Consider the following 213039-nt stretch of genomic DNA (forward strand, 5'->3'; position numbering starts at 1 on the left):
AAGAAAACCAGAATATGCAGGTAATCACCTCTTTGAACGGGGTGGCGCAGGCCGATGGCTTGCAGGTCGGGCAACCTGTGCGTGATGCCCATGCCATGTGTCCGGGGCTGCTGACATTTCCCCGGAGCCCACAAGGTGAGGCGCAGTTTCTGGAAGCGTTGCAGCGCTGGGCGGGCCGCTTTAGCCCCTGGGTTGCGCCCGAGGATGGGGATGCACTGGTGGTGGACCTGACCGGTTGCGCGCATCTGTTTGGAGGCGAAGAGCAGTTAATGCAGGTCGTGCAGGACGATTGCACTGATCTGGGGCTGAGCGTGTTGGTGGGGTTGGCTGATACGCGCCGTGCGGCTTGGGCCTTGGCCCGGTATGCAGGCAAGGCAACGGGGTCGGATCGGTCAGGGGATTCCATCGATCAAGAGGCTCGTGCTACGCGGTCGCGCGCGGGCAAGCGGCGGCACTGGACCAAGGGCGGAACTGCCCCTGCTGTTACGGCCCAAGCCCCGGATACTAGGCGAATTGCACAACCGGGCCAAACGTATACTGCGCTGTCCCCCTTACCCATTGCTGCCCTGCGGTTAGAGCCTGATATGACAGCACAATTGGGTCGCCTTGGGCTGCGTCGCGTTGGGGATTTACTGGGTCAACCGCGCGCCGGATTGGCGCGCCGCTTTGGCCGTGGGGTGGTTTTGCGGCTGGATCAGGCGATGGGTAGCGCGCCCGAGCCTGTGTCCCCGGCCAAGCCGCCGGATCATTTTGCGGTGCGGATGACGTTGCCAGACCCTATCGGCTTGGCCGAAGACGTTATGGCAGCCATAGACCGTGTGCTGCCCCGTCTTTGCAAGATGCTTGAGGACAAGGGGAAAGGTGTGCGGCAGGTCATGCTGCAAGCCTATCGGAGTGACCATGCGGTCGAGACTGTTGAGGTGGGTCTGGCCCGTCCCAGCCATGACCCGCATCGCATCCGACCGTTACTGGAAATGAAGATCGAGGACATTGATGCAGGCTTTGGCATTGATATGATCCGCTTGTTGGCTGTGCAGGTCGAGCCCGTCCATGATGTCATGACTGTCGGTCATCGTGAGGCTGGGGCAGCCGTGCAGGCACGCTTGAACAATGCCAACGCTCTGGACGATCTGATCGGGCGGCTGGGCGCGCGTGTCGGGCTGGACGCGATCCGGCGCTTTGAACCGGCAGACAGCCATATCCCCGAAAAGTCCCATAAAATCATGGCGGCTGCATGGTCGAAGCCACACAAGGGGCCTTGGCCGAAGCCGACCAACCCGCGGCCTTTGTTGCTATGGCACCCCGAGCCGGTGCACGCCCCCGCGACACCTGTGTTCCCCGAGACGTTCCGGTGGCGCGGTATGGACTTGAAACGGCATCGTGCCATTGGCCCGGAACGGATTGCGCCGGAATGGTGGCTGGACGATCCGAACTGGCGATCAGGAACGCGGGATTACTGGGTTGCAGATACAGAGGACGGGCAGCGGTTGTGGTTGTTCTATGCGCACGGTGCTACGATGTCGCCAGGGTGGTTTTGTCAGGGATCTTTTGCCTGAGTCGATAACCCCATCAACCAGCGTCCGGGAATTTCCGGGTCCGCATTTTGTGCCCAATGCCGATGCCCGCAACCGCCTTGTGTGGGTCGGGATGACACATGAAGACCGTTGCGCGGTTTCTGGCTTACCGCTGGATCAAGCCGAGAAAGTGGATTGTCGAATCGGTGGTTGGATTTGATACCAAAAGTACATGCGGCCGTATGCAGAAAGCCAAATTCTGGCCTGTGCGTTTCCGCCCATGTCTTTGTAAATAAACCGCAAATTCAAATATTTTTCGAATTTGTGCATCAAGGAAACAAAAAATGAGCAGTACTCTAACCAACCGAAAAGGCGGGCGTCCCATGGCACGTATCCTTACGATTTTCACATTCTTTTTAACCCTATCGAGCGCGGCGACCGCTACCGAGGCACCGATCAACATATCGCAAGTGATTGTTGACGAGGGCGTCGATACGCAGGCATCGACAGTAATGGTCCAACGCCTGTCAGACGGTCAGCTTTGGGTAAGCAACGCCGAGCGATCCAAGGAGCGGTTTTCGCCGGCATCCTCATCCAAAATACCGCATACCTTGATCGCGATTGAAACCGGTGTCGCCACTCCGGATGCGACCTTCAAGTGGGATGGCAAGTTGCGCTGGGTCGAGGCGTGGAACCGTGACCACAGTTTGAAATCGGCTTTTCAGGTTTCAGCGGTCTGGGTCTACCAGGAAATTGCGCGGCGGGCCGGTTCGGCGACAATGCGGGATTGGTTGCAACGATTCAATTATGGCGACGCCAATGTTGGGACCGAAGCAACGCTGACAACCTATTGGCTGGACGGCACATTGCGTATTTCCGCCACGGAACAGATCGCATTTCTGCGTCAGTTGGCCGAACGCGACTTGCCGCTTTCAGACACCACCTACGCGGCGGCCGATGAGATCATGCAGGCTGACTCAGGTGATGGCTGGACAATGTACAGCAAGACCGGCTGGTTTTCGGACCGCGGCGCCATGGACATTGGTTGGTATGTCGGCTGGGTCCGCTGCAGTTCTGATACCTATGTATTTGCAATGAACATGGACATGCCCAACTCGTCCTTTAGAAACCTACGGATTTCTACGGCAAAGGCAGCATTGAACGATATTGGCGCCTTTGATTGCCAGTAAGGGCATTAAAAAAGCACGGCGCAGCGCGCCGTGCTGACCTGGCGCACGACATTGACCGCAAAAATCGCTCCATGTGCCAACACGTTTGCAGGAGAGCCAAAGTGATCCCAACAAAGTCATTTCAGAAGCAGACGATGAAGGCTCGGTGGGCAGAGTTGAAGCACCTATTGCGCATCGGCTGCCTTGCAATGCTTACCCTGTTGTGCGGTGGGCACATGGTTGTGGCCGAGGAAACGCGCCGTATTTCTTTCAGCTTCGATGATGCACCGATGGACGCTGGTCCGCTTTTGGATGGTCGGGCTAGAACGAACATGTTGATCGCTGCGCTTGATGCGACAGGCATTCGCGGTGCAGCATTCTTTGTTCTGACCCAGTCGCTTGTTCAAAATCCTGATGGGGCGGAGCGTTTGCGCGCATACGCAGATGCCGGGCATGTGTTGGCAAATCATACACACACCCATCCGTGGCTCCGTGCGACGGAACCACCGGAGTATCTGGCAGATATCGACCGTGCAGCGGAAATGCTGGCCGTGTTCGACAACGTCCAACCGTATTTTCGCTACCCGTATCTGGATGAGGGCAACACACGGCAAAAACGATTGGCGGTGATCGACGGCTTGCAAACGCGGGGTCTGTCGAACGGCTATGTCACGATCGACACCTATGATTGGTATATGCAAGCACTTGTTGCCGAGGCCGTTGAGGCGGGCCATCAGATCGATATGCGCAAGCTCGGACAGATCTATGTCGAAATTCTGGTCGAGACGATCGAGTTTTACGATGCGCTGGCCTTGCAAACGCTCGGACGTCATCCGGACCACGTGCTTCTGTTGCACGAAAATGACTTGGCCGCCATGTTTGTCGATGACTTGGCCGAAGCCCTCACGCGCGACGGGTGGGAGATCATCCCAGTTGCCGAAGCTTACACCGACACCATAGCCGATATGCAACCCGACACGCAGTTCAATGGTCAAGGGCGCGTTGCCGCTATTGCGCATTCCAACGGAGCGCATCCCAGGCAACTCGTATCACCCACGGAGGAAGAGGACATCCTCAGAGCGCGGTTCGTCGCAAGTGGTCTGCTTCCCCGCCAATGATTTTACGCAACTTGGAAACAAACCCATATTTGTTGTCTTACCGCGCCTTCTGCCTTGGATGGGCGAAGCAAGCAGTGTCCGTCGACTGACTCAGATGGTCAGACTTGAAATGACAGGGCGCAACCCGATGGTCATTTCCCCGTCTCCAATCAAAGTTGTGTAGGTCCCGAACTGCTTGAGAACCCCCCGTCGCCGGCGTTTTGCAGTTGTTTGAAACAGTCGAGATCGTCGCGTCAAATGGCCCATGAACGTCAAAACCCGGGGTGGGTGAACGGGAGAAACAACGACACCGAGCGGAATTGACTTCGGACATCTTGTCGGCGCCGCATTGGATGATTTTATCGCTGCAATGGATCGTCGTATTGCATTGGAATTTTTGCCGGGCGCTGCGTTTTTGCTGGGCTACGCCACGGGTGGACTGTTGTGGGCTGCCGGTCTGGCCGTCGGGGCGACAGCGCTGGCCGTTGGTGTGCGCTGGCGATGGGATGGCAGTGTTCCGTGGTTGGCGGTGTCGACATTGGTTCTTGCCCTGATCCTGACGGTGCTGGGCATCGTCCTGAATGATGAGACATTTGTGCTGATCCGTCCAACAGTGGGTGCCGTTGCATTTGCAGGTATTCTTGCGATCGGTGCTTTTGTGCGCCCAAGTTTGCTGGAGCGCACGCTGGGCCATGCTTTGGAGATCGAGCCAGAAGGTTGGCATGTGCTTCACGCGGCGTGGATTGCGATCACACTGCTGTCGGCTGGAGCGAATGAAGTTGCGCGACAGGCGCTCAACACAGATCAATGGGCTATCTACAATGTGCTGTCGGATCCGCTGTTGTTCGGTCTGATTTGGCTGGCAACGTGGTCGGTCGCATACTGGTACTGGATCGAAGAGGATGAGGCGTGATCGCGCCGTTACCTTTTGTCGACGATCCGCACAGCTTTGCCTTGTGATCGTTCGACGCGTCCGGGATCTGCCACGTCCACCGCGACACTGATCCCGACGGTTTGCTTGATCCGGCTGGCAAGCGTTTTCCCGGCATCTGCATGGTTTGTGTTGGCGTCTGCTGCCTCGCATAGTACGCGCATTTGGTCCATGCGATCCGGCTTGGTCAATTCGATCTGGAAATGAGGTGCAAGGCCGGGTGTGGCCATCAGGCATTCTTCGATCTGCGTGGGGAAGACGTTCACGCCACGCAGGATGATCATGTCGTCGCTGCGCCCTGTCACTTTCTCCATCCGTCGCATGCTGCGCGCTGTGCCCGGCAGCAATCGGGTCAGATCACGGGTGCGGTAGCGAATGATCGGGAAGGCCTCTTTGGTCAGCGAGGTAAAGACAAGTTCGCCCATTTCGCCGTCCGCGACTGGTTCACCCGAATTCGGATCAATGATTTCGGGAAAGAAGTGGTCTTCCCAGATGTGTAGCCCGTCCTTGGTTTCCACGCATTCCATGGACACACCGGGGCCGATGACTTCGGACAGACCATAAATGTCGACCGCATGCATGTCGAAGGCCTGTTCGATTTCGGTCCGCATGGCGTTGGTCCAGGGTTCGGCACCAAAGATGCCGACCTCAAGCGATGAGGCACGTGGGTCGAGACCCTGGGCATTGAATTCATCCAAAACAGACAGGGCGTAGGACGGGGTGACCGTGATCCCCTTCGGTTTGAAATCTTCGATCAGCCGTACCTGCCGGGGTGTCATGCCGCCCGAGATCGGGATCGTGGTCAGCCCCAGCGCATCCGCTCCCAGGTGGATACCAAGGCCACCTGTGAACAACCCGTAGCCATAAGCATTGTGCAACAGGTCGCCGGGTTGCAGCCCGGCGGCACGCAGGCTGCGCGCGACAACCTGACCCCAGTTGGCAAGATCGTTTTCGGTATAACCTACCACCGTGGGCTGGCCAGTCGTGCCCGATGACGCGTGGATGCGTTTCACCTGATCACGGGGGACGGCGAACATGCCAAACGGGTAGTTGGCGCGCAGGTCCTGCTTGGCTGTGAAGGGGAACTTGGCGAGATCGCCAAGAGACGTCAGATCGTCGGGGTGCACGCCTGCCGCGTCAAAGGCCGTCTTGTAGTGCGGCACGTTCGTATAGGCGTGGTTCAGGGACCATTTCAGGCGGTCAAGCTGCAGCGCTGTGATCTCGTCCCGGCTGGCAACTTCGATGGGATCGAGCGTGCTGCGATCAGGTGTGAGGTTTTTCATGTCGGGTCCTCGTCGAAATGCGTGCCTTTGATTGTGCGTGACAGGCCGCGGAATAGTGCGATCTGGCGGCCATCTGCGCCGGTCACCGTCACATCGTAAATGCCGGAGCGACCCTGCCGGTCTGTTTCAGTCGCGGTTGCTGTCAGGACTTCGTCTATCTTGCCGGGAGAAAGGTACGTAATCTGGTTTTGCTGAGCGACCGTGATCTTGTTGTAGGTGTTGCAAGCAAAGGCAAATGCGCTGTCGGCAAGTGTAAAGATCATACCGCCATGGCAGATGCCGTGCCCGTTCAGCATGTGCTTGCGCACTTGCATCGTCAGTGTTGCTGCACCGGGCGAAACATGCGCGATCCGCATGCCCAGTGCCTGGCTGGCTTCATCCGTCGCCCACATGACATCTGCGCAGCGCTGGGCGCGTTCCTGAGGCGTCATCCGGCATCCTCCCCATGCGTTTCAGACTTGCGTGACTTTGCCTTGGTTTTGTAACGCTTTCAAGCGTATTGGCATGACACTTGAAATTGTGCATGGGTCGCGCAACTGTGGCGGCATGACGCTGCACACGCCCCCCCCATCAAACCTGCGCGAAATGCCCAGCCCGCAAGTGGCTTTCCACAGAACTGAGTTGTCAGTGATCCTGTCGCTTTATGGCCGCATGGTGGCCGCTGGTGAATGGCGGGATTACGGGATTTCATGTTTGCGCGAGGTCGCCGTGTTCTCTGTGTTCCGCAGAACGGCGGAAAATCCGATGTATCGGATTGAGAAGCGGCCGAAGCTTCGGAGCAAGCAGGGCATGTACGCAGTGATTGGCATGGATGGTCAGGTGCTGCGCCGGGGGCAGGACCTGAAGACCGTGCTGCGGGTGTTGGAACGCAAGCTGATCCGCGCCGTCGATTAAGGTCCGCTCACGCGGGCGCGATTCATTTTTGCTGACGAGGGGCTGTCTGCCCCTCGAACTCCCCGATGGTATTTCTGGTCAGAAGAAGATCAGGGGCGTTTATGGCTGGTGATGTTGCCGTCACCTTGTTGGGCAATGCGTGTTGCCGCGCCCGCGATTGGTTCCTCGACCACTGACATGTGGAAGGAATTGGCGTGAATCATATGTCTCTCGCTGGTTACGAGTGCGACATGCCCTTTCCAGAACAGCAAATCCCCCGGTTTGTAAGGCCCGTTGGCGTCTGCGAATGCCGCTTCTTGCAGGTCGCTGTCGCCGGGGCATGGCGTGCCAGCGGTGGTCATTGCGATCTGCGCGAGGCCTGAGCAGTCGATGCCTGACCGTGTATTGCCGCCCCAGAGATAGGGTGTACCCAGAAAAAGACGGGCGGTCTGGATGGGGTTCGCTGTATAGGGGGTGGACGAGATTTGTGATTTCGGGACGTGGCCAAATCTGGTTTCGATGAAGTCCGGTGTGTCGGAGAGGGCGGTGAGCCGTGTTCCAAATGTCAGGCTCGCAGTGTTCTCGGATTTGATGTTGGCATCTGAATAAGCGTGGCCGGCGGGTGCCGTGACGACATGTGTGGGGTCAGTGACTGGGCCAAGTGCTGTAGCGGCGACGAATCCGACATAGCCGTCCTGCTCGGCCCGGATATAGGCATGGTCTTCACTGCTCCCCAACACCGCAACCCTTGCGCCGCCAATCAATTGGCGGTCACGGGGACCATTCGGTCGCGCCAGCAAATCTGCATAAGGCACGATGACTTGTCCCGGCCTGGTGCCGTCCACGAGGTGTGGGTCGGGTGTGGTTCTTCGGTCCGTCACAGTTTTAGCATCTCTGGCAGTGCGGCGAACAACGCCCGGGTGCCCTGACCCACACCACCTTTTGGACGGGCAGGTGCCGCACTGGGTTGCCAGCCGTAGATGTCGAAGTGCATGTAGCTGCTTTGCTCCACGAAGCGGCGAAGGAAAAGGGCTGCAGTGATCGATCCCGCAAACCCACCTTTTGGCGCGTTGTCAAGGTCGGCAATACCGGGTTCGATCATGGCCTCGTAGGGAGTGTGGAAAGGCATACGCCAGACCGGGTCCGCGGTGGCCCGTGCGGCAGTTTCAAGCGCAGCGACGAGACTGGTGTCATCAGTGTAGTAAGGGGCAAGGTCCGGACCGACTGCAACGCGTGCGGCCCCCGTGAGCGTCGCCATAGAGATAATGAGGTCAGGATTGTCCTCATCCGCCAATGCCAATGCATCGGCCAGAACCAAACGTCCCTCGGCGTCTGTGTTGTTAATCTCGACCGTGAAGCCTTTGCGGCTGGTCAGGATGTCCTGTGGGCGGAAAGCGTTACCCGATACGCTGTTTTCGACCGCCGGGATCAGGACGCGGAGTTGGACTGCGAGACCGGTTGCCATGATCATGTGCGCGAGGCCAAGCACGGCGGCAGATCCGCCCATGTCCTTCTTCATCAATCCCATGGATGCGCCGGGTTTCAGGTTTAACCCTCCAGTGTCAAAACAAACGCCTTTGCCCACCAGGGAGAGCTTTGGACCGGTGTTGCCCCACGTCATGTCGATAAGGCGTGGAGCGCGGTCGGCAGCGCGGCCAACGGTATGAATCATAGGGAAATTCTGGGCCAACAGGTCTTCACCTATGGTGACGTCTACCTGTGCTCCGAAAGTCGATGCCAGATCCCGGGCGGCTTGCTCCAGATCGGGCGGGCCCATGTCAGAGGCGGGCGTGTTGATCAAGGTGCGGCTCAGCGCTTCGCCATTTGCAATGGCTTCAATTTTTGCGGCGTCTATGCCCTCAGGGCGAACCAGCTGTGCGCGCATTCCTGTCTGATCTTTGTAATGATCGAACCGATAGCCGGCCAAAAGCCATCCAAGTGCTTCTGAGGCGAGAGTGTCGGGGTCAAGATCCGATACGAGTCTGTATGCCCCTGCTGGCAACTTGGCGGCACCAGCGGCCAGGTGAAAGCGATCCCTCGCGCGGGTTCTTTCAGTTCCATACCCGATAACCGCCCCCGCATCATCCGGCAAAAGCAGTGCTTGTCCCAGCGCGCCCTTGAAGTCGTGCGTATTGGCCCATTCCTGAACGGGTTGTGATTGCGTTGCCAACCAATCGAGTGCCGCTGCTTCATCGAGAAGATGAACGGGGCGGGTTGAATCGTCCGGCGTGGCAAAGCTGAGAGTCATGGCGGCGAAAGTCCTGCGTGGCGTGTGCGCAGACCCTAGACTGTTTGATTGCTACCGCAAGTGGTTGAGCAGATCACAAAGTGATGTTTTGCAGGTCCCAGATTGCACTTAGTGACCCTTCGCCCGTGCGCATGAGGCGACCAAGTGTGGCGGCCAGCGCCACCTGATCCCGTGCCTTGGCGCACCGGACCACGTCACTGGCGACATGGGCCAGAACGTCCATGCCGATTTGATCCGCGATCGCGATCATGGATTTGGCAGCACGGCGCAGATCATCCAGTTCACCTTTACGATAAAGGCGATCGCAATGTGCCAGACGCAAGGCCAACTCTTCCATTGCGCGGCACACGACATCTTCGGCATTTGTGGGGTCCATTTCCCCATAAAGCGCATCCAAGCGGTCGTGATTGACCTGCACAGCTTCGTGCAGTTTGATTTGAGTTACTGTCGACAAAACGATACCTCTACTCACCCAATTGTCGGTGCGCCCCCACGGCTTGGGCCGGTTATGGGTCAAAGACCCTTCCCAAATCGTTATGACAAGCAGGTCTTTTCGCTCGAATTTGTTGTTAATTCGGGCTAATCACCCTGCCAAACTGTCAGAGATCAGATGAACCGGGGACGCAGATGCACAGGATAAAGCCGCTTCCGACCTTCCTTTTGCAGCGCTATCAAGGATGGAAGGCAACGACTTATGCCGAGAATGGCGCTTGGTACAAACGCCTTGCGACAGAAGGACAACGTCCGCGCGCCATGGTCATTTCCTGCTGCGATAGCCGCGTGAATGTGACGTCGATCTTTGGCGCGGATCAGGGCGAATTCTTTATCCATCGCAACATTGCGAATCTGGTGCCTCCGTTCGAGCCAGATGGCGAACATCACGGAACATCAGCTGCTGTTGAATACGCGGTGAACGTCTTGGAGGTTGCGCATTTGGTCGTGCTTGGCCACTCACGCTGCGGCGGAGTGCAGGGCTGTATCGACATGTGTGAAGGTCGTGCTCCTGAGCTCGAGGAAAAGGGCAGCTTTGTGGGTCGCTGGATGGACATCCTGCGCCCGAAGTTTCCCGAAGTGGCGGATATAGAAACACCCGAGCAGAAAGCTGAACGGCTTGAGCAGTTGGCCGTAGTCACTTCCATGGAGAACCTGATGTCTTTCCCCTTTGTGGAAGAACGGGTGAACAATGGCTCGCTCAGTATTCATGGGCTGTGGACCGATATTGCTGAGGGCGGGCTTAAGCAGTTCATGGGCAAGACGCTTGATTTCCAACCGGTCTGAGCCGGAAAACCCCAGGGGGCAAATTTGGATCAAATCCTGAGCCTGGCGGCAACAAACTTGTTGTCGCCCATTATTTTGAGTTTTGCGCTGGGCGTTGCGGCTTCGCTCGCACGGTCGGATCTCAATATTCCCGAAGCGGTCGCCAAGGGTATGTCGATTTACCTCCTGTTTGCTATTGGTTTCAAAGGTGGCGTCAGTGTCGCCGACCATGGCATCGACGGAACGTTGGCGGCCTCGCTTTTGGCAGGGATCGTGTTGTCGGCGGCACTGCCGATTGTGGCCTTTGGTTTGTTGCAGGTGATGGGAAACCTGAGCCGTCTGGATGCAGCAGCGGTAGCAGCGCACTATGGCTCGATTTCCATCGTGACCTTTGTCGCCGCGTCGTCCGTGCTGGAAAGCAGTGGGATCGCGGCCGAAGGGTACATGGTGGCTGTCGCAGCGGCAATGGAAGCGCCCGCGATCCTGTCGGCCTTGTGGTTGATAACCCGCGGCGGCGATAGCCGTCGCATGGACCCGGAACTGATGCGCGAAATCCTGTTGAACGGGTCCATCGTGTTGCTGGTCGGCAGCTTCTTAATCGGCTGGATCACGGGCATGGACGGGTTGGCGAAAATCGAGGCGTTTATCGTGTCGCCATTCCAAGGGGTGCTGTGTCTGTTCCTTTTGGACATGGGGCTGGTAGCCGGGCGTGGTTTGCGCGGTGGGTCGGGTGTTTTGCGCCCCGGTGTCCTGACCTTTGGCATGGTGATGCCCTTGGTGGGCGCGACATTTGGCTGTCTAGCGGGTCTATTGCTGGGCGTAAGCACAGGAGGCGTGGCCTTGTTCATGGTTCTGTCTGCATCAGCCAGTTACATCGCGGTGCCTGCGGCGATGCGCGTGGCCTTGCCCGAAGCCAATCCGTCTATCTACCTGACCCTGTCGTTGGGGGTCACATTTCCATTCAATCTCACGCTGGGTATTCCGATCTATGTCGCCGTCGCCAGCGCGCTGACCGGAGGATAAGCCATGCAGACGCACAAGGCGAAACGTGTCGCCATTATCATCGAACAAGTGATGCAGAGCCGTTTGACAGACGCAATGACCGATGCGGGCGTCACCGGGTGGACCGTGTTACCCGTGCTCGGCGGATCAGGTCGGTCCGGGGCCTGGAGCCGAGAGGGTCAGGTCAGTCGCGGTACAGGCATGGTGCAGGTGATCTGCATCATCAAACCCGAGCGGTTGGAAGACATGCTCGATGCGGCTTTTGCTGTGGTCGAACGGCATATCGGTGTTGTGACAGTCAGCAATTGCGAAGTGTTGCGTGCCGAACGGTTCTAGGCAAAGAGCGTAGCATCGTAGTGGACTGTAATGTCCAACTGATTGTTGCTTAACCATTATTTGACATCTTCCCTATGCAGGCAAATTGCTCCGTTGGCTTTGTAGCGGGCAAGCACGCCTCCCGTTTGCGATGCCAACGCGAAGAGATATTGGTCCTTAGAACCGGAGGCAGGTTGTGAGAGCGGATTTAATAAGGTGGGTGACGTCAGCGTAGTACCTTGCCTTCCGGCCAAGTGAGCTTGGTGTTGATCGAAATGCTTTGTGTGACCCCAGCAGGCACCGACAGTTGCCATTCGAGAATACCGCGCTGATCGTCCACCGCGTCGATGTCAGGCGCGGGCGAAGCAGACCAGTCGATCACAAGGTCCTCTTGCTCCGAAAAGGGCACAACGTCACGCACAGTCACGTCCCATGATCGGTTGGTTAGATTTTCGACCTCGATCTGGACCTCTTCTGTTTCCTCATTCGAGCGGGTGATGATCCCACGATCCCCTTCGTTGCGGTCAAGCACGGTGCGGGTCAGGCGCAAACCGTCGATGCGGCCAAAGAATATGTCTGCATCTGCATTTGGCGGCAGCACTCGTACTTGCGTGTTGCCGACAAGCTGCCCGTCAACGAAAAGCAACGCCCGCCCCGGCAGCAGGATTTCAGTGCTGGTATTGGTGACACTTGCCAATCGGAATGCGGTGTCGTCAAAGAGTGGGATGGCGCGTGCACTCAGAGTGGCATCCATGGACAAGGTGTCCAACGCGATTTCAAATTCTTCGCTCTGCGCACGGATCGTAACCGGGGCGGGCAGTGTATAGGCTACGCCGATGCCTTCGAAGTTCGCGGTGGCGGCAGCCTCTTGGACCATCACAGGTGATTCTATTACGGGTTCTGCGACGGCTCGTGGGCTGTCGGACTGTATCCGCAACAGTTCACGTTTCTGGGTCACAGGGTCCTCGATCCGGCGCAGTTGCGGCCGCAATTGACTGGGCTCGGACTGAGCAAAAGGTTCAAGCGTGGACAGGGTCAACTGGATGTCCGTCCAATCCTCGTTGGTGAATTGCGAGATGACGGCACTGCGTACGATAGACAGGGACGTCTCGTCGACCAAATCGAAGGCATAGGTTGGTGCCCAAGACACCCCGCCAGTGATGTAGGACAGATCGAGTGTTGCTTCGACCGGTTGCGGGACGCTGACGTTCAACGCGAGCGTTGCTGGCGCGTTGTTGGTGGGCGTTACGGCATCAAGCGCTGCTTGGGCCTGTGCAACGGCAAACTCAAGGTCGGGCCGCTCGCGTTGCAGTTTCCGTACTTCGACCTCGGCACCGCGCATGGCTGCGCGTGCTGCGGTTCCGTCGCTTGCGATCAATTGCCCGATGGCCCGCAGCATATCCACATCTGTCGCTGTATCCTCGGGAACGGTCAGACCGTTCAGGAAGTCTATCTGATCCTGCGCCGCTTGGGCCGAGGCCAAAGCCAGTGTGATTTTGTCATCAAGGAGGGCCAAGGCTTCGGTGGAGGTATCTAGCACGGCCTTGGCGGCCATCCATTCGGGGGTGCGAGGGGCGCGGTACGGGCCGTCCGGTCGGGCAGTCCAGCTGCGTGAGGTGATGGTTGCTCCGTTCAAACGAATGTTCATCGCATCCAGCGACAGAGACGGGTCCATGTCCCGCAGCTCAAGTGTGTGCTGACCGACAGGCAATTGAAGGCTGGCATTGCGCGACACCAGCGCGCCTTGGGCATAGACCGTTGCGGCAACCGGTGGAGCCTGCACTACGAATGTGTCGGCAATAACGGGCAAGGGCAGCAGGGCGAGGATCGCGGCAATACGCATGGGGCACCTTCAATTTGATATCCCTACTCTGCACCCGTAGCGGCAAAAGAAAAGGGGCCGATTGGCCCCTTGTTCCCCGCGATATGTGTTTTGGCTCTAGCCTTTTTTCAGCACCCGCTGGCCCAGCACCTCGGCAATCTGTACGGCGTTCAGGGCAGCGCCCTTGCGCAAGTTGTCCGACACGCACCAGAAGTTCAGGCCGTTGTCGATTGTGCTGTCCTGCCGAAGGCGGCTGATGAACGTTGCAAAGTCGCCCACACATTCGATGGGCGTGACGTAGCCGCCGTCCTCGCGCTTGTCGATCACCATGACGCCCGGCGCCTCGCGCAGGATATCGCGGGCTTCGTCCTCGTCCAGGAAGTCTTCGGTTTCGATATTGATCGATTCCGAGTGGCCGACGAAGACGGGCACGCGCACGCATGTCGCCGTGACCTTGATCGACGGATCGACGATTTTCTTCGTCTCGGCGACCATCTTCCATTCTTCCTTGGTCGAGCCATCGTCCATGAAGCTGTCGATATGCGGGATCACGTTGAACGCGATCTGCTTTTGGAACTTCTTCACTTCGATGTCCGATGTGGGGTTATAGACCGCCTTGGTCTGATCCCACAGCTCGTCCATCCCTTCCTTGCCGGCGCCGGACACGGATTGGTAGGTGCTGACCACCACGCGCTTGATTTTGGCCCGGTCGTGCAGCGGCTTGAGCGCCACGACCATTTGCGCGGTCGAGCAGTTCGGGTTGGCGATGATGTTCTTCTTCGCATAACCCTCAATCGCGTCAGCGTTCACTTCGGGCACGATCAACGGCACATCGGGGTCGTAGCGATAAAGCGACGAGTTATCGATGACCACGCAGCCGGCCTTGGCCGCGATGGGCGCGTATTTCTTGGTCGCGTCCGAGCCGATGGCGAACAGGGCAATATCCCACCCTGTGAAGTCGAATGTATCAAGGTCCTTCGTCGTCAGTGTCTGATCCCCAAAGGACACTTCCGTGCCCAACGAACGGCGGCTTGCCAGTGCGGCCAGCTCGTCCACGGGAAACTGGCGTTCAGCCAGGATGTTCAGCATTTCGCGGCCCACGTTACCGGTGGCGCCCGCGACGACGACACGATACCCCATTTTAGACTCCTTTTCGGGTAGGTGCGTGGCCCTTACACGCAATACCTGCCAGTGGAAAGGGCGCGCGGGTTCGAACAACACCGTTTGGTTTGAGGTGTGTGCAGATGGGCGGCAAAATTGGGTCAATTTTGGTTGAAGCGCCTGCGATGATCTCAGCAGCGCGCCCATTCGGCGGTTTCACGACTGGAGGCTAGCTGACAGTTTCACATCGGTATTTGTGGAACGGAACATTGTCATAAAGAACATCCTCCACCTTTTTCGCGCCGAGCCGTTTCAATGCACCCAGATTCTTACGTGAGGGAGGCAAAAGGAACGTAACAAATGGGATCCGCGCATCGGCTGCCGCGAATTCGAGTGCCTTTTTGGCAATCCGTACCCCAAGGCCAAAAGCGTCGGGTTTCAGGACGAGCCCAAAGTCCCAACCTTCGCTCTCTTTCTGGAATCCACCCCAGCCGACATAGCGGTCGCCGTGGAGTATTGCCCAATGCCCCAGACCATCCCGTTCCCAACATGCTTCTTTGGCAGTGACGAATTCTGTGACGGCAATATCGTCCCAAGGTTCTGTCAGCAGGGGCAAGTGCTCCCCCACACGGGGATTGGACATATGCTCCAGGATCTCGGATGGGTCGATCGATGACAGTCGAACGAATTGGATTCTGTTTTCCGGTATCGGTTTCACATGACACTCAATCATAAGCAGGCAGTGCGTCAGCCGTTACTCGGTCGAGTCGCGACTGAAGGCGTAAATGGCCACTCCAGCCGCCAATGCAAGTGCGAAAAAGCTGAAGATCGCGATATAGGGGGCGGTTGGATCACCTCCGGCGGTGGCCGTGTGGATGCGGCCTGAAATGGTTTGCATCACGCCAACGCCACCGATTCCAAAAAGGTTCATCAGTGTCACTCCGCGCCCGGTCAGGTGTGGTGGGAAGAAACTGCGTGCGTGGGCGATGATGACAGGAAAGGATGCGCCAAGCGCACCGATGGCGGCAAACAGAATGATCGAGGTCCATGGGCCTTCGTCGATCCAGAAGATCACAAGGGCCAGCATCGCGACCGTCAGCGTGTTTCCGGCAAAGACCACCCATTTGCGTGTGCCAAAGATTCGGTCGAGTGGGCCGTAGGCGATGGTGCCGAGGATCATGGCGAGGCTCATAACAAGTGTCGCAATGCCGATCTGTGCTGTCGTCTGATCAAAGACATCACGCAGGTACGGCCCGATCCAAAGACCGCGCACGGCGGCGACGGGCGCGTAGTTCACGAACATGATCGGGATGATGAACCACAGAACTGGCATGCGTAGGAGGTCAAAGAGAGATCCGTTGCCAGCGGCTTCGACCTTCGCTGGGTCGTGGACAGACCGCAGGACGCCGATGGCGACAACAGCCGTGGTCGCGGACAAGGCCCACATGCTAAGGCGCCAGCCCATCGCATCGACTGCAAAGGCCATGGGGTAGCTTGAGATCAGGTTGCCGATGGTGCCGATCCCGATCATCAGCGCCGCCAATGTGGCAAAGCGCGCCGGGTCAAACTCGCGCGCGAAGATGTAGAAGCTGGCCATCAGGACGGGTGAACAGCCGATGCCGATCAGGGCCATGGCGGCGTGGATGTAAAGCGGTCCTTGGGCGACGGCGAAAAGGGCTGCACCGCCAGCGCCACCGATCAGGAACAGCCAACCGCCGGTTCGGCGAGGCCCCAGCGTGTCGAGCGCCTTGCCCACGGGCAGCTGCATGAGTGCGAAGGCCAGAAACCAGTAGCCGGATGCCGTGGCCAGTACATCAGGTGTGATTCCCAACTCGGTCTCGAGCGGGCCGGTCAGTACAGCCAAGAAGGCGCGAAAGAACTGGCTCAGCACATAGGCCAGTGCCAGCAGAATTAATCCGGTTTGCATGGGGTCCTCACTCCTGCCGCTTGGGTGACATGGGGCGCGGGGAGGTGCAAGGCGCATTGTGTGGTGACCGGCCCGTGATAGGGTCGGGTCGAAGAGGTACAAGATGTTTTATGACGATCTGCCGCGGTTGACGGTCTTTGGGGATGTCGCCGACTTGAGCCACTACACGCCTTTGCCGGATGATTGGGTGGTCGGCGTTTCTGACATCATAGGGTCCACTGACGCGGTGTCAGCGGGCAAGTACAAGACGGTGAACATGATTGGGGCGGCGGTGATCTCGGCCCAGATGAATGCGGCTGGTGGTCGGGCTTTTCCTTTTGTCTTTGGCGGGGACGGGGCGGCATTTGCACACCCGCCGGAGTTCGCGAAAGAGGCGGGGCAGGCGCTGGCTGCGGTCCAAAACTGGGCACGCACCGAATTTGATATGGGGCTGCGGGTGGGGCTGTATTCCGTGGCCGATATTCGGGCGGCGGGGCCAGAGGTGGCCGTGGCCCGCTATGCCGTATCAGATGGTGTTGATTATGCCATGTTCGCCGGTGGTGGAGTGAGCTGGGCCGAGGCCGAGATGAAGGCAGGCGCCGACACCGTGCCGCCTGTCCCCGCGGGGACACAGCCCGATCTGACCGGCCTAAGTTGCCGTTGGAGCCATATGAAGGCGCGGAACGGGACGATCCTGTCTTTGCTTTTGTCCCCCGTGGAAGGTGTCGATGCCGCACGCTTTGGTGCGGTGGTCGAGGCGGTTCTGGCCGAGGTGGCGCATCTGGACCGGGGTGGGCACCCATCGCCGCCCGAGGGGCCGGGGACGGATTGGCCGCCGGTCGGTGCGACGCTCGAAGCCCATGCGAGCCATGGCGGCAAGGGCGTGAAGGCAGCACGGCGCAAGGTGCTGTTCGAAACCTTTATTGCCTGGGTGCTGATCAAGACCGGCATCAAGCTGGGCGGGTTCGATCCGACGCATTATCGCAAGACGGTTGGCGGCAATGCGGATTTTCGAAAATTTGATGACGGCTTGAAGATGACCATTGATTGCGATGCGGGGACGGTGTCGCGCCTGCGCGCCATCTTGGATGAGGCGCGTGCGGATGGTGTGGCGCGCTACGGCATGCACACCCAGGACGAGGCGATGATGACCTGTATTGTGCCGTCCATCATGGACGACACGCATGTGCACTTTATCGATGGTGCGGCAGGTGGCTACACGCAGGCGTCGGTTGGGCTGAAAGCCACGCCCTAGCGTTTCCAGCGTTGCGCCAACTCGCGCAGACTTTTGGCGAGGATCAGAAGGTCGAGGCCTGTGGCCACGAACCGTGCACCCCAGTCGAGGGCGTCCTGTGTGAATTCGGGTGTCGTGGTGAGGATGCCGGGCGCTTTGTCAGCTGCTTCGATCTGGGCGATGGCACCTTTGATCGTGGCCTGCACTTCCGGATGAGTGAGCTGGCCCATATAGCCCATATCGGCAGAGAGGTCCGCTGGGCCGATGAAGACTCCGTCGATGCCGTCAACCGCGAGAATGTTGTCGAGATTGGCGATGCCTGCGCGGTTTTCGACCTGGATCAGCAGGCAAATTTGATCATCTGCCGTGGGGCCATAATCCGTGATTGCACCAAAGCGGCTGCACCTCGCGCCGGAATAGCCTACCCCGCGCCCGCCTGTTGGGGGGTAGCGGACGTCATGCACCAGTTGCCGAGCCTGTTCCGCCGTTTCCACCATGGGCACCAACACGGTTTGCGCGCCCGCGTCGAGGACTTGCTTGATGATCCATGTCTCGCCTACGGGCACGCGCACGGCGGCGTGACTGTCGGAAGCTTCCAGAGCCATGAGTTGCATGCGCATTTTCGAGATATCATAGGGCGTGTGTTCGCCATCGATCAGAAGCCAGTCGAACCCTGCCGTGCCTGCGATTTCCGTGGCAAGCGGGTCGCCGAGGCTGAGCCAGCAGCCAATGACGGTTTCGCCATTTTTGATCGCGGTCTTAAACGGATTGGTGGGGGCGGGCATGGGTGGTCTCCTTCGTTTGGCGCACCCTAGACCTGCCGTTGCACTCGTGGCTACTGGTGAAATGAGGCGCATGCGCGCCGTGCGATTCTATACATCTGCTTCCAGAAGATGGGTTTTGCCTCCGGCGGTGGTATTTTCAGTCAGAAGAAGATGCGATCAGAGAACTTTGATCACATCCTTTTCGACCGCCAACATGTAACCGCGGCGTGCGATATTCTTGACCAGCAGTTCGCTGACGATCTGGTTGCCGAGCGTGTCCCGCAGGCGCTTGATGCGGGTAGCCCCTGCGGCCTCTTCGCAATCGGCGGCGCTGCGGCCTGAAATGACCCCTTCGATTTCCGAACCCGAGAGAACGTCATCGTCCATGCGCGCTTCGGCCAGAACCGACATGGTTTCCATGGCGGCATCCGTCAGTTTGAAGCCGAGGTTGTTAAGGTACACGGTGTTCTCCTCGCGGCTGATCAGCAGGGAGTTCACCTGAATGCCGGCGCGTTCGATTTGGGCCATGCGGCGGTTGAAGCCCACGAGAAGCAGCAGGAAGACCAGCGCTGCGATCATCATGCCGGTGGCAAAGACCAGCAGCACGAAGATGACGAGCCGATAGCTGGCCAACGTATCGGCAAAGGCGGTGCCGGACTGGGCGAGGATTTCCAGAAGCTTGATTTCCGCCTGGCTGGTGAGGTCGGCATTTTCGATGAACATCCGCTCGACGCGGGCGTCAAAGGCACCTGCATCCGGCAAGGTGAAAAAGAGAAGGGCAGCGGCCAGAACCAGAAGAAGGAGGATGCCCGCGATGCCAAGGGTCACGAGCCGACTGCCTGTGCGCCGCATGTCAGAAGCGGAGGTAGTATGGTCCTGCACTTGCTTTCCTTTGATCGAGACCTTCGGGGCCAAATACAGATTGGACCTGCAGCAATGTCCAGCCTTGCGCGGCCAGTCGTGATTTGAGTTGTTGCGTGGCATTTCCGGCGCTGCACGCACCTGAGACCTGCGCGACACCATAGTGCAGGCGCAGCGGGTTGTCCTGTTTGGCCTTGTAGTCCGCAAAGCACTGGGCCTGGGCGGCCCCGGCCAGTGCCAGTGAAAAGGCTATGGATATGGCGATCTTTTTCATGGCTCCAACCTGCTCTGACTTTGACAGATATTCAATAACATCAGTGGGCTGAGATGCCTGATATTCGATAACAGGGGGGTGTTATTGCCTGTCTGGCGGGGGCGCCCCCAAGTTTGACCCAGCGCAGATGCTGCTTGGTCTGCTCAGTCAAATCTCTTTGGAAAAGGACGCCCCATGACACTTCGTATTCATCGCCAGTTTATCGGGACCATTGCCGCTGCTGCCATTGCTATCACAGGTTTCACCGCCGCCCCTGCGCGGGCGGGTGATGACGAGGTTGGGGCCGCACTGGCCGCCTTGTTGGGCCTCGCGATCGTGGGTGCTGTCATCCATGAGAAAAAGAAAGATAAGAAGAAGCGGCAGACGGTTCACACGCCGGTGCACCCCAAACCGCTGCCGAAGCGGGTAAACCGCAAGTTGTTGCCTCAACACTGCCTGCGCAGTTTCCACACCGATCAAGGCAAGCGTCGCCTGTTTGGCGAGAGATGCCTGCACAAGCACTACAAGTATGTCGATAGCCTGCCGTATCGCTGCCACCGCGAAGTCTATACGCACCGCGGCTGGCGTCAGGGATATGGTGCGCGCTGTCTGAACCGCCATGGGTTCCAATTGGCCCGTCACTAAGAACGGGCAAATGGGCCACGCATTCATGGCCCACCTTGCAAAGGGCGGTGTTCGGGCACCGCCCTTTTTTAGTTGTGCCACCTTACAGTGGTACGCGATGTTTGCACTTTCCTTTGGAAAGTGCGTTTTTTGCCTCCGACGGGGATTTTTTTGAAACAGGGAAGAGGACGGTCGGTGCCTGACTTTGAGATGGAAACGCGGATTGGCGGGCGCGTTGCAGGCGTGGATGAGGTGGGCAGAGGACCATTGGCGGGGCCCGTGACGGCGGCCGCTGTGGTTCTGGACCCTGATGCGATTCCTGATGGGTTGGACGACTCCAAGAAGTTGACTGCGCGCAAGCGTGAGGCCGTTTGGGATGCCATTCTGCAGACGGCAGAAGTTTCAGTGGCGCATGCCTCGGTATCCGAGATCGAAGAACTGAACATCCTGCGCGCTTCGCACCTGGCGATGGAACGGGCCGTTGCAGGGTTGCGCATGTCTCCGGATCACCTGTTGATTGACGGCACCATGTTGCCGCGTGGATTCACCCTTCCGGCGACCCCGGTGGTGCGCGGGGACGGCCGGTCGCTCAGCATCGCGGCGGCGTCAATTGTGGCGAAAATATGTCGCGACCGGATCATGGTGGATTTGGCGCAACAGCATCCCGGCTATGGCTGGGAAACGAACATGGGATATCCGTCAAAAAGCCACAGGGTGGCGTTGGAAAATCTTGGGGTGACCCCACACCATAGACGTACCTTCAAACCTGTCCACAATATCTTGTATCAAGAAAAAATCGTAAGCCGCTGATTCAAAAAAGAATTTGACGACGAATCGGGTACGCTACACATTGGCTGCAACCAATGAGCGCACAAAGCGCCGGGACAGAGGCAGACGATGACGAAACATGTAAAGGGCGCCGACGCGCTTCCCTTGAACCAGATTATTGCGGGTGACTGCATTGACGTGATGAACAGCCTGCCTGCGGGCTCTGTTGATCTGATTTTTGCCGATCCGCCCTATAATCTGCAGCTCAAGGGCGAACTGCATCGCCCTGACAATTCGAAAGTCGATGCGGTTGATGATCATTGGGATCAGTTCAACTCGTTCCGTGCCTATGATGAATTCACGACCGCCTGGTTGAAAGCTGCGCGCCGTCTGTTGAAGCCCAATGGCGCGATCTGGGTCATTGGCAGCTACCACAACATCTTCCGCGTTGGGGCTTCTCTGCAGAACGAAGGGTTCTGGATTCTGAATGATGTGGTGTGGCGCAAGTCCAACCCGATGCCAAACTTCCGCGGCAAGCGGTTCACCAATGCCCACGAGACGATGATCTGGGCTGGTAAGGACGAGAGCAGCAAGTACACTTTTAACTACGAGGCGCTGAAGGCGCTCAACGAAGGTATCCAGATGCGCAGTGATTGGGTTTTGCCCATTTGCACGGGTCATGAGCGTCTGAAGGACGAAGCTGGCGACAAGGCACATCCGACACAAAAACCGGAAAGCCTGTTGCATCGCGTTTTGGTTGGGTCGACCAACCCGGGTGATGTGGTTCTTGATCCCTTCTTCGGCACCGGCACAACTGGTGCCGTCGCCAAGATGTTGGGCCGTGAGTACATCGGGATTGAGCGTGAAGCCGCTTATCGCAAAGTGGCGGAAAAGCGCATCGCGTCCGTACGTAAGTTCGACAAGGAAGCGTTGTCTGTTTCCGCTTCCAAACGTGCTGAACCGCGTGTGCCCTTTGGCCAGTTGGTCGAACGCGGCATGCTGCGCCCGGGCGAAGAACTGTATTCCATGAACAAGCGCCACAAGGCCAAGGTCCGTGCGGACGGCACGTTGATCGGCGACGATATCAAGGGCTCGATCCACCAGGTTGGCGCACATCTTGAGGGCGCACCAAGCTGCAATGGCTGGACCTATTGGTGCTTCAAACGCGAGGGCAAGGTTGTGCCCATCGACGTGTTGCGCCAGCAAATCCGGTCTGAGATGCACGACTAATTCACGAAACACCGCCAGGTGCCTGCGGCCTTTCAGAAGGCCCAATAGGGCACTGCACCTATGCCCCGCCTTTTTGGCGGGGCTTTTTTGTTAGGAGCACTTACATTGGAGCACAGAAGCCAAGAGGGCAGAGATCATGGTGGATGCAAGCAGCGCGTTGCCGGTGTCGCAGCGCACGGATCGTGAAGACGAAATTCCCGCACATCGGCACGCGCAAGAAGCGCTCGCCCGCAACAAACGCGAAGGGATGGACCTGGCGGTAAAAGCACGGGTCGGGGCGCTGTCTGTCACCGCCGTCATGCTGGTGTTTCTGAACCCGAACTGGGATGTGGTTTGGTATCTTTTCCTGTTGTTCTGCCTTGTACTGGTGGGACTGGCACAGCGGCGTGTTGGTCGGGTGGGGCAGTCGCGGGCGGAATTGGCCCTGTTGTTTGCTGACCTCTTGTTGATGACCCTGGCGTTGCTTGTGCCCAACCCATTGCAGGACGATCCGATGCCGACGGCGTTGATCTACAATTTCGAGGTCTTTCAATACTTCTTCATTATCTTGGCGGCGGGTGTGCTGACCTATTCCTGGCGCACGATCATTGCCATCGGGAACTGGACAATGGCGATGTGGCTGACCGGTACGCTCTGTGTCTGGTGGTTTGGCAGGACCTTTCCGGAACTGACCGATGCGGCCAATGCGATGTTTCCCAACCATCCGGATCTGGCTCAGCAGTTTGACCCGAACAATGTGAATTGGGATTTGCGGTTTCAGCAGGTCGTTGTGTTTCTGGTTGTGGCATTGATCCTGGCCGTGGCTGTGCGCCGGTATCAGATGCTGGTCCTGGACAGTGCCGAAATGGCGCGCGAGCGGACCAATCTGGCGCGGTATTTTTCACCAACAATGGTGGATGAGTTGTCGACCAAGGACGAACCATTGGGCCAGATCCGCAGTCATGACGCGGCGGTCCTGTTTGTCGATATCGCCGGCTTTACTGCCTATGCAGACAAGCGACCGGCCCAAGAGGTGATCGAGACCTTGCGTGCCTTTCACGCCAGGATGGAGAGCGAAGTATTTGCCCATGGTGGCACCCTTGACAAGTACTTGGGCGACGGGTTGATGGCGACCTTTGGTACACCGTTGCCGTTGCTAGATGATGCGGTCCGTGCTGTTGCGTGTGTGAAAGCGATGGTGGACCGGATGGATGCGCTGAATGCTGACCGTCGTGCCGAGGGCTTGCCTGAAATCGATGCACGATTTGGCCTTCACTACGGGCCAGTTGTTTTGGGGGACATCGGCGCAAATCGGCTTGAGTTCGCGGTTCTGGGCGACACTGTGAACGTGGCAAACCGGCTCGAAGCGATGACCCGTGCGCTGAATGTGCGGGCCATTGTGAGCGACGCTGTTGTGACCGCCGCAGGCGTGTCAGAGGGTTTCCGCCGCGCACCTGACCAGTCGGTACGCGGTGTGGCAAAACCTCTGTCATTATGGGTGATGGACTAGCGCGGAAGCGGGTTCGCTGCCTTGTTGTACGCGGTCCAGTCCGTGATTTCGGGATAGTACATATCCCGCCACTTCTGCACGCGTGGGTTCATGACGCGTTTCCACACCTTGGGCATCATCGCTGCAATGGTCATGACCGGATAACCGTAGGGCAGCTGGGGTGCGTCAGCTTCGGTATAGTTTTGCAGCACCGGGAAGCGGCGGTCGGGCTTGTAGTGGTGGTCCGAGTGCCGCTGCAGGTTGATCAGAAGCCAGTTCGATGCCTTGTGCGCGGCGTTCCAAGAATGGCGTGGCTGCACGTGTTCATATTTGCCATCGCCCAGGTGTTTGCGGGTCAAACCGTAGTGTTCAATGTAGTTGACCAGCTCAAGCTGCCAGATCGCAACGCCCGCTTGCAGGATGAAGAGGCCCACGCCTGCCCAGCCACCAAGCGCAAAGGCCAGAAGAAAGCACACCAGTTGCAGGTAGGCGTATTTCCAGAAGGGATTTGAACTGTCTGTTGCGGGTAGGTCCTTGCGGGCCAGCATCGCCTTTTCGGCATTCCATGCAGACAAGAAGCATTGCTTCAGAACGCGGGGGTAAAAGCGGTAGAAACTTTCGTTCATGCGGGCGGTGACCGGGTCGCGCGGGGTGGCGACATAACGGTGATGCACAAGCAAATGCTCGGACCGGAAATGGGAGTAGAGCACCATGGCCAAGAGCGCGTCGCCCAGCCAGCGTTCGAGCTTGTTCTTCTGGTGCATCAGCTCGTGGCTGTAGTTGATCCCGACCGTGCCGGTGATGACGCCAACGCCAAAGAAGATCACCAGCTTTTCGATCGTGTTGAGGTGATCGGCCGGTGCGACATAGGCAATCAGGCCAAACAGCATCAGAAATTGCGCAGGCACCCATGCGGTTGTGATCATCCGGTACCAGAACAGGTCATCCTCGGTCGCTTCAAGATCGGCGTTGTCGGTGTTCAGGCCCACCGCGAGATCAAGGATAGAGAACATGTACCATGTCACCACTGGCAACAGGATCACGGTCCAACCGCCATAGACGGCGCTAACAATCGCCAGCGGGATTAGCAGGAATGACATGGCGAAGGGCAGGGCATTCTGCACCTTGGCAACGGTTTCCGGCGGCAGTGTCATGTCGGTTGATCCTCTGGTTGCGCGCACCGCAGCTTAAAGACAAGTGGCCGTTTCTGCCAAGGGTGACGCCACGGTGCGAATTGTCACTTCTGCGCCAGATCAAAGGCCTTGCGCATGACCGTCGGCAGGTCGGAGGGACGAAATTGATCGCGCGGCAGGTAGAAGCCGCGCTCGGGCTCGGCATTGCTGACGTTCGCGACCATCACGTCAAGGATCAGGTGGAAATGGGTGAAGGTGTGCCGTACCTCACCGTCGAGCTTGATCCAGTCAGTTTCAAGCGGTGCGTTTCGGGGGCGGGGTTCGGATGTATCCACCCATTCTGATCCTGGCCAGCCCATCATTCCCCCCAACAATCCCTTGTCCGGGCGCGTTTCGACCAGCCAAGCGCCATCGTTGCGCTGGGCAAGGTAGACGGTGCCGTGGCGGATGGGTTTTGCTTTTTTCGGTGTTTTCTTCGGCAGCTCTGGCGCTGTTCCAGCGGCACGCGCCTGACACGGTTCACGCCACGGGCAAATGCCGCAGGCTGGGGATTTCGGGGTGCATATTGTGGCCCCCAAATCCATGACCGCCTGCGCGTGGTCGCCGGGACGGTCTTGGGGCGTCAACCTGTCAGCATGTTCGGTCAGGATCGGCTTGGATGCTGGCAACGGCGTATGTTCGTCGAACATGCGTGCCATGACCCGCTCGACGTTTCCATCAACAACGACGTGTCGCAGGTCGAAGGCGATCGAGGCGATGGCGGCAGCCGTGTAGGGGCCGATGCCTGGTAGTCTTAGCAGTGCGGCGTGGTCCGCAGGAAATGTACCATCGTGATCGGCGACCACGGCACGGGCGCATTTCAGCAGGTTGCGGGCGCGGGCGTAGTAGCCCAGCCCGGCCCATTCACCCATGACCTCTGCATCCTCTGCAGCGGCGAGATCGGACACCGTGGGCCAGCGTGTTATGAACCGTTTGAAATACTCGGTGACGGCGGCAACAGTTGTTTGTTGCAGCATGATCTCGGACATCCAGACGGCATAGGGGTCGGGGCGCACGCCTGCTTTCTTGTCCGTTGGCCCCACTCGCCACGGCATTGCGCGCGCATGTACGTCGTACCAATCCAGAAGTTCATTGCTGAGGTCACGCAAGAGTTATGGCTCTCCTATTGAGATTGCTGGTGATCACGCCTTGATCCGTTATGATCACGAGTGAGTGACAGGGAACATAGCTATGGCCATGCGGCGTGCCAGTACAAAAGGGTTCAAACGGACAGCATCTTTGCTGACCGGACAGATTCGGCAAGCCAGCGAAAGCCGCGGCTTTGCTCAAAGCCGCTTGCTGACGGATTGGGCCGAAGTGGCGGGGGCAGATGTGGCCGCGATCGCCCGTCCTGTTGAGGTCAGTTATGGCCGTGGAGGTATGGGGGCGACGCTGACCTTGCTGACCACGGGCGCACAGGCCCCCATGCTTGAGATGCAAAAGGACCAACTGCGGGAGCGGGTGAACGCGGTCTACGGCTATAATGCCATCGCGCGCATTCGGATCACGCAAACGGCAGCCACCGGTTTTGCTGAGGGGCAGGTTGCCTTTGAGCATCGACCCAAGGACACCACGCCTCCAGAGCCTGCGCTGGAAATGACCCGGGCCGCTGCCCATGTTGTCGCCCCTGTTGAAGATGAAACACTGCGCGCGGCCCTCGAACGGCTGGGCGCACATATCCTGACAAAAGAAAAACAAGGAACACGCACATGAACCGTATCGTTGCTATCCTCGCCGTTATTGTCGGCGTTGGGGGGTATTTCCTGTATAGTTCGATGCAATCCAACGGACCGAGCGCGCAGGAGCAGGCACAAGCCGAACGCTTGCTTGGTGCGGCCAATGCACAGGCGGCATCGGATGACATCGACACGTCGTCGGTGGTTGAGATGCAATTGGGCAACCCGGACGCACCTGTCACAGTGATTGAGTATGCCAGCTATACCTGCCCACATTGTGCAACCTTCCACAGCGGTGCGTTCAAGCAGCTCAAGTCGGACTACATTGATGCCGGGAAGGTTAACTTCATCTACCGTGAAGTATATTTTGACCGGTTTGGGCTGTGGGCTTCGGCCATTGCGCGGTGCGCAGGCACGCCTGAAACGTTCTTTGGTGTGACAGATCTTTTGTATTCTGGCCAGTCCGAGTGGGCGCGCGCCGGGGGTGGTGATCCAGCACAAATCGCAGATGAGCTGCGCAAGATCGGGCGTTTGGCTGGGCTGTCGAGCAATAAGATCGAGGCATGCCTGACGGATGCGGACAACCTCCGTACGCTTGTGGCTTGGTACCAGCAAAACGCGGCAGACGACGGTATTAATTCGACCCCGAGCTTTGTCATCAATGGGACCAAGTACAACAACATGGCTTACAATGAGATGGCCCGTCTGATCGACGAGGCGGCTGGCAGCTGACTTGATGTTGCAATGCCCGGCCTGATGGTCGGGCGCTGCGCCCCGATTGTCTGTTGAAAGGACGCGCTGGCGCGCGGCATAATGATTCCCATCCGCATACTGCGGATGGGCTTGTGCCTCCAGCGGTGGTATTTTCAGTCAGAAGAAGCTGAGTTCGGCAGAGCGTTGAGCGCTGCGTCGAGTTGTTCCGGGTTTTCAAACGCGAGGCGTACTGGCAGCGTGATCACCCTTGATCTGAAAGCGGGTGGCAATCGCGCGGCATCCTTTTCCGTCGTGACCAGTTGAGCACCGATGCTACGCGCCTCGCGTTCCAGGCGTGTGAGGAACGCGGTGCTGAGTTTCTGATGGTCCCCCAGTGCTTCGCTGCGCAGAAGGTGCGCGCCCAGCCCACGCAGAGTGTTAAAAAACTTGTCTGGTCGTCCGATGCCCGCGAAGGCAACGAGCGGCGTGTTCGTCCAATCCATCCCGGTTTGCAACGGTTGAAGATCAGCACGGACGTGTGGCAACGCATTTGGTAAATGCGAGGTGTCAAACCGGCTTTGTGCTTCCTTAGGGCCAATCGACAAGATCATGTCGGCCCGTGCGAGTCCGGTTTCCACAGGTTCGCGCAAAGGCCCTGCTGGCAGGCAAAGCTTGTTCCCAAAGCCGGTTTCTGCATCCACAACAATGATGGCCATATCGTGGTGCAATGCCGGATCTTGAAAGCCGTCATCGAGGATGATCGCTGTGGCTCCTGCGGCTATGGCGGCGTGGGCGCCTGCAACGCGGTCGCGGGAAACCCATGTCCTGGCAAATGCGCTGAGCAGCAGGGGTTCGTCCCCTACCTGTTCAGCACTGTGCCGTGCCGGGTCCACCTCAACTGGGCCTGTTTCCGTGCCGCCGTAGCCCCGGCTGACGATGTGAGGGTCCTGGAATGCGGTGCGCAGACGTTCTGCGATCGCAATAGCCGTGGGAGTTTTGCCCGTTCCACCGGCGTTCAAATTACCGACACAGATCACGGGAACAGGCAGTGTTTCTGGTGTACCCCGTGCGAGGCGTCGCGCAGTGGCCCGTGCGTAGAGTGCGCCGAGGGGCCAAAGCAACAGGGCCCACACGTCAGGTCGCTGTTTTGACCAAAAGCTCGGTGCGCGCATCAGGGCTTTCCTTTTTGGCGTGCATCGAGGCGGGTTTGCGTCAGCGAGATGATCCTGTCGAGACTGTCCGCCCCCCGTGTCACCACATCCCACCCCGCCATGGCCATGTGTGCGGCATGGTCAGGGGTAATCATCTGGCTGACGGCCCGACCGAGCGACGCGGTGTCGTTCACAATGCGTGCGGCACCAGCGTTCATCAACCGTGTGAAAGCGTCGACATGGGGGCCGACATGCGGACCGTAAATGATCGCTGCTCCATGGGCTGCAACGGAGTAGGGATCACAGACGGTGGTGGAAGATCGCATTGATCCGCCCAGAAATGTGACCGTTGCCACACGGAGCCAAAGTCCGAGTTCCGTGTCATCATCAGCAATCAGCACTTGGGTGTTGTCATCGGGAAAGGCGCCGTCGCCCCAGTTTGCAGACGTCAGCCCCTGATCAAGTGCATGCCTTTCGGCATCTTGTGCTTGTTTCGGATCGGCGAAATGCAGGATCAGAAGCAAGCGGTGTGACGTTTTGAGTGCAGATTTGTGTGCGGACAATACACTGGCGCATTCCAGGGGTGATGTGCGTGCTGACAGCCAAGTCGGTCGTCCGCCCAATTCAGCAGTAAGGTCTGAAAGATCACTCTCCGTGGCAGGCATCATCTTGCCAAATGGATGCAAGGGCTGCGCCAGTTCCATTGCAGAAACAGGGCGTCCCATCTGTGCAAGGCGCAGATGTGCATCTTCATCGCGTGCCGTGACGTGATCAAACTGCGCCAAGAGCGCGCGGGGGACTTCCGGCAACCAACGGTCGCGTCTGCTTTCAAACCCATCGCGCGCGACGTCGACCAACATCATATGCGTGCCTTTTTCGGCCGCAGACAGGATCAGATTGGGTAACAGGTCGCCCCAGGCCCAGATCAGAACATCGGGTGCCCAGTGGGCGATAAATGCGTCTGTGACGGCAGGATGATCGGGCGGCGTCGCTTCTTGCCATATGCATTCGGAACCGCGATCTCCAAAGCCGTCTTGTGCGGCTGTCAGCAACACGTTGCATTCAGGACGCATTGCGGTCAGCCGGTGGGCCAGATCGTTGAGCGCGCGATTGTTCCCTGGTTCAGCAGCATGAATCCAGACCAGTTCTCCGGGTGGCCTGTCCCGAGTTGGCGCAAAGGGTGGAGGCGCGCGCCGCCCCGACACTGTGCGATAGGCCGACAGCCCAAGCGATCCACGCACGTGGCTATCAGCCGAGTTCTTCAGTTGCGGTTGCTGCGTTCTCTTCGTCGCGCAGGCGATGCAAGTGCGCGATGTAATATCGCATATGCGCGTTATCCACCGTGCGTTGCGCTTCGGATTTCCAGGCATCGTAGGCCGCCTGGTAGTTCGGGAAAATCCCGACGATATGCAAATCTTCAACGTCCTTGAACACGTTCCGGGACGGGTCCACCAGTTCGCCACCAAAGACGAGGTGCAGGCGCTGTGTCATTGCAATTTCCTTTAACTATGGGCTGGGCTTGCCGCGCGCAGTTTGCGCATATGGGTCGGGGGGTCAAGGTCGTCAGGATGATCAGACGGGTTCCAGTCGGCCCACCAATGCGCTGTGAAGGTGCGGTCCTGCGGCAACCACACCGTTCAAGGCTGGATGGGCGTTGTTGAACTGCAGTGGCGCTCCGGTGCGGTCTGTGATCCTGCCGCCTGCTTCGGTCACGATCAGTGCACCGGCGGCAATGTCCCATTCCCAGCTGGGTCGCAACGTGAGCATTCCATCAAACCGACCTTGGCCAACAAGCGACAGGCGATATGCAAGTGATGGCCGATAGTGCCGATCGATCAAAGGAGCGCCATCGCGCCAATGCTTGTCATGGAGCGTGGGTCTCGCGGCGAGGACGGTGCTCTGCGGCGCCATGCCAGCCTGCGTCGCCGAAAGTGAAACACCATTCAAAGTTGCTCCCATTCCAATGCCGGCGGCATAGAGCTTGTCATGTCGTGGCAAGTAAATGACAGCAGCGCTGACTTGACCCTTGTGCGCGACAGCAATCGAGATGGCCCAAGTCCGACCGCCTTCCACAAAGTTTCGGGTCCCATCGATTGGATCGACGATAAAAACCGTATCAGCGGTCAGGCGTGCCGCACTATCCTCCGTCTCTTCCGACAACCAACCATAGTTGGGACGGGCAAGACGTAGGGTTGTCTCGAGGGAGTGATTCACTGCCAAATCGGCCTCGGTCACAGGGCCCGCTTCGTCAGGCTTGTCCCAACGGGCCGCCGATGGTCCGGCAAAGCTGGTCGCAACCCGCCCGGCGATCCGGGCCGCATCGACCAAAAGGGGCAGGTCAGCTGCCGGCAAGAGTCATACTCGGGACCAAAAGCGATGGAACCACGCGGCTCAGGTGCGGACGCGCATCATTCGCTGGCGTGATCTGGCGCAGCATATCGATCAAGTTGCCCGCGATGGTGCATTCATTGACCGGATAGGCAATCTCGCCATTTTCAATCCATAGACCAGCGGCCCCGCGAGAGTAGTCACCGGTATTCGGGTTGATCGTCGATCCGATCATTGAGGTTACGAGTAATCCTGTACCCATGTCTCGGATCAGGTCCTTGCGTGACGCGGCACCGGCATCAAGGGCAACATTCCAGTTGGATGGGCTAGGCGGGGCCGATGTTCCGCGTGCGGCATTACCTGTGGGCGCCATATCCAACTTGCGCGCCGTCGACAGGTCAAGCGTCCAGCCGACCAGCATGCCGTTTTCCACAATAACTCGGCGACGTGTCGGCAACCCTTCGGCATCGAAGGGTCGTGTGCCCGATGTTCGTGGGCGGTGTGGATCTTCAACCAGGTTCAGACCCTCCGGCAACACCGTTTGGCCCAGTTTCTCGCGCAGCCAGGACGATCCGCGTGCGATGTTTGATCCATTTGCAGCAGCGAGTAGATGGCCAACAAGCGATGACGAAATCCTTTCGTCGAACAGCACCGGATAGGATCCGGTCGGAGGCTTTCGGGCACCGGCACGCTCCACTGTCCGTGTGCCTGCCTCGGTGCCGATATCCTCTGGGCTGCGCAAGTCGCATTGAAAGATTCGGCTGTCGCCGCTGTAATCCCGCTCCATCTCGGCACCGCTGCCTGAAATCGCAACGCAGCTCAGCGCGCGATCTGTGCGGCGGTAGCCACCGGAGAACCCGTTGCTGGCGGCCAGCCAGATGTTGCGCACGCCGTAACCCGCCGATGATTGTTCGACCTGGTTGATGCCTTTCACGGCTCTGGCCGCTGTTTCGGCAGCAAGGGCGTCGGACTGCAGTTCTTCAGCGGCGGGTTCTGGGGATGTGTCGTTCAACTCCAGCGCTTCGATATCCCACTCGGTCGCCAGTTGATCGGCATGTGCCAGTCCGGCAAATGGGTCCTCAGGTGCTTCGCCTGCCATCGCGACAGCGCGCATTGCCATCTCTTCAATCGTGCGATCACTCACATCGGACGCTGACACGTTGGCCTGTTTCTGACCGACAAAAACACGCAGACCAATGTCGATGGATTCAGACCGTTCGGCCTGCTCCAGCGCCCCGTTCCGGACATCGACAGACAGGGACGTACCTTGGACTGCAATCGCGTCCGCTGTATCCGCACCTGCGGACTTGGCCGCGTCCAGCAAGCGTTGGCTGAGTGTCGATAAGTCGGGTGGGGTCATTCGTCTGCTCCGCATTCTTGCGCCTGAGGTAGCGGTGCAGAGGGACAGGTGCAAGGGCGGCGACCTGCGCCGCCCCGCCGGTTTACATCAGCGGATGCGCTGGCCGTTGGCCAGAACATGACCTTCTTCATTGACTTCGATTTTCGAGTTGAGGGTGTCTTCGCCCTCTCCCGGAACGGCAAACAGGCCCATCATCATACGGGCGCCCATGGCCTGATCCTCTGGCAGCAGGCCCATGCCGACCAGTTTGTCCAGCAAACCGTTGCCACCGACCAGTGTTACATCAACTGCGCCTTCTGGACGCGGCATGCCATCGAATGTGGCCAGGTCTGTGTTGTCGAATACGAAGTCGCCTGCGCCGGTAAGACGCGCGCCAACGGCATCAAGTTCAAGCTTGTTTACAGTCAGAGCGTTCAATTCCCCCGGAATTGTATCGGACTGCTCAAGCACTTCGGCCTGTGCCGGGTCAAGGAAGTCAAACAGCACTTTTGCCTTGCCGCTCAAATCAACGACCAATGTCGCCGGGTTGCGAGGCAGTTGCGAGGTCGGATCAAACAGGCTCCAGATCGCATCGGACATCGAAAATTCGCTGAGCGTAACCGCGAGACCGAAATCCTGCTCTTCATTTGACTTCTGCAGCGGCATCAGGAAACGGGTTCCAATCTCTGTGGCAGAAAAGGACAGGGGCAATGGCAATTCAGTGAGCAGCATGTTCATGTTCACACCGCTTTGCGCCACATCGTAGAGCAGGCCATCCGGCCCGATGGCGACGTCAAACTTTGCGCCGGTCGACGTGGCGTTTGCTGTACCGCTTCCGTCTTCTTCGCTGCTGAACGACATGTCGTAGTTGCCGCCAGTTGTGGTGAAAGACGCCTGTGCCTTGAAACCATCGTTCAGCATTGCGTTCAGATCCTGAACATCCGCTTCCAAGGGCAAATCGCCGGTACCGTCCAACTTCAGGCCGCTCATAGCGCCCTTGATCTGGAAGTTGTCGTCGCTTTCCGGATCGTTGAACGCGATGTCATAGTCGACGGATGCGATGGACATGTCTTGCGCCATCTTCCGGACGTCGCCCACGGACGTTTGAACGACCTGTGCGAGATCGGTCATGTTCACGTCCACCTTTGCGATCTCGGGGCCAACCGAAACGCCATCAATTGTGACACTTTGCAAGGCCATGCGCGCGGCATCGGCCGCGTAGGTGTATGTCAAGTCACCGGGATCACCAGATGCAACCATGCTTGGCGCCGTTTGGATAAAATCTACAGCTACTGTCACATCCTCACCGGATTCCGGCACAAATGACATGTTCATCGTTGTGCTTGCGGGCAGCTCGATTGCCACAGTGCCATCGCCTTGCTCGACGAAGTTGATGGACTCGATTGCCACTTTGAAAGAGCCTGCGCCGGTATCGTCGGCAAATTCCACGTCCAAGGTCATGTCGGAGACGGAAACGGTTCCAGCCTCGACGGCTTCAGATGCTGTGATAGCGTAGCCCGCACTGGACATGTAGGACTGCCAGTCGGCCCAAACCTCCTCGGCGGTCAAATCCGCCAAAGCAGCGGTCGCGGGCAGGCACAGCGCCAATGCAGTGCCGGAAAAAAGATGAGAAAAACGAGACATATCAGAATCCTTAAACAGCTTTGGCCATATCGTCCGGAACAGAGCGCGGAGCGTCAAGGCCGCAGGCTGGACCTAAGCTGCTGTTGTCCGTACCACAAGGCCAAGTCTAGGAAGTGGAGAACAGAATGCATGATATGAGCGGAAAGACGACATTGATCACCGGTGCCAGCCGCGGGATTGGCGCGGATACTGCCCGCGTTTTTGCCGAAGCTGGGGCAAATGTCGTCCTTGTGGCGCGCAGTTCCGACGCCGTCGCTGCATTGGCGACTGAAATTGGCCCGAAGGCTATCGCGCTGCGCTGTGACGTGAGCGACTATTCCGCGGTTGAGGGTGTTGTGACCGAAACGGTGCGCCGTTTTGGCGGATTGGATGTTCTGGTTGGAAACGCGGGTGTGATTGAGCCGATCTCGCATTTGTCCCAAGCTGATCCCGAAGCTTGGGGCCACGTGATCGATATCAATCTCAAAGGTGTCTTCTATGGCATGCGCGCCGCACTGCCTGTCATGCTGAAAGCCGGTGGCGGCACGATCCTTACGGTCAGTTCGGGTGCGGCCCATGGCCCAGTCGAAGCCTGGTCACACTATTGCGCGTCCAAGGCAGGAGCAGCGATGCTGACCCGATGCGTCGACAAGGAAAACGGCCATTCTGGCATTCGGGCCATGGGGCTTTCACCAGGCACTGTGGCGACGCAAATGCAACGCGAGATCAAGTCCAGCGGCATCAATCCGGTCAGTCAGCTTGACTGGTCCGATCACATTCCTGCGGATTGGCCTGCCAAGGCTCTGCTTTGGATGTGTTCTCCCGACGCGGATGATTGGGTTGGGCAGGAAATCTCTCTCAGAGACCCTGACATTCGTGCACGGGTCGGTTTGACATGATTGAAGTAGATTGCGCGACCCCGATCTGGACCATCAGGATCAACCGCCCAGACAAGGCGGGTGCGCTGACTGAACAAATGCTGATCGATCTTCGTGACGCGGCGCAGGCTGCTCGACAGGCGGCTGCTGTGGTTCTGACTGGGACGGGCAAAGTGTTCAGCGCGGGTGCGGATCTGGATGCGGCGCGTGCGGGTTTGGCCACGTCCCCCCTTTGGGAGGAGTTGTCGAGTGCCATCGCCGATTTGCCGGGCCTGACCATCGCGGCCTTGAATGGGACGGTGGCAGGTGGCGCAACCGGTATGGTGCTGGCGTGTGACCTGCGCATCTCGGTACCAACGGCCAAGTTCTTCTACCCAGTCATGAAGCTTGGGTATTTGCCACAACCCAGCGATCCTGTGCGCATGGCTGGCCTGATTGGTCCGGCACGAACCAAGCTAATTTTCCTGGGTGGCCAGAAAATTTCGGCTGCAACGGCTTATGAATTCGGTCTGGTTGATGAACTTGTTGAAAGTGGATCTGTGCAAGAACGGGCCCAGCAACTGTGTGAGGACATCGCCGCCGCAAAAGCTGACGTGGCATTTGCGATCAAAGCCATGTGTAAATAAGGTAAATACAATAGTTGTCAACTTTGCGTTACACGTTGTAGGCTTTCTGTCGATGGCCCGTGATGGACGCATAGACTACGCAAAGCGCGACCCCAAACCTGCTCAAGCTTCGCGGGAACTGACGACGTATGAGCGTGTAGAATTGTTGGTTTCGGGGGTATTGCGTGATGTCAGCATTCGGCTAGAGGAAAAGCGTACAGTCGACACAACCCCGCGCGAACGTTAACGCTTGCGACGGGTCCCGGGGACCTTTGACGCAAAGCTCGGCGGGCGCTTTGCCACCCATGCTAAGAACTTTGCCAATCGCGGATGCCCGCGCAACGCCTCGGGCGTGTTGTAGGCACGTGCCAGTTCGGTTTCGGTCAGTGTGGCGTGGATTTCACGGTGGCAGATGTGATGCAGCAACACCGTTGGGCCGCCTTTGCCGCCTTTCAGTTTGGGAATCAGGTGGTGCAGGCTTTGTGGTGCGTCGGGTGGGATGGGACGGCCACACAAGGGGCAAATTGGTGCATGTAGGGTGTCTGGCAGCTGTATGGTCCCTTGCGCAATGCTGATTGCCCATGACAATTGGCGCGTTGTTGGAACGATGCAAGAGGTACGGTGTGGAGTTTGATCTCGAAAGCCAGCCCGAGATTGTACAGACCATCGCGGGCTATGCCCTGCAAGGGTGGGAACTGGCGCTGTCTTGGTTGCTGAGTCCTGCCGCGTGGTCACAGTTTGCGCTGTTGATTGTTGCCTATCTGGCTGCAGTCCTGATCACGCGCCGTTTGCAACCGACACTGGCGCGGGTCCTCGACCCCGGTGAAAACGATACCGTCTTCGCCAAGGCGCGCCGGTTCGTGATCCAGTTTCTGCCTCTCGTACTGCCGCTCTTGGCCTATGTACTGACCGGGATCGGTGAAAGCGTTGTTCGATCGATCTTTGACAGTGGGGCCGTGATTGCTTTCGGTAAACGGGTTTTCCTTTTTCTCGCAGTGCGGGCGCTTGTGCGGGACATCGTCACTGACCCGTTCCTCAAGTTACTCGGCCGATATGTCCTGATCCCGGTCGCGGCACTCTACGCTCTCGGTCTTCTGGAACCCGCCGCGACGCGACTGGAAGCCACTGTCGTTCCGTTGGGCAATCTGTCCTTCAATCTTCTTTGGCTTTTGCAGTTCGTGGCCGTTGCCGGGATTATTTTCTGGCTCGGCCAATGGTCCAACAGTCAGTCGAGCACTTTCATCCAGAAACAGGAGGAGATGCGCCCCTCGCTTCGGCAACTCGTGGCCAAGTCCATCGAGTTCCTAATTTTCGGCGTCGCGTTCCTGTTGCTCATGAATATCATGGGCATCAACCTGTCTGCCCTCGCCGTGCTTGGGGGTGCGATCGGTGTCGGCCTCGGCTTTGGGCTGCAAAAGATCGCGTCGAACTTTATCTCCGGTGTGATCCTGCTGGTCGAAGGCCAGGCGACGGTTGGCGACTACGTTGAACTGGATGGCGGTGAAGCGGGTACAATCGTCAAAATGACGGCCCGCGCCGCGATCCTTGAAACCTATGATGGCCGCTGGATTGTTGTCCCTAACGAGGATTTCATCACCACCCGCGTCGTCAACTATTCTGACAGCGGATCGGCAAACCGGTACGAGGCACCATTTTCGGTCAGCTACAATACCGACATCAACGCTGTGCCCGACATCATAAACGCCGCCGTCGCCAAGCTGCCCTTTGTCCTCGCCAAGCCCGAGGGGCCGGATTGCGAGCTTGTGGGATTCGGTGACAGCGGGATCGACTTCGCCGTCGAATATTGGGTCAACGGCATTGATGACGGGCGGAACAAGTACAAGAGTCACGTGCTTTTTGCGATCTGGAATGCGCTCAAGGACAACGACATTGAAATCCCCTACCCGCACCGCGTGGTTGAGATGAAGGGCGAACTGCGGACCACGTCGGAGTGAGCCGCGCTGCTGTGATTGGTGGCGGCCCGGCAGGGTTGGCTGCAGCAGAAGTGATGGCGGACGCTGGACTGCAGGTCAAGGTTTACGAGGCCAAACCAAGTGTTGCACGCAAATTCCTGATGGCGGGGAAGTCCGGGCTAAACCTGACCAAAGCCGAAGACCTGAGTATCATGTTGCCACACTACACCGACGCCGCAAGCTGGCTCACCCCAGCGCTGCGGGCTTGGGACAGTACCGCCGTCGTGGCATGGGCCGAAGGCCTGGGTCAGGAGATGTTTGCAGGCTCAACGGGCCGCGTCTTCCCCAAGGCGATGAAAGCATCACCGCTTTTGCGTGCATGGCTGCGCCGTTTGGATGGGCGGGGTGTGAGCATTTTGCCTCGGCATCGGTGGGTCGGTTGGGACGGAAAACTGCCAATCATAATGGGACCCGACGATACCGTTTCGTCTGTCGATGTCGATGTTGTCGTATTGGCCTGTGGGGGTGCCAGTTGGGCGCGGCTGGGCTCTGACGGTGCATGGGCGGATTGGATTGGAGCGGACGTGCAGCCTTTTGGGGCAGCAAACGCGGCGGTCGCCATTGAGTGGTCTGATCACATGGCGAAACAGATGGGGCAGCCGGTCAAGGGCGTCGCATGGCGCGCGGGTCGCCATCGATCACGAGGCGAGGCCGTGATTTCACATCGCGGACTCGAAGGCGGCGGTGTCTATTCGGTATCGCGGGGGGTGCGGGAAGGCGCGACCCTCTATCTAGACTTGTTGCCTGATCTGAGCGTCGATGATGTCGCCGCGCGGCTGGACCGTCCGCGTGGCAAGGCGAGCTTGGCCAATCATCTGCGCAAGACGCTTAGGTTGCCTCCTCCAAAAATAGCGTTGGCACAGGAATGGGGCAGACCTTGGCCAGTTGAGACCTTGAGAATTGCCCGACGGCTCAAGAAACTGCGGATCGCGCACGCTGGACTGCGACCGATCGACGAAGCGATCTCAACGGCGGGGGGCGTGCCTGCCCCTGCGTTTGATGATGCGCTCATGTTGCGGACCAGACCAGGTGTGTTTTGTGCCGGAGAGATGCTGGACTGGGAAGCGCCTACAGGCGGCTACCTTTTGACAGCTTGCTTTGCCACGGGGCGTTGGGCAGGGCGCGGTGCAGTGAAATTCGTGCAGCCTTAGCGCCCTGCCGCTGCACGAAACGTGGGCCTCGCACGCAGGCGCTTTGAATACGCCTTCACACTGTCGGGCAGCGCCGGAAAATCAGCGCCGAACGCCCAGCCGAAACAATGTACGGCCAACAGGTCCGGTACCGAAATCTGGTCGCCCATGATGAAGTCGCCTGCCTGTTCCAACCTCTTGGCAAAGGTATCGACATTTCGCGCGAACTCTTTGTGCAGGGTCGACGCGATCGTCGGTTGGCGTAGTTTCTCGGGCAATACAAAGGTGTGTTTGCTGTGGGTCCAAAGCAACGCGTCCACTTCGTCAATCAGCCAAAGGGTCATTGCATCCTGTTGGGCGCGGGCTGGTGTTCCGGCAGGGGCGGTCAAGGTGCCGTGCTTGTCTGCAAGATAGGTCATGATCGCGACACTGTCCGTCAAAACGTCCTCACCATCCACCAAGGCAGGGATCTTGCCCAAAGGGTTGTGCTTTGTTGCCTCTTCCGAACGGGGAAATGCCTCGACCAGTTCATAGGGCTGTCCCAGCTCTTCCAACATCCAGAGCACGCGAAAGGCGCGGCTTTTGACGGTTCCGATGACGCGGTACATGATGCCTCCAGGTTTGTTGCTCGGAAGATCGCAGGCCCGGGGCGGCACTGCAAGGCTACTGTCAGAATTTGGCAGTTGGGTCGCTTACACCAAAGGTAGCCAGCCAGAGGAGGTTACCATGTCGCGATCAGGATCCTGCATGTGTGGAGCCGTGAAATTCACCATTGCTAAAACCATAACAGAAACCGGCGCGTGCCATTGCAGCATGTGCCGCAAGTGGTCCGGCGGCGTTTTTCTGGGCGTGCAGGTGCCCAAGGGTGGAATGCAGATTGAGGGGGAGGATAACCTGACCGTTTACACGTCGTCTGAATGGGCCGAACGGGCGTTCTGCAAACACTGCGGCTCATCAATGTTCTATCGAGTGACGGCGCCCGGTCCCATGAATGGCGAGATGCATGTTGGAATGGGAACCTTTACGGATGCTTCGGGCATTCCTTTGACGGGCGAACTGTTTATCGACCTGAAGCCTGATGGCTATGCCTTTGCCGGTGAGGGGCGGCATCAGATGACCGAGGCCGAGGTGATGGCCATGTTTGCGGCCCCGCCCGAGGAGCATCCGTGATCCAAAGGCCGCTTGCGCGACGACACTATTGACGAGGCTGCGCCTCGCGACCCCTGCTCGGATGAAAAAGACACGCGTCCCCGAACTATCGACGTGCAAGCATGGCAAGCCGGATAAAGCAGCGTTCGACCAGTGCAAGCGCCGGCGCATTCTGGCCAGCAGAGCGCAATTGCAGGTCTGTATCCGTCAGCTCTGTCAGGGCAAGTTCCAGCTTCGGTGCACCCCAGTTCCGCGCTTGCGTAAGCATCTTGTCCCGGTTCGGTCCCCAGATTTGTGGACGACCTGATGTATCACAGGCCGCGCGATGCAACGACCGGAAATGGCGCATGGCACCAATGCACAGGCTGACCGCGTTAACCCCCTGTGCTTGAAGGCGCTGCATGACGGGACCGATGGCTGCAGCATTGCCATCGCCGACGACTAGCAATACGTCATCCACATCTGCCTCGATGGATGCGGGTGCGCACGCACTAATGTCGTCTGCACTCAGCGGTTCGGGATCGTTGAGTTTGTACAGTCCCAACTTTTCGAGCGTCTGGCGGAAATCTCCAGGCTCCAGTTGCCGGGCGAGGTCCATCAGCAGGTGCATCGCCTCCTGTGGTGGGTTGGTGATGCCCGCAGCTGTCAGGTCGCGTTCGACTTCGTCGCGCGTTGGCGGATTGTCGTATATTCCAGCAGCAAAGGCCGATGGATGGGCCTCGAACGCCTTGCGGAGTTTCGACGTGGGTTTCAGCGCTCCTGCGGTCACAACGATCTGTGCATCGCCCGCCACCCAGTCCGACAGGGCCTCGGTGATGATTGGCCCGACGGTTTCGTTTGCATCTTCGACCAAGGCCACGCGGAGGCCGGGGAAAAAGCCGATGGCCTTCACGGCATCCAGCAAAAGGGCGGGTTCCTTGCGCAGATCACCGGCCGGAATTCGCGTCAGGCGCATTTCTTCTTCGCCCTGCGGACCAATAAGTGCCGCCACAACCTGTTGCCGCTTCAGTGCGATGCGCATCCCATCGGCACCGTAAATCAACAGGCCCGCCGCATCCGGGTCCGGCTTGGCGAAGTACGCGGTGGCCTGGCCTGCATTCAGCTTCACAGGTCAGAGACCTGCAATTGAAGCACAATTTCGTCTGCAAGGCTGGTCATCAACCGTTCGGTTGCGTCGCTTTTGGCTGTGAGGGTGGCAACCGTCGTGCCGGTTGCAGAATACCCAACGAAGTTATTCACATCTTCCGACAGCAAAACCGCACCTGTCGCGGAATCGGTGAGTGTGTATGTTGCGTCACCGATCACGTGAAACCTGCGGATGTCTCCATCCGGGTCGATGGCGCGTGCTTCTTCTCTCACCGACAGCACAATGCCCAAGCGGTATGCAGGGGCCGTCGCGCGCCCCAACCGCTCTTCCAGCTGACGCACCAACAAGAAGCCTTCACGGTCAATGGGTGTATCAACCTGCACGCGGTTTTGCAGCTTTGTTCCTGCACCGCCCGGGCCATAAACGGGTTCGAATCCGCAAGCGGACAGGACTACGGTCAAGGCCAGGGCTGCAAAGATACGCATGTTGGTTAAACCACCACGTTGACGATACGGCCTGGCACGACGATCACCTTCTTGGGTGTTCCGCCGTCCAACGCCTTTTGCACAGCTTCGGTTGCCAGCGCCTGTTTTTCAACCTCGGCTTTGTCCATGTCGGCAGGAACGGTGATTTCACCGCGCCGCTTGCCGTTGATCTGGATGGGCAGGGTGACGGTGTCAGACACCAGCATTGCCTCATCCGCCTTCGGCCACGGGGCATTGATCACAAGTCCTTCGCCGCCTTGATGCGCCCAGATGTCCTCGGACAAGTGTGGCGTCATGGGGGCCATCAGTTGAGCCAGCGTCATCATTGCGACGCGCTGGGCCGCATGGCTGGCCTTGGACTTCTGCAGAACCGCGGTAAAGCCATAGAGCTTGGCGATGGCCGCGTTGAAGCCAAAGGATTCAACGCCCATTGTCACGTCGTGGATGGTCTTGTGCATGGCGCGCAGCAGATCATCGTCACCGCTGCCTACGGCGTCTTTGTCCATCTTCCCGATACGGTCACAAATGTTCCACACACGAGCAAGATGCTTAAAAGCTGCTTCGGCCCCGCTTGCGGTCCACTCCACATCGCGCTCGGGCGGTGAGTCGCTCAGGACAAACCAGCGTGCTGTATCCGCGCCGTAGCTTGCAATGATGCCCAGCGGATCAACCACATTCTTTTTCGACTTCGACATCTTGGCCGATGGGACAACCTCGACCAAAGCGCCAGTCGCACCAAGGCGCGCGCCGGATTCGGTCCACTCAATATCCTCGGGCAGATGGTAGACAGGCCGATCATTCTCGTCCCTGGTCACGTAGATTTCGTGCGTCACCATCCCTTGTGTGAACAGCGCGTCAAACGGTTCCTCGCAGCCTTGCGGCAGGTGACCGGTAATACGCATGGCCCGCGCAAAGAAGCGGGAATAAAGCAGATGCAAGATTGCGTGTTCGATGCCGCCAATATACTGGTCCACATTCATCCAGTAGGCTGCATCCTCCAGATCCGTAGGCGTTTCCGCCTTCGGCGCAGTGAAACGCGCAAAGTACCACGACGAATCCACGAACGTGTCCATGGTGTCCGTTTCACGCTTGGCGGGTTTGCCGCAGGACGGGCAGGGCACATCCCGCCATGTTGGATGGCGATCAAGCGGGTTGCCAGGAATGTCAAAGCTGACATCGTCGGGCAATTCGACCGGCAGGTTTTCTTTCTTCTCAGGCACCACGCCGCAATCGTCACAATGGACAACCGGGATCGGGCAACCCCAATAGCGTTGGCGGGACAAGCCCCAGTCGCGCAGACGGTATTGTGTCTGACCTTTGCCAAGCCCATTGGCTTCGAAATAGTCGATGGTGGCGTCGATGGCGTCCTGGCTTGTGACCTCACCAATACCTGCAAAGTGGTCAATAAAGGCGACTTTTTCCGTCTTGGTCGGAACAAGCGCTTCGTTCTCGACCTCGGTGGTGTCGCCCGGCATGTAAAACGCGTTTTGGACGTTCAGGCCGTATTTCCGCGCAAAGTCGAGGTCGCGCTGATCATGCGCAGGGCAGCCAAAGACGGCACCGGTACCGTAATCCATCAAAACAAAGTTTCCGATCCAAACAGGCAGTTCGACATCAGGATAGACGGGGTGTTTGACCCGGATGCCCGTATCGATGCCCTTCTTCTCGGCCTTTTCCATGGCCGCTTCGGTCGTGTCCATCTTGCGGCATTCGTCGATGAACGCGGCAAGGTCAGGATTGTTGGCCTCAAGCGCCTTGGCTACCGGGTGGTCTGGCGATACAGCAACGAATGACGCACCGCGCATCGTGTCGGGACGGGTCGAATAGCAAAGAATAGTGCCCTGCCCATCCGTGCGGACAAAAGGAATGTCGATCCCACGGCTCTCACCGATCCAGTTTTCCTGCATCAGGCGCACCTTGGCGGGCCAGTTGTCGAGCTTGCCAAGCGCATCCTTCAACTCACCTGCCATATCGCTGATCTTGAAGAACCACTGCGTCAGCTCGCGCCGCTCAACCTCGGCGCCCGAGCGCCAGCCTTTGCCATCAATTACCTGCTCGTTGGCGAGCACGGTCATGTCGACCGGGTCCCAGTTCACCTGCGCATTCTTGCGGTAGACAAGATCGGCTTCGAGCATATCGAGGAAGAGCGCCTGCTGCTGGCCGTAGTATTCCGGGTCGCACGTCGCGAATTCGCGTGACCAGTCAATAGACAGGCCCAGCGGCTTCATCTGCGAACGCATGTCGGCAATGTTGTCATATGTCCACGTTTTTGGGTGGCCTCCGATGGCCATGGCCGCGTTTTCGGCAGGCATCCCGAAGGCATCCCAACCCATTGGGTGCAGCACATTGTGGCCCGTCGACATCTTGTAACGGGCAATCACGTCACCCATCGTGTAGTTGCGCACGTGTCCCATGTGGATGCGGCCCGAAGGGTAGGGGAACATCTCGAGCACGTAGTACTTCGGCTTGTCGGCACTGCGGGTTGCCGTGAATACGCCGGCCTTGTCCCAGGCGGCCTGCCAGCGGGCTTCGATCTCGGATGGGGTGTAGGTGGCCATGGGTTCTGGTCCTGAATGTAAAAACGCCGGGCACGAAGCCCGGCGCATCTGATAATGGGGAATGGGTTGCGCTGAAAGGGCCTAAAGGCGGTTATCAGCCACCCGTAGCTGACGGGCGCGGGTCAGGATAGCATCTTCGATCGCGCGCACGGTTGCGGTGCTGGCTGGACCATTCCGCGTTTGCAAGGCCACATTGAGTGACCGTGCGTCCAAGGCAGGATCGCTGATGAGAACAGTCGCACGATATGCACGGCCGCCACCTGGGGGTGTACCATAGCCGGTTACGATCACCCCAGTGAAAGGATCAACAGACTGAATCGGCAGGAAATCCAGCACCTGAAGGCTCGCCGACCAGATGTATTTGTTGACTCGAACAATGGATTCCTGATTGCGCCGCGCGCGCAGCGCTTCGCCCAAAGTTGTCTGGTTCCTCTGGCCCCGCTCCCGTCCGGATGTCTCGGGATCAGAGGACGGTGTGCTGCCGCGAAAGTTCAGCCCTCCGCATCCAACCAGAAATACGGCCATGCCCATTATGGCCATCCGGCCGATTACCCGCGTTTTAAGCATCGGAATTCCTAACCCCTATCCGTCGATGCCCGTGATAGCCAAGTTGACCTGTGCTCGCAAGACGGCGCCATCTGCCGGAGTTTCGCACCCAAAAGTCGTGGGGCACTGATGGCGCGACTGTGGCAAAGCTGCACCAACCATGTCGGAATTGCGGCCACGACCCGATGCGTTGCTTGAGATGCCGCGGCAAATGGTTGAGACAGCATCCATCCCCTCGCCGGATTCCCCGGTTAGGGCGTGTGACTGAAAACCGAGGGAAAACTCATGAAAAAAGTTCTCTTCGCTACTACTGCGCTGATTGCCACTACGGGCATGGCAGCTGCAGAGATTAGCTTTGGTGGCTTTGGCCGTTTCGGCCTGATCTACAACGACGGTGCTGACGACGAAACCAGCATCGAGCAGCGTTTCCGCCTGAACATCACGGGTACTGCAACAGCCGACAACGGTCTGGAATTCGGCGCTCGTGCCCGTATCGAGACCAACGATGGTGCAGATTCCGACGTTCGCGCGGCTGAGTTCAACGTTGAATCCGGCGGCTTCCGTCTGGACGTTGGTAACACATCCGACGTGATCGACTCTGGCGACGTTCTGGACTACTACGGCTACGGTGTTGGTCTGACGGCGCTGGTTGAAACATCGACCAACTTCGCTCTGCCAGCTTCCGGCATCAGCGGCGACGGCGACGTTCCTGCGACCATCAAGTTGCGCTACACCGCAGGTGATTTCACTGTTGCTGCATCGGTTACTGATGACCGTGACGTGACATCGATTACTGTTGCGAGCACAGCAGGTACTGCGACGGCAAACACTGCGACAACCGTGTCGCGTGAAGAATGGCAGATCGGCTTCGGCTACAACTTTGGCAACTACAATGTCGGCGTTGCTTTTGGTAACGAAGACGTCACCACCACGACTCTGGTGAACGGTGCTGCGGCAGCGACTTCCACCAACGTGGACAACGACTTCTGGGCCCTGGGCTTCGGCGGTGAAATCGGCGCATTTGCCTTCACCCTGCTGGTTGCAGACACAGACGCGAACCCTGACACCGCCTACGGTGTGTCGGCCAAGTACGACGTTGGCGCAGCGACTGAAATCCGCTTTGCTTACTCCGACACAGGCGCAGCTGGTGATGACACCGACGCGTACGGCATCGGCTTCCGCCACTCGCTGGGCGGCGGTGTATCGCTGCAAGGTGGTGTTGGTGAAGTTGCCGGCAACACCGTTGCCGACCTGGGTGTTCGCTTCGACTTCTAAGTCGTGCGACATCCAAAGATTTGGGGCGGGCCTTTGGCCTGCCCCTTTTTGTTTCTGGACCTTTGCAATTGTCTGCCGACCGTGCTTTCTGCCCAATAGACCAGATGCAACAGGTGCGCCCATGTCCCTTTCCGAAATCAACTCCAGGATCGAAGCTGCCTGTGCCAAGGCCGGGCGGGACGTGGATACCGTCAAACTGATCGCTGTCAGCAAGGTGCAGCCTTTGGACAGGGTGCAAGCGGTTCTTGACGAGGGGCACCGCCTTTTTGGTGAAAATCGGGTGCAGGAAGCAGCGGGCAAATGGCCTGACTTCCGACAGCAATGCGGCTCGATCGACGTGCATCTGATTGGCCCCCTGCAAAGCAACAAAGCACGGCAGGCAATGGAGTTGTTTCAGGCGATCCATTCCGTTGACCGCCCCAAACTGGCAAAGGCAATCGCCCGACTGGCGCAAGAGTTGGGACATTGCCCAGAGATTTTTCTTCAGGTCAACACTGGCGAAGAAGCCCAGAAAGCGGGTGTTTTGCCAGCAGATGCCGACGGCTTCATTGCTGAATGCCTTGGGCTCGACCTGCCTGTGCAGGGCCTTATGTGCATCCCGCCGCTAGACGAAGATCCGTCTTTGCACTTCGCACTGCTGGCCAAGATTGCGGCGCGCAATGGCCTCAGCGGGTTATCGATGGGTATGAGCGGAGACTTTGAAAATGCGATCGCGCTCGGAGCAACTCATGTCCGTGTGGGGTCCGCCATTTTTGGGGACCGCGGGGTCAAGTGATGCGATCTGTCTTGTTCTTAGCTCTGTTCTGGCCAGCTGTCGCACTTGCACAAGCCGTGAAACCTGGGCCCATCACGCCCACCGCTTGGGATGATTACAGTCGTGCGGCAGAACTTTTCAATGAAGGTCAGCGGGTGCGTGCGGGCTGCGTTATGTATCGCGGCCAATTTCGTGCGCGAGTGATGCTGCTTGCAGACCCGAACCAGTCGCCCGACGGTGGGCCAGCGTTGTTTGCTTCTCTAAACGAAACTGTGGCCAAACCGATCAATCAATGGCTGGGTGGGGATCGCGACGACTGGATTGCAGCATTGAAATGCGCCCGCGCATGGGCCGCTCAAAACGACGACCCGGACTATCCGCGCAGGCGGCACGGCGCGATCCACGCTGATGTGCTTGCTGGTCTCGATGAGTTGATCGCGGCGATCCCGTCAAAATCTGAATTGCGTGCGCAACGGCGCGCCGCAGGTCTTCCCAACCGCTAGAGGACAATCAATCGGGTACCGTAACCGATCCGAGGGGCGATCCAGCGCAGATCGTTTGGCCGCAACCCGATGCACCCTTCTGTCGGGTAGCCGGGCCTGCGCCATCGGTGCATGAAGATGGCCGACCCGCGCCCTTTGACTGCATGGGGCCAGTTCCAATCCGTTAGGATGACCAGATCATACAGCGGATCGGCCCGGCGCAACCGTTCATGGCTTGGCGCATAAGGCGCGCGGACCATGTGATTATAGTCTTCATCACTGCTGTCGTCAGACCACAGATCACCCGGCCGGATGGGTACGGCCCAGTCTGTGGGGCACGCCATACGGTCGGGGCGGTACAACATGCCAACAATCTGGTGACAACCGCGTGGTGTCGCACCGTCCCCTTCTTGCTTTGTATCGCTTAACCCGCCTCTGCCAATTGTGCAGGGAAACAACCGCCCGGCAAAACGCATGCCGCGCGGCGTCACAACCATATCCATCGGTGTCACAGCAGATGTCCTGACTTGGCCGCCTTTGTTGCAAGGTAGTCCCTGTTAAATCGATTTTCGCCGACTTTCAGCGGTACGCGTTCGGTGACCGCGACGCCGCTGGCTTCCATCATTGCGACCTTGTTGGGGTTGTTGGTCAGCAAACGCACGGACGTGAATCCCATGGATTTCAGGATATCGGATCCCAGCCGGAAATCCCGTTCGTCATCCTCAAACCCCAAGCGGTGGTTCGCGTCCACTGTGTCGAAACCCTGATCCTGCAAAGCGTAAGCACGCATCTTGTTGGCGAGGCCGATGCCGCGCCCCTCTTGGTTCATGTAGAGCAATACGCCAGCGCCTTCGGTGCCCATCTGGGCCAATGCACCACGCAATTGTGGTCCGCAGTCACACTTCAGACTGCCCATCACGTCGCCCGTAAAACAGGCCGAATGCAATCGTGCCAGAACGGGCTGACTGCGGTCCGGGCGACCAATCTCGAACGCATAGTGCTCTTCACCCCCATCCTCTGGTCTGAAGACATGCAAACGCCCGGCTTCGGACGCTTCGACCGGCAAACGGGCCTGCACCACCGGATGTAACAGGCTTGAGCCGCCCAGCAGAGGTGCTGCCAAGGCAAGAGGGACCGCAGTCAAGCCATGTGTGGCTGCAAAGGCCAGGCCATCCGCGATCTCAACGCAGAGGGCAGCAGGCAACAATTGAGCTGATTTACAAAGCTGCAACGCCGCACGATGTGGTCCCGCGTCGCCCTCGCGGACCGAACGCAGCGGCCCTTTCATCGGAGTGGCTAAATCATCGGCCGGATCAGCCAGCGACTTCAACCATCCCAGCGCAGCAGCACCAGGCACCGAAATTCGGGCCACATCACCATCATACACACGGGCCTTGAGCGTATCGGCGCGCCAGCCCGTCAAAGCCAGCTCAAGGGGCGCACCAAGCGCGCGCATCCCAACCAACCTTTCCTCGGTCAACGTCTCAACCGCCACGGCCAATACATGCGTGTCACCCAGCACCACAATGGGCACGCCCATACGCAGATCGGCCCGTGCCCGCGCCAGCGTCTCCACGATATCCGGGCCCAGCCCCATGTAACAAATCCTCTTCTACACCCCGCCCGACATAAGCAAATCGCACGAGAATTGAAACATTTGCCCGTTCACCGACACATGGGCGTGAAAGAAATGGTCCATAACTTGCTGAAACAGTGAAGGCAGCGCATCTATCATTCAACATCAAGGGAGACGAAGCCCATGGCGCAACTGAAGAAAATTCTGCTGGTCGACGATGATGAAGATCTGCGCGAGGCGCTCAGCGAACAGCTGATCATGACCGAAGATTTCGACGTGTTCGAAGCTGGCAATGGTCAGGACGCATTGGTCAAGGCCAAGGAAGCGATCTACGACCTCGTGATCCTCGATGTCGGCCTGCCCGACACCGACGGTCGCGAACTGTGCCGGGTCATGCGCAAGCAGGGGGTCAAGTCTCCCATCCTTATGCTCACTGGCCACGACACCGATGCGGACACGATCCTTGGGCTCGATGCAGGCGCCAACGACTACGTCAGCAAGCCGTTTAAATTCCCTGTTCTGCTGGCTCGCATCCGCGCCCAGCTGCGCCAGCATGAACAGTCCGAAGACGCTGTGTTCACCCTCGGGCCGTACACGTTCAAACCATCCGTCAAGATGCTGATCACCGAGGATGACCGCAAAATCCGTCTGACGGAGAAGGAAACGAACATCCTCAAGTTCCTGTATCGCTCGACCGAGGGTGTGGTGGCGCGTGACGTGCTGCTGCACGAGGTGTGGGGGTACAACGCCGGGGTTACGACCCACACGCTTGAGACGCATATTTACCGTTTGCGTCAGAAAATTGAACCAGATCCGTCCAATGCCCGCCTTCTTGTGACCGAATCTGGTGGGTATCGTTTGATGGCCTGAGATTGATTTGGGTCAAGGCAGACATCTTTGCCATGGCCCAGATTGAAGGCACGAAAGCCCGCACATGCCGGGGCCGCCGCGCGGCAAAGCATGTACCTCCCTGTTGGACTTGCCCGGGTCAGAGTGCCCGGGTTTTTTTTGGAACTGCGGTGCGGTTCTTAAGGCGGCGATGTGATTCAACCCAAGCGAATCGATCACGATGTCATTGGTCGCTTGAGCATGCCCTTCATCTTGGATGAAGCGCTGCGCACAGCCGTTGATGCGAAAACCCCAGTATTCATCCCGTGATTTGAACATCTTGCCGGGTGAGGGATTAGCTCTTGCCAAAACTGGAACGTTCCAGTAGAAAATTATGGAACGTTCCAAAAGCGACAAGCTTGGCGTGGGGAGGATACTATGAAGAAGGTCGTGACAGCTGCCGAAGCCGCGCGTCAGATTCCTGATGGGGCCGTACTGTCCGTATCTTCTTCTTCGACGTTGGGGTGTCCAGACGCGACGCTCAAGGCAATTGGCGAACGGTTCACGACCGAAGGACACCCGCGCAACATCACTTCACTGCATCCGATTGCGGCCGGGGATGTGTATGGCGTCAAAGGCATGGATCATCTTGCCAAGGACGGTTTGCTTGCCCGCGTATTGGCCGGGTCCTATCCGTCCGGTCCATCCAATGTCGAAATGCCGCAAATCTGGAAGATGATCGTCGAAGATCGCGTTGCCGCCTACAACGTTCCGTCCGGCATCATGTTCGACATGCATCGCGAGGCAGCGGCGCATCGTCCCGGTGTCCTGACCAAGGTCGGGCTTGAAACCTTCGTGGATCCAGAGCTTCAGGGCTGTGCGATGAACGACAAAGGCGCCGCAGCGCCCATCGTCAACCGCGTGGCATTTAATGGCGAAACCTGGCTGCATTTCCCGAATGTCATACCGAATGTGGCCATCATTCGGGCCACCACGGCGGATGAGCGCGGCAACCTTACCTACGAACACGAAGGCGCCTATCTGGGCGGCCTGGAACAGGCCATTTGCGTGCGCAACAACGGCGGCGTGGTCATTGCGCAGGTCAAACGCGTGACTGCCAACGGCAGCCTTCGGCCCCATGATGTGCGGGTTCCCGGCCATCTGGTCGATTACGTGGTGGTCGATGCGGATCAAAAACAAACCACCGAAACACCCTATGACCCGGCCATTTCCGGAGAGATCATGCGGCCCTGGGACAGCTTTTCGCTGGCGGACCATGGCATTGAAAAAGTGATCGCCCGCCGCGCCGCGATGGAACTGCGTCGTGGGATGACTGCCAATCTTGGCTTTGGGATCAGCGCGATGGTGCCGCGTGTCTTGTTGGAGGAAGGGCATCCAGATGCCGTGACCTGGGCCATCGAGCAGGGTGCCGTCGGGGGCGTGCCGTTGACCGGCTTTGCCTTTGGATGCGCGTCGAACGCGGATGCGTTCGTGCCCTCACCGCAGCAATTCATCTACTTTCAGGGCGCTGGCTTTGACATGTCCTTCCTGTCCTTCCTCGAGGTTGATGTGGAAGGGAACGTCAACGTCTCGAAGCTGGGCAAGAAACCATATCTGACGGCGGGATGCGGCGGATTTGTGGACATCACAGCCCGGGCCAAGAACATTGTATTCTCCGGGTGGTTTGAGGCAGGGGCCAAGGTCAACCTGCACGAAGACAAGATCGAAATCGCAGCACCCGGCAAGTTCACCAAGATGGTGGATGAGGTGGAGCATGTGACGTTCTCGGGAAAGCGGGCACGCGAGCAAGGGCAGAACGTGCTTTACATCACCGAACGCTGTGTGATCGCGCTGACCGGCAACGGTCTGGTCGCAACCGAAATCATGCCGGGCATAGATCCGGCAGAGCATATCATTGGCCCCTCCCAAGGCTGTGTGCAAGTGGCGGAGAACGCAACGATCATGCCGAAGGCGTTGCTTGCTGATGCTCCCATGGGCCTCGCATTATGAATGAGGTTGTCTGCACATATCATCAGGACACGGCCGTTCTGACGCTGTCAAATGAAGCGAAGCTGAACGCCTTTACAACAGCAATGCTCAGGTCGCTTGAGGCGCATCTGATCGACATTGAACACCGCCCGGACATTCGGGCTGTCATCGTGACTGGCGCGGGCACCAAAGCGTTTTGCTGTGGTGCAGACATCGCTGAATGGGGCGCACTTGGCCCGGCCGAGTTTGCGCGCCATTGGGTCCGGGACGGACACCGCATCTTTGACATGCTGGCACGGCTGTCCAAGCCGACCATCGGGGCCATCAACGGACATGCGTTTGGCGGTGGTTTGGAGCTGGCCGCCTGCTGTGATGTGCGCGTGATGTCTGCTCAAGCGACGCTTGGGCTTCCCGAAGGCAAGGTCGGCATTGTGCCGGGGTGGTCCGGCACGCAGCGCCTTGTGCGGCTCTTGTCAGAACCGGTTGTAAAAGAAATGGCGATATTCGGGCGGCGCATCACTGCGGAACGCGCCCACATGCTCGGGTTTGTGGCGGATGTAACCGACGATGCGCTGGCCACTGCAAAAGACATGGCTGCATCCCTGAGTGCCCTGTCGCCACGCGCAAATGAACTGACCAAGGCAATGATCCACGGTGCCGTGGGCGAAGATCGGGGCGCCGCAATTGAGGTGCTTGGCAGTGCGGCAGCCGCCGCCAGCGCCGACCGTGATGAAGGCGTGCAGGCTTTCCTTGAAAAGCGCACAGCCAGTTTTGATGGATCCTGAGACGATGAATGACCTGACGATCAATACGGCGATTGACTACGCATTGCCTTCTGCCTTTGCCGGGCGTCATCTGATTGATGGCAAATGGGTTGAAGGCACCGAGACATTCGACCGTATGTCGCCGTCACATGGCTCGGTTGTCAGTGTATCGGCCAAGGGCGACGTGGCGGTCACAGAGCAGGCCATTCTGGCCGCGCGGCGCGCTTTTGATGCGGGGGTTTGGAGCCGCATCTCGGGCAAGGAACGTGCGACCGTTCTGCTTCGGGTCGCTGATCTCATCGAAGCCAATGTGGAACGCATCGCGGTTCAGGAGACGTTGGAAAGTGGCAAACCGATTTCCCAAGCCCGTGGCGAAGTGGGCGGTGCGGCAGACCTTTGGCGCTACGCAGCATCTCTTGCGCGGACCACGCACGGGGACAGCCACAATACGCTTGGCGCGGATATGCTGGGTGTTGTCGTCAAGGAACCCATTGGCGTGGTGTCCATCATCACACCGTGGAATTTCCCGTTCTGGATTCTCTCCCAAAAGCTGCCTTTCGCTTTGGCGGCTGGCTGCACGGTGGTGGTCAAACCGTCCGAGATGACGCCGTCTTCGACTGTGATGATGGGGGAACTGCTGATGGAGGCTGGATTGCCCGCAGGCGTTTGCAACATCGTCCTGGGCTACGGTGAGCCGGTCGGCAGCTTGATGTCGACCCATTCTGACGTCGATATGGTGACCTTCACCGGCTCAACCGCGGTGGGCAAACTGATCACGCAAAGTGCCTCTGGGACGCTGAAGAAGGTTGCGCTGGAACTCGGCGGCAAGAATCCGCAGGTGATCTTTCCCGACGCTGATCTGGAAAGCGCTGCTGATGCCGTGACCTTCGGCGTCTATTTCAACGTTGGACAATGCTGCAACTCGTCGAGCCGTATCATCGTGCACGAGGATGTCGCGGACGCGTTCGTGGCCCGCGTGGTTGCGCTGTCCAAACAGGTGAAGTTTGGCGATCCGCTTGATCCGTCCACGCAGGTCGGCGCGATCGTCACACCCGAGCACAACGCCAAGATTGACGGATATGTGCAGGCCGCCATTGCCGCCGGTGCCACGCTGGAACTGGGCGGGGGTGCTCTGTCCATCGATGGGCTTGGCCGACAATTCTATCAACCGACCATCATCAGCGGCGTGACACCCGACATGGCGATTGCGCGGGAAGAGGTCTTTGGCCCGGTCCTGTCCGTCTTGACCTTCCGCACACTGGACGAGGCCATCGCGCTGACCAATGACAGCAATTACGGCCTCTCCGCAGGCGTTTGGAGCGAAAACGTACACACCTGTCTGGAGTTTGCACGTCGCGCCGAAGCGGGTACGGTTTGGACCAACACCTGGATGGACGGATACCCTGAGCTGGCCTTTGGCGGCATGAAGCAGTCCGGCCAAGGGCGCGAAATTGGCCGCTACGGCTTTGATGAATTTCTCGAGGTGAAATCAATGGTCATGCGCATCGGACGCAGCCGGGCACCTTGGGTCGAGGCGTGCGCCTAGCGCGCGTCACTACAAACGCAAAATGGGAGGAAACCAATGCGTTCTTTTTTGAAGACCAAAACAGCAATCGTGCTGGCGCTGACGGTCAGCGCCGGTGCCGCCCACGCAGATGGGCATGGCGGTGTCGAGGTGTTGCACTGGTGGACATCAGGCGGTGAAGCCGCAGCGCTGAACGTTCTGAAGGATGACCTGGAAGGTCAGGGTGTCGGCTGGACCGACATGCCCGTTGCAGGGGGCGGCGGCGAACAGGCCATGACGGTTCTGCGCGCGCGCGTCACTGCTGGCAACGCCCCCACGGCCGTTCAGGGCCTTGGCTTTGACATTCTCGACTGGGCCAATCAGGGCGCTCTGGCGAACCTCAATGATGTTGCCGCGGCCGAAGGGTGGGACGACGTGATCCCGGCCGCCCTGCAGCAATTCGCCAAGGTGGATGGCAAGTGGGTTTCGGCCCCTGTGAACGTGCACTCGACCAACTGGGTCTGGGCCAACAAGGCAGTGCTGGACGCCAATGGCATCGCGGTGCCAACCACATGGGAAGAATTCACCGCCGCACTGGATACGCTCAAGGCAGCAGGTGTGACGCCGGTCGCGCATGGTGGACAGGCGTGGCAAGAGGCCACCGTCTTTGACGCCGTGGCGATGTCCGTGCTCGGGCCAGATGGCTACAAGGCCGCGTTCATCGACCTTGATGAAAGCGTTCTGGGTGGTGACGGCATGAAAGAGGCGTTCGACCGCATGGTCGTGATCCGCGAAAACGTGGACGAGAACTTCTCGGGCCGTGACTGGAACCTCGCAACAGCGATGGTCATCAATGGCGAAGCCGGTTTCCAGATGATGGGCGACTGGGCCAAGGGCGAGTTTCTGAACGCGGGCAAGGTTCCGGGTCAGGACTTCCTGTGCTTCCGCTTCCCTGGCACGTCTGATCAGGTCACGTTCAACGCGGACCAATTCATGATGTTCGACCAGGGCGGGGCCGTTTCCCCGGAACAGGCCAAGCTGGCCACAGCGATCTTATCGCCCTCGTTCCAGTCTGCCTTCAACGTGGTGAAAGGGTCGGTGCCCGCACGGACCGACGTGTCGAACGAGGCGTTTGACGATTGCGGCAAGAAAGGCATGGCCGATCTGGCAGCCGCCGCATCTTCGGGCAACCTTTTTGGCTCCATGGCCCACGGTCATGCTAACCCTGCATCGGTGAAAAACGCGATCTACGACGTGGTCACGGCGCATTTCAACGGCGAGTATGACAGCGAAACCGCCGTCGCAGAACTGGTCGATGCGGTGTCCATCGCCAAGTGATCCTCCCTTGGCGGGGCGGTGGCACAGTGCCGTCGCCCCGCCGCTTTGGATGCACAACAAACCAATGACTTCTGGGTGAGGAGGGCGCGTCATGGCACAGGCTGCCAACGCGGATTTCAAGACACGGCTACAGACATGGTTGCCCAAGCTGGTACTTTCACCGTCGCTGGCCATGGTCCTGATCTTTGTCTACGGGTTCATCGCTTTCTCGGTCTATCTGTCCTTTACCGACAGTCGGCTTCTGCCGTCCTTCGGCTGGGTCGGATGGGAGAACTATTCCAAGCTCTGGCGCCTCAGCCATTGGGAAACGTCGATCACCAACATGGGCATCTTTGCCCTGCTCTATATCGGCATCTGCACGGTCCTCGGGCTCAGCCTTGCGATCTTCCTTGATCAGAAAATCCGGGCCGAAGGGTTCATTCGCACCGTGTATCTGTATCCGATGGCGCTCAGCTTCATCGTGACGGGCACGGCGTGGAAATGGTTCCTCGATCCCGGCATTGGGCTTGAGAACGTCATGCAAAGCTGGGGCTGGACCAGTTTCGAATTCGATTGGATCAAGAACCGGGATTTCGCCATCTACACCGTGGTTCTTGCCGCCGTCTGGCAGACAAGCGGCTTTGTCATGGCCATGTTCCTCGCGGGTCTGCGTGGGATCGACAACGAAATCCTCAAAGCGGCGCAGATGGACGGCGCCTCCAACTGGAACCTTTATCGCCGGATCATCATTCCGCAGCTGCGCCCCGCCTTCCTGTCGGCCTTCGTGATCCTCAGCCACCTCGCCATCAAGACGTTTGACCTCGTGATCGCCCTGACAGGCGGCGGGCCCGGGCGGGCAACCGAACTGCCCGCAACCTTCATGTATTCCTACACCTTCTCGCGGAATCAGATGGGGATTGGTGCGGCCTCGGCCACGATCATGCTGATGACCATTGCGGCCATCATGATCCCATACCTCTACGCCGAATTGCGGGAGAAGAAATGATGGCGCACGCAACCCAAGATACCGCCATCCGCACTGGGCGCGCCGTGCGCATGCTGATCTACCTCGTGCTGGTCCTGTTCGCGCTGTTTTACATGCTGCCGCTCTACGTGATGCTGGTGAACTCGGTGAAGCCGCTGGACGAGATCACCGGCGGTGGCATGATGAACCTGCCGCAGGTCTGGACGCTGGCGCCGTGGGCCAAGGCGTGGTCCTCGGCGCAGATCGGGGTCGAGCCGACGGGCCTGTCCCCCTATTTCTGGAACTCGATCAAGATGGTCGTGCCTGCTGTGGCCATCTCGACCATTCTGGGTGCCCTCAATGGCTATGTGCTGACCAAATGGCGGTTTCGGGGCGACACGATCCTGTTTGGCCTCATGCTCTTTGCCTGTTTCATCCCGTTCCAGATCGTTTTGATCCCCATGGCGCGGATGCTGGGTCTGATGGGGTTGGCTGGAACCACCTGGGGTCTTGTGCTGGTGCACGTGGTCTACGGGATCGGGTTCACGACGCTGTATTTCCGCAACTACTACGCGGTCTTCCCGACCGAACTGGTGCGCGCGGCGCAGATCGACGGAGCAGGGTTTTTCCAGATCTTCTGGCGTATTCTGCTGCCCTCGTCAGGCCCCATCGCAGTGGTGTCGATCATCTGGCAGTTCACGAACATCTGGAACGACTTCCTCTTTGGCGCCTCCTTTGCGGGCGCTGACAGCCAGCCCATGACGGTTGCGCTCAACAATCTGGTGCAGGCCAGCCACGGGGTGAAGGAATACAACGTTCACTTCGCCGGTGCGATCCTGGCCGCACTTCCCACACTCCTCGTCTACATCGTCGCGGGCCGCTATTTTGTGCGCGGTCTGATGGCTGGCTCCGTCAAAGGATAAGACCCATGGGCTTTCTCGATATCGACAACACAACCAAGTCCTATGGCGCGGTCGAAGTTCTGCATAATGTGGACATCTCGATTGAAGAAGGCGAGTTTCTCGTCCTCGTCGGCCCCTCGGGCTGCGGGAAATCCACGCTCCTGAACATGATCGCCGGTCTGGAAGAGATCAGCAGCGGCGAGATCAGGATCAAGGATCAGGTGATGAACGGGGTCCACCCGTCCAAGCGCAACATCGCAATGGTGTTCCAATCCTACGCGCTCTACCCGAACATGAAGGTTGGACAGAACATCACCTTCGGGCTGGAAATGCACGGCACACCCAAGCCTGAGCGTGAGAAGGCGATGCGGGAAGTGGCCAACCTTCTACAGATCGAACAGCTGCTTGATCGCAAACCCGGCGCTCTTTCCGGTGGCCAGCGGCAACGGGTTGCCATGGGCCGCGCGCTGGTGCGCGATCCGGACGTGTTCTTGTTCGACGAACCGCTGTCTAACCTCGATGCAAAACTGCGCGTCGACATGCGGACAGAGATCAAGAAGCTCCACCAGAAGCTGGGCACCACCATCGTCTATGTGACCCACGACCAGATCGAGGCGATGACGCTTTCAACACGCATCGCGGTGATGAATGGCGGCTACGTCCAGCAACTTGGAACGCCACAGGATATCTACGACACGCCCGCGAACATCTTTGTGGCGACCTTCATGGGCTCGCCTGCGATGAATGTGGTACCGGCACGGGTCGCGGTCGAGAATGGCAAGCCCATGGCGCGCGTTGCATTGCACGATGGAACCGAAACCGCGCTGCCATTCAGCCAGGACAACATGGCGGACTGGGACGGCAAAGATATCCTTCTGGGCATCCGACCTGAAACGATCACAGACGAGGACGCGGCAGACCGTAAATCCTCGAACATCGCGCACATGACCAATCGGATCGTGGTGACCGAACCCGCTGGCTCCGACACTTTCGTGACGATGACCATGGGTGGCAAGGACGTGATCGCGCGCATGCGTTCCGATGCCGAGGTACATCCGGGTGCGGATTTTACGTTTGCCGTGAACATGGAAAAAGCGGTCGCCTTTGATCCTGCGACCGAGGCGCGCATCGCACCCTGATGCAGCCCGACGTTATCATAATCGGCTCGGGCATGGGCGGTGCGACACTGGCCGCAGTGCTTGCACCCACAGGCCGCCGTATCCTGATCCTCGAGCGCGGGGACCACCTGCGCCCGTCGCCAAAGGATCGTGACGCGCAGGCGATTTTCGGGGACGGCGTCTTTCGCCCGGACGAGGTTTGGCTGGATGGCAAAGACCAACCGTTCAACCCCGGCAACTACTACAATGTCGGTGGCAATTCGAAATTCTACGGGGCCGTGCTGATCCGCTACCGGGCTGAGGATTTCGGTGTGGTACAGCACGCGGGCGGCGCGACGCCGGGTTGGCCGATCAGCTATGACGAGCTTGAACGCGACTATCAGGCGGCTGAACAGCTCTATGCCGTGCGGGGGGCTTTGGGCGATGACCCGACGGAGCCGCCCCACACCGGCACCTACCCGCATAAACCGGTGCGGGATGAGGACGACATCGCTGATCTGCGCGCCCGGTTGAAACGTGTTGGATTAACGCCCAGCCATCTCCCGCTGGGTGTTGATATCGACCGCTGGCTGTCGGCGGGTCAGACCACATGGGATGCCTATCCCGACACCTGCGGCGGTAAGATGGACGCGGAAACCTGTGGTCTGTCCACGGCACTGGCCCATGACAACGTCCAGATCCGCACCGGATGCCGTGCAACGGCCCTGATCGCTGACCAGGACGGCCAGGTGACAGGTGTCACTTGCGAAGTGGATGGCGGCACCGAAACGCTGACAGCACCGATCATCGTGCTGGCTGCTGGTGCGGTGCAGACGGCTGCACTGCTGCTTGCCTCGGCCAATGACACCTGCCCGACAGGCCTTGCCAACCGCTCGGATCAGGTGGGGCGCAACTTCATGAACCACAATTGCAGCGCCCTGCTGGCCCTGCATCCGTTCCGGCGCAACCGGGCGGTGTACCAGAAAACGCTGATGGTAAATGACTACTACCTGGGCAGTGATGGCGACGGACCTTTGGGCAACATCCAGTTGCTTGGCAAAATCACCGGCCCCATCCTTGCGGCGAATGCGCGCCTGCCGCGCTGGCTGGCCCACCAAATCGCCGCGCGCAGCTTTGATTTCTACGCCATGTCCGAGGATTTGCCGAACTCCGACAGCCGCGTCACGCTGAAAGACGGACAGATCAAACTCGACTGGCAGCGGTCGAACTGGGTCGCGCACAAGCGTCTGGTGAAAAGCCTCACCGCCAAACTGAAACAGGCGGGCTTCCCCATCGTGATGTCGCGGCCATTCGACCGGCGTACTCCATCACACCAATGTGGCACGGCGCGTATGGGGATCGACCCGACCACAAGCGTCGTGGACACGTTCTGCCGCAGCCACGACCACAAAAACCTGTTTATCGTCGATGCCTCGGTCCTGCCGACATCTGCCGCCGTGAACCCCGCATTGACCATCGCGGCCCTCGCCCACAGGGCCGGACGCCACATTGCGCGGACGGAGTTTGCGGCATGACGGCCAAGGGCTACGATTTCATTGTCATCGGCGGCGGGTCGGCGGGATCGGTGATTGCAGCGCGGCTGTCGGAAAATCCTGATGCGCGTGTCTTGCTGCTCGAAGCTGGCGGAAGCGACCGCCACCCGTTTTTCCACCTGCCCGCAGGTTTTGCCAAAATGACCAAGGGCATCGGATCATGGGGTTGGTCGACCACGCCGCAGCGATCCATGCAGGACAAGGTCTTCAACTATACCCAGGCCAAGGTGATCGGCGGCGGTTCGGCCATCAACGCGCAAATCTATACGCGCGGCGCGGCACAGGACTACGACGAGTGGCGGCAAATGGGATGCGAGGGGTGGAGCTATGAAGACGTTCTGCCCTACTTCAAGAAGTCCGAGGATAATGACACCTACAATGGCGAGTATCACGGCCAGGGCGGTCCACTGGATGTCTCCATGCCAGCCGCGCCGCTGCCAATCTGTGACGCGTTTATCGAGGCCGCAGGACAACTTGGCATCCCCAAGACCACAGATGTGAACGGGGCCAAACAAGACGGGGCAGGCTACTATCAGCTGACACAGCGCAATGCGCGCCGGTCCTCGGCTGCGATGGCGTTTCTGGCCCCGGCCAAGTCACGACCCAACCTGACCATCCAGATGCAGGCACAGGTCCGTCGCATCACGGTCGAAAACGGGCGCGCCACCGGGGTTGAGATGGCGGACGGCACCAAGGTGACGGCGGATCGCGAAGTGATCCTGTCCTCTGGCGCCATTGGATCGCCCCGCCTCTTGCAGCTGTCGGGTATCGGTCCGGCGGATCACCTGCACGGACTTGGCATCAACGTGGTGCTTGACCAACCGGGGGTCGGCGCGAACCTTCAGGATCACCTTGACCTCTACGCGATCTGCGAAGTGACCGGCCCGCACACCTATGACCGCTTTGCCAAGCTGCACCTGAGCGCGCTGGCCGGGCTGCAATACCTGTTCACACGCAAGGGGCCGGTTGCCTCCAGCCTCTTTGAAACCGGCGGCTTCTGGTATGCCGATGAAAACGCGCGTTCGCCCGATATCCAGATGCATCTCGGGCTGGGCACAGGGATCGAGGCTGGGGTCGAAGCCATGCCAAACGGCGGTGTGACCCTCAACGCCTGCCACTTGCGCCCGCGCTCTCGGGGCAGCGTCAGGCTGCAAAGCGACAATCCCGCCGATATGCCCCTGATCGACCCGAACTATCTGTCAGACCCATATGATCGCGAAATGTCGATCCGGGGCCTGAAGCTGGTACAGGACATTCTGGCGCAGGATGCTCTGAGACCCTTCATCATGGCCGAACGCCTGCCCGGGCCGGATGTGCAGACGGATGAGGACTACTTCAACTTCATCTGCGTGCATTCCAAAACATCGCACCACTGCGCGGGCACCTGTCGGATGGGCAATGATGCCGATGCCGTGCTGGACCCCCGCCTGCGGTTCAATGGGATCGAAGGGCTGCGCGTGGCCGACGCCTCGGTCATGCCTACGGTCAACTCCTCCAACACCAACGCTCCATCCATCATGATTGGCGAAAAGGCCGCTGACATGATCAAGCAAGATCAGGGACTCATGCAATGATCCGCCATATCGTACTCACCAAGTTCAAGCCGGACACGTCCGAAGACAAGATTGCCGGTATCTATGCGGGCCTGTCGGCCCTGGCGGACAAATTGCCCGGCGCACAGAACTTCACCGGCGGCCGGTCCGAAAGCCCCGAACAGATCGAACGCGGCTACATGCATGGCTTCGTGATTGATTTCGATGGCTGGGAAGCGCTGCAAACCTATGCCGAAAATGACGAACACAAGGCACTTGGCGGGCAACTTGTTGAAAATGCCGTGGGTGGGATCGACGGCATCCTTGTGCTTGACCTCGATCTCTGAGACCAGAAAAGGCTGATAGCGAAGGGACGCCTGCTGATGGGTCAAAGACCAACCATACTGGATGTTGCCAAACGGGCGGGCGTGTCGAAATCGACCGTCAGCCTTGTCTTGCAAGGCAACAAGACGGTCAAGGAATCGACCCGGCAGGCGGTGCGGCAGGCGATGGCCGACATCGGCTATGTCTACAATCGTTCGGCTGCAACCTTGCGCTCGTCTTCCTCCGGGCTGATCGGTCTGGTGATCAACGACCTGCGCAACCCGTTCTTCACTGAATTCGCGGCCCTGTTTCAGATGGAACTGGCCAAGAACGGCTTTGCGACCGTGCTTGCCAACTCGGACGAAGACCCGGACCTGCAGACGCGCATGATCTCTTCGCTGGTTGAACATGGTGTGTCCGGCTTCATCGTGTCGCCCAGCTATGGGTCCGAACAGGACGCCCTCGCCGTGCTCGAAGCATCCAACACCCCAACGCTACAGGTGTTCCGCGCGCTCGATGCCAGTGATCGCAAGTTTCCCTTCGTCGCGCCGGATTATGAACTTGGTGGGCGCCTCGCGACCGAGCATTTGCTTGAGATGGGGTGCAAGCGCATCACCTTCCTGGGTGGGCTGGATGGTCGCCCTGTCACCGAGGAACGGATGAGCGGCTACCTCGCGGTCTTGTCCGAGGCCGGGATCGAACCGCTTGTCATGACCGGTCAGGCGACGCGATCCTTCGGCAAATCCATGGCTGCCGACCTGCAAGCCAAACACCCGGATGTCGATGGCGTCCTGTGTTTCAACGACCTTGTGGCGCTAGGTGTGCTGGCGGCCTGTCCCGAGCTTGGCGTGCGCGTCGGCACCGACCTGCGGGTCGTGGGTTTTGACGATATCGAAGATTGCCGCGACAGCTATCCGTCCCTGACCTCGGTCAGCTGCAACATCCCTGACTTTGCAAAATCAACAGCCGCGCAAATCCTTGGGTGGATCAAGGATGGCAAACGCCCCGCGCTGACCGCCCGCAGCCCGGTCCAACTGATCAAGAGGGCATCCAGCGGACCCTGATTACAAGGCGCCCGACAGTGGGTGGCCCCGAAACACGCTGCGTTAAAACGATGGAACGTTCCAAGCGCCGGCAACACAGAAGGAAAAGCACATGACGGAAGTAAGAGTCGCAGTTCTGGGCGCGTCTGGCTGGATGGGCAAGGTTCACACCATGGCCTACCAGACCTTTCCGCATTTCTTCGGAGACGGCGGTGGCACAGCCCGCGTCACGGCCCTTGTCGAGGCTAACCCCGATGCGGCCAAGGGTCTGGCTTTTCGTGCACCGGGGGCCAAAATCCTGACCAACTGGCAAGAGGCGGTCAACGACCCCGACATCGACCTGATCGACATCTGCCTGCCGGACAAGCTGCACTATGACGTCGCCAAGGCGGCCCTTCTGGCAGGCAAGCACGTCTATTGTGAAAAGCCATTGGCCGACACCGCCAAAGAGGCACGCGAGCTTGCGGATATAGCCCGCGAAAAGGGTCTGATCACGCGCGTCGGCCACTCCTTTCCCCGCAACCCGATCCATGACCGCGCCAAAGAGATCATCGATGCGGGCGAGATTGGCGAGATCAAGCTGTTCAAGGGCTGCCAGCACGTGGATATCTATGCCGACCCGCTTGCCCCTTACATGTGGCGCGCCAATGGTGATCTCGCCCCGACGGGCATCATCGGCGACACGGGAAGCCATGTGTTCAGCTTCATGGATTTTTTGATCGGGCGCGTTTCATCGCTGATCGCCGACAGTTACATCACCGCCCCGAAGCGTCCCAAGATCGACGGGGTGGATTTTGGCGGCGCAGCACCGGAGATCACGGATCAGACCGAGTGGGGGGACGTCACCAACCCCGATGGCACAAACCTCCTCTGTACCTTTGAGAACGGCGCGAAAGGCATCGTCGATTTCAGTCGCGTCGCCACCGGCCGCAAGTTCATGCAAACATATGAAATCTACGGCACGAAGGGCAGCCTCGCGTACACGTTCGACGAGATCAATCGCCTGCGGTTCTATTCCAACGATGATCCAACCGGGCGGCGGGGTTTCCGCGAAATCGACGTGGGCCCTGAACACCCGACCTATGGTGCGTTCCTGCCGCTGCCCAACTTTGCCTTGGGGTATAACGAGAGCAAGATCATCGAAGTGGCCGAAGTCATTAAATCGATCACAACTGGCACGCACATGTGGCCCACCTTCGAGACCGGTCACCATATCTGCCAAATCGTGGATGCCTGCATGGCCTCTGCGAAGCAGCGTGCATGGGTCGACATCTGATCAGTGAAAGGAAGACCAAGTGGTGCTCTCCGTCCCACAAGACATTCTTGATGCGCTCACGGACGTGGTCATGCCGCGTTTGCCGGCAGAGCCTGCACCGGACCGGCACATAACAGCCTCGGGCTACGACATCCCTGTGTTTCCTTGCGGCGCCGTAGTGATCGGCAGCGGCGCGGCGGGCCTGCGTGCCGCGGTCGAGATGAAGCGCCGCGACGTGGATGTCGCGGTTATCAGCCAAAGCGCATGGGGGGGAACCTCGGCCTGTTCCGGGTCGGACAAGCAAACGCTGCACACCGCGAATACCAAGGATCAGGGTGACAATTTCCAGGCCATGGCTGCCGCCATCCGCGCAGGCGGCGCGATGGACGAAGACACGGCATACATCGAGGCTGTCGGCTCGATCCGCGCCATGGCGTCACTGCAATATCTCGGCCTGCCGCTGCCGCAGGACGATCTTGGTGGCACACTCCGATATCAGACCGACCATGACGAGGTTGGACGCGCCACCTCCTGCGGGCCGCGCACCTCCCGGCTCATGGTCAAGGTGCTGGCCAAGGAAGCAATCGGCCTTGGCATCCCGCTGTTCAATCACACCACGGCCGTGAAGGTGCTGACCGACGGTTACGGGGACCAGGCGCAAGTGACCGGTGTTCTTACGATCCGGCCCAAGGCACGTACTGAAACCAACCCGCTTGGCCTCGCGCTGTTCCAATGCGCGGCGCTCGTCTTTGCCGCCGGTGGTCCGGGCGAGCTCTATCGCGACAGCGTGTTCCCCAACGGGTGTTTTGGCACGCTTGGGCTCGCTCTGGAAACCGGGCTCGAACTGGTCAACATCACGGAAAGCCAGTTTGGCATCGGCACCCGCCGCGAAGGATTCCCATGGAACCTGTCCGGCACTTATGTGCAGGTGATCCCGCATATCTATTCTGTGGATGACACCGGGACCGAGCACCACTTTCTCGCCGACTACTATCGCACCACACAGGAAATGGCGTCGAACATCTTCCGCAAGGGCTATCAATGGCCCTTCCACGCAAGTCGGATGCTCGATTTCCAGTCCAGCCTCGTGGACCTTGCGATCTTCACCGAAAGCCAAAAGGGGCGGCGGGTCTTTATGGACTTCAACCGCAACCCGCTGCCCGTGCCGGGGGATCAGGGCTTTGATCTTGAACGGCTGGATGACGACGTGCGCACGTATCTTTCAAATGCCGTTGCCTCGCACGATCTGCCCATTGATCGGCTGCGCCACATGAACCCGCTCGCGATTGAACTCTACAAACGCTACAAGGTCGACATCACCTCGGACCCGCTGGAATTTGCGGTCAACAACCAGCACATGAACGGCGGTATCGCGGTCGATACCTGGGGGCGGACCAACATCGCCGGGATTTATGCGGTGGGCGAAGCGTCGGGTACCCATGGCGCAACCCGGCCCGGTGGGTCCGCTTTGAATGCCGGTCAGGTATTTGGCACCCGCGTGGCCGAACATGTCGCCGCCAGCGGCAAAGCCCATGCGCGGTCAGATACTAAGCCGCACATCGACCGCGCCATTGCTGAAATACAGGCCGTTATCAAAACGGACAGCCCGCACAGGATCAAGGACATCCGCACCGACATACAGGCCCGGATGAGCGATCACGCAGGTATTCTCTGCACCGCCAAGGACGTGACATCGGCACGGTCACAGGCGCAGCACCTGAACGACGCCATCCGCCAGAACGGAATTGCATACACGCGTGAAAATGAAATTGGTCGTGCCCTGCAATGGCAACAAATGGCCCTCGCGTCCGAGGCTGTTTTGACCGCCCTTGATCACTACATCTCGAACGGCGGGGGCAGCCGGGGGGCACGGGCCATATGCGATCTGGCAGGCACCGCCTTGCCCATGGCCCGGACAGGGCCGTTGCCACATGTCAGGTTTCGCCCCGAACGTGATGCAGATATGCGCGAACAAATCCTCGTGCGGCTCGACGGCACAGACATGGTGATCTCGACCCGCCCCAACCGCGCTTTTGACCCCAATGCGAAATCCTTTTTCGAACGGGATTGGCCTGCCTGGCTCACTGGCGGCATTTACGATCTGTCTGCCGAGCATGATCAAACGAGCTGATCAAGTGCAGTTAGTGCCGGGCCTGATCCGCGAAGCCGCCCGCCTTCGTGGGTCAGTCTGTCTCCGCACCGGTTAAAACCGGCATAATCCACCGTCCGCACACCCAACCTACTGTCACGTCGTGACAATAACGAAATCATTGAAATCCCGTGAACAGGGCGAAGGGCTTGTCCCCGCGGGGACAAAACGCATTTTCCGGGTGGAGACTGCGGTTTCCGGCGTCTACTCTGGCCTCCAAACCCGGATTTCTGGAGCCGCCCATGCCCTTCACCCTCGCCACCTGGAACATCAATTCGGTCCGCCTGCGCGAACCCATCGTGCTCAAGCTGCTCAAGGAAGAAGGCCCCGATGTGCTGTGCCTGCAAGAATGCAAAAGCCCCGTCGACAAGATCCCGCGCGAAGGGTTCGAGGCGCTGGGCTACACCCACATGGTTGCGCGGGGGGACAAAGGCTACAACGGGGTCGCGATCCTGTCGAAAATCCCCATGGTCGAATCCAGCGCACAGGATTTCGCGGGCCTTGGCCACGCGCGTCACATTGCCGGACAACTCGAAAACGGCGTGACGGTCCACAACTTCTATGTCCCCGCCGGGGGCGATGTGCCGGATCGGGAAAAGAACGAGAAGTTTGGCCAGAAACTCGACTACCTCACCGACATGCGCGACTGGTTCCATGGCGACAAACCGCAGAAATCCATCCTCGTGGGTGACCTCAACATCGCCCCGCGCGAAGATGATGTGTGGTCCCACAAACAGCTTCTGAAAGTCGTCAGCCACACGCCGATCGAGGTCGAGCATCTTGCCGAAACCCAAGACGCAGGCGGCTGGATCGACGTCACACGGGCCGACATCCCCGAGGGGCAGCTCTATTCCTGGTGGTCTTATCGCGCCAAGGATTGGGACGCCGCTGACAAGGGACGCCGCCTGGATCACGTCTGGGCCACCCCCGACATCTCGAACGCCGCCCACTCCAGCCGTATCCTGCGCGACGCCCGTGGCTGGGAAAAACCCAGCGACCACGCTCCGGTCTTTGCGAGCTTCGACCTTTGATCCGTCCTGCACGTCTTGATGAGTTGGACGCACTGACCGATCTGATGCATCGGTCAAAGGCCCATTGGGGCTATGATGAAGACTTCATGCAGGCAGCTCGTGCCGTTCTGGTTTTGACACCGAAAGATGTTGAGACCGGCGAACTGCGCGTGTTTGACAGCGACGGTCCGCAGGGTCTGTGCAAGCTGGTGGTGTGTGAGGATGGTGCCGAACTCGACAAGCTGTTTGTGGCCCCCGAGGGAATGGGCAAAGGTGTCGGGCGTGCCCTTGTGACCTGGGCAATTGATCAGGCCCGCGCGAAGGGTGCCAAAACGATGCAGATAGAAGCGGACCCGGATGCAGTGCCGTTTTATGAACGCATGGGCGCGCGTGTGATCGGGGGCGTTCCGTCCGAAGCCATTGCAGGTCGAACCCTGCCGTTGATGCAGATTGACCTTAGTGGCTTGGCACCGGACGCCTGCGGGTCCATATAAAGCGCGACCCGCCGCGCCAAGAAGGAATGACACGATGATGGATTTGGGATTGTCCGCAGGCCCCGATGACGCCGACCTGATCAAGGACGGCTCCGAAGCAAGCTTCATGCAGGATGTGGTTGAAGCCAGCCAGACCGTGCCGGTGATCGTCGATTTCTGGGCGCCTTGGTGTGGCCCGTGCAAAACGCTTGGGCCGATGCTCGAGGATGCGGTCAAGGCGGCCAAGGGCGCCGTCAAGATGGTCAAGATCAACGTGGACGAAGCACAGATGATCGCGGGCCAACTGCGCATCCAGTCGATCCCGACGGTCTACGCTTTCTGGCAGGGCCAGCCGGTGGATGGGTTCCAGGGCGCGGTGCCGGGGTCCGAAATCACCGAGTTCGTGGACCGTGTGATCAAGGCGGCGGGCGGCGAAGCACCCGGCGACAACCTGAACGATGCCGTAGCTGCAGCCGAAGAAATGCTCACTGAAGGTGCTGCCGTGGATGCGGCCCAGACCTTTGCCGCGATCCTTGGAGAAGACCCCAACCATGCAGGTGCCTATGGCGGGCTTGTCCGCGCGCATATCGCGATGGACGATCTGGATCAAGCCGAGGCGATCCTGAACGGCGCGCCCGCAGAAATCTCCGAGAGTGCCGAGGTTGAAGCCGCCCATGCCCAGTTGCAATTGGCCCGTCAGGCCGAAGATGCAGGCCCGGTTGCCGAGTTGCGCGCAGCGGTCGAGGCCGATGAAAGCAACCTGCAGGCCCGTTTTGATCTGGCACAGGCGCTGCATGCCAGCGGAGATGCCGAGGCGGCAGTCGATGAATTGCTCGAGATCTTCCGCAGGGATCGCGAGTGGAGCGACGGCGCTGCCAAGGACCAGCTTTTCACCATATTCGACGCGCTCAAGCCAAACGATCCAATTGTTCTGAACGGACGTCGTCGTTTGAGCTCAATGATATTTGCCTGATCCGTTTCCCGGGCTAGCTGACATCCCATGATCAAAGTGGCTGACCTTCCCGGCGTGATCCCGGTCTTTCCATTGCCGGGGGCACTTCTGTTGCCGCGGGCGCGCCTTCCCTTGCACATCTTCGAGCCACGCTATCTGCAAATGCTTGATGATGCTTTGAAAACACCGCACCGCCTGATCGGTATGGTGCAGCCGAATGAGGTGGAAGGGCGCAAGGGCAATGGGCTGCAAACGATTGGCTGCGCGGGCCGGGTCACACAGTTTTCCGAGACCGAGGACAACCGGTACCTAATCACCCTGAGTGGCATCTCGCGCTTTCGGGTGCAGGATGAGGTGGATGGATTTACGCCCTATCGTCGGTGTGAAGTATCATGGTTTGGTTTTGACCGTGATCAGGGCCGCTGCGAGGAAGACCCAAGTTTTGATCGGCCCACGTTCCTGGACCTTCTGGGGCGCTATTTTGCTGCGCAATCCTTGTCGGCGGATTGGGAGACGTTGAAGGACGCGGATGACGAATTGCTGATCAATTCATTGTCGATGATGCTGGACTTTGACCCCGAGGATAAACAGGCCTTGCTCGAAGCGCCGTCCCTCAGTACCCGTCGCGAAACCTTGATCACTCTGATCGAGTTTGCGTTGCGTGGCGGTGAAGGGGAAATGATGCAATGAGCACGGAAATTGATCGTCGGGTGCTGGAGGCGCTGATCTGCCCACTCACCCATGTGACCCTGCGCTATGATGCCGAGAAGCAAGAGCTGATTTCCGAGACGGCGCAGTTGGCCTATCCCATCCGCAACGGCATTCCAGTCATGCTGGAAGATGAGGCGCGCAAGTTGGACTGACGCGCGGGGCGGACGACACGTCCGCCTTACGATAGCCAGGTAAGGCGCAGCTTGCTGCGACCCAGCGACGATGCTCTGGAAGTGATGTTTTCAAACTGTAAGGCGCACGTGCCGTGCGCCCGGCGGAGGGTACCTCCGCCTTACTCTCAGAGGGGCTGGCCCTGCATCAGGCGCGGCAACTCTCCGGTCAGTCCGGCAGCTTCGCGGATGAAACTGCGGCGCAGGCCGGGCAAGGCATTCACAACGCCCATGCCGATGTCACGTACACTTCGCATGAGTGTATTATCGTTTGAGAACAAACGGTTGAACCCGTCTGTGGCAAGCGCAAGCGTAGTATTGTCAAAGCGCCGCCATTCTTCGTATCGCTGAAGTACGGCGATGCTGCCCGGGTCCTCGCCCCGACGCACCGCGTCCGTAATTACCTCTGCCAGCGCTGCAATGTCGCGCATGCCGGCATTCAGACCTTGCCCCGCAATTGGATGCACGCCGTGCGCTGCGTCTGCGATCAATGCCAGTCGATCGCTTGCCAGTCTATGTGCCAGCGACAGGGACAGCGGGTAGGTGTAGCGTTGGCCTGCAAGGCTAATCTCACCCAGAAAGTCGCCAAAGCGCGGGCGTAGCATCGTCAGGTAGTCCGCATCCGGCAGCGCATTGAACGCTTCCGCGGTCTCCGCCGTTTCGCTCCAGACGATGGAGCTGACATTGCCCGTCAGGGGCAGGATCGCCAAAGGCCCCGGGGGCATGAAGAACTGGTGCGCGATCCCATGATGGGGTTTCTCATGAGCGATGGCGCTGACCAGCGCCGTTTGACCATAGCCCCAGCCGGTGCGTTTGATCCCCGCCCGTTCCGCCGTTCCACTGCTGCGCCCGTCGGCCCCGATCAGAAGTTGGCCCGTCAGAACCTTGCCGGAGGCCAGCGTGACCGATGCCGCGGCGGGATCGATATGCTGCGCTGTCACCGTTTCGCCCGACAGGTGCGTGATGCCATCCGTGGCGGCCATCGCGTCCAGAAGTTCGCGCCGAATGTGCCGGTCCTGCACCATGTAGCCCATCGGGCCTTCCTCGATCTCGGCATGGTCGAAATGCATGAAGAAGGGCGATGGCCCTTGGCAGGCGCGGCCATCCGTGACCTTGATCTCAAGGATGGGCTGGCTGTTGTCAGCGATGGCGTCCCAGACGCCAACCCCTTCAAGCAACCGTTGCGATGTCAGAGCAACCGCATAGCTGCGCCCGTCAAAGGTCGCGTTCTTGCGGACCTTTTCCGTGAGCGCGTCGATCACGGTCACACGCTGTCCGGTTTGTGCGAGGGCGAGGGCGAGAATTGGGCCAGACAGCCCGCCGCCGACGATCAGGATATCGCTGTCATGCGTCATGTCGCGCAATATGGACGGGTGCTTGGGATTGTCCATGCGTTGTCGCGTCGCTACCGTCCGAACAAAGCGGACGGAGGGCAGGACATGCAGGCGTGGTTGAACAAGAGTGCAGCGGATTTGGGCCGCGCCATTGGGGCTGGCGAGGTCGATCCCGTCAATTTGACCCAAGCCTTTCTTGAGCGGATCAAGGCGCATGAATTGTCGGACCGCATCTATGCCCGGTTGACCGAAGATCGCGCGATGGCCGAGGCGCAGGCGGCGTCTGTCCGGGCCAAGGCCCGTGCACGCTTATCCTTGCTGGACGGTGTGCCGATCAGTTGGAAGGACCTGTTTGATACGGCAGGCGACGGGACCGAAGCTGGGTCCAAGCTGTTGGCGGGCCGGGTGCCGGACCGGGATGCCGTCGTTTTGCAGAATGCGACGGCGATGGGGTTGGTGTGTCTGGGCAAGACGCATTTGAGCGAGCTTGCGTTTTCCGGTCTTGGGTACAACCCGTCCACCGCGACGCCCCCGTGTGTGAATGATGCGGATGCTGTGCCGGGTGGGTCATCCTCGGGTGCTGCGGCGTCAGTTGCCTTTGGGTTGGCGCCGGCGGCCATTGGGTCTGACACGGGTGGGTCGGTGCGTATCCCGTCGGCCTGGAACGATCTGGTGGGCTTGAAGACGACCCATGGGCGGTTGTCGCTGGAAGGGTGTGTGCCCCTGTCGCTGAAGTTTGACACCGTGGGGCCACTGACCCGGACGGTTGAGGACGCGGCGTTGCTGATGGCCGCGCTTGAGGGGCGCGATCCGGGGGATTTGCGTGGTGCGTCCTTGAGAGGTCGGCGGTTTGCGGTGCTGAAAACCGTTGTGTTGGACGATATTCGTGATGCGCCGAAGGCCGCATTTGAAGATGCTGTCGAACGTTTGCGGGCAGCCGGAGCAGAGGTTGAGCCGCTGGAGGTGCCGGAGTTGGAGGAGGCCATGGCGCAAGCCGGGCCGTTGATGCCGGGCGAGGTCTATGGGTTGTGGCGGGATGTGATCGAGGCGCAGCCGGATGCGATGTATTCCGAGATATTGCAGCGGTTCCGACTAGGTAAGGATTTCAGCGCGCCGGACTACAATGCAGCCTGGGCCAAGCTGGACTCAGTGCGGCAGGCGTGGGATGTGGCGGTTGCGCCCTATGATGCCATGCTGGCGCCGACCGCCCCGATTCTGCCGCCGAATCTGGAGCGGCTGAACAGTGATAGTGAATACTACAAGACCGAGAACCTGCTGGCCTTGCGGAACACGCGTGTTGGCAACTTGATGGGCATCTGTGCCCTGACCTTGCCGACGGGCGTGCCGAGCTGTGGTCTGATGATGATGGGTATGCAAAACGGGGAAGAGGCGCTGTTGCGTCTGGGGGTTGCGGCAGAGGCGGCTTTGGGCTGATCCAAAGGCCGCCTTGCGGCGACACCATATTTTATTGGGGGCTTTGCCCCCGGCCTTGGGCCTCCCCCAAGGTATTTTCAGTCAGAAGAAGGGGCTGATTGGCGGATTTGCCACAAGGTGACGATTTGGAGTGGTTTTTCTGGACGAGGGAGTCACGCTTGGGGTACATTCAGGCAAACGGGGCGAAAATGATCCCGAACCTGAGGCAGTTTGATGAAGTTTCCCGAGCGGTTTTCGAACCTTCCGGCTTATGCGTTCCCGCGTTTGCGCGCCCTTTTGGATCATCACGATCCGGGTGGCGACGTTGTGCATATGACCATTGGCGAGCCGAAACACGCTTTTCCGGCTTGGGTCACGGATGTGATCGCCGAGCATGCGGCGGGCTTTAACAACTATCCGCCGAACGAAGGTTTGCCAGAACTGCGGCAGTCGTTTTGTGATTGGCTGGGCCGCCGCTATGGCGTGTCGATGGATGCCGATGCGAACGTGATGCCCCTGAATGGCACGCGTGAGGGCTTGTATAACGCCGGTATGGCGTTGTGCCCGGAGGTGAAGAACGGGCAGCAGCCGGTCGTGTTGATGCCGAACCCGTTTTACCAAGTCTATATGCTGGCCGCGATTTCGGCGGGGGCGGAGCCGGTGTTGGTGCCTGCGACGGCTGAGACGGGGCATTTGCCTGATTACACTACGGTCGACCCGGAGATTCTGAACCGCACCGTGGCCTGTTACATGTGTTCGCCTGCGAACCCGCAGGGGGCCGTTGCGGGCAAGGAGTATTGGCAGGATTTGATCGCGCTGGCAGAGAAGTACGATTTCCAGGTCTTTGCCGACGAGTGCTATTCCGAGATTTACCGCGATGAGCCGCCCGTAGGCGTGCTGGAGTGTATCGGCGATGCGAACCCTGAGCGGGTCGTGGCATTTCACTCGCTGTCCAAGCGGTCAAACCTTCCGGGTTTGCGGTCCGGGTTCATCGTGGGTGGGCCTGCGACCATTCGTGAGGCCAAGCAGTTGCGCACCTATGCGGGCACGCCGTTGCCTTCACCGCTTCAACACGCGGCGGCGGCGGTTTGGGCGGATGAAGAGCATGTCATCGAGAACCGCGCGCAGTATCACGAGAAGTACGACATGGCCGACCGCATTCTTGGCCATGTGCCGGGATACATGTCGCCCGAAGCCGGTTTTTTCCTATGGCTGCCTGTGGGTGATGGCGAGGCGGCGGCGTTGAAGCTGTGGAAAGAGACCGGCGTGCGGGTGCTGCCGGGCGCGTATCTGGCGCGTGAGATCGATGAGTTCAATCCCGGACATGAGTTTATCAGGGCTGCACTTGTGGCCCCAAGGGCTGAGACGGAGCGGGGCCTGACGGCCATTCGTGACGTTCTTTACGCCACATAAGAAAAGACGAGGCGAAGCATGGCATATCAGACACGGCGGGATCCGCTTTTTGACCACGGAATGCAGGCGGCGTTGGAAAAACGCGGGCGCGAATTGGTGGGCATTGGTCTGCTGATCGCGGGCCTGATCGCGGCGGCCATGATGCTGAGCTATACGCCGGATGATCCGAACTGGATGGCCTCGACCGATGCGCCGGTGCAGAACTGGCTGGGTCGCACGGGCGCCTCGATTGCCGCACCTCTGTTCATGATTGGCGGCTGGGGCGTGTTTGGCATTTCCATTGTGCTGATGGCCTGGGGTGTGCGTTTTGGCCTGCATTTGGGGACCGAACGGGCGCTGGGCCGTTTGATCTTTGCCCCCATCGCGATTGCATTCGGGTCGATCTATGCCGCGACCCTGCAACCGGGGGAGGTGTGGCAAGCGACCCATGGCTTCGGTTTGGGCGGCCTGTTTGGCGATACCGTCATGGCCTTTATCCTGACGGTGCTGCCCGTTGGATCGAGCTTTACCGTCAAGTTGATGTCGCTCTTGATGGGTATCGGTATCGTGGTGTTCGGAGCATTTGTTTTGGGCTTCACCCGTGCGGAAGTTGCCCGTCTGGCCCGTTTCCTGCTGGTTGGGCTGGTCATGGCCTATGCCCTGCTGATGACCGTTCTGGGCCGTGGCGCGAGCGGTGCAGTGCAGGCTGCGCGGACCATGCAAGAGCGTCAGGCCGATCGCCGTGCCGTGCGCGAAGCCGAAGCTGCGGAGGCTGAAGCCTATGCCGCCGCAGCGCCCGAGATGCCTGTCTACGATGAGCCACTTGTCGAGGAACAGCCCAAGCCGAGCCTGTTGTCGCGGATGCCGGGGCTGATCAAGCGCCCCGAGCAGATGCCGGACGAGATGCCCGAACAGGAACTGATCGAGACCTACAGCGACGTGGATGTGGGCGAGGGCCCCGGCGACGAGCGGATCAAGACGAAGATTGCCGATGTGATCAAGGCGCGTGTGCGGTCGAACCCGGCTGTTCAGGCGGAAAGCGTCGCACCGTTGACAAAGGGCCGTGGGCGCGGACCGGATCCGCTGGTGTTGAATACGGCGCCGCAGCCGATCCTGCCGCCAGAGCCACCGCTGACCGCTGCTGCGTCACTGGGCCGGGCAGAACCACCTTTGACGGCCGCGCCGGAGGCATATGCACATGAGCTCGCGCAAGATTATGTGCCCGAGCCTGTGCAAGATTATGCCCCTGAGCCCGAGCAACTGGACGCCCCCATTCCCGAGCCTGTTGAAGCGGCCCCTGCCATCCCGGTGGCTGAACCGCGCAAGGTTGTGCAGCAACCAACCCGCAAGCCGGTGCAACCCAGCACCCGGGCGCAATTGGAAGCGCAGCCCAAGCTGAGCTTTGAGGATACGCATCCCGGTTTCGAATTGCCGCCCCTGAGCCTGCTGGAAAGCCCTAGCGTGGTGCAGCGCCACCATCTGAGTGACGAGGCATTGGAAGAAAACGCGCGCATGCTTGAGAACGTGCTGGATGATTATGGCGTGAAGGGCGAGATCGTATCGGTCCGTCCGGGTCCTGTTGTCACCATGTACGAGTTGGAACCCGCGCCCGGTTTGAAAGCCAGCCGCGTGATTGGTCTGGCCGATGATATTGCCCGGTCCATGGCCGCCCTGTCGGCCCGTGTGTCTACGGTGCCGGGCCGGTCCGTAATCGGTATCGAACTGCCGAACGAGAACCGCGAAAAAGTTGTTTTGCGCGAAATCCTTGCCAGCCGCGACTTTGGCGATGGCAACCAGAAGCTGCCGCTTGCCTTGGGCAAGGATATTGGTGGTGATCCGGTTGTGGCAAACCTGGCCAAGATGCCTCACCTGCTGATTGCTGGTACGACGGGTTCCGGTAAGTCGGTGGCGATCAACACCATGATCCTATCGCTGCTCTACAAGCTGACCCCCGAGGAATGCCGGTTGATCATGATCGACCCCAAGATGCTGGAACTGAGCGTTTATGACGGCATTCCGCACCTGCTGTCGCCTGTTGTAACCGACCCGAAAAAGGCGGTTGTCGCCCTGAAATGGGTCGTGGGTGAGATGGAAGAGCGCTATCGCAAGATGTCCAAGATGGGCGTGCGCAACATCGATGGCTACAATGGCCGGGTGAAAGAGGCGCTGGCCAAGGACGAGATGTTCAGCCGCACGGTGCAGACCGGGTTTGATGACGAGACGGGTGAACCCGTGTTCGAGACCGAAGAATTCGCGCCCGAAGCGATGCCCTATATCGTGGTCATCGTGGATGAGATGGCCGACCTGATGATGGTTGCCGGCAAAGAGATCGAGGCGTGTATCCAGCGTTTGGCGCAGATGGCGCGGGCGTCGGGTATCCACCTGATCATGGCGACGCAGCGCCCGTCGGTCGATGTGATCACCGGTACGATCAAGGCGAACTTCCCGACGCGGATTTCCTTCCAGGTCACCTCGAAAATCGACTCGCGCACCATTCTGGGCGAGATGGGGGCCGAGCAGCTCTTGGGCATGGGCGACATGTTGTACATGGCCGGAGGCGCCAAGATCACCCGGTGCCACGGCCCGTTTGTGAGCGATGAGGAAGTCGAAGAGATCGTGAACCACCTCAAGGCCTTTGGTGCGCCGGACTACGTGTCGGGTGTGGTTGAGGGTCCGTCCGAGGACAAGGAAAGCAACATTGATGCTGTTCTGGGTCTAGGTGGAAACACGGATGGCGAAGACGCGCTGTATGATCAGGCGGTTGCGATTGTGATCAAGGATCGCAAATGCTCAACCTCGTACATCCAGCGGAAACTGGCCATCGGCTACAACAAGGCAGCGCGTCTGGTTGAGCAGATGGAGGACGAAGGTGTTGTCAGCTCGGCCAACCATGTGGGCAAGCGAGAAATCCTGGTGCCGGAACAGGGGTAAGCGGGGACCTGCCGCCTCGTATGGCCTGTTGATATCGTATAACAGGCCGTGGCGGCCTATATCATCGCCAAGACCAAGATGTGAAAGGTGGGCGATATGACCCTTTGGACCCGGATGGCAGCGATTTCTATCGCGGTGGTAACAGCACAGGCTGCGTGGGCCGACAAGCTGCCGCTGAATGCGATTTCAGGCTATCTGAACGATTTGCGCACGGCGGAAGGCACGTTTACGCAGATCAATGATGATGGGACCGTTGATACCGGGAAAATCTATATCAAGCGTCCCGGCAAGATGCGGTTTGAGTATAACGCACCCAACGAGACGCTGATGGTTGCGAGTGCGAACGCGGTTTACATCGTCGATTCAAAGTCGAACCAACCGCCCGAGACCTACCCGCTGCGCCGGACACCGCTATCGCTGATCCTGGCGCGCAACGTGAACCTTGGTCAGGCCAACATGGTGGTTGGGCATGACTTTGATGGTACGGCAACGGTTGTCACGGCGCAGGACCCTGAGCATCCGGAATACGGGAATATCGAGATGAAGTTCACCGGCAACCCGGTGCAATTGCGCCAATGGGTCGTGAATGACAGTGGCGGGGGGCAGACAACCGTTGTTCTGGGTGAGCTGCAAACAGGCGGATCACTGTCGAACCGCCTGTTTGATGCGCCGCGTCGCACGTCAGATTAACTTCGGGCCCTAGCAGGACCGTAGCTGCCGCGCGTACAAATCGGACCTTGCATCGACCTCACCTGCAACACGCATCAGCCATGCCTTGTTGCGGTAGCTGCCGCGTGTATAGCCCGTGCGTCCTTCGTGGTAGGCAAGGTACTGGTTGCGGGTGTCGCTGAGCGGAATGCCCAGCCGTGCGTTGGTTTCCGCCATGTACCAGCCCATGAAGTCCGTTGCGTCGCGGATACGATCGCGTCGGGCCACGCGCTTGCCGGTGGATGTAAGATATTCATCCCATGTTCCGTCCAGGGCCTGACTGTAGCCAAAGGCACTTGAAATGCGGCCCGTGGGAATGACGCCAGCCGCATAGCGATACGGGGGGCGCGCATCCGACACGAATTTGCTTTCCTGATAGATGGTTGCCATCTGCACATGCACCGGCACACCATATTTGCGTTCAACCGCCTTGAAGGCGCGAAGGTATTCAGGGCGCTCACGGACAATGGAACAGGCGTTGTCCAGCTGGTTGGGGGCCGTGCCCGACCCGCCACCACAGCTGGCAGCCAAAAGAACCAAAGCCATTGCGCGAAAGAGTCTGCTCATCTGCCTCACTCGCTTTTATGTTTTTTTTGTAAGTTTACAGGAAAATGAGCCGCGTGGAAATCACGTTTTGTCAAAGGACCAGTGCGAGGATCAAAGGCAGTGCCGCGACCGCCATCAGGGTGGAGGCAACGACGAGTCCCGCGACCTTTTCGGACTGCGCGCCATACTTTTCTGCAAGCAGATATGACGTCACTGCGACGGGTGTAGCGACCTGAAGAACCAGCACCCCGAACGCAATTGGATCGAGGGCGAAGAACCGCCCAACGACCCACGCAATGCCGGTGCACAGGGCCAGCTTGATCGCGGATAGCCCCGCAGCTTGCAGCAATCCCTTGGTCGACAGCCGGGCCACGGCGACGCCCAGTGTGATCAGCATCATGGGGATCGCCATTTGCCCGATCAGGTCAAGCGCGTTCGTCAGAAAGGTTGGTGTCTGCCAGCCCTGCCACAGAAACAGTGCGCCGAGAACAGTGCCCCATACCAGCGGTTCGCGCAGCACCTTGCCGAATGAGCCAGCCCCAGCCACCAGCCAGATGCCAAAAGTGTAAGACCACAGTGCCATGATGGCGAACACGATGATCGCATAGCTGAGCCCGACATCGCCGAACGCAAAAAGGGCGAGGGGCAGGCCGAGATTGCCGGTGTTTCCAAAGATGAGCGGGGCAGCATATGTGCGTGTGTTCAGACGCGCCATGCGCACCAGTGCCAACATGACCACAGTGACGGCGGCGTAGGCGACGATCGATGCGATGGACAAGGCTGCCAAGGCGGCAGGATCAATCTGTGTCCGCATCAGGGAGACGAAAATGAGGCAGGGCAATGAGAGGGTCATGGCCAGCTGCGTGACGAACTGAATACGGTATTCCAGCCCGATCTTTACCCATGCGAATCCGATCCCTGCCAGCAGGAATACGGGGGCCACGATTTGCAGGACTGTTAAGGCAATGTTCACAAACTGTTTCCAGCGAAATTGTGCTCAATTAATGGACAAGTGTCCCTTGCACCGTGTAGTCACGTGCCTTAGGGGGCGCAATGTTATGCTTAGAACACGCGCAAAATATCACTTGGGCCAGGTGGTCCGCCACAAGAAGCATCCTTTTCGCGGGGTGATCTTTGACGTGGACCCCGAGTTCTCGAATACTGAAGAGTGGTACGAGGCAATCCCCGAGGACAGCCGCCCCAAAAAGGCGCAGCCGTTCTATCACCTGCTGGCCGAAAATGATCAAAGCTATTACGTGGCTTATGTGTCTGAGCAAAACCTCGTGGCCGACTATTCCGGGCAACCGGTGGATCACCCGGACATTCCGGATTTGTTTGGTCCGTTTGAGGACGGATCCTATCCGCTGCATTTCCAACTGAATTGACGTGCGGGGCGGAGGACACCTCCGCCTTACCCGGTTCCTAGTATCCCAGCGCGCCGCCGTCTTTGCGAGGGTCGCTTGCGCCTTCCAGCACGCCGTCGTCTCGGATCAGGATTGCTTGTGCGCCGCCGATTGCGGTGTCGGGGATGCTGACTTTGTGGCCAAGATCGGCAAGCTCTGACCGGACCTGATCGGAATAGCCCCGTTCGACCTTCATGTCGCCCGCATCTGAGAAGGCGCGCGGTGCGTCGATTGCCGTTTGCGGGTCGAGGCCGAAATCCGTGAGGTTTGAGACAAAGCGCGCGTGCCCATTGGGCTGGTATGCCCCGCCCATCACGCCAAATGGCATGATCGGTTTGCCGTTTTTGGCCAGCATCCCGGGGATGATCGTGTGCATCGGGCGATTGCCACCTTTCAGCTCGTTCGGGTGCCCTTCTTCCAGTGTGAAGCCGGCGCCGCGGTTCTGGAACAGGATACCGAACTTGTCGCTGGCGATACCTGATCCGAACCCGTGGAAAATCGAATAGATCAGCGAAACCGCCATGCCGTCGCGATCCACGACCGTGATATAGATTGTGTCCTTGTGCACCTGTTCGCTGAGCGTTGTGGCGTTTGGCATTGCCTTGCCCGGCTCGATCAGCGCGGCGAGCTGTGCCGCTGTTTCCGGCGACATCATGTGGTCCATGCGCGTGGCATAGTCCGCATCTGCGATAAAGCGGTTGCGGGCGTCGTAGGCGAGCTTGGCGGCTTCTGCCTCGATATGCGCGCGCTGGGTACCCCACGGGTCCATATCCGCGACGTCGAAATGCTCAAGGATATTGAGCATCAGGTTCGCTGTTGCACCTTGCCCGTTTGCCGGGTGTTCGATCAGGTCGCGGCCCTGATAGCTGCTGCTGATCGGCGTGGTATCTGTGCATTTGGTCGATGCGAAGTCTTCCGCTGTGTGCTTGCCCCCCAGGGCGTTGAGGGTGGCAAGCATGTCTTCGGCCACTTCTCCACCATAGAAGGCGTCGCGCCCGTTTTTGGCGATGCGGCGCAGGACGTCTGCTTGTTTCGGCGCGGCAAACATCTGACCAGTTGTCGGGACAGCGCCGTTTACAAGGTAAGTGTCGCGGGCGGACCCCTGAAGGACAGCTTCGTCCTTGGCCCAATCAAAGGCGACGCGGGGGGCGACGGGGACGCCGGTTTCGGCATAGTGGATTGCTGGCGCCAGAATGCGGTCGAGGCCCAATCGACCGACGCGGTCGGATAAGGTGCAGAAGGCATCGATGGCGCCCGGTATTGTGACGGCATGTGCGCCATAGGGTGGAACTGTTGTTTCGCCCGCCGCCCGCAACTCTGCGGCATCAAGCGCCTTGGGCGCGCGCCCGGATCCATTGAGCGACTGCACATTGCCGTCCGCATCAGACCACAGGACGAAACAGTCACCTCCGATCCCGGTCATCTGAGGTTCACAGATCCCCAGCAAGATCGCTCCGGCAATGGCTGCGTCCATGGCGTTGCCGCCTGCTTTCAGGATTTCCACGGCTATTTGGGAAGCAAGCGGGTGTGACGTGGCACACATGCCGGACGATGCAAGAACAGGTGAACGGCCGGGCAGGTGAAAGTCGCGCATGGAAATCCCCATAGTCTGATTGCACCGGGCAACCTAACTGTCGCGGTTGTCTTGTCCACAGAAGAATTGGGGGAGAAGATCCTCGGTGCCGCGCACTGGGTGGGGGCAATTACACGCGACACCGAGGGAAGCTATTTGCAGCTACAGGTATCGGTATGCCAAAGGATTCGGGCAGGAATGTGGTCCGCTGTGGGCTGTTTTGCGGAATCCAGCGCGCCGTGGGGCATCAAGAGACTAAGCCAGCGCCACGGCGAGGCGCAGTTGCAACTGGTTTTCTTTGTCCTGACGCTTATACGTCACGTCCTTGGCCAGATCCTTGATCAGGAACCAGCCGAAGCCGCCCTCTGGCATGTCGCACAAGTCCACGTTGATATCGGCAGCAATTCCCACGGGTGTCTGACCGTCAGGCATCGCCCGCCCCGAATCCACGACCGTCAGGTGCAGACCGTCCGATGCATGCGCACATGTGATATCGATTGGTCCACCTTCCTGGTTCTCAGGATAGGCATGCTCGACAATGTTGTTGAGTGCCTCTGCCATCACCAGTTCGACTGTTCCTGCTTCCTCGACATCAAGGGACAATGGTTTCAGCCCGTCCAGCAGTTGGCCAAGCGCGGATCTGACGGCCATCTGACCACTCACCACCGAAATATGAAATGCGGGCAAGAATGTTGTACGTGTCATCGAACGGACTTTCATCTGGGTCGACAAGGTTAGGTCTTCAGTTCGGCAATCGCACCGTCAAGTGTGGGGAAAACTGGGAAAACACTGTCCATTCGCGTCAGGCGGAACACTTTCTCCACCGTCGGCGTCAAGCCAGCGAGGGCCAATTTGCGTGATTGACCCATCTGTTTCATGGCTGCGACGATTGCCCCGAGGCCACTCGAATCAATGAACTGAACCTCGCTGAGATCCAGTACAACGGTATCGTCGCCGCTGTCGGTCGCACTGCGCATTGCTTCTTTGAATTCAATGGCTACAGCCGCGTCAATGCGGCTGTCATGTACAGACACCACTTGCAGGCTGTCTTCTGATCGGCTGCGAAGATCCATGCGCGCCCTCTTGCAATTCTCTGGTTACATTGTCTGTCTAGGCCGCAATCCTTACTATTCGGTTGCCACCCTCTGACAGGAGACCCAAAGCATGAAACCAGTTGTGATCGCCGGCGCATCGCGCACACCCATGGGTGGGTTTCAAGGGGCATTGTCAGACATGTCTGCTTCTGCCCTAGGCGGGATCGCGATCAAGGCCGCAATAGGCGAGGCCGGTGTGACGACCGTGGATGAGGTGTTGATGGGCTGCGTTCTGCCTGCAGGTCAGGGTCAGGCCCCTGCGCGTCAGGCGGGGTTTGCAGCCGGTCTGGCAGAAGATGTTCCCGCCACGACGCTGAACAAGATGTGCGGGTCAGGTATGAAAGCGGCGATGATTGCCTTCGACCAAATCGCATTGGGCCATGCTAGCACTATGGCTGCTGGTGGGATGGAGAGCATGACAAATGCACCATACATGCTGCCCAAGATGCGGGGTGGCGCGCGGTTGGGCCATGGGCAGGTGATCGATCACATGTTTCTGGACGGTCTCGAAGATGCCTATGACAAGGGCCGCTTGATGGGCACCTTTGCCGAGGATTGCGCTGAAGCCTATCAATTCACACGTGAGGTGCAGGACGAATACGCGCTTGCGTCGCTGAGCCGGGCACAGTCCGCGATCCAGTCAGGAGCCTTTGCCGGAGAAGTGACGCCGGTCGAGATTTCAACACGCAAGGGTTCCATGACCGTGGACACGGATGAACAGCCGAGCAGCGCAAGACCGGACAAAATTCCGCATCTGAAACCAGCCTTCCGGGATGGCGGCACCGTTACAGCGGCCAATTCGTCTTCAATCTCGGATGGGGCCGCCGCACTTATCCTGGCGTCCGAGGAGATGGCTGAGGCGCAGAACATGACTGTAAGGGCCCGTGTCCTAGGTCACGCAAGCCACGCGCAGGCCCCCGGCTTGTTCACCACGGCACCTGTGCCCGCTGCGCAAAAGCTGCTGGATCGCATCGGTTGGAGCAAGGGTGACGTGGATTTGTGGGAGGTGAACGAAGCCTTTGCTGTTGTGCCACTTGCGTTCATGCGTGAAATGGGCCTCGACCACGAGATCGTGAATGTGAACGGAGGCGCTTGCGCTTTGGGTCACCCGATTGGTGCATCCGGCACCCGCATCATTGTCACGCTGTTGAACGCGCTGGAAAGACGGAACCTCAAACGCGGCGTCGCAGCCATCTGCATTGGTGGTGGCGAAGGGACGGCCGTCGCCATAGAACGCGTTTGAGTTTCTTCTGACTGAAAATACTACGGGGTCCGGGGCAGCGCCCCGGTTTTATGCGACCTAAGGGGGCCTGCCAGTGCCAGACTACAACCTGCTTGCCAAAACGATCCGCAGCCTGACCGAAGGCGAGGACGATCCGATTGCTTTGATGGCGACGGTTGCATGTGAAGTGCATCACAGCGACGCCCGGTTTGATTGGACAGGGTTCTATCGTGTGGCGGGCCCAGAGATGTTGAAGATCGGCCCGTACCAGGGTGGGCATGGCTGCCTGCAAATCCCGTTCTCGCGCGGGGTATGCGGCGCGGCGGCGCGGACGGGCGAGGTGCAATTGGTCGCGGATGTGGATGCCTTTGCGGGACACATCGCGTGCTCAAGTTCGACGCGCTCAGAATTGGTGCTACCGATCACGTCAGCCTCGGGTGAACTGATTGCGGTTCTCGATATCGATAGCGACCAACCGGATGCCTTCACACAGGGCGATGCCGACGCATTGGCAGCGATTCTCGGGAATGTTTTTGCTCGCGCATGAAAATCTATCTTGATTTTTCATTTTGACTTCCCTTACGTGAAATTCTGAAAGGGAATTTCACGGCTCATGCTGCAATCCGATCCAACCATTGCCCACAGCCTTGGCGCTGACCTGCGTGCCTTGCGGAAGGCGCGTGGGCTGACATTGCAGGATTTGGCGGACGCACTGGGTCGATCCGTGGGCTGGGTCAGCCAGGTCGAGCGTGATTTATCCGAGCCTTCGATCACCGATTTGCGCCACATCGCGGCCGAATTGGACATTGCCGTCTCGACCCTGTTCCGCCGGGGCGCAGCCCCTGCCAACGAAGAGGGTTATGTCGTGCGTAGCGGCGCACGGCGTCCCATCGGGTCGCGTACGGCAGGTCTGGTGGAAGAACTGCTGTCGCCAGATCTGACGGATGATTTCGAGATGGTGCACTCGACTTTTGAGCCGCACAGCGAGATTGTCCAAGCGGTCACCCGACCGACACAAGAGGTGGGGTATCTGATCTCCGGTCGTCTGGACCTTGAGATTGCTGGCCAGACCTATGCCATCGCACCGGGGGACAGTTTTCGCATCCGGGGCGAGCCCTTTCGCTGGAAGAATCCCTATGACGCGCCTGCAGTCGCGATCTGGGTTATTGCGCCTCCGGTGTACTGATGTCGTTTGAAGCCTGGGTCATATTCGCGATGTTCTGGGTGGTCTTTGTCACCACCCCCGGCCCAAACGCTATCAATTGCATCAACAACGGCATGGCCCTGGGGTTTCGTCGGTCGCTTCCCGGCGTCCTTGCGATTCTGACACAGGCGTTGTTGTTCCTCATCTTGTCAGCAGCGGGCATTACGGCGCTGATCATCGCATCCCCGACCGCGTTTTTCGTGGCCAAGCTGATCGGAGCAGGCTTCCTGATCTATCTTGGTGTACGAGGTTGGCTCATGGCTCGGACGCCGCCCAAACTGGCCGTCCAATCGGGCAAATCCGTTTACGCCCGCGCGTTTGCAATTGCGACGATCAATCCAAAGAGCGTGGCGGGTTATCTCGCTGCCTTTTCGCAATTCGTACAGCCGGACGTACCCGTTTGGGATCAGATGTGGCAGATCATTCCAACAGCGTTGACGATCACCGCACTCAGCTATTCGGGCTTTACCGCGCTGGGCGCAGGTATCGGACGAGCCGCGATCGGTGCGGTGTTCAACGTTTGGTTCCGGCGCGTGATGGCAACATGTTTCGTTGTCTACGGTTTCCTTCTGGGCACATCAGCAACGCCGGGGAGGTCCTGACATGAAGACAGGAAGCTGCTTGTGTGGCGGTGTCGCCTATACCCTTTCGGGAGAGCTGCGCAATTCCGTTGCCTGCCATTGCCTCCAATGCCGGAAGACGAGCGGTCACTATGTCTCCGCAACGCAAGTGGCACCCGACCAGCTTGAGATCACGCGCGACGACACGCTGGTCTGGTATCAATCCTCACCAAAGGCACAGCGTGGGTTTTGCAATCGCTGTGGTTCGTCGCTTTTCTGGCGGCACGAGGACGATGGCGGTGCTGTGTCCGTCATGTCGGGGACGTTGGACGGGCCGACCGGGATCACCACGGAAAAACACATCTTTGTCGCCGACAAGGGCGACTACTACGACATTGCGGATGGACGTCCGCAACACGACCAATAGGGAGCTACTCAAATGGCAGATTTTCCAACAACGGCCCGCGTGGTCATCATCGGGGGTGGTGTCGTTGGCACCTCAACCTTGTACCATCTGGCCAAGGCGGGTTGGACCGATTGTGTTCTGCTTGAGAAAAACGAACTGACGGCGGGCTCCACCTGGCACGCGGCGGGCAACTGCCCGAACTTCTCGTCCTCCTGGGCCGTGATGAACATGCAGCGCTACGGGCTCGAGATGTACCGGACGCTGGCCGACGACGTTGACTATCCGATGAACTACCACGTCACCGGTGCGATCCGTTTGGCGCATACCAAAGAGCGGATGCAAGAGTTTGAGCGCGTCGCAGGCATGGGTCGTTATCAGGGCCTTGAGATGCAGATGTGCACGCCGGATGAGTTGAAAGAGTTCAACCCGTTCATGGAAACGCATGATCTGGCCGGTGGTCTTTGGGACCCGCTGGATGGTGACATCGACCCGGCGCAGCTGACCCAGGCCCTTGCCAAAGGCGCGCGTGATGCCGGTGGGCGAATTGAGCGTTTCTGCCCCGTCATCGGCATCGACCGCGATGGTGACGAGTGGATCGTGAAGACCGAAAAAGGCGAAATCCGCGCCGAATACGTGGCCAACTGTGCCGGTTACTACGCGCAGCGCGTGGGTGAGATGTTCAAACCATTCGGTGGTCGCACCGTGCCCATGGTGGTCATGTCCCACCAGTATTTCCTGACCGAAGAAATCCCTGAATTGGCCGAATGGACCAAGGAAAAGGGTCACAAGATGCCGATGATCCGCGATGTGGACATCAGCTATTACCTGCGTCAGGACAAGAACGGTCTGAACCTTGGACCGTATGAACGGAACTGTAAGGCGCACTGGGTCACCCCCGACGATCCGATGCCCGAAGACTTCAGCTTCCAGCTTTATCCGGACGATCTGGAGCGTCTGGAATTCTACATTGAAGACGCGATGGAGCGTGTGCCTGCGCTGGGTACTGCCGGCGTTGGTCGCAACATCAACGGCCCGATCCCCTACGCGCCCGATGGGCTGCCGATGATCGGCCCCATGCCCGGCGTGAAGAACGCGTTTGAGGCGCATTCGTTCACCTTCGGCATTGCTCAGGGTGGTGGCGCAGGTAAAACGCTTGCCGAATGGATCATGCATGGCGAGACCGAGTGGGACATGTGGGCCGTTGACCCACGCCGCTACACCGACCACGCCGATCACGACTATTGCCTGTCGAAAGCACTGGAAACATACGGCCACGAATATGCGATGCACTTCCCGCATCACGAATGGCCTGCCGGGCGGAACAAGAAACTGTCGCCGAACCACGACCGTCTTGTCGCCGATGGCGGCCAGATGGGCGCCTATAACGGGTGGGAGCGCGCCAACTGGTTTGCAAAGGACGGCGACGACACATCCGAAGAGGCGACACAGACCTGGGATCGCAACGGCCCGTGGGAGGCCCGCATCAAGGAAGAGGTCGAGGCTGTGCGCGATGGTGTGGGTGTCATCGACATGTGCGGCTTCTCACGCTACTCGCTTAAAGGTGCAGGTGCTGCGGAATTCCTGCGCGAGCAGATCACCGGTGCGCTGCCCAAGGCAGGCCGGATGAACCTGTCCTACTTCGCAGACAGCCGGGGCCGTATCCTGACCGAGGTGTCGGTCATCCGCCATGACGAAGACGACTTCACGATCATGACCGCTGCCGTTGCGCAGTGGCATGACTTTGAAATCCTTGCCAGCCGTGCGCCGGAAGGCGTTGAGCTGACGGACCTGTCCAAAGAGGTCACCACCATGCTGGTCACCGGTCCCAAATCGCGGGATTTGTTCGCGGGTATCTCGGATGCCGACCTGTCCCTTGGCTGGTTGACCCATCAATCCGCAAACGTGGCGGGCGTGCCCGTGACCATGGCCCGCGTGTCCTTTGTGGGCGAGCTGGGCTGGGAGGTGCACGCACCGACCGACCAGGCGGCCAAGGTTTATGAGGCGATCCGCGATGCCGGTGCCACACCGTTTGGCATGTATGCGCTGAACTCCATGCGTTTGGAGAAAAGCTACCGCACGTGGAAGGGCGACCTGTCGACCGACTACACCATGTTCGAAGGGGGCCTTGATCGCTTTGTCCGTCTGGACAAGCCGCAGGACTTCCCGGGCAAGGCGGCATTGCAAGCCGAGAAACAGCAAGGGTCGAAGAAGCGTTTTGTCACCATGTTGGTCGAAGCCGGTGATCAGGACGCGCCGTACATGTCCACCATCTGGAATGGCGACGATGTTGTTGGTGAAACCACATCCGGCGCGTGGGGCTATCGGATCAATGCGTCCATCGCGCTTGGCGTAGTTCGCACCGATCTGGCCGAGCCTGGCACCGAGCTGGAGGTCGAAATGTACGGCAAACGCTACAAGGCCGTCGTGCAAGCAGACCAACCGCTGTGGGATCCCGAAAACGAACGGTTGCGGGCGTGATTGGATCCCTTTCGGAGTGAACTGATGGCTGAGATTACGCTGTTGGACGGTGGCATGGGGCAGGAACTGGTGCACCGCGCCGGGGACAAACCCACGCCCCTATGGTCGACACAGATCATGCTGGATCATCCCGGCTTGGTCACGCAGGTGCATGCAGATTTCTTTGCTGCAGGTGCCACGATTGCGACCACCAACAGCTACGCCATTCATCACGACCGTCTGACGGATACACCCGTCGAGGGCGCGTTTTCGGCCCTTCACCAAAGCGCGCTATACGAAGCACGCACGGCGCGGCGCGAACATGGTTCGGGTCGCATTGCCGGGGCGATTGGTCCGTTGCGGGCCAGTTATCGCCCGGACCTGCACCCCGCTTCGGATGTGGCCGTGCCCCTTTTCGCCGAGGTGGCAGAGTTGCTTGCACCGGCGTGTGATTTGCTGATCTGCGAGACGGTCGCGTCCTTGGCGCATGCGCGTGATATTCTCGCGGCCAGCGTGCCAATGGGCTTGCCAGTGTGGCTTGCCCTGACCGTCGATGATCGCGACGGATCCAAACTGCGGTCGGGCGAACCGGTTGCCGATGCCGTGCCGGTGGCCGAAGAGGGTAGTGCCAGCGCACTGCTCATCAACTGTTCGGCCCCCGAGGCGATCCCGGCTGCACTGGCTGCGCTGACAACAAGCAGCCTGCCATATGGCGCCTATGCCAATGGCTTCGAACAGATCACGTCTGATTTTCTTGAAAACAAGCCCACCGTCGACAGCCTGTCGGCGCGGCGCGACTTCACCCCTGTTCTCTATGCCGACCATGCGATGTCGTGGATCGACGCAGGCGCCACCATTGTGGGCGGCTGTTGCGAGGTTGGCCCCGCCCATATCGCTGAAATCGCCCGACGCCTGAAAGCCGCCGGGCATATAATCGTCTGAGGATGTACTATGCCTGATCTTCCCTCCAACGCCCGCGTTGTCATCATTGGTGGTGGCGTCATTGGCTGTTCGGTTGCCTATCACCTGACCAAGCTCGGGTGGAAAGACGTGGTGCTGCTGGAACGCAAGCAGCTGACATCGGGCACCACGTGGCACGCTGCCGGTCTGATTGCCCAGCTGCGCGCAACGGCCAACATGACCAAACTGGCCCGCTATAGCCAAGAACTCTATGGTACGTTGGAGGCTGAAACCGGTGTGGCCACAGGGTTCAAGCGCGTCGGGTCGATCACCGCTGCCTTGACCGACGAGCGGCTGGAAGAGCTGCGCCGTCAAGCCGGTATGGCCCGGTCCTTTGGCGTGGATGTCGAGGAAATCTCGCCCTCCGAAGTCAAAGCTCGCTACGAACACATGAACATCGACGGTGTGACCGGAGGTGTCTATCTGCCGCTGGACGGTCAGGGCGACCCGGCCAACATCGCGCTGGCGCTGGCCAAGGGTGCACGTCAGAACGGGGCCAAGGTGCAGGAACGTGTGGCTGTCACCAACATCGTGCGAGAAGGCCGCAAGGTGACCGGTGTTGACTGGAAAGGCGAGGATGGCAGCGATGGTCACATCGCCTGCGATATGATCGTGAACTGTGCAGGCATGTGGGGACACGAGGTGGGCCGTATGGCGGGCGTGAACGTGCCGCTGCAAGCCTGCGAACACTTCTACATTGTGACCGAGTCCATCAAGGATCTGAAGCAATTGCCCGTGCTGCGCATCCCCGACGAATGCGCCTACTACAAGGAAGATGCGGGTAAAATCCTGCTGGGCGCGTTTGAGCCGAACGCCAAGCCTTGGGCTGTGGATGGCATCCCGAAGGACTTTGAGTTCGACCAACTGCCCGAAGATTTCGACCATTTCGAGCCGATCCTTGAGGCTGCTGTGAACCGTCTGCCGATGCTGGCCGAGGCGGGGATCCACACCTTCTTTAACGGGCCCGAATCGTTCACCCCTGACGACGCTTACCACCTGGGCCTTGCGCCCGAGATGGACAATGTCTGGGTCGCGTGTGGTTTCAACTCGATTGGTATCCAGTCGGCGGGCGGCGCGGGTATGGCGCTGGCGCAGTGGATGCAAGATGGCGACAAGCCCTTTGATCTGGGCGATGTGGACATCAGCCGGATGCAGCCGTTCCAGGGCAACAAGACCTATCTGGCTGAACGGTCGACCGAAACATTGGGCCTGCTTTACGCAGATCACTTCCCCTTCCGCCAAAAGGCAACGGCGCGTGGCGTTCGCCGGTCGCCATTCCACGGGCACCTTATGGAACGCGGCGCGGTCATGGGCGAATTTGCTGGCTGGGAACGCGCAAACTGGATCGCCCGTGCGGGCCAGACGCCGGAATATGAATACAGCTGGAACCGCCAGAACTTCTTTGACAACGTGCGTGAAGAGCACATGGCGATCCGCCAGAATGTGGGCATGTATGACATGTCCTCTTTCGGCAAGATCCGGGTCGAGGGGCGCGATGCCGAGGCGTTCATGAACTACGTGGGTGGCGGTAACTACTCGGTGCCGAACGGCAAGATCGTCTATACCCAATTCCTGAACAACCGCGGTGGGGTCGAGGCGGATGTGACCGTCACTCGGTTGACCGAAACGGCCTATCTGGTGGTGACTCCGGCAGCCACACGTCTGGCGGACCAGACATGGATGGAACGCCATGTGGGTGATTTCAACGTCGTGATCACCGACGTCACCCCGGGCGAAGGCGTGCTGGCCGTCATGGGGCCACGCTCGCGCGAGTTGCTGAATGCGGTTTCGCCTGCGGACTTATCGAACGAGAACAACCCGTTTGGCACTGCGCAGCAGATCGAAATCGGCATGGGCCTGGCTCGTATCCACCGCGTGACTTACGTGGGCGAGCTGGGCTGGGAGGTTTATGTGTCCTCCGACATGGCGGGGCACGTGTTTGAAACGCTCTATGAAGCGGGTCAGGACATGGGTCTGAAGCTGTGTGGCATGCACATGATGGACACTTGCCGGATCGAAAAAGGCTTCCGCCACTTTGGTCATGATATCACCTGCGAAGACCACGTGATGGAGGCGGGCCTTGGCTTTGCCGTGAAGAAGGACAAGCCGTCCTTCATCGGGCGCGACGCGGTCCTTCGCAAGCAGGATGAAGGGCTGGAAAACCGGATGCTGCAGTTCAAGCTGACCGATCCCGAGCCCCTGCTTTATCACAACGAGCCGATTGTGCGGGATGGTGAGATCGTGGGTTACCTGACTTCGGGCGCATACGGGCACCATCTGGGTGCCGCTATGGGCCTTGGCTATGTGCCGTGCAAGGGTGAAGCGGCAGCGGATGTTCTGGCCTCGACGTACGAGATCGATGTGGCCGGTACGAGGGTCCGGGCAGAGGCATCCCTGAAGCCGATGTATGACCCGAAATCCGAGCGCGTGAAGGCGTGACGTCACCCAAAACGGGTGATAGGGCGGATGCGAAAGGATCTGCCCATGTCGCAAAATTCTGGTGATACACCTGCAGGCCTCGGGTTCGCGCTCGGGGCCTATTTCCTGTGGGGATTCCTTCCGCTTTATATGAAGATGGTCAGCCACATGAGCGCGGCCGAGGTGGTGGCACATCGGGTGATCTGGTCTGTGCCCATTGCCGCCGTGGTTTTGATCTTGTTGAAACGCACAGGCGATCTGATGGCGGCGTTGCGCAGCCCACGTATGCTGGCCATGGGATGTGTGACGGCCGCCTTGGTGTCGATCAACTGGGGCATCTATGTGTGGGCCATTGCGTCGGATCAGACGGTAGACGCGGCCCTCGGTTATTACATCAACCCTTTGTTTTCGGTGGTGTTGGGCGCACTGGTTCTGCGCGAGCGGGTCACGCGATTGCAATTGGTTGCCATTGGCCTTGCGGCCATCGCCGTGGCGGTTCTGATCTGGCAGGCGGGCTCTGTGCCGTGGGTCGCTGTTGGTCTGATCCTGTCCTGGGGCCTGTATGCGCTGGCCAAGAAACAGCTGCCCATCGGGCCAAATCAGGGCTTTATGCTGGAGGTCCTGATCCTGCTGATCCCTGCCATCGTTTACGCCACTTGGATGAGTGCAGACGGACAGGGACATTTTCTCGCAACCGGTCTGAATGACACTCTTTTGTTGCTGGGATGTGGTGCGGTCACGGCGGTCCCACTGCTGCTGTATGCCAATGGAGCCAAGGGCTTGCGCCTGACCACCATTGCCATTCTGGGCTACCTCGCGCCCACGCTGATCTTTCTGATTGCGGTCTTTGTGTTCAAAGAGCCGCTGGATCAGGGGCGGTTGATGGCCTTTCCCATGATCTGGACAGCATTGGTGATCTATTCGGTTTCGATGATCAGGGAAATGCGCGCGGCGGCCTAGGACGCTTCGAACCAGTTGCGGGCAAGGGTTGTCCAGCCGCGCGGCATCCCGTGGCCGCCGTCATGTTCGCAGAACTTGATCGCGCCGTCCGAACAGCTTGCGTTCCAGTCGCGGCAGCGGAAGCGGTCACCAATATCGATAGTGTCAGGATGAGTACGACACTGGTTTGCGGTGCGGGCGAGCGCAAGACTGTCCCAGAGGCTGCCCTGATGCCAGTCGCGGATTGCGCGGCCTTCGAACGGGACCTGGTTGTCGGCAAAACCGTGGATTTGCAGAAACCGAACAGGCTTGGTCGGGCAGCCGGTCGTATCGTTGGGTTCGCGCAAAGCTCCGGAAATCGATGTGAAGCCAGCAAACTGTTCCGCCACTTTGCAAGCCATCAACCACGCCATTGACCCACCAGCTGAAAACCCGGCCACATAGATACGGTTCGGGTCGATGGAGGCTTTGGTCTTGGCGTCTTCAATCACGTCGAGTGTGAAGGCAATGTCGTCCCGTGCACTGCCATCACGACCTGGCCAGAAGCGTGTTTGTCGCCCCGGGATTTGTTGACCATTTGGGGCGATCACAACATACCCCGCGTCCGCAAAATCTGACTTGATCCCACCGCGAAAAATCATCTGTCCGGTGGCGTTATGACCATGGAAAAAGATCAACGCGGGCGCGCCTTCATTGCCGCCACCTCCGTCGATCATGTGATAACTGCCCCCGTCAATTTCACAGGCGGTGTCGGGGCCGCACTGGGCGATCGCGAAGGTCGGAAGGGCGAGCAGGAGCGAGATTAAATACTTCATGCGATGCAAAGTGCATTTGGATACGGCAAAGCAAAGAGCCAATCGTACCCCTCCCTGAAACGTGAATGGGGTTGTCATCGGTCTGCGCATTTGAGAGGCGGGACATATGGATGACGTCTATTCCCCGCCAAACGATCCGTTGGAGATATTGCACGACGACGCAGAGTTGCTGGTGGTGTCGAAACCCTCTGGTCTGCTCAGCGTGCCAGGCAAGGGTGAGCACCTGTCGGACTGCCTGATTGCGCGGGTGCAAGCGGTGTGGCCGCACGCGCTGCTGGTACATCGACTTGATCGCGATACAAGCGGGGTCATGGTGTTTGGTCTGACGCCGCACGCGCAGCGTTTTCTATCAAAGCAGTTCGAGCTACGCGCAGCCAAGAAAACCTATATCGCAAGGGTGTGGGGACGAATGACGCCAAAGACAGGGCGCGTTGATCTGCCCCTGATTGTGGATTGGCCGAACCGACCCAAGCAGCATGTTGATCATGAAAACGGCAAACCGGCGGTGACGGATTGGCGCGTGCTGCGCGACACCGAAACGGAAAGCCGCGTGCGACTGATGCCGCAGACCGGGCGGAGCCACCAATTGCGCGTCCACATGGCGGAGTTAGGCCACCCTATTCTGGGTGATCCGTTTTATGCGGAAGGGCCTGCGCGGGACTTTGAACGGTTGATGCTGCATTCCGAAGAGTTGCGGATCAAGCACCCGAATAGTGGCAAGATGATGCGTTTCCGGGCCCCCTCACTGTTTTGAAGATAATCAACCCGCGCGGCGATGTGGTGCAGGCAGACATCGCGCTTGGTACGAGTGCGGTGGGTGATACTTGGCAATTTGATCCCTTTCCCGCCTTCTGTTTTCAGTGGAGTATGAGCGACCGACCCCACAGACTTTGGAGTTCAATCTTGCACAGCCAGACTGCTGCCCTGCTGCAGTGGAGGGTTTTTGCATATGTGGTCAGTCAGTGCTGCGGACGCGAATGGGTTATATTGTGCAAATGAGGCACTTAACTGCACCTTGCGATCTCTATTCCACAACCATGGGGCATTTGCAGTTCGGCGGACGCTAGACAGACGCTTGACTGCGGCGCCAGTGGCGACCAACCGTGCAGGAATATCTATGTTCTCCAGGTTTTCAGGGCGTGAATACGCTGCCACTCGAAGCGCCTGGGCAGTCATTTCGTTTTTTTGGGTGAGGCTCATAATTGCCCAAAGACTTAAAGCACCTTTTAAATCAAGGGTGAAATAATTCGGACGAATTACAGCCAAAGTCATTTTGAAATTCGTATGTGCTTCTAGTCAATCATCTAAAAGCTGTTAATGGCGAAAGCACCCGAGTGCTCATTTTCGGGTTTGAACAGCTGACTTTCCCAGACGATACCGTTTGTTCGATGCGCACCTGTGGCTTGCCTTGATGGCTCGTCACCCAGCTTGCATGGGCAAAATACCCCGGCGTGTGTGGTTGAAGTGCTAAAAGTGGCGGTTCTACAGGGATAAAGTGCGACTTGTGGCGGATTTTCTGCAAAATCGTTCGAGGCACCCCTCATGGTTGTGACTTCCATGCGACAGTCGCTGGCCGAGTTCGTAGGGGGAAAAATCTGAGGAAAAAAACGTTGATGACTTGCGGCTGGCGGTGCCAGTTTGTTGCAAAGTTCGGAAATATCGAATTTCCAAGATTAGTACTCGCGTAAAACGAGCAGAAAATCTGCCATTGGTCGCGAAAATGAGGGATGGTGATGAAAACACTGAGTAGAGCCTTGCATTGGGCGCTGGCTATGGCTTGCGTATCTTTTCTTGCAGCTTTTCCAGCGCACTCCACACCCTTCACGACCAACGTCCCGGGCACGAGCATCGCTCTGCCCGGTGCATATCCCGAAGCCGGCGGCGTCGCCATTGTGATGGAGGGAGTCAATGGGCAGATCTACTATCAATTCAGTGATCCGAATGGAGCTTTTCGTGGCTTCAACTCGAACGGTCAGCCAACTCGATTCCGGGGCAACCCGTTTACCGTCAATGACCCCATTCCGTTGGATTGCGGCATTCGAAGCTGCACGGACTATTTTGGTGGCGCCATTGCACGGGTTCATGTCCGTTTCTCTGCCTTTGATGGGGACACTCAGCCGGGTGGGTTCGACGAGAATGACATCAGCCTGATCTTGAACGGTGTGAATGTCGGTAGCTGGTCAGGTCTGACCACAGAGCGAACCAACAACTCGGGTACTGTCAGCCAGGGGTTTCAGACGGGCTTTGGGAACAACAGTTTCAACACAGGCTGGTTCACCTCAACCAACCCTACGTTGCTCAACAGTCTGCTGACGACCGGTCAAACCACAACCCAAGTATTGGATGACGATCCAAACGACAACTTCTGGGACTTCCGGAGGGGGCAGAGCCTCAGCGATGAAGCGCTGCGCACGATTGCACCCGGCTACGAGTTTGAGAAAACTACAACTGCGACCGACTATACCGCCGTTGGCGATGTCATCACATACACTTACACCGTCACAAATATCGGGTCGGTTAACATCAACAATCTGACCGTGTTTGATGACAAAGTGGATGAGCAGGGCGGAACCGTATCCTGTGATCGCACAACCATCAACGAGACAACGGGCGGTGGTGCGCCTCAGGTGGCCACTTGTACTGCTACCTACACGGTCACTCAGGATGACATCGACAACGAGAGCCTGACCAATATTGCCCGCGCCAATGGCGACCCGGAATTTGGCCAGTTGGGTGAAGTTCAAGACACCGTGACGTTGCCTGGTCCCACGGCGTCTGCCGATATGACGCTCACCAAGGTCGCGCGTGAGACGGCGTTCAGTGTCGTGGGTGAGGTGATCACCTACGACTACACCTTGGAAAACACTGGCAACACAACCCTGACGAACCTGAGTGTGTCAGACAATCGCATTCCAGCATTGTCCTGTGCACAGGCAACGCTGCTGCCCACCGAAACACTGACATGCACTGGTACCTATACCGTCACGCAGGCAGACTTGGACGACTTTGCCCAGAATGGCACGCCGCTAACAAATACGGCGACGGCCAATGCGCAAGATCGCGGCCAGTCCACACTGACGCGTAGCGTAGATGAGACTGTAGATGGTCCGGCGGCAGCACCGGCTCTTGTGGTGTCCAAGACAGCACTGCAACAAGACTTCGACAGTGATGACGACGTTCTGCAGTTCCGGATCGAAGTGACAAATACGGGCAATGTCACCTGGCCCGGTCCACCAACGATCACAGACGCCTTGATCACCGATGCTGGTGGGACAGTCAGCTGTCCTGCGGGTGCGATACCCCCCAATGGCGCTGTTATCTGTACTGCGGATTACGCTGTGGAGCAGGCGGATCTGAACGCTGGTGAGGTGTTGAATGAGGTGACGGCCTCGATCACCGTCGGAGGAGTCGCGGCAAGTGCATCGGGCTCTGTGACTGTCCCCGCTGTGCAGACGACCGGACTGACGTTGGTCAAGCAGCTTAATGCGACCAGCGCGACCAGCTTTGACGCGGCTGGCGTGACTCTGGTCTATGATTATGTCCTGACCAACACTGGCAATGTTACCCTGACCAGCCCGCGCATAACCGATGACAAGGTGTCTGCGACCTGCACCGCAACCGAGATCCTGCCGGGCACCAGCGTAACGTGTACCTCTGATGACTACATTACGCTTCAAGAGGACGTAGATTTAGGCTCAGTTACTAACATCGCCACGGCTGCTGCAGATGATCCGGATGCAGCGGAAGTTTTGTCCGACCAAGCACAGGTCACGGTCGATGCTGACCAGATGCCCGAACTGACACTGGACAAGCTGGCGCCAGTGATCCCCGCTGTTGATTTCTTTGAGGGGCAAACGGTCACTTACACATATGAAATTGAAAATACCGGCAACACGACCATCACGGCTCCGCTGACGGTAAACGATGACCGGTTCCCTGACCCGATTGACTGCGGCACGGGCGATCTGCTGATTGGAGAGACGCGGACATGCCAGGCTGTTTACACGATCACTGCGGCTGATGAGTCGCTTGGATTCGTGTCGAACACCGCCACAGCGACGGATGGGACAACAACATCCAACTCGGACACCGAAACAGTTCCGCAAGCAGGCACGGATGCGATCGAGCTGACCAAGACTGCGGATTTGGCCAGCGTTTCGAGCACGTCGGATGTTATCACCTACACATTCACTGTGACCAATGTGGGCGACCGGACCATTGGCGTAAACAGAACAATATCCATCAATGACCCGCGCTTGAGTTCGGTGACATGTGTGCAAACCGGCCGAATATTCCCGGTGGGGCAAGGCACGCCGAACTCGGTCACTTGTACCGGAACCACGACCCCGACCCAAGCCGAGATCGATGCGGGCGAGGTGGTCAACACCGCCACGGCCCAATTCACCCGCAACAATGGCGGCAACCCGTTTGACGTCGTATCCCCGTCCGCAGAGGCCACGGTGCCAGTTGGCATCACGCCGTCTTTTACCTTGGACAAGATTGGCCCGTCGCAATTCTCCAGCGTTGGTGAAATTCTCACTTACACGTTCCGGGTGACGAACGACACTGAACAGACAATTGCATCTGCAACGGTCACAGACCCATTGATCCCGGGTCTGGTTTGCGATCTGACCAATATCGGTCCGCTTGCTTTCCAAGAATGCACAGGTGCCTACACGGTGACCCAAGCAGATCTGGATCGGGAGACGATTACAAACATTGCGACCGTGAACGGTATGTCCAGCACGGGCGACACCATCGATCCCTCCTCGGACACCGAGGTTACGCCGGTAGATCCTGCTTCTGCGACACGGGCTGTCAACCTGTCAAAGACCGCGAATGTGACAGAGTTTTCGGCGGTTGGCGATGAGATTCGATACAGTTTTGCGGTTGCCAATACTGGTACACAGACATTGACCGACATTGTCGTCACCGACCCGTTGGTCAGCCTGACCTGCACCATCCCGACACTCGCCCCCAGTACCACTGACACAACGACCTGTCAGGCCATCTACCCCGTGACCCAGACCGATCTGGACAACGGGCAAGTCAACAATATCGCGAGTGTGGCAGCACCCGGGACGACGGGCGACAGCAGTTCACTCACTGTGCCAGCCATTGGTCGCAATGCGGACTTCACCGTCGAGAAACAGGCCGATGATGCAGTGAACGTGATCGCAGGACAGGTCATTACCTATTCCTATCGCGTCCGAAACACCGGCAACGTCACACTGACAAACGTGTCCTTGACGGACGATCACACCAGTGCGTCGGGCACTCAGGCACTGACCATTTCCGGGGGCGGCGATACCGGCAACATTGCGCCCGGTGCTGAAGTAACCCTGACATCGACTTACACGGTGACTCAGGATGACATTGATGCAGGTGCGGATCTGACAAACATTGTCAGCGGCACCGCAGTTCCTCCCAGCGGCCTTACACCGCCCACGGACAGCGACACCGAAACTGTCACGGTGGCCGCCGCCAATCCGGCGCTGCGTGTCGTGAAGACCGAGGTGGATGGATCAGGGACTTTTGGTGCCGTCACGAGTGCAGAGGCTTATACGTTCGAAGTCTTCAACGATGGGAACGTGACGCTCAGCAACCTGAGTTTGAGCGATGACCTGACTGGGTTCTCCTGTACGTTGGCAGACCTTCTGCCGGGTGCATCAACCACCACCTGTGCCGATACGACTCCGCTGGCTGACAGCTATACCATCACGCAAACGGATGTGGACGCGCGGTTCCTGACCAACGAAGTTGAGGTTACGGGCACCGCACCGGGTGGTGCATCCATCAGCGATACCGACACTATCACTTTGGCTGGCCCGACACAGGCGCCGTCGATTGATATGACCAAGACTGCAACAGCCGGCGATAACTTCACGGCAGTGGGCGACGTGGTCAGCTATGACTACGTTGTCTCGAACACAGGGAACATCACGCTGACAGCGGATATCACCGTCGCAGACGATCGTACGACAGTAAGCTGCCCGGCGCTGCCACTCGGTGGCCTCGCCCCCGGTTCGACACTCACCTGCACAGCAACGTACCAGATCACGCAGGACGATCTGGATGCCGGTAGCGTGCTCAACCGTGCCACCGCGACCATCACGCAAACCGTAGTGCCGGATACGCCCGGCGGCCCGACCGAAATCACCACATCTTCGCCCGAGCAAACCGAGACCGTGACTGCCGCCCAATCTCCTGCGCTGTCAGTTTCGAAAGCACTCGCCGCCAGCTCAGCCAGCAGCTTCACCAATCCGGGTGACACGCTGACCTACGCTTACACGGTTACCAACACCGGCAACGTTACGATCACGGACACTATCAATGTTACTGACAACCAGATTGCGGGCGGTGCGCCGCAACTGTGTTCCGAAGATGATCTGGCTCCGGGTGCCAGCCTGACTTGTGAACTGATCTGGACCGCAGACCAGCCTGCGATTGATGCCGGAAGCATTACCAACATTGCTTCGCCGCAGTCGACATTCGGTGGTGTTCCGGTTCCGTCGACGTCGGACACTTTGACCGTTCCCGCAGTCCAGACACCCGCACTGACCATGCTGAAGGAGTTCGTTTCAATCCAAAACGCAAACCCGCCCCCGGCTGCTGGCGACTTTGCTGCGGGTAATGACGTGATCTATCGCTACACGGTCACCAACTCGGGTAACACGACTATCACAGCCGAGCCTGTGGTCACGGATAACCTGATTTCGGCTGCGTTTATTTCCATCGATGCCCCATTCCCGGCAGCAGGTCTCGCGCCGGGTGATAGCGTAATCTACACAGGTGTGTACGAGCTGACCTTGGCCGATATCCAGCTTGGCAGTGTCACCAACAACGCGACCGCAACATCAGGTGGCGTGACCTCGAACCCGGCAACAGAGACCATTCCAACCGGGGCAAACCCGGCGCTTAGCATTACAAAGACCGCCATCGAGGCGAACTTCACTGCGGTAGGTGATGTGATCAACTACGAATATGTGGTTGAGAACACGTCGCAGGGCTCACCGGCGCCTGCCTTTGCCAACGCAATCACAGTTGATGACGACAGAACGACGGTAACCTGTCCGGCCGTTCCTGGGGGGCAGTTGTTGGTGGGGCAGTCCATCACCTGTGAAGCAGAGTACGTAGTTACGCAAGCAGACCTGGACGCGGTGGCCGCTGGCCAGCCCGGTGGGTTCGTGACCAATGTGGCCACGGCCAATACCGTGTTTGCGGGGCAACCCGTTCAATCCCCTGCTGCAACTGTAACCGTTCCCGCCGTGAACGATCCCGCGCTGTCCGTGGTCAAATCCGTATCAGCCGGACCTGATCCGGCAGGCGAGGGGGATACAATCACCTTCGCGATCCTGACAACCAACAGCGGGGATACGACTGTTTCCGGCATCGACGTGTCAGACCCGTTGCTTGCAAGCCTGAGCTGCTTTGATGGTGGGGCGAATACTGACCCGGCGGCGACCTTGCCCGCCACGTTGGCTCCGGGCGCGCAGCTTCTGTGTGAGGGGGATTACACCGTCACGCAGGAAGATGTGGATGATCAGAGCCTTGTGAATACGGCGACTGCACAGGGTGTGACACCCAATGGTGATCCGGTGGTCGCCACCGGGTCAGTTACTGCGCCGCTCGAAGATGATGCGCCTGCAGTCGAGGTCACCAAGGCCCTGAGCGCAAGCGAACCTGACAGCAGCTTTAGCGTGGTTGGGCAAGAGATTGAGTTTACCGTGACGGTGCGCAACACCGGAAACGTGACCCTGACATCGACGACCGTTACCGATGACCTGGTGCCGGGTGAAACATGTTCCGTGCCCGGCCTTGCCCCCGGTGAAGAGGATCAGAGCTGTACGTTCCTGTACACCGTCACGCAGGCGGACGTAGATCAAGGTGACTTCACCAACGTGGCGCGTGCCTCTTCGGTTCCGATTTCTGATCCGACAAATCCGGTGACTGATGATGGACCGCTTCTTGTCGACGGCCCAGACGCTGAGCCGTCATTCAGCCTGGTCAAAGACGCTGATATCACAAGTTTCGCTGCCCCTGGCGTGACCATCACCTATAGTTACACAGTCTCTAACACGGGCAACGTGACCCTGACCGCGGAGCCTACGGTAAGCGATGATCGCATTGCCAGCGTCAGTTGCCCCGCCTTCCCGACGGGTGGTTTGGCACCGCTCGACAGCATTGTTTGTACTGCGACTTATGAAACAACGCAGGATGACGTGGATGCGGGCGAGGTCACAAACATAGCCTCGGTTGCCAGCAGCGAAGTTCCTTTTGATCCAACTGATCCAAACCGTGCCGAAGCGACTGAGACAGTTCCGGCGACTCGTGGCCCAGCCTTCACCATCGACAAGACTGTTGATGACGCGACCGATGTGCAGGCGGATCAAGAGCTGACCTACAGCTATCTTGTGACGAATACCGGCAACGTGACCCTGACCGATGTGACGCTGACCGACAGTCACACGAGCGCGGCTGGTACGTCCCCTCTGACACTGAGCGGCGGCGGCGTGATTGCAACGCTGGACCCGGGTGAAAGCGTCACTCTGACCGCGACCTACACGGTCACGCAAGCGGATGTGGATGCCGGTGCGGATCTGACCAATGCCGTCACCGGGACAGCGACCCCGCCCGGCGGTCTGACGCCGCCCACTGCCGATGACACGCAGAGTGTCAGTGTCGAAGGTCCAACCCCAGAGGTCACGGCCTTGAAAACCGTGAGCGCCAGTACTGGAACAGATGTTGGCGACAGTGTCACCTTTGACATTACCGTCTCTAACACCGGCAATGTGACGCTGGATACGGTGACGTTGACTGACACGCTGCGCGACGGCAACGGGCAGACAATCCTGCCCGCGCCAGTGCCGGCGTTGATCGCCGGAGACGGTGTGACGCTGAACGTGGATGAGACATGGACCTACCAAGTCACCCACGTATTGACCCAATCGGATATCGATAGCGGAGGGTTGAGCAACTCGGTCCTCGTTCAGGCGCAAGACCCAAGCGACACGCCTGTGAGCGATCTGTCGGACAATGGTGTTCCCGGCGATGGGAGCGACAACCCAACCACCTTTACCGTGCCACCCGCACCCGGAGTGACAGGGATCAAGACCATCACGTCCACCGGAACGGCTGTGGGTGACACCGTCAGCTTCCTCATCGAGATCGAAAACACGGGCAACGTCACCCTGACAGATGTTGACGTTACCTCTGACACCTTGGAGCGGCAGGACGGGACATCCCTGACCCTCGCAACAGGGCCAATATTCAGCTCGAACGATGATGGATCGCCTGCAGGGACGTTGCAGGTGGGTGAGACGGCCACCTACACGGCCACTTACGTGCTGGTCCAGGAAGACCTCGATGCCGGTGGTATTCGAAACTCTGCGATCGTGAGTGGCACCCCGCCCACCGGGCCGCCAACAACGGATATTACCGACAACGGTGTTCCGGGCGACGGTGACGATACACCGACAAGCCTGGACATCGCCGCTGCCCCGTCCTTTAGCTTCGTCAAAGAATACACGGGTGCAGACGCAAGTTTCGATGCTGTAGACGACGTGCTCGACTACACATTCACATTGGTCAACACCGGCAACGTGACCCTGACCGATCCGATCGTGATCACCGATCCGTTGCTTATCACCCCTACCATCTGCGATCCCGTCTCTGTCGCGGCGCCCTGGGCGCCAGACGATACGCGGACCTGCACGGCAAGCTACACCGTTACCCAGGAGGATCTGGATCGTGGTGAAGTCGAAAACACCGCGAGCGCGGCTGTAGGATCCGCGCCGGGTCAGACCGACAGTGTAACTGTACCGGCTAGCCAATCGCCCGCTATGGAGCTGTTGAAAGAAGCGGAAAGCGTTGATCCAGCCACCGAGTTCTTCGTCGGTGCCGTAGTCGATTACACCTATACTGTAACTAATACGGGCAATGTCACACTAACCGCCCCGATCACGGTCACTGACAACCTGATCCCTGCGGCTGATATCATCTGCCCGACCTTCCCGACGGATGGCATCGCACCGGGCGGTACATATGTCTGCAGTGCAAGCTACACGGTGACGCTGGGTGATGTTGACCTGACGTCTGTCACCAACCTCGCATCCGCTTCGGATGGCACCACCACATCCCCGCAAGTGACAGAAACCATTCCCAACGCCGCCACGCCGGCATTAGATGTGACGAAGGAACTGGTTCAGATCACTGACGCGACCGGCGCAACCGTGCGGACGGGTGGGTTCGAAACGGTCGGCGACCGCCTATTCTATCGTTTTACGGTCACCAACTCCGGCGGTTTGGCCTTTGTGAATGATGTAGTTGTGAACGACGCGCGTCTGGCGGCGCCGCTGGTCTGTTTCTCCAGCACCGGCGCCGACCCTGATTTCCGGCCCGGCGAAACGGTGACCTGTGAAACCGACCTTCTCCAGTCATACGAAGTTACCCAAGAGGATTTGGACGCGGGCGAAGTCTTTAACGAAGCCATCGCGGAAACGAGCGCATCTGGCTTGACCGCGCCAGTGATCTCGGACGTTTCAAGCGTGACAACGCCTGCGGCAAGCGATCCGATGATTGAGTTGGTGAAATCTACCACTGCAACGTCATTCGCCAACGTAGGCGACACGATCACCTTTGACTTTGTGCTGAGCAACACGGGCAACCAGACGCTGACAGATGTGAGTGTCACGGACCCGCTGATCCCGGCACTTGTTTGCGAAGCTGACACGTTGGCACCAGGCGATGATCTGACCTGTTCTGGTGACTACTTGGTGACGCAAGAGGACGTTGACAACGGCACCCTCAGCAACACGGCCACGGCAGGGGCGATTGATCCAACCGGTACAGCAGTCACGCCAGACACCAGTAGCGTTACCGTTCCTGGACCGCTGACTGAACCACTCAGCCTTGCATTGTCCAAAACCGCCACCCCAACGCCGTTTGGAGCGGTGGGCAGCACGGTGTCCTATGGGTTCGAGGTTGAAAATACATCACGCTTCACTCTGGCTGATGTGACAGTCACGGATCCGCTGATCCCCGGCTTCAGCTGTGTGATTGCCACACTCGATCCGGGTGCGACAGACACGACAAGCTGCGCCGCTCTCTACACCGTGACTCAAGAAGATGTGGATCGCGGAAGTATCGAAAACACGGCCCAAGTCACCGCGCGCGATCTGCTCAACACCCGCACCGTGACGGTCGAGGATACACTGACCACGGCAGGACCTGCACGCACCCCGGCGCTGGAAGTCACCAAGACGGCGGATGTGCTAAGCGTGACCCCGGGGTCGACCATCACATATACGCTAAGGGTCGAGAACGTGGGCAATGTGACCGTTGAGGTCACCGGCATCACCGACACGATGACGCGGATCAACACTGGTGCACCCACATTCCTGACCACGCCGTTCACCTTCGTGACGGGGGATGCCAACAACGATGACCTGCTCGATGTAGACGAGGTCTGGGAGTATTCCGCGACCTACGTGCTCTCTCAGTCCGACGTGAATGCCGGTGGGGTCAGCAATACCGCGGCTGTCACGGCCGATGGACCGGCAGGCACGGGAACGGTCAGCGATACGTCGGACAATGGCAACGACGGTGATGGCAACACGACAGACGATCCGACAATTGTCGACATCACGTCGAATCCGCGACTGGACGTGACCAAGACAGTTGTGACGACTGGCAGTGAAGCAGGTGATACAGTCGTCTTCGAAATACGAGCGGCCAATACCGGGAACGTGGATGTCTCGGGCCTTGCAGTTGCCGATACGTTGAGCCGTGCCAACGGTGAGGTGATCGGTACGCAGCCCGCGACCCCGGTTGGAGTCATCGCTGATCCGCTGGCACCGGGCAGTTTGGCAGTCTGGCGTGTCTCGTACACCCTGACGACCGAAGATGTGGATGCGGGTGGCTTGTCGAATGTGGTTGTCGTGTCGGGCATGGGGCCCGGCCCTGGCAATGTTCCCGTCAGTGATGTCGGTGACAATGGTGATGATACGGATGGCAACACCACAGATGATCCAACTGTTCTGACCATTTTGCCGATGCCAGAACTGGTGGTGACCAAGACGTCGGGCAACCAAACCGTTGAGCCAACTGCGCCTGGTGAAACCGTCACCTTTGACATTCTGATCGAAAACCTTGGCAACGTGACCTTGCGCGATCTGGTGTTCACCGACACGCTGACGCGTCTGGACGGGACTCCTCTGGACCCAGATACGCCGCCGCTTGCGGGCTTTGCTGAACTGGGGGCCGGTGAAAACACAACCGTCAGCGTGGCCTACACCCTGACGCAAGAGGATTTCGACGCGGGGGGCATCCAAAACATCTTTGCTGCGACGGGCAATGATCCGCTGGGCCTGCCGGTGACGGACAATTCGGATGACGGGGACGACACTGATGGGAACGTACTGGATGATCCGACACTGGTGCCGATCACCGCTGTTCCAACGGTTGTTCTGACAAAGACAGCGAATGTGCCGACGCGCGTTTCGGGATCAGTCTTTGAAGTCCTCTTTACCATCGCGGTTGAAAACACCGGCAACGTGACGCAAGCCGATCTCGTTTTGACGGACGACATGACCGTGTTTGTCACGCCATCCACGCTGGTCAATGTCGGGGCGCCAACAGCTTCTGGATTTGCCACAGGTGGTGCCAACGGAGCCTTTGACGGTCAATCCGACACAAATACGTTGAGCGCGGGCACGTCGCTGGCGCCGGGTGAAACGGGTACGGTCACGATCGTCGTTCAATATGACACGGCCGCCGGATCGCCTTCGGGGACCAACACGGCCTCGCTGACATCCGACCGGATCGCAGCGGCTGTAACGGCCTCCGCAGCCGTCGCCAGCAGTGAGCCCACATCGGACATAGTCGCGACAAAACGCGCAACCAACAGCGGTATTCTGCAGCGTGGTTCCGTGGTGACGTTCGAACTGACTTTCGAAAACCGGAACACCACCGCAGAAAGCGGACTGACATTCGTGGACCAATTGCCACCAGGCCTTTTGTTCCTGCCTGGCTCGGCAACGTTCAACGGTGCATCGACGCCCGAGCCGGTGATGAATGGGCGCTCAGTCACATGGCCAGGTCAGACCCTTGCTCCGTCAGAGGTGGTGATGATCCGCTTGAGCGCCAGACTGACTGGCGGGCCAGGCGAGTACATCAATAGCGCTTACGCCCTCGGGCCAACCGGCGCGCGCGTATCAAACACTGCGACTGCTGCGATACGGGTCACGCCCGAGGCGGTCTTTGATTGCGGTGACATCATCGGCAAGGTCTTTGATGACGTGAATGGCGACGGGTATCAGGATCCGCCCGAGGCATTGAAGCGTTCGGCCAACTCCTATGCGGTGCAGCGGGCGCTTGAGAAACTGACACCTGCCGAAATCAAGGCGGATGGCGGTGAGCCAGGCTTGCCGGGCGTGAAACTGGTGACGCCGCGCGGCGACATTATCACAACAGACAAGTACGGGCGCTTCAACGTTCCATGCGCCTTGCTGCCGGATGGTTCAATCGGGTCGAATTTCCAACTCAAGCTGGACGACCGGACGCTGCCAACTGGTTACCGTGTGACGACGGAAAATCCGCGCGTGATCCGCGTGACAGCAGGTAAGCTGGCAGAGCTGAACTTTGGTGCGCGGCTGGGCAATTTGGTCGAGATTGACCTAACTGCTGCGGCCTTTGCCGGCAACGGACCGAATGCGGCCTTGATCAAGGGCCTGCAGGCGCTGGTGGAACAAATCCGGCAAGAACCCTCAGCCATCCAGCTTCGATATTACCGCGCTGACGAAAGTGTCGAGACGGCCCGCGCGCGTCTCAGGACTGCCGAGGAGGCCCTGAGAAAAGCGTGGCGAGGCAGGGGGACCTATCGGCTTGATGTCGACCGGTCCGTCCGGCGGTTGCAGTGAGGAGTGCGGACATGAAACGGTTTATTGCGACTTCCGCCCTTCTTCTCAGCAGCACGGCACTTCCTGCACTTGCGCAGGATGGTGGCTTTGTCATCACCCTGAACGGGGACAAGGTGGCAGGTGACGACCCTGTGCTCGAACGCCAGGTCAAAAAGGTGGACGAGGTGCTGGAACAGGCAGATGTCCGGGTTCAGTACGACGGGCTGGACGTGACGCCGCGCCTTGATCTGGAAATTGAGGGGCCGGACGGTCAGCGACGTGTGGGCGACAGCGTCACGCTACAGTCCGCACTGAATTACCCTGGCTTCGTGACACGTGGCGAGGTCCTGATCGTGGATCAGAATGCCCGTGGTGGACCAAAAACGCTTGGGCGCTATGACGTTGCACCCAATGGACAGGTGACAATCACCGTTCCAGAAGGCGACAGTATTGTCGCTGTTCATCGTGTTTATGATGCCAACGGCAGATATGATGAAACCACACCATTGCCTTTGACGCGCGGCGATGACCGAGGGCTTGTCGACGGTGTCGACGACGGCAATGACGCCACTGCCCGCCGTCGTATTCCGGTTCATGGCGGTTCCGTAACTGTATCGGGAAACAGTGTGGCGCCCGGTGCGCAGGTCACCACGCTGGGAGAGGTTGTGCGACCTGACCCGTCCGGGGCGTTTGTCATTCAGCGCATCCTTCCACCGGGCGACTATGCAATCGGAGTGCAGGTGCAAGGCGCAGGTGCAGTGCCCGTCGATGTTGTGCGCGAGGTTGAGGTCCCACGATCTGAATCCTTCTATACAGCCCAGATCGATCTGACGCTGGGATACACTGACAGCGACCTCGACGGCAGCAACTCGTATGAGCGCGGGCGCATCGCTGGCTACTTCAATGGTCGGTATGCCAATGGGGTTGAGCTGACCGCCCAAGTCGATACTGGCGAAGGGGATCTGGACGAGATTTTCTCGACCTTAGATGAACGTGATCCGCGTTCAACATTTCTCCGGCTTGATCCGGACGACCTGTACCCCACGTACGGCGACGACAGCACGTTGGTGGATGACACGCCGACCTCTGGCAAATTCTATCTGCGGGTTGAGAAAGACAATAACTACGCTGTCTGGGGTGACTGGCGCGCTGATATCGCCAACACGACATATCTACGCAATGACCGCACGCTTTATGGTGCACGAGGGCATCTTGAATCCGCCAACACGACGTCTCTGGGTGAACCTGTCTGGCAGCTGGATGCCTATGCCGCGCAGCAGGACACACTGCCTCAGCGCGATGTATTCCGTGGCACAGGTGGTTCGGTGTATTTCCTGAGCCGCCAGGATCTGACCATTGGATCAGAAACACTGCTGGTACAGGTGCGCGACGCGACCACCGGGCGCGTGATCTCAACGCAATCGCTTGTGGCGGGGCGCGACTACTCGATCAACTATATTCAGGGCATCATCACCCTCAGCGCGCCATTGCAATCCGGCACCGGGTCCAACGGTCTGGTTGTGACAGATGTTGGCGGCGCGGCCGATGTCAATCTGGTCGCACAATATGAATTTACCCCAGATGCTGGTGACGTAGATGCGTTTTCATATGGTCTGCGCGGGGAAGTCTGGGCGGCGGATCGGTTCCGTCTGGGTGCAACTTTGCAAAGCGAAGAAACCGGGCTTGGCACTCAGGATTCTTATGGCGTTGATCTACGGTATCAATTGAACGAGGACACGTATCTGAGCGCGGAATACGCATGGTCTGATGGTCCGGGCTTTGGGTTTGATACCTCAACTGACGGCGGGCTTGTGTTCGATGAAACACCAGCCAGCGGTGGTCGAGGTGAGGCCTATAAGATCGAGGGTCGCGCGGCCCTTGGCGATCTGGGTTTGGCCGCAGAGGGTTCGATCAGCGCTTATTTCGAGGAAAGGTCCGAGGGCTTCACGACACTGGACTACTCGACCACTGCGGATGAGACGTTGTGGGGCTTTGCTCTGGATGCTGAGGTGTCAGAACGGCTGAACATCTCTTTGTATTTTGACAGCTTCAAACAAGACGGCGGCAAAACGGATCGAGAAGGTGGAATCGAGGCCGAATATGCCCTGTCGGATCGTGTGACCCTTGGCTTTGGCCTCGAAAACCTAGACCGGGAAGGTGTTTCAGGATCGGGTGATGGGCAGCGGACGGACGCCGTTGTGCGTTTGACGTACAAGCCCAACGACAATCTGTCGTGGTATGTTTATGGCCAAGAGACGTTAAGTCGGTCCGGCACGCTTGAGGAGAATGACCGTATCGGTATCGGGGGCAGCTATCGCTGGGCTGAAACCTGGGAGGTTGAAGGCGAGTTGTCCGAGGGTGATGGCGGTACGGGCGGCCGTATCCTGCTGCGCAACGACCGTGGAGAAGAGGGGAACACCTATTTCGGATACGAGCTTGATCCCAGCCGTGAGATTTCCGGTCTGACTCGTTCCGAGACTGGGCCGTCCCGGGGCCGATTCATCTCGGGTGGTGAACGGCGGGTCAGCGGCACTGTCACCATGTTCGGCGAGAACAGCTTTGATCGCTTTGGTCGCTATGAAAGCCTGACGACAGCCTATGGTGTCACCTATGAACCGACGGAACGCCTGTCTTTCGTGACGGCCTTTGAAACCGGTCAGGTGCGTGACAGCGTAAACGGCGATTTCGATCGTTATGCGCTGTCCCTTGGTATTCAGTACCAGAACGAACAATTCGAAGGCAAAGCGCGGCTCGAATTCCGCAACGAGGATGGAGAGCGCAGCAATTCAAACCGAAACAGCGACACGTGGTTGTTCACCGGCTCAGGTAGCTACAAGTTGGATGAAAGCCAGCGATTGGTCTTTTACGCCAAGGTGTCTGATACCGATGGCAATAGCGGCATTGCACCTGACAGCGACTTTACCGATCTGTCGTTCGGATATGCCTACCGTCCGATCTACAATGAACGCCTGAATGTATTGATGCGCTATCGGTACCTGGATGACAGCTTCGGCCAGCAGGTTGACGGCAGTGACACACCGGGTCCGGTGCAACGATCGCATGTCTTCAGCGTGGACGCCGAATATGACATCAACAGGTTTTGGAGCATCGGGGGTAAGTTTGGCGCGCGATTTACGGACAGTGCGGACAGTGTGAATGATGAGTACTCGTCGAACGATGCGGTTCTCGCCATCCTCAACACGCGCTGGCACGTGGTCAGTAAATGGGATGCCCTGTTTGAATTGCGCGCCCTGGATCTAAAAGACGCCGGGGTGACCGAAGTGGGTGGGCTTGCTGCGATTTACCGGCACCTGGGCAAGAATGTGAAACTCGGCGTTGGCTACAACTTTACCAACTTCAGCGATGATTTGACGGACTTGACCTATGATGACCGAGGCGCATTCATAAACATCGTTGCCAAGTTTTGAACGAGAGGCTCAGGCGGTAGATCACGCGCTAATCCCTCTGTCTTTTTCTGGCACTTTCAAGAAGAGAGTCCCGGCGCCAAAAGCGCCGGGACTTTTGATGAGCGACTCAGAAAATGAAGTCGTCAATGCTTAGATCGGATGAGAATTCCAAGCGAAACGCTGTATCCGCTTCGCCATCGCCATCGGTGTCTATCAAGACATGTGCTCCGAGGAAATCTTGTATATCTATGCGAATCTCACCGCTTCCGGAGCCGGAAAAGTCATCAACGATGGTGAATGTGCCGGTTCCATCAAGGCCTCTGATGTCGATTTTGTCCCGGCCACTTTCGAAGTATTGAATGATGTCAGTTTCTGCAAATTCGACAGCGCTGTCACTCAATGCGTTGAATACAAATGTGTCATTTCCTGAGCCGCCACTCATGGTATCTTGACCAGCTCCGCCGGTTAGAAAGTCGTTGCCCTCTTCACCGTACAAGAAATCATTGCCTTCGTTTCCGTAAAGGACGTCGTTGCCCTGACCACCACCCAAGGTGTCGTTGCCGTCCCTACCAAACAGTGTATCTTGACCGGCACCTCCTGACATAGTGTCATTGCCCAGACCGCCGAACATCTGGTCATTGCCTTGGCCGCCAATCATGTTGTCATCGCCATCTAGGCCAAACAGCCGGTCATCACCGTCCTCACCATACAGTCTGTCGTTACCGTCCCCGCCTGAGACGACATCGTTTTTAGAGCCGCCGAACAAAGTGTCGTCGCCCTCGTCGCCAAACAAACTGTCTTCGCCTTCATTGCCGTAGATCGTGTCGTTGTCCTGACCGCCTCTCAAGCTGTCATTGCCGTCGCGACCAAACAACCTGTCCCGACCATTTTCGCCGTCCATCGTGTCATTGCCCAAACCGCCGGACATTTCGTCATTACCGTCGCCGCCATACATGAGGTCGTCGTCGTTCATGCCGAACAGACTGTCATCACCTTCATCGCCATGCAGCGTGTCGTTTCCATCACCACCGGACAGGATATCGTTTTGCCTCTCCCCCGAGAGAAAGTCATTGCCTTCATCGCCGAATAAAGTGTCGTCGCCGTCGAAGCCCCAAATGGTGTCGTTGCCCTGACCACCCCTTAGGCTGTCGTTTCCTTGCCAGCCGAGCAACTTATCCCGACCTGTTCCGCCGAACACTGTGTCGTTTCCACGACCACCGCTCAAATCATCGTTGCCCGCGCCACCGAAGATGAGGTCATCATCGTCCTGTCCAATGAGCGTATCATCACCCTCATCGCCATACAGAGTGTCGTTTCCGTCTCCGCCTGCAAGCGAATCGTCGCCGGCACCGCCTGACATACTGTCGTTGCCCCAGGCGCCGATGAAGTCGTCAGAGTCATCCCCACCCAACAATGTGTCGTTGCCGCTGCCACCATTAACACTGGTTGACTCTCCGTTGCGTCCGTCAAACAGGTCATCTCCACCTTCCAAACGAACACCTCCTTCGATGACGCCGTTGTTGATGACCGTTTGTGCGTTATCGTTGCCTCTGACGCCGTCACTTCCGAAGGCGGTTCCAGTAGCACCTATGAACCCGTTGTTCACGACGATGCCGCCGACCGCGTTATAGTCAAAGTAAATACCAAAGCTGGTGCCGGAGATGGATTGCCAATTCACGATTTCAATATTGTCAGACGAGACATTGATGCCTATTCCACCAAAAATTGAGCCTCGGTTCAGGATGTAGTTATCCTCGCCTTCATCATTGATGCCAACTCCATTGAAGGCGCCCCTGATTTGACCCGAATTGGAAATCGTGCTGCCGAATCCTGTGTTCTTGATTGCCGTGTGGCCAGAAATCTCAGAGAAAGTACTATTTACAATGGTATTCCCGAGGCCCGTCAAGTTGAGGCCGGTCGCTGATCCGCTGATGGTTCCCCGTTGATTGAGGAAGGTGCTTTCCGAAACTGTGGCGTTGATGCCTTCTCCGTCGCCTTCGACTGTCCCGAAGTTGGTCAGATTGGCACCAGAGATGCTATCGATCCGAATTGCCGCGGCACGAGTGCTATTTGTATTTGTGATCGTCACATCCTGATCGACGATAAAGGGGCCGGCATCGAACTCGAAGAAAATCCCTTCGTCCGTCGATTCCAAAAATTCAGTGCTCATTTAGTGCTCCAAATCTAAGCTCGGTCTTGTTTGAATCCGAGCGTGTCAAAAACACCCGTGGCCTTTTGGCGCGCCGGGCAAAGCAAAGCTGCGAAGAAGAAGCCACAAACCGAGAGTCTCAAACGTCCCATAAAATGGTTCGGGTGGTTGCCTTGAGGATTTGTTCCGAACACTCAGGCGAGCCCTTGATGCAAGGGGGTGGCCGACCATCCGGACGATATTGAAGTTTCCAAACTCAAGCTGGATACCCCTAATCTAGGCGGGAGCTTGAGTAAGTTGTTGGTTTAAATGGCTTCTTGCCGTAGCTTATGTCGAAAAATTAGCAGTGATTACATTTTTCCGTAACCAGTTTTTGGGACGCCCCGGCAAAAAGGAGGCGGTACATCGCCCATACGCAGGCGATGTTCCGCACACGAGGCGGGGGCAAGCGGAAAATGCGCTTCGGGATGCATCAGTCACCGATCTGGGTCGCAAGCAGGTTGCAACCGAAGCCCGCTGTAAGAGCTAGTGACCTGGCCGGGATTGAGCGTTCCGTCCGAGATGTCATTCGCTTTCCTTTTTGCCAGATAGAGTGTTGAACCGCGCGCGTTCCACATCCATTGCGGCCCTCCACTCGCGCCGTAGGATGTCCATGCGGCGCGGAATTCGCTCGGTCAGCACCTTCGCAGTGGCGATGCGGTCGCTCCGGAAGTAGCGGAAAGCCTGACGCAGCTCACACCACGCGGCGATGATCCGTCCAGCATCACGATAGCCAACCAAGATCGGCCAGATCACCCGATCTGTCGTGGCCCCGGTTCCATCAGCATAGGTCAGGGCGATCTTGAGGCGTTCACGAATAGCGCAGCGGATTTCGGATGCACTGAAAACCTCAGCGGATGGCGCGACCGGAGCGACACTTGTGTTCGGTTCCACAAAGAAGTGTTGCGAGGTATCAGGTGTCACGGCGGCGATCTTGGCAATCAGGCTGGTCGCTGCGGTGACGAGATCCGGTTCGCCCCGGGTTTGCACCCATTGCGCGCCTAGGACAGCAGCCTCGATCTCATCCGATGTCAGCATCAGCGGGGGCATGTGATACCCCTGTTCAAGCACATAGCCGACACCGGCTTCTCCGCGAATTGGGACGCGTTGTGCCATGAGGGCAGAGATGTCCCGATAGACAGTGCGTTTTGTTACTTCCAGTTCCGCTCCAATGGTCTCTGCCGAGATGGGGCTGCGGGCACGACGCAGGATTTCGATGATTTCAAACAATCTGTCGCCGCGCCGCATCTGTGCCTCCGTGCTTGGATGACAGCCTAAGCGATCAATGCTGACACCATGCTGTCAGCATGGGACCCTTAAGTCAGCCATGCAATCACTGAACAACGGGAGATGACATATGGAGATCAAGGGGAGTTGCATGTGCGGATCGGTGAAATTCGCCATCCGTGGGACACCCAAGATGATGGGGACGTGTCACTGTTCGCGGTGCCGTAAGTTGGGCACATCGACCATTGTGTTCGTGGACCGAGATCAGTTCACTTTGATTTCCGGTGAGGCCAAGATCGAGACGGTGCGTCCGGAACCACCCTTTACCTATCACCGGTCGTTTTGCCGGAAATGCGGGACGTCATTGGGCGAGCCGCTGTCGCCCGATGCGAGCTTTCCCATCAATGCGCAATGTCTGGATGACGATCCCGTGGTGCGCAATTCGTTTCATGAGCACGAGAGTGATCAGCCCGCTTGGGTTGAAGGAGTGACTGGCTAAAGCCTTCCGAACCCTGATGTTGTTCCAGCGTCAGTATGGAAGCGCTGAAGGCGCGCGCCTACGGCTGCGCCTTCTTCAGATTTTACGGCACGATGAACAGCGCGTGTTTCTATTCGGCCGCCCAACCGGATACGGCTTTGACTTCGAGGAAGTCTTCGATTCCCCATACACCGCCTTCACGTCCATTGCCGGACTGTTTCATGCCACCAAAGGGAGAGCCCGCAGCCCGTGATGTGCCATTCATTTCGACCATCCCCGAGCGGAGCGCCTTGGCCATCCGATTGAGCCGCGCCCCGTCCTGTGTTTGGACATAGTTGGTAAGGCCATAGGGAGTGTCATTGGCGATCTGGATCGCTTCTTCCTCGGTCTCGAAGGGGATGATGGACAGGACAGGTCCAAAAATCTCTTCACGTGCGATGGTCATCTCGTTGTTCACATCGGCAAAGACAGTCGGACGAACGTAATAGCCTTTGTTGAAGCCTTCGGGCCGGCCCGTGCCGCCAGCAACCAGTTTGGCTCCTTCATCAATGCCCTTCTGAATCAGATCCTGGATCTTAGTCCACTGCACTTCGTTCACGACCGGGCCAATGTGCCGCCCTTCTTCGGAAGCCGGACCAACTTTGACTTTGTTTGCGACCGCTGCTGCTTCTTCTACGGCAGCGTCATACTTGCCGCGCTGGACAAGCATGCGGGACGGAGCATTACACGATTGCCCGGTGTTGTTCATCATGTGCAAGACGCCGCGTTTGACCGCCTTTTCGTCGGCATCCTCAAAGATGACGTTCGCCCCTTTGCCACCCAGTTCCAGATGCACACGCTTCAACGTTTCAGCTGCATTTTTCGAAATCAGGCGACCCGCGCGGGATGAGCCGGTAAAGCTGACCATGTCTACATCCGGATGCCCTGATAGGACTGTGCCCACGCCAGGACCATCGCCGTTCACGAGGTTGAAGACACCGGGGGGGAAGCCCGCTTCGTCCATCATTTCGGCAAAGATCATGGCGTTCAGCGGGGATTCCTCCGAGGGTTTCAGGACCATGGTGCAGCCCGCAATTGCGGCGGCGCCCACTTTGAGCGTGACCTGGTTCATAGGCCAGTTCCATGGGGTGATGAGGGCTGCAACACCGACTGGCTCGTAAATGATCCGGTCGCCTGGAGCGTGATCCCCCAAGGGTTTGATAAAGTCGAAGGACTTGGCCGCCCGGATGAAGTTCTTCAGGTGGTAGGTGCCAGCGCCGACTTGCTGGCTGCGCGACATATCAACGGGGGCGCCCATTTCGGAAGACATGGCCTGCGCCAAGTCTTCGGCACGCGTTTGGTACACTTCGATAAGCTTTTCGACCAGTGCAATGCGTTCTTCTACAGGGGTTGCCATCCAGCTTGGAAAGGCGGCTTTAGCAGCCGCGACGGCCGCTTCCGCGTCTTCTGTGCCGCCAAGCGAAATGACGGCGGTTGGGTCTTCGGTTGATGGGTCGATCACGTTGTGATCAGTTCCGTTCAGCGGTGCCACCCATTGGCCGTTGATGTAGAATTCGCGTTTTTCCAGCATTGGTCTCTCCCAGAGGTTTGAGTGGAATGTGGCACTGGCCTGCATTGGCGGCAAGATGGGGGGATGAAAAGGTGTGCGCGATGACTTAGGTTGCCTTGGCCACTACTATCCCTACGGAGGACGCCATGGGCTTGCGCATTAACGACACGATTCCCGATTTGAAGGTTGAAACGGATCACGGAACCATCTCCCTGCACGATTGGGTTGGCGATAGCTGGGCCATCCTGTTCTCGCACCCCAAGGATTTCACCCCTGTCTGCACTACCGAATTCGGCGCCGTTGCCCAGTTGGCAGATGAGTGGGAAAAGCGCGGGACGAAGGTAATCGGTGTGTCCGTGGATGGTGTTGAAGATCACAAGAAGTGGAAAAGTGATATTGAGCAGGTGTCCGGCGCAACGGCTGGGTTCCCAATCATTGCTGACGTGGGTCTGGAAGTGTCTAAGGCCTTTGATATGCTGCCTGCAGAGGCCTACTTGCCCGATGGTCGCACGCCTGCGGACAGCGCGACGGTGAGATCTGTTTTCATTATTGGCCCTGACAAGCAATTGAAGCTCTCGATGACGTACCCAATGACCGTTGGCCGGAATTTCGCCGAGATATTGCGCGCGTTGGACGGTCTACAGATGTCGTCAAAGGGTGTTGCGACGCCAGCGAACTGGGTGCCAGGCGAAGATGTGATCATCCCGCCGACCGTTTCGAACGAAGACGCGAAGGCGAAGTTCGGAGAGTTCGAAACCGTGTTGCCCTATCTGCGCAAGACCAAGGCACCGGAGTAAGAAGAGCAGCGCTGTGCAACTGATCAACGAGTTACTTGCGCAGCGCTATTTTAGGCCCCCAAACCACTTGTCCTTCCGCATCTTCAGGTAGCAAGGTGTTCGAGCACCTCAATGCAGATCGCGAGATCGTATCTCCGCGGTCCGTGTGTGGGAACTATGTTCCGAAGTGACCCTTCATGCAGACGCACAGCCATATCTTCGCGCGCCTGATGTTTGGCGTGAGGCGATATGTGAACGCCGTGAGAATCGATACCTTGGTTGCACATTGAAACAGTCCAGTTTCAGCACGACGCACAACCCGTGACTTGTCTTTGTCTAGACGGAAATGGCGCCGAAACCTTTCAAACTTGGGCGACTTGAGCAAACCGGGTGCAAAGCTAAGCGCGAGCGAACAATAGTGAAAAGCAGGATGTGCGGTTTTGTAGCCCCATTTGAGCGACAAGAAATCTTCACGCAGTACTCCTGGTATCCCGCAGTTTGAAACCGCACCGGCGAGATCTACGCCGAGCGCTTCTGCGTCTGTCAGCCAATTGGACTTGTCTGGTAGAGGATACTGGGCGTAACCGTTTGACAAACAAGACGATCTATCGTCTCCAAAGAATCCACCAGAGACAGCACGCCATCCCGGTACCCACCTGAATCATCCCTGAAATTCTCGCGTTCAATGTATTTTCACGGCACGACAGCAACCTTTCGCGGTCATGTTCAGGCAGCGTTAAGTTGGATACAACTGTGGTGCCATAGCGGTTTTCAACAAGATGTTTGAGTGTGAGTATGTGGCTGACCTGCAGCCCATCGGTGGTACAGATCACATAAACTGCAGCTTTGATATGGGCGACGTTTTGCGTCCCTGAACAAGTCTAGCGTTTCCGCACCAAAGCGACATCGTGGTCAGGGGGCTGGGGGTTCAGAAAAAGTCATATCAATCCATGTGAGAAAGTAAGCGACCGTCGAACCAAACGAATTGGCTCGTGGCAGACCTTCCATACAGACGACAAAGTCATCCTTCAGATTCCGGTTGTCGTGGTAATTTGGGGCTAAAGACACCCTTGGCGAAGCCGATTGCTTTCGCGCGTTTACTTGCGGAAAGCAGATTAAGAGGCGAAATAAAGTTCAGTAGAACTGTCCAACCCCAAAATACCCGCGGCATCGGCCTTTTGTGTTTGCGCATGGCATATAACGCCGACTGACCCATGTGAAAGGCTTTGAATGCGACCGTCGACGGAGTGCGTGCGCTGCTACGCCCTTCGGCATGCATGACACAAGCTGCATTTACATGGATGAGTGGCCCGCAAGCAGCGTTAAGCCGCACACTTAAGTCATCGTTTTCATGATAAAGAAATATCGCTTCATAAAATCCTCCAACTGCATCAAAATTGGTGCGAGATGCAAAGACCGCTGCGCCATTCAATAGCGGCACTGAGATGTCTGACGAGGGAGGCGCCCGAGTCCAATGCTTTGCCTTTGGTAGAAGGCGAGATCTCCGTCGAAATGCAGGTCTGTCCTTGCCATCAAGGACCCGTGGCGAAAACGCACCAGTCTCCGGATGTATGCGTCTGTAACCACGGTAGGTTCAGACAAACAAGAAGGCCTCGGCGTGTCCGCCGAGGCCCTGAGCCGGTTCCGAGTAAGCTTGCTTACTCTGCTGCTGGCTCTTCTTTTTTGATCTCTTCGCCGGTTTCCTGATCGACGACTTTCATCGACAGGCGGACCTTTCCACGATCATCGAAGCCCAAGAGCTTGACCTTGACCTCTTGGCCTTCCTTCAGAACGTCAGAAGGATGGTTCAGGCGGCGGTTTTCAATCTGGGACACGTGCACAAGTCCGTCGCGCTTGCCGAAGAAGTTCACGAAGGCGCCGAAGTCGACAATCTTCACGACGGTGCCGGTATAGATGGCACCCTCTTCGGGTTCGGCCACGATCGAGTGGATCATGTCGTAGGCCTTCTTGATCGAGTCGCCATTCGGCGATGCGATCTTGATGATGCCGTCGTCGTTGATGTCGACCTTGGCGCCTGACACTTCGACAATCTCGCGGATCACTTTACCGCCGGAACCGATAACCTCACGAATTTTGTCCGTGGGCACTTGCATCGTTTCGATGCGTGGCGCGTGGACGGAGAATTCGGCAGCGCCGGTGATGGCTTTGCCCATTTCGCCCAGGATATGCATCCGGCCGTCTTTGGCCTGTGCGAGGGCTTTCTCCATGATCTCGGGCGTGATGCCTGCGATCTTGATGTCCATCTGCAACGACGTGATGCCGTTTTCGGTGCCCGCCACTTTGAAGTCCATGTCACCAAGGTGATCTTCGTCACCGAGGATGTCGGACAGGATGGCGTAGCTGCCGTCCTCTTCGAGGATCAGGCCCATGGCCACACCTGCGACTGCCGATTTCAGCGGCACGCCCGCATCCATCATCGACAGCGAGCCACCGCAGACCGACGCCATCGAGGACGAGCCGTTGGATTCGGTGATTTCCGACACCAGACGCACGGTGTAGGGGAAGTCGGTGCTGGCAGGCAGGACCGCTTGCAATGCGCGCCATGCCAGTTTGCCGTGACCGATTTCGCGGCGTCCGGGAGGGCCCACGCGACCCGCTTCACCCACTGAGTAGGGGGGGAAGTTGTAGTGCAGCAGGAAGTTGGATTTGAAGTTTCCGTGCAGCGCGTCGATGAACTGTTCGTCATCGCCGGTGCCCAGCGTGGTTACGACCAGCCCTTGCGTCTCACCACGGGTGAAGAGGGCCGAGCCGTGGGTCCGGGGCAGGAGGCCCGTCTGGCAGACGATATCTCGGATTTCGTCCGTTTTGCGACCGTCGATGCGGGTGCCGGTTTTGACAACATCACCGCGCAGGATGGACGCTTCGAGCTTCTTCATGGCCGAGCCGAGGTTGGCGTCTTCCACTTGCTCTTCGGTCAGCGCAGCGACGATCGCTTCGCGTGCAGCGGCGACTGCGCTGGTGCGCTCTTGCTTGTCGCTGATGGCGAAGGCGGCACGCATTTGCGTTTCGCCTGCGGCTTTGACCGCTTCGTACAGCTCCGAGTAGTCGGGCGCTTGGAAGTCGAACGGTTCTTTGGCCGATTCTTCGGCCAGCGAAATGATCAGGTCGATCACGGGCTGGATCTGTTCGTGTGCGAAGTTCACCGCGCCCAGCATTTCAGCTTCGCTGAGTTCATAGGCTTCGGATTCTACCATCATCACGGCGTCTTTGGTGCCGGCGACAACCAGATCGAGGCGCTGCTCGGGGTTCAGGCGCAGGTCCTGCATGTCGTCGACAGTTGGGTTCAGGATGTATTCGCCATCCTCGAAACCAACACGTGCACCAGCGATGGGGCCCATGAATGGCGCGCCCGAGATGGTCAGGGCGGCGGAGGCCGCAATCATTGCGACGATGTCGGGGTCATTGACCAGATCGTGCGACAGCACGGTGCACATCACCAGCACTTCGTTTTTGAAGCCGGGGACAAACAGGGGGCGGATCGGACGGTCGATCAGACGGGCGGTCAGGGTTTCTTTCTCGGTAGGCCGGGCCTCACGCTTGAAGAAGCCGCCGGGGATCTTGCCCGCAGCGTAGTATTTTTCCTGGTAGTGGACGGTCAGGGGAAAGAAGTCCTGGCCGGGCTTGGATTGCTTGGCGAAGGTTACGTTCGCCATGACGCTGGTTTCGCCCAGCGTGGCAATGACGGACCCGTCCGCCTGACGGGCGACCTTGCCAGTTTCCAGTGTGAGCGTTTCTTCGCCCCACTGCATGGATTTTTTCGTCTCGTTGAACATCAAGTGTTTCCTAAGTTGGCCGGATGGCCATTTGCGTAGGGGGCGTATTCCCCCTGACCTCGGTATCTTTTTTGTCGGGCGCTGAGGTCCGGGCGCCAGGCTTTCAGATTTTGCGCGCATACAGCACTTTGGTCGGAAATGAAAGCGTTGCGGTTGCGGCGCATTCGCGCTCAGGTCCACGGTTTTTGCGGCGGTTTGGCAAAGGCGATGGGTGCGTCGGGGAACAGGTCATCAGTCTGACTGTTGGGTGCTGCAGTGCCCCATTTCTGCATCCAGCGCGTGGGCGGGGCTAGGGTGCCGCCCCGGGACCATTCGAAGTATCCAAGTGCGCCAGGGGCCGGGATCGGATCGCAGGGTTCGGGGTCTTTCAACGTCAGCCCAGCCGTGCCGCCAAACCATTCGCTGCCGGATTCGGTAATGATGCCTGTGACCTCGACCGAGCCGATGATGGCTCCGCGTGGCAGGTCGAGTGGGTGAGGGCATTTGACCCCATGCCTTTCGAGCCGCCAGTAGAGGTAGCGGAACTCCTCCTCTTTCAGCCCTGCGGCGGCGTGAAGCGCGATGCGCCCCGGTTCCATACGGCCGGCGCGGATTGACCCGAGTGTACGGTTTTCGATGGGTTTGTGACCCGCAATGATGGCCCAGGCCGATGGCTGTCGTACAGAGAGGGCGATGCTGGGCAGATCGGTCATGCCCTGGAATTTAGCGCGCAGGCCGGTTTAACCAAAGTGAACCAAGGCCAGATGCTAAAATGACGACCAGACCGATAAGCGTCAGTGTGTCCGGCCAATCATTGAACAGGATCAGGCCCACTGCCGTGGCCGAGATGAGCTGGGTATAGATTAGCGGGGCGACGATGCTGGCAGGTGTCGTTCTGCTGACCCAAACCAGCAGGAAATTACCTGCTGCGGATCCTGCTGCACTGCCTGCGATCAAGAGCATAGCGTGTGATGAAAGAGGCGGGATAGTTGTGGAAAGCCCAAGGGGGGTAAGTAAAATGGCTCCGATGCTGAGTTGCGAAAACAGCAATAGGCGCGGGCGAACTGATCCGGAAAGCCATCGAGTGGCAACCAGGAAACACCCATAGAAGAGCCCGGCGAGAAGCGCGAAACCGATCCCCGGCGTCAGGCCAAAACCCGGCTTGACCACAAGCATTACACCGAAAAAACCCAACGCAAGAAGAAGCGCTCGGGCCACGTTGATGCGTTCACCCAGCAGGACTGCTGACAGAATGAAAGATATGATCGGGCCGATGAAAAATGCCCCGAACACGTCGGGCAACGGCGTGGTGCTGAGCGCAGTTAGAATTGAACAAATGCCGGCGGTGATGAGGGCAGCGCGCAAAATGACCCGGCGATCAAGCAAAACAGTCAGCGCGGACTGTGACAGGCCGCAAAAAGGGGCGAGCGCAATTGCCGCGCAGGCAAAGCGTGTCCACGCCACGAAGAAAGGATCGAAACCCGAAGCCGTCAATGCCTTGCCTGCCGCGTCGCCAAGGACAATGCAGGTTGTGGCCACGAAGACCTGAGTGGCGATGATCAGCAACGGTAGTCCCCAAACGAAAATCGCACCCCGTGGGGTGCGATCGAACGTTGTGCCATGGCGCGCAGCTTAGCGGCGCAGGCCCAAACGTTTGATGAGGTCGGTGTAGCGCGCCTCGTCCTTACCTTTCAGGTAGTCAAGCAGCTTGCGGCGCTGGGCAACCATTTTCAACAGGCCGCGGCGGCCGTGGTTGTCTTTCTTGTGCGTCTTGAAGTGCTCGGTCAGTGTGGCGATGCGCGAGCTGAGTATGGCGACCTGGACTTCGGGCGAACCGGTGTCGCCGTCCTTGGTGCCGTATTCCTTCATCACGCGTGCTTTGTCTTCAGCAGTGATCGACATCGGGATCTCCTTTTCAGGTTCGAGTGAGACGCCGCCGGCCGGGATGTCGTCCAGCACGGGGCCAAAATAGGTCCACAGCTGTTGCTGCAGATGAGCGCATATAGGAGAGATTCGCGGAGTTGGCAACTTGGATTGGAGGTCCGACAAATCCAGTTGCCAATTGGGTTACGGTACCGGGCAGTCAGAGCGGTGCCATGCCCGCGCTTTGCGCCAGGCTGAGAGGCATCAATGCTATGTTGTCAATTGAAACCTCGGCCCCATTTAGGACGTGGGCTACTGCAACACCATTCATCATGATCTGAGTGACCGTTGGGTCATGAGATGCAATTTGCAACGATATCTGAGGATTCTCTTCACTGTCCTCATAAACCAGCAGGATGTTGTCATCTTCGGTGTCGAAGTCAGCAATCATCATTGCCGCGCTCGCCTCGGAAATCCAGTCGCCCGCTACGACAGTGTCAGCACCTTCGCCCGCCGTAACAACGTCATAAGAACCGGCAATAATAACATCGTCGCCACCGCCGCCGTTCAGAAAGTCGGGTCCGTCCGCGTCTTCGGTTTCTGCTTCGTCCGCGACGCCGTTCACCAGGTCGTTGCCCCAACCTCCAAACAGGGTATCCTGACCCGCACCACCGGTCAGTGTATCGTCGCCCAAGCCGCCATGGATGGCGTCGTCACCGTCTCCACCTGCAAGCTCATCTTCGCCCGTGCCGCCGTGAAGATGATCGTTACCACCTCCGCCATCCAGCGTATCGTCATCAGTGTGACCGAACACGTCATCTGCGCCCTCACCACCGACAAGCAAATCTGCCCCATAGTCTCCATGTAGTGTGTCATCGCCGTCGCCGCCGTTGACCGTATCATCGCCTTCTTCGCCATGTAGCGTATCGTCGCCATCCGTACCGGAAAGCGCGTCGTCGTCTTCGGTGCCAACGGTCAGGATGTCGCCATCTGGTGGGTCTTCAACCGGAGAGGTGTCTTCGACCATGTGCGCAGTGGTTTCATCCACTTGGTTTGACGTTTCATCATCCGTTTCGCTGTTTTCGTCGGCTGGCATCATGTCGATCACGCCAACGGCGCCGACCGCCACAAGTCCCATCAATCCAGCAAGCCACAGCATCGGCAAAATCCAAGTAATGGGCACAAACACCCAAGTTAAAGCTAGTTCAAACCGCAATTTGAAACCAAACTTATTCAAGGAAATGGTTAACGTTTGATGAGGCCGGGTCTACTATTGCCAGAGTTCTGGCTTCTGGGCGTAGGGCAGATAAAGAGGGTGTTTCGGGTGCCCCGCCTTGGACAGACCCAGGTGATACAGTGGTCGATCAACACCGCTCAGAAGCTCGGCAACATGTGCGCCGCGATCCAGATGTGCGCCATGTGTGCCCCATGCGGCAATCACATCATCGGCCCATGTCGCCCGTTCCAGGATACTTTCGTCATTTGCTTGTCCAACCGGATCCGTTGCCGCCCGCATCGCGCGCGGATCGGTGTCACGCCAAGCGAAGATGTTGGTGACCGAGAAGCTGCCGTAGCCAAGCGTCCGCGCGCGTCGTTCGCAGCGTTCGACGGTTGGGTCGTTTTGAACCTCGGTCGCCGTGGATGGGTTCAGCATGACAAAATTCACGCGCCGCCCCGCGTCATCCCAGATGCGTGTCAGGCTGTAGCGATACCGCTCACAATCGGAATAGACGGCGGTCGAGGGCGCATCGCCCTTGGTATGAGTTCGTACGATCATGGGGCGGTTCTGCCAGCCGCAGACCGCCCCATCAATCGATTTGTTCAGGTGTTACTATTCAGCGGGAACGGCCACGGGTTCACGGCGTAGGTCCAGAACAGCGCCCTTGGCCTCCATGATGCCAGCGGCAACCACGGCATAGAAGATGTGACCCCACAGAGCGACCCAGGTGATGCCGGTGAAGCCCAGGAACGGTTTGTTGCCCGTCACGAGGTGCGCCATGACATAGAGGGCAAAGACCCAAAGCGCGATGCCGTAGACTACAGCCGTGATCGACCAGTGTAGGCGGGGCATGACAGCCAGCTGGATTGGACGAGCAATGGCAAAGTAACCAACGGCATAGAAGATCAGGCCTGTCAGGGCATGCAGCAGATGTGCCGCGCCCGAGGGATTTGCGCCAAAGATCGCCTTGAGCGATGCGCCCGCCAGTCCAACCGGTGCAAGCTTGGCGTAGCCGAAGAGAGGGCTTAGCGCTTGGCCGAATGCGTCGAACGCGATGGTGGCGAAAGCGCCGGCGGTAAGAACGGTGCCAACGGTGCGGAGTGTAACGTGGGTCATGTCTGTCTCCCATAAAGGACGTGTGGACGTTGTGATGGGAATGATTTGGACCAATTGGTTCCAAATTTGGAGTCACCTCACGCAGGGCTTACCAAGACCCTGCGAGTTGTAACAATTCTGAGCAACAACTGCCGGAATTCCTTACCATTAGGGATAGGTAGTGAGCCGAGTGTTACAGGTTGAAGACCCGTGCGGGGTGCAACTCACCTGCCTTGTAACGGCCGACAGCAACCGGTTTGCCATCAAACGAGGCCCAGCACTCTTCTCCGTATTCGACATCCGCCGCCAGAACCATACCGGGGTTGCCGTTGCGCAGGCGCGCCGCTCCTTCGGCTGTGGCTCGCAATTCGGGCAGATCGGCGAGCCCTTCGGCAATAGGGCGCAGATGATCGTCCAGCGTGGGTGTCTGCGCCATCTCTTCGATTTGGTCGAAGGTTAGGCCATCGGCGGCCTCGAACGGGCCCGACCAAATCCGTCGCAATTCGCGCACATGGCCATAACAGCCCAAAGCCTCGCCCAGATCGCGCGCGATTGAGCGCACGTAGCCGCCTTTCCCGCACACCATTTCCAACTCGACATGATCGGAATCAGGGCGGTCGATCAGAACAAGTTCTTCAACCCACAGCGGGCGGGCCTCAATCTCAACATCCTCACCATCGCGGGCGAGTTTGTAGGCGCGCTGGCCGTCAATCTTCACGGCGGAGAACTTGGGCGGGACCTGCATGATGTCCCCGACAAATGAGCCAAGCGCATCCTTGATATCGTCGTCCGATGGGCGCGTGTCGGTTTGTGCGATCACTTCGCCTTCGGCATCGTCCGTATTGGTGGCTTGCCCCAGCCTGACGGTAAAGCGGTACGCTTTGAGCGCATCGGTGATGTAGGGGACAGTCTTGGTTGCTTCGCCCAAGGCGACAGCCAGAACACCGGTGGCTTCGGGATCAAGGGTACCGGCGTGCCCCGCCTTCTTGGCTTGCAGCGCCCACCGCACTTTGTTCACGACCGCAGTCGAGGTCAGGCCGGCAGGCTTGTCCACCACCAACCACCCGGAAATGTCGCGCCCTTTGCGTGAACGGCCCATGTCACCCTCGTTTTTGCGTGAGGGCTGCCGCGTATCGCAGGGCTGTGGGGATTGTCAATTGTGGGACGTGATGGCCTGTGCTGTGCGTCGATGGGCCGGCGGGCACAGTTAGGTGAAACTCTGCTGGCGTTGGGCAAATTGCTTGCGAAAACCGTTCATCTGTCGAAACAGTCCGAGAATGTATCAGATCACGATCTCCAACGCGGCAAATATTGACCCATCTCACCTGGCAGAGATTCGGGCGAATGCAATGAGACCCAGCCTCGAGGCCGTCGGACGTTTCGATGAGGAGCGGGTGCGCAAGCGGTTCCTTGACACGTACGACCCCGCGGACACGCACATCGTGCGCGCAGGGCAAGATCTTGTTGGTTTCTATGTTTTACGGACGCGCTCGGATCATTTGCACCTCACTCACCTGTACATCTCCCTGACACATCAGGGCGGCGGTCTTGGGCGCCGCATTGTTCTTGCTGTTCAAGATCAAGCGCGCGATATGGCGTTGCATGTGCGGTTGATGGCGCTGCGCGGAAGTCCGGCAAATGACTTCTATACATCGTGTGGCTTCGTGTTGGAGCGATCCGACGATCTTGATAACTACTACATTTGGGAACCGGCGTAGCTTGCGGGGCCACGGATTGGTCAGCTGGAAATTTTCGGTTCGATGTTTTGTACGCAGGCTTTGGTGTGCCAACTTCCAGGAGCAGGCTCATCGCGTTGCAGGTTCAACGGCGCCGACAATCGGCCCGAGGGCAAAGCCGAAATCGTCGCGTTTCAAGTCCGGCGCGTAAAGCCGTGAGATATTGCCATCAAAGAACAGAGCGTTCGGTAGTTTCAGGTGATCCCGGTACAGGCTGCCGAATTCGTGGAAAGTCACAGCATTGTTCGAGATGGCGAAGATGGCCTTGGACCCATCTGCTGTGGTACCAACCCCGTTGCGGATGAAACGCGAAGTGCTGTCAGGTAGAAAGCGCGGGTGCAACGCACCATCAATCACCAGCATTGGCCCGGATTGCGTCGCAAAGGCGCAGTTTGGCGATTGATCCACGTAGTCCAGTGTTTCGAACACATCCGCTCGCCCGGGTCGCAGACACAGGATACCGTTGGGCAGCAATCCGAAATTGCCGGGGCCGGGGTTGGCGATCACACGCATGACCTCTCTCCCGTTCTCGACATAGTGCCCGACCGGCGCGCGATCATCGTGATACATGCCCGCGTTCATGCCGAAGCTGAGTGTTTCGCCATCTGATTGCAGGGCGCGGTCTATCGCATTGAAATGGCCGTACGGCGCGCCCTCATCATTATAGAGGAACAGCCGTAGCTCTTCCTTGGCAGCGTCGACGGTACAGATGGTGTAGCTGTTGCCTTGATACCGAGTATCTTCGCAGGTCACGGCCCATGCTGGCAGCGCCCATGACAGCAGCACAAATGCGGCTGCTCTTAGCATCATGCGTCGGTATCCCGACGCACCGCATCCTGGTTCAGCATGCGCCGTGTGTCGTCCATCCGGTCAAAGGTCTCGTCCAACTGGAACCGCAGGTCGGGTGCAAATTTTAGGGACAGCTTCTTGGACACGGCACGCCGCAACTCACCCTTGTTGCGCGCCAGTAGCTTCAGCACATCCTCTTGCCCATGACCGCCCAAGGGCAGGACATAGGCCGTCGCGATCTTGAGATCGGGAGAGGTGCGCACTTCGCCCACGGTGATGGACATGCGGTTGAGGTCAGGATCATGCACGTCACCACGCGCGAGCACCTCGGACAGGGTGCGGCGGATCAACTCGCCCACGCGCAGTTGCCGTTGCGAAGGCCCGGGGCCGTCATGAAACTTGTTCTTTGCCATTTCCCCCATCTAAGACAGGCGCTGACCTTTGCCAAGCGTGGCAGGGCAAGCTAGTGAAGCGAGAAACCGCCAAGAAGGGGTGAGGGACATGTCGGATTTGCCGGGTATCGTGATTGCAGGTGCGTCTGGCCGTATGGGCCAGATGCTGATTGAATCTGTCCTGAAGGATGACCGGATGCGCCTTGTCGGCGCGCTCGACCGTCCCGGCCACGACTGGATCGGGCGTGATGTTGGCGAGGCAATGGGCGGTCAGCCTTTGGGTGTCATGGTGTATGATGATCCGCTGGAACCGATGGCCAAGGCGCAGGCCGTGATCGACTTTACCGCACCGGAGGCGACGATTGCCTTGTCCAAGATCGCGGCACAGGCCCGCGCGGCGCATATCATTGGCACCACCGGAATGAGCGACGATCAGATCGCAGAGTTGGAGCCTGCAGCGCGGCATTCGCCGATTGTCCGGGCGGGTAACATGAGTCTTGGGGTGAACCTGTTGGTGCAGTTGACCAAACAGGTCGCCGCGGCGCTGGATGAGGATTTCGATATTGAAGTGATCGAAGGGCATCACCATCACAAGGTCGATGCGCCTTCGGGCACTGCTCTGATGCTGGGCGAAGCTGCCGCCGAGGGGCGTGGTGTTGACTTGGCCAAAGTACGTGATGCTGCCCGAGACGGCATTACGGGTGCACGGAATCGCGGTGACATAGGGTTTTCCGTAATCCGTGGAGGAGACATCGTGGGTGAACACGAGGTGCTTTTTGCCGGTGCAGGTGAGCGTATTGTGTTGAAGCACATGGCGACCGACCGTGCGTTGTTTGCCAAGGGCGCGCTGCGTGCGGCCTTGTGGGCGCAAGACAAGGCGCCAGGACAGTACGACATGCTTGATGTGCTTGGAATGCGCGGATAAACGCCACCCGGCAGCCGTAATTTCTCCGTCGGAGTGAACCAATTCACGCGATCATGCGTACACGTTGGCAAAGAACGCCATCGCGTGAAGGTATTTTTGATATGCGCATGATGATGCTTGCGGCGGCAGCCGCGCTTGTTTCCGGGCCTGCTCTGGCCGACCTTGTGAAGGTCGATGATCAGCAGAAATTTGTGCAACTGGTGAATGGCAAAACGCTCACCCGCCCGTTTGTGAAGTTGAACGTGAAACCTGACGGCAAGATCGAAGGACGCGGCGCGCGCTGGGATGTCGAGGGCACATGGTCATGGAAAGACGGGTACTTCTGCCGAGATCTATTCTGGGGTGGCGACGCGCTTGGCTACAATTGCCAGGAAGTGCGGGCAACGGATGACGGTCGTATCAAGTTCACGTCCGACCGGGGTGCCGGTGACAGCGCGATGTTCCGTTTGCGCTGAACGTACTCAGAAGTCGACCGCGATCCCTTTTTTCTCCCAATCCCCATAGCGAACGGGCTCGGGCCCGTCTCGGCCGCCCAACTCTGTTGGCAGGTTCATTTCCTTCGCAGCCTTCCGCCGTTCCTCTGCTTCGGCCAGCGCGCGCTGGGCGGCAGGGGGCAAATCGGTGTCTGTTTGCGGCGGCACTTCTGTTGGTGTCTCGGGTGTGGGTGCGGGCGGATCGGTCTGCGGCGCTTCGGTTGGCGCGGGCGCAGGTATCGGGTCTGGTGTCGACGGGATACCCGGTGGCGCATCGGGGCGATTTGGGTCGTCTGACATGGTGGGTTCCTCTTGGGTCATGCCCTTGATATACGCCCGACCTTCGGCCCCGCAAGCGGGTGTGACAGCAAGCATCGGGAACAGACATGAGCGACAAACCCGCAAAAGATGGCGGCCTGCCCACACGCCGCAGCGCCATTTACCTGCTGGATCAGATTGTCGGGGAAGGCAAGTTGCTGCCCGAACTGATCGGGGCCGGTGCGCTGGATCGTCTTGATCCTGCCGACCGTGCCCGGGCGCAAAGGCTTGCCACCGAAACCCTGCGCGGCATGGAGCGGGCCGACCGCATCCTACAGAAGCATCTTCAAAAGTATCCGCCGCTGACAGTGCGCAACGCCCTGCGCGTCGGAACCATTGAGCTGTGCGCAGGTGAGGCGGCGCATGGCGTCGTCAACTCGATGGTGAATGTCGTGTCACGTCACAAGCGCTACGGGCATCTCAAGGGTCTTGTGAATGCCGTGTTGCGCAAGGTGGCAGACAAGGGGCCGGAGCAATGGCCGACCCTGCGCACACCGCGCCTTCCCAAATGGTTGCGCGGTCCGCTGGTCGATGCCTGGGGCGGTGAGGCGGTGCTGGCGATGGAAAGCGCGCATTTCGCAGGTGCGCCGCTGGATTTGAGTGTGCAAGTCAACGCAGTGGATGTGGCCAAGGCTGTTGGGGGCACAGTGTTACCGACCGGATCAGTGCGCCTGACGGATGCAGGTCAGGTCTCGGCCTTACCGGGCTTCACCGACGGGCAATGGTGGGTGCAGGATGCCGCGGCGGCCATTCCGGCCCGCGTTCTGGATGCGCAGAAAGGTGAGAAGGTTCTGGACCTCTGCGCGGCCCCCGGTGGCAAGACATTGCAACTGGCTGCGACTGGTGCGGAGGTCACGGCGGTCGATATTTCCGAAGGGCGTATGGAGCGCGTGAAGCAAAACCTTGTGCGCACCAATCTGTCGGCGAAGACACAGGTGGCGGACGCACTTGAGGTCACGGGCCAATATGATGCTATTCTGCTAGACGCACCTTGCTCTGCCACGGGCACCATCCGTCGGCATCCTGACCTGCCTTTTGCCAAGGATGGATCGGAGTTTGGCGCGTTGATCGACCTGCAAACGCGTATGCTGGATCACGCAGTGACCCTGCTGAAGCCGGGTGGGCGCATGGTCTTCTGCACTTGCTCCCTGCTTCCCGATGAAGGCGAGGTTCAGGTGGAAGAGGCGCTGGGCCGGCATCCATCTCTGACCGTCGATCGAGCGGCCTTGGACCGTCCGGGCATCGACCCTGCATGGACAACGGAAGAGGGTGGGTTGCGGTTGCGCCCGGACCATTGGGCGGATCAGGGCGGTATGGACGGCTTCTATGTCGCGTGCTTGCGCAAGACGGGCTGACATCGCGTGACTCGCGCAAAAACACTCGCTAGAGTGCTGCTCAAAACGCCGTAGACGCGTAGAGGCAGAGAGCATGTCCACCCTAAGCGGGCTCACCGCACGAAAAACACGGTTCCTGAACCGTTGGCACGCGCGCCGTGCAACCCAGGCACAGGCGGTGACCGCCTTTGTATCGTCGCCGGAGCCACGGACCATCGGCAGTTTTGCCAAGGGGCGTCAGCTTGTGGCCGGCAATTACCTTTTCGCAGGTGCGTTGATTGAAGCCAAAGGCGTGGTCGTCTGGGATGTGAACGCGCCGGATCGCGCGTATTTGGACGAAATTCATGGCTTTGCTTGGTTGGATGACTTGGCCGCCGTTGGCGACACAACCACGCGTGAGTTGGGGCAGTCTTGGTTGTGGGGATGGATTGAACGCTACGGCCGCGGGCGTGGTCCCGGCTGGACGCCGGACCTGACGGGCCGTCGTCTGATCCGCTGGATCAACCACGCCTTGTTTTTGCTGCGCGGTCACGAAGTGCCGGCGACTGATGCCTTCTATCTTAGTCTCGCTCAACAAACCCGTTTTTTGGCGAAGCGTTGGCATGGCGCGGCACCCGGCCTGCCGCGGTTCGAAGCGCTGACCGGCCTGATTTATGCCGGTCTGGCACTGGAGGGGATGGAAGACCTAACCCCACCAGCGGTCGCAGCCTTGGCGAAGGAGTGCACTGACCAGATTGACGAGCAGGGTGGACTGCCTACGCGCAACCCAGAAGAGCTCCTTGAAGTCTTCACCCTGCTGACTTGGGCCGTTGCCGCCTTGGAGGAAGCCTCCAAGCCCGTACCCGATACGTGCACAGCAGCCATCGAACGAATAGCCCCCACATTGCGCACCTTGCGCCATTCCGATGGTGGGTTGGCCCGGTTTCACGGCGGCGGGCGCGGACAGGAAGGGTGGCTGGACCACGCGCTGGCGGCGTCTGGCGTCAAGACTCGGCAACCCGATGGGTTGTCGATGGGATATGCACGCCTCAGTTCCGGGCGCACCAGCGTGATCATTGACGCCTCTGCCCCGCCCAAGCCGGAGGCCGGGTACAATGCACATGCCTCGACCCTTGCATTTGAGGTAACATCGGGACGGCGCCCGCTGATCGTGAATTGCGGTTCTGGTGCCAGTTTTGGCGCCGATTGGCGCCGCGCGGGCCGCGCCACACCGTCGCATTCGGCCCTGTCACTCGATGGCTATTCCAGTGCGCGTCTGGGTGACGCGGAGCGTGCCACGGCACGAGAAACGCTGATTGATGCGCCCATGCATGTCCCTATCGAAATCAATCACGCCCCCGATGGATTGCGCTTTCAAGGCGGGCATGACGGCTACGTTCGAACCCATGGCCTGACCCACGCACGCCAACTGGAGCTGACCTTTGATGGTCGGGGCATCGCGGGCGAAGACATGTTGCTGGCCATGGAAGACGGCGAAAAACGGTTGTTTGACAAGGTGATGGATACAAAGAAGCTGGCCGGTGTGCCATTCGACATTCGTTTCCATCTGCACCCGGAGGTGAATGCCGAACTGGATATGGGCGGGTCTGCCGTATCGATGGCGCTGAAAAGCGGCGAGATTTGGGTTTTTCGCCACGATGGAACCCGAGACCTGTCGCTGGAACCGAGTGTGTACCTTGAAAAGGGCCGCCTCAAACCCCGCGCCACGCAGCAGATCGTTTTGACCGGGCGTGCGATGACATTCGCCACCCGCGTGCGCTGGTCCTTGTCCAAAGCGCAGGAAACTGCCATGGGCATTCGCGATCTCAAACGGGATGAACCCGGTGAGGTATTTGACTAGAGGAATGCTGCCAACATGACCAATCTAACCCCCGTCCGCCGCGCTTTGCTCTCTGTGTCTGACAAGACCGGACTGGTTGACTTTGCCACCGCATTGGCTGGTCACGGGGTTGAGCTGTTGAGCACGGGGGGGACTGCCCGCACGCTGCGCGAGGCCGGGCTGACGGTTAAGGATGTGAGCGAGGTCACAGGCTTTCCCGAGATGATGGATGGCCGGGTCAAGACGCTGCACCCGGTAGTGCATGGCGGTCTGCTGGCGCTGCGGGACAACGACGATCATGTCGCGTCGATGACCGAGCACGGGATCGGTGCCATCGATTTGGTGGTCGTGAACCTGTACCCGTTCGAAGAGACTGTAGCCAAAGGCGCCGAATATGCCGAGGTGATCGAGAATATTGACATTGGTGGTCCCGCCATGATCCGCTCGGCGGCCAAGAACCATGGCTTTGTGAACATCGTTGTCGATGTCGAGGACTACGATGTCGTGCTGGCCGAGTTGGCAGCGCATAGTGGTCAGACAACCTACACCCTGCGCCAGCGGCTGGCACAGACGGCCTATGCCCGGACGGGGGCCTATGACACGGCGGTCAGCACGTGGATGGCGGCTCAAGTGGGTGAGACACCCCGCCGCCGCACCTTTGGCGGGCAGTTGGCACAGACCCTGCGTTATGGCGAAAACCCGCATCAAGCGGCAGCGTTCTATACCGATGGTTCCGCCCGCACAGGTGTTGCGACCGCCACCCAGCATCAGGGCAAGGAACTGTCATACAACAACATCAACGACACCGATGCGGCGTTCGAGCTGGTGAGTGAGTTTGCAGGGCAAGGCCCTGCCTGTGCCATTATCAAGCACGCCAATCCATGTGGCGTCGCAACGGGGGACACGTTGAAAGAGGCGTATTCCCGCGCTTTTGACTGCGACCGAACGTCGGCTTTTGGTGGAATCATTGCACTAAACCACGAATTGGATGTGGACACGGCGCGCGAGATTACTGGCATCTTTACCGAGGTGGTCATTGCGCCCGGCGCAAGCGATGAAGCGCGCGAGGTTTTCGCGGCGAAAAAAAACCTGCGTTTGCTGACAACGAACGGTCTGGCTGATGCTTCCGCTGCGATGCCGACGTTCAAGCAGGTCTCGGGCGGGTTTCTGGTGCAAGACAAGGATGTGGGGCGGATTAGTCGCGACGACCTGAAAGTCGTGACCAAGCGCAAGCCGTCAGAGCAGGAGTTGAACGATCTGCTTTTTGCCTGGATCGTTGCCAAACACGTTAAGTCCAATGCGATCATCTACGTCAAGGACGGCGCGACCGTCGGTGTCGGTGCGGGCCAGATGAGCCGTCTTGACAGCTCGACCATTGCGGCGACCAAGGCGGGGCGGATGGCGGACGACCTTGGTTTGTCCGAGACCACTGCCAAAGGCTCGGTTGTGGCGTCGGATGCATTTTTTCCATTTGCAGATGGTCTGCTGGCCGCGGCCGAGGCAGGGGCGACAGCCGTCATACAACCCGGTGGATCCATGCGTGACGATGAGGTGATTGCCGCCGCCGACGAGGCTGGGTTGGCAATGGTCTTTACCGGTATGCGGCATTTCCGGCATTGAGGACTAATGAAACTGCTCTGGATATCTACGGCGATCGCCTTCGTGCTCGACCAAGCGTCGAAATACTGGGTGATCCACGTGTTGGGCGTGTCGCAATTCAAGCCCATTGACGTGCTGCCGCCACTGCTGAACTTCCGGTATGGCGAAAACCGGGGGATCAACTTTGGCCTGTTCGGGGACGGCACCAGCGTGTGGGCTCTGATCGCTGTCGCGATTGTGATCTGCGCGGGCGTCTTGTGGTGGGTGTGGAAACATCCGCAGACGCGGTTGGCCTACGCGAGCGCGGGTTTGCTGATCGGTGGGGCCTTGGCGAATGTGCTGGACAGACTGCTTTATGGCTTTGTTCTGGATTTCCTGAACATGTCGTGCTGTGGCATCAACAATCCGTTTGTGTTCAATGTCGCGGACATCTTTATCTTCGCGGGTGCGATCGGCCTTGTCTTCTTTGGCAAGGACGGAGTGGCTCCCAAAAAGGGTGCGTGACAAGGTGGGCGAAGCTGCGATAAAGCTCGCTGACAAAGGGAGACTTCCGATGCGACTGATCGCATGTGCCATGATCGCCGTAACCTGCCTCGCTGCGTGCGAGAACAAGGGCCTGCGGCAGGTTACATCACGTGGCGATGGCCCGGACGAGTTCATTGTCGTGCCGTCGAAGCCTCTTCAAGAACCAGAAAGCTTCACTGCCTTGCCACAGCCAACACCTGGTGGGTTTAATCGGACTGATCAGCGCCCTCTGGAAGACAGCGCAGTTGCCTTGGGCGGCCAGCGCACCTCGCCGAATGCGCCGATCCCAGGCGCCGATGGTGCGTTGGTCAATCATGCCAGCCGCTTTGGTCGCGACGCGAATATTCGGGCAACCCTTGCCGCCGCCGATGCAGAGTTCCGCAAGCGTCAATCGCGCCTGACGCAAATTCGTATCGTACCCGAGGACGTCTATAATCAAGCTTACCGACGCGAAGCTTTGGATGCCGGCAAAACGGCGCGGACGTTCCAGAACGCAGGTATTCCGACCCCTACGGCACCACCGGTCTCGACTCGGCGCCGTAGGCGCTAAGCGCCAGTTCGCTCACAAACCTGCCAGCAACGCTTGATCCGCGGCGGTGTGGCCGTATGTCTTGATCAATACAAATTGTCCGAGGTTGCCCCTGATATGCTCCGATTGCGCGCTGCACTTGCCGGTTTTGTTCTGTCTGTATCACCTGTTGCTCTGCAAGCAGCACAGGATGCAGTCACGGCTTTCACCCTCGACAACGGAATGCAGGTGGTGGTGGTTGAAGACCATCGTGCACCGGTTCTGCAGCACATGGTTTGGTACAAGGCGGGTTCTGCGGACGAACCGGTTGGCGTGTCAGGTATTGCACATTTTCTCGAGCACCTGATGTTCAAGGCAACAAACACGCTTGCCGAAGGGGAGTTGTCGGCAACAGTTGCCGCCAATGGCGGAACAGACAACGCATTTACCAGCTACGATTACACCGCCTACTTCCAACGCGTGGCAGCTGACCGTCTGGGGCTGATGATGCGGATGGAAGCCGACCGTATGAGAAACATCAACTTCACGCCTGAGAACGTTGCGACTGAACGTGATGTTATTTTGGAAGAACGGAACCAACGGACCGACAGCAATCCACGTGCCCTGTATTCTGAACAAATCAATGCCGCGCAGTATCTCAACCACCGCTACGGTGTGCCAATTATTGGCTGGCGGCACGAGATGGAAACGCTGGATATGGAAGACGCGCTCGAGTTCTACGACACGTACTATTATCCAAACAACGCGATCCTCGTGGTCTCTGGCGATGTGACACCGGAAGAGGTGCGTGAACTGGCCGACAAACATTACGGCGTGATCCCTAACAACCCCGACCTGCCAGAACGTATGCGGACACAGGAACCCCCGCAGACCGCAGAACGTCGACTGATCTTCCGTGATGCCCGAGTAGGCCAGGAATATGTGAGCCGTTCCTACCTGGCGCCAGAGCGTGACCCGGGATCTCAGGAAACGGCGGCAGCTCTTACGCTGTTGTCCGAAGTGCTGGGGGGTGGGCAGACAAGCTACATGACCGAGAAACTGCAGTTCGAACAGAAGAAAGCTGTTTTCACCGGCGCGTTTTATCGCGGCACATCCCTGGATGACACAACGTTTGACGTGGTAATTGTGCCCGTTCCGGGTCTGTCGCTCGAAGAGGCCGAAGCCGCGATGGACGACACGCTTGCCCAGTTCCTTGAGGATGGCGTGGACAGTGAGCTGTTGGAACGCATCAAGTATCAACTGCGTGCCAGCCAGATTTACGAACGCGACAATGTTGATGGAATAGCGCGCCGTTACGGTGCTGCCCTATCCGTTGGTCTGACTGTAGAGGATGTGCAGGCGTGGCCGGACATTCTTCAGGCGGTGACGGAAGAGGATATCATGGAAGCGGCCCGCACGGTTCTAAACCGCAACGCATCCGTAACAGGCTGGTTGACCCGTCCGATGGTTGAAGAGGTGACCCAATGATCCGTTTTTTGGCCGCACTGACAATTGCGATGTTTGCCAGCCTGCCTGCGCGGGCAGAAGTCGAGATCACCGAGGTGGTCAGCCCCGGAGGTATTACGGCGTGGCTGGTGCAAGAGCCGTCGATCCCGTTTATGGCGCTCGAGGTTCGTTTTCGCGGTGGCGCATCGTTAGACGCCCCAGGCAAGCGCGGATCAGTCAACCTGATGACGGGCCTTCTGGAAGAAGGGGCGGCCGATCTCGATGCCCGCGCATTTGCACGCGAATTGGAAGCACTGGCTGCATCGTTTGGCTATGACGTCGGCCCGGACAGCCTGTCCGTGTCCGCGCGTTTTCTGACAGAAAACCGTAGCGAAGCTGTCGAGTTGCTGCGCAAGTCGATCATTGAACCCACTTTTGGGCAAGACGCGTTGGACCGTGTCCGGGAACAAGTGCTGACGGGCCTGCGGTCTGATGCACAGGACCCGAACGAGATTGCCCGCGCTGCCTTCAACAAGATGGCTTTTGGGGACCATCCCTATGGTTCGAACTATCGCGGCACCCTCGACAGCGTGGCCAATCTGACGCGCCAGGACATGCTTGAAGCGCATCAGGCCGTCCTTGCAAAGGACAGGCTTTATGTTGGTGCGGTGGGAGACATCACGCCAGAAGAACTGGGGCCGCTCCTTGATGAACTTCTTGGGGCACTGCCGGAAGAGGGAGCGCCACAGCCCAAACCGGCTGAGATTCTCATCCAAGGCGGTACAACAGTTGTCCCATTCGATACGCCGCAATCCGTAGCCATCTTTGGGCAAACTGGTATTGAGCAAACGGACCCTGACTTCTTTGCCGCACGCGTTCTGAATCAGGTGATAGGTGCTGGTGGGTTCGAAAGTCGCTTGATGACCGAAGTGCGAGAGAAGCGCGGACTGACCTATGGCGTTTACTCGTTCCTCGTGCCGCAGGATCATGCAGCGACCTACCAAGGCCAGGTTGCGTCGGCCAATGACCGTATTGCCGAAGCGGTGTCGGTGATCCGTGACGAGTGGACCCGCGCAGCGGCCGAAGGCGTCACCGAGGAGGAACTGGATGCCGCCAAGCTTTACGTCACGGGTGCTTACCCCCTGCGGTTTGACGGCAATGCCCCGATTGCGCGGATTATGGTTGGGATGCAGATGCTGGGCCTTCCCATCGACTACATCGCAACACGCAATGAAAAAGTCGAAGCCGTGACGCTTGAGGATGTTAAACGCGTGGCTGGCGAGTTGTTGGACCCCGAGGGGCTGCATTTTGTCGTTGTGGGGCAGCCGGAAGGTCTGGAAACAACTGTCGCCAATTGAGTGCTGCGCACGCGCGACCTATTTTTACTGACGAGGGGGCTGTCTGCCCCCTCGAACTCCCCCGAAGGTATTTCGAGCCAGAAGAAGTGCTATTCGCCGTAGGGCACCCAGATGGTCTTGACCTCTGTGGCGGCCTGTAGGAACGCCTTGCCTTCACCTTCTGATCCCATCCAGTCGCGTGCCTTGCCGTGGTTCACCCACGTGCGTTTCAGGTTGCCCGCGGCTTCCCGTTCGATGGTGGCGGATAGGTCGCCGCCCGAGAAGGACCAGACGGCGTCGACATTTAGATGTTTCGCCATATGCGGTGCAAGTTCTTCATGCTTGCCCGTCAGGATATTCACCACCCCAGCAGGAACGTCCGAGGTTTCGAGGACTTGATAGAAGTCGGTTGCGGCAAGTGGGAAGGGCTGTGATGCCACCAGCACCGCGCGGTTGCCCGTGGCGATGGCTGGTGCCATGAGGGAAACGAGGCCCAGAAGTGGTGCTTCGTCCGGGCATAGCGCGCCAATGACGCCTGTTGGTTCATTCATAGCCAGCGCGATACCGCGGATGGGCACGCCCTTGGCTGCGCCATCATATTTGTCTGCCCAAGCTGCGTAGGTGAACAGGCGCTGGATGCTTGCCTCGACCTCTTTGTCGCCCGACCGACCGCCTTGCAGGGTGTTCAGGCGATGTGCGAACTCGTCGCTCCGGGCGGCGAGGTTTTCAGCAATGTAATACAGGATTTGCGCGCGCAGGTGACCTGTGGTCTTGGCCCACCTCTTGGCTGCCGAAGCTGCCTCGACGGCGTTGCGCACGTCCTTGCGGTTGGCGAGGCTGGATTGGCCGAGCAACGCGCCGTTCTTGCTGTAGACATTGCGGGAGTACCCGCCGTCAGGACGGGCCTGTTTGCCCCCGATATAAAGTTTGGCGGTCCGGTCCAGCGGATCGCTTGGGGTATCTTCGCCCGTGAAGGCCGCAATCGGTTTCAGCGCCTTGGGTGATCCTTTGGGCTTGGTATAGGCTTGCAACCCTTCCCATCCGCCCTCGCGTCCAAAACCGCTTTCGCGCACGCCTCCAAAGCCTGCCGCCGCATCAAAAAGGTTGGTGGCGTTCACCCAAACCACGCCTGCCGCCAGTTTCGGCGATACATCGAGGGCGAGGTTGACGTTTTCCGTCCAGAGTGTTGCAGCAAGCCCGTAGCGGGTGTTGTTGGCCAGTTCCACCGCCTCAGCCGGGGTGCGGAAGGTGGTTGAGACAAGGACGGGGCCAAAGATTTCTTCCTGCATCAGCGGGTCGGCGGTGTTCAGGCCGGTGATGAGGGTCGGTGGATAGTAGCAGCCGGTTGCAGGCAGGGTCGATTGGGGTTGGTAGACCTCTCCGGCGCTGTTTCCGCTGACCATTTTTGCGATCGTGTCCAACTGAATCGGATCGACCACCGCGCCAACATCAATCGATTTGTCCAGCGGATCACCGATGCGCAACTTGTCCATCCGCGCGCGCAGCTTGGCATAGAAGGCTTCGGCCACGGGCTCGTGCACCAAAAGGCGCGACCCTGCGCAGCACACCTGCCCTTGGTTGAACCAGATCGCGTCAACCAGCCCTTCGACCGCCGAGTCCAGATCGGCATCGTCAAAGACGATGTATGGGGACTTGCCGCCCAGTTCGAGCGTCAGTTCCTTGCCCGTGCCTGCCGTAGATTCACGGATACGGCGGCCCACGGCGGTTGAACCGGTGAAGGCGATCTTTTCCACGTCTGCATTCACGATCATCTCACCCACTGCGCCGTCGCCTGTGACGATGTTGACCACGCCCTTCGGCACGCCTGCCTGGCGACATATGTCGGCAAACAGCAGGGCGGTCAGGGATGTGTATTCGGCAGGTTTCAGAACAACCGTGTTTCCCATGGCGAGTGCGGGCGCGATTTTCCAAGCCAGCATCAGCAGCGGGAAGTTCCACGGAATGATCTGGCCGCAGACGCCAAGGGCCTCGCGGTCGGGCAGTTCGGCCTCCATCAGCTGCGCCATGCCTGCGTTGTAGTAGAAATGGCGCTGGGCGAGGGGGATGTCGATGTCGCGGCTTTCCCGGATGGGTTTGCCGTTGTCGAGCGTTTCAAGGACGGCAAAGAGGCGGCTGTGTTTCTGCAAGAGCCGCGCAATGGCATAGAGGATGCGGGCGCGAGCATGACCGCCGGATTTGGCCCATTTGGGCTGGGCGGCACGTGCCGCTTTGACGGCTGCATCCACATCCGCTTGCTTCGCTTGTGACAGGGTGGCAAGCACCTCGCCCGTGGCAGGGTTCTTGCTTTCAAAGCCATCCGCCGGATCCGTGAACTGTCCGTTGATGAAGTGCCCGAACCGTGCGCCCTGATCGACGATCCAGGCGAGGGCGTCTCCGGCTGCTTCCGGTGCGGTGCCGTATTCCATGCTCTCGAAAATCTCTTTGACGGTCATCATGTCGTCCTTCGTCTCGATCCGGAGGCTGTTCACTCTGACAGACAACGATCCGGCATTCTGAAAATTCGGGCTACCCGATCGCGTGGCGGTAACCAGCGGAATAGGCACCGGTCAGGTGGTGTTCCAACTGGCGTTCGATGTCGCCCAGTAGCGAGGATGCGCCAAAGCGGAACAGGTCTGGTTGCAACCAGCGGTCGCCCAACTCTTCCTTGATCAGCGATAGGTAGACCAACGCGTCCTTGGCCTTCGAAATCCCGCCCGCCGGTTTGTAGCCGACGCGGTAGCCCGTGTGTTCAAAGTAGTCGCGAATGGCCCGGATCATCACCAAAGTCACAGGTAAGGTCGCGTTCACGCTTTCTTTGCCGGTCGAGGTTTTGATGAAATCCGCCCCGGCCATCATGCAGACCAGCGATGCGCGGGCCACGTTGCGCAGGCTGCCCAGTTCGCCGGTGGCGAGGATTGCTTTGACGTGGGCGTCACCACATGCCTCGCGCATCTCTGCCATTTCATCATAGAGGGCCTGCCAGTTGCCTTCCAGCACGTGACGGCGAGAGATCACGATGTCGATCTCTTCTGCCCCGACCGCGACGCTTTCTCGGATTTCCTGAATGCGCAGGTGGAAGGGGGACAGGCCCGCCGGGAAGCCGGTAGAGACAGCAGCCACGGGAATGCCGGAGCCTTTCAAGGCAGTCACGGCTGCGGGGATCATCTCGTGATAGACACAGACGGCACCCGTGGTCAGACCGGGCATGCCAAGGGCCTCCAGCATCTCGGTCCGGACCGGTTGGCGCGCCTTGGCGCACAGCCGGTGTACGCGCCGCTCGGTGTCGTCGCCCGACAACGTGGTCAGGTCAATGCAGCTGATTGCCTTGAGCAGCCACGCGGCCTGATGGTCCTTCTTGATCGACCGGCGCCCGGGCAACGTCGCGCAGCGCCGTTCGATGGCCGAGGTGTTGGCCTGCACGCGCGCAACCCAATCCAGATCCAGCTTCATGCCGGGATTGCGCGGTTCGGTGACCTGCGGCAGGTGCGTCGTAGTGGCGGTGTCTGTGGTCGTGGTGGTCTGCATCTTCGTGATCCTTCCGGACGGCGACAGAGTCCCGAAGTGGCATGGTCGGGCGGTTTTGGCAACCACCACCCTCTGCACAAGCTCTGCACAAATGGGCACGGTCGATCTGCACCAGTGCCTGTCAGGTTCATCTCAAAGCAATTGACCAAGAGAGGCAGGACAGTGAAGGCTTTGACGATACCCGGCGTGCCATTGGCAATGCAGCAGGACGGCTGGTGGCTGGATGCACCGGCAGACAAGACCGAAAAACGGCGCAAGACGCGGCGCGCCGATGGGGGCAAGGCACTGCTGCTGCTTGCCCTGATCGCGTTGGGCGACGTGCTGGTGTGGGACACCGTGGCAGGGCTGAACATCGCCGTCTTTTTCGGGGCTGTGCTGTTTGCGGGCCTGGGGGTAGCGTGGCCGCGCCTTAGCGCGCGCACACGCGTCGGCATCGTGGCGGGCGTGGTGCTTAGCCTTTTGCCGCTGGTCGAGCTGGTGCAACCGCTGTCGCTTCTGATCGCTCTTGTTGGGCTTTCTCTTTGCACGGCTGCCCTTGCGGGCGTGTCCCGCTTTGATCTGCTGCGCGGGGCCGCGCGGTTATGGTGGGTTGCCCCGGCGCAGACCTTTCAGGACGGGGTGCTGGGCGCGCGGCAACTGAACGATCTTAATTTTTCCCGGGTGGACATGCGAAGCTTGGTGATGACTTGGGGTGTCCCAGCGGGGACAAGTCTGGTTTTTGCTCTGCTGATCCTGGCCGCGAACCCGGTTCTGGATAGTTGGGTGAGCGGCATTACGGCGCTTGAGCTACCGGCGCCCGATTGGTGGCGCGTGTGGTTCTGGTTGTTTCTGGCGGCGGCCATCTGGCCCGCATTGGTCACGTGGCGCATGCGGGAACGTCTGCGCGCACGTGAGCCACGGCGTGCGACCGTGCGGCGTGAGGGTGTGATCAATGCAGGCTCTGTTGCGCGGTCTCTGATTGCATTCAACGCGCTCTTTGCTGTGCAGACCGGGATGGATGTGCTGTTCCTCTATGGCGACGCTGGTCTGCCCGATGGGATCAGCCCGGCCGCCTATGCCCATCGTGGTGCTTATCCGCTGTTGGTCACTGCATTGTTCGCGGGTTTGTTTGCCGTAGTGGCGCGCCCTTATCTGGCCGGACGCCCGGTGTTGCGGTGGCTGATGTTGATCTGGTTGGCGCAGACGATGGCTTTGGTGGTTGCGTCGGTCTGGCGGTTGGACATCTACGTCGATGCCTTTGGTCTGACGCGCCTGCGACTGGCTGCATACATCTGGATGGGGTTGGTCGCTGCCGGGCTGGGCATCGTTGTCTGGCAAATCTGGCGCGATAAACCTGCCGCCTGGATGATGCTGCGCAGCGGTGTGATGGGGGCGGTGGTTTTGTATCTTTGCACCTTTGTCAGCTTCGACGCTGCGGTTGCGCGTCATAACCTGAGCCATCCCGTGCACCAGGATATGTTCATGTTGTGCCAGCTATCCGAAGATGTGATCCCCGCACTGGCATCGACCTTTGGGCACAACTGGCAAGCCGCCTGCGTGTCGGAATACATGCAACCGCATCTCTTCCAACCGGATGACTGGCGCGAATGGGGCTTTCGCAACTGGCGGACGCGCAATAGCCTTGCGTCCATGTTGACTGATCCCGCAATACCATGACCAAGACGCAACTGTTGGTGGTCGATGATGACCCACATATCCGGTCTGTTCTGCGCATTGCCTTGCAACAGGCCGGTCACGCCGTGGACGAAGCGGGCGACGGGATCGAGGGACTGACCAAGGCGCGGTCCGGGCGCTATGACCTGATCGTTTTGGACATCGGCTTGCCCGAGATGGATGGATTGGCCGTCTGCCGCACCCTCAGGGAAACAGACCAGACACCGGTCCTCTTTCTGACCGCCCGCGAAGACGAGATTGACCGGGTCCTCGGGTTCGAACTGGGCGGAGATGATTATGTCACCAAGCCGTTCTCCCCGCGCGAGCTGGTGGCGCGGATCGGGGCGATCCTGAAGCGGGCGCGCCCCGTTGCCGCCCCTGCAATGATGCGGGGTGTCCTGCGTGTCGACCCGGCCCAGCATCTGTGCGAGGTCAACGGTATGCCACTGACCCTCACGGCGCGCGAGATGGAGATATTGGCCCACCTCATGGCCCATCCTGACCGCGTGTCTGCGCGCCCCGCCCTTGTTGATGCGCTCTATGGCACGAATGGGCAGGTCAGTGATCGGACTCTGGACAGCCATTTGCGCAACCTGCGCTCCAAGCTGGCAGCGGCGGGCTGTCCTGACGCAATCGAGACAGTGCACGGCATTGGCATTCGGATGGGCCCATGCGCAGGATCATAAAGAAATGGCGCCCGCCCCTTGCCTTTGTGCTTGGGGGAACACTGGCTGCAGTGCTGACCCTGCCGATCCTTGGCATCGTCAACCTGCGCCTGTGGGGCAACGTGATGGGCTGGGGCGAAGCGGCGTGGCTGGTTGCCTGGATTGCGATTGTCGCAACAGCGGTGCTGGCCTTTCTTTTGTGGCGGTTGGTCTTGCGACCGGTCTGGTCACTGGACCGCTATGCGCAAGAGGTACGCAAAGGGGCACGGCCAGATGCGCCCACGCATCTTGGTACACCCGAGTTCATGGGGCTCGCTGCCAGCGTTATGGGCATGGGGGACAGCCTGCAAAGCCGTGCGGACAGTTTGCAGGCCTACGCAGATCACGTGACACACGAGTTGAAGTCCCCTCTGACCGCCATCCGCGGCGCCGCTGAGCTGTTGCAAGCTGGTGCAAAGGGTGAGGATGCCAAGGCATTGAACAAGACAATCACCGATGCTGCAGCTCGCATGCAGAACCTTCTCGATGATCTGGTGCGACATGCGCGGGCGGCTGCATCCACAGGGCCGGGGACCGTACGCGTGTCGGATGCGGTTGAAAACTTGAGAGCGGATGTAGCGCTGGGCGTTGAAGCAGATGGTGTGCTGCCGATAAGTGCGGACGATCTGAGGACGATCCTGACCCAGCTTGCTGGCAATGCGGCAGCTCATGGTGCGAACCGCCTGTCGCTGCGTGTGTCAGATGCCGGACTGGATGTTTGGGATGATGGTCCCGGCGTTAGCCCGGGGAACCGGGATCGCGTTTTTGATCCTTTTTTTACAACACGCCGCGAGGAGGGTGGCACCGGCATGGGTTTGAGTATCGTGCGCAGCCTTGTTCAGGCACGCGGCGGACAGATCGCGTTGCAGGAGAGTGGCGAAGGCGCTCGGTTTTTAATCACGTTCGAGTGAGAGTGCCCCGCAGTCTAGGCACGTTATTGCGAGTCATTCTCATTCTTATTGACTTCTTGCGAATGATTCTCATATTCATCCTTATGAGACAGAAAAACCATTTCCCGCTCTCCCGTCGTGCTTTGCTGGCTGGTCTAGGCGCATTGGCTGTCACGCCTGCATATGCAGCGTCCTCATCCCTCAACATCGTGGCAACGACCGGTATGATCGCTGACATGGCCCGGGCAGTTGGCGGTGATCAGGTGGTGGTCAAAGGCTTGATGGGAGCGGGTGTTGATCCGCACGCTTATCGCCAGACCCGCAGCGACATTGTTGCGATGACCCGCGCTGACGCGGTGCTGTGGCATGGGTTGTACCTTGAGGCGCAGATGGAGGATTTCTTTCTTGATCTGAGCCGCAAGAACGCAGTGCATGCCATCGCTGAAACATTGGATCCCGCCCTGCTGGTGGCGCACGAGGACTATGAGGGTCGTTTTGATCCGCATGTCTGGATGGACCCGGACCTGTGGGTGCAATGTGTACCTGCGGTGGTTGCTGCGCTGTCTGACTTGCGTCCTGACGCCCGCGGCATGTTTGAGGCGAATGCAGCTTCATTCGTATCCGAGGCGCAGGCACTGTCTGTCTATGCTCGGGATTTGCTGACAAGTGTTCCTGCAGAACGCCGCGTGCTACTGACGGCTCACGATGCCTTTGGCTATTTTGGCACCGCTTATGATTTTGAGGTGATGGGCATTCAAGGGATTTCAACCGAAAGCGAAGCTGGTCTGAACCGCATCGGAGAGCTGGTTGATCTTCTGGTTGAACGTCAGTTGCCAGCCGTGTTCGTCGAAACCTCCGTGTCCGATCGCAACGTCCGTGCGCTGGTTGAAGGCGCCGCGGCGCAGGGGCATGAGGTGATCATTGGCGGATCGCTGTTCAGCGATGCGATGGGGCCGGACGGTACTTATGAAGGTACCTGGCTGGGCATGATCGATCACAACGTGACCACCATTGCCCGCGCTTTGGGCATTGATGCGCCTGCCGGTGGACGGCTGGGCAGATTGAAGGCGGCAGCATGAATATTGCCCTTGTAACATCGCAGGATACTGACCACGCCGTACGCGCGGCCAGCCCGCTGGCGGTGCGCGGCATGACCGTGTCTTACGGTCAAACGCCCGCAATCTTTTCGGTCGACATGACCGTGCGGGCGGGTGCGATGACCGCCATCGTGGGGCCGAATGGCGCGGGCAAGTCCACGCTGCTCAAGGCGGCGTTGGGTGTGATCACCCCTCTGGCCGGGTCGGTGACGGCCTTTGGCGAACCGATGGCGGACATGCGTGACCGGATCGCCTATGTCCCACAACGGGCGAGCGTGGACTGGGATTTTCCAGTGCGTGTCATCGACGTGGTGATGATGGGCATGTACCGCAAGCTAGGTTTGCTGGGGCGGGTACGGGGCCAGCACAAGACGTTGGCAAAGAATTGTTTGGATCGCGTCGGCATGGCCGACTTTGCGCATCGCCAGATTGGACAACTCTCAGGGGGTCAGCAACAGCGTGTATTTCTGGCGCGCGCGCTGGCGCAGGAGGCAGATGTTTACGTTCTGGACGAGCCTTTTGCTGGGGTGGATGCCGCCACCGAGAAGGCGATTATTGCTGTTCTGAAAGGACTGAGAGATGCAGGTAAGACCGTTCTGGCCGTGCATCACGATCTGGCCACCGTTCCGGATTACTTCGACGATGTGCTTTTGCTGAACACGCAAGTGGTGGCTTTCGGAGCCGTCTCCGAAACATTCACCGAGGACAATTTACAGGCCGCTTACGGTGGTCGATTGACCACCGCACGGGCGGACCCTGAAAGCGTGGCAGGCTAGGCCATGCTGGCCGACGCGCTGCTTTTGCAGCTGGGCTACAACGCCACGCTTGTCACCATTGGTGCGGCCCTTTTGGGGATCGCGTCAGGTGTCGCTGGCACCTTCTTGTTTCTTCGCAAACGCGCGCTTGTCAGTGATGCGATTTCCCACGCCACACTGCCCGGAGTCGGTTTGGCCTTTGTCGCCATGGTGGCGATGGGGGGCGAGGGGCGCTCACTGATCGGATTGCTGCTTGGTGCCGGTGTGAGTGCGGCGTTCGGTCTGTTGTGTGTGCAGTGGCTGACCGACCGCACCCGGTTGGGTGAAGACGCCGCCATTGGTGCAGTATTGTCAGTGTTCTTTGGCTTTGGCGTTGTCATCTTGACCGTGGTCCAGACCATGAATGCGGGACGGCAAGCAGGGCTTGAAGGGTTCTTGCTTGGTTCGACTGCGGGCATGTTGCGCAGTGATGCGATCCTGTTGGCCGTGTCTGCGGCGCTGGTGCTGCTTCTGGTTGTGATCTTGCGCAGACCGCTTGGCTTGGCGGCGTTCGATCCAGATTATGCTGAGGCTGCCGGATGGTCACTCCCGCGGGTTGATCTGGCGATGATGGGGATCGTGTTGGTGGTGACGGTCGTGGGCCTCAAGGTCGTGGGCCTGATTCTGATTGTGGCACTTTTGATCGTCCCGCCGGTCACGGCCCGGTTCTGGACGGAACGTGCGGATCATGTGGTGATCATCGCAGGCATTGTTGGCGGAGTGTCTGGTTATGCCGGGGCGGCTGCTTCGGCGGTGGCACCTGCATTGCCCACGGGTCCAATCGTCGTGTTGGTTGGCTTTGGTATCTTTCTGTTCTCGTTGCTGCTTTCCCCGGGACGTGGGGTGTTGGCTTCGGTGCTGACTCATCTCCGCTATCAACGCCGTGTACACGTGCGGCAGGGGCTTTTGGCATTGGCGCAAGGTCAACCAATCTACGAAGTCCTGACGCGGCGCCTGTTAGAGCGCCGAGGGTTGATGTTGCCCGATGGGGTGCCAACTCCGGCGGGGCAGGCAGCAGCGTCGAAGGCTCTGCTGGACGAGACACGTTGGGCTATTGTGCGGGGGGATCAAGCCTTTGCGCTTGCGGCGATGCGATATGACGGTTTGACGCCGATCGAAGATGTGCTGACCCCTGACCAGCTCGTTGAAGTTGATGGTAAAATTGCGACACCTCAGGTGGTGGCATGATGGGGACAGAGTTTGTTGCGCTGTCGTTGCCGCCTATCCTGATTGGCGTTTTGGTAGCTGTGGCTTGCGCGTTGCCCGGCAACTTTCTGTTGCTACGTCGGCAAGCACTGATCGGTGATGCCATCAGCCACGTTGTTCTTCCGGGAATTGTCGTAGCCTTCCTTTTGACAGGGATGGTTGCCACGGGTCCGATGTTGTTGGGGGCGGCGGCGGCTGCGGTGCTTGCCGTGGTTGCCATCGAAGCGGTGCGAAGACTGGGGCGGATCGAGGCGGGGGCCGCGATGGGGGTTATTTTCACAGCCATGTTTGCCGGTGGCGTGTTGCTCTTGGAGCAGTCGGATACCTCAAACGTGCATCTGGATGTCGAACATGCGCTGTACGGAAATCTGGAAAGCCTGATTTGGCTGGATGCAACCGGCTGGGCCTCGCTCTTGGACCCGGCAGCACTTGCCGGTTTGCCGGTAGAGCTGTCGCGCATGGCCTTGGCGTTGATCGTTATCACCATGTTCCTGGTCATCTTCTGGCGACCGATTGCATTGTCCACCTTTGATGAAGGATTTGCGCGCGGTCTTGGAATACGCACGGGACCGCTGGGTCTGGCGTTGGTCATCATGTCGGCGATCGCTGCTGTTGCAGCCTTTGATGCGGTGGGGTCGATCATCGTGATTGCCATGTTCATTTGCCCGCCAGCAGCGGCGCGCATGATGACCAATCGACTGGGCCGTCAAGTGGCATGGTCAGTCCTTTTCGCAGTGTTGGCGGCCGTGTCGGGATATGTGCTGGCTGGTTATGGACCGCTTTGGATCGGGGCCAATGCATCCGTCAGTGCGGCTGGTATGATTGCGACCATGTCCGGGATCATCTTGGGCATCACTGCCCTCTTCGGACCACACCGTTCGAGCAGCAGTTAACGCAGCGAAACGCCCTTCGGCGTCCAGACGTGTTGGCCACTCACGGTTCCTGAGTGGGGTTGGTACAAACGACCGGTTTGATCCAATAATCATCGATGTTGCACCTGTTCAAATCGCCGCGGTGATCGCTAGGTGCGCATTCTGGGGACGTCAAACGGATCCAAGTGCATGTCGATGACCAGAGGACCGGATCGAACTTTGATGGCCTCCTCTACTGCCGCCAAGTCACGGGCACTGCGCAGGTCAATTCCCTCTGCGCCCAAGCTCTTGGCGACGCCGGCAAAGGATGGCCAGTTAAACGTACTTGCGGCCGGATCCATCTTTTTATCAATGAGTTGGATGTGTTCAGCGCCGTAGGCGGCATCGTTACAAATGACAACGATCAGGTCCAACCTCTCTCGGACGGCCGAGTTCAACTCGGTCAGCCCGCCCATCATAAAGCCACCATCGCCGGTAAAAACAACGACTGGTCTGTCAGGGGCGGCGGCGCTTGCCCCGATGGCGGCTTGAAGCCCGAGACCGATAGATCCAAAATTCGTGGTATCCAGAAAATCTTGTGGTCGGTTAACGTCGATACGGCACCAAACCTCGGTCATGAACCGACCGCCGTCGGTAGCGAGGATCTTGTTTGTGGGTAGTATTTCGTTCAGCCATTGAATGGTCTCGACATAGGGAACGGTGTTTGCGGCGCGCTTGTCGAACGAGGGTGGCGTCTCGTGCTGACGAAGCGTTGCAGAATCCAGTTCGCGCGTGAAACCAGATGGCGCAATCTCTGCCTCATCCAGCCAGTAGACGATGTTGTCCGCACTCAGCCTGGCGTCAGCGATCAACGCGGCATCCGGGTGGATCGTCCGCCCAACGGCAGCCGCATTTGTATCCACTTGAACCACACGCTTTCCTTTGAAGAGCTTTCCGTAATCGCTTGTCCATTCCGTCAGGCTCGCCCCAAAAGCAACAATGCAATCCGCTTTGTCGATGGCCTCATAACCAGCGGGCGAGCTGAGTGTTCCACAGATATCGATCGAATAGGGATGCTGGTGGAAAAGCCCTTTGGCTTTGAGCGTTGTTGCCAATGGCGCTTCTAAGCGATCCGCCAAGCGGCTGAGGGCGTCACCTGCATGGATTGCGCCTTTGCCGGCAAGGATCAGTGGCCGTTTGGCCGAGGCGATCATGCCAATCGCCTCATCCAACACGTCACCTTCGGGGGCATAGGCCGGGGTCTCAAAGACTGAATGGATGGTCTTCTTGTAGTCGATGTCGGCCCACATGAAGTCGGCTGGCATGTTGAAGATGACCGGGCGGCTTTCCGTCTTGGCAAGGTAGAGCGCGCGTGCCAAATCTTCGAGCGCGGTTTCGGGTGCGCGCAACTGCTCAAAGCCTGCACCGCATAGGGTTGCCGCCGCTCTTTGATCGGTGTTCTGCAGATGCAGCGGATTGGAGCCAGGCGTGTCACCCGCCATCAGGACAATGCCCATCTTTGCGCGTGCGGCGTCAGTCAGCGCTGTAATGCAATTGGTCACCGCGGGGCCGTGGGTTACGGTCGCCACTCCCACTTTCCCACTGACTTGCGCATAACCTTGGGCCATCAAAACGGCGCTGCCTTCATGCACGGCCGGAACAAAGCGCGCGTTTTCTTGCTGACGAAAGTTGTCCACGAGAAAAAGGTTCGCGTCGCCCATCAGGCCAAAGAGTGTGTCAACTCCATTGTCGATCAGGCAAGCTGCAAGGGCTTCAAACACTTTGGTTTTCGCGTTCTGCATCGGGATGCTCCGTGTCCAAACGTTTGTGCCATTTTAAATCAGGCGTTCCTCACAGAGCGTGCAAATTGACATTTCGCGGTGGATAATTTCCCAGCTTCGTGCAAAGAATTAGGCTTCTTTGCGCGGTTCATGCATGAAAGGGTATTTTTGTGGCATCGCTTGCCTTGGATTCCTATGATGTCCGCATTCTGGACGCACTCCAAAAGGACGCGTCCCTGACCAATGTCGACCTTGCCGAAATTGTTCACTTGTCGGCGTCCCAATGTTCCAGACGCCGCGCAGCGCTTGAAGCGTCGGGTGTCATTGAGGCCTACCATGCGAAGCTCAATGCCGAAATTCTGGGACTGAAGTTGCGTGCCATAGTCAGGCTAAACATGAAAAACCACGACCAAGTTGATGACGTTGCACTGTCCAAATGGCTGACAACACAGCCCGAGATACAAACGGCATTTTCGGTATCTGGCGATGCTGACTATATCCTGACTGTCAGAGTTGATGATCTGGACACGTTCTCGGGATTCATTCACGATAAGCTGCTTCGCCAACCTCAAATCGCACAGGTCCGTTCTGAATTTGTGTTGAAGACACTCAAAGACACTTCGACCATTAGTATTGAAGCAACCAGCCAAGTGAATGTTGGGTGAGTCACGTGATGCAGTCATTCGGATTTCGGGGTTTGATGTCTGAACAGTCCGCATAGCAGAACCTGTTCCCGCGCAGGTGCGAACCCGGGTTTTCAGATTTTTGATGTGATGCGCAGGGTTGCAAAACCGTGCACTACTCTGTGACAAAACGCGCAGGCGCACCCTGTCGCACCCCCGCTGATCTGTCAGGGCGCGCTGCTATATGAGGCTCAAGACCAAACACTTAACCGTTTTTCCTTGAGCGGAGACTTCGCATGGATACCCTCATGCTTTCCCGAATTCAGTTCGGTGCCAATATCTCGTTCCACATTCTGTTCCCTACGATCACCATTGCCCTGGGCTGGGTGCTACTTTTCTTCAAGTTGCGCTTCAACGCGACGGGCAATGCGCGCTGGATGGATGCCTATCGGTTTTGGGTGAAGGTGTTCGCCCTGAGCTTTGCCATGGGTGTTGTGTCCGGGATCACGATGTCGTTCCAGTTCGGCACCAACTGGCCCGGCTTCATGGAAACAGTTGGCAACATTGCCGGGCCACTTCTTGCCTATGAAGTTATGACCGCCTTTTTCCTGGAGGCTGTGTTTCTGGGCATCATGCTGTTCGGCTTTTCTCGTGTGCCGGGGTGGCTACACACTTTGGCGACGTTCCTTGTGGCCTTCGGTACCACCATGTCGGCCTTTTGGATTCTTGTCCTAAACAGCTGGATGCACACGCCCCAAGGGTTCGAGATGCGCGATGGGGTGGCTCATGCAACCAGCTGGTTCGAGATTGTTTTCAACCCGTCCATGCCTTACCGCCTAAGTCACATGCTTCTGGCGTCGGGCCTGACTGTGGCCTTCCTGATCGCGGGGCTGAGCGCTTTCCGCTGGCTGCTTGGGGATCGGAGCAAGAGCGTACAGGTAACGCTCAAAACCGGTGTCTACATGGGCGCTTTGTTGATCCCGGTGCAAATTTTCATGGGGGATATGCACGGTCTGAACACGCTGGAACATCAGCCGCAGAAGGTGGCGGCGATGGAGGGGAACTGGGACACCCAGTCCCATGTGCCTCTCTTGCTGTTTGCCCTTCCGGATGAGGAGGCGCGCGAAAACCGCATGGAAGTAGCCATTCCCAACATGGCGTCGATCATCCTCAAGCATAAGGCTGAGGGTGTGGTGCCCGGGCTGAACGACTTCGTCACGGAAGATGGAGAGGTGATGCATCCACCCGTGGCGCCCGTTTTCTGGTCTTTCCGCATCATGGTGGGCATTGGTGTTGCGATGTTGCTGCTCAGCTGGACCGCTTCTGTGCTGATGCTGCGCAAGCGGCGCGGACCCGAGGCTTTGCCGAAGCTGATGATGCTTGCGATGGTGCCGATGGCCTTCTCGGGCTGGGTGGCGACTTTGGCTGGCTGGTACACAACCGAGATCGGACGCCAGCCGTGGTTGGTGCAGGGCGTTTTGACCACCGAAACGGCCGTCGCAGATGTGCCGGCACCTTTCGTTGGTACCACTTTGGGCGCGTATCTTGCGATCTATGCCCTGCTGCTTGCCGCCTATATCGGCGTGCTGTTTTTCCTGGCGCGCAAGGCTGTGGACGGTGATTTGCCGCGACCGCGTACGCCTTTGTCTGGTCACGCGGTTACCCGCGAAATTCCTGCGGAGTAAGACATATGGAACTCTTTGGCGATCCGGCAGTATGGCTGCCATTTACCTTCGCGGCGCTGATGGGCGTGTCGATCCTGATTTACGTTGTTCTCGACGGTTTCGATCTGGGCGTCGGGGTGTTGTTTCCGTTCGCTACGGACGAGGAAAAGGACAGGATGGTGGCCTCGATCGGTCCATTCTGGGATGCGAACGAAACCTGGTTGGTGCTGGCTATCGGTCTGTTGCTCGTGGCCTTTCCGACGGCCCACGGCACAATCCTGACGGCGCTGTACCTACCGGTGGCGATCATGCTGATCGGGTTGATCCTGCGTGGTGTGGCGTTTGAATTCCGGGTCAAGGCACCGACCCCGCACAAGGCCACTTGGAACTGGCTGTTCTTCATCGGCTCGCTCATGACGTCGCTGAGTCAGGGCTTCATGCTCGGTAAATACGTGATGGGTTTGGAAAGCACGCTTGGGACATGGGCCTTTGCGATGATCACGGCGGTGTTCCTGACTGTGGCCTATTCCATGATCGGTGCCTGTTGGTTGATCATCAAGACTGAGGGAATCCTGCAAGGCAAAGCCGTCGATTGGGCCAAGGGCGGCATCTGGGGTCTTGTTCTGGGACTGGGGGCAGTATCGCTTGCCACACCGCTGGTCAGCGCACGGATTTTCGACAAGTGGTTTACCTTTCCCGAGGTCTTTCTGCTTGCCCCTCTTCCCATCCTGTCGGCCTTGATGGTCCTGATGCTTTGGAGATCGCTGCAGCGTCTGCCTAACGCGACCGATGCGGGTGCGAAAGGTCCGTTTACCTACGCCATTGCACTTTTCATACTGGCGTTCAGCGGCCTGGCCTACTCGTTCTATCCCTACGTTGTTCCGGAAAAGCTGACAGTTTACGAGGCGGCGAGTGCACCGGAAAGCCTGATGATTATGCTTGTAGGCGCTGTCGTGGTTATTCCGATGATCGGGGGATACACGGCGCTGGCCTATTGGGTGTTCAGAGGTAAAGCGGCCGACTTGCGCTACGACTAGCCTTTCTTCTGACCAGAAATACCTCCGGGGAGGCGGAACGCGCCGGGGGCAGAGCCCCGGCACCCCTTTCGCATCCCGCGCGCCCTGTCTAGTTTGGCGCTCGGGAACGAAAGGACGCCAACATGTACGACTTCGCCGCCATGGGTGCGTGGCTGGAATTTGCAGTGCGCTGGCTGCACGTGATCACGGCCATCGCCTGGATCGGGTCGTCCTTCTATTTCATTGCCTTGGATTTGGGCCTGCACCGAGACCGCAACCTGAAAAGTGGTGCGGATGGCGAAGAGTGGCAGGTCCATGGCGGCGGGTTTTATCACATCCAGAAGTATCTGGTGGCGCCCGACAACATGCCTGACGGCCTCATCTGGCATAAATGGCAAAGCTACTGGACGTGGATCAGTGGGTTCATCCTGCTGGTACTGGTCTACTACCTCGGGGCCGAGTTCTACCTGATCGACCCCAATGTGATGGAGCTTGCCACATGGCAGGCGGTGGCCCTTTCGCTGGTATCGCTGGCCGCCGGTTGGGTAATCTACAACACGCTTTGCAAGGTCTTTGTAAACGCGGATCAGACCGTTCTGATGGTGGCACTGTTTGGTGTGCTGGTGGCAATGGCCTGGTTCTATACACAAGTGTTCACGGGGCGCGCAGCGCTGCTGCATCTGGGCGCCTTCACGGCGACGCTCATGTCGGGTAACGTGTTCTTCATCATCATCCCCAACCAGAAGATCGTTGTCGCCGACCTGATGGCAGGCCGTACGCCCGACGCGATCTATGGCAAGATCGCCAAGCAACGCTCGACCCACAACAACTACCTCACCCTACCGGTGATCTTCCTGATGCTGAGCAATCACTACCCACTGGCCTTTGCCAGTGAGTGGAACTGGGTGATCGCGTCCCTTGTCTTCCTGATGGGCGTGACGATCCGGCATTGGTTCAACACGCATCACGCGCGCAAGGGCAATCCGCATTGGACTTGGGGCGTGACTGTGATCCTGTTCATCCTCATCGCGTGGCTGAGCGTTGCGCCATCAGATGAGCGCGAGACGGCGGTGATGACACGCTTTGCTCAAGCGGAGGGGTTTACGGATGTGCATAACATCGTGTTGGGCCGGTGCAGCATGTGCCATGCGACCGAGCCAGGTTGGCCCGGTCTGCACTGGGCACCCAAAGGGGTCGTGCTGGAAACCGAGGCGGACCTGACGCGCAATGCGCGGGCCGTATACCTGCAATCAGGTGTAAGTCACGCAATGCCACCGGCCAACCTGAGCTACATGGAAGACGAGGAAAGGGCGGCCATCGTGGCTTGGTATCGTGCGGCGATCGACGGGTAAGGCGGAGGTCTCCTCCGCCCCTTCCAAGCGCTGATGCTCACTGTAAGGCGGACGTGCCGTCCGCCGCTGCGACGGGCATTCCCCAGGCCGAGATCGTTTCCTGCCGTCCGGGCAACACCAACGATGGAAAGGCTTGCCAGCCCGGGCCGACATTCTCCAACTGGTTCATGACCGCGTCTGAGATCAGCAGTGTCACACCTTGCGTCTTCGTCGCTGTCTCGAGCCGGGCCGCGACGTTCACGGCGTCGCCCAGAACGGTGTACTCCAACCGCCCCTCATCACCCACGACACCCACAAACACCTCGCCCAGATGAATGCCGATCCCCAAACGCACATCGTTGATATGCTCAAGGAGGTCATAGGCAAAGGCGACGGCGCAGGTGGCGGCGTCACCATGGCTGTCGTCAAAGACAACCATCGCGCCGTCGCCAACGAACTTGTCCACGATGCCACCTGTCGCATCCGCCGACTTCGAAATATGGGCCCGGTAGCGCGCCAGAAAGGCGGACAGGTCCGGTGCGCTCATGTTTTCGGCCATGGAGGTGAAACCGCGGATATCCACAAACAGGATAGCCATCCGCTGCTGATGGCCTTCGCGCATGGCGTCGATCCCGCGCGCGGAAAGCTGGTCATTCAACTCGGACGGCAGAAAGCGCGTGAGTTGGCCGCGTGCCTCGGCTTCGTCGATCGAGCGACGCAGCAACGCGCGAATACGCATGGATGCCAGAACCAACACCATCGCCGCTAAGGCGATCATGACGATGCGGACTAAGTTCGGCGGCCACCCAAAAAGAAAGATCAATCCCGCTCGCGCCTCGGCCTCGGTCGCCAGAAAAGGGATCGTCAGGATGGCGGCAAAACCAGCGACCAGCACCAGCGACATGCAGGCGAGAAGCGCCGGATTGAACCGCAGCGCACCGCAGGCCAGAACAACGGGGATCAGCCAAGTCGTTGGAAATGCTGCAACAAACTGTCCCGAAAGTCCCATATTTGACAAGCTGAGCCATGATCCAAGCAGGATGAACACGCAGTCAATCAATGCCGATGGCCACGCCATCCAGGCGCGAAACTGGCCCGCGCGGATGACGAAGATGATCACAAGACCCAAGGCAAAGTAGCTTGCCATCGTCATCGCGGCATAGACGAGTTGCGCTTCGAGCGCCTCGGAGTCTGGCAACCCCGTGAACCAGACGGTGACGAACAGAACCACAGCCAGAGATATCGACATGAGCATGCGCAGGATACCGATGAACCATTCCGCCTGCGCTTCGGCGTCGAAAAAGATACGTTGTGCCTGAGGCGTCATTCGGCGGCAGGGGGGCGGCTGTTCAGCGCGAGCGTGCCTTGATCATCCAGCTCTTCGAAGTCGAAATTGTCCAAACGGTTGGCCCGCTTGCCAGCCTTCTCGGCGCTGATCTTGATATCTTCGATGTCCTTCGAGGCCTGCGAAAAGTGTCGGTCCAGATTGCCAACCCGCGTGCCAAGCCGGTCCACATCAGTCACCAGCATCGACAATTCTTTGCGGATGGCCCCGGCCTGTTCGCGCATCCGTGCATCTTTGAGGATCGCGCGCATTGTGTTCAGCGTTGCCATGCAGGTGGTGGGCGACACGATCCAGACCCGTTTGTCGAACCCTTCCCGCACAAGGTCGGGGAAGTTGGCGTGCAACTCGGCATAGACCGCTTCGGACGGCAGGAACATCAATGCGCCGTCCGCTGTTTCCCCGTCGATGATGTACTTGTCCGAGATATCAGCAATGTGCTTTTTCACAGCCGTTTTCATGGATGCCACGGCCTGTTTCAGCTCGTGATCGGTCTCGGCCCGCCGCAGGGCTTCATAAGCCTCCAAAGGGAATTTTGAATCGATCACAATCGGTCCGGGCGGGTTCGGCAGATGCACCATGCAATCGGCCCGCTTGCCGTTCGAAAGAGTCGGTTGCCACGCATAGCTGTCATTAGGCAGGGCCTTGCCCACGATGTCGCGCAGCTGGATCTCTCCGAACGCACCGCGGGTTTGCTTGTTTGAAAGGATGTCCTGCAGGCTGAGCACATCGCCCGAAAGTTTGGTGATATTGTCCTGTGCCTTGTCGATGGCGGCGAGGCGTTCCTGCAATTGCGTCAGGCTGGTGGTGGTCTGCTTAGAGGAGCCGTACAGCGATTCCTTCATGCGTTCCTGCATTTCGGTCAACGCGCGCTGGCTGCGCATCGCGTTGTCGGCAAGCCGTTCCTGCATCTGCTGCTGCACCGCGCTCAGCCGCTGCTCGACGGTTTGCGCCAGTTGCGCCTGCCCGTTGGTGGCCGTGTCAGACACGGTCTGGATCGACGCGCGCAAGCCTTCTTGACCCTGTGCCAACCCCTGCACATGCTGGCCGAGATAGCCCATTTGCTGGGCGAGCGGCGCTGTGGCACGAGCGGATCGGCCGGCAGCCCGCAACGCCATGATCAGAAGGATCATGATCGCCAACAGGATCGCAGCCCCGATCAGGGCCATCATCACCAGCGGATCGCTGGTGTCCAATGTCGTATCGCCAAACTGGATCATGTGCGCCCAAACAGCCGTTCAATATCGGCCAGCTTCAACTCTACATATGTGGGCCGTCCGTGATTGCACTGGCCGGAATGCGGTGTCGCTTCCATTTCGCGCAGCAGGGCGTTCATTTCTTCGGCGCGCATTCGGCGGCCCGACCGGATCGACCCGTGACAGGCGACGCGGGACAGGATCGCTTCGACTTTTGCCTGAACGGATTGCGACGCCCCCATGTCCGCGAGTTCATCCAGAATGTCGTGGATCATGGCCTTGGCATCGACTTCGCCAAGGATGGCAGGCGTTTCACGCACGGCGACCGCATCCCCGCCAAAGGCTTCGATACCAAGGCCGAAGCGTGCCAGATCATCCGCAATTTCCAGAAGCCGCGCGCATTCGCCCGATGACAGGCTCACGATTTCGGGGATCAGCAAGGCCTGCGCGGCAACGCCGTTTTCAGCCATCTGGTTCTTCAGCTTTTCGTAGACGAGACGTTCATGGGCGGCGTGCTGGTCGACAATCACCATGCCGGTCGCGGTCTGGGCCACGATATAGTTCTCGTGCACTTGCCCGCGAGCCACGCCAAGGGGAAGGTCGGTTGGATCAGCCTCTGGCGCGGGCATTGGTGCAGGGTCGACTACCTGCGCGCTGTAGTCTTGCGCCATCTCGGCAAAGCCGGTTGCCATGGGTGCACGAGGCCCAAGGCTGGGCCGATCCATCTGGTAGACGCGCGGCTCAGTTGGTTCGGGCCGCATGGCCCCGAGCGTTGCGCCCGCCACCGTGGTCGAGGCGCGGTGCCCTGCATTTGCCAGTGCGTGACGCAGGCCGGATACGATCAAACCGCGTGCAACGCCTGGATCGCGGAACCGCACCTCGGACTTCGCCGGATGCACGTTGATATCCACGAGCTGCGGATCGCAGTCGATGAACAAGGCCGCCGCCGGGTGCCGGTCGCGGCTCAGGAAATCGAAATAGGCCGCCCGCAACGCGCCGGTCAGCAGTTTGTCTTTCACAGGCCGACCGTTCACATAGAGGAACTGGGCCACTGCCGCGCCGCGTGAGTAGGTCGGTAAGGCTGCATAGCCGGTCAGGTGCAGGCCTTCGCGTTCTGTATCGATTGGGATCGCGTTATCTGTGAAATCCTGGCCGAGCGTATCCCGCAAACGGCCCTTGAGCGCGGCCATGACATCGCCGCTCTGCGCCTCGACCTTGAAGACGGTGCGCGGGTCGTCCGACACATCTCGCAGTTCGAACCGCACAAAGGGTTCGGCCATGGCAAGGCGCTTGATCACATCGGTGATCGCTTGCGCTTCGGCCCGGTCGGTGCGCAGGAATTTCAGGCGCGCAGGCGTGGCGTAGAAGAGATCACGCAGAGTGATCACGGTACCAGCACTCAGTGCCGCAGGTTTGACGGCGCTGGTGGTTCCACCGGCGACACTGATTTCGGCTGCATCTTCGCCCGGGGCCCGGCTTGTGATGCTTAGTCGGCCAACTGCGCCGAGGCTGGGCAGCGCCTCTCCCCGGAAACCAAAGGTGTGGATATTGAGCAGGTCGCTGCCATCAATCTTGGATGTTGCATGGCGGCTGAGTGCCAGCGGCAGATCCTTGGCCGCGATACCGCAGCCATCGTCTGTCACACGGATCAGTGTTTTGCCGCCGTCCGCAATGTCGACAGAGATCCGTTTAGCTCCGGCATCAATGGCGTTTTCGACCAGTTCCTTGACCGCTGAGGCTGGGCGTTCCACCACCTCACCCGCCGCGATACGGTTGATCGCTGCATCGTCCAACTGCCGGATCACGGGACGTATATTGGGGGTGTGGGTGTTCATGCCACAAGACTTAGCATGCAAGCCCGCGATTCGACCATGACCGTTTTGGCGGACGACACGTCCGCCTTACGAAAGGAGCTGAACGCGCAGAATGGGCGGAGGAGGCCTCCGCCTTACACGGTTAGATTCGTGCGAAACGTTGTGCAATCTTTGGAAGCAAGCCCTGGAAGCGCAATGGCGCGTCCGTGACGGCCAGGCAAATGCAATCCTCGTGGATATCGGCTACGGGCGTGTGATGCATGTCGCTGTCTGCGACTTCTACATCGCCGCGGGCAAAGTAATCGTCTTCGTCCTGAAACGCGCCTTGCAGAACCATAGTCATTTCGATCCCGTGGTGACCGTGATCGGGCATCGCAGCGCCAGCAGGTATGTAGAGCAGACGGGCCGATGCGTCTTTGGATGTCGGTAGAATGGCTTGCTTTACACCCATGCCAATCGCACGCCATTTGATGCTGTCGATGCCGCCGCCAACGTAGTCTTGCAACGGCTTTGGTAGCACCATGTCTTTCGGATGTTGAGTGCGGATTTCGTCCGGCGCTCCACCAGCGATCAGGGCCATCGTGGCTTCGAAGCTGCCAGGTGTCAGTGACACGTTATTCCCTGGGGCCTGTTCCAGAACAGCCCCACCTACCGCGTCGTAGCTTTCGACCCGGGCGCGGCATTCGTCGCAAAGCGATACGTGCGTCGCAACCATGAGGTTGAATGCTTCTGGCAGCGTCCCGGCTGCATAGCCCATCAGGATCTCATCCGTCAGGTGATGTGTGATCTTCTGTTCCATATCCGTCACTTCATCGCATGGCGTAGTCGTTCCAACGCCAATCTAATCCGAGATTTGATCGTGCCCAGGGGCAGACCGGTTTGAGCGGCGATTTCACTATGGGACAGGTCCCCGAAATACGCCTTTTGTATCAGTTCACGCTGGGCTTCCGGCAATTCTGCGATTGCCTGACCCAACTGTTCGCTTTCCTGCTGCAAGGCCATCACGTCGGCCTGGTCAGGTTCTTCTTCGGGTCCCCAACCCAGATCTTCGGGTTCGGGGCGGCGCTGCTTGCGCAGCACGTCAATCTTTCTGTTCCGCGCGATGGTGAAGATCCAGGTCGCCACCGACGCCCGCGCGGGGTCAAACATGTGCGCTTTGTGCCAGCAGGTCGCCATGACCTCTTGCGCGCATTCTTCTGCGAGCGACGCATCCGCGCCTGACTTCATAAGGAACCCTTTGACCCGCGGGGCAAAGTGGGCGAACAGCGCAGCAAAAGCCGCCTGATCCCTGTCGTCACGAATCCGGACCATGTGGTCGACCCACTGCATCCGTTTTCCATCGCTCTCTTGCATGAGTGCCGGTCCTGTTACCGCCCTCGGAAAACCTCCGACGACGGACTGCGCATCTGTTTCAGACGTGTCTAAACCCGCAAACATATCCCGTCTACGCGACACAAGGCGCGTCGGATCAAAAATAAATGTCTGGTTTTTCTACATCCGTTTGCGTCATCCCTCCGTAAATAAGTCAAACCTTGGGACGTACGGGACACGAACGACTGATGCCATTTGAACATGCCATGACCGCACCGAAACGCATTGCCGTGATTGGAGGCGGGATTTCAGGGATGGGGGCAGCACATACGCTGGCGTCAGACCACAACGTGACCCTGTTCGAGGCAGAGCCCCGTCTGGGTGGTCATGCTCGTACAATTATGGCTGGCAAGCGGGGGGATCAGCCGGTCGACACAGGCTTTCTGGTTTTCAACTATGCGAACTATCCGAACATGGCGCGGTTGTTTGATGAACTGGATGTACCGGTTGTCAAATCCAACATGAGCTTCGGCGCATCCATCGACGGTGGTCGGTTGGAGTATGGTTTGGCCAGTTTGGATGCGGTGTTCGCGCAGCGCCGCAACGCACTGAACCCGAAGTTCCTCGGCATGTTCCGCGATATCCTGCGCTTCAACAAGAATGCCCTGCGGGTCGCGAATGAGGATCGGACACGCACGATTGCTCAGTTCCTGGATGTCATGGGGACGGGGGATTGGTTCCGCGATTACTATTTGTTGCCACTCAGTGGTGCGATCTGGTCCACGCCGGTTGAAAAGATCATGGATTTCCCGGCCCATGCGATGATCCAGTTCTTTGAAAACCATGCGCTGCTGCATCATTCGGGCCAGCACCAATGGTACACTGTGAACGGTGGATCGGTCGAATATGTGCGTCGCATCGAGGCTGCCATGCTGGGTAATGGTGTCGACATCCGGCTTGGCGCCCCTGTTCAATCCGTGCGCCGCACGGCGGCTGGCGCACAGGTCAAGGCCTGGGGTGGCGAATGGGAGATGTTTGACGAAGTGGTCTTTGCCACGCATTCCGATGACAGTCTATCGCTGCTGGCTGATCCAACGGCTGAGGAAAAGGCGAGCCTTGGGGCAGTCAAGTATCAGCCCAATGACGTTGTGCTGCACTGCGATGCGGCGATCATGCCTCAACATCCACAGGTCTGGTCCAGCTGGGTCTATACCGAGGATAAGAACGTCCATTCTGACCGCATTGATCTGACCTACTGGATCAATTCGCTGCAACCGATCCCGATGGACGACATGCACTTCGTCACGCTGAATACAAAGCGTACGATCCGCGAAGAGTTGATTTATGATCAGACTGTGTTGCGCCACCCGGTCTATGATCTGGCCGCACTGGCCGCACAGGATCAGGTGCGGGCGATGAACGGGGCCAACAACACGTGGTACTGCGGCGCTTGGATGCGCCACGGGTTCCACGAGGATGGGCTGACCGCAGGGCTGGATGTGGCCCGGGCTTTGTTGCGCGCACCTCAGATGCAGGTGGCTGCAGAATGACGGCCACCGTCGATCATATCGCAGGCGTGACCTTTCATGGGCGCAAGGGATGCATCGAAAACGCCTTCCGCTACAGCGTGGACTACATGTTGCTAGATGCCGAAGCCGAGCTGCGCGTGCCCCGCCTGTTCGGGCGCAATCGGCGCGGACTCATGGCGCTTGATGACAAGGATCATGGTGGTGCGCCCAAGGCTGGGCGGGGTGCACCGTGGGTGCGCGAGGTGTTGCAGGCTCATCAGATCACAGGCGTGACCAGGATCGAACTTTTGGCCCAACCCAAGGTGATGGGCCACGTGTTCAACCCTGTCAGTTTCTGGCTCTGTCGCCGCGCGGATGATCAGATGATCGCGGTCATTGCCGAAGTAACGAACACTTTCGGTGATCGGCACAGTTACCTTGTGAACCATGCCGACCTGCGTCCCATCGCGCCCGAGGATCGGCTGCGCGCCACCAAGATACTTCATGTGTCGCCCTTCCAACCCATAGAAGGCGGGTACGAGTTTCGTTTTGATATTCGGGACGACAGGATCGGGGTCTGGATCGACTATTCCCGAGACGGTGAAGGTGGGTTGATTGCCACACTCACGGGACGTCGCTGTGCCCTCACCAACCGAGCCATTCTTCGTGCCGCTCTGCGCCGCCCGTTCGGATCGCGTCGCGTGTTGGCCCTGATCCACTGGCAGGCGCTGAAGCTTTGGTGGAGGCGCGCGACCTATCGCGCCCGTCCAGTTCCTCCGTCCGAGGAGGTGTCACGGTGAGCAACGCGCGGCCTCAACGACTTTCGGCATACGCGGTTTTTGCCGCGTTGCTGAGTGCAGCCGGGCTGCCGATCTATATACATGCGCCCAAGTTCTATGTGGACGAATACGGCGTATCGCTGGCAGCGCTGGGCGCCGTTTTGTTCGGGTTGCGTTTGCTGGACGTGGTGCAGGATCCATTGTTTGGGCGGTTGTCTGAGGCTTTGCGATCCCGGCGCGGCGTTGCCGTGCTGATCGGTTGCACGGTTATGGCGCTGTCCATGTTGGGTCTGTTTGCGGTGCCGCCACTCCTGCCGCCGCTGCTCTGGTTCGCGCTGATGCTGACCGGCGTGTTTTCGGCGTTCAGTTTCCTGACCATCAACTTCTATGCCCAAGGTGTGGTCAAGGCGGACCGCTTGCCGGGACAAGGCCATTTGATGCTCGCGCGCTGGCGCGAAACTGGCGCGCTGCTGGGCGTTTGCGTGGCGGCGATAACGCCGGTCATGCTGGGCGGGTTTATGGGCGCGCCGTTTGCAGGGTTTGCCGTTGGGTTCGCTGTGCTGGCTTTGGCTGCCATCGTGATGATGCGCGGCGAATGGGTGAGTGACGGCTTGCCTCCATCGGTCGGGTTCAAGGCTGTTCTGGGCGATGCGTTGGCGCGCAAGCTGCTATTAATCGCTTTGGTCAACGCTGCCCCGGTTGCGGTCAGTTCCACCCTTTTCCTGTTCTTCGTTGAAAGCCGGCTGGACGCGCCAGGGTTCGAAGGGCCGTTGTTGTTGCTGTTTTTCCTGTGCGCTGCCATAGCCGCGCCCATCTGGGGCCGCCTGGCGGAGCGGTATGGACCGAAGCCTGTTTTGCTGAGCGCGATGGTGCTGGCTATCCTCGCCTTTGGTTGGGCCGTCACTCTCGGATCTGGCGACTGGATGGCTTTCGCGATCATTTGTGCCCTGTCTGGTGCTACACTGGGCGCAGACCTGACCGTCCTTCCTGCTGTGTTTGCCACGCGCATGGCCCGGATCAGCCCCTCGGCCGCCGAAGGATTTGGCCTTTGGTCATTTGTTTCGAAATTCACCCTGGCCTTTGCTGCCGTCACCCTGTTGCCCGCGCTTGAGCGGGCGGGGTTTGACAGCGCAGCGGCCACTCACCCGCCCGAAGCTCTGACGCTTCTCACGCTGCTTTATGCGGCTGTGCCTTGTGGCCTCAAGGTCGTAGCGATTGCGCTGCTCGCCACGACCGACCTGAAGGAGACCTGACATGGACGCCTTGATACCTGCGCTTTTGGGTGCTGTCGTCGTGATGATGTGCGGCTGGACCAGATCCCGCTATGCCGACTTTCTAGCCCAAAGCCCGGATGACTATGCCAATGGAAACGGACCGCAATTCGATGTTCGAACGCACCTGAATGGCCCCATCATTTGCGAAGGGGTCATATTTGGTCCCACTGGACGTGTATCTTCCCGATTTGTCGGCGAGTTTGATTGCAGGTGGGAAGGCAATTCTGGTGTTATGGACGAGGTCTTTACCTATGATGATGGGTCTACGCAGACGCGCGCATGGCGACTGACCATAGGCAACGACGGCAAGATTGTTGCCCGCGCTGATGATGTTGTCGGTGACGGTACGGGGCAGCAGACAGGCAGTTCTGTCCAGCTGAAATACAAGTTCCGCCTGCCGGATGAATCAGGCGGACATGTGCTGGACACAGTCGATTGGATGTATCTCGCGCCCAATGGCACCATCGTGAACCGATCGCAGTTCCGAAAATACGGGATCAAGGTGGCCGAGTTGGTGGCGACCATGCGCCCTGCCAATCAAGAGATGAAAGAAGCAGCATGAATGACATGTCCCTTAGCGGCAAACGGTACTGGCTGGTGGGTGCGGGCGACGGTTTGGGTCGCGCGCTGGCCCACTGCATGAGCCGCGCAGGGGTCGAAGTGGTCGTGTCGTCCCGTGGTGAAGACAAGCTGAAGGAATTGGTCGAGGAGCTGCCCGGTAAGGCGTCATACCAGACAGTCGATATTTCTGATGATGATAGTGTCAAAGCGGCTGCGGAGGCTGTGGGAGAGATCGACGGGCTGGTACTTTTAGCGGGTGTTTATTGGCCCTTCTCGGCTAGGGAATGGAACGCCGAACAGGCGGTTGCGATGGCAGATGTGAACTTTACCGGCTTCATGCGGGTGCTGGGTCAGGTGGTACCAGCCTTCGTGAAGAAGGACGCAGGCCACATCGTCATCACGTCATCTTTGACCGGTTTTCGTGGGTTACCGGGATCAATTGGCTATACCGCTTCAAAGGCGGCCACGATGTCGCTCGCCGAATGCATGTATGCTGATCTGCGTGGCACGGGCGTGCGGGTTCAGGTGGCCAATCCGGGTTTCATCAAAACCCAGCTGACTGACAAGAACGATTTCAACATGCCGTTCATCATGGAGCCCGAGGCCGCCGCGCGCGAGATGTTCGAGCTTATGCTGACGGACAGTTTCAAAAAGAGTTTCCCGACCTTCTTTTCTCTGCTCTTCCGCGGCTCACAGTTTTTGCCGGACTGGATATACTATCGGATTTTTTCTTAGCATCCAAGATCGCTCGCCGATGGTGCGCCAGCAATCTCGTCCGGATTTCAGTTCCTGTGTTTGGAAGTGCAAACCTTGGCCGTCTATCTCACTGCACTGGTTTATGCTACAGTACATCGTGCTTTTTTGATGCTTTGGCGGTTGCAATGTCATGAGAGAAAGCGAGGCAACGTCGGTACGCTTGCTGAATACTTAATTGATACGGATCAAGGCGGCAGGTTTGCGGACTGAGCAGGATGAGCTCAGGAGGTTTGAACCATGAATCTTGAGATTGAACGGGCCATCGTCGCGCAGGTGGTATTGATGGGGCGCGAGCTTGAGCGGGCCGAGGGTGAATTACGTGGTCTGATTGATCGCCTCGATACTGACGAGCAGGCTGAACTGGTGGCGATCATGTGGGTTGGGCGGGGTGCCTTTGAGCCGGATGATTGGGAGGAAGCCGTCGCAACGGCAGAGGCCGAAGCCACCACACCATGTGCCGATTACTTGCTCGGAACGCCGCATTTTCCAGATCATCTGGAAGCGGGAATGGAAGCATTGGGATTGCCTCTGGGCGATGAAGAGGAGGCATTGCTTGGTAGGTAGAGCACCGGCGTTCCTTCTACATTCGAGGTCTCAGTTTGTTGTTTCGTATGGCAGGTCATCTGGGTCGATGCCGACAAAGTCGGGCGCGGGAGTGACAGGCAACCGGATGGCCTGAATTGTTGTGTCACCGGCCAGCAAAGCTTGGACAACGCGGTGCATTCCGTCCATCAACCGTCCCTCGGCATCAAGTATGATCGGGTAAGCACGGTTCGCCTGTTTCACCAGTTGCATATGATGGGCGATCGTCCGTGGCGTCGGGGTGACGTTGTGCGCGAACCACCAGTTTTCATCCACCTCCGCGATTTCGGTCAATCGAACAGGTTGGGGCAAGAGGCCCACGCTGGCTTCAGCGATCTTGCGCATATCCCAAGCCAAAAGTCCGCGTGGGCTGGGTCTGAAGTGATATTGCAGGCGCATCAGTGCTCCATGGCCGCGTCAAAAGTTGCCTTGGCGCGTTTCCACACGCCTGTGCTTAGGTCCGACAGGGTCAACAGGCTTGGCAGCAATTGATCCGCATAGTCTTCGCTGCTTTCTAACGGCAGCATCGACGGCAAGTTGTCGATCGCTGTAACGTCCAGCGGTGGTGCGTCATGCACGCGCAAGGCTGGCGCACCCCAGGTGGTTGTCCGATCATAGACCTTGATGGGGGAGAAATCGCTGTCTGGGTCACAGGCTATGTCGCCGATGACACTGAGGTTGCGTGCGGCGTGCGGTGTCCCCGCGGGGACAAAGATGGGTGTGCCGGGGCGTGCCAGAATGCAGTTGAAAAAGATGTCATGCGCCAACACTTCCGGGAATGGGCCACCATGGTTGGTTTCGGCCATGTCCCAGCGGGTCGTTGGAACACCCATCACCGTACACAAGTCTGCGGCACCTGTACCAACACGACCCAAGGCACCGATGATCAGGGCGGTGGGGCGGTGTGTGCCGGTGCCCACAAGGTCTGATTGCAGTTCGGCCAAAAGGTGGTTTGAACTCGGATACGAGTTAACTGGTCCGGTCATCTGATGTTTTTGCTGTGCGATCCAGCATTTGAGCGCAACGGCAGCGCCTGCGTAGCCTGCCCAGTACCCGAAGGCTGCAACGCGTTTTCCGGCCTCGTCCACGAGGTATTCCAGGTCATAAAGCGTGCCGCCACCCACCTTGAATCTTTGTAACAGGATTTGACCTGCTGGCTGTCCCTTGTAGGCGTGACCGAACATGATGTGCTTATGTGCCAAGGGTGTGCCATCATCGGGTAGTTCCTTGAGGCCAAAGATGATCGCATCCGCGGGTGCGGTTGGCCATGTGTTCTCGGCGGCGATGGTGGCGCCGGCATTGGCGTAGCGGTCGGTTGGGATGCAGCGGGTTTGGCTGTCTTCGACTGTGACTGCGATACCTGCCTCTATCAGCTTAGCTGTGCCTTCAGGGGTCAGGCCAACCCGGTCTTCGTTCTCTCGTTGCTCGGCCCGAACCCAAAGATGTGTCATCGCATCATGCCTTTGGCGCGGATGGTTTTGACGCTGTCGCGCGCGCCCATCGCGTCCATGAAGGCGCGAATTTTCGGGAAAGGTGCAAGGTCAACACCGTCACCTGGCAGCCATGAGCACACCATGAACAGGTATGCGTCCGCAATTGTGATCTGGTCGCCTAGGATGAAGGGGCCAGTGAGGCATTCGTCTTCGACAAACTGGGCTGAGGCCGTCATCGTTTCGGGCACTTTTGCCTTCATGTCCTGCCAACTGGAGTCCTGATCGGCCCAGCGGTGGCCGCGCATCTTGTGGGCGTGGTTCACATGCATGGTTGAGGCAAGGTAGTACATCACGCTGCGCGCCTTGGCTGCGTCGATGGGGTTTGCGGGCAAAAGGGCAGGGGCTTGGGCCGCGATATAGTCGAGGATCGCACCTGTTTCCGTCAGTATCGTACCGTCTATTTCAAGAGCCGGAACGCGCCCCTTCGGATTGACCTTGGCATAGTCGGGCGATTGTTGATCGCCTGCGGCAAAGTCGAGCTGGTGCGTGTCATAGGCAAGCCCCGCCTCTTCCAGTGCGATGGCGACTGCAATCGAGATGGTGCCGGTTGCGTAGTAGAGTTTCATGGGCGGATCCTCGGATCTGGTGCGTTAGACATGCGTTTGCGCATGATGGCGGTCGGGGTGTTCGAGGTGTGGCACTGCATTGAACATTACGGGCGACCATGTGCCCCCGATGGGATGCAGCCGGTGCATCGAGGTGTTCATGATCGCGAGTGCCACGTTGGCCATGGCCGAAACCTCAAGCCCCAGATGCAGCCGCATTGTCATGGCGATCAGCCCGCCGGACGTAACAACGAGAGCTGGTCCTTCGCCCTCGCCAATCTCGGTCAGGGCGTCCTTGATCCGCGTCTCGAACTCGGAAAATCGTTCGGGCACATTTTCGAGCTTGTCGCTCTGCCAGTGGCTAAGAACCTTGGGGAAGTGGTGCACGAATTCGGAGGGTGCTGCCGGGATGGGAATCCCGTGTTCGGCTTCCAACGCTTCGGCCATCGTGAAGTATTCCAGCTCGTTCAGGCGGGGGTCTTCTGTGGCTTTCATCCCAGTGTCCATACCGTTCGCGGTCTCGCGATGCCGTCGCAAGGTGCCGGTGTAGAGCCGTGTGTGGTGCTGATGCGTGGCGCGCATGTGGTCGCCCAGCCATGCCGCCTGTTGGTGGCCAAGGTCAGACAGCTGGTCGTAGCTCGCTTCGTCCTTGGCATGGGTGTTGGCTTGGCCGTGGCGGATCAGGGTAATGTGGGACATGGGTGCCTGTTGAGTATTTCACTTCGTTCTAGGCGAGCGATGCGCATGTGGAAAGTGCGGGAGCCTCCGGCGGAAGTTTATTTTGCAAGATGAAGACTGGATCAGGCGCGTTTGAGGCGCCCGACGAAGGCGGGCAATAGGATTGTCAGGAACAATAGGCGGGAGACGTGCGCGGCAGCAACGAACCCGGGATTGGCCCCCAGCACGACGCCCATGGCGATCATCGTTTCCAAGCCGCCGGGGGCAAAGGCGATAAGCACATGTGTCGGATCGAAGCCGAGCGCGTAGGCCACGGGCAGTGCGGCGGCCAGAGCCATGAGAACCGTCAGTGTTGTGACGGTGAGCCCGGCCAACAGAGACGTTGCCAACGCCCTTCGTGTGATGCCGTTGAATCGGGCGCCGATCAGGGTGCCCACAGTCATCAGCCCCAGATAGCTGAGCCATGGGGCCATGACGCCCGGTGTGACCTCGGCCGCGTGACCGAGGCTGGAGGCGATCATGCCGCCGATCAGAAGCGGTGCAGGCAGGCCGATCTTGTCAAGAATGAACCCAAGGGCGAGGCCAGCGGCCAACAGTGTGACAAGGTGCAGCCAAGCCATCGGCGGACCGGGTGGCAACACTTGTCCGGTCATTTCAAAACCGAAGGCAAGGGCTATGGCAGGTACGGTGAGTGTAAGCGCGAGCAGCCGAACCGATTGGATTACGACGATGCGCGTGGTGTCGAGGTTCAGCCCCGTCGACAGCCCGACGACAAAACTCAGATGCCCCGGGGCAGAGGCAAGGTAAGCGCTGCGGTGGTCCAGCCCGAAGCCGTGTCGTAGCAACCGCCCGCAGAGCCAGAGCGTCGCCCAAAGCATCAGTCCCAGTGCGGCAAAGGCCAGCGGCCAGCGCAGCATGGCATCTGTTGCGTTGCTGTCCACGCCGCTGCCAATGCTGACGCCTACGAGCAGAAAGACAAGGTTGCGTACGGTGTCGTCGATGCCCGTCCGCAGCCCGGCGAGGGCGGCAAGGCTGACGATAAGCGCGGGTCCGGTCAGGACGGCGATGGGTGCGCCGATGGCTTCTGCGATGGCGGCGCCGAGCCCTCCTACGATCAGGGTTTGTCCGGTGATGCGCAGGCTGGTGGGTGTAGGGCGGACAAGCATGCCCTTTGGCTATCCTTGTTGCCGGGGGTGAGCAATGGTTGCGGATCGGAAACCCGCATGGCGCAAAACCGGCGTGCGGCGTCGGGATTGGGAGTCAACTGGTCTGGTGCGCTCGCCTATATCGGATGGGTAATAGGGAGATTTGGCGCATGTCGGACAAGGTGACATTCACACTGGATGGGCAGGAAGTGCAGGCCGAAGCTGGCATGACCATTTGGGAGGTTGCCAATGGTCGCGGTCTGGTGATCCCGCATTTGTGCCACAAGCCTGCGCCGGGTTATCGCCCCGACGGCAACTGCCGCGCCTGTATGGTCGAGATCGAAGGTGAGCGTGTTCTGGCGGCCTCGTGTATTCGCGAGCCGTCGGAAGGAATGGTTGTGACGACCAACTCCGCGCGGGCCGAGAATGCACGGAAGATGGTGGTCGAAATGTTGGTGGCAGACCAGCCCGAGCGGGATGTGGCCCACGACAAGTCTGCGCATCTTTGGGACATGGCCGAAATGAATGGCGTGTCAGAAAGCCGTTTTCCCAAATTGGAAGAGGGCCGCATTCCGCTGCTAGATGATTCCCATGTGGCGATGTCCGTCAATCTGGATGCCTGCATTCAATGCGGCCTTTGTGTCCGCGCCTGCCGCGAGGTTCAGGTCAATGACGTGATTGGTATGGCGGGGCGGGGGCATGACGCCTATCCGACCTTCGACTTTGCCGATCCGATGGGCGAGTCGACCTGCGTTGCCTGTGGCGAGTGTGTACAGGCTTGCCCGACCGGTGCGCTGATGCCGTCGACCGTGGTTGACGATCAGCAAGTAGGCGACAGTGCGGATTACGATGATGAGGTCGAGAGCATTTGTCCGTTCTGCGGGGTGGGTTGCCAGATTTCGCTGAAGGTGAAGGATGGCAAAGTCAAATATGTCGAGGGCATCAATGGCCCAGCGAACGAGGGTCGGCTGTGTGTGAAGGGCCGTTTTGGCTTTGACTATATCCACCATGATCACCGTCTGACCAAGCCGCTGATCCGGCGCGACGATGCGCCCGCCAAAGGGTTGAACGTGGACCCCGGCAACTGGTCGACGCATTTCCGGGAAGCGTCTTGGGAAGAAGCGTTGGACTTTGCGGCGAATGGGCTGAAGGGTCGGGGCCGTGAGGTCGCCGGGTTTGGGTCGGCGAAGTGTACGAACGAGGAAGCCTACCTGTTTCAGAAAATGATCCGGCAGGGTTTTGGCCATAACAACGTCGATCACTGCACACGGCTGTGCCACGCGTCGTCCGTTGCGGCGTTGATGGAAAATGTAGGGTCGGGCGCGGTGACAGCGACCTTCAACGAGATCGAGAATGCGGATGTGGCAATTGCCATCGGCTGCAACCCGATTGAGAACCACCCGGTGGCGGCTACATATTTCAAGCAATTCACCAAGCGTGGTGGGAAACTGATTGTGATGGACCCGCGCGGTCAGGCTTTGAAGCGCTTCGCCAGCCACATGCTACAGTTCCGGCCCGGCGCTGACGTCTCGATGCTGAACGCGATCATGCATGTGATTGTCGAGGAGGGGCTGTACGACCAGCAATATATTGATGCCTACACCGAGAACTGGGAGGCAGAGAAAGAGCATCTGGCGGGCTTTACGCCCGAGAAGATGGCAGAGATTTGCGGGATAGAGGCGGATGTATTGCGTGATGTGGCACGCACCTTTGCCGGGGCGAAATCAGCGATGATTTTCTGGGGCATGGGTGTGTCGCAGCACATCCATGGGACGGATAACTCGCGTTGCCTGATCTCGTTGGCGCTGATGACGGGGCAGGTGGGCCGCCCGGGCGCTGGGCTGCATCCGCTGCGGGGGCAAAACAATGTGCAGGGTGCGTCGGATGCAGGCCTGATCCCGATGTTCTTGCCCGACTACCAGACGGTGACGGATGATGGCGTGCGGTCCGCTTTCACGGATGTTTGGGGCTCCGGCGACTTCTCGAACGAGAAGGGGCTGACCGTGACCGAGATCATGGATGCGGTCCATGCCGATCAGATCAAGGCGATGTATATTTTGGGTGAGAACCCGGCCATGTCTGACCCGGATGTGGAGCATGCGCGGGATGCGCTGGCCAAGCTGGACCATCTGGTGGTGCAGGACATTTTTATTACCGAGACGGCGAACTATGCCGATGTGATTCTGCCTGCGTCGGCATTTGCTGAAAAGACGGGGACTGTGACCAATACGAACCGTCAGGTTCAGATGGGCCGCCCCGCTGTACCGCCACCCGGCGAGGCCAAGGAAGACTGGTGGATCGAGGTGGAATTGGCGAAGCGTCTGGGCCTTGGCTGGACCTATGAGAGCCCGGCAGATGTGTTCGCCGAAATGAAGCTGAATATGAAGTCGCTGGACAATATCACCTGGGAGCGGCTGGAGGGGCAGAACGCGGTTACCTATCCGTCCCTGTCGCCGGATGATCCAGGTCAGGCCATCGTGTTTGGTGATGGGTTCCCGCGGCCGGATGGGCGTGCGCGATTTACACCTGCTGCGGTGATCCCGCCCGATGATGTGCCGGATGCCGACTATCCGATGATTATGACCACGGGGCGGCAACTGGAGCATTGGCATACCGGGTCAATGACTCGCCGCGCAACTGTACTGGATGCTGTTGAGCCGGAGGCAAACTGTTCGTTGCATCCATCTACCCTGCGAAAGCTGGGCGTGGTGCCGGGGGACATGGTGCGGCTGACCACCAAGCGCGGATCAATCGAGATCATGGCGCGCGAGGACAGGGCGGTGTCGCCAGACATGGTATTCCTGCCCTTTGCCTTCGTGGAGGCGGCGGCAAACATCCTGACGAACCCGGCGGTGGACCCTTATGGCAAGATTCCGGAGTTCAAGTTCTCGGCCGTTCGGGTCGAGGCAGTAACCGGGGCGGTCGCAGCGGAGTGATCTTGATGAGCGCCTGATGGCGCGCACGATTCACTTTTGTTGATGAGGGGCTGTCTGCCCCTCAAACTCCCCGAAGGTATTTTGAGCCAGAAGAAGAGAACAGTCTCAGGTGCAATGGACGCCGGTTGGTACGAGTTCGAAGCCGGTGATTTCGAATTCGTACATATCGGAGCGGTCGGGCTTTTCTGCGCGAGCGATCAGCTTGCCCGCGTCATTGGTATAAACTGCATGAGCCGTGTGCAGTGCGCGATAGCAATGTGTTCCGTCTGGATAGTAGTATTTGATCATTGATCAGCAGCCTCTTTTCTCAACTTTCTGGAACTTAAGCAGGTCTGGTGCCATGTTCCGGCAATAGCCAGCGGTTCGCGGTTGATAGGAGTAAACGAGCATGATCAATCCTGACCGGTTTCTCAACGACCTGCATGCACTGTGCCGGTTTGGTGCCTCGGGTGTCGGCAAAGGTGTTGTGCGGCCCGCCTATTCCGAGGCTGACATCGCGGCGCGCGATTGGTTGGCGTCGCGGATTGCTGACGCCGGCTTGACGCCGCATTTTGACGCGATGGGGAACTTGTTTGGACTGGCTGAGGGGCCGTCGTTGCTGCTTGGGTCGCATTCCGACAGTCAGCCGCAAGGCGGGTGGCTGGACGGTGCCTTGGGTGTGGTTGCGGCCTTGGAGGTGGCGCGGGCAAGCGTCGAAGCCGGCGGACCTGCGATTTCGGTTGTGTCATTTCAGGACGAGGAGGGGCGCTATGGCGTCACGACCGGATCCAACGTGTGGTCTGGTGGGCTGTCTTTGGCCGATGCGGATGCGTTGCTTGACCATGACGATGTTTCGCTTGGACATGCGCGCGCGGTTGTTGGGGATCGTGCAGGCGCGTCCGTCGATCCGGCGCAGTTCACCGGCTTTATCGAACTGCATATCGAGCAGGGCGCGACACTGGACACTGCGGGCGAGCAAATAGGTGTCGTGACCGACATTGTCGGCATTCGGGATCGAGTGATCACGCTGACCGGGCAACAGAACCATGCCGGCACGACGGCGATGGCGCTGCGGCGGGATGCGTTTCAGGGGTTGGTTGCATTTTCCAGCCGCTTGAACGAGCGGTTGCGAAATGTGGTCACGCCGCAAACCGTGTGGACGATTGGGCATGTGGCGGTCAGCCCCAATGCGTCGTCCATCGTGCCGGGTCAGGTGCGCTTTTCCATGCAATGGCGGGATGCGGATGTGGTCCGGTTGGCGCGGATGGAGGCGGTGATCGAGGACACTCTGTCAGAGATCGCGGCAGAATTGGACCTTGGCGTCGAGAAAGGACCGCTGCTCGGATTGGAGCCAGTGGCGATGGATGCTGATCTGCGCGCCAAGCTTGAAGCCGGTGCCGAGATGGTCGCACCGGGAAAATGGCGGCGAATGCCTTCGGGAGCCCTGCATGACGCGACAAATGTGGCCCGGTGTATGCCGGTTGCAATGCTGTTTGTGCCGTCAATCGGCGGCATCAGCCATGCGTTCGAGGAGGATACGAACGAGGCCGATCTTGTGGCGGGTCTGAAGGTATTGGCCCATGCCGCCGGACTTTAGGCGGCGCGGGCGTATCCGCGCTTGATGGCCCGCTGTCTGTAGCGGTCGGCGGCGGTTGATGCGGCCCGCAGATCGCTATGGCAGGTCACACGTTGGCATGGCTTTCCGCCGATCAATCCCCACTCGATAACCACGGATGCTTCGGCGAACAGGTTCAACGTGATTTCAACCCGGTAGAACCGGGTTTGACTGGAACGGTAGAGGAGTGCTTCAATCATGTTTCGATTCTGCCACGGGTTGAATCGTCATGTCCACTGCACATCGCCCAAAAAGATGTAACCGGCACCATAGATCGTTTTGATCAGGCGCGGGTTCTTGGGGTCTTCGCGCAGTTTTGTGCGCAAACGGCTGATGCGGACATCCATTGCCCGGTCAAAGCTGTCTCCGGCCCCGCCGCCCAGGCTCTCCTGCATCTGGGCCCGGCTGATCAGGCGTTTTGGCGCATCTAGAAACAGGCGCAAAACCTCACCTTCGGCATGAGAGAATGGTGTTTCCTGACCGGATTCATCCGTCAATGTGTAGCTGTCGAACGATGCCTCCCACCCATTGAAACGGGCGATCTGTCCTGTTTGTGTTGCTGTCTTGGGTGTGCGCAACCGCACCCGGATGCGGGCGACAACCTCCGCCGGATCGAAGGGTTTGATGATGTAGTCGTCGGCGCCCAATTCCAGACCGGTCACCCTGTCCTGCACCTGCGCCCGGCCCGAGATGATGATGACCGCTGCGCCCTGTTCTAGGGCGAGTTTGTGGACGAGGGTCAATCCATCGGTGTCCGGCAGACCCAGGTCGACAAGGCAGACATCGGGTTTGTGAGTTTTGAGCGCTGCTTCGAATGCTGCGGCGCGGGAAAAGGACAGGGTGCGAAACCCTGCTTCTTCCAAAGCGTCGGCTAGGATTGTGCGGATCGCGGGTTCATCGTCGAGGATCGTCACAAGTGGCTTGGTCATGCCGCATCCGCCTGAAGGAGTGCAGCAAGGTCGGACGCCTCAAACGGCTTGCGAAGAACCGGGGCGGACAGCGCTGCAGTCTGGTATAGTGTGTCACCCCGCGGAAGTGAGGTCATCAGGATCACGGGAAGGCTACCCTGCAACTGGTTTGCAAGGTCAATGCCGGTGCGGCTGCCGGACCCAAGGTTGATGTCAGACAGCACAAGGCCAATGTCAGGCAGGTCTGCCGTGAGGGCGATGGCTTCGTCCACGCCCGCAGCTTCGATCACGGCGTGACCCATGCCCATCAGCAAGTCGCGGTAGTATTGGCGCAAGTCTGGGTCGTCCTCGACCAGCAGCACGAGCGAGCCCGCCAGTTGTGGGGCAGGGCGGAGGGGCAGGCGCAGACGTACTTGTGCTCCAGTTTCTCCGTTGCCCAGCTTCAGATCGCCACCCGCCCGCTTGGTCATGTCATAAACCATGGGCAACCCCATACCCGATCCCTCGGAGCCTTTGGTGGTGAAGAACGGGTCGAAACCGTGTTCCAACGCGTCATTGGAAAAGCCGGGGCCGGTGTCGGTGACGGTGAATTCCAGCCATGTGTCGTGGACAGGGCGCGCCGTCAGGGTGATGTCCCCTTTGGTGCCGCAGGCGTCGCGGGCGTTCAGGATAAGGTTCAACAGGCTGTCTTTCACCAAGCCGGGGTCCAGCATGTGGGGCCCTGTGACCGTTGTGAATGTGCTGAGCGTGAGTCCGGGTGGCAGGGTCGATTGCGCCATGGTGGTCATATCGCCCAGCAGCGTTTCGATGTCAGTCGCGGCGGGACGCATGGCGCGTCCTGCAGTCATGTCAGCGATTGAATTCAGCAGCTCGCCGCCACGGCGGGTGGCAGAGAGTGTGCCGTCGATCAGGTCCTGGGCGCCCGACGGCAGCCCCCCCATGCGGGAAAGTTTGGACTGTAAGCCCAGGATGATGGTCAACAGGTTGGAAAAGTCATGCGCCATGCCAGACGTCATCTGAGCCGCAAGTGTGCGGCGCCTGTTCTGTTGGAGCGCGACGCGCGCCTGTGTTTCTTCCGTGATGTCCATGGACAGGATGTAGACGCCGCCCGAGGCCTCCGGTGTGAAGGCTACACGGATCCGTCTGGCGCTTGCCTCATCCGTGAACTCAAACACGGATGCCTCGCCCTTGTAGGCACGTGCCAGGTTCGATGCGATGCGTCCGTAGGCAAAGGCACCAAGTGCATCCGAGATGTGTTGGCCGACAATGTCCGACGGGCGGCTGGGAATAACCGTACTGAGGCGTCTGTTCGAGTAAGTGTAGTGACCGCTGGCATCCACAAGCGCGATGTGGGCCGGCATCATCTCGGTTGTCAGGCGGGTGCGGGCCTCCGTCTCGGTCAGCTGACGTTTGGCTTCTTCGAGAGCGGCAACGGTGGCGGCCAGTTGGCGGTTCGTGGCACTCAGCGCTTCGGTGTGTTGCAGCACCTGATCGGATAGTTCCGTAGCGCGGGCACGCAGGAGCGTTTCTTGCGCCTTGATGTGGGAGATGTCGGTGTAAACCGTGACCCAACCGCCCTGTGGCAGGGGGGAGCCTTCGACGCTGATCGTGCGGCCATTGGCGCGGGTGCGCTCCATGTAATGCGGCTCGAAGGCGAGGGCCTGATCCACACGTTCCTGCACAAAGCTGTCCAGATCGTCGATCGGGCCGTATTCACCGCGCTTGGCCAAATGCGTGATTGTTTCGCGAAAGGTGGAACCGGGGGTGACGAGTGCATCCGGTAAATCAAACATCTGCTGGAACGGCGCATTGCAAACAGCAAGTCGCAAATCCTGATCATAGATCGTCAGCGCCTGCACGATCAGGTTCAAGCCCGAGGCCGTCAGCGATGCCGTATGATCCTGTGCCATGCCATATGGCTAGCACTGGTTTCCGGGCTCGCACAACGGGTCGCGGCCAGCTTGTTACAATTCGTAAGGTTTGGGAAAACATCAGGAAAAAGTTGACGCGCAGCGTTAGGTCTACATCCTTAGACACAGTAAGAATCGTCTGAGCGATCACGCGTGCCCCTCGGGAGGGGGTGCGCTGGGGAGGAACATACGTGGTCAAGTCGTCTGAGGGCGCGAGCGGACTGAAATCCGTACCTGCGCTGCTACATCGGAATGCCAATGAATTCGGATCGGCCCCTGCCTATCGCGAGAAAGAGTTCGGGATATGGCAAAGCTGGACATGGGCGGAAACGCTGGAAGAGGTTGAAGCGCTGGCGCTTGGGTTGATCGACCTGGGCGTGCAGCCCGGTGATCATATCGCTGTCATCGGCCGCAATCGTCCCTACCTTTACTGGTCCATGATGTCGGCGCAGATGGCGGGTGCGATCCCCGTGCCGCTTTATCAGGACGCTGCGGCCGAAGAGATGGCCTATACCCTCGACCACTCCGGCGCGCGCTTTGTCATCGCGGGCGATCAGGAGCAGGTGGACAAAGTGATCGAGGTGCAGGGCCAGCTGCCGGACTTCGAGCAGATGATCTACCTCGATCCGCGGGGGCTGCGGAAATACGATCATGCCAAGCTGCACCAGTATAGCCATGTGCAGGATGCCGGACGGACCAAGCGGGATGAACTTGCGCCTGAGATGGCCAAGCGCATTGCGGCGCTGGATTACGACAGCACCTGCGTGATGCTGTATACCTCGGGTACAACAGGCAAGCCCAAGGGCGTGGTGTTGTCGAACCGAAATGTCATTGAAACGTCAAAGTCATCTTCTGAGTTTGATGGCTTGCGGCAGAGCGATGATATCTTGGCATACCTGCCGATGGCGTGGGTGGGCGATTTCATCTTTTCCGTGGGTCAGGCGTTGTGGTCCGGGTTCTGCACAAACTGCCCTGAAAGCGCCGACACGATGCATGTGGACCTGCGCGAAATCGGTCCGACCTACTACTTCGCCCCGCCTCGGGTATTCGAGGGTCAGTTGACCAATGTAATGATCCGCATGGAAGATGCGGGCGCGTTCAAGCAACGTATGTTCCATTACTTCATGGCACACGCCCGTAAGGTTGGACCGGCCATTCTGGATGGCAAATCGGTCGGGTTCATGGACCGGATGAAGTACGCGCTGGGAGAATTGATGGTGTATGGGCCATTGAAAAACACGCTCGGCTTTTCGCGCGTGCGCGTGGGCTATACGGCTGGTGAAGCCATTGGCCCGGAAATCTTTGATTTCTATCGCTCTTTGGGCATCAATCTGAAGCAGCTTTACGGCCAGACCGAGGCGACGGTGTTTATTACTGCCCAGCCTGACGGCGAGGTGCGCAGCGACACGGTTGGCGTTAAATGTCCAGGTGTGGAGTTGAAAATCGAACCCAATGGCGAGGTGTTCTATCGCTCGCCCGGTGTGTTCGTGGAATACTACAAGAACGCCGAAAGTACGGCCGACACCAAGGACCCTGAGGGGTGGGTGGCGACGGGCGATGCCGGGTTCATTGAAGAAGACTCTGGCCATTTGCGCATCATCGACCGAGCCAAGGATGTGGGGCAGATGGCATCAGGCGCGCTGTTTGCGCCGAAATATGTGGAGAACAAGCTCAAGTTCTTCCCGAACATTTTAGAGGCTGTGGTCTTTGGCAACGGACGCGATGAGTGCACGGCCTTTATCAACATCGATCTGACCGCCGTGGGCAACTGGGCGGAGCGGAACAACATCGCCTATGCGTCCTATCAGGAATTGGCGGGCCATCCGCAGGTGCTGACCACGATCACCGAACACGTGGAAGAGGTGAACCGGTCGGTGGCTGAGGACGAAATGTTGTCAGGATGCCAGGTGCATCGCTTTGTGGTCCTGCATAAGGAACTGGATGCAGATGATGGCGAGTTGACCCGCACGCGCAAGGTACGCCGTCGGATCATTGAGGAGAAATATGGCGACATCATCACCGCGCTTTATGACGGATCGCAGGAAATCTCGACCACAACAGAGGTGACCTATGAAGATGGGCGCAAAGGATCGATTTCGGCAACGCTTGAAATACGCGCGGCAGTGACATCGGCGGTTGCGCAAAAGATGGCGGCGGAGTGAGGATGCTGGTTCGACGCTCGGCTGCGCCATCGCCCCGCCCACCATCCCGTTTGGTGCACCATTTCATACGATTGGGTCGGCAGGCCAATCGACCCTCCGAGGGGGATTTCCTTGAAACAGGGAATGAGGACCGTCTTGGAAAGCCTCTGGTGGAGGGTTTCAGGTCCGAATCGGCGGAGCCTATGGCCTTAGTTCTTGAACACGTGTCGGATGGCACAGGTCAGGCGATTGTCGCCAGTAAAGTGGCCGATGTTGCGCCTCATGATTTTGCGTGTTTCCGCAGCGCTCAGCCCCTTTCGGTGGCAATCGAATGCGAGTTTCAGCAGGTAGCGTCGTTCAAGTGCGTCAAACATTGGGAACCCTCCGAAATGTGTCCCGAGCTTGCGCATAGATTGGTTAACATGCCTCCAATACGGCGGGCGATGGAGGTGATGGATGCTTGATCAGACCGAAGGCTACACCACCGCTGATGGCCGCAAGATCGGTGGCGTGGTGATGGAGATGAAGAACATCACGCTGCGCTTTGGAGGGGTTGAGGCGATCAAGGACATCTCCTTTGATATCCGCGAGGGTGAGATTCGCGCCATCATCGGCCCCAACGGCGCGGGCAAATCGTCGATGTTGAACGTCATTTCGGGGTTCTATGTCCCGCAAGAGGGGCAGGTGTATTACAAGGGTGCGCCGCGCCCGCCGATGAAGCCGTTCGAGGTGGCGCGACAAGGGATCGCGCGGACATTCCAGAACATTGCGCTTTTTGAAGGGATGACTGTTCTGGACAACGTGATGACCGGGCGGCTGACCCACATGAAGACCGGTTTGTGGGGGCAGGCTATCTGGAAAGGCAAGGCAGAGGCGGAAGAAACAGCCAACCGGGAAATCGCTGAAAAGATTATCGATTTTCTGGAAATCCAAGCCATCCGCAAGACACCGGTGGCCCGTTTGCCTTACGGGCTGAAGAAACGGGTCGAGCTGGCGCGCGCCTTGGCAGCTGAACCGTCGCTGCTGCTGCTGGACGAACCCATGGCGGGTATGAATGTCGAGGAGAAAGAGGACATGAGCCGCTTTATCCTCGACGTGAATGACGAGTTCGGAACCACCATTGCACTGATCGAGCACGACATGGGTGTGGTTATGGACCTGTCCGACCGCGTGGTCGTTATGGACTACGGCAAGAAGATTGGGGACGGTACACCGGACGATGTGCGCAACAATCAGGATGTGATCGACGCCTATCTTGGGGTGTCGCATGACTGAATGGACACCCGGCAACAGGGTGTCACCCCGCGTACACCTCTCGTACACCCCCTGTGCACCCCTAACGCGCTGTATTCTGGCGCTTTGCGCAACGCTTTTGCCGGGTGTGGCGCTGGCCGGGCCGGGATGGGATGCGTTTGTCGCGCGGTGTCTTGATCCATTTGAGCATCAAACACTGCCCATCGTAGACGATTTGACCGAACAGCCCGCGGACCAGATGCATGATGCGATCCGGGTCTATGCTGCGGATGCGTTCACCTTACTGCTGGATGCGGCACCTGCACTGGGTGACCGGGCTTGCGCCGTCGAGGTGCCAGAGGCGGCTGTGGATGCCATGGCGGAGGATTGGGTGTCTGCGCAAGTTGCTTCGGGTCGTTACGTGCGTGAAGCCGATTGGTTGGTGAGCAACGAATGGATCGAACCGCGCGTGATGGTGCGCGTCGATGATGGTGCGTTCCGCGTCGTGGAGACTGATCTTGAGAGCTAGGCTGCTGGCCATATGTGCCGCCCTTTGGGCCGGTCCTGCGCTGGCGGGTGAGCCTGCGATCTGTGATCCGTCGCAGCCCGATATGGCAGGCCTCTGTGACGTGATTGAAGCGCGGTGCCTGCCCTATTTGGAAGATCCGGCTAGCCTGTCGCCACGAGACATCATGCCGATCCCGCGCACGTTCCGCCGGTACTTTGAAAGCACACTGAATTCTTACGCGCTGGGTTATCAGGAGACGGATCTGCCTAACACGCTGGTGGTGTTCATGTATGACGAACCCGCCTGCGAGATCATCAGCCATGGGTTCAGTTATTCCGAGTTGCTGACGGCGTTCAACGAATGGCGTGATGGGGCAGGGTCGAGGTTCGTGTCGACAACCGCTTTTGAGCCCGTAAGCCGAGTGACCATGGATCGGGCTTTTGCCGCGGCATTTCTTGCCGCCCCGCGCCGCGATGGGCGCGTGACCGAGATCACACTGAACTGGAACCTGACATTCGAAGGGCTGACCCGTCTGCGGGTGAGTTACCAGCCGCTTCGCGATCACACGGCTGATTTGATGGGGGTGGGGTTGAAATGAGATTCATAGCGTGTGTCGCGGCCTTGATTGCCATGCCTCAATTGGCCACTGCACAGGATCAGGCGGCGTTTGAGGCGGGGCTTGGAGAATGCGCTCGGTACATTACGGCAAAGCCGGTTACCGTCTGGAACTTCCAAACACCACCGGCCTCTTCGGATGAGGATGAAGGCGGGACTAACGCAACCGTTCTTTATCCGCAGGGTTCAGGTGGGAATTTCGATTTCGCTGTCGGGTTTGCCCATTCAAAGGGCACTTCCACCACGCCCGGTAGTTGGACGTGCAGCGGATCGGGGCCGAAGTCGCCACAGTGGCCTCAGTTCAATGTCACAGGCTGGATCGGTGCAGATGCGCGTCTGCGTTCAAATGGATTGGTTGAGCTCAAGTTCCCGCCACCGCTGCGCGCCTATGCAAATTGCACGGCCGAAGCACCGGATGTGTATTTCTTGTTCAACGCAGGTGACGGGGACCGTGTGGTGTTTGCTGCAACGACCGGTCCGGCTGCGGCTGCGTTTTGTACCTCTATGGGATGGAAAGGGTAAATCGTGTCTGACCAACTGATCTATGCCAGCGAGGTGTTCCTCAACGGTCTGATGGCCGGGGTGCTCTACGCCCTTGTGGCGCTGGGCTTTGTCCTGATCTTCAAGGCGTCTGGCATCTTCAACTTTGCCCAAGGGGTCATGGCGCTGTTTGCGGCAATGACGCTGGTGGGTATCCAGTCTGGGCAGGTGCCATTCGCGCATTTGATCAATGCGATCTTCGGGACCAAGATTCACCATTTTGGATGGCATGTGCATTCGGTGGTCGCCATTCTTTTGACGGTGCTGGTGATGATCCTGTTGGCGTGGATGGTGCAGCGCTTCATCTTCAAGCATCTCGTGGGGCAGGAACCCATCATTCTTTTCATGGCGACCATTGGTCTGGCCTATCTGCTCGAAGGCGTTGCGGACCTGATGTGGGGGTCCGAGATCAAGAAGCTGGATGTGTGTCTGGCCGAAGGGACATGCCTGCCGCAGGGCATCAACCTTGCCATTGATGAGGCGACGTTCAACCTGTTTGGCTACGGCTTCTTCATCGACAATTTGGACATCACAGCCACGATTATCGCGATCCTTTTGGTGACGGCGCTGGTGATATTCTCGCAATACACCAAGCAGGGGCGCGCGATGCGGGCCGTGGCGGATGATCACCAGGCGGCGTTGTCCGTCGGCGTGTCGCTCAACTACATCTGGATTTTGGTGTGGTCGGTCGCGGGCTTTGTCGCGCTGGTCGCGGGAATCATGTGGGGGGCGAAATCGGGCGTGCAGTTCTCGCTGTCGCTGATCGCATTGAAGGCTCTGCCGGTGCTGATGCTGGGCGGGTTCACGTCCATCCCCGGCGCCATCGTGGGCGGTCTGATCATTGGTGTGGGCGAGAAGCTGTTCGAGTTCTTCATGTCCTCGGGCGATCTGGCGGGCGCACTGTTTGGCTTTACCATGAACGCGACTGAGAATTGGTTTGCCTACGTGCTGGCGTTGATCTTCCTTGTGTTCCGTCCGCAGGGCTTGTTTGGGGAGAAGATCATTGAACGTGTATAGTTTTTCGCAATCCTTTGCTGTCGCAGCCTTGACCACTGTCTTGGCTACTTCGGCATCGGCAAAATGTACGGCGATCAATGTCCCAGAACCGGTACGCGGCCTCGAAGAGTTTAAGGACTCCGTTGTGGATGGAGACTACAATCTGGCTATGCTCAACTTCGAAGTTTCAGACGCTGCCAAGCAACAGCTTGCAGGTGGATTGGAAGCGATTGCACCCGACGGCTTCAAGGAATGCACGACAATAAAACAGGTCCGGCAAAGTGGTTACTTCATTTCCGAAGTCTTCATGACTGAGCGTGACGGCACAATTCTGTATTGGACTATTTCGGGCCAAACTGATGGATCAAGCTTCCGTATGATCAATTTCACTTACCATGATGAGTTTGAAAAGATCCGAGGGTTGATCCACTGATGAAGCATCACTTTCAACTGTCCAGCTGTCGAAACAGCGTCACTGTCAATGCGGCAAGTACCGTGATGGACAGCGTCATCGCCAGCATGAGGTCGCCCGTCAGCAGCAACGTGGTACCGGCGCAAAGTGTCAGGACAAAGATGCACAGCAGCAGCGTTGGCCCAAAGCGCCCGGTTGGTCGTCGGGGTGCAGCCCGCGCTGTTGCTTGGATAACCACCTCATCGGCATCCGGCACGGATTCGAACAATTTGGCTTTGGCCGCTGCCAGATCGACGGCATTGATTTCACCCCGCGCATGCGCGGCATCCAGACGACGGATGTCGTCAAGTATCGCGGTCATAGATCCCACTCCATTTTCCCACACACAGATTGCCATGGGACAGGGTGGGAAATGTGGCAAAACGCGGAAAACCGGCACTGTGGTTAAAGGCGCATTCACCTTGCGCGCAATGGGAGGACGCATCTGATGTTCTATCGTGAAGCGGGCGATTTTTCGACGACATATCCGCAGGATAGCCAGACCTTCCCGATCAAGTTCGACCGCTACCGGTACTACTTTGTGCTGGCTGTGGCCGTGTTGGTCATGCCCTTCGTAATGACGGATTATTTGGTCAATTCTATCTTTTTGCCCTTTTTGATCTACGCGATCGCGGCCATCGGACTGAACATCCTGACCGGCTATTGCGGGCAGGTTTCTCTGGGTACTGGGGGGTTCATGGCTGTGGGGGCCTATGCCTGCTACAAGCTGATGACCGCCTTCCCAGATGTGAATATCTTCTTCCACGTGATCTTGGCAGGAGGCATTACGGCCCTTGTTGGAACAGCCTTTGGCTTGCCAAGTTTGCGCATCAAGGGGTTCTACCTGGCAGTGGCCACGCTGGCGGCGCAGTTCTTCCTTGTTTGGCTCTTCAACAAGGTGTCGTGGTTCTACAACTATTCAGCCTCGGGCCAGATCAACGCGCCCGAACGGACCGTCTTTGGCATTGAGGTTACAGGCCCCAACACCGAAGCGTGGGCCACGTACCTCTTTTGCCTTGTCTTCACCGTGGGTGCAGCGATCATCGCCCGCAACCTGACGCGGGGGTCCGTTGGACGCGAATGGATGGCCATCCGCGACATGGACATCGCGGCCGAGATCATCGGGGTGAATCCGCTGAAGGCCAAACTGACGGCCTTTGCCGTGTCGTCCTTCTTTGTCGGCATCTCGGGCGCGCTGTTCTTTGCCGTATATCTCGGCGCGGTCGAGGTGGGTGAGGTGTTCGGCATTACCAAGTCGTTTCTGGTTCTGTTTATGATCATCATCGGGGGCCTTGGGTCGATCTTTGGTTCTTTTGCAGGTGCTGCGTTCCTTGTGGTGCTGCCGGTCGTGCTCAAGATCGTGGGTGTGGACCTGATGGGCTGGCCAACAGACATCGTGGCCCACTTCCAGCTTGTGATCGTGGGCGGTCTGATCATCATGTTCCTGATCCTGGAACCGCACGGGCTGGCGCAGCTGTGGCGCGTGGCCAAGGAGAAATTGAGATTGTGGCCGTTCCCGCACTGACGGTGGCCACCAAGAATGGCGGGGTGAACCCCGCCCTACGGATGGGCCTCAGGGCTCGCATCGGACAACCACTAGGGAGGAATTACCGATGAAATACAAACTAGGCACCTACGCCGTCGCAGCCATGATGGCGGCAAGCCCGGTGATGGCGGACCTCGTGTTCCCGTCGCTCAGCTACCGGACCGGCCCATATGCGGCGGGGGGTATCCCCTTTGCCGATGGGTATGCGGATTACTTCACGCTGCTGAACGAACGTGACGGCGGCATCGGTGGGGTCGCGACCCGCGTGCTGGAGTGCGAGACGGGCTACAATACCGAGAAGGGTGTGGAATGCTATGAGTCGACCAAGGGTGAAGGCTCGCTGGTGTACCAACCGCTGTCGACGGGCATCACCTACCAGCTGATCCCCAAGACGACGGCTGACAATATCCCCATGCACACCATGGGCTATGGCCGGACTTCTGCGGCGAATGGCCAAGTGTTCAGCCATACGTTCAACTACCCTGCCAACTACTGGAACGGTGCCTCGGGTGCGATCAACTACCTGATGAGCCAGGGCGACATCGCGGGCAAGAAGATCGCGCTGGTCTACCACAACTCCGCCTATGGCAAGGAGCCGATCCGCACGCTTGAGGAGCTGTCGGAGAAGCACGGCTTTGAGCTGATGCTGGTGGCCGTGGATCACCCCGGTCAGGAGCAGAAGTCGCAGTGGCTACAAATCCGCCGCGAGCGCCCCGACAATGTCATCATGTATGGTTGGGGTGTCATGAACCAGGTGGCGATCCAGGAAGCGGCCAACATCCGCTATCCGATGGAAAACTTCATTGGCATCTGGTGGTCGGGTTCTGAGAACGACGTCCTGCCTGCGGGCGACGCGGCCAACGGCTACAAGGCGCTGACGTTCCACGGTGTGGGCAGCGACTTCCCCGTCTTTGACGACATCCAGAAGTATGTTGTGGATGCGGGCAAGGCGGCTGGTGCTGGCGACCAGATCGGTACGGTGCTCTACAACCGGGGTCTCTATGCTGCGATGCTCGCCGCCGAAGCGGCCAAGACCGCGCAGGAAATCCACGGCACCGCCGAGATCACGCCTGCAATGATGCGTGACGGCATGGAGGCACTGGAAATCACCGAAGCCAAGATGACCGAACTGGGTCTGCCGGGCTTTGGTCCGTCCTTCAATGTGTCCTGTGCAAACCACGGTGGTCCAGGCCTGATCGGTATGACCCAGTGGGATGCCTCCGCGGGTACATGGTCGCTGATCTCTGAATTCGCAGCGACTGATATGGATGTGATCCAACCGCTGATCGACGAAGACAGCGCGTCCTACGCCAGCGAGAACAATATCGAAGCGGGCTGCTAAGCCTGTGACCCGGCGGCGGCATCCGTCGCCGCTGGGATCCATGACAATTTTGACAGGACAGGTGGCACATGCTGGATGCCCAGGCACAGACCGAAACCGTTCTCGAGGTCAACAATATCGAGGTGATCTACAACCACGTGATCCTCGTGCTGAAAGGCGTGAGCCTTAAGGTGCCCAAGGGTGGCATCACCGCGTTGCTGGGTGGCAACGGGGCGGGCAAGACCACCACTTTGAAAGCCATTTCGGGTCTGCTGGCGTCTGAACGCGGTGAAGTGACCAAGGGATCCATCCTCTATCACGGTGAAAACACGGCCGAGAAGGACCCCGCTGATCTGGTCAAGCGTGGTGTGGTGCAGGTGATGGAAGGCCGTCACTGCTTCGAGCACCTGACAGTCGAAGAAAACCTGCTGACCGGCTCTTATACCCGCACCGACGGCAAAGGCGCGATCGCGGCGGACCTTGAGATGGTGTACAACTACTTCCCGCGTCTGCGCGAACGGCGGAAGTCGCAAGCGGGCTACACCTCCGGTGGGGAGCAGCAGATGTGTGCCATCGGGCGCGCGCTCATGTCTCGTCCGGAAACCATCCTGCTGGATGAGCCGTCGATGGGTTTGGCGCCGCAGCTGGTGGAACAGATCTTTGGCATCGTGAAGTCGGTGAATGAGAATGAAGGTGTGACCTTCCTTCTGGCCGAACAGAATACAAACGTGGCTCTGCGCTTTGCGCATTATGGCTACATCCTCGAATCCGGTCGCGTGGTGATGGATGGCCCTGCAGCGGAACTGCGCGAGAACCCGGACGTAAAAGAATTCTATCTCGGCATGTCGGACGAAGGGCGCAAATCCTTCCGCGACGTGCGGTCGTATCGCCGCCGCAAACGGTGGCTGAGCTAAGGGAGTTTGGACATGAAGCGATTTGCTTTGACCGCAATCGCCCTCGTGATGGCGGGCACCGCCTGTGCACAGGAGATCGCACGCGAAGAAATCCGTCGCGTGGCCGTGCCGGGATCGGACACGATGGAAGTGGTCGTGTTTCGTCTGACCGTGCCGGTCGGGGTAACGATACCGCTGCACACCCATCCCGGTGACGAACATACTGTGGTGGTGACTCCGGCGCGTGCCGAGGCCCCCAATGGCAACATTGTCGAGTTCGCTGTTGGAACGCCGCTTTATTTCCCGGAAGGGCAGGTGCATGGCGGTCTGACCAATGTGGGCGACGCGCCGATGGTGGCGATCACCACCTTTGTTGTGCGCAAGGGCGAACCGCTCACTGTTCTGGCCAACTGAGATGGACAAGATCGCCTGCCGCACCCCCGCCGAAGGGCGCGATGGAGTGACGAACATCCCGGCGTGGAAGTTCGATGCTGTGCGGACAGCGATATTGGACGCGCTGGGCGGTGGGCCGATCCTCTACAAGGATCTGAATGCCGCAGTCGAGGCGCGGTTGGATGCAAAAATGCTCGCCGACTTGGGAAAGCTTGGGTGGCATGTCGTGACAGTAAAGCTTGAGATGGAAGTCCGGGGCGAAATCGAACGCCTTGATGTCAAGGGCCCACAACAGATCAGGGCGGTATGAGAGAGATGCTGGACAAAGTGTATTACGACGATCTGGAAACACGTTCGACCGATGCGCGTCATACGGCCCAGCTTGAGGCGGTGAATGCGCAACTGGCCCGTGTGGCCGAGGCTGCTGGCAATTGCCTGCCCGACATTGGCAAGCTCAAGTACCTGGACGATCTGGCCCACCTACCAGTGCTGCGCAAATCTGAGCTGGCGAAATGGCAGGCGGAAAAGCCGCCCTTTGGTGGCATGCCGGTGTCCAATGTCGCGCATGTCTTCCAATCCCCCGGACCGATCTACGAACCGGGCGGGATCAGCCATGACTGGTGGCGGATGGGGCGGTTCCTGCACGCGGCAGGCTTTGGTCCGGGCGACGTGGTGCAGAACTGCTTTGGCTACCACCTGACACCGGCGGGCATGATTTTTGAAAACGGTGCGCGCGCCGTTGGTGCCAAGGTACTGCCCGCCGGTACAGGGCAGACCGAACTCCAAGTCACGGCGGCGCGGGATGTGGGCACCACGGCCTATGCTGGGACGCCGGACTACCTGAAAATCATCCTCGACAAGGCGGATGAGATGGGTGTGACGCTTGGCATCACCAAGGCCGCCGTGGGTGGCGGTGCGCTCTTCCCGTCACTGCGCGAGCACTACAAAGACCGCGGCATCACCTGCATGCAATCCTACGCAACGGCGGATCTGGGCAACATCGCTTACGAATCTTCGGCCCTCGAAGGGATGATCGTGGATGAAGGTGTTGTGGTCGAAATCGTCACGCCGGGTACCGGCGATCCCGTACCCGAGGGTGAGGTGGGTGAAGTTGTCGTGACCTCGCTCAACCCCGATTACCCGCTTATCCGTTTTGCTACTGGCGACATGAGTGCCGTGATGCCGGGGCACAGCCCCTGCGGCCGCACTAACATGCGGATCAAAGGCTGGATGGGCCGCGCCGACCAGACCACCAAGATCAAGGGAATGTTTGTACGCCCCGAACAGGTGGCCGCACTGGTCGCGAAACATCCGGAAGTGACCCGCGCCCGCGTCATCGCCCGGCGCGAGGGCGAACAGGACGCCATGACAGTCCAGCTGGAAAGCCCCGGCGGGGATCAGGCAGCCTATTCACAATCCGTTGTCGACACGCTCAAGCTCAAGGGCGCAATCGAGGTGCACGCCCCGAACACCCTGCCCAAGGATGGTCTCGTGATCGAGGATCAGCGCAGCTACGACTAGTCCGTGATCAGCACGGGTGCGAAACCGCCAAAGATCATGCGCTGCCCGTCAAAGGGCATGGGATTTTGGTCTGGGGACATGCGCGGGTCATCCATGACCTTGGCCCAGGCGGCATCCCGTGTGTCCTTGTCAGGCCACATGATCCAGCCGAAGCCCACCTTTTCCCCTTCTTTCAGGGCGACAGCCTTGTGCATCGACGTGACTTCGCCTGCTGGCACGTTGTCTTCCCATGCGTCGACAATCGCATCGGCACCGTATTCCTTGAATATGGCGTGCTGGTCCTTGAGCCACGCGACGTAGGTGTCGCGGTCTTCGCTTCGTACGGGGGCCATGAAGGCATCGATATAGGACATAATGCGTTCCTCCTGCTTGGTGTGCCCGAAGCATATCAGATGTCGCGCATGTCTCGGGCGGTATGCGTATGGCCGGTGCTGCAAAGGGCTGGAAACCCGATAGAAAACGTAAGATAACGGCGCATCCGTAGATGCAAGGTGTCCTGTGGCGCTGACCTCAATCTTCCAGTCCGACGCACCTAAAGGCGCAACACCCCGTGTTCTGCCTGTCATGGGTTGGACGGTCGCGCTGATCTGCCTTTTGCCCATGCTGGCCGTGGCGCTTGCGGCGCTGACGGGCGGCACGGACACGCTGACCCACCTGCTTTCCACTGTTCTTTGGCACTACACGGGCAATACGCTCCTGTTGGTGATCCTCGTGTCCGTGGGCACATTTGCCATCGGCGTCGGTGCAGCATGGTTGGTCACGATGACCCGCTTTCCCGGTGCGCGCCTGTTCGAAATTGCGCTGGTGCTGCCGCTGGCCTTCCCGGCTTACGTGCTGGCCTATGCATACACCCATATCCTTGACCACCCGGGGATTGTGCAGACCACCCTGCGCGACGTAACGGGCTGGGGGCCGCGAGACTACTGGTTCCCTGAAATCCGCTCGCTTGGCGGAGCGGCGACCATGCTTGTGCTTGTGCTCTATCCTTACGTTTACCTGCTCAGCCGCGCTGCGTTCCTGCAACAAAGCGGGTCCACCTTCATGGCCGCCCGCGCGCTTGGATCGCGTCCGCTGGTCGCTTTCTTCCGGGTCAGCCTCCCACTTGCACGGCCTGCCATCGCTGCCGGTGTTCTGCTGGCGGTGATGGAGACGATCGCCGATTTCGGTACGGTTGCGTATTTCGGAGTGCAAACCTTTGCCACCGGCATCTACACCAGCTGGTTCTCACTCGGCGACCGGGCAGGGGCCGCGCAACTGGCGCTGTGTCTGCTGTCTTTCGCACTGCTGCTGGCGATCCTCGAACGGATGCAGCGCGGGCAGGCCAAGTACCATGATCCCAGCCGTGGCCAACGGCACCATCCGCCGCTCAAGCTGACAGGGTGGTCGGCCGCAGCCGCTATCACATTGTGCGGTATCCCAGTGCTTTTCGGAGCGTTCTTTCCCATTATTGCCCTGTTCAATATGGGGCTCGGGTCCGAGCAGGTGCTGACCAGCACGCGCTACCTTGGCTTCATACGCAATTCGCTTGTGCTGGCCTCCACTGCCGCTGTCCTGACGCTCGGGGCGGCCATCATGGTGGGGTATTACATGCGCAGCCGCCCGGGCCGGTCCTCGACCACAGCGGCCTACATCGCGCGGCTCGGCTATGCTGTACCCGGAGGTGTGATCGCCGTTGGCCTGATCGTGCCCTTCGCCGCCTTTGACAATGCGCTGGATGCGTGGATGCGCGCGACCTTCGACATCTCGACCGGGTTGCTCATTACCGGGTCGATCTGGTTGCTGGTCTTTGCCTACATGGTCCGCTTCCTTGCCGCCGCCTTGGGCGCTTACGAAGGCGGTCAGGCGCTGGTGCACGCCAACATGGATGCGGCCAGCCGGTCGCTGGGCAAAGGCCCCTTTGCCACCTTGCGGCGCGTGCATTTGCCGATCCTGACACCCAGCCTTCTGACAGCCCTGCTGATCGTCTTCGTCGATGTGATGAAGGAGCTTCCTGCCACACTGATCATGCGCCCGTTCAACTACGACACGCTGGCGGTGCAGGCTTACCGGCTTGCGTCAGACGAACGTTTGAACGGAGCGGCGGTGCCGAGTCTTGTTATCGTGGCAGTCGGGCTTTTGCCCGTAATCCTGATTTGTCGGCAAGTGGGACGGCAGTAGGGCCGGGACCACTGCCCATATGGTCGAACCAGCGGAACATCGGGAACGAGACCCATGGAGTCTGGTCGTACTCTGGATTGTTGGGGGATGCCCCGTCTCGGGACATCCCAGTATCAAAACCTGGTCAGAGCTTAGTGCACCACAGCATCATCGGGTCGCGGACGATTGGTGCCTGATACCCGGTCGCCAATGATCAAGCCGTCGGATCCAGCTGTCACCTCAACCGTCTCTCCATCCTTGATGTCGCCAGCCAGCAGCATTTCGGCCAACGGATTTTGAAGCGCTGATTGGATGACCCGCTTCAGCGGTCGCGCCCCAAAGACTGGATCATATCCTTCGTCAGCCAGCCATGTCCGGGCACCATCATCCAGCGACAACTCGATTTTCCGAGCGGCCAGGCGTTTGAGCAGCCGGGCCATCTGGATATCGACAATCCCGTCCATATCGCCGCGACCCAACCGATCAAAGATGATCGTCTCGTCCAGACGGTTCAGGAACTCGGGCCGGAAATGCGCCCGCACCGCGTCCATCACGTCCCGCCGCGCATCGCTCGCATCCGCGCCGTCCGGCAATTGGCTCAGCGCTTGGGCGCCCAAGTTCGAGGTCAGGATGATCAGCGTCTGCTTGAAGTCGACTGTCCGGCCCTGACCATCGGTCAGCACCCCGTCATCCAGCACCTGCAACAGAACGTTGAACACATCAGGGTGCGCTTTTTCGACCTCATCGAACAGCACGACCTGATAAGGCCGCCGCCGCACGGATTCGGTCAGAACACCGCCCTCGTCATAGCCAACATAGCCCGGAGGGGCACCGATCAGACGCGCCACCGCATGCTTCTCCATGAATTCCGACATGTCGATACGCACCATCGCGCTGTCATCGTCGAACAGGAACTCGGCTACGGCTTTGGTCAGCTCGGTCTTGCCCACACCGGTCGGCCCGAGAAAGAGGAACGAACCCAAAGGCCGGTTCTCGTCATTCAGACCCGCTCGCGCGCGGCGCACTGCATTGGCCACGGCCCGTACAGCGCTGTCCTGACCGATCACCCGGTTGTGCAACTGCTCTTCCATACGCAGCAGCTTCTCGCGCTCGCCTTCCAGCATCTTGGAGGTCGGAATACCGGTCCAACGTTCAACGACGCTGGCGATCTGCTCGGGCCGCACGGCCTCTGCCACCATCGCATCGGTCTCGGCACCTTCAGCCTCCTCAAGCTTGCGCTCAAGATCAGGGATCACGCCATAAGACAGCTCACCCGCCTTCGCCAGGTTGCCCTCGCGCTTGGCGATATCCAAAGCCGCCCGCGCGTGGTCCAGCTGCTCCTTGATGTCGCGGGCCGAGGCCAGCTTGTCCCGCTCGCCCTGCCACTGCGCTGTCATCTCGGCGCTCCGTTCCTGCAGGTCGGCCAAGTCCTTTTCAAGCGTCTCAAGCCGATCCTTCGACGCTTGATCATCCTCAAGGCGCAGCGCCTCAACCTCGATCTGCATTTGCAGAATCTGACGATCGAGTGCGTCCAGTTCCTCGGGCTTGGAGTCTACTTCCATGCGCAAGCGCGACGCGGCCTCGTCCACAAGATCGATCGCCTTGTCCGGCAGGAACCGGTCGGTGATGTAGCGATGGCTCAGTGTCGCGGCAGTCACAAGCGCACTGTCCGACACGCGCACACCGTGGTGAAGTTCGTACTTCTCTTTGATGCCCCGCAAGATACTGATCGTATCCTCAACCGTCGGCTCGGCAATCATGACCGGTTGGAAACGACGGGCCAGTGCCGCGTCCTTCTCGACATACTTGCGGTATTCATCGAGAGTTGTGGCACCCACACAGTGCAACTCACCCCGCGCCAAGGCCGGCTTGATCAGGTTGGCCGCGTCCATTGCGCCATCCGTTTTGCCCGCCCCCACCAGCGTGTGCATCTCATCGATGAACAGAATAATCTCGCCTGCGGCCTCGGTCACTTCGGTCAGAACAGCCTTCAGCCGCTCCTCGAACTCACCGCGATATTTTGCACCGGCAATCAGCGCGCCCATATCCAAGGCCAGCAACCGTTTGTTGCGCAGGCTTTCGGGCACGTCTCCATTCACAATGCGCAAGGCCAGACCTTCGGCGATGGCGGTCTTACCAACACCCGGCTCACCAATCAGAACCGGATTGTTCTTGGTCCGGCGGGACAGCACCTGCATGGCCCGACGAATTTCCTCATCCCGGCCAATAATCGGATCGATCTTGCCCGCCTCGGCACGTTCAGTCAGGTCCATCGCGTATTTCTTCAACGCGTCGTACCCTTCCTCGGCGCTCGCCGTATCGGCAGTCCGCCCCTTGCGAATGTCATTGATGGCAGAGTTCAAAGACTGCGGGTTCACCTTACCCGCCTCCAGCGCATCCTTTGCAGCGGATTTGACCATGCCCAGCGCCATCAAGACGCGCTCGACAGGCACAAAACTGTCACCTGCCTTCTTGGCCAATGCCTCAGCTTCGGCCAATACCTTGGCGGTCGCATTGTCCAGGTAGACCTGTGCGGCATCGCCGGTCACCTTGGGCATTTTCGCAAGCGTCTGATCCACATGGGTCAGAACGCGGGCCGGATCACCACCGGCGCGCGTGATCAGGTTGGATGCGAGGCCCTGCTCGTCATCCATCAATGCTTTCAAGATATGTTCGGGGGCCAGCCGTTGGTGGCTGTCGCGTGCGGCGATCGTCTGCGCTGCTTGAACAAAGCCGCGCGACCGCTCCGTGAACTTCGACAAGTCCATGGGTTATTTCTCCTTTGTCAGCGCCCCTTTAAGGTCGCGCCCTCTCAGAGGCACGCGACCCAGCGGGCCTACGAAAACAAGATGGGGAACGGCAAAGCGTTGCACAAGTGCCACAGGTCGAATTCCTGCACGTTTTTCAGGGCCACATCCGGTCGCACCTATACGGGTCAGCATCACGTCAATCCTTCACATTCGTACGGTCCATTCACGGCTTTTGGCAAAACCTTGCCGATTCAATGGGTTAGAAGAAGCGCCATTTTCCATACGCATCCGTTGCTGAAAAGTTAGCAATTTCAGAATCTTGCCTAAAATCAGCCGCTTAATCTGAAACGTTGGGCACAGGTCTGTGAATCAACGTGACGGGAATTCCCCCTTAAATCCTGAAATCTCTCACCCATGTTGAATGGCACACGAGCAGAACCACAACATGTAGGTGACCAAAATGCAGACTGTTCCGTTGCAACTGAGCGATGTGATCTACAACGCCGCCACGCAGTCTTTCGAAGCCCTCGTAACAGTGCATGACGCAATGGGCGCGCGCAGCTATGCCTGCGCTATCAATGCGCCCATCACGATGGAGTTCGCGGATGCCGCCGATGGCCTTGCAACCCAGGCGATGCGTCGTCACACACGGGGCCGGTCCGATCAAATACATATGCCTGCGGCCATGGCGCCGCGCCGTTCCAACCGGCTTGCCGGGTTGCGCCGGATGACGATCGACACGTTTGCCGCGCTGCGTCCACGCGCGGCCTGATTTCCCTCGTTTCGTTGCCCCATGGGCTTTGCGCATCTTCTGTCCCCGCGCAAACCCATCGCAACGGAACCACACAGAGACAGGTGCCTGCCTGCTAAGTCTCTGACACTGGCCCGGGTGCGTTCTGCATCCGGGCTTTTTTTCATCTTCAACCTGCCCTAAGACCACGCAAACGCCAGATGCGGGGGACCAGACATGGCAGACGATAGATTGATCGTGGCAATGGACGTGCCAAACGCAGTGGCCGGATTGGAACTGGCGGACCAGCTGGGCGACAGCGTCAGTTTCTACAAGATCGGCCTGGGCATGCTGACGGGTGGTGGCCTCGCCCTCGCGAACGAACTGAAACAGGAACGCGGCAAGCGCATCTTTCTGGACATGAAGCTGTTCGACATCGGCGCCACGGTCGAGGCTGCAGTCCGGGGACTGGCACAGTTCGACCTGGATTTTCTGACCGTGCACGGCGACCCCCACGTAGTGCGCGCCGCCAAGGAAGGGGCTGCGGGCAGCAACCTCAAGATCCTGGCCGTGACCATTCTGACATCCCTTGACCGGACGGACCTCGACGACTGCCTGATCAAGGCTGGCGACATCCCTGATCTGGTGACGGAACGGGCCAGGCGCGCCTTTGGCGCAGGAGCAGACGGTGTTATCGCCTCCCCCCAAGAGGCACGCGCGATCCGCGCCCTGCCCGAGGCGGACAACCGGCTGATCGTCACGCCCGGCGTCCGTCCAGCGGGCGCAGATGTAGGCGATCAGAAGCGAGTCGCGACGCCCGCGAGCGCCGTTGCCGACGGTGTGGATCATATCGTGGTGGGCCGTCCAATCTGGAAAGCGCCAAGCCCAAAGGCCGCAGCCGAGGCGATTTTGTCAGAAATGCTTAGTCCGCAGGCATCATCGCCAAACCACTGAGTTCACGCAGCTTTTCTTAACCTTTGGCAGTGGCGACAAGGCGACTGCATCAACAGTTTGTGCCATTTAAGCAACGCACCACAGGATATTGGAAGGGTCAGGAAATCCCGACTCGGAAAACTCCCGCAAAGGTGGTAACTTGACGCTAGGTGATACTCCCCGACGAACCGGCTCTTCCTGAGGTTCGTCACCTCCCCCCGCTCAGCGCGGGGGGCTTTATGTTAGGCCCTTTCAATCGTCGCAGACATGACACCGGCCAAGTAGTCGCGCAGGCGTGGTTTGAATTGTGGTACGACCAATTCGTGGTCCAAGAACGTCTGTACATCCATCAGATCCCACGCCTGACCCTCATCCCCAAGAGAGATCTGGCTGGCCGTATCCGCGGGCACATGGGCCGCAAAAAACCATGAAATCTCCCCACTGCTGGACCCGTAATCGCGGCCCCAACGTACGAGGTCAGGGTTAATGGTCAGGTTCAGCTCCTCTTGGGTCTCCCGCAAGGCACATTGCAAGGGTGTCTCACCCGCTTCCCAGCCACCGCCCGGCAAATCCCAGTGACTGGGCCACAGCAGTCCGGGCTTGTCATCGCGCAGCAACGTGGCCAAACGATCACCCACAAACAGGGCGAGTTTCGCCCCGATCAAACGTCCAGCCATGTTCAACCCCTCACCAGTTTGCTACAGGAAAAGGACTAGCCACAAAGCCGCCCCATGCCCAGCCTATGCCGTGATTGCCTGACGACCTTCGAAGCGGGTTCCCGCTGCCCGTCCTGTGGCGCGCCGCGCGTGGTCAGCCATCCGGAACTCTTTGATCTCTCTATTGCGCATATGGATTGCGACGCCTTCTACGCTTCGGTCGAAAAGCGAGACGATCCCAGCCTCGAAGGCAAGCCGGTGATCATTGGCGGTGGGCGACGCGGTGTTGTCTCGACCGCTTGCTACGTGGCGCGCATTCGCGGCGTCCGGTCGGCCATGCCGATGTTTCAGGCGCTCAAGCTGTGTCCCGAGGCTATCGTCATCAAGCCGCGGATGGAGGCCTATGCCGAAGCCTCGCGCGCCATCCGCGACATGATGGAGGAGATGACACCGGCCATCGAACCTTTGTCATTGGATGAGGCGTTTCTTGACCTCACAGGCACGGCCCGCCTGCACGGCGCGCCGCCAGCGGTGATGCTGGCACGGTTGATCAAACGTATGCGGGATGAGCTGGGTCTCACGGGCTCCATTGGCCTGTCCCACAACAAGTTCCTCGCGAAGGTCGCCTCGGACCTCGAAAAGCCACATGGCTTCTCGATCATCGGTGCTGCTGAAACCGCCGACTTTCTGCGGGACAAGCCTGTGCGGCTGATCTGGGGTATTGGCCCGGCGGCACAAGCATCACTCGACAAGGCGGGCATTCGCACTTTCGCCGACCTCCTCCGTTGGGAACAGACAGATCTGGTGGCCCGGTTTGGGTCCATGGGTGACCGTCTCTGGAACCTCGCGCGCGGGCGGGATGCACGTCGGGTCACGCGAAATGCGCCGATGAAATCCATTAGCAACGAAACAACCTTTGGCGAGGACACCAGCAACCCCGATATCCTCGACGGACACCTCTGGCGCATGGCCGAAAAGGTGTCCGGGCGTGCCAAGGCGCGCGGGCTTGCAGGCCGGGTGGTGACACTCAAACTCAAGCGGCATGATCATTCCTCCCTGACACGGCGGGTATCCATGCGCGACCCTGCGCAACTGGCCGACACGATCTATCGCACGGCGCGTGGATTGTTCGACCAGTTGGGGGACGAGGGACCTTATCGGCTACTGGGTTGCGGCATCTCTGATCTTGTGGATGCAGACAGCGTACAAGCATCGGGCGACTTGCTAGACCCCGACGCACGCAAACGCGGAGAGGCAGAACGGGCCGCCGACGCGATTCGGGATCGCTTTGGACCAGATGCCATCGTCAAAGGGCGCGCACTGCGCTGACAGCTATTCCGCGGCGAGCGGGAGGCGGCTTTGACCGACGCGTGACACCTCGGCCACCACGGCGCGCAACCGACCCCGCACCGCATCAAAGTCAGCGTTGGGTTCGATCAGGCGCTCGTTCATATACAGGGATCGGTCAATCTCGACCTGGATGGCGTGCTGATTGCGGGACGGACGGCCATAGGCTTGCGTCACATAGGCGCCTGCAAAGGGTGCATTGCGGGCCACCGTAAACCCGGCCGAGGCAAAGGCCGCTTCGACAACATCCATGATCTCGCCACCGGCCGCTGCACCAAAACGGTCGCCCAGCACAACGTCGGGGCGCTTCCGCGCACCTTGGGCAATGCCGTCCATCGCTTCGTGCGGCATCGAATGGCAATCGATCAAAACAGCCAGACCATGATGCTGGTGGGCACCGTCCAGCAGCTTTTGCAACATCTGATGATAGGGGCGCCAATACAGATCAATCCGCCGCTCGGCCTCGCGCATGGGCAGCTTGCCACGGTAGATCACGCGACCATTAGCTACCACGCGCGGGATGACACCCAAACCACTGGCAATGCGCGGATTGTGCCCCTGACGGCGCACGCCTTCTATCAGGGCCGGGTCCAGCTCATCTGCACTGCGGTTCAGGTCCACAAAGGCACGCGGTGCGCCAGCCTTAAGCAACGGCGCGCCGTGCTGCGGTGCCATGTCGAATAGCTTGTCCACAAAGGCATCTTCCGAGGACCGTATGGTGCGCTCGTCCAGCACTGTTCTCCGTAGAAAACTCCACGGGTAGTCGCGCCCGGAATGGGGCGATGCAAACACCACGCATGACGCGCGACGCTCAGGGTGCAGGACTTCGTACGCAACCTTTGGCATGGACCCTCCTCTGCTTTCTAACATAGCCCGAGAACTGGGGAAGCCAAAAGCCCTTGATCCTCACTTCGACTCCTTTTATACGCCCCTCACCCGGCGCGGATTTCCGCGCCCGCTTTCTTTGTGGGCAGGCAATTCGGGACGGTCACAGTGGGCGATTAGCTCAGCGGTAGAGCACTTCGTTGACATCGAAGGGGTCACAAGTTCGATCCTTGTATCGCCCACCACCTATTCCGCCAACCGGGGCAACCCGCACGGCACCAAAACACCGGCACCCACGTGCCAAAACGCAACCCGGCGCTGCTTCGCGCCATGAAACATGAGGAAGAAGCGCCATGAAGGTTCGCAACTCGCTCCGTTCGCTGAAAAACCGGCACCGTGATTGCCGTGTTGTGCGTCGCAAGGGCCGCGTATACGTCATCAACAAGACGCAGCGCCGGTTCAAAGCACGCCAGGGCTAAAACCCAAGCGACAGAATTCCAGAAGGCCGTTCCGTTTCGGGGCGGCCTTTTTGTTTGGTAACACGTGTGGCGTCAGAGCATGGGGAAAATCAGAGGTCTTGCGACCCTAACTACCGTCCCTGGCGACAACATGCTTCTCAAAAAGCCACACATCCAACGGGAAATCCCCTTCGGATGTATCAAGGTTCACCACCCGTCGACCCAGATTTACCCAACCTGATTTCTCATAGAATCGACTGGCCCGGTGATTGCCCACAGCACAGGCAAGCCAAGCCAGATCGTACCCATTTGCCGCGACACGAATCTCTGCGTCACCTATCAGCGCCTTGGCGACACCAGACCCACGCGCAACGTGCGAGACATACATCTGATAAAGCTCATCACCCTTGACCATGCAAAATCCAAGCACGTTCGCCCCATCAACAGCGATGCGGGTACAGGCAAGATTTTCCAAAGCGCGGTCCCGAAAGCTGTCCTCGGTGCGTAACTCGCACAGCCGGCGCGGAACAATGTCAGCATGTGCCTCGTGCCAACCAGACACCCAAACTGCGCAAATCTGCTCTACGTGGCCTTTCGTTGGTCTCTCCAGAGAATAGTGCATGGGATCACGCTATCTTTGCGCTCCGATTTGAGCAACGGACAAGACCAATACATCGTCAACCGAACAAGGTTATCAAGCGAAAATACATTTCAACCGTTCAAGCTTGCTCTGGGAATTTTACACGCCCGCAGTACAGTGCATTGCGGTTTTGACGAGTGGCGCATTTTGGCCTGGGCTGCGTTTTGTGATACTCTATTCCGCAGTTGATTTAGGATTTTGGAGTTTTATTATGACAACTGTCGCAAAGCTGAATTATTTGAGAAAACAAGCTGGACTTCCCCTGATACGATTTGATCTGACGCGCCTGCGCGACAATGATATTCAGGATTTGCGTGATGCGTATGCGGCGATGTACGAAATTTCCGATATCGCACAGGGGGATAATCGTGGGTATTACATATATGCACGCGGTCATGGATACGATCTTGACCTATGCCACAATGACGACCGTATCTTTCTCACGTGGCATCGGTCTTACATCTATTCATTTGAGAAAGCGCTAAACAGTGCGTTGCAATGGAAACGGCAGGACAGCGAACTTGAACTGACTTTACCATATTGGGACTGGACACAGTTTTTGACTGCCACCCATGCCTCGAATGGTTTGCCCAAAGTTGTGGATGACGACACCTACATCAATGCCCAAGGCGACGAGGTACCCAATCCGTTGGCCCGTGCCAAAAGCCTGTTCCGCATCGTCGGCCTGGGTCTGACAGGCGATGATCAGTACACAAGCCGTCTGCCCACAAGACTAAGGGACGACATACCTCTGCTGAAAAATGAAGTGGCCCGGTATCTGACCAATCCAAGCTTCAGCGCCTTTCAGGCCGACTTCAATTTCGCGGCCCATGGGCATATTCACGTGGTGGTCGGTGGCAGCGATCCGGCATCCCCTTTGCCCTTTCCGGCACGCGATATGGGGCGCACGGTTTCTGCCGCGTATGACCCGGTCTTTTGGCTTCATCATGCCATGTGTGACAAGGTTTGGGCGGATTGGCAGCAAATCTGGCCTAACGCCAATATCCCCCAGCATGTGCTCGACACCGTGGTCTATGACGGCAGGCTTGGCGCTGATCTGATCGATAACGAAACTTCGCTGCGATACATCTACTCCGAAGACTCGGTCGAGGCGGCCATTGGCGCTTTGGGCACGTCCGACACAGCCCCTACTGCTGCGCTTTCAGCTGCCGCCAGCCAGGTCAAGGAAGTGCAATTGGGCACGGTCGAAGCAGGTTTTGTGCGCGCTGAGCTGGAGTTTCACAAACTGCGGCCACCACGTGATAGTTTCGAGTTGCGCGTTTATATCGACAACCCGTCCTGTGACGCCTCGTCCGGTTATGAAGATGACTCATATGCCGGGCGCATTGTCTTTTTCGGACACGGCCCATGCCACGGCGCGCCCGGGCACTGCAATCCGGATCTGGCGATCCGGGATGAGTACGATTTGCGCCCCAAACACCCGCTCAGGCACGAACACACCCGCTTCCGCGTGGACATAACCCGCGGTTTGCGACGCTTCATCGGCCGCAAGAAGTCTGTGAAGAACCTGCAGGCCTATCTTGTGATTGTTGACGACGCGGGTCATCGTGTGTCGTCCGAGGTTGTCAGTTACGACCAGTGTTCGCTCAGAACATTCGCCAAGGATTGATGCCAGCATGGACGGGTCATGGAAGTCACGCTAACTGAAAATGCGCTAAAAGAAGGGGTTCTGCGGGTTTGGCTCCGCAGGATTCCTGACGAGGGCGGGATTGTTCATGCCTATGCCGTCAACAACCCGAACAGCGCGACCCCCGTGGCGTCAGCGACCCTTTATGGACGTGGGGCGGGTTCGGATGCCAGCGAACGTGTGATGTTGGTTTTTCGACTGAACCTTGATGACGTGGCCGGTGCGCTTTCAGCTGGCGACGTGCTGAACATTCAGTTGGAAGGTGATGACGATGGCACCTTTCAGTTTGATATTCTTGGGGTCGAGTAGAAGGCGTCTTGACCGTTTGGTGCCGGCGCGCGAAACCAAGATCGACTGGTATGAACACATCCCGAACAGCAGGTGTTTTGACGGAATCAACTGGCCGAAAACTGGGCACAGAATCACCCGTGTCCCGCTGGATCGACAACAGGCTTGGGTAACGCAAGGTTGAGACGGCATGGTGCGCCTCAAGCGGTTGGGTTGTCTCACAAATCCGGCATCACGCCTCCGGCCTACGAAAAAAACCGAAAATGTGATATGATGACGATATTGAAATAACTTTTTTAAAGGAAATAATGACATGGCTGATCTTGATCGTAAGAACCTGAAATTTGATGTCGATACCGCCTCTTTGGCAGACCTCCAGCAAATCCAAAGCATGATTATGGGCCGTATCGTACAGGACATTCAGGCAAAGGCCGACCCGACTGCAATGTATGACAGCCACGGCTCCAATCATACAAACCATTCGGATGCAGTTGCCGCGGCAGCCCTTGCGGCGCGCGTGAACCCCGGAAACCGTTAATCCGGTAATCCGGCGGGTCGGATCGGAAACTAAATCCGCTCCGACCCAACAACTCATTACAAGGTAAATCGGTATGAATAGCATGTCCTTTCGGGCAATGCCTGATCGTGCGCCATTGCGTTGGATTATTTTAAAGATTCACCAGCGCTGCAATCTCAATTGTTCTTATTGCTATGTTTACAATCGAGGGGATGACAGTTGGAAGTCGCGGCCCAAACAAATGGGCAACGATGTCATTGATCGCGTTTGTAAATTGATCGTCGAACATTGCGCACAATACGGTATTGATGAATTTGTCATTGAACTTCACGGCGGCGAGCCAATGCTTGTCGGCAAGGCGCGGTTTGTTGAAATCGTTGAACGGATTCGCAATGCCTGCGCACCCCTGCCCATAAAGCTCCTGATGCAGACCAACGGCACGCTGCTTGATCAGGAGTGGAGCGATATTCTGGCAGAACACGCCGTTGCCGTGGGCATCAGCGTCGATGGTCCCGCCGAGTTCGCGGATCAGAAACGGTTTTATCACAATGGCAAGGGCTCAACCAACGACGTGCTACGACGCCTGTCTTCGGTGAAGTCACATCCGGACAGGCCCTTTACGCACGGCTGCCTGGCCGTCATCGACCCGTCCATTCCCGGTGCGGACATGATCGACTGGCTGGTCGAGAACGACATCATGTATGCCGACCTGTTGCTGCCGCTCGGAAATCGGGCCAACCCACCGGACGGATGGACCGGCCCCGAGCCCTATACAAAATACATGTTGGATGCGTTTGAACGGTGGTGGGCGCTGGACGGAGATGCGCCGCATATCCGGTTCTTCGAAATGATGATACGCGCGCATCTGGGATACAAACCCGAACTGGACGCCCTCGGCGGTGATCTTGGCGCACTCTGCGTTGTGGAAACCAACGGCGCCATCGGCATCTCGGACGTGATCAGCGTGTGCGGCGGGTACAATGGCACCGACCTGATCAACATCTGGGACACCGGCCTGGACGAGCATGTTGAAAAGCTGGACGTTGATCTTGTTCAGAAACCCTGCGCCGCATGCACGTCCTGTACCGAGTTTGCGGCATGCAATGGCGGCTACCTGCCGCATCGCTGGGACGGGTCAGGTTTCGACAACACATCGCTCTACTGCGAAACACTTTTTGCGCTGTCCACCCGCATTCGCGAGGCCATCGCCGCCTCCCTGCCAGACAGCATGATCAAAACCAAGGAGGTTGCCGCATGACATCCCCTGACTTTTCGGCATTCGAATGCTTTGCCTGTGCTGACAGCGCACGCCCGGACCCCCTGTTCGGGTTGGTCGCACAAGGCTACGCGAACTCCGTGATCTCGAAAGTGGTCGAAGGGCCGGGTCACGCACATCTGATCGTTGCGCTGCAAGGTTGGATGGACCAGCTGCAGCCATTAACGGCAACATGGCAGGCCAGCGTTTCGAAGCTTGGCAGGCGTATCTTTGATGAAGGTCAAGCAGCCGACCCCGAGCGGGTTGGCCGATTGCTCCTGGACTTGAGCGACAGTTTGGTAAATGCGGACTTTGCTTTCGAACTGAGCAGTGGCCTGCCAGTGATACACGAGGGCCGGATACACAGCGCAACAGGTCCGGTGAATCTGATCAAAGAGAATGGTCAGGTTTCGGTTCGTGGTCTGGATGACGGGCTGACGCTTTCCACGGATGAATCGATTACCATGGTCGAAACCAAACAGTCCGTGGATTCCCTTTGCAACGATGGTGAACCCGCCGTGCCCCTCGATCTGTCCAAAGTGGACAACTACGGATGGGCAGCCGAGGTGTCAGAGGGGATAGGCCTGATGTCCACGGTCAACCCGGATTACGAAATCTGGGTCCGGCGCCTTCTCAACACCTTGATCCTGACCGGACGGCTTGAAAACCGGACATGTTCGGGCAGTTGGTCCGACACGTCCGGGACGGTGTATATGTCCCAGCCCAACTCCCTGCTCGAAGTAGGCGAGGTTCTGATCCACGAATGCGCTCATCAGCATTTTCACCTCGCCTGCCGGGTGTTCCCCATGAAAACCGAAACGGAGAATGGCCGTTATTTCTCGCCCCCTGTCGGGCGCGACCGACCCCTTGATATGATCCTGATCGCCTATCACGCGTTTGCCAACGTTCTCACTTACTATGAGTGCGCGTTCGACATGTCGCTGGGCGATCAACTGTCTCACAACCGGTACAAGAGCTTCAGTGAGGAGGTGGCTGTGCTGGAAAGCTATCTCGACAACAACAAGGGCCTGTCTGAACTGGGCCGTACCATTTTCTCGAACCTTCGGCAAAGTCGGCGGGATCAGATCAGCACATTGCCAAACATGGCTGCAGACGCATAAGCGCCTCGGCTGAAATCGGCGTAAATCCTGCCAACTCTCGTCGGTAGGATTTACGCGAGGTCCGGGACGTGTGGCACTGCATACACTGCGCGCCCATCAGAACCCGATGAAGTAATCGGCCAGCACCATGAACAAGGGAATGCTCAGAATTGCGACCGGGGTACCAAGGCCGGTGGATGTGCCGACATAGGCAGAGGGGTTTGCTTCGGGCAATGCACCGCGCATGGTCGGTGGGCCTGAGATGTCAGAGCTGGACGCAGCCATGATCGACAATAGAACCACACCACCTGCTGAAAACCCGGTCAGATGGTGCGCGATCATCCCTGCTCCAAACCCCAGCGCACCATGCACAAGTGGTGCCGTCAGCCCGTAGAACAGATAGGCATGTGCCACCCCTTTCAGCTCCGACAACCGCGACCAGGCTTCGATTCCCATGATCAGCATCAGTACAGACAGCAGACCCCGGAACAGTGGCTCGTAAAAGCTGGCATAGACACTCTCGGGCCGTGCAAACAGGCCAAGGGCCAATCCCAAAATCAGGGCAGAGATAGCGGGTGACCGCAACGTGTCGACGAGAATTCCTTTGATCAGACCTTGCTCGATCGCCGGCTCTCCGGTGCCGCCAACACCGCCCAGCGTCATTGTACCATCGCCCTGTACCATGGCCTCTTTGCGTGCCGCCGCCAGCCGCGCCAGCACAATCGCTGTCACCAGCGCGGCCACGTCCATGAAGGGATAAAGTGCCCCGATGAACCCTTCATAGGCAATGCCCTCATCATCCAGCACCGCCATACCCGCAGCCAGGGTGGAGGCCGAGACGGCCCCGAACAACCCGACCGTTGCCGTGGCATCCAATTGCGAAACGCCCCGCCAGCGGGCCAGAGACACCCGTCCCAGAAGGACAATCGCGACACCGATCGCTGCCGCCAGCAATGCAGGTACGACCAGTTCGACAAAGTTGGCACTGCGTACTGAAATGCCCGCTCCGATACCCACCTTGAGCAGAAGCAGGACAACAATGAATTTGTAGACAGGTTCGGGAATCTCGAATTTGCTGCCAAGGGCTGCCAGCATCATCCCTCCGATCAGAAAGGCGAGGGTTGGCTTTTGCATCTGGGTCAGGATGGTCGAAACGATGTCTGTTAGGATGTCCATGGCGGGCCTCTGTTCGGTTGCTCGGGCAGAGGTAGGCCAGCACGAGGTAGATAAAAAATATAACTATTGCAGAAAATCGTTCTATATTTTGAATGTATGGACGCATTGAATTATCATCATCTCCGCTATTTTCGTGCCGTCGCACACGAGGGAAACCTGACCCGTGCGGCAGACAAACTGAACCTGTCTCAGTCCGCTTTATCCACGCAGATCAAGGCGTTGGAGGCGCGTTTGGGTCATGCCTTGTTTGATCGTGTGGGGCGGCAGTTGAAACTGACCGAGGTTGGGCGGATCGCCCTTGACCACGCGGACCGTATCTTTGGCACCGGGCGGGAGTTGATGGAGACGCTGAATCGCAGCGCCAACCACACGCCGCCCCTTCGCGTTGGTGCGCTTTCCACATTGTCGCGCAATTTCCAGATCCAGTTTCTGCGTCCGATTCTGGATCATCCCGACGTCGATATTGTTCTGAAGTCGGGTCAGAACGTGCCTTTGCTACGGTCGCTGTCCGAACTCGCGCTGGACGTTGTGTTGACCACCGAAGCACCGACCAGCGCCGCTGGCTCCGATTTCATTGCCCATCGCCTTGCGGGGCAAGCTGTTGGCTTGCACGGAAAGCCGGATAGGATGAGGCATAAAACATTGAAATCGGTTCTTGAAACTGAGGCGGTTATCGTTCCGACCGAAAGCGCGATCCGCACCGGGTTTAACCGTCTGACTGCACGGCTCGGGGTTCAGCCTCGCATTGTCGCCGACGTGGATGACATGGCCATGGTTCGCCTGTTGGCACGCGAAGGTATTGGATTGGCACTTGCACCAGAGATTGTCTTGGCTGACGAAATTGCGTCCGGGCAATTGGTGACTGCCCCCTTCAACACCGGGATCACCGATACATTCTACGCAGTCACAACCCGCCGGAGTTTTCCGCACCCGATGCTGGACATGTTGCTGCCCGACTGAGATGGCGTTGTGCAGTACGGCACAGGCCCGCCCCTTGCGAGCCCCGTACAACGCCATAGGTTGCGACAATGAATCAACAGAAAGGCTCTTCCCACATGAGCGATCCGACATACACGCCCCCTGCCAAATGGACATGGGACGCCGAAAGCGGCGGCCAGTTTGCCTCGATCAACCGTCCCATTGCCGGCCCCACCCACGACAAGGATTTGCCGGTCGGTAAACATCCATTTCAGCTGTATTCGCTGGCGACGCCCAATGGGGTCAAGGTGACCATGTTGTTCGAAGAGCTGCTGGCAGCCGGAGTGACGGACGCCGAATATGACGCGTGGCTGATCAACATCGGTGAAGGAGAGCAGTTCGGATCAGGCTTCGTTGATGCAAACCCCAACTCCAAGATTCCCGCACTGATCGACCGCTCGGGCGACAGAGAGCTGCGTGTGTTCGAAAGTGGGTCGATCCTGATCCACCTCGCTGAGAAATTTGGCAAGTTCCTCCCGGCCTCGGGTCCTGCCCGGACCGAGACGCTGAACTGGTTGATGTGGCAGATGGGCTCGGCTCCGTTTCTTGGGGGCGGTTTCGGGCACTTCTACGCCTATGCTCCTGAAAAATACGAGTATCCCATCAACCGCTACGCTATGGAGAGCAAGAGGCAGTTGGATGTGTTGGATCGCGAGCTTGCGAACAAACCCTTCATCGCGGGGGACGAGTACACAATCGCGGACATGGCGATCTGGCCTTGGTACGGGCAGCTATGTCTGGGCCGACTCTATTCGGCGGCGGAATTCCTGGATGCGGAGAGCTACACAAATGTGCTCGCCTGGGCCAAGAAGATCGACGAGCGGCCCGCGACCCTGCGAGGACGGATGGTAAACCGGTCATTTGGTGAGCCGGCCCTGCAACTGCATGAACGCCATGATGCGTCGGATTTTGACACGCAGACGCAGGACAAAATCGGGCCCAAAGACGACTGAACCGGGATTTGTCCCCGCGGGGACAAGCTGTTCGGTGCATGCACCCAATATCAACCGATGTCTCAAACAAGTGCGAAAACAAGGCGCTATCGCACCGTACTGTGTGGTAGCGCATTTTAACCAACTGAACCGCACCCTCGTGCCCAATGGGGCGCGGTCGGTTGCCGGGAGCAAAGTGCGGACTAAGTCTCGGGGATCTGACCTGATCCGGAGACTTGTCCCCAATGCGTCTTGCTGCCCTTGCCCTTTTGACCGCCCTCCCTTCTGCTGCCATCGCTGATCTGACTGTCAGTTTCCGGGATGGTGCGCCGAAGGACCGCTTTACTCTCAGCTATGATGGCGCGTGCGCTTTGGATCAACTTGACGTGCAGATTGACTTGGGCACGGCACCTGCTGGGCTGATCTTTGACACCACAGGCGCCGGCGCGGGTGTTGAAGTGTTTCAGCCGCTGGAATGGGTGGCGGGCCGCGCGCGCACATCACAGGTCACGGATGGAGATACCGTTCTGTCCGTGTCGCTGGATGGCGTGGAACCAGGGACAAGTTGGGCATTTACCGCAGATATCGACGACACAACCAGCGCCCGCCAGATTACCGTGGATGCGTCGGAAATGGCAGGCGCGATGCTGCGTGTGGAAGGGCAAGCGGCGGTGTTTGATGAGTCTGGCGCGGCCACGGTCAAATTGCAGAACTGTCTGTCGTAGCGCGGCGGTGTGTTTGCCGTTTGCGAAATCTGAGCCCAAAGTCAGGAACTGATTCTGACAGCTTGATCTTAAAGTCCGACACACAGCTGCGGTGGGTGATTTGGAGACCAGAGGGCGGAGCAAACAAGGCGCTGGAGACGTTGCGAATCAAATGCTCCGGTTCCGCACGTCTGTTCACGTGTGGATTGCAAAGCCGTTTCGCTGGGTTCCTCTTGCGGCGCACAGACAAGTGGGCGTCCATATCACCACCGATGTCTGAACAAGCTACGAATCCTCAGCCCTTTACCCGATCGTGTTCGTGCTTTTTGAGGAACGGTCAACGTCCAGCGATTCGCTGAACTTTCGCAGTCAGTAGTATGCGACGTTGGGTTGCCATCACGCGTCGATTCGAGGGTTGGGCGACCTTTGAGGAGCGTGTTCAAACTGCTTTGAATAAGTGAACAACTCTGGTGTGTAAGGCCTGGTGCTTTGGGTGATTGAAAACACCCGTAACTGTCCGTCAAGGCACAGGCTTTGGATCAGCACTGAAGCCGGGTGTTTGGCCAGAACATGAAAAATCGGACCGACTGCATTTAAGCAAGCCGATCCGAATAAGATGCTGAAAATGTATGTATGAAAGGCTTAAGAGAAAGCTGTCTTCTGATCCGCTTTAGGACGCTTGACGTGTGACTGACAGCCTTGAAACATCCTCAATAAATGTGACGATGCGCGACTTGATTTTGTCGTCATCGATGGCAGCGAGTGCCCTAACAATGTCAAGCCCGTAGTCATTGTGCTGTGCAGCGGTGTTGTCTGCGTCCGCTAACCCATCGAAGAAATAGGACGTTGGGACGTCCAGAATTCGCGAAAGTTCAAACAGGCGGCTCGCTGCTACTCGGTTCGAGCCGATTTCGTATTTCTGGATTTGCTGAAAGGACAGATCCAAGCGTTTTGCAACGTCGGTTTGGGACATACGGCGCAATCTGCGCATCTGCTTCAAGCGTTTACCAACGTGCACGTCTATGGGGTGTGACATAACCGATTACCTTTGTTTAACTCTACCCCCGGTTTCGCCCAGTACACGCATCGGTTCAATTCTCTAAATGCACACCCTAAACCATAGGTTGATGTTAGGTTGATGTATGATCCATCATACATCGGATGGAAGCTGCAGTGTCCTGACAGCCGCCGGTTGTAAGTTCACCTATGTGACTGCTGTTTTCGGTGTGTCTGCCCTGCTTCGTGAGTATTCGATCTAGGTTCGCCAACATTGCTCTGAAGATTCACCAGTGAGCTGTCATGGCAAGGTGAGGCTGCGCGTCACTCCAATATTGTCCAGAAACTCCCGGTCGTGACTGACGACGAGGATCGCGCCGTCATATGCGCTGAGGGCGGCTTCCAATGTCTCGACCGCTTCGATGTCCAGGTGATTGCTTGGTTCGTCCAGAAGCAGGAGTTGACGTGGCTGACTGTGTCCAAGGGTACAGGCCAATCCGGCGCGCAAGCGCTGTCCACCGCTGAGCAAGCCAATGCGCTGATGGGCGTCATCGCCCCGAAACAGGAAGCGGGCGAGCGCCGCGCGCCTGTCGTTTTCGGTCGCGTCGGGGTCAAGGCGCGCGAAGGCGTCGCGCACTGTTTCTTCGGGATCGAACAGAGTGAGATCCTGATCAAGAAGTGCCACCGGGACATGCAGGTCAATGGAGCCGCCCTGCGGCTGGAGATCGCCGTGAATGCAGGCGAGCAACGTTGATTTGCCCGTGCCGTTTGCCCCCTCGATCGCAACGCGTTCGGGGCCGCGGATTGTCAGTGACACATCCTTGAGGATGGGGTGATCGTGTTGATATCCGAAGCGTAGGCTGTCGACCTGCAGTACATTGCGACCTTCAATCAAGCCGGAGGCGGGAATGTCGATGGCGAGGGGCTGTAGAATTTCGATTGCATCACGGGCTTCATCCAGCGTGGATTCCGCGTTGTCCAGCTGTCGGCTGCGCAATCGGGCGGCAGAGGCGCCTGATCCTTCGCTGCGTTCTTTTGCGGCGTCGAGCACCAGTTTCGATTGGCTTCCCGAGGCGCGCAATTGTCGACCTTGCCGGTCGGTGCGCGCCTTGCGTTCGGCGGCAAGTCGTACCCGCGCGCGGGTTTCTGTCATTGTCCGTTCCGCGCGTGCGAGATCTTGTTCTGCCGATGCCAATTCAGCGATTTTCATGTCCCGATAAGCCGCGTAGTTGCCGCCATAGGTGCGTGCGCCCAATGTCGTCAGTTCGACAATCGTATCCATCTCGGCCAACAGGGTCCGGTCGTGGCTGGCGACGATGACGCAGCCCCGCCACGTGCGGAGGGCTTGGATCACCTGTGCCCGCCCAAGGTGATCGAGGTGGTTCGTTGGTTCGTCGAGCAATAGGGCGTCTGGCTTTTCAAACATGAGTGCTGCGAGGCCTGCGCGCGTGCGTTGCCCTCCGGAAAGTGCGCTGAGCCGTGTGTCTGGGGGGTGATCCAGGCCCATACCTGTCAGGGCGGCTTCCAACCGCGTCTCTATCGTCCAATCTGCATCTGCGAGGTCGTCCGCCGTTGCCGCGCCCCGTTCTGCGCGTGCGAGGATGGCGAGCTGGTCCGTCGCGCCAAACAGGTCGGCCAGCGTCGCGCCCGCGCGCTGTTCGGGATTTTGGTGCAAGACCCCGATCTTTGGTGGTTTGGTGATAGTACCGGATGAGGGGGTGAGTTCGCCCGCAATCAGGCGCAAGAGCGTTGTCTTGCCTGTGCCGTTGCGTCCGACGAGGCCCGTCCGGCCAAGGCCGAACGTCAGGTTCAGATCAGTAAAAAGAGCTGTGTTGTCTGGGGTGTGCCAGCTGAGGCCGGCCAAAACGATAGGGGACATGGAAAGTGCTCGCGTTTGGAAACCGTTGGGTGGTCAAATGGCGAGTGTGAAATCCATGTTCGTGGTCCCTGTATCTATCTTTCAAGAATATAGGGGATGGCCCGACTTGGATACAATGCTCATGATGCGGTGAATTGTCGATTTGTGGCTGCTTTGCCCAATGACCGATGCCGCACTACGTGTCGCAAAAGCGCTGCACTATATATGTATCTTGCAATGGCAGTCGTGCGTCACGGACGCCGACGTTTTCCTGCTTTTTGTTTGATCAGTGCCCCAAAAAGCGCCGAACACTGGGCGCCTTCAGTGCGAAAGAGGCCCCGGGGGGCCTCTTCTGTGAGTAATACGGTGTTCAGAAACACCGCAGCATTCGTCAGCTGCTGGTTTCGGGCAGGATCACCTTGTCGATCACGTGGATCACGCCGTTCGAGGTTTCGATGTCCGCGCTGACCACTGTTGCCTCTTCAACTTTGACGCCGTCGTCCAGATCGATGGTAACGGCTTCACCCTGAACGGTGGTGGCTTCCATGTCGTCCTGCAGATCAGTCGACATCACTTTGCCTGGGACAACGTGGTAAGTCAGGATGGCCGTCAGCTGGTCTTTGTTCTCGGGCAGCAGCAGGCTTTCGACTGTGCCTTCGGGCAGGGCGGCGAATGCTTCATCCGTGGGCGCGAAGACGGTGAACGGACCATCGCCTTTCAATGTGTCAACTAGGCCTGCGGCTTGCACGGCGGCTACGAGCGTTTCGAAGGAGCCTGCGCTGACGGCTGTGTCAACGATGTCTTTCTTGCCTGTGCCTGCGAGTGCGGCGGTTGCAACGGCGGCGATTCCGACAGTGGCGAAAAGTGTCTTGCGGATCATTGATGTGTCTCCCTTAACAGAGTTGCGATAACCGTCATTCGGCATCGATAGGGAAACGCGCAGCACTGAGAGGTGGATCACGTGGAAATTTTTCCCACTTTGTCTTGAAACGCGTCGCCGAACCCCTAAGCTGGGCCGTCTTCACATTTCCACTCACGACTTTGTTAAGCATGGCAGAAACCCGCCTGTGCTTGCGTCCTTGCGAAACGCTTTGCACAGTGTGCCCAGCTTTCACCGGAGGATGTCGTGGGATTTGCAATGGCTGTGCTCGAGGTTATGGTCCTCGGCTTCTTTTTTGTTATCGGTCTGGCGGTTGCCGTGGCTTTGGTCATGTTCGTCATCGACCGCGTTCAGACCCATGATGCGATCCGGCGAAACTATCCGGTCATCGGGCGGTTCCGGCATCTGTTTTCAACACTGGGGGAATTCTTTCGCCAGTACTTCTTTGCCATGGATCGCGAAGAGCTGCCGTTCAACCGGGCGCAGCGCGAGTGGATCAAGCGGGCGGGCGAGGGGGTCAGTAACACGGTTGCCTTTGGATCAACCCGCAACCTGAATGTAGTCGGCACACCGATCTTTGTGAACGCTGCATTTCCGCCATTGGAGGATCAGTTTGCCCGCACCGCGCCCATGGTCATCGGTGAAGGTGCGCGTACACCTTATACGGCGCGGTCATTCTTCAACATTTCTGGCATGAGTTATGGCGCCATTTCCAAACCCGCCGTACGCGCGTTGAGCCGGGGTGCGAAAGAGGCCGGAGTGTGGATGAACACAGGCGAGGGCGGGATCAGCCCGTACCACCTTGAAGGCGGGTGCGACATTGTCTTTCAGATCGGGACGGCCAAGTTCGGCGTGCGCGACGAGGACGGGAACCTGAGCGACGACAAGTTGCACGAGGTGGCAGCCCACAAGCAGGTGCGGATGTTTGAGATCAAGCTGGCGCAGGGGGCCAAGCCGGGCAAGGGTGGCATCCTGCCCGGAGCCAAGGTGACGGAGGAGATTGCCGGTATCCGAGGGCTGCGCATTGGGCAGGACGGGATTTCGCCCAATCGGCATGCCGAAGTGAATGACTGGAACGATCTGTTGGATCTTGTGTGTCACATACGAGACGTGACGGGGAAGCCGGTGGGCATCAAAACCGTTGTCGGGGCCGAGCATCCCGTGGCCGAGCTGTTTGCAGCGATCAACGCGCGGGGTCCGGCATGTGCGCCCGACTTTATTACAATAGACGGCGGTGAGGGCGGAACGGGTGCCGCGCCGATGCCTTTGATTGATCTGGTGGGCATGTCGATCCGCGAGGCGCTGGTCGCCGTTGTTGATATGCGGGACGAAGCGGGCCTGAAAGAGCGCATTCGCATTGTAGCGTCAGGCAAGCTGGTGAATCCCGGCGATATTGCGTGGGCCTTGGCGGCGGGTGCTGATTTTATCACCACCGCGCGGGGCTTCATGTTCAGTCTGGGTTGCATTCAGGCGCTGAAGTGCAACAAGAATACATGTCCTACCGGCATCACCACTCATGACAAACGGTTCCAGAAGGGTCTCGTCGTAGAGGACAAGGAAAAGCGTGTGACCCGCTATGCCCGCGAAATCATCCATGAGGTCGAGACCATTGCCCATTCTGTCGGCGTGGCAGAGCCGCGGATGATGCGCCGCCGTCACGTGCGCATCATGCAGGATGATGGCCGGTCCCGGCCGCTGAACGAAATCACTCCGAGTTACAACCCGGTGACAAGGGCGTGAGCGAATATCATTTTGGTAGCCGGTCAGACCCATCTATGTGCCATGGTGCTTGAAACCGTAGGAGACACATGAATGGCCCAT

Annotated in this window: 198 protein-coding genes and 1 tRNA gene (2 of these 199 cut by a window edge); 119 read left to right on the forward strand and 80 right to left on the reverse strand. The window is 58.8% G+C overall.

Features of this window, described 5'->3' with window-relative positions:
* The 4 genes from IE087_RS02460 to IE087_RS02475 all read left to right on the forward strand — a co-directional run.
* A protein-coding gene (locus tag IE087_RS02460; protein ID WP_189367373.1) for a Y-family DNA polymerase crosses the window boundary here: on the forward strand, positions 1-1556 show its 3' portion. 103 nt of this gene lie to the left of the window's left edge; the window shows 1556 of its 1659 coding nt (coding positions 104-1659); its start codon lies off the left edge, out of view; its stop codon occupies positions 1554-1556.
* A gap of 302 nt (positions 1557-1858) precedes the next feature.
* Positions 1859-2704, forward strand: a complete 846-nt coding sequence (locus tag IE087_RS02465) for a penicillin-binding transpeptidase domain-containing protein (RefSeq protein ID WP_189367375.1) — start codon at positions 1859-1861, stop codon at positions 2702-2704.
* A 188-nt stretch (positions 2705-2892) separates the two neighbouring features.
* Positions 2893-3801 (forward strand): polysaccharide deacetylase family protein, encoded by a 909-nt coding sequence (locus IE087_RS02470; protein WP_189367376.1) that lies wholly within the window; start codon positions 2893-2895, stop codon positions 3799-3801.
* A 349-nt stretch (positions 3802-4150) separates the two neighbouring features.
* Complete coding sequence (locus IE087_RS02475; RefSeq protein WP_189367378.1) at positions 4151-4693, forward strand: inner membrane-spanning protein YciB; 543 nt, start codon at positions 4151-4153, stop codon at positions 4691-4693.
* A gap of 8 nt (positions 4694-4701) precedes the next feature.
* Here the strand turns inward: IE087_RS02475 and paaK are convergent, their stop codons facing one another.
* Positions 4702-5994 (reverse strand): phenylacetate--CoA ligase PaaK, encoded by a 1293-nt coding sequence (paaK, locus tag IE087_RS02480; RefSeq protein ID WP_189367380.1) that lies wholly within the window; start codon positions 5992-5994, stop codon positions 4702-4704.
* The gene (gene paaI / locus IE087_RS02485) at positions 5991-6425 is read right to left on the reverse strand and encodes a hydroxyphenylacetyl-CoA thioesterase PaaI (protein ID WP_189367382.1); all 435 of its coding nucleotides are present in this window, start codon (positions 6423-6425) and stop codon (positions 5991-5993) included. Before paaI ends, paaK begins: the two co-directional genes overlap by 4 nt.
* A 115-nt stretch (positions 6426-6540) precedes the next feature.
* Between paaI and IE087_RS02490 the strand changes: the two genes are divergently transcribed.
* A complete protein-coding gene (locus IE087_RS02490; protein WP_189368313.1) occupies positions 6541-6888 on the forward strand; it encodes a DUF2794 domain-containing protein in 348 nt (115 codons plus the stop codon).
* 89 nt (positions 6889-6977) lie between these two features.
* On the opposite strand, the gene IE087_RS02495 is transcribed toward IE087_RS02490, so the two are convergent.
* The 3 genes from IE087_RS02495 to IE087_RS02505 form a co-directional block, all read right to left on the reverse strand.
* Positions 6978-7748 (reverse strand): C40 family peptidase, encoded by a 771-nt coding sequence (locus IE087_RS02495; protein ID WP_189367383.1) that lies wholly within the window; start codon positions 7746-7748, stop codon positions 6978-6980.
* Positions 7745-9115, reverse strand: a complete 1371-nt coding sequence (locus IE087_RS02500) for a leucyl aminopeptidase family protein (protein ID WP_189367385.1) — start codon at positions 9113-9115, stop codon at positions 7745-7747. Before IE087_RS02500 ends, IE087_RS02495 begins: the two co-directional genes overlap by 4 nt.
* A 73-nt stretch (positions 9116-9188) precedes the next feature.
* Positions 9189-9632, reverse strand: coding sequence for a hypothetical protein (locus tag IE087_RS02505; protein WP_229801232.1), 444 nt, complete (start codon positions 9630-9632; stop codon positions 9189-9191).
* A 110-nt stretch (positions 9633-9742) separates the two neighbouring features.
* On the opposite strand from IE087_RS02505, the gene IE087_RS02510 reads away from it, so the two are divergent.
* From IE087_RS02510 to IE087_RS02520, 3 genes are read left to right on the forward strand one after another with little or no spacing between them, the layout of a single operon-like run.
* Entirely contained in the window at positions 9743-10393 is a 651-nt protein-coding gene (locus IE087_RS02510) for a carbonic anhydrase (RefSeq protein ID WP_189367387.1), read from the forward strand.
* A gap of 24 nt (positions 10394-10417) precedes the next feature.
* Entirely contained in the window at positions 10418-11395 is a 978-nt protein-coding gene (locus tag IE087_RS02515) for a sodium-dependent bicarbonate transport family permease (protein ID WP_189367389.1), read from the forward strand.
* A gap of 3 nt (positions 11396-11398) precedes the next feature.
* Positions 11399-11710: a P-II family nitrogen regulator gene (locus IE087_RS02520; RefSeq protein ID WP_189367391.1), complete on the forward strand. Its 312-nt coding sequence runs from the start codon at positions 11399-11401 to the stop codon at positions 11708-11710.
* A 205-nt stretch (positions 11711-11915) separates the two neighbouring features.
* On the opposite strand, the gene IE087_RS02525 is transcribed toward IE087_RS02520, so the two are convergent.
* The 4 genes from IE087_RS02525 to IE087_RS02540 all read right to left on the reverse strand — a co-directional run bounded on the left by IE087_RS02525 (position 11916) and on the right by IE087_RS02540 (position 16539).
* Complete coding sequence (locus IE087_RS02525; RefSeq protein ID WP_189367393.1) at positions 11916-13532, reverse strand: DUF4139 domain-containing protein; 1617 nt, start codon at positions 13530-13532, stop codon at positions 11916-11918.
* Between the two features lie 96 nt (positions 13533-13628).
* Positions 13629-14651, reverse strand: a complete 1023-nt coding sequence (locus IE087_RS02530; protein ID WP_189367395.1) for an aspartate-semialdehyde dehydrogenase — start codon at positions 14649-14651, stop codon at positions 13629-13631.
* A 190-nt stretch (positions 14652-14841) separates the two neighbouring features.
* On the reverse strand, positions 14842-15345 hold the full coding sequence (locus tag IE087_RS02535) for a GNAT family N-acetyltransferase (RefSeq protein WP_189367397.1): 504 nt from the start codon (positions 15343-15345) through the stop codon (positions 14842-14844).
* 21 nt (positions 15346-15366) lie between these two features.
* Positions 15367-16539, reverse strand: a complete 1173-nt coding sequence (locus IE087_RS02540) for an MFS transporter (RefSeq protein ID WP_189367399.1) — start codon at positions 16537-16539, stop codon at positions 15367-15369.
* Between the two features lie 103 nt (positions 16540-16642).
* On the opposite strand from IE087_RS02540, the gene IE087_RS02545 reads away from it, so the two are divergent.
* Entirely contained in the window at positions 16643-17773 is a 1131-nt protein-coding gene (locus tag IE087_RS02545) for a DUF3095 domain-containing protein (RefSeq protein WP_189367400.1), read from the forward strand.
* Here IE087_RS02545 and IE087_RS02550 read toward each other — a convergent pair.
* The 3 genes from IE087_RS02550 to IE087_RS02560 all read right to left on the reverse strand — a co-directional run bounded on the left by IE087_RS02550 (position 17770) and on the right by IE087_RS02560 (position 19651).
* The gene (locus IE087_RS02550; protein ID WP_189367402.1) at positions 17770-18537 is read right to left on the reverse strand and encodes an HpcH/HpaI aldolase family protein; all 768 of its coding nucleotides are present in this window, start codon (positions 18535-18537) and stop codon (positions 17770-17772) included. The two genes, IE087_RS02545 and IE087_RS02550, sit on opposite strands and share 4 nt — an antisense overlap.
* Positions 18538-18693: 156 nt before the next feature.
* Complete coding sequence (locus IE087_RS02555; RefSeq protein ID WP_189367403.1) at positions 18694-19398, reverse strand: winged helix-turn-helix domain-containing protein; 705 nt, start codon at positions 19396-19398, stop codon at positions 18694-18696.
* Positions 19370-19651, reverse strand: coding sequence for a hypothetical protein (locus IE087_RS02560; RefSeq protein ID WP_189367405.1), 282 nt, complete (start codon positions 19649-19651; stop codon positions 19370-19372). Before IE087_RS02560 ends, IE087_RS02555 begins: the two co-directional genes overlap by 29 nt.
* Positions 19652-19825: 174 nt before the next feature.
* Here IE087_RS02560 and IE087_RS02565 point away from each other — a divergent pair, with 174 nt between their 5' ends.
* From IE087_RS02565 to IE087_RS02580, 4 genes are all read left to right on the forward strand, one after another.
* Positions 19826-20275 (forward strand): hypothetical protein, encoded by a 450-nt coding sequence (locus tag IE087_RS02565; RefSeq protein ID WP_189367406.1) that lies wholly within the window; start codon positions 19826-19828, stop codon positions 20273-20275.
* A gap of 189 nt (positions 20276-20464) precedes the next feature.
* Positions 20465-21064, forward strand: coding sequence for a ribonuclease HII (gene rnhB, locus IE087_RS02570; RefSeq protein WP_189368315.1), 600 nt, complete (start codon positions 20465-20467; stop codon positions 21062-21064).
* An 87-nt stretch (positions 21065-21151) separates the two neighbouring features.
* The gene (locus tag IE087_RS02575; protein WP_189367408.1) at positions 21152-22252 is read left to right on the forward strand and encodes a site-specific DNA-methyltransferase; all 1101 of its coding nucleotides are present in this window, start codon (positions 21152-21154) and stop codon (positions 22250-22252) included.
* 136 nt (positions 22253-22388) lie between these two features.
* Positions 22389-23741, forward strand: coding sequence for an adenylate/guanylate cyclase domain-containing protein (locus IE087_RS02580; protein ID WP_189367410.1), 1353 nt, complete (start codon positions 22389-22391; stop codon positions 23739-23741).
* Here IE087_RS02580 and IE087_RS02585 read toward each other — a convergent pair.
* Together IE087_RS02585 and mutY are read right to left on the reverse strand one after the other, a co-directional pair.
* Positions 23738-24874, reverse strand: coding sequence for an alkane 1-monooxygenase (locus IE087_RS02585; protein WP_189367411.1), 1137 nt, complete (start codon positions 24872-24874; stop codon positions 23738-23740). The two genes, IE087_RS02580 and IE087_RS02585, sit on opposite strands and share 4 nt — an antisense overlap.
* Before the next feature lie 83 nt (positions 24875-24957).
* Positions 24958-26001 carry an A/G-specific adenine glycosylase gene (gene mutY, locus IE087_RS02590; RefSeq protein WP_189367413.1) on the reverse strand — a complete coding sequence of 348 codons (1044 nt, stop codon included), beginning with the start codon at positions 25999-26001 and terminating at the stop codon, positions 24958-24960.
* An 82-nt stretch (positions 26002-26083) separates the two neighbouring features.
* Here mutY and IE087_RS02595 point away from each other — a divergent pair, with 82 nt between their 5' ends.
* Both IE087_RS02595 and IE087_RS02600 read left to right on the forward strand, forming a co-directional pair.
* Complete coding sequence (locus tag IE087_RS02595) at positions 26084-26605, forward strand: DUF721 domain-containing protein (RefSeq protein WP_189368316.1); 522 nt, start codon at positions 26084-26086, stop codon at positions 26603-26605.
* Positions 26602-27300 carry a DsbA family protein gene (locus tag IE087_RS02600; protein WP_189367415.1) on the forward strand — a complete coding sequence of 233 codons (699 nt, stop codon included), beginning with the start codon at positions 26602-26604 and terminating at the stop codon, positions 27298-27300. Before IE087_RS02595 ends, IE087_RS02600 begins: the two co-directional genes overlap by 4 nt.
* Before the next feature lie 134 nt (positions 27301-27434).
* Here IE087_RS02600 and lpxK read toward each other — a convergent pair whose 3' ends face one another.
* The 6 genes from lpxK to IE087_RS02630 form a co-directional block, all read right to left on the reverse strand.
* Positions 27435-28433: a tetraacyldisaccharide 4'-kinase gene (lpxK, locus tag IE087_RS02605; RefSeq protein ID WP_189367417.1), complete on the reverse strand. Its 999-nt coding sequence runs from the start codon at positions 28431-28433 to the stop codon at positions 27435-27437.
* Positions 28433-29653 carry a 3-deoxy-D-manno-octulosonic acid transferase gene (locus tag IE087_RS02610; protein WP_189367419.1) on the reverse strand — a complete coding sequence of 407 codons (1221 nt, stop codon included), beginning with the start codon at positions 29651-29653 and terminating at the stop codon, positions 28433-28435. Before IE087_RS02610 ends, lpxK begins: the two co-directional genes overlap by 1 nt.
* A 7-nt stretch (positions 29654-29660) precedes the next feature.
* On the reverse strand, positions 29661-29903 hold the full coding sequence (locus IE087_RS02615; RefSeq protein ID WP_189367420.1) for a DUF4170 domain-containing protein: 243 nt from the start codon (positions 29901-29903) through the stop codon (positions 29661-29663).
* Positions 29904-29984: 81 nt separating this feature from the next.
* On the reverse strand, positions 29985-30764 hold the full coding sequence (locus tag IE087_RS02620; RefSeq protein ID WP_189367422.1) for a 3'(2'),5'-bisphosphate nucleotidase CysQ: 780 nt from the start codon (positions 30762-30764) through the stop codon (positions 29985-29987).
* Entirely contained in the window at positions 30751-32100 is a 1350-nt protein-coding gene (locus tag IE087_RS02625; protein ID WP_189367424.1) for a TldD/PmbA family protein, read from the reverse strand. The genes IE087_RS02620 and IE087_RS02625 overlap by 14 nt, the downstream gene beginning before the upstream one ends.
* Positions 32101-32187: 87 nt before the next feature.
* Positions 32188-33723, reverse strand: coding sequence for a DUF2125 domain-containing protein (locus tag IE087_RS02630; RefSeq protein WP_189367426.1), 1536 nt, complete (start codon positions 33721-33723; stop codon positions 32188-32190).
* A gap of 125 nt (positions 33724-33848) precedes the next feature.
* On the opposite strand from IE087_RS02630, the gene IE087_RS02635 reads away from it, so the two are divergent.
* Complete coding sequence (locus IE087_RS02635) at positions 33849-34601, forward strand: SDR family oxidoreductase (protein ID WP_189367428.1); 753 nt, start codon at positions 33849-33851, stop codon at positions 34599-34601.
* On the forward strand, positions 34598-35206 hold the full coding sequence (locus IE087_RS02640; protein WP_189367430.1) for an enoyl-CoA hydratase/isomerase family protein: 609 nt from the start codon (positions 34598-34600) through the stop codon (positions 35204-35206). The genes IE087_RS02635 and IE087_RS02640 overlap by 4 nt, the downstream gene beginning before the upstream one ends.
* A gap of 222 nt (positions 35207-35428) precedes the next feature.
* On the opposite strand, the gene IE087_RS02645 is transcribed toward IE087_RS02640, so the two are convergent.
* Positions 35429-35701, reverse strand: a complete 273-nt coding sequence (locus IE087_RS02645) for an HNH endonuclease family protein (RefSeq protein ID WP_308425415.1) — start codon at positions 35699-35701, stop codon at positions 35429-35431.
* A gap of 65 nt (positions 35702-35766) precedes the next feature.
* Between IE087_RS02645 and IE087_RS02650 the strand changes: the two genes are divergently transcribed.
* Positions 35767-37140: a mechanosensitive ion channel family protein gene (locus IE087_RS02650; protein WP_189367432.1), complete on the forward strand. Its 1374-nt coding sequence runs from the start codon at positions 35767-35769 to the stop codon at positions 37138-37140.
* Positions 37137-38309, forward strand: a complete 1173-nt coding sequence (locus IE087_RS02655) for a TIGR03862 family flavoprotein (RefSeq protein WP_189367434.1) — start codon at positions 37137-37139, stop codon at positions 38307-38309. The genes IE087_RS02650 and IE087_RS02655 overlap by 4 nt, the downstream gene beginning before the upstream one ends.
* On the opposite strand, the gene IE087_RS02660 is transcribed toward IE087_RS02655, so the two are convergent.
* The gene (locus IE087_RS02660) at positions 38306-38896 is read right to left on the reverse strand and encodes a glutathione S-transferase family protein (protein WP_189367436.1); all 591 of its coding nucleotides are present in this window, start codon (positions 38894-38896) and stop codon (positions 38306-38308) included. The genes IE087_RS02655 and IE087_RS02660 overlap by 4 nt on opposite strands.
* 118 nt (positions 38897-39014) lie before the next feature.
* Here IE087_RS02660 and IE087_RS02665 point away from each other — a divergent pair, with 118 nt between their 5' ends.
* Positions 39015-39458, forward strand: coding sequence for a GFA family protein (locus IE087_RS02665; RefSeq protein WP_229801234.1), 444 nt, complete (start codon positions 39015-39017; stop codon positions 39456-39458).
* An 85-nt stretch (positions 39459-39543) separates the two neighbouring features.
* Here the strand turns inward: IE087_RS02665 and holA are convergent, their stop codons facing one another.
* From holA to IE087_RS02685, 4 genes are all read right to left on the reverse strand, one after another.
* Entirely contained in the window at positions 39544-40545 is a 1002-nt protein-coding gene (gene holA / locus IE087_RS02670; RefSeq protein WP_189367438.1) for a DNA polymerase III subunit delta, read from the reverse strand.
* Positions 40542-41009 (reverse strand): LPS assembly lipoprotein LptE, encoded by a 468-nt coding sequence (lptE, locus tag IE087_RS02675; RefSeq protein WP_189367439.1) that lies wholly within the window; start codon positions 41007-41009, stop codon positions 40542-40544. Before lptE ends, holA begins: the two co-directional genes overlap by 4 nt.
* Before the next feature lie 5 nt (positions 41010-41014).
* Complete coding sequence (gene leuS, locus IE087_RS02680; protein ID WP_189367441.1) at positions 41015-43567, reverse strand: leucine--tRNA ligase; 2553 nt, start codon at positions 43565-43567, stop codon at positions 41015-41017.
* Positions 43568-43648: 81 nt separating this feature from the next.
* A complete protein-coding gene (locus IE087_RS02685; RefSeq protein WP_189367443.1) occupies positions 43649-44134 on the reverse strand; it encodes a DUF3576 domain-containing protein in 486 nt (161 codons plus the stop codon).
* Positions 44135-44398: 264 nt separating this feature from the next.
* On the opposite strand from IE087_RS02685, the gene IE087_RS02690 reads away from it, so the two are divergent.
* The 3 genes from IE087_RS02690 (at position 44399) to IE087_RS02700 (ending at position 46645) form a co-directional block, all read left to right on the forward strand.
* Entirely contained in the window at positions 44399-45388 is a 990-nt protein-coding gene (locus IE087_RS02690) for a porin (RefSeq protein ID WP_189367445.1), read from the forward strand.
* 121 nt (positions 45389-45509) lie between these two features.
* The gene (locus IE087_RS02695) at positions 45510-46163 is read left to right on the forward strand and encodes a YggS family pyridoxal phosphate-dependent enzyme (RefSeq protein WP_189367446.1); all 654 of its coding nucleotides are present in this window, start codon (positions 45510-45512) and stop codon (positions 46161-46163) included.
* A gap of 56 nt (positions 46164-46219) precedes the next feature.
* Positions 46220-46645 carry a hypothetical protein gene (locus tag IE087_RS02700; RefSeq protein ID WP_189367448.1) on the forward strand — a complete coding sequence of 142 codons (426 nt, stop codon included), beginning with the start codon at positions 46220-46222 and terminating at the stop codon, positions 46643-46645.
* On the opposite strand, the gene IE087_RS02705 is transcribed toward IE087_RS02700, so the two are convergent.
* Complete coding sequence (locus tag IE087_RS02705) at positions 46642-47136, reverse strand: L,D-transpeptidase family protein (protein WP_189367450.1); 495 nt, start codon at positions 47134-47136, stop codon at positions 46642-46644. The two genes, IE087_RS02700 and IE087_RS02705, sit on opposite strands and share 4 nt — an antisense overlap.
* Positions 47133-48221 carry a GTP cyclohydrolase II gene (ribA, locus tag IE087_RS02710; protein WP_189367452.1) on the reverse strand — a complete coding sequence of 363 codons (1089 nt, stop codon included), beginning with the start codon at positions 48219-48221 and terminating at the stop codon, positions 47133-47135. The genes IE087_RS02705 and ribA overlap by 4 nt, the downstream gene beginning before the upstream one ends.
* A gap of 162 nt (positions 48222-48383) precedes the next feature.
* Here ribA and IE087_RS02715 point away from each other — a divergent pair, with 162 nt between their 5' ends.
* Complete coding sequence (locus IE087_RS02715) at positions 48384-49070, forward strand: response regulator transcription factor (protein ID WP_189367454.1); 687 nt, start codon at positions 48384-48386, stop codon at positions 49068-49070.
* Positions 49071-49082: 12 nt separating this feature from the next.
* On the opposite strand, the gene IE087_RS02720 is transcribed toward IE087_RS02715, so the two are convergent.
* Positions 49083-49367 carry a hypothetical protein gene (locus IE087_RS02720; protein WP_189367455.1) on the reverse strand — a complete coding sequence of 95 codons (285 nt, stop codon included), beginning with the start codon at positions 49365-49367 and terminating at the stop codon, positions 49083-49085.
* 99 nt (positions 49368-49466) lie between these two features.
* On the opposite strand from IE087_RS02720, the gene IE087_RS02725 reads away from it, so the two are divergent.
* The 18 genes from IE087_RS02725 to IE087_RS02810 all read left to right on the forward strand — a co-directional run bounded on the left by IE087_RS02725 (position 49467) and on the right by IE087_RS02810 (position 68719).
* Entirely contained in the window at positions 49467-51038 is a 1572-nt protein-coding gene (locus tag IE087_RS02725; RefSeq protein ID WP_189367457.1) for an acyl CoA:acetate/3-ketoacid CoA transferase, read from the forward strand.
* Positions 51035-51802, forward strand: coding sequence for an enoyl-CoA hydratase/isomerase family protein (locus IE087_RS02730; RefSeq protein ID WP_189367459.1), 768 nt, complete (start codon positions 51035-51037; stop codon positions 51800-51802). The genes IE087_RS02725 and IE087_RS02730 overlap by 4 nt, the downstream gene beginning before the upstream one ends.
* Entirely contained in the window at positions 51792-53327 is a 1536-nt protein-coding gene (locus tag IE087_RS02735; RefSeq protein ID WP_229801235.1) for an aldehyde dehydrogenase family protein, read from the forward strand. The genes IE087_RS02730 and IE087_RS02735 overlap by 11 nt, the downstream gene beginning before the upstream one ends.
* Before the next feature lie 36 nt (positions 53328-53363).
* On the forward strand, positions 53364-54623 hold the full coding sequence (locus IE087_RS02740; RefSeq protein ID WP_189367461.1) for an ABC transporter substrate-binding protein: 1260 nt from the start codon (positions 53364-53366) through the stop codon (positions 54621-54623).
* A gap of 91 nt (positions 54624-54714) precedes the next feature.
* Positions 54715-55608 (forward strand): carbohydrate ABC transporter permease, encoded by an 894-nt coding sequence (locus IE087_RS02745; protein ID WP_189367462.1) that lies wholly within the window; start codon positions 54715-54717, stop codon positions 55606-55608.
* Positions 55608-56489, forward strand: a complete 882-nt coding sequence (locus IE087_RS02750) for a carbohydrate ABC transporter permease (protein WP_189367464.1) — start codon at positions 55608-55610, stop codon at positions 56487-56489. The genes IE087_RS02745 and IE087_RS02750 overlap by 1 nt, the downstream gene beginning before the upstream one ends.
* Positions 56490-56494: 5 nt before the next feature.
* A complete protein-coding gene (locus IE087_RS02755; protein ID WP_189367466.1) occupies positions 56495-57607 on the forward strand; it encodes an ABC transporter ATP-binding protein in 1113 nt (370 codons plus the stop codon).
* Positions 57607-59100, forward strand: coding sequence for an FAD-dependent oxidoreductase (locus tag IE087_RS02760; protein WP_189367467.1), 1494 nt, complete (start codon positions 57607-57609; stop codon positions 59098-59100). Before IE087_RS02755 ends, IE087_RS02760 begins: the two co-directional genes overlap by 1 nt.
* A complete protein-coding gene (locus IE087_RS02765) occupies positions 59097-60692 on the forward strand; it encodes a GMC family oxidoreductase (protein WP_189367469.1) in 1596 nt (531 codons plus the stop codon). Before IE087_RS02760 ends, IE087_RS02765 begins: the two co-directional genes overlap by 4 nt.
* Complete coding sequence (locus IE087_RS02770; RefSeq protein WP_189367471.1) at positions 60689-60997, forward strand: Dabb family protein; 309 nt, start codon at positions 60689-60691, stop codon at positions 60995-60997. The genes IE087_RS02765 and IE087_RS02770 overlap by 4 nt, the downstream gene beginning before the upstream one ends.
* 36 nt (positions 60998-61033) lie before the next feature.
* Positions 61034-62038, forward strand: a complete 1005-nt coding sequence (locus IE087_RS02775) for a LacI family DNA-binding transcriptional regulator (RefSeq protein ID WP_189367473.1) — start codon at positions 61034-61036, stop codon at positions 62036-62038.
* A 91-nt stretch (positions 62039-62129) separates the two neighbouring features.
* Complete coding sequence (locus tag IE087_RS02780; RefSeq protein ID WP_189367475.1) at positions 62130-63293, forward strand: Gfo/Idh/MocA family protein; 1164 nt, start codon at positions 62130-62132, stop codon at positions 63291-63293.
* A gap of 19 nt (positions 63294-63312) precedes the next feature.
* Positions 63313-65403, forward strand: coding sequence for an FAD-dependent oxidoreductase (locus IE087_RS02785; protein WP_189367477.1), 2091 nt, complete (start codon positions 63313-63315; stop codon positions 65401-65403).
* 260 nt (positions 65404-65663) lie between these two features.
* Positions 65664-66452: an exodeoxyribonuclease III gene (locus tag IE087_RS02790; protein ID WP_189367479.1), complete on the forward strand. Its 789-nt coding sequence runs from the start codon at positions 65664-65666 to the stop codon at positions 66450-66452.
* Positions 66449-66925 carry a GNAT family N-acetyltransferase gene (locus IE087_RS02795; RefSeq protein ID WP_229801236.1) on the forward strand — a complete coding sequence of 159 codons (477 nt, stop codon included), beginning with the start codon at positions 66449-66451 and terminating at the stop codon, positions 66923-66925. Before IE087_RS02790 ends, IE087_RS02795 begins: the two co-directional genes overlap by 4 nt.
* 34 nt (positions 66926-66959) lie before the next feature.
* Positions 66960-67877, forward strand: coding sequence for a thioredoxin (trxA, locus tag IE087_RS02800; RefSeq protein ID WP_189367481.1), 918 nt, complete (start codon positions 66960-66962; stop codon positions 67875-67877).
* Between the two features lie 27 nt (positions 67878-67904).
* Positions 67905-68546, forward strand: a complete 642-nt coding sequence (locus tag IE087_RS02805) for an LON peptidase substrate-binding domain-containing protein (RefSeq protein ID WP_189367483.1) — start codon at positions 67905-67907, stop codon at positions 68544-68546.
* Positions 68543-68719 carry a Trm112 family protein gene (locus tag IE087_RS02810; protein ID WP_189367484.1) on the forward strand — a complete coding sequence of 59 codons (177 nt, stop codon included), beginning with the start codon at positions 68543-68545 and terminating at the stop codon, positions 68717-68719. The genes IE087_RS02805 and IE087_RS02810 overlap by 4 nt, the downstream gene beginning before the upstream one ends.
* Before the next feature lie 146 nt (positions 68720-68865).
* On the opposite strand, the gene IE087_RS02815 is transcribed toward IE087_RS02810, so the two are convergent.
* Positions 68866-70092, reverse strand: coding sequence for an FAD-dependent monooxygenase (locus tag IE087_RS02815; RefSeq protein WP_229801237.1), 1227 nt, complete (start codon positions 70090-70092; stop codon positions 68866-68868).
* Positions 70093-70176: 84 nt separating this feature from the next.
* Between IE087_RS02815 and IE087_RS02820 the strand changes: the two genes are divergently transcribed.
* From IE087_RS02820 to IE087_RS02835, 4 genes are all read left to right on the forward strand, one after another.
* Positions 70177-71505, forward strand: a complete 1329-nt coding sequence (locus IE087_RS02820; protein WP_189368321.1) for an amidase — start codon at positions 70177-70179, stop codon at positions 71503-71505.
* Between the two features lie 213 nt (positions 71506-71718).
* Positions 71719-72897, forward strand: a complete 1179-nt coding sequence (locus tag IE087_RS02825; RefSeq protein WP_189367488.1) for an aminotransferase class I/II-fold pyridoxal phosphate-dependent enzyme — start codon at positions 71719-71721, stop codon at positions 72895-72897.
* An 18-nt stretch (positions 72898-72915) separates the two neighbouring features.
* Positions 72916-75807, forward strand: a complete 2892-nt coding sequence (locus IE087_RS02830; RefSeq protein ID WP_189367490.1) for a DNA translocase FtsK — start codon at positions 72916-72918, stop codon at positions 75805-75807.
* 96 nt (positions 75808-75903) lie between these two features.
* Positions 75904-76497 carry a LolA family protein gene (locus tag IE087_RS02835; RefSeq protein WP_189367492.1) on the forward strand — a complete coding sequence of 198 codons (594 nt, stop codon included), beginning with the start codon at positions 75904-75906 and terminating at the stop codon, positions 76495-76497.
* Positions 76498-76506: 9 nt separating this feature from the next.
* Here the strand turns inward: IE087_RS02835 and IE087_RS02840 are convergent, their stop codons facing one another.
* A complete protein-coding gene (locus IE087_RS02840; RefSeq protein ID WP_189367493.1) occupies positions 76507-77082 on the reverse strand; it encodes a transglycosylase SLT domain-containing protein in 576 nt (191 codons plus the stop codon).
* Between the two features lie 70 nt (positions 77083-77152).
* Positions 77153-78034, reverse strand: a complete 882-nt coding sequence (locus tag IE087_RS02845) for an AEC family transporter (protein ID WP_189367495.1) — start codon at positions 78032-78034, stop codon at positions 77153-77155.
* Between the two features lie 85 nt (positions 78035-78119).
* On the opposite strand from IE087_RS02845, the gene hspQ reads away from it, so the two are divergent.
* Positions 78120-78446, forward strand: coding sequence for a heat shock protein HspQ (hspQ, locus tag IE087_RS02850; RefSeq protein ID WP_189367496.1), 327 nt, complete (start codon positions 78120-78122; stop codon positions 78444-78446).
* A 37-nt stretch (positions 78447-78483) separates the two neighbouring features.
* Here the strand turns inward: hspQ and ggt are convergent, their stop codons facing one another.
* The 3 genes from ggt to IE087_RS02865 form a co-directional block, all read right to left on the reverse strand.
* The gene (ggt, locus tag IE087_RS02855; RefSeq protein ID WP_189367498.1) at positions 78484-80058 is read right to left on the reverse strand and encodes a gamma-glutamyltransferase; all 1575 of its coding nucleotides are present in this window, start codon (positions 80056-80058) and stop codon (positions 78484-78486) included.
* A gap of 234 nt (positions 80059-80292) precedes the next feature.
* Positions 80293-80688: an ATP-binding protein gene (locus IE087_RS02860; protein WP_229801238.1), complete on the reverse strand. Its 396-nt coding sequence runs from the start codon at positions 80686-80688 to the stop codon at positions 80293-80295.
* An 83-nt stretch (positions 80689-80771) separates the two neighbouring features.
* On the reverse strand, positions 80772-81110 hold the full coding sequence (locus tag IE087_RS02865; protein ID WP_189367502.1) for an STAS domain-containing protein: 339 nt from the start codon (positions 81108-81110) through the stop codon (positions 80772-80774).
* Between the two features lie 91 nt (positions 81111-81201).
* Here IE087_RS02865 and IE087_RS02870 point away from each other — a divergent pair, with 91 nt between their 5' ends.
* The 9 genes from IE087_RS02870 (at position 81202) to rarD (ending at position 91318) form a co-directional block, all read left to right on the forward strand.
* A complete protein-coding gene (locus tag IE087_RS02870) occupies positions 81202-82374 on the forward strand; it encodes a thiolase family protein (RefSeq protein WP_189367504.1) in 1173 nt (390 codons plus the stop codon).
* 73 nt (positions 82375-82447) lie between these two features.
* Positions 82448-82900 carry a free L-methionine (R)-S-oxide reductase MsrC gene (msrC, locus tag IE087_RS02875; RefSeq protein WP_189367506.1) on the forward strand — a complete coding sequence of 151 codons (453 nt, stop codon included), beginning with the start codon at positions 82448-82450 and terminating at the stop codon, positions 82898-82900.
* Positions 82901-82966: 66 nt separating this feature from the next.
* Complete coding sequence (locus IE087_RS02880; protein WP_189367507.1) at positions 82967-83539, forward strand: helix-turn-helix domain-containing protein; 573 nt, start codon at positions 82967-82969, stop codon at positions 83537-83539.
* Positions 83539-84159: a LysE family translocator gene (locus tag IE087_RS02885; protein ID WP_189367509.1), complete on the forward strand. Its 621-nt coding sequence runs from the start codon at positions 83539-83541 to the stop codon at positions 84157-84159. Before IE087_RS02880 ends, IE087_RS02885 begins: the two co-directional genes overlap by 1 nt.
* Position 84160: 1 nt before the next feature.
* Positions 84161-84544 carry a GFA family protein gene (locus IE087_RS02890; protein WP_189367511.1) on the forward strand — a complete coding sequence of 128 codons (384 nt, stop codon included), beginning with the start codon at positions 84161-84163 and terminating at the stop codon, positions 84542-84544.
* A gap of 12 nt (positions 84545-84556) precedes the next feature.
* Positions 84557-87001, forward strand: coding sequence for a GcvT family protein (locus IE087_RS02895; protein ID WP_189367512.1), 2445 nt, complete (start codon positions 84557-84559; stop codon positions 86999-87001).
* 24 nt (positions 87002-87025) lie between these two features.
* Positions 87026-87922, forward strand: a complete 897-nt coding sequence (locus IE087_RS02900; protein WP_189367514.1) for a homocysteine S-methyltransferase family protein — start codon at positions 87026-87028, stop codon at positions 87920-87922.
* A gap of 9 nt (positions 87923-87931) precedes the next feature.
* Entirely contained in the window at positions 87932-90379 is a 2448-nt protein-coding gene (locus tag IE087_RS02905; protein ID WP_189367516.1) for a GcvT family protein, read from the forward strand.
* Positions 90380-90424: 45 nt separating this feature from the next.
* Positions 90425-91318: an EamA family transporter RarD gene (gene rarD, locus IE087_RS02910; protein WP_189367518.1), complete on the forward strand. Its 894-nt coding sequence runs from the start codon at positions 90425-90427 to the stop codon at positions 91316-91318.
* On the opposite strand, the gene IE087_RS02915 is transcribed toward rarD, so the two are convergent.
* Positions 91315-92112 (reverse strand): CE1 family esterase, encoded by a 798-nt coding sequence (locus IE087_RS02915; RefSeq protein ID WP_189367519.1) that lies wholly within the window; start codon positions 92110-92112, stop codon positions 91315-91317. The two genes, rarD and IE087_RS02915, sit on opposite strands and share 4 nt — an antisense overlap.
* 106 nt (positions 92113-92218) lie before the next feature.
* Here IE087_RS02915 and IE087_RS02920 point away from each other — a divergent pair, with 106 nt between their 5' ends.
* Positions 92219-92866: an RluA family pseudouridine synthase gene (locus IE087_RS02920; protein ID WP_189367521.1), complete on the forward strand. Its 648-nt coding sequence runs from the start codon at positions 92219-92221 to the stop codon at positions 92864-92866.
* A 143-nt stretch (positions 92867-93009) separates the two neighbouring features.
* Here the strand turns inward: IE087_RS02920 and IE087_RS02925 are convergent, their stop codons facing one another.
* A complete protein-coding gene (locus tag IE087_RS02925; protein ID WP_189367523.1) occupies positions 93010-93384 on the reverse strand; it encodes a hypothetical protein in 375 nt (124 codons plus the stop codon).
* Positions 93385-93845: 461 nt separating this feature from the next.
* Between IE087_RS02925 and IE087_RS02930 the strand changes: the two genes are divergently transcribed.
* Together IE087_RS02930 and IE087_RS02935 are read left to right on the forward strand one after the other, a co-directional pair.
* Positions 93846-106031, forward strand: coding sequence for a beta strand repeat-containing protein (locus IE087_RS02930; protein ID WP_189367525.1), 12186 nt, complete (start codon positions 93846-93848; stop codon positions 106029-106031).
* A gap of 11 nt (positions 106032-106042) precedes the next feature.
* On the forward strand, positions 106043-109438 hold the full coding sequence (locus IE087_RS02935; protein WP_189367527.1) for an RHS repeat domain-containing protein: 3396 nt from the start codon (positions 106043-106045) through the stop codon (positions 109436-109438).
* 106 nt (positions 109439-109544) lie between these two features.
* Here IE087_RS02935 and IE087_RS02940 read toward each other — a convergent pair whose 3' ends face one another.
* Together IE087_RS02940 and IE087_RS02945 are read right to left on the reverse strand one after the other, a co-directional pair.
* Positions 109545-111587 carry a calcium-binding protein gene (locus tag IE087_RS02940; protein ID WP_189367529.1) on the reverse strand — a complete coding sequence of 681 codons (2043 nt, stop codon included), beginning with the start codon at positions 111585-111587 and terminating at the stop codon, positions 109545-109547.
* Between the two features lie 543 nt (positions 111588-112130).
* Entirely contained in the window at positions 112131-112853 is a 723-nt protein-coding gene (locus IE087_RS02945; RefSeq protein ID WP_189367530.1) for a helix-turn-helix transcriptional regulator, read from the reverse strand.
* Positions 112854-112962: 109 nt separating this feature from the next.
* Here IE087_RS02945 and IE087_RS02950 point away from each other — a divergent pair, with 109 nt between their 5' ends.
* Positions 112963-113331: a GFA family protein gene (locus tag IE087_RS02950; RefSeq protein ID WP_444545916.1), complete on the forward strand. Its 369-nt coding sequence runs from the start codon at positions 112963-112965 to the stop codon at positions 113329-113331.
* Between the two features lie 109 nt (positions 113332-113440).
* Here IE087_RS02950 and IE087_RS02955 read toward each other — a convergent pair whose 3' ends face one another.
* Entirely contained in the window at positions 113441-114880 is a 1440-nt protein-coding gene (locus tag IE087_RS02955; protein WP_189367532.1) for an aldehyde dehydrogenase family protein, read from the reverse strand.
* A 125-nt stretch (positions 114881-115005) separates the two neighbouring features.
* On the opposite strand from IE087_RS02955, the gene IE087_RS02960 reads away from it, so the two are divergent.
* Positions 115006-115656 carry a peroxiredoxin gene (locus IE087_RS02960; RefSeq protein WP_189367534.1) on the forward strand — a complete coding sequence of 217 codons (651 nt, stop codon included), beginning with the start codon at positions 115006-115008 and terminating at the stop codon, positions 115654-115656.
* Positions 115657-116656: 1000 nt separating this feature from the next.
* On the opposite strand, the gene IE087_RS02965 is transcribed toward IE087_RS02960, so the two are convergent.
* The 9 genes from IE087_RS02965 to truB form a co-directional block, all read right to left on the reverse strand.
* Entirely contained in the window at positions 116657-117076 is a 420-nt protein-coding gene (locus IE087_RS02965) for a glycosyltransferase family 2 protein (RefSeq protein ID WP_189367536.1), read from the reverse strand.
* Positions 117077-117293: 217 nt separating this feature from the next.
* Positions 117294-119429, reverse strand: a complete 2136-nt coding sequence (pnp, locus tag IE087_RS02970) for a polyribonucleotide nucleotidyltransferase (protein ID WP_189367538.1) — start codon at positions 119427-119429, stop codon at positions 117294-117296.
* Positions 119430-119599: 170 nt separating this feature from the next.
* Entirely contained in the window at positions 119600-120121 is a 522-nt protein-coding gene (locus tag IE087_RS02975; protein WP_189367539.1) for an ASCH domain-containing protein, read from the reverse strand.
* Between the two features lie 10 nt (positions 120122-120131).
* Positions 120132-120974: a DMT family transporter gene (locus IE087_RS02980; protein WP_189367541.1), complete on the reverse strand. Its 843-nt coding sequence runs from the start codon at positions 120972-120974 to the stop codon at positions 120132-120134.
* 66 nt (positions 120975-121040) lie between these two features.
* Positions 121041-121310, reverse strand: a complete 270-nt coding sequence (gene rpsO, locus IE087_RS02985) for a 30S ribosomal protein S15 (protein ID WP_039685405.1) — start codon at positions 121308-121310, stop codon at positions 121041-121043.
* A gap of 181 nt (positions 121311-121491) precedes the next feature.
* A complete protein-coding gene (locus tag IE087_RS23660; protein ID WP_189367543.1) occupies positions 121492-122430 on the reverse strand; it encodes a calcium-binding protein in 939 nt (312 codons plus the stop codon).
* A 111-nt stretch (positions 122431-122541) separates the two neighbouring features.
* On the reverse strand, positions 122542-123048 hold the full coding sequence (locus IE087_RS02995; RefSeq protein ID WP_189367545.1) for a DUF1643 domain-containing protein: 507 nt from the start codon (positions 123046-123048) through the stop codon (positions 122542-122544).
* Positions 123049-123102: 54 nt separating this feature from the next.
* Positions 123103-123606: a hypothetical protein gene (locus IE087_RS03000; RefSeq protein WP_189367547.1), complete on the reverse strand. Its 504-nt coding sequence runs from the start codon at positions 123604-123606 to the stop codon at positions 123103-123105.
* A gap of 172 nt (positions 123607-123778) precedes the next feature.
* Positions 123779-124684: a tRNA pseudouridine(55) synthase TruB gene (gene truB, locus IE087_RS03005; protein ID WP_189367549.1), complete on the reverse strand. Its 906-nt coding sequence runs from the start codon at positions 124682-124684 to the stop codon at positions 123779-123781.
* Positions 124685-124862: 178 nt separating this feature from the next.
* Here truB and IE087_RS03010 point away from each other — a divergent pair, with 178 nt between their 5' ends.
* On the forward strand, positions 124863-125303 hold the full coding sequence (locus IE087_RS03010; protein ID WP_229801240.1) for a GNAT family N-acetyltransferase: 441 nt from the start codon (positions 124863-124865) through the stop codon (positions 125301-125303).
* Positions 125304-125390: 87 nt separating this feature from the next.
* Here the strand turns inward: IE087_RS03010 and IE087_RS03015 are convergent, their stop codons facing one another.
* Positions 125391-126131, reverse strand: a complete 741-nt coding sequence (locus tag IE087_RS03015) for a phosphodiester glycosidase family protein (RefSeq protein ID WP_229801241.1) — start codon at positions 126129-126131, stop codon at positions 125391-125393.
* Positions 126128-126523, reverse strand: coding sequence for a 30S ribosome-binding factor RbfA (gene rbfA / locus IE087_RS03020; RefSeq protein ID WP_189367551.1), 396 nt, complete (start codon positions 126521-126523; stop codon positions 126128-126130). The genes IE087_RS03015 and rbfA overlap by 4 nt, the downstream gene beginning before the upstream one ends.
* 88 nt (positions 126524-126611) lie before the next feature.
* On the opposite strand from rbfA, the gene dapB reads away from it, so the two are divergent.
* Positions 126612-127427: a 4-hydroxy-tetrahydrodipicolinate reductase gene (dapB, locus tag IE087_RS03025; RefSeq protein ID WP_189367553.1), complete on the forward strand. Its 816-nt coding sequence runs from the start codon at positions 126612-126614 to the stop codon at positions 127425-127427.
* Between the two features lie 101 nt (positions 127428-127528).
* A complete protein-coding gene (locus IE087_RS03030; protein ID WP_189367555.1) occupies positions 127529-127882 on the forward strand; it encodes a dihydrodipicolinate reductase in 354 nt (117 codons plus the stop codon).
* 6 nt (positions 127883-127888) lie between these two features.
* Here the strand turns inward: IE087_RS03030 and IE087_RS03035 are convergent, their stop codons facing one another.
* Positions 127889-128200, reverse strand: a complete 312-nt coding sequence (locus IE087_RS03035; protein ID WP_189367557.1) for a DUF1674 domain-containing protein — start codon at positions 128198-128200, stop codon at positions 127889-127891.
* An 86-nt stretch (positions 128201-128286) separates the two neighbouring features.
* On the opposite strand from IE087_RS03035, the gene IE087_RS03040 reads away from it, so the two are divergent.
* The 7 genes from IE087_RS03040 to IE087_RS03070 all read left to right on the forward strand — a co-directional run bounded on the left by IE087_RS03040 (position 128287) and on the right by IE087_RS03070 (position 136807).
* Positions 128287-129573 (forward strand): RsmB/NOP family class I SAM-dependent RNA methyltransferase, encoded by a 1287-nt coding sequence (locus tag IE087_RS03040; protein WP_189367559.1) that lies wholly within the window; start codon positions 128287-128289, stop codon positions 129571-129573.
* Positions 129574-129646: 73 nt separating this feature from the next.
* On the forward strand, positions 129647-131392 hold the full coding sequence (locus IE087_RS03045) for a heparinase II/III family protein (protein ID WP_189367561.1): 1746 nt from the start codon (positions 129647-129649) through the stop codon (positions 131390-131392).
* A 15-nt stretch (positions 131393-131407) separates the two neighbouring features.
* Positions 131408-132991: a bifunctional phosphoribosylaminoimidazolecarboxamide formyltransferase/IMP cyclohydrolase gene (gene purH / locus IE087_RS03050; protein ID WP_189367562.1), complete on the forward strand. Its 1584-nt coding sequence runs from the start codon at positions 131408-131410 to the stop codon at positions 132989-132991.
* Between the two features lie 6 nt (positions 132992-132997).
* The gene (gene lspA, locus IE087_RS03055; protein WP_189367564.1) at positions 132998-133474 is read left to right on the forward strand and encodes a signal peptidase II; all 477 of its coding nucleotides are present in this window, start codon (positions 132998-133000) and stop codon (positions 133472-133474) included.
* Positions 133475-133523: 49 nt separating this feature from the next.
* Complete coding sequence (locus IE087_RS03060; protein WP_189367566.1) at positions 133524-134045, forward strand: DUF3035 domain-containing protein; 522 nt, start codon at positions 133524-133526, stop codon at positions 134043-134045.
* Between the two features lie 96 nt (positions 134046-134141).
* Positions 134142-135491 (forward strand): M16 family metallopeptidase, encoded by a 1350-nt coding sequence (locus tag IE087_RS03065; RefSeq protein ID WP_189367567.1) that lies wholly within the window; start codon positions 134142-134144, stop codon positions 135489-135491.
* Complete coding sequence (locus IE087_RS03070) at positions 135488-136807, forward strand: M16 family metallopeptidase (protein WP_189367569.1); 1320 nt, start codon at positions 135488-135490, stop codon at positions 136805-136807. The genes IE087_RS03065 and IE087_RS03070 overlap by 4 nt, the downstream gene beginning before the upstream one ends.
* A gap of 89 nt (positions 136808-136896) precedes the next feature.
* On the opposite strand, the gene IE087_RS03075 is transcribed toward IE087_RS03070, so the two are convergent.
* Both IE087_RS03075 and deoC read right to left on the reverse strand, forming a co-directional pair.
* Positions 136897-139239 carry an aldehyde dehydrogenase family protein gene (locus tag IE087_RS03075; RefSeq protein ID WP_189368325.1) on the reverse strand — a complete coding sequence of 781 codons (2343 nt, stop codon included), beginning with the start codon at positions 139237-139239 and terminating at the stop codon, positions 136897-136899.
* A 73-nt stretch (positions 139240-139312) separates the two neighbouring features.
* Positions 139313-140311 carry a deoxyribose-phosphate aldolase gene (gene deoC, locus IE087_RS03080; RefSeq protein ID WP_189367570.1) on the reverse strand — a complete coding sequence of 333 codons (999 nt, stop codon included), beginning with the start codon at positions 140309-140311 and terminating at the stop codon, positions 139313-139315.
* A gap of 162 nt (positions 140312-140473) precedes the next feature.
* Here deoC and IE087_RS03085 point away from each other — a divergent pair, with 162 nt between their 5' ends.
* From IE087_RS03085 to IE087_RS03115, 7 genes are all read left to right on the forward strand, one after another.
* A complete protein-coding gene (locus IE087_RS03085) occupies positions 140474-141967 on the forward strand; it encodes a DUF4153 domain-containing protein (protein ID WP_189367572.1) in 1494 nt (497 codons plus the stop codon).
* The gene (locus IE087_RS03090) at positions 141964-142650 is read left to right on the forward strand and encodes a response regulator transcription factor (RefSeq protein ID WP_189367573.1); all 687 of its coding nucleotides are present in this window, start codon (positions 141964-141966) and stop codon (positions 142648-142650) included. Before IE087_RS03085 ends, IE087_RS03090 begins: the two co-directional genes overlap by 4 nt.
* Positions 142635-143579 carry a sensor histidine kinase gene (locus IE087_RS03095; RefSeq protein WP_189367575.1) on the forward strand — a complete coding sequence of 315 codons (945 nt, stop codon included), beginning with the start codon at positions 142635-142637 and terminating at the stop codon, positions 143577-143579. Before IE087_RS03090 ends, IE087_RS03095 begins: the two co-directional genes overlap by 16 nt.
* Before the next feature lie 83 nt (positions 143580-143662).
* Complete coding sequence (locus IE087_RS03100; protein ID WP_189367577.1) at positions 143663-144637, forward strand: metal ABC transporter solute-binding protein, Zn/Mn family; 975 nt, start codon at positions 143663-143665, stop codon at positions 144635-144637.
* Complete coding sequence (locus IE087_RS03105) at positions 144634-145431, forward strand: metal ABC transporter ATP-binding protein (RefSeq protein WP_189367579.1); 798 nt, start codon at positions 144634-144636, stop codon at positions 145429-145431. Before IE087_RS03100 ends, IE087_RS03105 begins: the two co-directional genes overlap by 4 nt.
* Before the next feature lie 3 nt (positions 145432-145434).
* Positions 145435-146637, forward strand: a complete 1203-nt coding sequence (locus IE087_RS03110) for a metal ABC transporter permease (protein WP_189367581.1) — start codon at positions 145435-145437, stop codon at positions 146635-146637.
* Positions 146634-147548: a metal ABC transporter permease gene (locus IE087_RS03115; RefSeq protein ID WP_189367583.1), complete on the forward strand. Its 915-nt coding sequence runs from the start codon at positions 146634-146636 to the stop codon at positions 147546-147548. The genes IE087_RS03110 and IE087_RS03115 overlap by 4 nt, the downstream gene beginning before the upstream one ends.
* Before the next feature lie 128 nt (positions 147549-147676).
* Here the strand turns inward: IE087_RS03115 and IE087_RS03120 are convergent, their stop codons facing one another.
* The gene (locus IE087_RS03120; RefSeq protein ID WP_189367584.1) at positions 147677-149308 is read right to left on the reverse strand and encodes a thiamine pyrophosphate-binding protein; all 1632 of its coding nucleotides are present in this window, start codon (positions 149306-149308) and stop codon (positions 147677-147679) included.
* Between the two features lie 149 nt (positions 149309-149457).
* Here IE087_RS03120 and IE087_RS03125 point away from each other — a divergent pair, with 149 nt between their 5' ends.
* The 4 genes from IE087_RS03125 to IE087_RS03140 all read left to right on the forward strand — a co-directional run bounded on the left by IE087_RS03125 (position 149458) and on the right by IE087_RS03140 (position 153942).
* Positions 149458-149952 carry an Lrp/AsnC family transcriptional regulator gene (locus tag IE087_RS03125; RefSeq protein ID WP_189367586.1) on the forward strand — a complete coding sequence of 165 codons (495 nt, stop codon included), beginning with the start codon at positions 149458-149460 and terminating at the stop codon, positions 149950-149952.
* A 254-nt stretch (positions 149953-150206) separates the two neighbouring features.
* On the forward strand, positions 150207-151595 hold the full coding sequence (locus tag IE087_RS03130; RefSeq protein ID WP_189367588.1) for a cytochrome ubiquinol oxidase subunit I: 1389 nt from the start codon (positions 150207-150209) through the stop codon (positions 151593-151595).
* A gap of 5 nt (positions 151596-151600) precedes the next feature.
* Complete coding sequence (locus tag IE087_RS03135; RefSeq protein WP_189367589.1) at positions 151601-152611, forward strand: cytochrome d ubiquinol oxidase subunit II; 1011 nt, start codon at positions 151601-151603, stop codon at positions 152609-152611.
* A 122-nt stretch (positions 152612-152733) separates the two neighbouring features.
* Positions 152734-153942, forward strand: coding sequence for a urate hydroxylase PuuD (locus IE087_RS03140; RefSeq protein ID WP_189367591.1), 1209 nt, complete (start codon positions 152734-152736; stop codon positions 153940-153942).
* 37 nt (positions 153943-153979) lie between these two features.
* Here IE087_RS03140 and IE087_RS03145 read toward each other — a convergent pair whose 3' ends face one another.
* The 5 genes from IE087_RS03145 to IE087_RS03165 form a co-directional block, all read right to left on the reverse strand.
* Positions 153980-155248, reverse strand: coding sequence for an adenylate/guanylate cyclase domain-containing protein (locus IE087_RS03145; protein ID WP_189367593.1), 1269 nt, complete (start codon positions 155246-155248; stop codon positions 153980-153982).
* The gene (locus IE087_RS03150) at positions 155245-156483 is read right to left on the reverse strand and encodes a DNA recombination protein RmuC (RefSeq protein ID WP_189367595.1); all 1239 of its coding nucleotides are present in this window, start codon (positions 156481-156483) and stop codon (positions 155245-155247) included. Before IE087_RS03150 ends, IE087_RS03145 begins: the two co-directional genes overlap by 4 nt.
* The gene (mutL, locus tag IE087_RS03155; RefSeq protein WP_189367597.1) at positions 156480-158294 is read right to left on the reverse strand and encodes a DNA mismatch repair endonuclease MutL; all 1815 of its coding nucleotides are present in this window, start codon (positions 158292-158294) and stop codon (positions 156480-156482) included. Before mutL ends, IE087_RS03150 begins: the two co-directional genes overlap by 4 nt.
* 121 nt (positions 158295-158415) lie before the next feature.
* The gene (locus IE087_RS03160) at positions 158416-159072 is read right to left on the reverse strand and encodes a ChrR family anti-sigma-E factor (protein WP_189367599.1); all 657 of its coding nucleotides are present in this window, start codon (positions 159070-159072) and stop codon (positions 158416-158418) included.
* A gap of 5 nt (positions 159073-159077) precedes the next feature.
* Positions 159078-159626: a sigma-70 family RNA polymerase sigma factor gene (locus IE087_RS03165; RefSeq protein WP_373296486.1), complete on the reverse strand. Its 549-nt coding sequence runs from the start codon at positions 159624-159626 to the stop codon at positions 159078-159080.
* Between the two features lie 206 nt (positions 159627-159832).
* Here IE087_RS03165 and IE087_RS03170 point away from each other — a divergent pair, with 206 nt between their 5' ends.
* The 6 genes from IE087_RS03170 (at position 159833) to IE087_RS03195 (ending at position 165026) form a co-directional block, all read left to right on the forward strand.
* Positions 159833-161134, forward strand: a complete 1302-nt coding sequence (locus IE087_RS03170; RefSeq protein ID WP_189367601.1) for an NAD(P)/FAD-dependent oxidoreductase — start codon at positions 159833-159835, stop codon at positions 161132-161134.
* Entirely contained in the window at positions 161131-161892 is a 762-nt protein-coding gene (locus tag IE087_RS03175) for a DUF1365 domain-containing protein (protein ID WP_189367603.1), read from the forward strand. Before IE087_RS03170 ends, IE087_RS03175 begins: the two co-directional genes overlap by 4 nt.
* Positions 161889-163124: an MFS transporter gene (locus tag IE087_RS03180; RefSeq protein WP_189367605.1), complete on the forward strand. Its 1236-nt coding sequence runs from the start codon at positions 161889-161891 to the stop codon at positions 163122-163124. Before IE087_RS03175 ends, IE087_RS03180 begins: the two co-directional genes overlap by 4 nt.
* 1 nt (position 163125) lies before the next feature.
* Positions 163126-163707 (forward strand): DUF3833 family protein, encoded by a 582-nt coding sequence (locus IE087_RS03185; RefSeq protein WP_189367607.1) that lies wholly within the window; start codon positions 163126-163128, stop codon positions 163705-163707.
* Entirely contained in the window at positions 163704-164441 is a 738-nt protein-coding gene (locus IE087_RS03190) for an SDR family NAD(P)-dependent oxidoreductase (protein WP_229801242.1), read from the forward strand. Before IE087_RS03185 ends, IE087_RS03190 begins: the two co-directional genes overlap by 4 nt.
* Before the next feature lie 258 nt (positions 164442-164699).
* A complete protein-coding gene (locus IE087_RS03195; RefSeq protein ID WP_189367609.1) occupies positions 164700-165026 on the forward strand; it encodes a DUF3775 domain-containing protein in 327 nt (108 codons plus the stop codon).
* A 30-nt stretch (positions 165027-165056) separates the two neighbouring features.
* On the opposite strand, the gene IE087_RS03200 is transcribed toward IE087_RS03195, so the two are convergent.
* The 5 genes from IE087_RS03200 to IE087_RS03220 all read right to left on the reverse strand — a co-directional run bounded on the left by IE087_RS03200 (position 165057) and on the right by IE087_RS03220 (position 168926).
* Positions 165057-165443 (reverse strand): hypothetical protein, encoded by a 387-nt coding sequence (locus tag IE087_RS03200; protein ID WP_189367610.1) that lies wholly within the window; start codon positions 165441-165443, stop codon positions 165057-165059.
* Positions 165443-166495 (reverse strand): saccharopine dehydrogenase, encoded by a 1053-nt coding sequence (locus IE087_RS03205; protein WP_189367612.1) that lies wholly within the window; start codon positions 166493-166495, stop codon positions 165443-165445. The genes IE087_RS03200 and IE087_RS03205 overlap by 1 nt, the downstream gene beginning before the upstream one ends.
* Entirely contained in the window at positions 166492-167103 is a 612-nt protein-coding gene (locus tag IE087_RS03210) for a glutathione S-transferase family protein (RefSeq protein WP_189367614.1), read from the reverse strand. Before IE087_RS03210 ends, IE087_RS03205 begins: the two co-directional genes overlap by 4 nt.
* 24 nt (positions 167104-167127) lie before the next feature.
* Complete coding sequence (locus IE087_RS03215; protein ID WP_189367615.1) at positions 167128-167781, reverse strand: histidine phosphatase family protein; 654 nt, start codon at positions 167779-167781, stop codon at positions 167128-167130.
* A gap of 101 nt (positions 167782-167882) precedes the next feature.
* Positions 167883-168926, reverse strand: a complete 1044-nt coding sequence (locus IE087_RS03220; protein WP_189367617.1) for an AbrB family transcriptional regulator — start codon at positions 168924-168926, stop codon at positions 167883-167885.
* A 149-nt stretch (positions 168927-169075) separates the two neighbouring features.
* Here IE087_RS03220 and fdhF point away from each other — a divergent pair, with 149 nt between their 5' ends.
* Entirely contained in the window at positions 169076-171841 is a 2766-nt protein-coding gene (gene fdhF / locus IE087_RS03225; protein WP_189367618.1) for a formate dehydrogenase subunit alpha, read from the forward strand.
* Positions 171842-171946: 105 nt separating this feature from the next.
* On the opposite strand, the gene IE087_RS03230 is transcribed toward fdhF, so the two are convergent.
* Positions 171947-172129: a hypothetical protein gene (locus IE087_RS03230; protein WP_189367620.1), complete on the reverse strand. Its 183-nt coding sequence runs from the start codon at positions 172127-172129 to the stop codon at positions 171947-171949.
* Positions 172130-172229: 100 nt separating this feature from the next.
* Here IE087_RS03230 and IE087_RS03235 point away from each other — a divergent pair, with 100 nt between their 5' ends.
* A complete protein-coding gene (locus IE087_RS03235) occupies positions 172230-173417 on the forward strand; it encodes a hydantoinase/carbamoylase family amidase (protein ID WP_189367622.1) in 1188 nt (395 codons plus the stop codon).
* Here the strand turns inward: IE087_RS03235 and IE087_RS03240 are convergent.
* Genes IE087_RS03240 through IE087_RS03250 form a run of 3 tightly spaced genes read right to left on the reverse strand, consistent with a single transcriptional unit; the run spans position 173414 to position 176253 of the window.
* Positions 173414-173635: a WGR domain-containing protein gene (locus IE087_RS03240; RefSeq protein ID WP_189367623.1), complete on the reverse strand. Its 222-nt coding sequence runs from the start codon at positions 173633-173635 to the stop codon at positions 173414-173416. The two genes, IE087_RS03235 and IE087_RS03240, sit on opposite strands and share 4 nt — an antisense overlap.
* 27 nt (positions 173636-173662) lie before the next feature.
* Positions 173663-174364, reverse strand: coding sequence for a response regulator transcription factor (locus IE087_RS03245; RefSeq protein WP_189367626.1), 702 nt, complete (start codon positions 174362-174364; stop codon positions 173663-173665).
* Positions 174361-176253 (reverse strand): PAS-domain containing protein, encoded by a 1893-nt coding sequence (locus IE087_RS03250; RefSeq protein ID WP_189367628.1) that lies wholly within the window; start codon positions 176251-176253, stop codon positions 174361-174363. The genes IE087_RS03245 and IE087_RS03250 overlap by 4 nt, the downstream gene beginning before the upstream one ends.
* A gap of 191 nt (positions 176254-176444) precedes the next feature.
* Between IE087_RS03250 and IE087_RS03255 the strand changes: the two genes are divergently transcribed.
* The gene (locus tag IE087_RS03255) at positions 176445-178415 is read left to right on the forward strand and encodes an AMP-binding protein (protein WP_189367630.1); all 1971 of its coding nucleotides are present in this window, start codon (positions 176445-176447) and stop codon (positions 178413-178415) included.
* A gap of 188 nt (positions 178416-178603) precedes the next feature.
* Here IE087_RS03255 and IE087_RS03260 read toward each other — a convergent pair whose 3' ends face one another.
* On the reverse strand, positions 178604-178768 hold the full coding sequence (locus IE087_RS03260) for a hypothetical protein (protein ID WP_189367632.1): 165 nt from the start codon (positions 178766-178768) through the stop codon (positions 178604-178606).
* An 82-nt stretch (positions 178769-178850) separates the two neighbouring features.
* Between IE087_RS03260 and IE087_RS03265 the strand changes: the two genes are divergently transcribed.
* Genes IE087_RS03265 through IE087_RS03290 form a run of 6 tightly spaced genes read left to right on the forward strand, consistent with a single transcriptional unit; the run spans position 178851 to position 182719 of the window.
* Positions 178851-179669 (forward strand): ABC transporter ATP-binding protein, encoded by an 819-nt coding sequence (locus IE087_RS03265; protein ID WP_189367634.1) that lies wholly within the window; start codon positions 178851-178853, stop codon positions 179667-179669.
* Entirely contained in the window at positions 179662-180156 is a 495-nt protein-coding gene (locus IE087_RS03270; protein WP_189367636.1) for a hypothetical protein, read from the forward strand. Before IE087_RS03265 ends, IE087_RS03270 begins: the two co-directional genes overlap by 8 nt.
* Positions 180146-180733, forward strand: coding sequence for a hypothetical protein (locus tag IE087_RS03275; protein WP_189367638.1), 588 nt, complete (start codon positions 180146-180148; stop codon positions 180731-180733). Before IE087_RS03270 ends, IE087_RS03275 begins: the two co-directional genes overlap by 11 nt.
* Positions 180730-181272, forward strand: a complete 543-nt coding sequence (locus tag IE087_RS03280; RefSeq protein ID WP_189367639.1) for a hypothetical protein — start codon at positions 180730-180732, stop codon at positions 181270-181272. Before IE087_RS03275 ends, IE087_RS03280 begins: the two co-directional genes overlap by 4 nt.
* Positions 181273-181275: 3 nt before the next feature.
* A complete protein-coding gene (locus IE087_RS03285; RefSeq protein ID WP_189367641.1) occupies positions 181276-182307 on the forward strand; it encodes a branched-chain amino acid ABC transporter permease in 1032 nt (343 codons plus the stop codon).
* Between the two features lie 40 nt (positions 182308-182347).
* Positions 182348-182719 carry a hypothetical protein gene (locus tag IE087_RS03290; RefSeq protein WP_189367643.1) on the forward strand — a complete coding sequence of 124 codons (372 nt, stop codon included), beginning with the start codon at positions 182348-182350 and terminating at the stop codon, positions 182717-182719.
* A 13-nt stretch (positions 182720-182732) separates the two neighbouring features.
* Here the strand turns inward: IE087_RS03290 and IE087_RS03295 are convergent, their stop codons facing one another.
* Positions 182733-183059 (reverse strand): SHOCT domain-containing protein, encoded by a 327-nt coding sequence (locus IE087_RS03295; RefSeq protein WP_189367645.1) that lies wholly within the window; start codon positions 183057-183059, stop codon positions 182733-182735.
* Between the two features lie 126 nt (positions 183060-183185).
* Here IE087_RS03295 and IE087_RS03300 point away from each other — a divergent pair, with 126 nt between their 5' ends.
* The 6 genes from IE087_RS03300 (at position 183186) to IE087_RS03325 (ending at position 188411) form a co-directional block, all read left to right on the forward strand.
* The gene (locus IE087_RS03300) at positions 183186-184262 is read left to right on the forward strand and encodes a branched-chain amino acid ABC transporter permease (protein ID WP_189367646.1); all 1077 of its coding nucleotides are present in this window, start codon (positions 183186-183188) and stop codon (positions 184260-184262) included.
* A gap of 88 nt (positions 184263-184350) precedes the next feature.
* Positions 184351-185625 (forward strand): ABC transporter substrate-binding protein, encoded by a 1275-nt coding sequence (locus tag IE087_RS03305; RefSeq protein ID WP_189367648.1) that lies wholly within the window; start codon positions 184351-184353, stop codon positions 185623-185625.
* Between the two features lie 68 nt (positions 185626-185693).
* Complete coding sequence (locus IE087_RS03310; protein WP_189367650.1) at positions 185694-186518, forward strand: ABC transporter ATP-binding protein; 825 nt, start codon at positions 185694-185696, stop codon at positions 186516-186518.
* 12 nt (positions 186519-186530) lie between these two features.
* Positions 186531-186911, forward strand: a complete 381-nt coding sequence (locus IE087_RS03315; RefSeq protein ID WP_189367652.1) for a cupin domain-containing protein — start codon at positions 186531-186533, stop codon at positions 186909-186911.
* 1 nt (position 186912) lies between these two features.
* Positions 186913-187200 (forward strand): DUF6958 family protein, encoded by a 288-nt coding sequence (locus IE087_RS03320; protein ID WP_189367654.1) that lies wholly within the window; start codon positions 186913-186915, stop codon positions 187198-187200.
* Positions 187197-188411 carry a phenylacetate--CoA ligase family protein gene (locus IE087_RS03325; protein ID WP_229801243.1) on the forward strand — a complete coding sequence of 405 codons (1215 nt, stop codon included), beginning with the start codon at positions 187197-187199 and terminating at the stop codon, positions 188409-188411. Before IE087_RS03320 ends, IE087_RS03325 begins: the two co-directional genes overlap by 4 nt.
* Here the strand turns inward: IE087_RS03325 and IE087_RS03330 are convergent.
* Positions 188408-188764 (reverse strand): DUF1428 domain-containing protein, encoded by a 357-nt coding sequence (locus tag IE087_RS03330; protein ID WP_189367656.1) that lies wholly within the window; start codon positions 188762-188764, stop codon positions 188408-188410. The genes IE087_RS03325 and IE087_RS03330 overlap by 4 nt on opposite strands.
* A 211-nt stretch (positions 188765-188975) precedes the next feature.
* On the opposite strand from IE087_RS03330, the gene IE087_RS03335 reads away from it, so the two are divergent.
* Positions 188976-190568, forward strand: a complete 1593-nt coding sequence (locus tag IE087_RS03335) for an ABC transporter permease (protein ID WP_189368329.1) — start codon at positions 188976-188978, stop codon at positions 190566-190568.
* Positions 190569-190699: 131 nt separating this feature from the next.
* Here the strand turns inward: IE087_RS03335 and clpB are convergent, their stop codons facing one another.
* Positions 190700-193315, reverse strand: a complete 2616-nt coding sequence (gene clpB / locus IE087_RS03340) for an ATP-dependent chaperone ClpB (RefSeq protein ID WP_189367658.1) — start codon at positions 193313-193315, stop codon at positions 190700-190702.
* Between the two features lie 442 nt (positions 193316-193757).
* Between clpB and IE087_RS03345 the strand changes: the two genes are divergently transcribed.
* Together IE087_RS03345 and pyrF are read left to right on the forward strand one after the other, a co-directional pair.
* Positions 193758-194069 carry an orotidine 5-phosphate decarboxylase gene (locus IE087_RS03345; protein WP_189367659.1) on the forward strand — a complete coding sequence of 104 codons (312 nt, stop codon included), beginning with the start codon at positions 193758-193760 and terminating at the stop codon, positions 194067-194069.
* Between the two features lie 195 nt (positions 194070-194264).
* Entirely contained in the window at positions 194265-194981 is a 717-nt protein-coding gene (gene pyrF / locus IE087_RS03350) for an orotidine-5'-phosphate decarboxylase (RefSeq protein WP_189367661.1), read from the forward strand.
* Between the two features lie 221 nt (positions 194982-195202).
* On the opposite strand, the gene IE087_RS03355 is transcribed toward pyrF, so the two are convergent.
* Positions 195203-195637 carry an NUDIX hydrolase gene (locus tag IE087_RS03355; RefSeq protein ID WP_189367663.1) on the reverse strand — a complete coding sequence of 145 codons (435 nt, stop codon included), beginning with the start codon at positions 195635-195637 and terminating at the stop codon, positions 195203-195205.
* Between the two features lie 54 nt (positions 195638-195691).
* On the opposite strand from IE087_RS03355, the gene IE087_RS03360 reads away from it, so the two are divergent.
* Positions 195692-196945, forward strand: a complete 1254-nt coding sequence (locus tag IE087_RS03360) for a DNA polymerase IV (RefSeq protein WP_189367664.1) — start codon at positions 195692-195694, stop codon at positions 196943-196945.
* 3 nt (positions 196946-196948) lie between these two features.
* Here IE087_RS03360 and IE087_RS03365 read toward each other — a convergent pair whose 3' ends face one another.
* Positions 196949-197809, reverse strand: coding sequence for an N-formylglutamate amidohydrolase (locus IE087_RS03365; protein ID WP_189367666.1), 861 nt, complete (start codon positions 197807-197809; stop codon positions 196949-196951).
* A 149-nt stretch (positions 197810-197958) separates the two neighbouring features.
* On the opposite strand from IE087_RS03365, the gene IE087_RS03370 reads away from it, so the two are divergent.
* Both IE087_RS03370 and ykgO read left to right on the forward strand, forming a co-directional pair.
* Positions 197959-198033 (forward strand) — tRNA-Val (locus tag IE087_RS03370).
* Between the two features lie 108 nt (positions 198034-198141).
* Positions 198142-198267, forward strand: a complete 126-nt coding sequence (gene ykgO / locus IE087_RS03375) for a type B 50S ribosomal protein L36 (protein ID WP_005850168.1) — start codon at positions 198142-198144, stop codon at positions 198265-198267.
* Between the two features lie 106 nt (positions 198268-198373).
* Here ykgO and IE087_RS03380 read toward each other — a convergent pair whose 3' ends face one another.
* Positions 198374-198868 carry a GNAT family N-acetyltransferase gene (locus tag IE087_RS03380; protein WP_189367668.1) on the reverse strand — a complete coding sequence of 165 codons (495 nt, stop codon included), beginning with the start codon at positions 198866-198868 and terminating at the stop codon, positions 198374-198376.
* A gap of 229 nt (positions 198869-199097) precedes the next feature.
* On the opposite strand from IE087_RS03380, the gene IE087_RS03385 reads away from it, so the two are divergent.
* From IE087_RS03385 to IE087_RS03405, 5 genes are all read left to right on the forward strand, one after another.
* Positions 199098-200516 carry a tyrosinase family protein gene (locus IE087_RS03385; protein ID WP_189367670.1) on the forward strand — a complete coding sequence of 473 codons (1419 nt, stop codon included), beginning with the start codon at positions 199098-199100 and terminating at the stop codon, positions 200514-200516.
* 18 nt (positions 200517-200534) lie between these two features.
* On the forward strand, positions 200535-200843 hold the full coding sequence (locus IE087_RS03390; RefSeq protein ID WP_189367672.1) for a hypothetical protein: 309 nt from the start codon (positions 200535-200537) through the stop codon (positions 200841-200843).
* 292 nt (positions 200844-201135) lie between these two features.
* The gene (locus IE087_RS03395) at positions 201136-201360 is read left to right on the forward strand and encodes a hypothetical protein (protein ID WP_189367674.1); all 225 of its coding nucleotides are present in this window, start codon (positions 201136-201138) and stop codon (positions 201358-201360) included.
* Positions 201361-201457: 97 nt separating this feature from the next.
* Positions 201458-202597 (forward strand): radical SAM protein, encoded by a 1140-nt coding sequence (locus IE087_RS03400; RefSeq protein ID WP_229801282.1) that lies wholly within the window; start codon positions 201458-201460, stop codon positions 202595-202597.
* Positions 202594-203715: an aKG-HExxH-type peptide beta-hydroxylase gene (locus IE087_RS03405; protein WP_189367677.1), complete on the forward strand. Its 1122-nt coding sequence runs from the start codon at positions 202594-202596 to the stop codon at positions 203713-203715. The genes IE087_RS03400 and IE087_RS03405 overlap by 4 nt, the downstream gene beginning before the upstream one ends.
* Before the next feature lie 96 nt (positions 203716-203811).
* Here IE087_RS03405 and IE087_RS03410 read toward each other — a convergent pair whose 3' ends face one another.
* Entirely contained in the window at positions 203812-204870 is a 1059-nt protein-coding gene (locus IE087_RS03410; RefSeq protein ID WP_189367680.1) for a sodium-dependent bicarbonate transport family permease, read from the reverse strand.
* Between the two features lie 96 nt (positions 204871-204966).
* On the opposite strand from IE087_RS03410, the gene IE087_RS03415 reads away from it, so the two are divergent.
* The 3 genes from IE087_RS03415 to IE087_RS03425 all read left to right on the forward strand — a co-directional run bounded on the left by IE087_RS03415 (position 204967) and on the right by IE087_RS03425 (position 207505).
* Entirely contained in the window at positions 204967-205830 is an 864-nt protein-coding gene (locus IE087_RS03415; RefSeq protein WP_189367681.1) for a LysR family transcriptional regulator, read from the forward strand.
* 95 nt (positions 205831-205925) lie between these two features.
* The gene (yghU, locus tag IE087_RS03420) at positions 205926-206801 is read left to right on the forward strand and encodes a glutathione-dependent disulfide-bond oxidoreductase (protein ID WP_189367683.1); all 876 of its coding nucleotides are present in this window, start codon (positions 205926-205928) and stop codon (positions 206799-206801) included.
* Positions 206802-207025: 224 nt separating this feature from the next.
* On the forward strand, positions 207026-207505 hold the full coding sequence (locus tag IE087_RS03425; protein ID WP_189367685.1) for a hypothetical protein: 480 nt from the start codon (positions 207026-207028) through the stop codon (positions 207503-207505).
* Between the two features lie 649 nt (positions 207506-208154).
* Here IE087_RS03425 and IE087_RS03430 read toward each other — a convergent pair.
* The 3 genes from IE087_RS03430 to IE087_RS03440 form a co-directional block, all read right to left on the reverse strand.
* Positions 208155-208520 (reverse strand): helix-turn-helix domain-containing protein, encoded by a 366-nt coding sequence (locus IE087_RS03430; RefSeq protein ID WP_189367687.1) that lies wholly within the window; start codon positions 208518-208520, stop codon positions 208155-208157.
* A 261-nt stretch (positions 208521-208781) separates the two neighbouring features.
* Entirely contained in the window at positions 208782-210359 is a 1578-nt protein-coding gene (locus IE087_RS03435; RefSeq protein WP_189367691.1) for an ABC-F family ATP-binding cassette domain-containing protein, read from the reverse strand.
* A gap of 370 nt (positions 210360-210729) precedes the next feature.
* A complete protein-coding gene (locus tag IE087_RS03440) occupies positions 210730-211218 on the reverse strand; it encodes a fasciclin domain-containing protein (protein ID WP_189367696.1) in 489 nt (162 codons plus the stop codon).
* 246 nt (positions 211219-211464) lie between these two features.
* Here IE087_RS03440 and IE087_RS03445 point away from each other — a divergent pair, with 246 nt between their 5' ends.
* A complete protein-coding gene (locus tag IE087_RS03445) occupies positions 211465-212958 on the forward strand; it encodes an FMN-binding glutamate synthase family protein (RefSeq protein ID WP_373296477.1) in 1494 nt (497 codons plus the stop codon).
* Between the two features lie 72 nt (positions 212959-213030).
* Positions 213031-213039 carry the 5' portion of a protein-methionine-sulfoxide reductase catalytic subunit MsrP gene (msrP, locus tag IE087_RS03450; protein ID WP_189367698.1) on the forward strand. Its footprint extends 897 nt past the window's final position, so 9 of the gene's 906 nt are visible here — the first part of the coding sequence; its start codon is at positions 213031-213033; its stop codon lies beyond the right edge, outside the window.

Origin of the sequence: Tateyamaria omphalii (assembly GCF_014651375.1) — a bacterium.
Lineage (GTDB): Bacteria > Pseudomonadota > Alphaproteobacteria > Rhodobacterales > Rhodobacteraceae > Tateyamaria > Tateyamaria omphalii.

Bases quoted from the DNA above. Each gene is read 5' to 3' on its own strand.
- IE087_RS02465 (WP_189367375.1), top strand. From the start codon at position 1,859: ATGAGCAGTACTCTAACCAACCGAAAAGGCGGGCGTCCCATGGCACGT.
- IE087_RS02470 (WP_189367376.1), top strand. From the start codon at position 2,893: ATGCTTACCCTGTTGTGCGGTGGGCACATGGTTGTGGCCGAGGAAACG.
- IE087_RS02475 (WP_189367378.1), top strand. From the start codon at position 4,151: ATGGATCGTCGTATTGCATTGGAATTTTTGCCGGGCGCTGCGTTTTTG.
- paaK (WP_189367380.1), bottom strand. From the start codon at position 5,994: ATGAAAAACCTCACACCTGATCGCAGCACGCTCGATCCCATCGAAGTT.
- paaI (WP_189367382.1), bottom strand. From the start codon at position 6,425: ATGACGCCTCAGGAACGCGCCCAGCGCTGCGCAGATGTCATGTGGGCG.
- IE087_RS02490 (WP_189368313.1), top strand. From the start codon at position 6,541: ATGACGCTGCACACGCCCCCCCCATCAAACCTGCGCGAAATGCCCAGC.
- IE087_RS02500 (WP_189367385.1), bottom strand. From the start codon at position 9,115: ATGACTCTCAGCTTTGCCACGCCGGACGATTCAACCCGCCCCGTTCAT.
- IE087_RS02510 (WP_189367387.1), top strand. From the start codon at position 9,743: ATGCACAGGATAAAGCCGCTTCCGACCTTCCTTTTGCAGCGCTATCAA.
- IE087_RS02520 (WP_189367391.1), top strand. From the start codon at position 11,399: ATGCAGACGCACAAGGCGAAACGTGTCGCCATTATCATCGAACAAGTG.
- IE087_RS02525 (WP_189367393.1), bottom strand. From the start codon at position 13,532: ATGCGTATTGCCGCGATCCTCGCCCTGCTGCCCTTGCCCGTTATTGCC.
- IE087_RS02530 (WP_189367395.1), bottom strand. From the start codon at position 14,651: ATGGGGTATCGTGTCGTCGTCGCGGGCGCCACCGGTAACGTGGGCCGC.
- IE087_RS02535 (WP_189367397.1), bottom strand. From the start codon at position 15,345: ATGATTGAGTGTCATGTGAAACCGATACCGGAAAACAGAATCCAATTC.
- IE087_RS02540 (WP_189367399.1), bottom strand. From the start codon at position 16,539: ATGCAAACCGGATTAATTCTGCTGGCACTGGCCTATGTGCTGAGCCAG.
- IE087_RS02545 (WP_189367400.1), top strand. From the start codon at position 16,643: ATGTTTTATGACGATCTGCCGCGGTTGACGGTCTTTGGGGATGTCGCC.
- IE087_RS02550 (WP_189367402.1), bottom strand. From the start codon at position 18,537: ATGCCCGCCCCCACCAATCCGTTTAAGACCGCGATCAAAAATGGCGAA.
- IE087_RS02560 (WP_189367405.1), bottom strand. From the start codon at position 19,651: ATGAAAAAGATCGCCATATCCATAGCCTTTTCACTGGCACTGGCCGGG.
- IE087_RS02565 (WP_189367406.1), top strand. From the start codon at position 19,826: ATGACACTTCGTATTCATCGCCAGTTTATCGGGACCATTGCCGCTGCT.
- rnhB (WP_189368315.1), top strand. From the start codon at position 20,465: ATGGAAACGCGGATTGGCGGGCGCGTTGCAGGCGTGGATGAGGTGGGC.
- IE087_RS02575 (WP_189367408.1), top strand. From the start codon at position 21,152: ATGACGAAACATGTAAAGGGCGCCGACGCGCTTCCCTTGAACCAGATT.
- IE087_RS02580 (WP_189367410.1), top strand. From the start codon at position 22,389: ATGGTGGATGCAAGCAGCGCGTTGCCGGTGTCGCAGCGCACGGATCGT.
- IE087_RS02585 (WP_189367411.1), bottom strand. From the start codon at position 24,874: ATGACACTGCCGCCGGAAACCGTTGCCAAGGTGCAGAATGCCCTGCCC.
- IE087_RS02595 (WP_189368316.1), top strand. From the start codon at position 26,084: ATGGCCATGCGGCGTGCCAGTACAAAAGGGTTCAAACGGACAGCATCT.
- IE087_RS02600 (WP_189367415.1), top strand. From the start codon at position 26,602: ATGAACCGTATCGTTGCTATCCTCGCCGTTATTGTCGGCGTTGGGGGG.
- lpxK (WP_189367417.1), bottom strand. From the start codon at position 28,433: ATGCGCGCACCGAGCTTTTGGTCAAAACAGCGACCTGACGTGTGGGCC.
- IE087_RS02615 (WP_189367420.1), bottom strand. From the start codon at position 29,903: ATGACACAGCGCCTGCACCTCGTCTTTGGTGGCGAACTGGTGGACCCG.
- IE087_RS02625 (WP_189367424.1), bottom strand. From the start codon at position 32,100: ATGACCCCACCCGACTTATCGACACTCAGCCAACGCTTGCTGGACGCG.
- IE087_RS02630 (WP_189367426.1), bottom strand. From the start codon at position 33,723: ATGTCTCGTTTTTCTCATCTTTTTTCCGGCACTGCATTGGCGCTGTGC.
- IE087_RS02635 (WP_189367428.1), top strand. From the start codon at position 33,849: ATGCATGATATGAGCGGAAAGACGACATTGATCACCGGTGCCAGCCGC.
- IE087_RS02640 (WP_189367430.1), top strand. From the start codon at position 34,598: ATGATTGAAGTAGATTGCGCGACCCCGATCTGGACCATCAGGATCAAC.
- IE087_RS02650 (WP_189367432.1), top strand. From the start codon at position 35,767: ATGACAATTGGCGCGTTGTTGGAACGATGCAAGAGGTACGGTGTGGAG.
- IE087_RS02660 (WP_189367436.1), bottom strand. From the start codon at position 38,896: ATGTACCGCGTCATCGGAACCGTCAAAAGCCGCGCCTTTCGCGTGCTC.
- IE087_RS02665 (WP_229801234.1), top strand. From the start codon at position 39,015: ATGTCGCGATCAGGATCCTGCATGTGTGGAGCCGTGAAATTCACCATT.
- lptE (WP_189367439.1), bottom strand. From the start codon at position 41,009: ATGCGTATCTTTGCAGCCCTGGCCTTGACCGTAGTCCTGTCCGCTTGC.
- leuS (WP_189367441.1), bottom strand. From the start codon at position 43,567: ATGGCCACCTACACCCCATCCGAGATCGAAGCCCGCTGGCAGGCCGCC.
- IE087_RS02685 (WP_189367443.1), bottom strand. From the start codon at position 44,134: ATGCTTAAAACGCGGGTAATCGGCCGGATGGCCATAATGGGCATGGCC.
- IE087_RS02690 (WP_189367445.1), top strand. From the start codon at position 44,399: ATGAAAAAAGTTCTCTTCGCTACTACTGCGCTGATTGCCACTACGGGC.
- IE087_RS02695 (WP_189367446.1), top strand. From the start codon at position 45,510: ATGTCCCTTTCCGAAATCAACTCCAGGATCGAAGCTGCCTGTGCCAAG.
- ribA (WP_189367452.1), bottom strand. From the start codon at position 48,221: ATGGGGCTGGGCCCGGATATCGTGGAGACGCTGGCGCGGGCACGGGCC.
- IE087_RS02715 (WP_189367454.1), top strand. From the start codon at position 48,384: ATGGCGCAACTGAAGAAAATTCTGCTGGTCGACGATGATGAAGATCTG.
- IE087_RS02720 (WP_189367455.1), bottom strand. From the start codon at position 49,367: ATGTTCAAATCACGGGATGAATACTGGGGTTTTCGCATCAACGGCTGT.
- IE087_RS02725 (WP_189367457.1), top strand. From the start codon at position 49,467: ATGAAGAAGGTCGTGACAGCTGCCGAAGCCGCGCGTCAGATTCCTGAT.
- IE087_RS02730 (WP_189367459.1), top strand. From the start codon at position 51,035: ATGAATGAGGTTGTCTGCACATATCATCAGGACACGGCCGTTCTGACG.
- IE087_RS02735 (WP_229801235.1), top strand. From the start codon at position 51,792: ATGGATCCTGAGACGATGAATGACCTGACGATCAATACGGCGATTGAC.
- IE087_RS02740 (WP_189367461.1), top strand. From the start codon at position 53,364: ATGCGTTCTTTTTTGAAGACCAAAACAGCAATCGTGCTGGCGCTGACG.
- IE087_RS02745 (WP_189367462.1), top strand. From the start codon at position 54,715: ATGGCACAGGCTGCCAACGCGGATTTCAAGACACGGCTACAGACATGG.
- IE087_RS02750 (WP_189367464.1), top strand. From the start codon at position 55,608: ATGGCGCACGCAACCCAAGATACCGCCATCCGCACTGGGCGCGCCGTG.
- IE087_RS02755 (WP_189367466.1), top strand. From the start codon at position 56,495: ATGGGCTTTCTCGATATCGACAACACAACCAAGTCCTATGGCGCGGTC.
- IE087_RS02760 (WP_189367467.1), top strand. From the start codon at position 57,607: ATGCAGCCCGACGTTATCATAATCGGCTCGGGCATGGGCGGTGCGACA.
- IE087_RS02765 (WP_189367469.1), top strand. From the start codon at position 59,097: ATGACGGCCAAGGGCTACGATTTCATTGTCATCGGCGGCGGGTCGGCG.
- IE087_RS02770 (WP_189367471.1), top strand. From the start codon at position 60,689: ATGATCCGCCATATCGTACTCACCAAGTTCAAGCCGGACACGTCCGAA.
- IE087_RS02775 (WP_189367473.1), top strand. From the start codon at position 61,034: ATGGGTCAAAGACCAACCATACTGGATGTTGCCAAACGGGCGGGCGTG.
- IE087_RS02780 (WP_189367475.1), top strand. From the start codon at position 62,130: ATGACGGAAGTAAGAGTCGCAGTTCTGGGCGCGTCTGGCTGGATGGGC.
- IE087_RS02790 (WP_189367479.1), top strand. From the start codon at position 65,664: ATGCCCTTCACCCTCGCCACCTGGAACATCAATTCGGTCCGCCTGCGC.
- trxA (WP_189367481.1), top strand. From the start codon at position 66,960: ATGATGGATTTGGGATTGTCCGCAGGCCCCGATGACGCCGACCTGATC.
- IE087_RS02805 (WP_189367483.1), top strand. From the start codon at position 67,905: ATGATCAAAGTGGCTGACCTTCCCGGCGTGATCCCGGTCTTTCCATTG.
- IE087_RS02810 (WP_189367484.1), top strand. From the start codon at position 68,543: ATGAGCACGGAAATTGATCGTCGGGTGCTGGAGGCGCTGATCTGCCCA.
- IE087_RS02815 (WP_229801237.1), bottom strand. From the start codon at position 70,092: ATGACGCATGACAGCGATATCCTGATCGTCGGCGGCGGGCTGTCTGGC.
- IE087_RS02820 (WP_189368321.1), top strand. From the start codon at position 70,177: ATGCAGGCGTGGTTGAACAAGAGTGCAGCGGATTTGGGCCGCGCCATT.
- IE087_RS02825 (WP_189367488.1), top strand. From the start codon at position 71,719: ATGAAGTTTCCCGAGCGGTTTTCGAACCTTCCGGCTTATGCGTTCCCG.
- IE087_RS02830 (WP_189367490.1), top strand. From the start codon at position 72,916: ATGGCATATCAGACACGGCGGGATCCGCTTTTTGACCACGGAATGCAG.
- IE087_RS02835 (WP_189367492.1), top strand. From the start codon at position 75,904: ATGACCCTTTGGACCCGGATGGCAGCGATTTCTATCGCGGTGGTAACA.
- IE087_RS02840 (WP_189367493.1), bottom strand. From the start codon at position 77,082: ATGAGCAGACTCTTTCGCGCAATGGCTTTGGTTCTTTTGGCTGCCAGC.
- hspQ (WP_189367496.1), top strand. From the start codon at position 78,120: ATGCTTAGAACACGCGCAAAATATCACTTGGGCCAGGTGGTCCGCCAC.
- ggt (WP_189367498.1), bottom strand. From the start codon at position 80,058: ATGCGCGACTTTCACCTGCCCGGCCGTTCACCTGTTCTTGCATCGTCC.
- IE087_RS02860 (WP_229801238.1), bottom strand. From the start codon at position 80,688: ATGGCCGTCAGATCCGCGCTTGGCCAACTGCTGGACGGGCTGAAACCA.
- IE087_RS02865 (WP_189367502.1), bottom strand. From the start codon at position 81,110: ATGGATCTTCGCAGCCGATCAGAAGACAGCCTGCAAGTGGTGTCTGTA.
- IE087_RS02870 (WP_189367504.1), top strand. From the start codon at position 81,202: ATGAAACCAGTTGTGATCGCCGGCGCATCGCGCACACCCATGGGTGGG.
- IE087_RS02880 (WP_189367507.1), top strand. From the start codon at position 82,967: ATGCTGCAATCCGATCCAACCATTGCCCACAGCCTTGGCGCTGACCTG.
- IE087_RS02885 (WP_189367509.1), top strand. From the start codon at position 83,539: ATGTCGTTTGAAGCCTGGGTCATATTCGCGATGTTCTGGGTGGTCTTT.
- IE087_RS02890 (WP_189367511.1), top strand. From the start codon at position 84,161: ATGAAGACAGGAAGCTGCTTGTGTGGCGGTGTCGCCTATACCCTTTCG.
- IE087_RS02895 (WP_189367512.1), top strand. From the start codon at position 84,557: ATGGCAGATTTTCCAACAACGGCCCGCGTGGTCATCATCGGGGGTGGT.
- IE087_RS02900 (WP_189367514.1), top strand. From the start codon at position 87,026: ATGGCTGAGATTACGCTGTTGGACGGTGGCATGGGGCAGGAACTGGTG.
- IE087_RS02905 (WP_189367516.1), top strand. From the start codon at position 87,932: ATGCCTGATCTTCCCTCCAACGCCCGCGTTGTCATCATTGGTGGTGGC.
- rarD (WP_189367518.1), top strand. From the start codon at position 90,425: ATGTCGCAAAATTCTGGTGATACACCTGCAGGCCTCGGGTTCGCGCTC.
- IE087_RS02915 (WP_189367519.1), bottom strand. From the start codon at position 92,112: ATGAAGTATTTAATCTCGCTCCTGCTCGCCCTTCCGACCTTCGCGATC.
- IE087_RS02920 (WP_189367521.1), top strand. From the start codon at position 92,219: ATGGATGACGTCTATTCCCCGCCAAACGATCCGTTGGAGATATTGCAC.
- IE087_RS02925 (WP_189367523.1), bottom strand. From the start codon at position 93,384: ATGACTTTGGCTGTAATTCGTCCGAATTATTTCACCCTTGATTTAAAA.
- IE087_RS02930 (WP_189367525.1), top strand. From the start codon at position 93,846: ATGAAAACACTGAGTAGAGCCTTGCATTGGGCGCTGGCTATGGCTTGC.
- IE087_RS02935 (WP_189367527.1), top strand. From the start codon at position 106,043: ATGAAACGGTTTATTGCGACTTCCGCCCTTCTTCTCAGCAGCACGGCA.
- IE087_RS02940 (WP_189367529.1), bottom strand. From the start codon at position 111,587: ATGAGCACTGAATTTTTGGAATCGACGGACGAAGGGATTTTCTTCGAG.
- IE087_RS02945 (WP_189367530.1), bottom strand. From the start codon at position 112,853: ATGCGGCGCGGCGACAGATTGTTTGAAATCATCGAAATCCTGCGTCGT.
- IE087_RS02950 (WP_444545916.1), top strand. From the start codon at position 112,963: ATGGAGATCAAGGGGAGTTGCATGTGCGGATCGGTGAAATTCGCCATC.
- IE087_RS02955 (WP_189367532.1), bottom strand. From the start codon at position 114,880: ATGCTGGAAAAACGCGAATTCTACATCAACGGCCAATGGGTGGCACCG.
- IE087_RS02960 (WP_189367534.1), top strand. From the start codon at position 115,006: ATGGGCTTGCGCATTAACGACACGATTCCCGATTTGAAGGTTGAAACG.
- pnp (WP_189367538.1), bottom strand. From the start codon at position 119,429: ATGTTCAACGAGACGAAAAAATCCATGCAGTGGGGCGAAGAAACGCTC.
- IE087_RS02975 (WP_189367539.1), bottom strand. From the start codon at position 120,121: ATGACCGATCTGCCCAGCATCGCCCTCTCTGTACGACAGCCATCGGCC.
- rpsO (WP_039685405.1), bottom strand. From the start codon at position 121,310: ATGTCGATCACTGCTGAAGACAAAGCACGCGTGATGAAGGAATACGGC.
- IE087_RS23660 (WP_189367543.1), bottom strand. From the start codon at position 122,430: ATGCTGTGGCTTGCTGGATTGATGGGACTTGTGGCGGTCGGCGCCGTT.
- IE087_RS02995 (WP_189367545.1), bottom strand. From the start codon at position 123,048: ATGATCGTACGAACTCATACCAAGGGCGATGCGCCCTCGACCGCCGTC.
- IE087_RS03000 (WP_189367547.1), bottom strand. From the start codon at position 123,606: ATGACCCACGTTACACTCCGCACCGTTGGCACCGTTCTTACCGCCGGC.
- truB (WP_189367549.1), bottom strand. From the start codon at position 124,684: ATGGGCCGTTCACGCAAAGGGCGCGACATTTCCGGGTGGTTGGTGGTG.
- IE087_RS03010 (WP_229801240.1), top strand. From the start codon at position 124,863: ATGTATCAGATCACGATCTCCAACGCGGCAAATATTGACCCATCTCAC.
- IE087_RS03015 (WP_229801241.1), bottom strand. From the start codon at position 126,131: ATGATGCTAAGAGCAGCCGCATTTGTGCTGCTGTCATGGGCGCTGCCA.
- rbfA (WP_189367551.1), bottom strand. From the start codon at position 126,523: ATGGCAAAGAACAAGTTTCATGACGGCCCCGGGCCTTCGCAACGGCAA.
- dapB (WP_189367553.1), top strand. From the start codon at position 126,612: ATGTCGGATTTGCCGGGTATCGTGATTGCAGGTGCGTCTGGCCGTATG.
- IE087_RS03030 (WP_189367555.1), top strand. From the start codon at position 127,529: ATGCGCATGATGATGCTTGCGGCGGCAGCCGCGCTTGTTTCCGGGCCT.
- IE087_RS03035 (WP_189367557.1), bottom strand. From the start codon at position 128,200: ATGTCAGACGACCCAAATCGCCCCGATGCGCCACCGGGTATCCCGTCG.
- IE087_RS03040 (WP_189367559.1), top strand. From the start codon at position 128,287: ATGAGCGACAAACCCGCAAAAGATGGCGGCCTGCCCACACGCCGCAGC.
- IE087_RS03045 (WP_189367561.1), top strand. From the start codon at position 129,647: ATGTCCACCCTAAGCGGGCTCACCGCACGAAAAACACGGTTCCTGAAC.
- purH (WP_189367562.1), top strand. From the start codon at position 131,408: ATGACCAATCTAACCCCCGTCCGCCGCGCTTTGCTCTCTGTGTCTGAC.
- lspA (WP_189367564.1), top strand. From the start codon at position 132,998: ATGAAACTGCTCTGGATATCTACGGCGATCGCCTTCGTGCTCGACCAA.
- IE087_RS03060 (WP_189367566.1), top strand. From the start codon at position 133,524: ATGCGACTGATCGCATGTGCCATGATCGCCGTAACCTGCCTCGCTGCG.
- IE087_RS03065 (WP_189367567.1), top strand. From the start codon at position 134,142: ATGCTCCGATTGCGCGCTGCACTTGCCGGTTTTGTTCTGTCTGTATCA.
- IE087_RS03070 (WP_189367569.1), top strand. From the start codon at position 135,488: ATGATCCGTTTTTTGGCCGCACTGACAATTGCGATGTTTGCCAGCCTG.
- IE087_RS03075 (WP_189368325.1), bottom strand. From the start codon at position 139,239: ATGACCGTCAAAGAGATTTTCGAGAGCATGGAATACGGCACCGCACCG.
- deoC (WP_189367570.1), bottom strand. From the start codon at position 140,311: ATGCAGACCACCACGACCACAGACACCGCCACTACGACGCACCTGCCG.
- IE087_RS03090 (WP_189367573.1), top strand. From the start codon at position 141,964: ATGACCAAGACGCAACTGTTGGTGGTCGATGATGACCCACATATCCGG.
- IE087_RS03095 (WP_189367575.1), top strand. From the start codon at position 142,635: ATGCGCAGGATCATAAAGAAATGGCGCCCGCCCCTTGCCTTTGTGCTT.
- IE087_RS03100 (WP_189367577.1), top strand. From the start codon at position 143,663: ATGAGACAGAAAAACCATTTCCCGCTCTCCCGTCGTGCTTTGCTGGCT.
- IE087_RS03105 (WP_189367579.1), top strand. From the start codon at position 144,634: ATGAATATTGCCCTTGTAACATCGCAGGATACTGACCACGCCGTACGC.
- IE087_RS03110 (WP_189367581.1), top strand. From the start codon at position 145,435: ATGCTGGCCGACGCGCTGCTTTTGCAGCTGGGCTACAACGCCACGCTT.
- IE087_RS03115 (WP_189367583.1), top strand. From the start codon at position 146,634: ATGATGGGGACAGAGTTTGTTGCGCTGTCGTTGCCGCCTATCCTGATT.
- IE087_RS03120 (WP_189367584.1), bottom strand. From the start codon at position 149,308: ATGCAGAACGCGAAAACCAAAGTGTTTGAAGCCCTTGCAGCTTGCCTG.
- IE087_RS03130 (WP_189367588.1), top strand. From the start codon at position 150,207: ATGGATACCCTCATGCTTTCCCGAATTCAGTTCGGTGCCAATATCTCG.
- IE087_RS03135 (WP_189367589.1), top strand. From the start codon at position 151,601: ATGGAACTCTTTGGCGATCCGGCAGTATGGCTGCCATTTACCTTCGCG.
- IE087_RS03140 (WP_189367591.1), top strand. From the start codon at position 152,734: ATGTACGACTTCGCCGCCATGGGTGCGTGGCTGGAATTTGCAGTGCGC.
- IE087_RS03145 (WP_189367593.1), bottom strand. From the start codon at position 155,248: ATGACGCCTCAGGCACAACGTATCTTTTTCGACGCCGAAGCGCAGGCG.
- IE087_RS03150 (WP_189367595.1), bottom strand. From the start codon at position 156,483: ATGATCCAGTTTGGCGATACGACATTGGACACCAGCGATCCGCTGGTG.
- mutL (WP_189367597.1), bottom strand. From the start codon at position 158,294: ATGAACACCCACACCCCCAATATACGTCCCGTGATCCGGCAGTTGGAC.
- IE087_RS03160 (WP_189367599.1), bottom strand. From the start codon at position 159,072: ATGGAACAGAAGATCACACATCACCTGACGGATGAGATCCTGATGGGC.
- IE087_RS03165 (WP_373296486.1), bottom strand. From the start codon at position 159,626: ATGCAAGAGAGCGATGGAAAACGGATGCAGTGGGTCGACCACATGGTC.
- IE087_RS03170 (WP_189367601.1), top strand. From the start codon at position 159,833: ATGCCATTTGAACATGCCATGACCGCACCGAAACGCATTGCCGTGATT.
- IE087_RS03175 (WP_189367603.1), top strand. From the start codon at position 161,131: ATGACGGCCACCGTCGATCATATCGCAGGCGTGACCTTTCATGGGCGC.
- IE087_RS03185 (WP_189367607.1), top strand. From the start codon at position 163,126: ATGGACGCCTTGATACCTGCGCTTTTGGGTGCTGTCGTCGTGATGATG.
- IE087_RS03190 (WP_229801242.1), top strand. From the start codon at position 163,704: ATGAATGACATGTCCCTTAGCGGCAAACGGTACTGGCTGGTGGGTGCG.
- IE087_RS03195 (WP_189367609.1), top strand. From the start codon at position 164,700: ATGAATCTTGAGATTGAACGGGCCATCGTCGCGCAGGTGGTATTGATG.
- IE087_RS03200 (WP_189367610.1), bottom strand. From the start codon at position 165,443: ATGCGCCTGCAATATCACTTCAGACCCAGCCCACGCGGACTTTTGGCT.
- IE087_RS03205 (WP_189367612.1), bottom strand. From the start codon at position 166,495: ATGACACATCTTTGGGTTCGGGCCGAGCAACGAGAGAACGAAGACCGG.
- IE087_RS03210 (WP_189367614.1), bottom strand. From the start codon at position 167,103: ATGAAACTCTACTACGCAACCGGCACCATCTCGATTGCAGTCGCCATC.
- IE087_RS03215 (WP_189367615.1), bottom strand. From the start codon at position 167,781: ATGTCCCACATTACCCTGATCCGCCACGGCCAAGCCAACACCCATGCC.
- IE087_RS03220 (WP_189367617.1), bottom strand. From the start codon at position 168,926: ATGCTTGTCCGCCCTACACCCACCAGCCTGCGCATCACCGGACAAACC.
- fdhF (WP_189367618.1), top strand. From the start codon at position 169,076: ATGTCGGACAAGGTGACATTCACACTGGATGGGCAGGAAGTGCAGGCC.
- IE087_RS03230 (WP_189367620.1), bottom strand. From the start codon at position 172,129: ATGATCAAATACTACTATCCAGACGGAACACATTGCTATCGCGCACTG.
- IE087_RS03235 (WP_189367622.1), top strand. From the start codon at position 172,230: ATGATCAATCCTGACCGGTTTCTCAACGACCTGCATGCACTGTGCCGG.
- IE087_RS03240 (WP_189367623.1), bottom strand. From the start codon at position 173,635: ATGATTGAAGCACTCCTCTACCGTTCCAGTCAAACCCGGTTCTACCGG.
- IE087_RS03245 (WP_189367626.1), bottom strand. From the start codon at position 174,364: ATGACCAAGCCACTTGTGACGATCCTCGACGATGAACCCGCGATCCGC.
- IE087_RS03250 (WP_189367628.1), bottom strand. From the start codon at position 176,253: ATGGCACAGGATCATACGGCATCGCTGACGGCCTCGGGCTTGAACCTG.
- IE087_RS03260 (WP_189367632.1), bottom strand. From the start codon at position 178,768: ATGTTTGACGCACTTGAACGACGCTACCTGCTGAAACTCGCATTCGAT.
- IE087_RS03265 (WP_189367634.1), top strand. From the start codon at position 178,851: ATGCTTGATCAGACCGAAGGCTACACCACCGCTGATGGCCGCAAGATC.
- IE087_RS03270 (WP_189367636.1), top strand. From the start codon at position 179,662: ATGACTGAATGGACACCCGGCAACAGGGTGTCACCCCGCGTACACCTC.
- IE087_RS03280 (WP_189367639.1), top strand. From the start codon at position 180,730: ATGAGATTCATAGCGTGTGTCGCGGCCTTGATTGCCATGCCTCAATTG.
- IE087_RS03295 (WP_189367645.1), bottom strand. From the start codon at position 183,059: ATGACCGCGATACTTGACGACATCCGTCGTCTGGATGCCGCGCATGCG.
- IE087_RS03300 (WP_189367646.1), top strand. From the start codon at position 183,186: ATGTTCTATCGTGAAGCGGGCGATTTTTCGACGACATATCCGCAGGAT.
- IE087_RS03305 (WP_189367648.1), top strand. From the start codon at position 184,351: ATGAAATACAAACTAGGCACCTACGCCGTCGCAGCCATGATGGCGGCA.
- IE087_RS03310 (WP_189367650.1), top strand. From the start codon at position 185,694: ATGCTGGATGCCCAGGCACAGACCGAAACCGTTCTCGAGGTCAACAAT.
- IE087_RS03315 (WP_189367652.1), top strand. From the start codon at position 186,531: ATGAAGCGATTTGCTTTGACCGCAATCGCCCTCGTGATGGCGGGCACC.
- IE087_RS03320 (WP_189367654.1), top strand. From the start codon at position 186,913: ATGGACAAGATCGCCTGCCGCACCCCCGCCGAAGGGCGCGATGGAGTG.
- IE087_RS03325 (WP_229801243.1), top strand. From the start codon at position 187,197: ATGAGAGAGATGCTGGACAAAGTGTATTACGACGATCTGGAAACACGT.
- IE087_RS03330 (WP_189367656.1), bottom strand. From the start codon at position 188,764: ATGTCCTATATCGATGCCTTCATGGCCCCCGTACGAAGCGAAGACCGC.
- IE087_RS03335 (WP_189368329.1), top strand. From the start codon at position 188,976: ATGGGTTGGACGGTCGCGCTGATCTGCCTTTTGCCCATGCTGGCCGTG.
- clpB (WP_189367658.1), bottom strand. From the start codon at position 193,315: ATGGACTTGTCGAAGTTCACGGAGCGGTCGCGCGGCTTTGTTCAAGCA.
- IE087_RS03345 (WP_189367659.1), top strand. From the start codon at position 193,758: ATGCAGACTGTTCCGTTGCAACTGAGCGATGTGATCTACAACGCCGCC.
- pyrF (WP_189367661.1), top strand. From the start codon at position 194,265: ATGGCAGACGATAGATTGATCGTGGCAATGGACGTGCCAAACGCAGTG.
- IE087_RS03355 (WP_189367663.1), bottom strand. From the start codon at position 195,637: ATGGCTGGACGTTTGATCGGGGCGAAACTCGCCCTGTTTGTGGGTGAT.
- IE087_RS03360 (WP_189367664.1), top strand. From the start codon at position 195,692: ATGCCCAGCCTATGCCGTGATTGCCTGACGACCTTCGAAGCGGGTTCC.
- IE087_RS03365 (WP_189367666.1), bottom strand. From the start codon at position 197,809: ATGCCAAAGGTTGCGTACGAAGTCCTGCACCCTGAGCGTCGCGCGTCA.
- ykgO (WP_005850168.1), top strand. From the start codon at position 198,142: ATGAAGGTTCGCAACTCGCTCCGTTCGCTGAAAAACCGGCACCGTGAT.
- IE087_RS03380 (WP_189367668.1), bottom strand. From the start codon at position 198,868: ATGCACTATTCTCTGGAGAGACCAACGAAAGGCCACGTAGAGCAGATT.
- IE087_RS03385 (WP_189367670.1), top strand. From the start codon at position 199,098: ATGACAACTGTCGCAAAGCTGAATTATTTGAGAAAACAAGCTGGACTT.
- IE087_RS03390 (WP_189367672.1), top strand. From the start codon at position 200,535: ATGGAAGTCACGCTAACTGAAAATGCGCTAAAAGAAGGGGTTCTGCGG.
- IE087_RS03395 (WP_189367674.1), top strand. From the start codon at position 201,136: ATGGCTGATCTTGATCGTAAGAACCTGAAATTTGATGTCGATACCGCC.
- IE087_RS03400 (WP_229801282.1), top strand. From the start codon at position 201,458: ATGCCTGATCGTGCGCCATTGCGTTGGATTATTTTAAAGATTCACCAG.
- IE087_RS03405 (WP_189367677.1), top strand. From the start codon at position 202,594: ATGACATCCCCTGACTTTTCGGCATTCGAATGCTTTGCCTGTGCTGAC.
- IE087_RS03410 (WP_189367680.1), bottom strand. From the start codon at position 204,870: ATGGACATCCTAACAGACATCGTTTCGACCATCCTGACCCAGATGCAA.
- IE087_RS03415 (WP_189367681.1), top strand. From the start codon at position 204,967: ATGGACGCATTGAATTATCATCATCTCCGCTATTTTCGTGCCGTCGCA.
- yghU (WP_189367683.1), top strand. From the start codon at position 205,926: ATGAGCGATCCGACATACACGCCCCCTGCCAAATGGACATGGGACGCC.
- IE087_RS03425 (WP_189367685.1), top strand. From the start codon at position 207,026: ATGCGTCTTGCTGCCCTTGCCCTTTTGACCGCCCTCCCTTCTGCTGCC.
- IE087_RS03430 (WP_189367687.1), bottom strand. From the start codon at position 208,520: ATGTCACACCCCATAGACGTGCACGTTGGTAAACGCTTGAAGCAGATG.
- IE087_RS03435 (WP_189367691.1), bottom strand. From the start codon at position 210,359: ATGTCCCCTATCGTTTTGGCCGGCCTCAGCTGGCACACCCCAGACAAC.
- IE087_RS03440 (WP_189367696.1), bottom strand. From the start codon at position 211,218: ATGATCCGCAAGACACTTTTCGCCACTGTCGGAATCGCCGCCGTTGCA.